Source organism: Chryseobacterium antibioticum, from assembly GCF_012927325.1.
Classification (GTDB): domain Bacteria; phylum Bacteroidota; class Bacteroidia; order Flavobacteriales; family Weeksellaceae; genus Chryseobacterium; species Chryseobacterium antibioticum.
Genome location: NZ_JABBGI010000004.1, coordinates 57,672 through 237,788, shown reverse-complemented (window position 1 = coordinate 237,788; position 180,117 = coordinate 57,672). Strand labels below are relative to the sequence as shown.

At 36.9% G+C, this 180,117-nt stretch carries 148 protein-coding genes, 2 tRNA genes and 5 pseudogenes (1 of these 155 cut by a window edge); 58 read left to right on the top strand and 97 right to left on the bottom strand.

Annotated features, from left to right (window positions below; translation table 11 throughout):
* Positions 1 to 727 precede the first annotated feature (727 nt).
* The 7 genes from thrA (at position 728) to HHL23_RS04845 (ending at position 7,863) form a co-directional block, all read left to right on the top strand.
* A complete protein-coding gene (gene thrA, locus HHL23_RS04875; protein ID WP_169233685.1) occupies positions 728 to 3,178 on the top strand; it encodes a bifunctional aspartate kinase/homoserine dehydrogenase I in 2,451 nt (816 codons plus the stop codon).
* Positions 3,179 to 3,188: 10 nt separating this feature from the next.
* Positions 3,189 to 4,118 (top strand): homoserine kinase, encoded by a 930-nt coding sequence (locus HHL23_RS04870; RefSeq protein ID WP_169233684.1) that lies wholly within the window; start codon positions 3,189 to 3,191, stop codon positions 4,116 to 4,118.
* Between the two features lie 23 nt (positions 4,119 to 4,141).
* Positions 4,142 to 5,455 (top strand): threonine synthase, encoded by a 1,314-nt coding sequence (gene thrC, locus HHL23_RS04865; protein WP_169233683.1) that lies wholly within the window; start codon positions 4,142 to 4,144, stop codon positions 5,453 to 5,455.
* Positions 5,452 to 5,823, top strand: coding sequence for a dihydroneopterin aldolase (gene folB / locus HHL23_RS04860; RefSeq protein ID WP_169233682.1), 372 nt, complete (start codon positions 5,452 to 5,454; stop codon positions 5,821 to 5,823). The genes thrC and folB overlap by 4 nt, the downstream gene beginning before the upstream one ends.
* 29 nt (positions 5,824 to 5,852) lie before the next feature.
* Positions 5,853 to 7,217, top strand: a complete 1,365-nt coding sequence (locus HHL23_RS04855; RefSeq protein ID WP_169233681.1) for a DUF4403 family protein — start codon at positions 5,853 to 5,855, stop codon at positions 7,215 to 7,217.
* 28 nt (positions 7,218 to 7,245) lie between these two features.
* Positions 7,246 to 7,725, top strand: coding sequence for an RDD family protein (locus HHL23_RS04850; protein ID WP_169233680.1), 480 nt, complete (start codon positions 7,246 to 7,248; stop codon positions 7,723 to 7,725).
* A 67-nt stretch (positions 7,726 to 7,792) separates the two neighbouring features.
* Positions 7,793 to 7,863, top strand: a tRNA-Cys gene (locus HHL23_RS04845).
* A gap of 1,237 nt (positions 7,864 to 9,100) precedes the next feature.
* Here HHL23_RS04845 and HHL23_RS04840 read toward each other — a convergent pair.
* The gene (locus HHL23_RS04840) at positions 9,101 to 10,552 is read right to left on the bottom strand and encodes a serine hydrolase (protein WP_169233679.1); all 1,452 of its coding nucleotides are present in this window, start codon (positions 10,550 to 10,552) and stop codon (positions 9,101 to 9,103) included.
* Between the two features lie 1,021 nt (positions 10,553 to 11,573).
* On the opposite strand from HHL23_RS04840, the gene HHL23_RS04835 reads away from it, so the two are divergent.
* Positions 11,574 to 12,401, top strand: a complete 828-nt coding sequence (locus HHL23_RS04835; protein WP_169233678.1) for a glycosyltransferase family 2 protein — start codon at positions 11,574 to 11,576, stop codon at positions 12,399 to 12,401.
* Between the two features lie 412 nt (positions 12,402 to 12,813).
* Here the strand turns inward: HHL23_RS04835 and HHL23_RS04830 are convergent, their stop codons facing one another.
* The gene (locus HHL23_RS04830) at positions 12,814 to 13,263 is read right to left on the bottom strand and encodes a hypothetical protein (protein WP_169233677.1); all 450 of its coding nucleotides are present in this window, start codon (positions 13,261 to 13,263) and stop codon (positions 12,814 to 12,816) included.
* Between the two features lie 251 nt (positions 13,264 to 13,514).
* On the opposite strand from HHL23_RS04830, the gene HHL23_RS04825 reads away from it, so the two are divergent.
* The 8 genes from HHL23_RS04825 to HHL23_RS04790 all read left to right on the top strand — a co-directional run bounded on the left by HHL23_RS04825 (position 13,515) and on the right by HHL23_RS04790 (position 22,851).
* Positions 13,515 to 14,069, top strand: a complete 555-nt coding sequence (locus HHL23_RS04825; protein WP_169233676.1) for a glycine zipper domain-containing protein — start codon at positions 13,515 to 13,517, stop codon at positions 14,067 to 14,069.
* Positions 14,070 to 14,183: 114 nt separating this feature from the next.
* Positions 14,184 to 15,752: an LIC_10190 family membrane protein gene (locus tag HHL23_RS04820; protein ID WP_228464624.1), complete on the top strand. Its 1,569-nt coding sequence runs from the start codon at positions 14,184 to 14,186 to the stop codon at positions 15,750 to 15,752.
* A gap of 50 nt (positions 15,753 to 15,802) precedes the next feature.
* On the top strand, positions 15,803 to 16,873 hold the full coding sequence (aroC, locus tag HHL23_RS04815) for a chorismate synthase (RefSeq protein ID WP_076508475.1): 1,071 nt from the start codon (positions 15,803 to 15,805) through the stop codon (positions 16,871 to 16,873).
* A 17-nt stretch (positions 16,874 to 16,890) separates the two neighbouring features.
* Entirely contained in the window at positions 16,891 to 17,454 is a 564-nt protein-coding gene (locus HHL23_RS04810; RefSeq protein WP_169233674.1) for a thioredoxin family protein, read from the top strand.
* Between the two features lie 49 nt (positions 17,455 to 17,503).
* Complete coding sequence (locus HHL23_RS04805; protein ID WP_169233673.1) at positions 17,504 to 18,043, top strand: TlpA family protein disulfide reductase; 540 nt, start codon at positions 17,504 to 17,506, stop codon at positions 18,041 to 18,043.
* 85 nt (positions 18,044 to 18,128) lie between these two features.
* Positions 18,129 to 18,470 carry a YkvA family protein gene (locus HHL23_RS04800; protein ID WP_169233672.1) on the top strand — a complete coding sequence of 114 codons (342 nt, stop codon included), beginning with the start codon at positions 18,129 to 18,131 and terminating at the stop codon, positions 18,468 to 18,470.
* A gap of 124 nt (positions 18,471 to 18,594) precedes the next feature.
* Positions 18,595 to 19,974, top strand: a complete 1,380-nt coding sequence (gene pyrF, locus HHL23_RS04795) for an orotidine-5'-phosphate decarboxylase (RefSeq protein ID WP_169233671.1) — start codon at positions 18,595 to 18,597, stop codon at positions 19,972 to 19,974.
* A gap of 54 nt (positions 19,975 to 20,028) precedes the next feature.
* On the top strand, positions 20,029 to 22,851 hold the full coding sequence (locus HHL23_RS04790; RefSeq protein ID WP_228464622.1) for an aminopeptidase: 2,823 nt from the start codon (positions 20,029 to 20,031) through the stop codon (positions 22,849 to 22,851).
* A 333-nt stretch (positions 22,852 to 23,184) separates the two neighbouring features.
* Here HHL23_RS04790 and HHL23_RS04785 read toward each other — a convergent pair whose 3' ends face one another.
* Together HHL23_RS04785 and HHL23_RS04780 are read right to left on the bottom strand one after the other, a co-directional pair.
* Complete coding sequence (locus HHL23_RS04785) at positions 23,185 to 24,048, bottom strand: T9SS type A sorting domain-containing protein (RefSeq protein ID WP_169233670.1); 864 nt, start codon at positions 24,046 to 24,048, stop codon at positions 23,185 to 23,187.
* 87 nt (positions 24,049 to 24,135) lie between these two features.
* Positions 24,136 to 24,891 (bottom strand): T9SS type A sorting domain-containing protein, encoded by a 756-nt coding sequence (locus tag HHL23_RS04780; RefSeq protein WP_169233669.1) that lies wholly within the window; start codon positions 24,889 to 24,891, stop codon positions 24,136 to 24,138.
* Positions 24,892 to 25,077: 186 nt separating this feature from the next.
* Between HHL23_RS04780 and HHL23_RS04775 the strand changes: the two genes are divergently transcribed.
* Both HHL23_RS04775 and dusB read left to right on the top strand, forming a co-directional pair.
* Positions 25,078 to 28,269 (top strand): hypothetical protein, encoded by a 3,192-nt coding sequence (locus HHL23_RS04775; protein ID WP_169233668.1) that lies wholly within the window; start codon positions 25,078 to 25,080, stop codon positions 28,267 to 28,269.
* Between the two features lie 324 nt (positions 28,270 to 28,593).
* A complete protein-coding gene (gene dusB, locus HHL23_RS04770) occupies positions 28,594 to 29,589 on the top strand; it encodes a tRNA dihydrouridine synthase DusB (protein ID WP_169233667.1) in 996 nt (331 codons plus the stop codon).
* 40 nt (positions 29,590 to 29,629) lie between these two features.
* On the opposite strand, the gene deoC is transcribed toward dusB, so the two are convergent.
* From deoC to HHL23_RS04745, 5 genes are all read right to left on the bottom strand, one after another.
* On the bottom strand, positions 29,630 to 30,373 hold the full coding sequence (gene deoC / locus HHL23_RS04765) for a deoxyribose-phosphate aldolase (RefSeq protein WP_194306279.1): 744 nt from the start codon (positions 30,371 to 30,373) through the stop codon (positions 29,630 to 29,632).
* 5 nt (positions 30,374 to 30,378) lie between these two features.
* The gene (locus HHL23_RS04760; protein ID WP_073334366.1) at positions 30,379 to 30,849 is read right to left on the bottom strand and encodes an Lrp/AsnC ligand binding domain-containing protein; all 471 of its coding nucleotides are present in this window, start codon (positions 30,847 to 30,849) and stop codon (positions 30,379 to 30,381) included.
* Positions 30,850 to 30,865: 16 nt separating this feature from the next.
* Complete coding sequence (locus tag HHL23_RS04755) at positions 30,866 to 31,807, bottom strand: endonuclease/exonuclease/phosphatase family protein (RefSeq protein ID WP_169233666.1); 942 nt, start codon at positions 31,805 to 31,807, stop codon at positions 30,866 to 30,868.
* Positions 31,808 to 32,182: 375 nt separating this feature from the next.
* Complete coding sequence (gene trmD / locus HHL23_RS04750) at positions 32,183 to 32,854, bottom strand: tRNA (guanosine(37)-N1)-methyltransferase TrmD (protein ID WP_169233665.1); 672 nt, start codon at positions 32,852 to 32,854, stop codon at positions 32,183 to 32,185.
* A complete protein-coding gene (locus HHL23_RS04745) occupies positions 32,851 to 34,113 on the bottom strand; it encodes an NAD(P)/FAD-dependent oxidoreductase (RefSeq protein WP_169233664.1) in 1,263 nt (420 codons plus the stop codon). Before HHL23_RS04745 ends, trmD begins: the two co-directional genes overlap by 4 nt.
* Before the next feature lie 65 nt (positions 34,114 to 34,178).
* Between HHL23_RS04745 and HHL23_RS04740 the strand changes: the two genes are divergently transcribed.
* A complete protein-coding gene (locus HHL23_RS04740) occupies positions 34,179 to 35,042 on the top strand; it encodes a glycoside hydrolase family 25 protein (RefSeq protein ID WP_169233663.1) in 864 nt (287 codons plus the stop codon).
* Positions 35,043 to 35,288: 246 nt separating this feature from the next.
* Here the strand turns inward: HHL23_RS04740 and HHL23_RS04735 are convergent, their stop codons facing one another.
* On the bottom strand, positions 35,289 to 36,935 hold the full coding sequence (locus HHL23_RS04735; protein ID WP_169233662.1) for an alpha/beta fold hydrolase: 1,647 nt from the start codon (positions 36,933 to 36,935) through the stop codon (positions 35,289 to 35,291).
* A gap of 146 nt (positions 36,936 to 37,081) precedes the next feature.
* A complete protein-coding gene (locus HHL23_RS04730; protein ID WP_169233661.1) occupies positions 37,082 to 37,594 on the bottom strand; it encodes a 5' nucleotidase, NT5C type in 513 nt (170 codons plus the stop codon).
* Between the two features lie 244 nt (positions 37,595 to 37,838).
* Here HHL23_RS04730 and HHL23_RS04725 point away from each other — a divergent pair, with 244 nt between their 5' ends.
* Complete coding sequence (locus HHL23_RS04725) at positions 37,839 to 39,728, top strand: ABC-F family ATP-binding cassette domain-containing protein (protein WP_169233660.1); 1,890 nt, start codon at positions 37,839 to 37,841, stop codon at positions 39,726 to 39,728.
* A gap of 85 nt (positions 39,729 to 39,813) precedes the next feature.
* Here the strand turns inward: HHL23_RS04725 and HHL23_RS04720 are convergent, their stop codons facing one another.
* Positions 39,814 to 40,869, bottom strand: coding sequence for a Gfo/Idh/MocA family oxidoreductase (locus HHL23_RS04720; protein WP_169233659.1), 1,056 nt, complete (start codon positions 40,867 to 40,869; stop codon positions 39,814 to 39,816).
* Positions 40,870 to 41,056: 187 nt separating this feature from the next.
* Between HHL23_RS04720 and HHL23_RS04715 the strand changes: the two genes are divergently transcribed.
* The 3 genes from HHL23_RS04715 (at position 41,057) to HHL23_RS04705 (ending at position 44,696) form a co-directional block, all read left to right on the top strand.
* Positions 41,057 to 43,339, top strand: a complete 2,283-nt coding sequence (locus HHL23_RS04715) for a TonB-dependent siderophore receptor (protein ID WP_169233658.1) — start codon at positions 41,057 to 41,059, stop codon at positions 43,337 to 43,339.
* Positions 43,340 to 43,429: 90 nt separating this feature from the next.
* Positions 43,430 to 43,945 (top strand): hypothetical protein, encoded by a 516-nt coding sequence (locus HHL23_RS04710; protein WP_169233657.1) that lies wholly within the window; start codon positions 43,430 to 43,432, stop codon positions 43,943 to 43,945.
* Between the two features lie 160 nt (positions 43,946 to 44,105).
* Positions 44,106 to 44,696 carry a hypothetical protein gene (locus HHL23_RS04705; protein WP_169233656.1) on the top strand — a complete coding sequence of 197 codons (591 nt, stop codon included), beginning with the start codon at positions 44,106 to 44,108 and terminating at the stop codon, positions 44,694 to 44,696.
* A gap of 97 nt (positions 44,697 to 44,793) precedes the next feature.
* Here the strand turns inward: HHL23_RS04705 and HHL23_RS04700 are convergent, their stop codons facing one another.
* Positions 44,794 to 45,429: a peroxiredoxin gene (locus tag HHL23_RS04700; RefSeq protein ID WP_169233655.1), complete on the bottom strand. Its 636-nt coding sequence runs from the start codon at positions 45,427 to 45,429 to the stop codon at positions 44,794 to 44,796.
* A 94-nt stretch (positions 45,430 to 45,523) separates the two neighbouring features.
* Between HHL23_RS04700 and HHL23_RS04695 the strand changes: the two genes are divergently transcribed.
* The gene (locus HHL23_RS04695; protein ID WP_169233654.1) at positions 45,524 to 46,408 is read left to right on the top strand and encodes a mechanosensitive ion channel family protein; all 885 of its coding nucleotides are present in this window, start codon (positions 45,524 to 45,526) and stop codon (positions 46,406 to 46,408) included.
* A gap of 45 nt (positions 46,409 to 46,453) precedes the next feature.
* Here HHL23_RS04695 and HHL23_RS04690 read toward each other — a convergent pair whose 3' ends face one another.
* The 7 genes from HHL23_RS04690 to HHL23_RS04660 all read right to left on the bottom strand — a co-directional run bounded on the left by HHL23_RS04690 (position 46,454) and on the right by HHL23_RS04660 (position 53,518).
* Positions 46,454 to 46,936, bottom strand: a complete 483-nt coding sequence (locus HHL23_RS04690) for a hypothetical protein (RefSeq protein WP_169233653.1) — start codon at positions 46,934 to 46,936, stop codon at positions 46,454 to 46,456.
* A gap of 81 nt (positions 46,937 to 47,017) precedes the next feature.
* Positions 47,018 to 48,208: an ADP-forming succinate--CoA ligase subunit beta gene (sucC, locus tag HHL23_RS04685; RefSeq protein WP_169233652.1), complete on the bottom strand. Its 1,191-nt coding sequence runs from the start codon at positions 48,206 to 48,208 to the stop codon at positions 47,018 to 47,020.
* Positions 48,209 to 48,478: 270 nt separating this feature from the next.
* Positions 48,479 to 49,756, bottom strand: a complete 1,278-nt coding sequence (locus tag HHL23_RS04680; RefSeq protein ID WP_169233651.1) for a chloride channel protein — start codon at positions 49,754 to 49,756, stop codon at positions 48,479 to 48,481.
* Positions 49,757 to 49,800: 44 nt separating this feature from the next.
* Positions 49,801 to 50,487 (bottom strand): hypothetical protein, encoded by a 687-nt coding sequence (locus tag HHL23_RS04675; protein WP_169233650.1) that lies wholly within the window; start codon positions 50,485 to 50,487, stop codon positions 49,801 to 49,803.
* A 68-nt stretch (positions 50,488 to 50,555) separates the two neighbouring features.
* Positions 50,556 to 50,942, bottom strand: coding sequence for a DUF423 domain-containing protein (locus HHL23_RS04670; RefSeq protein WP_169233649.1), 387 nt, complete (start codon positions 50,940 to 50,942; stop codon positions 50,556 to 50,558).
* Between the two features lies 1 nt (position 50,943).
* The gene (locus HHL23_RS04665) at positions 50,944 to 52,023 is read right to left on the bottom strand and encodes a hypothetical protein (RefSeq protein ID WP_169233648.1); all 1,080 of its coding nucleotides are present in this window, start codon (positions 52,021 to 52,023) and stop codon (positions 50,944 to 50,946) included.
* A 166-nt stretch (positions 52,024 to 52,189) separates the two neighbouring features.
* Positions 52,190 to 53,518, bottom strand: a complete 1,329-nt coding sequence (locus HHL23_RS04660) for a hydroxymethylglutaryl-CoA reductase, degradative (protein ID WP_169233647.1) — start codon at positions 53,516 to 53,518, stop codon at positions 52,190 to 52,192.
* 143 nt (positions 53,519 to 53,661) lie between these two features.
* Between HHL23_RS04660 and HHL23_RS04655 the strand changes: the two genes are divergently transcribed.
* The 3 genes and pseudogenes from HHL23_RS04655 to HHL23_RS04645 all read left to right on the top strand — a co-directional run.
* On the top strand, positions 53,662 to 54,921 hold the full coding sequence (locus tag HHL23_RS04655; protein WP_169233646.1) for a putative DNA modification/repair radical SAM protein: 1,260 nt from the start codon (positions 53,662 to 53,664) through the stop codon (positions 54,919 to 54,921).
* Positions 54,922 to 54,957: 36 nt separating this feature from the next.
* Positions 54,958 to 55,716: a TIGR03915 family putative DNA repair protein gene (locus HHL23_RS04650; RefSeq protein WP_169233645.1), complete on the top strand. Its 759-nt coding sequence runs from the start codon at positions 54,958 to 54,960 to the stop codon at positions 55,714 to 55,716.
* A 91-nt stretch (positions 55,717 to 55,807) separates the two neighbouring features.
* Positions 55,808 to 56,028, top strand: a pseudogene (locus tag HHL23_RS04645) (winged helix-turn-helix transcriptional regulator); the annotation flags it as partial.
* Between the two features lie 117 nt (positions 56,029 to 56,145).
* Here HHL23_RS04645 and tnpA read toward each other — a convergent pair.
* From tnpA to HHL23_RS04570, 15 genes and pseudogenes are all read right to left on the bottom strand, one after another.
* On the bottom strand, positions 56,146 to 56,580 hold the full coding sequence (tnpA, locus tag HHL23_RS04640; protein ID WP_169233276.1) for an IS200/IS605 family transposase: 435 nt from the start codon (positions 56,578 to 56,580) through the stop codon (positions 56,146 to 56,148).
* 219 nt (positions 56,581 to 56,799) lie between these two features.
* A complete protein-coding gene (gene nagB, locus HHL23_RS04635; RefSeq protein ID WP_169233644.1) occupies positions 56,800 to 58,728 on the bottom strand; it encodes a glucosamine-6-phosphate deaminase in 1,929 nt (642 codons plus the stop codon).
* A 91-nt stretch (positions 58,729 to 58,819) separates the two neighbouring features.
* Positions 58,820 to 59,746 (bottom strand): SDR family NAD(P)-dependent oxidoreductase, encoded by a 927-nt coding sequence (locus HHL23_RS04630; RefSeq protein ID WP_169233643.1) that lies wholly within the window; start codon positions 59,744 to 59,746, stop codon positions 58,820 to 58,822.
* Positions 59,743 to 60,822 carry a phosphotransferase enzyme family protein gene (locus HHL23_RS04625; protein ID WP_169233642.1) on the bottom strand — a complete coding sequence of 360 codons (1,080 nt, stop codon included), beginning with the start codon at positions 60,820 to 60,822 and terminating at the stop codon, positions 59,743 to 59,745. Before HHL23_RS04625 ends, HHL23_RS04630 begins: the two co-directional genes overlap by 4 nt.
* A 100-nt stretch (positions 60,823 to 60,922) precedes the next feature.
* Positions 60,923 to 61,837, bottom strand: coding sequence for a nucleotidyltransferase family protein (locus tag HHL23_RS04620; RefSeq protein ID WP_169233641.1), 915 nt, complete (start codon positions 61,835 to 61,837; stop codon positions 60,923 to 60,925).
* A 368-nt stretch (positions 61,838 to 62,205) separates the two neighbouring features.
* Positions 62,206 to 62,475: a hypothetical protein gene (locus HHL23_RS04615; protein ID WP_169233640.1), complete on the bottom strand. Its 270-nt coding sequence runs from the start codon at positions 62,473 to 62,475 to the stop codon at positions 62,206 to 62,208.
* A 691-nt stretch (positions 62,476 to 63,166) separates the two neighbouring features.
* Positions 63,167 to 63,463, bottom strand: a complete 297-nt coding sequence (locus HHL23_RS04610) for a transposase (protein WP_169233639.1) — start codon at positions 63,461 to 63,463, stop codon at positions 63,167 to 63,169.
* Positions 63,464 to 63,609: 146 nt separating this feature from the next.
* Positions 63,610 to 65,085 carry a helix-turn-helix domain-containing protein gene (locus HHL23_RS04605; RefSeq protein ID WP_169233638.1) on the bottom strand — a complete coding sequence of 492 codons (1,476 nt, stop codon included), beginning with the start codon at positions 65,083 to 65,085 and terminating at the stop codon, positions 63,610 to 63,612.
* 83 nt (positions 65,086 to 65,168) lie between these two features.
* Complete coding sequence (locus HHL23_RS04600; protein WP_169233637.1) at positions 65,169 to 65,483, bottom strand: helix-turn-helix domain-containing protein; 315 nt, start codon at positions 65,481 to 65,483, stop codon at positions 65,169 to 65,171.
* The gene (locus HHL23_RS04595; protein ID WP_169233636.1) at positions 65,480 to 65,719 is read right to left on the bottom strand and encodes a hypothetical protein; all 240 of its coding nucleotides are present in this window, start codon (positions 65,717 to 65,719) and stop codon (positions 65,480 to 65,482) included. The genes HHL23_RS04600 and HHL23_RS04595 overlap by 4 nt, the downstream gene beginning before the upstream one ends.
* An 11-nt stretch (positions 65,720 to 65,730) precedes the next feature.
* A complete protein-coding gene (locus HHL23_RS04590) occupies positions 65,731 to 66,165 on the bottom strand; it encodes a transposase (protein WP_169233635.1) in 435 nt (144 codons plus the stop codon).
* A gap of 390 nt (positions 66,166 to 66,555) precedes the next feature.
* The gene (locus HHL23_RS04585) at positions 66,556 to 68,301 is read right to left on the bottom strand and encodes a hypothetical protein (RefSeq protein ID WP_169233634.1); all 1,746 of its coding nucleotides are present in this window, start codon (positions 68,299 to 68,301) and stop codon (positions 66,556 to 66,558) included.
* Positions 68,302 to 68,680: 379 nt separating this feature from the next.
* Entirely contained in the window at positions 68,681 to 69,808 is a 1,128-nt protein-coding gene (locus HHL23_RS04580; RefSeq protein ID WP_169233633.1) for a hypothetical protein, read from the bottom strand.
* A 589-nt stretch (positions 69,809 to 70,397) separates the two neighbouring features.
* Positions 70,398 to 70,526, bottom strand: a pseudogene (locus tag HHL23_RS22885) (helix-turn-helix transcriptional regulator); the annotation flags it as partial.
* Between the two features lie 615 nt (positions 70,527 to 71,141).
* Positions 71,142 to 73,400 (bottom strand): hypothetical protein, encoded by a 2,259-nt coding sequence (locus HHL23_RS04570; protein ID WP_169233632.1) that lies wholly within the window; start codon positions 73,398 to 73,400, stop codon positions 71,142 to 71,144.
* A gap of 488 nt (positions 73,401 to 73,888) precedes the next feature.
* Between HHL23_RS04570 and HHL23_RS22360 the strand changes: the two genes are divergently transcribed.
* The gene (locus tag HHL23_RS22360; RefSeq protein ID WP_185194854.1) at positions 73,889 to 74,476 is read left to right on the top strand and encodes a hypothetical protein; all 588 of its coding nucleotides are present in this window, start codon (positions 73,889 to 73,891) and stop codon (positions 74,474 to 74,476) included.
* Between the two features lie 26 nt (positions 74,477 to 74,502).
* Positions 74,503 to 75,573 (top strand): hypothetical protein, encoded by a 1,071-nt coding sequence (locus tag HHL23_RS04560; RefSeq protein ID WP_169233631.1) that lies wholly within the window; start codon positions 74,503 to 74,505, stop codon positions 75,571 to 75,573.
* A 106-nt stretch (positions 75,574 to 75,679) separates the two neighbouring features.
* On the opposite strand, the gene HHL23_RS04555 is transcribed toward HHL23_RS04560, so the two are convergent.
* The 4 genes and pseudogenes from HHL23_RS04555 to HHL23_RS04540 form a co-directional block, all read right to left on the bottom strand.
* On the bottom strand, positions 75,680 to 76,270 hold the full coding sequence (locus tag HHL23_RS04555; RefSeq protein WP_169233690.1) for an IS630 family transposase: 591 nt from the start codon (positions 76,268 to 76,270) through the stop codon (positions 75,680 to 75,682).
* Positions 76,179 to 76,592 (bottom strand): annotated as a pseudogene (locus HHL23_RS04550) (hypothetical protein); the annotation flags it as partial. The pseudogene HHL23_RS04550 and the gene HHL23_RS04555, both read right to left, overlap by 92 nt.
* Positions 76,593 to 76,754: 162 nt before the next feature.
* Positions 76,755 to 77,423, bottom strand: a complete 669-nt coding sequence (locus HHL23_RS04545; RefSeq protein ID WP_169233629.1) for a hypothetical protein — start codon at positions 77,421 to 77,423, stop codon at positions 76,755 to 76,757.
* Between the two features lie 194 nt (positions 77,424 to 77,617).
* A pseudogene (locus HHL23_RS04540) lies at positions 77,618 to 78,058 on the bottom strand (transposase); the annotation flags it as partial.
* A 79-nt stretch (positions 78,059 to 78,137) separates the two neighbouring features.
* Here HHL23_RS04540 and HHL23_RS04535 point away from each other — a divergent pair.
* From HHL23_RS04535 to HHL23_RS04525, 3 genes are read left to right on the top strand one after another with little or no spacing between them, the layout of a single operon-like run.
* Positions 78,138 to 78,293, top strand: a complete 156-nt coding sequence (locus HHL23_RS04535) for a hypothetical protein (RefSeq protein ID WP_169233627.1) — start codon at positions 78,138 to 78,140, stop codon at positions 78,291 to 78,293.
* Entirely contained in the window at positions 78,284 to 78,445 is a 162-nt protein-coding gene (locus HHL23_RS04530; RefSeq protein ID WP_169233626.1) for a hypothetical protein, read from the top strand. The genes HHL23_RS04535 and HHL23_RS04530 overlap by 10 nt, the downstream gene beginning before the upstream one ends.
* Complete coding sequence (locus HHL23_RS04525; RefSeq protein ID WP_169233625.1) at positions 78,408 to 78,938, top strand: hypothetical protein; 531 nt, start codon at positions 78,408 to 78,410, stop codon at positions 78,936 to 78,938. Before HHL23_RS04530 ends, HHL23_RS04525 begins: the two co-directional genes overlap by 38 nt.
* A gap of 71 nt (positions 78,939 to 79,009) precedes the next feature.
* On the opposite strand, the gene HHL23_RS04520 is transcribed toward HHL23_RS04525, so the two are convergent.
* The 3 genes from HHL23_RS04520 to HHL23_RS04510 all read right to left on the bottom strand — a co-directional run bounded on the left by HHL23_RS04520 (position 79,010) and on the right by HHL23_RS04510 (position 83,729).
* Complete coding sequence (locus HHL23_RS04520; protein WP_169233624.1) at positions 79,010 to 79,768, bottom strand: IS5 family transposase; 759 nt, start codon at positions 79,766 to 79,768, stop codon at positions 79,010 to 79,012.
* Between the two features lie 544 nt (positions 79,769 to 80,312).
* A complete protein-coding gene (locus HHL23_RS04515) occupies positions 80,313 to 80,537 on the bottom strand; it encodes a tyrosine-type recombinase/integrase (protein ID WP_394354147.1) in 225 nt (74 codons plus the stop codon).
* 72 nt (positions 80,538 to 80,609) lie between these two features.
* Complete coding sequence (locus HHL23_RS04510; RefSeq protein WP_169233623.1) at positions 80,610 to 83,729, bottom strand: M60 family metallopeptidase; 3,120 nt, start codon at positions 83,727 to 83,729, stop codon at positions 80,610 to 80,612.
* Positions 83,730 to 84,994: 1,265 nt separating this feature from the next.
* Between HHL23_RS04510 and HHL23_RS04505 the strand changes: the two genes are divergently transcribed.
* The 4 genes from HHL23_RS04505 (at position 84,995) to HHL23_RS04490 (ending at position 90,247) form a co-directional block, all read left to right on the top strand.
* Positions 84,995 to 87,643 (top strand): SusC/RagA family TonB-linked outer membrane protein, encoded by a 2,649-nt coding sequence (locus HHL23_RS04505; RefSeq protein WP_228464620.1) that lies wholly within the window; start codon positions 84,995 to 84,997, stop codon positions 87,641 to 87,643.
* An 11-nt stretch (positions 87,644 to 87,654) separates the two neighbouring features.
* Entirely contained in the window at positions 87,655 to 89,307 is a 1,653-nt protein-coding gene (locus tag HHL23_RS04500; protein ID WP_169233621.1) for a RagB/SusD family nutrient uptake outer membrane protein, read from the top strand.
* A gap of 71 nt (positions 89,308 to 89,378) precedes the next feature.
* Positions 89,379 to 89,741, top strand: coding sequence for a transposase (locus tag HHL23_RS04495; RefSeq protein ID WP_169233620.1), 363 nt, complete (start codon positions 89,379 to 89,381; stop codon positions 89,739 to 89,741).
* A 284-nt stretch (positions 89,742 to 90,025) separates the two neighbouring features.
* Entirely contained in the window at positions 90,026 to 90,247 is a 222-nt protein-coding gene (locus tag HHL23_RS04490) for a hypothetical protein (protein ID WP_169233619.1), read from the top strand.
* 267 nt (positions 90,248 to 90,514) lie between these two features.
* Here the strand turns inward: HHL23_RS04490 and HHL23_RS04480 are convergent, their stop codons facing one another.
* The 11 genes from HHL23_RS04480 to HHL23_RS04430 all read right to left on the bottom strand — a co-directional run bounded on the left by HHL23_RS04480 (position 90,515) and on the right by HHL23_RS04430 (position 100,333).
* Entirely contained in the window at positions 90,515 to 90,850 is a 336-nt protein-coding gene (locus tag HHL23_RS04480) for a helix-turn-helix domain-containing protein (protein WP_169233617.1), read from the bottom strand.
* A gap of 143 nt (positions 90,851 to 90,993) precedes the next feature.
* Positions 90,994 to 91,437: a transposase gene (locus tag HHL23_RS04475; RefSeq protein WP_169233616.1), complete on the bottom strand. Its 444-nt coding sequence runs from the start codon at positions 91,435 to 91,437 to the stop codon at positions 90,994 to 90,996.
* Between the two features lie 469 nt (positions 91,438 to 91,906).
* On the bottom strand, positions 91,907 to 94,102 hold the full coding sequence (locus HHL23_RS04470) for a tail fiber domain-containing protein (protein WP_169233615.1): 2,196 nt from the start codon (positions 94,100 to 94,102) through the stop codon (positions 91,907 to 91,909).
* Positions 94,103 to 94,536: 434 nt separating this feature from the next.
* A complete protein-coding gene (locus HHL23_RS04465) occupies positions 94,537 to 94,782 on the bottom strand; it encodes a hypothetical protein (RefSeq protein WP_169233614.1) in 246 nt (81 codons plus the stop codon).
* Between the two features lie 813 nt (positions 94,783 to 95,595).
* Positions 95,596 to 96,831 carry a site-specific integrase gene (locus HHL23_RS04460; RefSeq protein WP_169233613.1) on the bottom strand — a complete coding sequence of 412 codons (1,236 nt, stop codon included), beginning with the start codon at positions 96,829 to 96,831 and terminating at the stop codon, positions 95,596 to 95,598.
* Positions 96,832 to 97,070: 239 nt separating this feature from the next.
* A tRNA-Ser gene (locus HHL23_RS04455) sits at positions 97,071 to 97,155 on the bottom strand.
* 325 nt (positions 97,156 to 97,480) lie between these two features.
* Complete coding sequence (locus HHL23_RS04450) at positions 97,481 to 97,774, bottom strand: hypothetical protein (RefSeq protein WP_228464618.1); 294 nt, start codon at positions 97,772 to 97,774, stop codon at positions 97,481 to 97,483.
* A gap of 6 nt (positions 97,775 to 97,780) precedes the next feature.
* Positions 97,781 to 98,128 (bottom strand): DoxX family protein, encoded by a 348-nt coding sequence (locus HHL23_RS04445; protein ID WP_169233612.1) that lies wholly within the window; start codon positions 98,126 to 98,128, stop codon positions 97,781 to 97,783.
* 112 nt (positions 98,129 to 98,240) lie between these two features.
* Positions 98,241 to 98,810, bottom strand: coding sequence for a DUF6624 domain-containing protein (locus HHL23_RS04440; RefSeq protein ID WP_169233611.1), 570 nt, complete (start codon positions 98,808 to 98,810; stop codon positions 98,241 to 98,243).
* Between the two features lie 55 nt (positions 98,811 to 98,865).
* Positions 98,866 to 99,501: an ABC transporter ATP-binding protein gene (locus HHL23_RS04435; RefSeq protein ID WP_169233610.1), complete on the bottom strand. Its 636-nt coding sequence runs from the start codon at positions 99,499 to 99,501 to the stop codon at positions 98,866 to 98,868.
* Positions 99,488 to 100,333 (bottom strand): hypothetical protein, encoded by an 846-nt coding sequence (locus tag HHL23_RS04430; RefSeq protein ID WP_228464616.1) that lies wholly within the window; start codon positions 100,331 to 100,333, stop codon positions 99,488 to 99,490. The genes HHL23_RS04435 and HHL23_RS04430 overlap by 14 nt, the downstream gene beginning before the upstream one ends.
* 221 nt (positions 100,334 to 100,554) lie before the next feature.
* Between HHL23_RS04430 and HHL23_RS04425 the strand changes: the two genes are divergently transcribed.
* From HHL23_RS04425 to HHL23_RS04405, 5 genes and pseudogenes are all read left to right on the top strand, one after another.
* Positions 100,555 to 101,385: a sigma-70 family RNA polymerase sigma factor gene (locus HHL23_RS04425; RefSeq protein WP_169233608.1), complete on the top strand. Its 831-nt coding sequence runs from the start codon at positions 100,555 to 100,557 to the stop codon at positions 101,383 to 101,385.
* A gap of 231 nt (positions 101,386 to 101,616) precedes the next feature.
* Positions 101,617 to 102,201, top strand: coding sequence for an FMN-dependent NADH-azoreductase (locus HHL23_RS04420; RefSeq protein ID WP_169233607.1), 585 nt, complete (start codon positions 101,617 to 101,619; stop codon positions 102,199 to 102,201).
* 2 nt (positions 102,202 to 102,203) lie between these two features.
* Positions 102,204 to 102,560, top strand: coding sequence for a nuclear transport factor 2 family protein (locus HHL23_RS04415; protein ID WP_169233606.1), 357 nt, complete (start codon positions 102,204 to 102,206; stop codon positions 102,558 to 102,560).
* A 240-nt stretch (positions 102,561 to 102,800) separates the two neighbouring features.
* Positions 102,801 to 105,611: pseudogene (locus HHL23_RS04410) on the top strand (TonB-dependent receptor).
* Between the two features lie 4 nt (positions 105,612 to 105,615).
* Positions 105,616 to 106,647, top strand: coding sequence for a phytase (locus tag HHL23_RS04405; RefSeq protein ID WP_169233605.1), 1,032 nt, complete (start codon positions 105,616 to 105,618; stop codon positions 106,645 to 106,647).
* 508 nt (positions 106,648 to 107,155) lie between these two features.
* Here the strand turns inward: HHL23_RS04405 and HHL23_RS04400 are convergent.
* The 12 genes from HHL23_RS04400 to HHL23_RS04345 form a co-directional block, all read right to left on the bottom strand.
* Positions 107,156 to 110,773, bottom strand: a complete 3,618-nt coding sequence (locus HHL23_RS04400; RefSeq protein WP_169233604.1) for a DUF6443 domain-containing protein — start codon at positions 110,771 to 110,773, stop codon at positions 107,156 to 107,158.
* A gap of 7 nt (positions 110,774 to 110,780) precedes the next feature.
* A complete protein-coding gene (locus tag HHL23_RS04395) occupies positions 110,781 to 113,390 on the bottom strand; it encodes a hypothetical protein (protein WP_169233603.1) in 2,610 nt (869 codons plus the stop codon).
* Positions 113,391 to 113,393: 3 nt separating this feature from the next.
* Entirely contained in the window at positions 113,394 to 114,092 is a 699-nt protein-coding gene (locus HHL23_RS04390; protein ID WP_169233602.1) for a hypothetical protein, read from the bottom strand.
* A 10-nt stretch (positions 114,093 to 114,102) separates the two neighbouring features.
* Positions 114,103 to 115,644, bottom strand: coding sequence for a T9SS type A sorting domain-containing protein (locus tag HHL23_RS04385; RefSeq protein ID WP_169233601.1), 1,542 nt, complete (start codon positions 115,642 to 115,644; stop codon positions 114,103 to 114,105).
* A gap of 331 nt (positions 115,645 to 115,975) precedes the next feature.
* A complete protein-coding gene (locus tag HHL23_RS04380; RefSeq protein WP_169233600.1) occupies positions 115,976 to 116,701 on the bottom strand; it encodes a sterol desaturase family protein in 726 nt (241 codons plus the stop codon).
* A 395-nt stretch (positions 116,702 to 117,096) separates the two neighbouring features.
* The gene (locus tag HHL23_RS04375) at positions 117,097 to 117,369 is read right to left on the bottom strand and encodes a hypothetical protein (protein ID WP_169233599.1); all 273 of its coding nucleotides are present in this window, start codon (positions 117,367 to 117,369) and stop codon (positions 117,097 to 117,099) included.
* 34 nt (positions 117,370 to 117,403) lie between these two features.
* On the bottom strand, positions 117,404 to 118,753 hold the full coding sequence (locus HHL23_RS04370) for a S41 family peptidase (RefSeq protein ID WP_169233598.1): 1,350 nt from the start codon (positions 118,751 to 118,753) through the stop codon (positions 117,404 to 117,406).
* A 15-nt stretch (positions 118,754 to 118,768) separates the two neighbouring features.
* Positions 118,769 to 119,509 (bottom strand): hypothetical protein, encoded by a 741-nt coding sequence (locus HHL23_RS04365; RefSeq protein WP_228464614.1) that lies wholly within the window; start codon positions 119,507 to 119,509, stop codon positions 118,769 to 118,771.
* A gap of 212 nt (positions 119,510 to 119,721) precedes the next feature.
* On the bottom strand, positions 119,722 to 120,645 hold the full coding sequence (locus HHL23_RS04360; protein WP_169233597.1) for a T9SS-dependent choice-of-anchor J family protein: 924 nt from the start codon (positions 120,643 to 120,645) through the stop codon (positions 119,722 to 119,724).
* A 76-nt stretch (positions 120,646 to 120,721) separates the two neighbouring features.
* Positions 120,722 to 122,020, bottom strand: a complete 1,299-nt coding sequence (locus HHL23_RS04355) for a hypothetical protein (RefSeq protein ID WP_169233596.1) — start codon at positions 122,018 to 122,020, stop codon at positions 120,722 to 120,724.
* Positions 122,021 to 122,317: 297 nt separating this feature from the next.
* Positions 122,318 to 125,626, bottom strand: coding sequence for a TonB-dependent receptor (locus HHL23_RS04350; RefSeq protein ID WP_169233595.1), 3,309 nt, complete (start codon positions 125,624 to 125,626; stop codon positions 122,318 to 122,320).
* 61 nt (positions 125,627 to 125,687) lie between these two features.
* The gene (locus HHL23_RS04345; protein ID WP_228464612.1) at positions 125,688 to 126,635 is read right to left on the bottom strand and encodes a FecR family protein; all 948 of its coding nucleotides are present in this window, start codon (positions 126,633 to 126,635) and stop codon (positions 125,688 to 125,690) included.
* A 242-nt stretch (positions 126,636 to 126,877) separates the two neighbouring features.
* Here HHL23_RS04345 and HHL23_RS04340 point away from each other — a divergent pair, with 242 nt between their 5' ends.
* Positions 126,878 to 127,504: an RNA polymerase sigma factor gene (locus HHL23_RS04340; RefSeq protein ID WP_169233593.1), complete on the top strand. Its 627-nt coding sequence runs from the start codon at positions 126,878 to 126,880 to the stop codon at positions 127,502 to 127,504.
* A 65-nt stretch (positions 127,505 to 127,569) separates the two neighbouring features.
* Here HHL23_RS04340 and HHL23_RS04335 read toward each other — a convergent pair whose 3' ends face one another.
* A complete protein-coding gene (locus tag HHL23_RS04335; protein ID WP_169233592.1) occupies positions 127,570 to 128,442 on the bottom strand; it encodes an AraC family transcriptional regulator in 873 nt (290 codons plus the stop codon).
* Between the two features lie 73 nt (positions 128,443 to 128,515).
* On the opposite strand from HHL23_RS04335, the gene HHL23_RS04330 reads away from it, so the two are divergent.
* Positions 128,516 to 129,895 carry an MFS transporter gene (locus HHL23_RS04330; RefSeq protein WP_169233591.1) on the top strand — a complete coding sequence of 460 codons (1,380 nt, stop codon included), beginning with the start codon at positions 128,516 to 128,518 and terminating at the stop codon, positions 129,893 to 129,895.
* 42 nt (positions 129,896 to 129,937) lie between these two features.
* Positions 129,938 to 130,324, top strand: coding sequence for a hypothetical protein (locus tag HHL23_RS04325; RefSeq protein WP_169233590.1), 387 nt, complete (start codon positions 129,938 to 129,940; stop codon positions 130,322 to 130,324).
* 196 nt (positions 130,325 to 130,520) lie between these two features.
* Here the strand turns inward: HHL23_RS04325 and HHL23_RS04320 are convergent, their stop codons facing one another.
* Positions 130,521 to 131,141: a helix-turn-helix transcriptional regulator gene (locus HHL23_RS04320; protein ID WP_169233589.1), complete on the bottom strand. Its 621-nt coding sequence runs from the start codon at positions 131,139 to 131,141 to the stop codon at positions 130,521 to 130,523.
* A gap of 192 nt (positions 131,142 to 131,333) precedes the next feature.
* Between HHL23_RS04320 and HHL23_RS04315 the strand changes: the two genes are divergently transcribed.
* The 5 genes from HHL23_RS04315 (at position 131,334) to HHL23_RS04295 (ending at position 133,925) form a co-directional block, all read left to right on the top strand.
* On the top strand, positions 131,334 to 131,960 hold the full coding sequence (locus HHL23_RS04315) for a superoxide dismutase (RefSeq protein WP_169233588.1): 627 nt from the start codon (positions 131,334 to 131,336) through the stop codon (positions 131,958 to 131,960).
* 29 nt (positions 131,961 to 131,989) lie between these two features.
* Complete coding sequence (locus HHL23_RS04310; RefSeq protein WP_169233587.1) at positions 131,990 to 132,490, top strand: DUF2480 family protein; 501 nt, start codon at positions 131,990 to 131,992, stop codon at positions 132,488 to 132,490.
* A 5-nt stretch (positions 132,491 to 132,495) separates the two neighbouring features.
* On the top strand, positions 132,496 to 133,062 hold the full coding sequence (locus tag HHL23_RS04305) for an NADPH-dependent FMN reductase (RefSeq protein WP_169233586.1): 567 nt from the start codon (positions 132,496 to 132,498) through the stop codon (positions 133,060 to 133,062).
* 31 nt (positions 133,063 to 133,093) lie between these two features.
* On the top strand, positions 133,094 to 133,417 hold the full coding sequence (locus HHL23_RS04300) for a 2Fe-2S iron-sulfur cluster-binding protein (protein ID WP_169233585.1): 324 nt from the start codon (positions 133,094 to 133,096) through the stop codon (positions 133,415 to 133,417).
* Positions 133,418 to 133,577: 160 nt separating this feature from the next.
* Positions 133,578 to 133,925, top strand: a complete 348-nt coding sequence (locus HHL23_RS04295; RefSeq protein ID WP_169233584.1) for a 4Fe-4S dicluster domain-containing protein — start codon at positions 133,578 to 133,580, stop codon at positions 133,923 to 133,925.
* Between the two features lie 168 nt (positions 133,926 to 134,093).
* On the opposite strand, the gene HHL23_RS04290 is transcribed toward HHL23_RS04295, so the two are convergent.
* A complete protein-coding gene (locus tag HHL23_RS04290; RefSeq protein ID WP_169233583.1) occupies positions 134,094 to 135,029 on the bottom strand; it encodes a ketopantoate reductase family protein in 936 nt (311 codons plus the stop codon).
* Between the two features lie 318 nt (positions 135,030 to 135,347).
* Positions 135,348 to 135,929: a Crp/Fnr family transcriptional regulator gene (locus HHL23_RS04285; protein ID WP_169233582.1), complete on the bottom strand. Its 582-nt coding sequence runs from the start codon at positions 135,927 to 135,929 to the stop codon at positions 135,348 to 135,350.
* 166 nt (positions 135,930 to 136,095) lie between these two features.
* Here HHL23_RS04285 and HHL23_RS04280 point away from each other — a divergent pair, with 166 nt between their 5' ends.
* The gene (locus HHL23_RS04280; protein WP_169233581.1) at positions 136,096 to 136,968 is read left to right on the top strand and encodes an NAD(P)-dependent oxidoreductase; all 873 of its coding nucleotides are present in this window, start codon (positions 136,096 to 136,098) and stop codon (positions 136,966 to 136,968) included.
* Here the strand turns inward: HHL23_RS04280 and HHL23_RS04275 are convergent, their stop codons facing one another.
* From HHL23_RS04275 to HHL23_RS04265, 3 genes are read right to left on the bottom strand one after another with little or no spacing between them, the layout of a single operon-like run.
* Positions 136,969 to 138,411, bottom strand: coding sequence for a serine hydrolase domain-containing protein (locus HHL23_RS04275; RefSeq protein WP_169233580.1), 1,443 nt, complete (start codon positions 138,409 to 138,411; stop codon positions 136,969 to 136,971).
* A 46-nt stretch (positions 138,412 to 138,457) separates the two neighbouring features.
* Positions 138,458 to 138,820 carry a hypothetical protein gene (locus HHL23_RS04270; protein ID WP_169233579.1) on the bottom strand — a complete coding sequence of 121 codons (363 nt, stop codon included), beginning with the start codon at positions 138,818 to 138,820 and terminating at the stop codon, positions 138,458 to 138,460.
* A gap of 16 nt (positions 138,821 to 138,836) precedes the next feature.
* Entirely contained in the window at positions 138,837 to 139,829 is a 993-nt protein-coding gene (locus HHL23_RS04265; protein WP_169233578.1) for an MsnO8 family LLM class oxidoreductase, read from the bottom strand.
* Positions 139,830 to 140,246: 417 nt separating this feature from the next.
* Here HHL23_RS04265 and HHL23_RS04260 point away from each other — a divergent pair, with 417 nt between their 5' ends.
* The 4 genes from HHL23_RS04260 to HHL23_RS04250 all read left to right on the top strand — a co-directional run bounded on the left by HHL23_RS04260 (position 140,247) and on the right by HHL23_RS04250 (position 142,777).
* Positions 140,247 to 141,005, top strand: a complete 759-nt coding sequence (locus tag HHL23_RS04260; RefSeq protein ID WP_169233577.1) for a helix-turn-helix domain-containing protein — start codon at positions 140,247 to 140,249, stop codon at positions 141,003 to 141,005.
* A gap of 26 nt (positions 141,006 to 141,031) precedes the next feature.
* Positions 141,032 to 141,454, top strand: coding sequence for an FAD-dependent oxidoreductase (locus HHL23_RS22435; RefSeq protein WP_228464610.1), 423 nt, complete (start codon positions 141,032 to 141,034; stop codon positions 141,452 to 141,454).
* A gap of 54 nt (positions 141,455 to 141,508) precedes the next feature.
* Complete coding sequence (locus tag HHL23_RS22800; protein ID WP_317174665.1) at positions 141,509 to 142,192, top strand: FAD-dependent oxidoreductase; 684 nt, start codon at positions 141,509 to 141,511, stop codon at positions 142,190 to 142,192.
* Positions 142,193 to 142,270: 78 nt separating this feature from the next.
* Positions 142,271 to 142,777: a DinB family protein gene (locus HHL23_RS04250; RefSeq protein WP_169233576.1), complete on the top strand. Its 507-nt coding sequence runs from the start codon at positions 142,271 to 142,273 to the stop codon at positions 142,775 to 142,777.
* Between the two features lie 88 nt (positions 142,778 to 142,865).
* Here the strand turns inward: HHL23_RS04250 and HHL23_RS04245 are convergent, their stop codons facing one another.
* From HHL23_RS04245 to HHL23_RS04235, 3 genes are all read right to left on the bottom strand, one after another.
* On the bottom strand, positions 142,866 to 143,633 hold the full coding sequence (locus HHL23_RS04245) for a hypothetical protein (protein WP_194306278.1): 768 nt from the start codon (positions 143,631 to 143,633) through the stop codon (positions 142,866 to 142,868).
* A 78-nt stretch (positions 143,634 to 143,711) separates the two neighbouring features.
* A complete protein-coding gene (locus HHL23_RS04240) occupies positions 143,712 to 144,617 on the bottom strand; it encodes a helix-turn-helix domain-containing protein (RefSeq protein ID WP_169233575.1) in 906 nt (301 codons plus the stop codon).
* Positions 144,618 to 144,634: 17 nt separating this feature from the next.
* Positions 144,635 to 145,639: an aldo/keto reductase gene (locus tag HHL23_RS04235; RefSeq protein ID WP_169233574.1), complete on the bottom strand. Its 1,005-nt coding sequence runs from the start codon at positions 145,637 to 145,639 to the stop codon at positions 144,635 to 144,637.
* A gap of 267 nt (positions 145,640 to 145,906) precedes the next feature.
* On the opposite strand from HHL23_RS04235, the gene HHL23_RS04230 reads away from it, so the two are divergent.
* Complete coding sequence (locus HHL23_RS04230; RefSeq protein WP_169233573.1) at positions 145,907 to 146,284, top strand: VOC family protein; 378 nt, start codon at positions 145,907 to 145,909, stop codon at positions 146,282 to 146,284.
* 123 nt (positions 146,285 to 146,407) lie between these two features.
* On the opposite strand, the gene HHL23_RS04225 is transcribed toward HHL23_RS04230, so the two are convergent.
* The 3 genes from HHL23_RS04225 to HHL23_RS04215 form a co-directional block, all read right to left on the bottom strand.
* On the bottom strand, positions 146,408 to 149,440 hold the full coding sequence (locus HHL23_RS04225; RefSeq protein WP_169233572.1) for a reprolysin-like metallopeptidase: 3,033 nt from the start codon (positions 149,438 to 149,440) through the stop codon (positions 146,408 to 146,410).
* A gap of 970 nt (positions 149,441 to 150,410) precedes the next feature.
* Positions 150,411 to 151,838, bottom strand: a complete 1,428-nt coding sequence (locus tag HHL23_RS04220) for a tetratricopeptide repeat protein (RefSeq protein WP_169233571.1) — start codon at positions 151,836 to 151,838, stop codon at positions 150,411 to 150,413.
* A 60-nt stretch (positions 151,839 to 151,898) separates the two neighbouring features.
* Entirely contained in the window at positions 151,899 to 153,374 is a 1,476-nt protein-coding gene (locus tag HHL23_RS04215; RefSeq protein WP_169233570.1) for a tetratricopeptide repeat protein, read from the bottom strand.
* 326 nt (positions 153,375 to 153,700) lie between these two features.
* Here HHL23_RS04215 and HHL23_RS04210 point away from each other — a divergent pair, with 326 nt between their 5' ends.
* A complete protein-coding gene (locus HHL23_RS04210; RefSeq protein WP_169233569.1) occupies positions 153,701 to 154,216 on the top strand; it encodes a GNAT family N-acetyltransferase in 516 nt (171 codons plus the stop codon).
* A gap of 90 nt (positions 154,217 to 154,306) precedes the next feature.
* Here the strand turns inward: HHL23_RS04210 and HHL23_RS04205 are convergent, their stop codons facing one another.
* The 7 genes from HHL23_RS04205 to mug form a co-directional block, all read right to left on the bottom strand.
* On the bottom strand, positions 154,307 to 157,792 hold the full coding sequence (locus HHL23_RS04205; protein WP_169233568.1) for a glycosyltransferase family 117 protein: 3,486 nt from the start codon (positions 157,790 to 157,792) through the stop codon (positions 154,307 to 154,309).
* A gap of 70 nt (positions 157,793 to 157,862) precedes the next feature.
* Positions 157,863 to 158,798, bottom strand: a complete 936-nt coding sequence (locus tag HHL23_RS04200) for a hypothetical protein (RefSeq protein ID WP_169233567.1) — start codon at positions 158,796 to 158,798, stop codon at positions 157,863 to 157,865.
* 87 nt (positions 158,799 to 158,885) lie between these two features.
* A complete protein-coding gene (locus tag HHL23_RS04195) occupies positions 158,886 to 159,428 on the bottom strand; it encodes a helix-turn-helix domain-containing protein (RefSeq protein WP_169233566.1) in 543 nt (180 codons plus the stop codon).
* Positions 159,429 to 159,459: 31 nt separating this feature from the next.
* Positions 159,460 to 160,317, bottom strand: a complete 858-nt coding sequence (locus HHL23_RS04190; RefSeq protein WP_169233565.1) for a DUF4240 domain-containing protein — start codon at positions 160,315 to 160,317, stop codon at positions 159,460 to 159,462.
* 477 nt (positions 160,318 to 160,794) lie between these two features.
* Positions 160,795 to 161,583 carry an SDR family oxidoreductase gene (locus HHL23_RS04185; protein ID WP_169233564.1) on the bottom strand — a complete coding sequence of 263 codons (789 nt, stop codon included), beginning with the start codon at positions 161,581 to 161,583 and terminating at the stop codon, positions 160,795 to 160,797.
* Positions 161,584 to 161,683: 100 nt separating this feature from the next.
* The gene (locus tag HHL23_RS04180; protein WP_169233563.1) at positions 161,684 to 162,850 is read right to left on the bottom strand and encodes a cytochrome-c peroxidase; all 1,167 of its coding nucleotides are present in this window, start codon (positions 162,848 to 162,850) and stop codon (positions 161,684 to 161,686) included.
* 106 nt (positions 162,851 to 162,956) lie between these two features.
* Entirely contained in the window at positions 162,957 to 163,466 is a 510-nt protein-coding gene (gene mug, locus HHL23_RS04175) for a G/U mismatch-specific DNA glycosylase (protein ID WP_169233562.1), read from the bottom strand.
* A 173-nt stretch (positions 163,467 to 163,639) separates the two neighbouring features.
* Between mug and HHL23_RS04170 the strand changes: the two genes are divergently transcribed.
* A complete protein-coding gene (locus tag HHL23_RS04170) occupies positions 163,640 to 163,942 on the top strand; it encodes a hypothetical protein (protein WP_169233561.1) in 303 nt (100 codons plus the stop codon).
* A gap of 76 nt (positions 163,943 to 164,018) precedes the next feature.
* On the opposite strand, the gene HHL23_RS04165 is transcribed toward HHL23_RS04170, so the two are convergent.
* From HHL23_RS04165 to HHL23_RS04125, 9 genes are all read right to left on the bottom strand, one after another.
* Entirely contained in the window at positions 164,019 to 164,381 is a 363-nt protein-coding gene (locus HHL23_RS04165) for a response regulator (protein ID WP_169233560.1), read from the bottom strand.
* A 42-nt stretch (positions 164,382 to 164,423) separates the two neighbouring features.
* A complete protein-coding gene (locus HHL23_RS04160; RefSeq protein WP_169233559.1) occupies positions 164,424 to 164,996 on the bottom strand; it encodes a chemotaxis protein CheB in 573 nt (190 codons plus the stop codon).
* A gap of 10 nt (positions 164,997 to 165,006) precedes the next feature.
* Positions 165,007 to 165,837, bottom strand: a complete 831-nt coding sequence (locus tag HHL23_RS04155) for a CheR family methyltransferase (RefSeq protein WP_169233558.1) — start codon at positions 165,835 to 165,837, stop codon at positions 165,007 to 165,009.
* Positions 165,838 to 166,200 carry a response regulator gene (locus tag HHL23_RS04150; RefSeq protein WP_317174664.1) on the bottom strand — a complete coding sequence of 121 codons (363 nt, stop codon included), beginning with the start codon at positions 166,198 to 166,200 and terminating at the stop codon, positions 165,838 to 165,840.
* Positions 166,201 to 166,203: 3 nt separating this feature from the next.
* On the bottom strand, positions 166,204 to 169,815 hold the full coding sequence (locus HHL23_RS04145) for a response regulator (protein WP_169233556.1): 3,612 nt from the start codon (positions 169,813 to 169,815) through the stop codon (positions 166,204 to 166,206).
* 5 nt (positions 169,816 to 169,820) lie between these two features.
* Entirely contained in the window at positions 169,821 to 171,296 is a 1,476-nt protein-coding gene (locus tag HHL23_RS04140; RefSeq protein ID WP_169233555.1) for a hybrid sensor histidine kinase/response regulator, read from the bottom strand.
* Positions 171,297 to 171,820: 524 nt separating this feature from the next.
* A complete protein-coding gene (locus tag HHL23_RS04135; protein WP_169233554.1) occupies positions 171,821 to 173,623 on the bottom strand; it encodes a serine hydrolase domain-containing protein in 1,803 nt (600 codons plus the stop codon).
* A gap of 201 nt (positions 173,624 to 173,824) precedes the next feature.
* Positions 173,825 to 174,805, bottom strand: coding sequence for a S41 family peptidase (locus HHL23_RS04130; RefSeq protein WP_169233553.1), 981 nt, complete (start codon positions 174,803 to 174,805; stop codon positions 173,825 to 173,827).
* 100 nt (positions 174,806 to 174,905) lie between these two features.
* A complete protein-coding gene (locus HHL23_RS04125; protein ID WP_169233552.1) occupies positions 174,906 to 175,853 on the bottom strand; it encodes an NADP-dependent oxidoreductase in 948 nt (315 codons plus the stop codon).
* Between the two features lie 92 nt (positions 175,854 to 175,945).
* Between HHL23_RS04125 and HHL23_RS04120 the strand changes: the two genes are divergently transcribed.
* Positions 175,946 to 176,776: an AraC family transcriptional regulator gene (locus HHL23_RS04120; protein WP_185194853.1), complete on the top strand. Its 831-nt coding sequence runs from the start codon at positions 175,946 to 175,948 to the stop codon at positions 176,774 to 176,776.
* 66 nt (positions 176,777 to 176,842) lie between these two features.
* Here HHL23_RS04120 and HHL23_RS04115 read toward each other — a convergent pair whose 3' ends face one another.
* From HHL23_RS04115 to HHL23_RS04105, 3 genes are all read right to left on the bottom strand, one after another.
* Complete coding sequence (locus HHL23_RS04115; protein WP_169233551.1) at positions 176,843 to 177,607, bottom strand: LytR/AlgR family response regulator transcription factor; 765 nt, start codon at positions 177,605 to 177,607, stop codon at positions 176,843 to 176,845.
* 74 nt (positions 177,608 to 177,681) lie between these two features.
* A complete protein-coding gene (locus HHL23_RS04110) occupies positions 177,682 to 179,001 on the bottom strand; it encodes a RagB/SusD family nutrient uptake outer membrane protein (RefSeq protein ID WP_169233550.1) in 1,320 nt (439 codons plus the stop codon).
* A 12-nt stretch (positions 179,002 to 179,013) separates the two neighbouring features.
* Positions 179,014 to 180,117: the 3' end of a SusC/RagA family TonB-linked outer membrane protein gene (locus HHL23_RS04105; RefSeq protein ID WP_169233549.1), read on the bottom strand. It continues 2,226 nt past the right edge of the window; 1,104 of the gene's 3,330 nt are visible here — the last part of the coding sequence; its start codon lies off the right edge, out of view — the gene reads right to left on this strand; its stop codon occupies positions 179,014 to 179,016.

The window sequence follows — 180,117 nt, the reverse complement described above, 5'->3', positions numbered from 1 at the left end:
TACATGCTTTAGCTCACAACCTAAGAAAGAAAGTGGCATAAGAGACACTTTTCAAACTGGAAAAAACTTCAAAAGAAAAACGAATAAATACAAAAAAAATCCGCCTCACTGGTTGTGAGACGGACTCCTTATAATTTTTTTTCTTGAGTAATTTTGATATTTTTTACTACAGATTGTTAGTCTTTCATACGAGTTACTATCCCTCAAAAACTGGACAGCTACCCGGAATCGATGGGTCATAAGGGAAAAGATAAAGACAAACTTTACGGCCTCTAAAATCCGGACACACAGCACAACCTTTTGGTCAGCAATCGAGATCAACAGCACAATTGTCTGCCATCCCTCCAATAATAGCTCTTAAATTTTCTCTGTTTAATTTTTTTGAATTTCTCATGATTAATTTTATTATAATTAGAATTCTAAATATAACATTTTTAACCAATTACAAAAAAAATACATCTCTAAAAAAGGAAATATATTTTCTACTATTAAAAATTGGTCGTTTCAAAATAATTTGTACATTTGTCTCGTAAAGAATGAACTTTCTAAGAAACATATCAGATATTTCTACACCGGAATTACTTATTTCGGGGCTATCTTCTGTTTCTACATCAACTACAACAACTACCCCGTAGCGGGGTACATTTTCACATATCATTTCCTGCACCCGCACTCTTTTTTTTAAAGAGTAGCCATTTCGTTTTACCCAACCTCAAATACATATTGGATGAAAATCTTAAAATTCGGCGGTACATCTGTCGCCAATGCCCGGAATATCCTTTTGGCAGAACATATTGTTAAAAAAGAATCTTTACATAACAGGATTATTGTTGTAGTTTCAGCCCTTCATGGGATTACCGATACCCTGATAAAAGCTGCAGAGTATGCCTCTGCTAAAGACGAAAATTACATTCCAATCATCAAAGATCTGGAAGAACAGCACCTGGATCTCGTCAAAGAACTGATCCCTGTTTTAGACCAGAGTTCATGGCTAAGCTTTGTTAAAAAACATTTCAACGATATGGAAGATATCTACAGTGGAATCTACGTATTGGGAGAATTTACGGATAAGATCAGGGATAGAATCACCTCGTATGGCGAATTTCTTTCGTCAAATCTTATCGCAGCCAGACTTCAGTACGAAGGACTAGACTGCATATGGATGAATGCAGCTGAACTTATCAGAACTGACAGCAGTTTCACCCATGCGAAAGTAGATTTTGAAATCACTGAAGACAATTTAAAAAACTATGTTGCCAATCATCAAAATCAGATCATTGTCGCGCCCGGTTTTATTGCCAAAGATCAGAATGGCAATATGACAACATTGGGAAGAGGCGGTTCTGATTATACTGCCGCTATTATTGCAGCCGCTGTCTCTGCCGACGAGCTCCAGATCTGGACTGATGTAAGCGGGATGATGACTGCAGATCCGAGATTGGCTTCCCATGCCAAACCTATTCCTGAGATTTCTTACCATGAAGCAATGGAGCTTTCCCATTTTGGGGCTAAGGTTCTCTATCCCCCATCCATACAACCTGTGATGGCAAAAAACATTGACCTTAAGATCAAAAACACTTTTGATCCGGATGCACATGGAACTTTGGTTTCCCATAGGCTGAATAAGTCAGCAGACAAAAAGCAACAGGCTGCAGCAGGAGTTTCCAATATGAGCCATATTGCACTTCTTACTTTGGAAGGCAGCGGAATGGTAGGTATTCCGGGAATTTCGGCAAAGCTGTTCCAATGTTTAAGCTTTGAAAAAATAAATGTCATTCTTATTACCCAGGGCTCATCGGAACATTCCATTACCATAGCTGTTAATGAAAAAGAGGTGTTTCATGCAGAGAATGTAGTGAATTCTACTTTCCAAGATGATATACAACTCCACAGAATGGCTCCCGTAAAAATAGAAACGGGACTTTCCATTGTTGCGCTCGTAGGAGAAAACATGAAGAACAGAAGTGGCATCAGTGCAAAAATGTTCGGGTGTTTGGGAAATAACGGCATCAATATCAGAGCTATTGCCCAGGGATCTTCAGAAAGAAATATCAGCATTGTTATTTCGGAAAAAGATACCAGAAAAGCGGTCAATATTCTTCATGAGGAATTCTTTGAATCAGAAATCAAGCAGGTCCATCTGTATCTCTGCGGAACCGGAAATGTGGGTTCAAAGCTTGTTCAGCAGATTTATGATCAAAATGATTATCTACAGGAAAATCATTTGATCAATTTACGGATTGCGGGTATTTCAAACAGCCGGAAAATGTTTTTCTCCGATAAAGGAATTCCTGAAGACGAGTTCAAAAACTGGAGCGAAAAAGGGATTGAAGCATCAGTTCATGGATTTGCAGAAGAAATTATCTCACGAAATCTTCGGAATTCAGTATTTATTGATGTTACTGCAAGTTCATTGGTACCGGATATTTATGAAAGTTTATTAAAAAGAAGCGTCAATATTGTGGCCTGCAATAAAATCGCTGCTTCCTCAGATTTTGAACATTATAAAACTTTAAAAAATACGGCACGAAACCATAATTGTAATTTTCACTTTGAAACCAATGTGGGCGCCGGACTTCCAGTTATTGGAACCATTAATGATCTGATGAAAAGCGGGGATAAAATCACGTCTATCCAGGCTGTATTAAGTGGAACCTTAAATTTTGTTTTTAATAATTATGACGGAAGCAGAACCTTTTCAGAAGTTGTAGCTCAGGCTCAAAAAGAAGGTTATACAGAACCGGATCCCCGTCTGGACCTTACAGGAACTGACGTAGCCCGCAAGATTTTAATTTTAGCCAGAGAAGCAGGATATGCTCTCCAGTTCGAAGATATTGAAAATGAAAGCTTTCTTCCTGAAGAATGTCTTCAGGGAAGTGTAGAAGACTTTTATGTAAAGCTTACTGAGTATGAAGATCATTTTAAAAGTTTACTGAATCAGGCTCAAAAAGAAGGTAAGATCTTAAAATATACGGCCGCGTTTAAAGACGGAAAGGCCAAAGTTGGATTGCAGCATGCCGCTCCGGACAGCGATTTGTATCACCTTTACGGTAAAGATAATATTGTCATCTTCAAAACTTTAAGATATTCCGAACAGCCTCTTGTTGTAAAAGGCGCCGGTGCAGGAGCCGAAGTAACCGCCAGTGGTGTTTTTGCAGATATTATACGCTCCGTTTAAAATAAACAATATGAAAAAAATAAAAATAAAAGTTCCGGCGACCGTTGCCAATCTGGTTTGCGGATTTGATATTCTGGGAATGGCGATCCATGAGCCCTATGATGAAATGGAACTGAAATTACTGGACACTCCCGAAATCATTATTAAACATGAAGATCATTTCGGTCTTCCGGAAGAGCCTTCTCAAAATGTGGCAGGCGTTGTCCTCCAGAATATACAACAACATCTTCAACTGACGAAAGGTTTTGAGGTAACGATCCGCAAACACATAAAACCAGGCAGCGGGCTCGGCTCCAGTGCGGCAAGTGCCGCCGGAGCCGCCTTTGGAGCCAATGTATTATTAGGAAATATTTTATCCAACGAGGAGATGATCCATTTTGCCATGTTTGGGGAAGAGCTTGCTTCCGGGGTACGTCATGCAGATAATATTGCTCCGTGCATTTACGGCGGAATCACATTGGTTAAATCCTCCTCCCCTATCGATATTATTCCATTAAGCACTCCTGATCTGTTTGTGGTTGCCGTACATCCGCAGGTTGAGGTAAAGACTTCCGATGCACGACAAATCCTAAAGAAAAACATTCTTCTGAAAGATGCAGTAGAACAGTGGGGAAATATCGCCGGATTAGTGGCCGGAATCCTTAAAAATGATATCCCTTTGATCGGAAGAAGCTTGAACGATGTGATTATAGAACCTGTAAGGAGCATTTTGATCCCCAAATTTGACGAAATCAAAATGAAAAGTTTAGAAGCTGGTGCTCTAGGAGGTGGAATTTCAGGATCAGGGCCTTCTATTTTCATGCTGACAGAGGAAAAAGAAACGGCTGAGAAAATTGCCAAGCTGATGAAATCTGTATATGATGAAATTGAAATCGAGAGTTTTGTGTATGTATCAAAAATAAATCCTGCGGGGATTGAGATCGTGGAAGAAGGTGAATGATGAAAACCAATAAATTAAAAACAATGAAGTATTATAATTTAAAAGATAAACAGGAAACCGTTGATTTCAAAACAGCCACGATCAAAAGTCAGGGCAGCCAAAAAGGCTTATTCTTCCCGGAAAGAATTCCTCAGTTTGATGAAGAATTCATCAACAATCTTCATTTGTATTCTGATGAGGAAATTGCTTTCAGATGTATGAAAGATTTTATCGGAGATGAAATTCCGGAGGAAGTATTAAAAAATATTGCTGCCGAGACCATCAGTTTTGAAATTCCTTTAAAAAAAATCAATGAGCAGATATCCATTCTGGAACTATTCCATGGACCAACCTTGGCATTCAAAGATGTGGGCGCCAGATTTATGAGCCGCTGCCTTTCTTATTTTCTACAGGATCAGCAAAAAAAAGTAACGGTGCTCGTGGCTACTTCCGGTGATACGGGTGGAGCCGTTGCCCACGGATTTTATAATGTTCCGGGAATCAATGTCGTTATTCTTTATCCCAAAAACAGGGTGAGTGCCGTTCAGGAAAAACAGCTTACTGCACTTGGTGGAAATATCTCTGCTCTGGAGGTCAATGGGAATTTCGATGACTGTCAGAATCTTGTTAAGCAAGCTTTTTCGGATGAAAGTATTAATTCTGAACTGTTTTTGACTTCAGCCAATTCGATTAATATTTCCAGATGGCTTCCGCAGCAAATCTATTATGTATTAGCTTTAAAACAATGGCAGAAGCATGAACATGAAAATCCTGTCATCTGTGTTCCAAGTGGGAATTTCGGGAATATCTGCGCGGGACTTCTGACTTATTTCCGGGGGCTTCCTGCGGAACATTTTATTGCTGCCTGTAATGAAAATGATGTGGTTCCTGATTATTTAAAAACCAATCATTATCAACCTAAGAAAGCCTTAGCAACTATATCCAATGCTATGGATGTTGGCGATCCCAGCAATTTTACGAGAATCATGGAACTTTTCGGACATCAGTTTGATACACTTAAAAATATGATCACCGGCTATTCAACAGATGATGAATCTACGCTGCAAACGATCAAAGAAGTTCATGAAAAATACGGATATATTCTGGATCCTCACAGTGCAGTCGCTTTTGATTCTCTTGAGAAATACCTGCATGAAAATCCGGGTAAGAAAGGATTTATATTGGGAACTGCACATCCTGTAAAATTCCCTGAAGCAGTAGAAAAAGCAGCGCATATTAAGATTGAGATTCCGGAAGCCCTGAATGATCTGATGAAGCAGGAGAAAAAAACTGTAGAAATTAATACAGACTTTGAAGAATTAAAACGATTTTTGCTGAATAAAAATCAGGAACAATGAGCAAGATCTTTCTGGAAGATGTAAGAATATATGCCTACCACGGTGTGCTGCCCGAAGAAAATATCATCGGGACCTATTATATTTTAAATGCGGAGCTGCACACGGATCTTTGGAAAGCTGCAGAAACAGATGATCTGAATGATACGATAAGTTATGCAGATATCAACGGTATTATTCACCAGGAAATGGCCATCCCATCCAAATTACTGGAACATGTGGCAGGAAGAATTATCACAAAGATCCATGAAAATTTCCCCCAAATCTCCTACATCAAATTGAAGATCACAAAAACTTCCCCACCGATGCAGGGCGAAATGAAAGGCGCAAGTATTGAACTGGAAAGAAGCTTTAAACCTGGCGATCTATAAATTTTTATTTCACAAAAAATATAAAGAAATTGAAATCCATCAAATTATTATTTTTATTAAGCTTTACGGTCGTTTTCGGACAGACTGCGGTTAATAATCAATCTGCCGTTTATAATTTCCCTAAGATAAAATCCAGCATTACAATGCCGGTAACGATTCCGCTTTCAGAGATCAGTAATATGATCAATGCTTCGGTAAAAGAGCTGGTATTCCAGGATGATTCTTATACGGATAACAATAATGACCAGTTCAAAGTAAAGGTGTGGAAAACCCGCCCTATTCGTCTGGTGGGTGGAACAAGCCAAAATCTACTGATCGAAGTTCCGTTAAAAATCTGGGCGGAAAAAGGAATTGGTACTTTGGGGGTTTATTCTTACCAGAACACGACCTTTGAAACGGTGATGTCCTTTAATACGACAATCAGTTTTAACAGCAACTGGACAATTTCCACCAATACACAACCCAACGGCTTCAGATGGGTCACAAAGCCTGTTCTTGATTATGGCAAAATACAGATTCCCATCACTTCTCTGGTAGAAAAAAGTCTCAAAGAACAGCAAGGGAAATTTGCTAAAACGATTGATCAGCAGATGACGACCCAACTGAATTTCCAACAGTACGCTGTCATGGCATGGAACGTTTTTTCGCAGCCTTTCAATATTTCTGAGGAATATAATACCTGGCTGAAAATAAGCCCTGTAGGTGTGAATATGACTCCTTTGAAATTCTATGGAAATGAGATCACCACCAATATAGGAATGGATATTTATTCGGAAACGTTTACAGGAAGCAAACCTGCTGCATCACCCTCAGTAAAATCAGCGGGTAACTTTAATGTAGTCCCGGTTTTGGCGGACAAATTTCTCCTGCAGACCACTGCAAATGTTCCTTTCTCTGAGGCAACGGCTATTGCGAGGAATATGTTCATGAACAAAGAATATGATGTCCGGGGTTCTAAAATAAAGATCAAAGATGTGAGGGTTTATGGTGCTGAAGGAAGGGTCATTGTTGAAGCTGAAACGGAAGGTTATGTGAATGGTAAAGCGCTTATTTCCGGGATTCCGGTATATGATGAGACAAAAAAGAAAATCGTGTTGTCTAATACGAAATTCAACCTCAGAACGGCTAATATTCTACAGAAAACAGCTACTCTTATTTTTAAAGGAAAAATCGTTAAGATGATCGAAGATGAATACGGAATTCCAACGCAGGATCTGGAACTGGCTTCAAAGAAAAGTATCGAAGACGCATTTAATAAGGAATATTATAAAGGTTTAAAAATGAATGGAAGGGTCTATAATCTGAAACCTGGCAGCATTCTTTTAAATGAATCGGGAATCACTGCGGTGATTGAAACGAGTGCTACTTTAAAACTAATCATCAACGGAATTTAAAATTAATAAAAAAAACTAATTATTAAACATGAGAAAATATTTACAGATTGTTGATAGACATCGAGCTTCCAAAGGAGCAAGATTTGCTAATTATTTAATTGACCTTGTTGCTTTTTATATTGTATTTTTTGTCGTTCTTACGATACTGATGCTTATCAGTCCCGCTTTTAGAGAATGGATGGCCAATGCCAATGATCTTATACAAAGAGTGATCGCCATTATTTTCTATATATTGTTTTCTTTTGCCATGGAAACGGTTACCGGAGGAAGAAGCCTTGGAAAGTTAATTACCGGAACCAGAGTAATCATGACTGATGGCCAAAAACCATCTGCAGGAAATTATTTTTTAAGAAATATTATAAGAGGAGTTATACTGGTTGATCAACTGTCATTTTTAAGTGAAAATGGCTTTCATGACAGCTGGAGCAATACCCGTGTGATCAACATTAAAAATTATGACGCTGAAAGACAGCTAAAAAGTGATATCAACAGCATTGGGGCGAAATAAATTATTTAAAAATTTTTGTTCATTAAGAATTTTTGCTATATTTGCACACCTCAAAAATGGTAAAAATGGTACTTTGGCCGAGCGGCTAGGCAGTGGTCTGCAACACCATCTACAGCGGTTCGAATCCGCTAGGTACCTCTTTAAAAACCTCTAATTATCTTATTAATAGATTTTTAGAGGTTTTTTGTTTTGGGATCTGTCTATCTATATTTACAAGTCAAAAGTATGCCTATATTCCTATGATTTAATAACGACTTGATTCTTTAAAAGTTCCTCACAATAAAAGCCTCCCGAGACACGAGAGGCTAAGTGTAAATTTTCAGCAATGAAATATATGATAAAATGATGGTATCGCCTTTATCACCATTTAAATTATGTTTTATTTGAGGGATATAGAAAAGTACATCGCCATAGCAGTGACTGTTGCTACCCATCCTATTACCTGCATCAACTTTTCATTCAAAACATTAATTTCAGATTTGTTTTAATATAGCTGATTAAAATATGAATTCCTACAATATCCCTCTATTAGACATAATATTTATTAAAAATAATTCTAAATTCGGGGAATATTACTATATTTGAGACCTAACGAATAACTATTCATAAAATGCGAAAATTAACAAGAAAAGAACTAAAAAAAACAATTGCAGGAAAAGCAATAAATCCAACTGACAAAAAGATCCCAACAGATCCAATAGGTGTTGCCTGTGGTGGGTCGCACTGTCCAGATGATAACTACAGATGTTGCTATCATCCGGTTGGAAACTACTGCAGCACTCAAACTTGTACTTAATAAATATAACCCTCTTTTACAGAGGGGTTTTTATTACCCTGTCTCGTCCTGAAAAAGGTTGACAAAAAAAATAAAAACAGTCAGCCTTATTTATGGATAAAAAAAAACATCCGCCCCCTTTAGAAGAATATAGTGAGGCATTCAAAAGACAGGTTGTCTCCGAATATGAACGGGGATTATTTACGAAGGATAAATTGAGCCTAAAAAAACATATAACTTCTTATCATGGCCAATGCACTTCTCTCCGGCATTCAAAAACAAGACAAAACTCTCCCATAAAACGTACACTTTCGATGATCCGAAGACGTATAAAAATGGTAAAAACACGAACCTTTTATGACAGGCAAAAAAAAATCCCCGAATTGCTCCGGGGATAAAAACTAATAACCATGAAAACTCAAATTAAACATGAGTTGCTTGATTACATTGAAAAATCGTACCAAAATGTAAAACATTTGAAATTTTTTTGATTTTTTTTGAAAAAATTAATTAACAAAGCTCTTTTACACCCTTCTTTTCTTCTTACAATCCCTCTCTATTGCTTCATAAATAAGCATTATCTGTGATTCAGTAATATTTTTAATTTTTTGAATTTTGAATCTGTTCCAAAATCTTTTTCCCGTTCTCATTATCTGGGTTTAACTGTATAGACTTCTTATACATTTCAATTGCCTTATTTTTATCACCTGCTTTTAACAGTATTTCACCATAGCTGTCATAAACATTCCAGCTGTCAGGAAATAAATATACATTGAGTTTAAAAATCCCCAATGCCTCTTTCTGCTGATTCGTGCTCATCAATCGATATGCCCAGTTGTTCAGCTCAAATTCTTTTGGATTAAAATCGGGATTTTGTTTTTTCTCTTTCTTCACAAAATCTATTGCATTTTCAAATCCGATCTTTTGCAGATTTTTTCTAAGATAGGTTAATGGATCAGCTTTAATTATATCAGGGATATAACATCCGGCAATTTCTTCTATAAAATCCTCGGGAGAACTTCCTCCTAGATTGGTTAATACGATTACAGATAAACGATCATCCGGATATATGAGCAAAGCAGATCTGTTTCCGCCAGACATTCCCACTGCTTTATGGTGCTTCCTAAGCTTTGCAATTCCCCAGCCCCGTACCCAATCGGTTGGTGTTCCATTATTGAATGTGCCTGGCGACCACATCAGGTCTAATGTTGAAGGTTTTTGCAACAATTGACCATTTTGTAAAGCAATAATCCAACGGGCGACATCTTCAGAAGTACTGTTAAGCCCTCCTGAAGTACGGCTAAAATCCGGAAATTCATAATAATTATTAATCAGCTTATCCTGATTTGTTCTTTTCCCATCAAAAAAATTTCTATAACTGTAACTAGGTGCATAATGAGGAATCACATCTCTGGAATCTCCAAACAGGGTATGCTTTAAAGGAACAATCTTAAATTGTTTTTCCTCAAAAAAATCGGCAAACGGCTGACAGGTCAACTTTTCAATTATCTTACCCAATAAGTAATAGTTGGTTTGATTGTAACTGAACTGCTCTCCAGTTTTAAAATCTAAAGGAATTGTTTTCAGTTTTTCCCAAATAGCTTTTTCAGTCCGTAACGGTCCGATATTTCCTGTAGCAGGATCAAAAAGCTGTAAAATATCGGGCAATCCGGAAATATGAGTCAATAATTGATCGACTGTTATTTTCTGCCATTCCAAAGGCAGATCATCCAAATACGTATTGATAGTAGCACCCAGCTTTATTTTTCCCTGCTCAACCAATTGCATAACTGCAACACCCGTAAAGATCTTAGTATTTGAATTAAGGGGAAAAATAGTGGTATTGGTTACCGGAATATTGTCCTGTACACTTGAAACACCATAGGATTTGCTTAAAACAATTTTTCCATTCTGAACTATGGCAATTTGTACTCCGGGGATTCGTCTTATGCTCATTTCCCTGTTAATGATTTCATCCACTCCAGAACTTACATCCTGGGCAAAAGAGGGTAATGAAACTATTAATAACATAATGAGAAGGTAGATTTTCATGGTTTAATTTATATATAAAACAACTGAAAATCAAATCTGTTACATTCTTTAGCTAATTTACAGCAAGCCTAAAATATTTTTAGCCTCAGTATTACCAGATATAAACATCAAAAATCCGGTAAAAAAAAATCCTCAGATTGCTCTGAGGATAAAAACTAATAACCATGAAAACTCAAATTAAACATGAGTTGCTTCATGTATTGAAAAATCATGCCAAAACAATACGCTAATAAAAAATACTTTTAGATATTTCTAAAAGATATTATCTATGAAGCAGTTAAGTTGACGCTTCTTATTCCTCCTCAAAAAACAAAAAATTCCCACAAAATGGGAAGTTCAATAAAGTCATGAAAATGTATACTGTTCAGATTTTCAATTCAAGTTTATGATAAAGATCATATTCTTGCGGCTATAAAATCTACTTTTTCAAAAGTTTCTTTACTTCACTTTTATGATGCATGAAAAGTATCTTAAAGTAAAAAGCCTCCAATGGAGGCCTAAAAAACACAAATGATGAAAAAATTCTTATAATCTAATAAATAATTATCTCTCGTTTAATTCTACAATTCAAAAATAGTATGTTTTGTCGTGTTGATTTTATGAGTTGAGTCATAAAATTCATCTTCACATTGCATCGATTTTCTTCTAAAGCACAATTCAAAATTTGAGAATCGTTACCTGTAATATTAAAAATTAACCTCAAATTCTCCTTTTAAAAAAATTGAATGTAAGTGGATTTTGTACACCACAACACCTATTGTTGAAATTAATTTTATTAGATAAAATCTATTAACATAAAATAATCAACACGATAGAAAGTTATGTTGAATATCATTAAAATATAAGCAGATTAAAGACTGATAACAACTTACACTATTCATACGCATAATCAATTATAAACTAACATATAATATCATAATCTTAGAATATAATAAAAAAATATCAGATACACTATGACCCAGGTCATCTTTTTTCAATGTTTTATTTTATAATTTTACATTAATCTTTAATTCAATATAACGTGATAAAATTCTCTATACTGATAGCCAATTATAACAATGGTAAGTACTTTAGAGACTGCTATAACTCGTTGATAAGCCAGACCTATCAAAACTGGGAAGTTATAATTGTTGATGATGCATCTACTGATGATTCCGTAGAAGTAATTGAAGGTATTATAAAAAATGACTCCCGTTTCAGAATCTATAAAAATACCTCCAATCAAGGCTGCGGCTACACCAAAAGAGAATGCATGAAATATGCAGAAGGAGAAATATGTGCCTATCTGGATCCCGATGATGCTATTTATGCCAATTCCTTAGAAAAAATAGTACACGAATTTGCTAAAAACGACATTACAGCAGCCTATTCCCAGATGATACTGTGCGACGAAAATCTTAATCCGGAAAAAGTATTTGCAAGTACAAAACAGATTTACAACAGCAGATATTTTTTCAACTGCCCTATTCAGTTTTCGCATTTCTTTACCTTCAAAAAAGAAACTTACCTGAAGACTTCCGGCATCAATCCCAATCTTAAAAGTGCAGTAGATCAGGATCTCTATCTGAAAATTCTTGAGCATGGCAACGTAAAATACATAAAAGAGCCATTATACCTGTACAGACTCCATTCTAACGGTATTTCTCAGCAAGGCTTCAAGCCGGATGCAAAGGAATCCTTCGCCAAAGTGATCCACGATACCATGAAAAGAAGAGGCATCAAAAAGATCAATAATCAGATCGTACCGGAGGCATATACTAACCCTCAGGAAATCTATGAGCTCCTGAACTATCAGACTCAAAAACTTCACAGACTGATCAATAAAGTAAAGGTAACTTTCAATATATAGCTAAGGCTTCTCATTGTAAGAAGTTTTTTTTCTATAGACAAACAATAATAGCCCTTCACTATTTGTGCTTTACCATAAATAAAAAAGCCTCCAATTTAGGAGGCCTAAAAACACAAATGATGAAAAAAATCTATTTAGAAAAATCTAAACAGAATTCGTCGACAATAAATGTCTTATTATCTTTTCTGCTATATCGTTTTCCAGGAGATTATATTTTATCAAATCAAACAACATCCCAAAATAGAAGGTATTGACAAGACAAACAAAATAATCAATGAATAATTTCCAGTTTTTATAATACTCAATTTAATAAAATTCTAAATAATGGGAAAAAAAACCTTCTTTCCCTCTATTCATCGAAAAAATCCTCTTTCGAGGATCTATACAATTGATATTTATTTTACATAAAGTCCTACTCTGCCCAGGTAACCGGAATATATACCGTAATATAACCATCGGCATCTACCTGAGTATCAGACACAGTTCCAGTCACTGATCCGTAACCTGTCCATCCTCCTTGGCCCTGCATTGCAGAAAATGTATAGGTTCCTGCAGGAATTCCATCATAATACCCTGGAAGTGTTTGAAATCCTCCCCCATAATAAGTATCATAAATCTCTCCTGTTACTGTATTCTCAGCCAGAAAGCTTCCTACATCATGATTCCCGGAAAGAGTCTTGGTCCCGTCCAAAGAAATAAGACCAAATCTCACTTTATAGGTTTGTGTTTTCGAAACTTCTTTTGATGTTTCAGAATGAGTTTGAGGCTGAACATCTGCCATGATATCATCATTGGAAGAACATGATAGGGCCGTAACCGACAAGGCTACAAAAGCCATCGTTTTAAAAATTGCTATTTTCATATTAAAGTAATTTGGTATTCCAAAAATAACCAATTCATGTGAACTGAATAAAAACACTTGATTAACTAAAAATTACATTCCAAAACCGCAGCTGTAAACAGAAATGACCGAAGTGGGTTCTGAGAAAAAAATTAAATTTTATCTTAAAATATTATATTTTAACACTCCTTAACTAAATTTTGGCTTCATAATTGAAAATATATAAACAGTTGCCGCCGTTTTGGCTAAGACTACTTATTAAAATTTTAATTATGAGAAAGATAGTATTAGCAGGTTTTTTATCAGTCTTCTTACTGACGGCCTGCAAGAAAGACGAAAGGACAGCTGAAAAATCACTGGAAGAACAGAAACTTGAATTCCAGGCAAGACAACTTGATATTGAAAAGCAAAAGCTGGCCATTGAGAAAGAAAAATTAGTATATGAGGCACAGAAAAAAGTAGACAGCATCTCAGAAAGTAAAAAATCTCAGGCAGCTGCCACGAGCAATTCAAAACCTCAAATCATAAGAGAAACGAAAACAGTATATAGAGACAGAGTATCCAACACTAATTCAGGAGGAGGAACTTATGCAGACAATGGAAATACTTCTTCACAGGGAACAACAACCCAAAAGAAAAAAGGATGGAGTAAAGCCGCTAAAGGAACTGCTATTGGTGCCGTGGGTGGCGCTGCAGTAGGAGCTATTGTTGCTAAGAAAAACAGAGGTCTCGGAGCCGTGATTGGTGGTGTAGTTGGTGGCGCGACCGGTTATACGATCGGTAGAGCTGGAGACAGAAAGGACGGAAGAGTTCAACCACGTAATTAATATTTTCACGATAACATTTAAAGATTGCTTATTTTTAGGCAATCTTTTTTTATGATGTTACTTTTATTTTCCTCGGTTCTCATTATCTCTGTCCTAGCAGGATGGGGAAAAATTATGGAAAGTATATTCGGCACCTTAACCCGTGGAATTTCGGGAAGTATTTTATTGGGAATATTGGGATTAAGTCTTATCTGGACGGTATTGGCATTTTTTATTCCTATTAGTATATATGTAGAAATTCCTTTTGTATCAGCAGGGATTTTATTTTTCTTCAAAAAGAAACTGTACCTCCAATTTTATAGGTTCTCTAAGAAAGATTCTGTTTTAATCGGCAGTATTTCACTTGTCATTTTATATAGCAGTTCCTTTTACCCTTATATATTAGATCATTTCGGATACTATGTTCCTACGATCAAATGGCTCACGGAATATGGTCTGGTAAAGGGTATTTCCAATCTGGATCTTACGTTGGGACAGATGTCTATCTGGCATATTTTCCAGGCAGGATTTTCCGGTTTTTCAGATCCTTTTTTAAGGATCAATGCTATTCTACTGATCGTTTACACATTTTATATTTTTGAAAGAAAAAGTTGGGTACAACTTTGTTTTATACCTATACTTTTGCTTTTCTCACAATCACCAAGCCCTGATTTGCCTGTCATCACCCTATCTTTAATTATTTTAAATGAAATCGTAACAGGTAATAAAAACATCAGTCTTCTTTTCGCGTACTCCGTTTTTATTTTCTCTGTAAAGCCTACTATGATCTGGCTTCCCATACTGGTCTTCCTATGTTCTGCATTTATTTTTAAACCTCATTATAAAAACACAGTCTTCGGAATTCTTATCCTCTTATTATTCTTTATTAAAAATATCTGGACATTCGGCTACCCCGTGTTCCCGATAGCCGCAGGTGATCTCGGATTCAGCTGGAAACCAAACCCTGAAATATTAAAAATTTCATCTCAATACGCCATTCAGAAAACATATGACATGCAGTACACCTATGGGGAGATTCAAAGATTCTCTTCTTACAGCGCGGTCAAAACCTGGTTTTTATTAGACGGAATTAAATCAAAAATTAACAGTCTTTTCATTATAAGTCTGGTTCTGTTTTCAGTTTTCGCTTTCATTAAAAAGAAAAAGATCATCACTCTGATCTGTATCTCCTTATTAATAAAGAGCATCTTTGTATTAGCCTTTTCGGCACAGTACCGTTTTTTTATTGATGTATTTTTTGTGATATTTTTTATCCTGTTTATCCATTTTGGCAAAAAAAAGTCACTCCTGCTCTTCGCTGCATCAAGTTTACTGATCATGGGAATTTTAAGTTTTCCCAACTTCATCCGCCATTATATTCCGAGTTTCAAGCCTGGAAATTTTATGGCCGGATTAAAAAAAGAACAGCTGTACAAACCGTCAACTTACCACTACAACAAATTCGAAACTTTCCGGACAGGAAATTTAAAATTCAATATATCAAAAGATTACCCCTTTAATTTTGACACTCCCATTCCAGCAATTTCTTCGGGTTACGTCATTGATGATGTACAATCAGGAATTTTCCCACAGTATATTGACGAAAAAAACATAAAAAAAGGATTGATCTGGAAAAAATTGACACCACAGGAAAAAAGGGAAGCAGAGAACATTATCAATACTATCAAAAACACTGATAAATAGAACAAATCCAGAAACTTTATTATCTGAAGAAAAATAGGTAATTTTGTATTATGTTCAACACATTAGGTAATCTTCTCAGTCTTACAACATTTGGAGAAAGTCACGGCGTGGCTTACGGCGGCATCATCAATAATTTTCCGGCAGGTTTAACGGTAGATTTCGATAAAATTCAATATGAATTGGATCGTAGAAAACCCGGCCAGTCTGCGATTGTCACTCAACGGAAAGAAAGCGACACGGTAAAATTTCTTTCAGGGATCTTTGAGGGAAAAACAACGGGTACCCCAATCGGTTTTATTATAGAAAATGAAAATCAGAAGTCTAAGGATTATGATCACATTGCTGATTCATATCGTCCCAGTCATGCAGATTTCACCTATGATCAGAAATTTGGGATCAGAGACTATCGCGGAGGCGGAAAATCTTCAGCAAGAGAAACCATCAACTGGGTGGTTGCAGGTGCTTTAGCTAAACAGCTTTTATCAGGCATCGAGATCAACGCTTATGTTTCTTCGGTAGGCGATATTTTCTGTGAAAAACCGTATCAGGCTTTAGACTTTTCAAAAACAGAAAGCAATGACGTACGTTGTCCGGATGCTGAAACAGCCGAAAAAATGATAGAAAGAATTAAAGAGATCAAAAAAGAAGGCAATACCATTGGCGGAACGGTTACCTGCGTTATCAAAAACGTACCTGTAGGAATTGGAGAACCCATATTTTCTAAACTTCAGGCGGAGTTGGGTAAAGCGATGCTGAATATCAATGCCTGTAAAGGATTTGAATATGGAAGCGGTTTCTGTGGCGCTAAAATGACAGGAAAGGAGCATAATGATGCCTTCAATACAGATTTCACCACAAAATCGAATCTTTCGGGAGGAATTCAGGGGGGGATTTCCAATGGAATGGATATTTATTTCCGTGCTGCATTCAAGCCTGTCGCTACGATTTTAAGACCTCAGGACAGTGTGGATAAATATGGAAACCCTGTCATTGTAGAAGGAAAAGGACGCCATGATCCTTGTGTAGTGCCAAGAGCTGTTCCTGTTGTGGAAAGCCTGGCTGCATTTGTACTGGCAGACCTGTTTTTGATCAACAAAACAAGAAACATCAATAATTTTTAATATAAATATTTTTAGTAATGAAAAATTACTGGGACCAGGGTATTTCTTTTGAAGAATATATCCGTATCGGAAAAGAAAGATTAGAACATCCTTCCAATCCACAGGAAATCGACTATAAACAATACTACGAACTCGGACTTCAGAGAATGGACAGAACACTGAAAAAGTATGTGCCGGATGAAGAACAGTTAAAAGAATTGGCCTCTAAAAATTTTGACGGAAAAATTCTGATCATCTCGGAAGCCTGGTGTGGTGACGCAAGTGCTACAGTTCCGGCATTGGTTACTTTTTTCGAAGGACACAACGAGGTAAAAATTTTCCTTAGGGACAATGATAAAAGTTTAATCAATCAATATCTTACGAACGGGACGGAATCCATTCCTAAAGTAATTATTCTGGACAAGGATTTTAATGTAAAAAACTCATGGGGACCGCGTCCGAAGTATGGATATGAATTACTCATGAAGCATAAAGCAGATCCTGAAGCTTATCCAAAAGATAATTTCTATAACGACTTGCAGCTGTATTATGCCAAAAACAGAGGCAAGGATGCAGTTCAGGAGATTTTAGAATTATTGTAATGATTACATTGAATTCCATACGGCAGAAAATAACAGTAAAGATCAACGCATGAAAAAAAATATCATTTATCTTGTCCTTATCATCATTATCGGTGTAATCGCTTTTGTTCCCGGAGTAAAAGAATACCTGAGAGACCAGTTCTTTCCAATTGCTACCATTGAAAATGCCGTACATGTAAGTGAGGAAGATTATGACATCGAGCTGAAAGGAATCAATGTACCAAGTACCAACCTTAAAGCTTTTAAGAACAAACCTGTTTTCCTAAATTTCTGGGGAACCTGGTGCCCGCCATGCAGAAAAGAATGGCCAACTATTCAGAAATTATATGATTCAAGAAAAGGAAATATAGATTTTGTTCTCATCGCAATGAATGATAAAGAAGATGCAGTAAGAAAGTTTTTAAAAGAAAATAACTATACGGTTCCGGTATATATTGCCCAAAGTCCTATTTCTGAAAAAATTCTTCCAAAAGTATTCCCAACTACTTTTCTTATAGATCAGCACGGAAGAATCATCATTAAGGAGGATGCCTACAGAGATTGGAACACAGAGACTGTGCATCAGTTCATTGACAATATCATCAAGTAGTTTTTTTTAACTAAATTTTATAGTTTATTGGTATAAAATTTGCGAAATTTACTATGTTGAAAAATTTATCTAAACTAAACACAAAATGAAATATTCAAAATTGAATCTTGCCAAAGAGGCCATCGCCCACAAAGGTTTCGTAAGAAAAATTCCTGACATTTTCAGAATGGTCAAATTATGGAGAAAAGGAGAATATCCGATAAGATCCATTGATATCATTCTTCCACTTCTGGGAATTCTCTATGTAATATCCCCTATTGACCTGCTTCCTGAATTTGCAGTACCTGTCTTAGGTGTCATGGATGATTTAGCAGTATTATCGCTAACGATTCCAAAGCTGATCAAGGAAGTAGATAAATTCTTACTGTGGGAAGCTGAACAAAGGATGAGCGGAACTAAAATCATCGACGCAGAAATTGTAAAATAATACTTTACAGATATATTTTTAAGCCATCCCGAAACATTTCGGGATGGTTTTTTATTGACAAATGGATGATAAATTTTTAAGCCTTATTTCAAATCATTAAATTTGCAGTATCTAATAAAAAATAATGGAAAGTAAAAAAGAATTTTTCTTAGAGTGCTACAAGCTGGGCATCATCAAATTCGGAAGATTTACCCTAAAAAGTGGTATCGAAAGTCCGTTCTACGTAGACCTGAGACCTTTGGCTTCAGATCCTAAAATCTTAAAAAATCTGGCTAATTATTTACTGGACATGCTTCCTCTGGATAATTTTGATTTAATCTGCGGAGTTCCTTATGCAGCGCTTCCGATGGCTACTGCAATGTCTTTGGAAAGCTATATCCCATTAATTATTAAAAGAAAAGAAGCAAAAAGCTACGGAACAAAAAAACTCATCGAAGGAATTTATCAGAAAGGACAGAACTGTCTTTTGGTAGAGGATGTGATCACTTCCGGAAAATCTCTCGTAGAAACCATTGCGGAGGTTGAACAGGAAGATCTTAAAGTAGCTGATATCGTTGTAGTTCTTGACAGAGAACAAGGCGGAAAACAATTACTGGAAAGCAAAGGTTACAGAGTTCATACCCTTTTCAATATTTCAGAAGTATGCACTATTCTTCAGGAAAACGGAGAACTGTCTGATGAAGAGGTAAAAAGAATCCAGGATTTCCTTCAGGGGAACCATATTCAGTTTGAAGAAAAGACAAGAAGTTCTTACGAACAAAAATTGGAGCATGCACAGCATTCAGTTTCTAAAAAGTTATTGGAAACAGCTTTGGCAAAAAAATCAAACCTGATTGCTTCCGCAGATGTTACCACTACACAGGAACTGCTTGCTCTTGCCGAAAAAGTAGGCCCTCATGTGATTGCATTGAAAACGCATATTGATATCATTTCAGATTTTGACTACGAAAAAACAATTGTTCCGTTAAAAGTATTGGCTGAAAAACACCAATTCCTATTGATGGAGGACAGAAAATTTGCAGATATTGGTAATACACAGGAACTTCAATTTACGAGTGGTGTATTTAAAATTACAGATTGGGCAGATTTTGTAACGTCACAGGTGATCGGAGGATTTGAATCATTAGACTGCTTCAAAAATGTAGGTGTGGTTGCTATTGTAGGCATGTCTTCTAAAGGGGCACTAACTACATCCAGCTATCGTGAAGAGGCTCTAAAAGTAGCTTTATCTCATCCTAATGTAATTGGAGGTGTTTCTCAGAACCAGATCCCTGAAGAGCTTCTGCTTTTCACTCCAGGGGTTAATCTTGCTGATTCAGGAGACGATAAAGGACAGCAGTATAATACTCCTGAACACGTTTTCAAAATGCTTCATACTGATTTCATTATTGTAGGAAGGGGAATTTATAAATCTGAAGATCCGGAAACGGCTGCCATTACCTATAAAAATGAGGGTTGGAATGCATATGTTAATTCTTTGCAAAAAAACGTGGTTCAGGGCTAAAATCCTGCTGAATATATTCAAAATAAGTTTATATTTGGGCTTTATCACAGGATATTGAAAAAGATCACCACTTGCCTTGTTTTGTTTTGGGGAATTATCCAGATTTCCGGGCAGAAAGACAGCATTTATATTGAAGCAAAATTATCAGCCGACAGAAAAACACTGGAGGTCAATCAGGAAATTGTGTATTACAATCATTCCGACAAGGACCTGCATTCGGTAAAGCTCCTCAATTGGGTTTCTGCTTACAACAAAAAAGGGACATCTCTGGTGTACAGAAAACTGGAAGATAGAAGCAGCGACCTGCATTTTGCAAAACCGGATCAGCTTGGGAAGCTTCTGGATTTACAAATTAAAAACTCAGTTCAGCAGCCTGTCCCGGTCACTTCTACATCAGATGAGAATCTTTTTCTTCCTCTGACTGAAGCTTTAAAGCCTGGTGAAAGCATTACATTACAGCTTCATTACAGCATGTATCTCCCGGACAAGAAATTTACGGGCTACGGTACATCTGATACAATGACAGCATTAAAATATTTCTTTATTGTTCCGGATCATTTTGATCCGGACAATATGGCCAAAAGAAACTATCATGATATTGAGGAGTCCGTGAGTTTCAACACTTTCTGGACCGTCAATTTCGACCTTCCACCCAACAGTTTTATCGAAGGTAATCTCCCACAGACCCAAATGAATTCATTTAAGGGTTATCTTGACTCCGATCCTGAATTTGTCGTGTCCCAAAACGGGCTTCCTTCCATAAAAGTCAACGTAGACGGAGAAGATACTGAGATCAAGTTCGGATATAATCTGAAACCGGAAGAAAAGCAAAACCTTGAATTTTATCTGCCTCTGCATTTAAAATTCATTAAAGAAAAGATAGGGTTCATTCCAAAAAATCTTTTTATTTCGGAGAAGTTCAGATCTTCAGAAGATTTCTTCGGGAATAATGATATTTCATTCTGGAAGTTCAAATTTCAGTTATTCACGGATGCTGAAAAAACTGACCTTGATTATTTCGGAATCATCACGAAAAAAATTCTTGACGAAAGCATTATTGCTGATAAACAGAAACATCACTGGTTTAAAAATGGTTTAAAATCATATATCGAAATCCAATACCTTCAAAAATTTTATAAGGAGACCAAATTATTGGGGACCCTTCCTGAAACGCGTATTTTCGGAGTAAAGCCACTGAAGTTATTTCATGCATCCAAAGTCAAACTTATTGATCGTTACGGACTGTCTTATCAATACATTATGTCCCAGAACCTGGATCAGAAAATCAGCGAAAACTTTACAGTTTTAAGCAATTTCAATGAAATGGCGGTCAGCAGTTTTGAAACCGGAAGCCTTTTCAATTATACCGCGGAGAAAATGGGCTATGATCATTTTAACGATATCGTGAAAGATTATATTTCCAAAAACACAGACAGAAAGATTGATCCCGAAGAATTTTTGAAAGAGCTAGCTGAAAAAGACAAAACGTCAGGATATCTCTCAGATTTTCTAAAGCAAAAGAACAGAGTTAATTTCAGATTGAAAAATATCAAAAAAGAGGAAGATTCTTTAAGTATCAGAATCGGTAAAAATACAGACTCTCCTATTCCTTTAAGGCTTGAAACACAAACCAGCGAAGGAGAAAAAAAAACCTATTGGATAGAAACAGAAGCGAATGAAAAGTTTACTAATTTCGCTCTTCCGGCTTCAGAGGATATTCATAAAGTTACGCTCAACAGTGATTATATTTTTCCGGAATCTAAATATCGGGATAATTTTTTATACGCAAAAGGTCTGTTTTCGAATGCAAAAAAAATAAAATTCAAACTTATTAAGGATATTCCTAATCCTGAATACAACGAAATATACATCAGTCCAAGGGTACGATTTAACAATACCTATGATAAATTCCTTTTGGGAGTGAATTTAAAGAATCAGTCATTTTTCGACCAGAAATTCCTGTATTCATTTACACCAACGTATAGTACCGGAACCGGAAAACTTACAGGATCAGGAGCGGTCTCCTACTCTTTTCTTCCGGCTGAAAGTATTTTCAGAAGCATTACTTTTGGGGTATCGGGTTCTTATTTCCACTATGATTATGGATTGGCCTACAGAAAAGGTTCAATATATTCCAATTTCAATTTCAGAAAAAACCCCAGAAGCACGGTTAGCCGAAGTCTTGGATTTTCTTATAATTATTTAGAACGAGATCTGAGTCCCAAAATGGTTGCCAACAAAGACTACGGCAAATACAACCTATGGACTGCAGGATACGGATACAGCGACAGCCAGATGATCCATGAAAAAAGCTTAAGCTTAAGTACGCAAGGCATGGAGGATTTCAACAAAATAACGGCTGAAGGATTTTACAGGTGGGAATTTGCCCCTAAGCAGAAATTAAGTGTCAGATTATTTGCAGGCTATTTTGTGAGAAATGACACCCGAAATAATATGTTCAATTACGGAATTTCAAGGGTATCAAACTATTCATTCTCTTATAATCTTTTGGGTGAAAGTGCCAATAGTGGCCTTTTGTCTCAACAGTTTATCCTGGCTGACGGAGGTTTTAAATCTTTTCTGCCTGGATCTGTCAATCAGTGGATCACTTCTGTCAATGTAGACTCAAGTGTCTGGAAGATATTTCATGTTTATGCTGATGCGGGGGTGTATAAAAACAAAAACCGTCCTGCTGAGTTTATTTGGGATAGTGGTATCAAAGTAAGGTTGATTCCTGATTTTCTTGAAGTTTATTTCCCCATACAATCTTCTTTAGGTTTCGAACCTTCTTTTAAGGATTATGCAAAACGCATCAGATATACTTTGGTTCTTAATCTAGGCGCAGTCATCAATGCTGCCAGAAGAGGATGGTATTAAAATAAAAAAAGCAGCTGTAAAAACATACAGCTACTTCTTTTAACATGTTATATTGAAAACTAACTTTAAAATTCTTTTAGCAATAGATTTCATCATCTGATTCAATCCCAGGTATGAATAAAATACCTAGCTATACACAACAGATATCAAAAAGGATACCACAAAAAACTAAATTACCAAAGAATAGCATTCAAAATAAAACATAATTCATATTATTAAAATTATTGAATACAATATTCCAATAAAACTCAAATAACAATCAATAATTTCACAAAAAAACTCCGGCCATTTCTACGAAATGGCCGGAGCATGTATTATTTAAAGAAACTTAAATTAGTCTTTTAAAATCTTCTGAGAGATAGGCTCATTGTTTACAGTTCCTGTTACGATATAGTTTCCTTTTGCAAGTTCAGCAACGTTTACAGCTTCGTTCTGCTTTACAGAAGCAGACTTTACCACCTGTCCGAACATATTGTAAACTTTCACATCTTTCACATCAGCTCCGAAAGTAATTTCGTCACTTTTCACGAAAGTATTTTTTACGAAGTTTAGCTTAGTTGTAAAGTTTTCAGAAGTACCTAATGCACCACTTGTAGCTGTTCCAGTAATTATTACATCATCTATACTAAAAGTTCCTCCGGTAGCTTCAGCTTCAAAAAAGTAAACTCTAAAAGTAACTGGAGTAGTAATATTAGAGATATTAGCTGGTGTTAATGTGTTTCCATTTTGTCCCGAACAAGTTGAACAATCATTCACAAAATGCAATACGTTTGTACCTGTTACTTCTAGCTCCGCATTAGCCGGATTAATAGATGCAGGCAAATTAGCTGCATAAGAGTCAGCATTAGATCTTACAATATAAGACCTTGGGCCTGTTCCAGATCTTTGACTTCTAAAAGTAATAGAAGACACAGAAAGACTTACCCCCGCATTCGGAGTTACAGTAACCTGTAAGTATTTTGTCAAATCAGGAGTAGTAGCTGTAGGAGCACCGCTATGTGCAAATCTATTTCCAGTTGTCGTTTGAGTATAACCCGTTGTTGTAAAATTCCCAGCTACAAGGTTGGAACTCCCTGCTCCTGCAACAGCTCCGGTTGTTGTTGGAGGGGTTCCTTCAAAATCATAAGTTGCTGTGAAGCTTTGTGCATTCATCATGGCTAGCGTTGCCAACCCCAAAACAGTAAAGATTTTTTTCATTATAAAAAGTTTAAATTTATGGGATAAAAGTACAAAAAAACCGTCATCATATTAAAATGACGGCATATAATTAACAATTTGTTAAAATTATCTTTTTATAATCTTCTCAGAAACCGCATTACCATTGACATTCCCTGTTACAATATAAATCCCTTTCTTAAGATTTATCACATTTAAAACTCCATTTTCGTTCACAGAAGCAGATTTAACTAGCTGCCCACTTACATTGAAGATTTTAACGTCAGATTTAGCTCCAAAATAGATTTCATGATCTACTGAAGTATTTTTAACAAAGACGGTTGCAGAAGTTTTAATATCGGTAACAGCCAGTGCACCTTGAACTGTTAATTTAATATCATCGATAAAAAATCTTCTCCCACCCGCTGCTGAAGCGAATTTAAGTTTGGTTGCAGAGGTACCTCCTATAATATTCACTGTATAGGTAGAAAACGCAGAATTCGTCAAAGTAAAGCTACTCGTACCATTGACACTCCCTCCACCGGTGATTGTAACCGTTAATGCTGTATTGTCAGTACCAAACCCTGCAGCTCTGAAAGTTAAAGTTGCATTGCCTGCAAGCCCTGTTAAAGCAGGGGTCGTAACTGAGCCTGCAGCACTACCAGAACCAGCTTTAATACACTGTGCTCCTCCTCCTGCAGCTCCAAATACCCAGCCTGCCGTGGTATAGGTATTTAGTGATTTGGTGCCAACGTTTCCTGTAAAGGAAGCATCATTTCCTCCTGTTCCATCCAAATCATCGAACGTTGCATTGAAAACAGTAGTTTGAGCAAATGTTGCAACAGCAAATACAGCCGTAGCAACTAACGAATAAAATTTTTTCATGACTGTAAAATTTAATTATTAATAATTTACACCCCAAAATTACCAGTATTTTTTAGGGGTTAACAATAATTAGATTAATTTTCTGTTAATAATGCTAAACCCACTTCTATTAACATTTTTTAGCTATTTTTACGAATTATTTTGAAACACTTGCGGAATTTTTTTCTTCTGATCGGTTTGATTTTCATGGGCATATTTTCGGCTCATGCACAAATATTTTCGTGGAAAAATCCAAACATTCCCCAAGACAGTATTAAAAAGGACAGCATCCTCGCTGCACGGTTTGAACAGGATATTTTCGCAAAAGACACACTGGATTTTGTAAGAACCAACAACAAAATAATCGTAGACGAAGCTGTACTTGTCAAGAATGATAAGAAAAGGTTTTTGGGCGAACTGAACTCCAAAGGTTCCATCATCAGGGGAATTACATTTGGTAACAACCAGGGGCAATCTGTACAAAGTTCAATGGACCTTCAGATTTCTGGAAGATTATCTAAAGATGTCACTATTTTAGCCAGTATATCAGACCACAACCTTCCTATTCAGGCGGACGGTTACACCCAAACTCTTGAAGAATTTGACAAGATCTATATGCAGCTTAATATTAAGGACAAATCCATCCTTAGAGCCGGGCATCTTGATCTTGTAGAATCTAAAAATTATTTCGCCAAGTTCCAGAGGCGGAGTATGGGAATCGAGTTTCAGACCGAATTTGGAAAAGACAACAAAACTTTTGTAGATGTTTCCATGGGTGTGGCCCGAAGTGAATTCCATAGAATACGTTTCCAGGGGGTGGAAGGCAACCAGGGACCTTACCGTCTGACCGGTAAGAATGGCGAACAGTTCATTACCCTTATTTCCGGTTCTGAGCAGGTGTTTATTGATGGTATTCTGATGAAGCGTGGGGAGAACCAGGATTACATCATTAACTACAATACCGGAGAGGTGACATTTACCAGTTTCCGACCGATTTTCCAGCAAAATTTCATTACCATTTCCTATAACTACACGAATAGAAATTACTCCCGGTATTTATTTACCGGAAAGGTTGAGCACCAAAGGGAAAAATTTAAAGTAGGGATGAATTGGTTCATGGAAAATGATAATAAAAATGCACCTCTTTCTTTAAATCTTTCTAAAGAAGATGAACAGATCCTGGCTGAGGCTGGAAATGATCCTAATTTAATGTATGCCCCATCAGGTGTGGTTACAGCATATGATGTCAATAAGATCCTATACCGATTAAATCCTGCTGGAAATTTCTATGAATTTTCTACGGATCAGAATGAAACGCTTTACCAGGTTTCCTTCACTTATTTCGGGATTAATCAAGGGGATTATAAAATTACGCAAACCACCAATAATGGTCGTGTATTCGAGTATGTAGGGAATAATATGGGAGACTATAAAGCCGTAAGAAAACTTCCTTCACCTCAAAAATCCCAGGTATATTCAGTGAATTCTGAATATCTTTTAAAAGAAGGAAAAATAGGAGCTGATTTCTCCCTGAGCAATTATGATTTGAATTTATTTTCATCAAAAGATGCGGCCCAAAATATGGGGTATGCATGGCGTATTTTCGGAAACAAAACGTTTACAAAAAGCAAATGGAAAGGAACTCCAAGTTTTGAATATCAATATATAGATAAACAGTTTCATATTTTAGACCGTATCAATGACGTGGAATTCTCAAGGGATTTTAACCTGGTACAGGAATTCAGCCAGAGAACCCAAAACAGGTTTACCTTCAGCTTTTTAAATAAATGGAATAATAAATCGAATCTAAATTACAGAATCAACTATTTGGACGAGCAGGATACCTACAAAGGGATTAAGAATGATCTTGATTTTGGCTGGATTACAGGAAAATTCTTTACAAAAGGAAATCTATCTTATCTTAATACCAACGCAATACTTCAGGATACCAAGTTTATCAGAGGAGGAGTTTCTACCGAGTTTACCGGTAAAAAAGGCAGCTGGGCACTTGGGGGAAGTATGGAGCATAATGAGAAAAAGTATAATGATACACAACTCATGGATGTTACCAGTTTCAGCTGGAAAGAGATCTTTGTACAGAAAAAAATCGGTGATAGTACCCGTACAAAGCTTCTTGCCAAAGTGTATATGAGGGATAATGACTCTGTACGGAACAACAGGCTGGAGAATATGAATAATATTCTGGGAATCATGGCAGAAAGCCAGCTTATAAAAACAGAAAGAACAACTTTAAACGCTTTGGTACACTACAGAAAATTCTTTTACCAAAGTAATGAAGCGGACATGACCCGAAATAACGATTTTGTAGTCGGAAATATTCTTTACAATCAACAGCTTTTCAGAAACGGGATGCGTTTGCAGGCATTCTATGAACTTGGAAACGGACAGGAAGCGCAAAGAGAATTCCAGTACCTTAAAGTAACGGATGGCCAGGGTGTTTATAAATGGACGGATTATAATGGAGATGGCATCCAGCAGCTCGACGAGTTTGAAATTGCAGAGTACTCAGATTTAGCACAGTACATCAGGATCTACACAAACTCTGTACGCTATATTCCCTCGAATAAAAATAAAATCCAGCTGGCATTATTTGTCAACCCATCAATTGTTTTCAATTCTGAAAATGCATTTTTAAAACGCTGGAACTTTAATATTTCATTAAATTCACAAAACTCATTTTATAAAAAAGACAAGGTTCTGGTGATTAACCCTTTTGAAAAGAACAGTGACCAGATTCTCAAAAATCAGAATATATTAGCTTCCGTACAGTTTAATCCTACTGAAAAATCCGGTTGGAATGGAAACTACCGTTTTATTACAAATGATAACCTGATCAATGCCAATTTCAGTAATGAAGAGAGACAGCAGACGTCTCACTTTATCAATATTGGGTACTGGTTTAATAAGGAATTCAGAGTCGACTGGGAAAATTCTGTCCACGACCTTAAAAACTCATCCCAACTGTTTGCTACAAGAGATTACCGTTTGAATAATATTGAATCTAAACCGAAGGCAACTTACAAATTTACGGATGCTATTCAGGCAGAGCTTTCTTCTGCATACCGCCAGAAAAAGAGGGTGGATGGTGAAGAACTATTGAAAGCTTTCGATATCACAGGTACCATTCAGTGGGATCGTAAAAAAACTTCGATCAGAGGAAATTTCTCTTTCATCAATAATAATTTTACCGGAAACAATTTCAGCATTGTCGGTAACCAGATGCTGGATGGGCTTAAGCCAGGGAAAAACCAGGTATGGAGTATTTTCATTCAGCAGGCGATCAACTCTTTCCTTCAGCTTAACTTCAATTACGAAGGAAGAAACTCCGGAGACCGGACCATTCATATCGGAAGCATGCAGGTAAAGGCGAGTTTTTAGCGAGCTATTGAAAAGTTTGTGTTAGTTACAAGCGGCTTATTTATAAGCGGCCAAATTATTGAAGCAATAATCTAAAAGTCATATCTCGTGTCTGATGTCTGTTATCTAGCATCTGATGTCTACTCTTAACTCTATCTCACATTTCACTTGCGAAGCAAAATTCACTATTCACTATTCACTATTCACTATTCACTATTAATATTGACAAGTTCCGAAGTCCTAAAATCCTGTATCTTAAGTCTCTTTCCCCAAATAGATACTCAACATGTGCAGCGATAGATATTATCATACTTCCGAATGTTTAGAATTTCGTAAATTTGCCGCATGGTAAAAATAGGCAATATAGAACTGCCGGAATTTCCGCTTTTGCTGGCTCCGATGGAAGATGTAAGTGATCCTCCATTCAGACGTCTGTGCAAGATGCATGGGGCAGATCTGATGTACTCAGAATTCATTTCTTCTGAGGGCTTGATTCGTGATGCGATGAAGAGCCGCAAGAAGCTGGATATTTTCGATTATGAAAGACCGGTTGGGATTCAGATCTTCGGTGGAGACGAGGAAGCAATGGCAATGTCTGCAAAAATTGTAGAGACGGTAAATCCGGATCTGGTAGACATTAATTTCGGATGCCCTGTCAAAAAGGTAGTATGCAAAGGAGCAGGAGCAGGAGTTCTTAAGGATATTGACCTTATGGTGCGTCTTACCAAAGCGGTTGTAACGTCTACTCATCTGCCCGTAACGGTGAAAACCCGTTTGGGATGGGACAGCAACAGCATCAATATTGATGAAGTGGCAGAACGCTTACAGGAGACTGGAATCAAGGCTTTAACAATACATGCAAGAACCAGGGGACAAATGTATAAGGGTGAAGCAGACTGGGAACATATTTCCAGGATTAAACAAAACCCTAATATTGAAATTCCTATTTTCGGAAACGGAGATATTGATTCTCCTGAAAAAGCACTGGCATACAAGCAGAAATATGCATGTGACGGAATCATGATTGGCCGCGCAGCGATTGGATACCCGTGGATTTTTAACGAGATTAAACATTTCTTCAAAACAGGTGAACATCTTCCTGAACCCGGTATTTCAGACCGTTTGCTGGCTGTTCGCCAACATGCGGAATGGAGTGCGGAATGGAAAGGAGAAAAATTAGGGCTTATCGAAATGAGACAGCACTATAGCAACTATTTCCGTGGGGTCCCTCATTTCAAAGAATTCAGAAAAAAATTCCTCGAAGTCTTTACTTTGGAAGAAATGGATGTGTTAATCAAAGAAACGCAACAATTCTACGAAGAATATCATACGCAGGTATAAAACTAAAAAACCATCAAAATTTGATGGTTTTTTTATTCTCTTAATATCCTTCTGATGAGGACTCGTTTTTAATTAATGCCATTGCGGAAGAAGTTCCGATTCTTTTCACTCCCAGGTTGATCATTTTTTCAGCATCTTCGGGGGTTCTTACACCTCCGGCAGCTTTTACGAGAAGTTTACCCGCGTTTTCCAGCATAATCTTTATGCCTTTAAAGGTAGCTCCATTGGGTTTTCCACCTTCCGTTTGGTAAAAACCTGTGGAAGATTTCACAAAAATGTTCGGAAGATCATTTTCGGTTAAATTGTCTTCTGCCCAGGTTGAAATATTCCTGGTCATACCTGCAATCTGCTCATCTGTCAATGCTGCAATCTCAATAATCCATTTCACCACTTTCTGGTGCTGCAGACCAAGTTGAGTGCATTTTATAAACTCTTCTTTTACCGACTCAACATCTCCTTTGAGATAGGCACTGTAATTAATAACAAAATCCAGTTCATCTGCTCCGTCTTCAATTGCTTTTGAGGCTTCCGCAAGCTTTTCGTCAATAGAATACGTTCCTTCATGAAAACCTATGACGGTTCCTACCGCAACATTTGAATTTCTTTCCTGAATATACTTTTTGATATCAGCTACATAATCCGGACGGATCATTACCGCAAAAATACTATTGTCTATAGCTTCCTGTGCAAGTTCTTTATCAAGTTGTAGTGTTTCTTCGTTTGAGAGACCTGACTGTGCAGGTGTTTTCAAATAGGTTGAATCCAAATATTGGGCAATGTTCATAATCGTTATACTTTCAGTTGTCTGTAAATACCTTGTTCCAAAGATATGAAAGTTTCTGTTCTTGTCACACCTTTCAGCTTCTGAAGTTTGCTCAGAATCTGCATCAGATGGTCATTATCTTTGCAAAGAACTTTTAAGAATATGGTATAATTCCCCGTTGTATAGTGAGCTTCTACTACCTCATTCACGTCCTGAAGAGATTTTACCACATCCGGATAATGGCTGGGTTGATCTAAAAACATTCCGATATACGAAATCACCTTATACCCTATTTTCTTGGGGTTAAGAAATGAAATAGAGTTTTCGATAACTCCGGCGTGTTCGAGTTTTTTAATCCTTTGATGCACTGCAGTTGTGGAAATTCCTACATTTTTTGAAATGTGTGCTAACGATGTTTTAGCATTGTCCATCAACATGTAAATGATCTCTTTGTCAATAGAGTCCAGATGGTAACTTGTGTTGCTTGAATTCTTCATTTTCTACTTTTAATATTTATGTTTTTGTTTCCTCAAATTTTACAAAAACCGGAAAGTGATCACTATATCCGCCCAAATACCGTGTACCGGCATAGGTTCGGAAGGGTCGGCCTTCAAAATTTTTTATTCGGCTGCTTAATTTTTCAGAATTAAAAATGTGAGCATTCTGAAAATTCAAAATATCATTGTCAAAAAGAGATTTTGACAGGATAATCTGATCATAAAGCAGACCTGACTTATAATGAAAAGTAGAATAATTTCTTGTATAGAACAAGTCTTGAAAAGGGTTTATCAATACCTTCTCATGATCATTGTCGTATAGAATTTTTACTAAATTTTCATCATCCGGGTTTTCGTTAAAATCACCGCACAATATTACATGTTCCTTTTCTTTACGTACGATTTTCAAGATCTTTGAACGGATCTCATTAAGGATAAAGTCTCTTTTGGGCTTATTAACGTCTTTTTCTCGCTTGGAGGGAAGATGGGCGACAAAAACATTAATAACAGTTCCTTTATATTTAATTTTAGAAAAAAGTACGTCTCGGGTTGTGTCGTAATTTTCTGTGTTTTTCTTATTTATAATTTCAAAGAAGAAAGTAATCGTTTCCGAATCTATAATTTCTACTTTGCTTTTATCATATAGCAGGGCTACATCTACCTTTCTCTCGTCCATAGAATTGTAATGCACAATTCCATATTCTGAATGAAAAGGTTCCATTTCTACCAAGTCTTCCAAAACTTTCCTTCCGGAAACTTCGGACAGCCCGATTAAAAATGGGAGAACACCATTTTTCTCTTTCATTAACTGGAAAACATGTGAAATTTTAAAAAGCTTATTTCTATATCTTTTTTCATCCCAGTTTCTCAAGCCTGATTTCGTTGGATCTAATCTGTGAGCAGGTTTGGGATCAGGTAAAAATAAATTTTCAACGTTGTAAAAAGAGAACATCTCCATCTGCACAAATTGCTATCTTAAAATTATCACTTTCTTTTTCCGTTGTAAATTTATTGTTTTTTTTCAAATTTCGTTAATTTATTTATAATATTTTTAGATTAATCTTATACAATAAATAGAACTACTTGACTAAAAAACATCAACAAGAAAGCTTTTATAGGGCTAAAATATTAAGTATTTAAAACTATCTTCCTTAGAAGCAGTTTTAAAACAATCCATAATTTTCAAATTAACACGAATATATATACATAAAGAAAACAAAAAAATTAATGATTTTCTTTTATTTTGACCATTATACCAATTTTTATTCCGTTTTAATTTCTATATCCTGAAAATGTGAAAAAAATCGTGATTTGTGAATTTCATCCGCTATTTTCAAAGTAAATCCGGACGTTTTTCTTGGGTAATTCTTAAGGCTTCATCATGGCGCCATTCTTCAATCATGCCAAAATTTCCGCTCAGCAAAACTTTTGGCACCTCTAAACCTTTATAAACTTCAGGTCTTGTATAAATAGGCGGCGAAAGAAGATCATCCTGAAAGCTATCTGTCAGTGCACTCTGTTCATCATTCAGTACTCCGGGAATCAGCCTTATAATGGAATCTGCCAGAACGCATGCTGCCAATTCTCCTCCTGTCAGTACATAATCACCGATTGAAATTTCTTTAGTAATATGAAGATCCCGAAGTCTTTGATCAATGCCTTTGTAGTGGCCACAAAGAAAAATCAGGTTATTTTTTATGGAAAGGGTATTGGCAATTTTTTGGTTAAGAGTTACCCCATCCGGTGTCAGATAAATGACTTCATCATATTCTCTTTGAGATTTAAGTTCCGAAATGCACTTATCTATCGGTTCTATCATCATCACCATTCCTGCTCCGCCTCCGTAAGGCTCATCATCGATCTGTCTGTGCTTATTGATGGCCCAGTCTCTCAGTTGATGAAAATGGACTTCTACTAAACCTTTATCCATTGCTCTTCTTAAAATAGAAGTCTGAAACGGACTTTCCATCAATTCAGGAAGTACGCTTATTATGTCAATTCTCATTGTAATGTTCCGTTTTTCTTATTAGGTGAAATAATGAGTCTTAAAGAAGAATCTTTGTTGAAATAGCTCCACATCCAATTGAAAAAGACGGCAAGTTTATTTCTTACGCTCAAGATGAGCATCAGGTGAAGGAACATCCAGAAATACCATGCCAGAAACCCCTGAAACTTGATAAACGGAAGATCTACTACCGCTCTGTGCTTACCAATAGTGGCCAATGAACCCTGATCTTTATACTCGTACTCCAGCCATTCGCTTTCATTCTTCTTCAGGAAATTTTTACCTAAATTTTTTGCTTGATTAATGGCTACGTTCGCTACCTGCGGATGTCCCTGCGGATATTTTGGAGTTTCCATATAGGCAATATCCCCAATCGCATAAATATTGTCGTAACCTTTTATTTTATTAAATCTATCTACTATATATCTGTTTCTTACTAATGTTTCTGCCGGAAATCCGTCTACCACATTTCCTGTAACGCCGGCTGCCCAGATCACATTATTGGACGGAATTTCTTTACCGCTTTTCATGGATACTTTATTGCCGTCATATTCGGTAACCACCTCGCCACTTAAGAAAGTAACGCCAAGATCCTTCAGATATTTTTCAGATTGCTCCTGTGCCTCACTGCTCATTACGGCAAGTGGTTTTTCTGTGGAACTTACCAAAATAATCTTTAAATGATCGAAATTCATGTATGGATAATCCCGTGGAAGAATTTCTTTTTTCATTTCAGCAAAGGCACCTGCCAGCTCTACTCCTGTAGGCCCGCTTCCGACAATAACAATATTCCAGTTCCCGTCGTCGCTTCTGCTTTTTTCCAGGATCAGTTTTTCAAAGGTCATCAGTATATGATTTCTGATCCCTATCGCTTCCTGGGTATTTTTCATCCCAAAAGCTCTGGATTCCATTTCCTTGTTTCCAAAGAAATTTGTTTTACATCCGGTAGCTATGATCAGTTTATCATAGGTAAACTCTGCTCCGTCTGTTATTACTCTGTTATGTGCAGGATCAATCTCTTTTACTTCGGTAAGACGAAATTGTGTATTTCTGGATTGCTGAAAAATCTTCCGGAAAGGAAAAGAAATATTGGAAGGTTCTATCCTTCCGCAGGCTACCTGATAAAAAAGCGGCTGAAACATATGATGATTCACCCGGTCCAGAACGATTACTTTTTTATTCTTGTTATTTAATGTTTTTGCAAGCTGTAGCCCCGCAAATCCTCCTCCAATAATGATGATTTTTTCGCGTGTTTCCATAATACACAAATTTACTGATTTTATTTAGCATTTAGTAGTGAAAAAAGTTAGTTTTGCAAAACTTTATGACACCCAGGAAGTACACCAAAAAAACAGCCAAAAAAGTACATGAGAATCGTCGGAAGAATTATTTTTTCCGGAGAAAGGTCATATTGGGTATTTTAATTCTTGCTTTAATAGGGACCGGATTTTATCTGAAGCAGTCTATCAGCTATTATTACGCTTTATACTTTAATAAATTCAGTCATAAAAAACTTCACAACAGCGAAACAGAAACTTTAAGGATCCAGAAAATTCTTAGTGCTAATCTCGACAAAACCTATGGATTCGATATTTCTCATTATCAAAACAGAGAAGACATCAAATGGGACAGTTTAAGCATTGGAAATAAAACCATTCCGCTGGAATTTGTAGTGATGCGTGCCACAATGGGAAACCGGAATGCAGATAAACATTTTGATGAATTCTGGGAGAAGGCCCAAAAACATCATCTTATCCGTGGAGCCTACCATTTTTACAGAGCTGATGAAGATCCTGTGATCCAGGCCAATAATTTTCTAGCCAATGTAAAACTGGAAAGCGGAGATCTTCCGCCGATTTTAGATATTGAAAAAATTCCGAAACGAAAGACGAACAAAAAGCTGATTGAGGATCTGAAAGTATGGTGCAAGATCGTAGAGGAAACTTATGGTGAGAAGCCTATTATCTACACTTATTATCATTACTATAAAGATTTCCTGAAAGGTGAATTTGATGGCTATCCGCTCTGGCTGGCTAATTATAATGATGTACCGTCTCCCACTCCTGAAGGTGCCTGGGATTTTTGGCAGTTTACGGAAAACGGCATCGTTCATGGGATTAACACCAAAGTAGATCTTGATATTTATAACGGAAACTCGTGGTCTTTGAAAAGGCTGACGCTAGACTAAGGTAGGAAGAATGAAGCTAGATGGTGGAAGTTTTGCAACCCGAAAGAATAACTATTTCCAGATTTATTGACTTTTATAAGACCATAGAGGGAAATAAGGACGTTTTCTGAATTCAGAAAGAATTACTCTTCCCTGACTTACTCATTTTTAAAATCCATTTGATAATTTCACGAAATGCCTGATAGAAGTTAACCGTCTGCGATATCTCCCACCCTTCCATCTTCACTCTTCCCTCTTAAAACTCCATCATTTTCCCAGAAACCTGAGAATATCTGCATTCAATTCATCGGCATGTTCAAAAGGAATCATGTGGGTAGCATTTTTGTAGATTTTCAGTTCAGCATGTGGCATTTCTTTTGCCATCATTTCACTATGATCTTGTTTAATCACATCTTTATCTCCTGCAATGACCAACACCGGGTTTTGTATTTTTGAAAGATCTTTTTTGCTGATATGCGGTTCTTTAAGCATGATCGTTACTAATCTGCGTTCATTAAATTTTTCAGGTTTGTTCTCAATATTCAGCACATGAAGCTGGTTTTTCATATGGGAAACAAGTCTTTCATCAACACCTTGCGGAAAAGCATTAGCTCCGATGGCAATTAATTTATTAAGGTTTTCCGGGTATTTTAAGGCAAATTCAAGGCCTGTAATTCCGCCGTCGCTCCATCCGGCAATATTAATTTTCTTTAACCCCAGCTTATCTGCAAGCGCTTTTACATCATCTGCAAATTGGGTATAGGTAAAATCTCTTTCAGAAGTATCAGCACTTTTTCCCTGTCCTCTGGTATCTACCACTATCACTTTGAAGTGCTTTGAAAGGACCGGAATCTGCTGGTAAAAATCCTTTATGCTCCCTGAATTCCCATGAAGCAGAAAAAGAGACTCCCCTTCCCCGTATATTTCGTAGTACAGCTTTGCATCTTTTAATTCAAGATAATTCCCCGAAGATTCATTTTTTCCGTACACAGAATTTTCTGATGCTATTTTATATTGGGAAATATCAGAAATCAGCCCTTCGAGATCGTCTCCTGAAGCTGTTGTTTCATCGTTATTATTTTTCGCGCTTTTATCCACTTTTACATCTATATTGATGGCTGGTGCTGCCAGAGTCATTTTTTGCCAGTCTCCGTAAAACTTCCTAAGAAATCCTGTTCGGAATAAGGCTGCACTAATATTGATCTTTCCGTCAAATTCTTTCAGAAATTGGATTCCGACAAAGAATTTACCCTGCACCCAGATATTATGGTCATTGACATCCAGGGTATAAGTTCCGTCTTTGATCATATCTTCTGTAAGTTCCACTGTGATCTCTTCATCCAGAATATTTTCACCAGGAAATCCACCTTTCTCTCTATAAACACTGTATCGCATCAGCACAGGTTTATCGGAAGTATAGCTGGCAATATTCAGATTGATATTTTTGATTTTGGATCTTTTGCTAGCATTAAATTCCAATGCTGTTTCGCCCAGAAAATCTTCTTTTTTGAATTTAGGATTAACGGAATAAAGAACATGTTTTGTTTTGGTATTGACGCCCCAGTTTTTATCAACCAGTTTCTTAACTTTAATGTTGACTTCCTTTATTTCTTTAGTTTTTTCTTTTAAAAAAATTTTCTGTTGATCCTGTTTTCTGAAATTCTGCACGGTTTCAACATAGGACTCATAGCCGGGAACTTCTATTCTGAGTTTTCGGGAAGCATCAAGTTCCGAAAGGTCAATGGAGAAATTTCCTTTCTCATCAGAAACCGTTCCTGCATTTTCTTTTTCTATTCCGATTTTCACATATGGAACCGGCTTGTTTTCATTTTTAGAAATCACAGTTCCGGAAATCACCTGTGCATTGAAAGAATAAGCTGCTAAAAGAAAGAATAAAGCATTGAGTTTTTTCATGGGATACGTTTGGTGCAAAATTCTTTATTTCCCGAGTTCAATACTCATAACAGCTTATTAAATTTCAGAACCGTTTAGTTAAATTTTTTGTAAAACATCACAGGTTTGTGATCGAAATTCTAAAAAATATATAAACTTTTCTTTTTTTATAAAATACTCAGGACATCTTCCAATGAGTGAACTCTTTGATAATTTTCGTTTTCTATCAGTTTGTTGTGAGGCTGGGTAAAAATTAGTTTTTCTCCGGCAAAATGATCCAGATTTTTAGGATAATCATCAATCATTACATCACCGTGGACCACTCTTTTGCTTCCGCATAAAACAATCTGTTCCCAGCTGATAAACGGAAAATGTTCTGCAAGCCAGTCAAATTTTTCTCTTAAACAGTTGGGGAACTCCATTCCGGCAGAAACAATGTAGAGTTCATACTTGTTATTAATGTATTCCAAAGCTGCACGGCTGCCTTCCATAACAGGAAGCGTTCTGAAAAAACCAACTTCATTCACGTGTTTTTTTCCATTGGGAAATGCTTCAATTTCAGGTATTCCTGCGAGACCACTGATTTCAATTTCTCTACCCGAGTCTCTTTTTTCAAACTGCACCAGCTGATGATACACATCCGCCATTACCCCGTCCATGTCTACAATTACTTTTTTCATTATTTTAAATCAGATTTAGCATTATTTTGCAGCAAAAATCAAGCCTTAAAGCTTATTCAAAAGTAATAAATGACTTGATGAAGATTCCCATGATCTGTATTAATAAATCTTAAAATAAGGTTACTCAAAATCATTCTTCCGATTTAAATTTGGGTATTTGAGTATCATTAGGTAAAAGTTTTCTAGTTACATTTTCGTACTTTTGCCGCTCAATATAAAATCAATATCAAACCATTACATTCCAATGAATTACGTTTCTGTCGAAAATCTTACTAAATCTTATGGCATCAAAGTTTTATTCCAAAATATCAATTTTCATGTCAATGAAGGTGACAAAATAGCCATTGTTGCTAAAAACGGGAGCGGGAAATCTACCCTTCTTAAAATATTAATGGGGAAAGAAATTGCAGACAGCGGAACTGTAAATATTAATAAAGATATCCAGGTGGTCTTATTTGATCAGGAAATCGATTTTGATTCTGATCTTACCATTGACGAATTTATGATGACCCTCGATTCAGCGCCCATCCAGGCCCTGAAAAATTATCATAAATCTCTGCTTTCTACAGATTATGATTTCATTGAAAAAGCTTTGGCTGAAATGGAAATTCACAAAGCATGGGATCTGGAGAATGACATGAAACAAATTCTCTCTCAGTTGAAAATCACAGATCTGGAAGCCAAAATGGGAACTCTTTCCGGAGGGCAGATCAAACGTGTTGCTTTAGCAAAATTACTGACTGAAACAAGAGCGGAGCACCGCCATACGCTTCTCATCATGGATGAGCCTACCAACCACCTTGATGTAGAAATGGTAGAATGGCTTGAAAGCTATTTGAGCAAAGCAAAAATAACTTTAATTCTGGTGACTCACGACAGGTATTTCCTTGATGCCGTTTGTGGAATTATCTGGGAAATGGAAGATAAAAATCTGTATTTCCACAATGGTTCTTACGCCACTTATCTTGAAAATAAAATGATTCGTGAGGATAATATGAATTCTACCATCGACAAAGCCAATAATCTGTACAGGAAAGAATTGGAGTGGATGAGAAGACAGCCCAAAGCGAGAACTACCAAATCAAAATCCAGACAGGATGACTTTTACGAAACTGAAAAAATAGCTAAAACCGATACAAGAAAAGAATCTCTGGAACTTGATTTCGAAATGAAAAGGCTTGGAAACAAAATTTTAGAGCTTAGAGATATTTCTAAAAGTTATGGCGATAAATTATTATTAAAAGATTTCAGTTATCAGTTTCAGCGAGGTGAGAAAGTAGGAATTGTAGGAAAAAATGGTGCCGGAAAATCTACATTGCTGAATATCATCCAGGGGCTTGAGCCGAAAGATTCCGGAGAAATTGAAACCGGAGAAACTATCAAATTCGGATATTTTTCACAAAAAGGGCTGAAGTATAAAGAAGATGAAAGAGTTATTGATTTTATCAAAGAAATTTCTGAAAATTTTCCTTTGGCCAACGGAAAAACGATCTCTGCATCGCAGTTTCTAAGGTTGTTCTTATTTGATGACCAAACACAATATTCTCCTATTTCAAAACTTTCGGGTGGTGAAAAAAGGAGGCTGCATTTGATGTATATCCTGTATCAGAATCCAAACTTTTTGATATTTGATGAACCCACAAACGACCTGGATCTTCCGACTTTAACTGTACTGGAAAATTTCCTGCTGAACTTTCAGGGCAGCTTGATTATTGTTTCTCACGACAGGTATTTTATGGACAGAATTGTTGATCATATTCTGGCTTTCGAAGGGGAAGGAAAAATCAGAGATTTTATCGGAACTTTCTCGGAATACAGAGACGCCAAAAGCCGCGAGGATGCACTGGAAAAAAATGCAGTATCCAAACCGGAACCTGTCAAAGAAATTGTTGTAACACCAGAAGTTACTCAACCTTCTTCCCCAAAAAGAAAAATGTCTTTTAAGGAACAGAGAGAACTGGAGACGATAGAGAAAGAAATGCCTGAACTCGAACAAAAGCGTACCAAGATCATGGACCAGCTTAATAAAGAAACGGAATATGAAAAAGTGGCACAACTTTCTGCCGAATTGGAAACCATTTCTGAAAAGCTGGAGGAATATGAGATGAGATGGCTGGAGCTTCAGGAAATTTAAATAAGTTTAAGAGTTTTAGAGTAGGAGCGTATGAGAGTTTATCTCAATTGCTTTTACTCTAAAACCCTATTACTCTCAAACTCTATTACAAGTAAACCACCTTCTCCCCTTTTGAGCTCTCCAGAGAAGCATCAATGATTTTCATATTTTGAACCACTTCTCTTCCCTGAGAAGGCAGTGCGTATCCGAAAACAATGTATTCATAAATCTGCTGGTAGTAATCCATATAATTTCCGGGTTCACTGGAAGTCAGAATTCTTTCTGTTTCTGAATTTTCATTTAAATAATTTAAAACTCCGTCTGTCCCTTGTAATGGCTCGGTCCATTCATTGCCATAAACTGGTATAGCTCCTGCAACCAGTTCGTTTTCCTGATTATCGGTTCTTTCTTGCAGAAAACTTCCTTTTTCTCCGTGAATAGCATAAGCGTAGTGTGCTTCTTTAGTGAAGACAGATGATTTCAGTCTTACTCTTAGATTATTCTTGTAATACAAAAGAATTTCAAAATAATCATTGGCATATTCCGTGCCTTTCATCGAAAAAACGTCAGCGAAAAGCTTTTCAGGATATCCGAAATACTGTACCGCCTGATCTACAAGATGGGCACCCAGATCATGAAGTGAACCTGAACCTGTTTGTTCGGGATCTTCTTTATGCTGTTTTCCACTTGGTGTGGTACGGAATCTATCGAAACGGATCTCTGCTTCTTTAACAGCTCCTAATTTTCCTTCATTTAAAATTTTATGAACCTGTAAAAAATCGCGGTCAAATCTTCTGTTCTGGTAAACACTTATAAATAAGCCTTTTTCTTCTGCCACATTCACCAGCTGTTCTGCTTCTGACACACTCACCGTAAAAGGTTTTTCAACGATTATATTTTTCCCTGCCTCGAGCGCCATTTTAGCATATTCAAAATGGGTCTGCACGGGAGTATTGATGATCACCAGTTCAATATCCGCATTCTGAAGCATCTCTTCCACGGAACGGTAAATGGTTGCTTCCGGATATTTTTCTTTAGATTCCTCTTTGCTTCTTTCTACGATAGCAGCCATAAAAAATCCGGGATGTTCTTTTAAAAACGGGGCATGAAATACTTTTCCGCTCATTCCAAAGGCACAAAGTCCTGCTTTTACCAATTGCATATGTATAATTTTTTAACAAATATATTTAATAATACTTAGTTTACCAGCCTACAACCGAAGCCGGTATTTTTAGTACATCCCTAAAATATGACAAAAATCATTTTATTATTTTTATTAATTCTAAATTAATCGCTTCCGAATTCTTATTTTTGCCGCTATTTAAAACTATTCTACATAAAAATAAGAAATGAAAAAACAGCTAGCTTCTTTAGGACTTCTATTTACCGCCTTATCTGTAGGTGCTCAAATGAAAAATGTTGAGGCAGACACTATCAGATCACAAACCATTGAAGACATCAATCTCCATAAAACAGGAAACCCAAACCAGGCAAGACCATTATCTACCAAGTCTGCGCTTACGGTAATGGAAACCTCACAACCTATCTCCATTGTAACACACGAAATCATTGAGCAACAGCAGGCGAAACAGCTGAGCGATGTTCTTCAGAATGTAAACGGGATGTACGTTACTTCATCCAGAGGAAACTCTCAGGATAGTTTTGGAGGGCGTGGTTTTATTTTAGGGAATGATAATATTTTTAAAAATGGAACCAGAGTTAATAGTGGAGTTTTCCCTGAAGTAAGCGGTTTAGAAAGAATAGAGGTATTAAAAGGAGCTAATGCTATGCTGTATGGAAATACTGCTGCGGGAGGAATCATTAATATGATCACCAAAAAGCCTAGATTTAATTTTGGAGGAAGTGTGGGACTTAATGGAGGAAGCTGGAACTCTTATAAGCCGACTGTTGACATTTATGGTCCTTTATCTAAAAATATTGCATTCAGGGTAAACGGTGCTTATGAATATGCTGAAAGTTTCAGAGATGTTGTAGAGTCTGAGAAATATTATTTCAACCCATCTTTCTTATTCAATTTAAGTCCGAAATCACAGTTAATTGTAGAAGCCGATTATCTTAAGAATAATTTCACTCCAGATTTTGGTATTGGATCCATTACCAATAAAGACCAGAGTTATTCAATGAATAATTATGTGGACAGAAATACATTTTTCGGTACAGACTGGCAATATCAAAACGTAGAACAGACCTCAACGAATGTAACGTTCAATCACCAATTAAGCACTAACTGGACATTAAATGCTGTTGCTTCTTATCAGAATTATACAAAAGATTACTTTTCATCCGAGCGTGTACAGTGGGTATATGACAAAAAAGTTAATGAGAATCGTTTAACCTGGACACGCCCATTCAATAAAACCCTTAACAAAACTCAATACGGTTCAGCACAGGTAAATATTAATGGGGAATTCAATACAGGAAAAATAAACCATAAAGTATTAATAGGCGCTGATGCCGATTACAATCAGGCTGATGCTTACGCGTACAATGTAGCAGCTCCTGTGAATGTTCTATATCTGGACAACCCAGCCACCTGGGGGAATATCGCAATGCCAGACACGAGTGAAAATTCATTAACAAGGATCAACACCAGAAGAGTTGGTGTATATGTTCAGGATTTTATCAGTTTAACTAAACAATTTAAGGTGATAGCCGGAGTTCGTTGGTCTTATATAGAAAATATGCCTTCTATAAAGACAACGTATGCAACTTCAACTAAACCTCTGGATAAAAGTTTGGTTCAAAACTCAGCAACGTCTGATCAGGCATTTTCTCCAAAATTAGGTCTGGTTTATATGCCTAACGATAATCTTTCTGTTTTTGCAACGTATACCAATTCATTTGCTGCCAATGCAGGATATATATCTGACGAAATTGGTTCTTTAAATACTACGGGAACAGTTGCACAGGTAAGAGACAGAGTCAATAACCTTTCAAAACAAGGGATAAAGCCTACAACTATCGATCAATATGAAATCGGGGCCAAGAAAAACCTTTGGCATAATGCTTTAGCGATCAACCTTAGCTTGTACCAGATTATACAAAATAATACTTACCAGAACTATTTTTATACCGACAACACAGGAACCCCTCAAACTCCTGATACAAATCTTAAAGAATTTGCAGGTAAGATGAGAAGCCGTGGTGTTGAACTGGATATCACAGGAAACCCAACAGAAAACCTATCTATTATCGGTGGTTTCTCTTATAACAACTCTGTGTATATTGATACTCCGGACAAAGGATATGTTGAAAAACAAAGACTGGTAAGAACTCCTGCCACTACAGCCAATGCATCTGTCTTTTATAAATTCACCATGTATGCGAAAGGATTAAAAGTAGGCGCAGGTATTTATTATATCGGTGATAGAATTGGAGGCTGGAACGACTCTAAATCTACCAATATCACCAGAAACAATGTCAGCAGAATGCTTGAACTGAAAGATTACACAACAGTAACTGTCTCTGTAGGCTATGAATGGAGTAAATTCTCTATCCAGGGGAAAGTGGGGAACTTATTCGATGTTGTCAACTACAATGTACACGAAAACTATTCAGTCAACCCTATAACGCCAAGAAACTATTATTTTACGCTGACTTACAAACTTTAGAATTAAGTACTACAATAATTTCATCATTCAAAGTGGAAATTGCATTTTTGCAGTTTCCGCTTTTTACATTACAAAAACAAACAATACGATATGGATAAGATCAAGGACACAAGAAGTTTTATGAGAATTACACACCGCTATCTGGGATATTTTCTTGCAGGAATAATGGCTGTGTATGCAGTGAGCGGAGTTTTGCTCGTTTACAGAGATACCGATTTCCTTAAAAAAGAAAAAAAGTATGATAAAACCATTGCTGTCAACCTTTCAGAAAAGGAACTGGGAAAAGAATTAAAGATCAAAGGTCTGGAAGTAGAAAAAACAGAAGGGAATATCCTTCACTTTAAGCGTGGAACTTATGATGCTTCCACAGGAAAGGCTCAATATTCAAAAATGGAACTTCCATTTGTTCTGGATAAGATGGTAAAGCTTCATAAATCCCAATCTAAAGAAACATTGTCACCTCTCAATACCTTTTTCGGGATTTCTTTATTTTTCTTTGTCATCTCAAGTTTCTGGATGTTTAATCCTAAAACAAAGGCCTTCAAACGAGGGATCAAATTTGCAATCGCAGGCCTCATTATTTCGGTGATTCTTTTATTCATTTAAATTGTAGGATCATCAAAAAAATGACTAAATAATTCACATTCTTCATTTCTACAAATTAACAATTATTCTGACTTTTTATCTGAAATTAAGAAGTATGGCATCATTCTTGTTTTTTCTATAATCTACAAATGATAACATTTAATTATTAAAATAATAAATTATGAAAAAACTAATTTTTGCAGGAATATTAGCAGCAACAGGTTTGACTGCAACGGCTAATGCTCAGATTCAAAAAGGTAACTGGCTGGTAGGAAGTAGCTTAATATCAAGTAATTTTGGTTTAAATACTGGTGGAGGATACAATATCGGTATTCAGCCTAAAGGTGCTTATTTCATTCAGGATAATGTTGCTGTAGGGGGATATGTAGACTTAGGTATTAATAAAGTTACTAATGGTAGCCCTACTGAATTCACTTATGGTGTAGGTGGTTTGGGACGTTATTATCTATCACCGGGAGAAAAAGGTGTGGATAACTTACTTCACCACGGAAGATGGTTCCTTGAAGGTAACGTAGGTATCGGAGGAAGATCAGTAGAAAATGCAGATTCTACAACTGGTTTAGATTTTGGTGCAGGTCCAGGTTATTCTTATTTCATTACGCCTAATATCGGTTTGGAAGGTTTAGTGAAATACAAAGGAAGAGCAGGATTTGGTAGCGAAGGATTAAATTCTAATATTACTTTCAACGTAGGATTCAGTATTTACTTACCTACTTCAAAAGCTAAAGAGGTAGCAAATGATTTAAAATAATCACATACGTTACCCAATAAAAAATGAAATCGCCCCGAAATATTTTTCGGGGCGATTTTCGTACAAATTAAAACTAAACTATAAAAAATCAAATAAATCATGTATTGGGCTGGGGCGTATATCTCAGATACGGCTTTACTTCTGTAACGCCTTTCGGAAATATTTTTCTGGCATCTTCCGTAGAAATGGACGGTGGAACAATAACGTCGTCACCGTTTTTCCAGTTAACCGGAGTAGCAATTTTATGGGAATCAACCAACTGAAGAGAATCGAGTACTCTCAGAATCTCATCAAAATTTCTTCCAGTAGAAGCAGGATAAGTAATGATAAGTCTCACCTTCTTATCAGGATCAATGATCAGCAAAGAGCGTACGGTAGCAGTTAATGAAGCATTCGGGTGAATAAAATCATAGAGTTCTGAAATTCGTCTGTCTTTGTCCGCAATAATAGGAAACTGTACATCTGTGTTCTGGGTCTCGTTGATATCTTTAATCCAGTTCTGATGATCTTCTACTCCATCTACACTTAAAGCAATGACTTTGGTTCCTCTTTTCTCGAATTCTGATCTCAATTTCGAAGTATAACCCAGTTCCGTAGTACATACCGGCGTATAATCCGCAGGATGTGAAAACAGGATTCCCCATGAATCTCCTAAGAACTCATGAAATTTAATATCACCTAAAGAAGTCTCTGCCTGAAAGTCCGGTGCTGTATCTCCTAATTTGATTGACATAATATTCTGCTTTGTTAGTCTACAAATTTAGTAGACTTTTTGGAACTGGCAAAATTTTTGTTGAAAATTTATATCTTTAACCAAAATTTTATTCATGCAGAACATTGGACACAGCTATGTAGATGTTATTTACAGGGTTTTGGAAAGCTGGTATATGAGGTTTGCCGAGCTTACCCCGAAACTTATCGTCGGAATTTTAGTATTTTCTTTTTTTCTTATCACCAGTAAATACCTGAGTTTAGGTGCCGTAAAATTATTTCATAAATTTTTCCCGAAAAGCCAGAAAGAAGGCTCTCTGGTGACTTTAATCGGGATATTCAGGTTTTTGATTATGATCATAGGAACTTTCATTGCCCTAGAAATCATGGGCTTCAGCAGTTTCCTTTGGAAGTTCATCGGAAGTTTAGGGGTGGCCGGGGTGATCGCCGGGGTCGCTTTAAAGGATCTGGTATCCAGTATTTTTTCAGGAATGCTGATCGGGATTGATAAAGCATTTAAAATAGGTGATTATATTACAATCGGTGCTCATTCCGGGACGGTTCAGGAAATTGGTTTTTTAACGACCAAGCTCATTACTGACGATGGAAAGAAGGCTTACATTCCCAATCAGGTTATTTTTAATGCTCCTTTTTATAATATTACCGCTTCGCCGCAGCGCAGAATTATTCTGAATTTTGAGATTCCTGCGGATGAAGATATCAGCAAAGCACAGAAAGGTATGCTTGCCGTCATTAAAAGTCTTGACAGTGTAGACAGACTGGATACTTCAGAAGTTATTTTTACCGACCTAAAACAAGGCAATTTTAACCTCCAGGCTAAATTCTGGATGAGGGTAGGCGGAAATCTGGTTCAGTTGAAAAGCGAGGCTTATCTGAAGATCAAGGAGCGCCTGGATGCTGACAATATACAGCTTGTAACACCTACGAGCATCAGTATTACGAATGGTGAAGCTTTTCCTACTGAAAATCAGGATACATAAAATAATATCAACCGCTTTTCTTAAGCGGTTTTTTTATGCCTTATCTTATTTTTGATGTTTCAATTTCAGGCTGTCTTTCTTCTGCATTTTTGCAATGGAGTCATTCTGGATCATCGGTGCGCCGAGTATATAATTGTCATTTTTAGGAATAGTATTTTTTTCAATTTTAGCCTCTCCAATTACAGCACAAGCTTTCTCTTTTGGTTTTGAACATCCCGTCAAAAATAAAATCATGGAAACTATAGCCAAACCTATTTTATGATTTCTGAATAGGGCAGGAATATATTGAAAAAGTTTATTTTCTACAGACTCATATTTTTCGTTTTCTGTAGTCAGCTGGTGGCTAAAAAATCTACCGCAGATATCTTCTCCCTGTTTCTCTTTGAAAATAGATTCGATTTCATGAGATTTCTTTTCTGTAAAATCAATTACGCATTTACTGCATACGGAACAGAATCTTCCTTTTTCCCGGGAAGACATAGTTTCCCAGCTTTCGGAGCATGGATTGGGGATGTACAAATTTTTCATCGGACTGATTTTTAGTGTTTAACTATAAAAAAACCGCTCCAAAGAATGGAACGGTTTCTGAATTTATTTAAAAGTTTAGTCTTAAGCTAAAACTTCTTTTACTTTGTTTGCAGCTTCTTCTAAAGTAATTGCAGAATGTACAGGAAGACCTGAATCGTCAATTAATTTTTTAGCTTCTACAGCGTTAGTTCCCTGTAATCTTACGATCAATGGAACCGGAAGGCTACCCATCGCTCTGTAAGCATCTACAACTCCCTGAGCTACTCTGTCACATCTTACGATACCTCCGAAGATATTGATCAGGATTGCTTTTACGTTTGGATCTCTCAAGATGATTCCGAAAGCTGTCTGTACTCTCTGAGCATCGGCAGTACCTCCAACGTCCAAGAAGTTAGCAGGGCTACCACCAGATAATTTGATGATATCCATAGTTGCCATTGCAAGACCAGCTCCGTTTACCATACAAGCAACATTGCCGTCTAGCTTTACGAAGTTAAGACCAGCTTCACCCGCTTCTACATCCATTGGATCTTCTTCTCTTGTATCTCTCAACGCTTCTAAGTCTTTGTGACGGAACAATGCGTTACCATCTAAAGTTACTTTAGCATCTACAGCGATAATTTTGTTATCAGAAGTTTTCAACACAGGGTTGATCTCGAAAAGAGAAGCATCAATTCCTGTATAAGCATTGTAAAGAGATGCAATGAATTTTGTGAATTCTTTGAATGCATTTCCTTCAAGACCTAAGTTGAAAGCAATTTTTCTAGCCTGGAACCCTTGAAGACCTAAAGCAGGATCAATGATTTCTTTGTGGATCAAATGAGGTGTTACTTCTGCAACGTGCTCAATATCCATACCTCCTTCAGTAGAATATACGATTGTATTTTTACCTTCAGCTCTGTCTAAAAGAATAGAAACATAAAATTCTTTAGTTTCAGTTTCTCCCGGATAATAAACATCTTCTGCAACCAAAACAGAGTGTACTTTTTTACCTTCGGCAGAAGTTTGTGGAGTTACCAACTGCATTCCGATGATGTTTTGAGCGTTTTCTTTAAGTTTATCCATGTTTGGAGAGAACTTTACACCACCACCTTTACCACGACCACCTGCGTGAATTTGTGCTTTTACAACCCAAGCCTGTGCTCCGGTCTCAGCAGTCAATTTTTCAGCAGCTGCTACAGCTTCTTCTACATTGTTCGCTACGAAACCACGTTGGATAGCAACTCCGTACTTTGATAAAATCTCTTTTGATTGATACTCGTGAAGATTCATATTATTTTTATTATTTTATTTTAAAATTTAAAGGTTGACAAATTTACTAAAAAGACATGGAAGTTCAAGTTTATTGACTTAAAAATTAAGAATGTCTTCATATTTTTTAAATAAGATTTTTTTTAACCATTAAGATTATTGAAGATTTTAAGTTTAATTAAGAAAAACATCTAAAGATATTTTTAAGCTTACCTCTTATATTCGCTTGCGAAACTTAATATTCTTAATCACTTAAAAACTCTTAATGGTTTAAAATACCTATTCTAAATTTTATTCTTCGGACAATTTTTCAGACTGCGACCCGATAAATGGAATTTTAGGCGCCAGGAAATACCCTGTTAAACTCGCAAAAAGTATCGGAACGAAATAGGTAAATCCAGTTAAGGTTCCCAAAATAATGGTGGTACTCATTGGTGTTCTGGTCACACAGGCATTGATGGCCGCCATGCAGCTTACAATGGCTAGCGTAGTATCCACAGCAGGAAATAGCTGATGAATAATCAATCCTAAAGTAGTTCCTACAAAAAATAAGGGAATGATAAAACCACCTCTCCATCCTGAAGTTACTGTAACGGCAATCGCAATGATCTTAAAAATAAGGATCACGATCAAAAAATTCAGGGTAAAATTCCCGTTGATCAGCTGATTGACCTCATGATGACCAAAGTATCTTGTAATGGGAAAATTATAAGCAATAACTCCCAAAATAATTCCACCAGTCAAAGTCTTCACATAGATGGGAAACTGTCTGTATTCAAAAACTTTTTTGAAAAATTTCACTACAAAAATAAAGATCCATCCAAAAATAGTTGCCACCACACCGAATAAAAAAGCATAGATAAAATCATACACTCCAGAATAATGATAAGCCTTCAGATCCCATGTTGCGCCTATCCCCAAATGAATAATCAAAGCAAACATCACATAACTGAAACAGCTCGCTACCAAAGCAGGAATAATAGCTCTGTAATATTCTACAGCGTGTTTGTGATGCAGAATTTCAAGGGAAAACAGACTTCCTCCAAGCGGAGCCCCAAACAAAGCGGTAAAGCCTGAAGCCATTCCGGCAATGCTCAAAGAACGCAGCTCCTCCCCTTTCAGTCTGAAAATTTTACCCAACCAGGTTCCGGTAGATCCAGTAACCTGAACCAAAGGAGCCTCAGGCCCGAGACTTCCTCCGGATGCCACACAAAACAATGACGAAAGAATCATGGAAGGATTATTTTTCGGATCTAATTTTCCTTTATTAAACCTGATATTATTAACAATCAAATGAATTTCTCCGGGATCTCCGATAAAATGAATGACAAGTCCTGCGAGCAGGCCACAGACCGCCATCGTTGGAATCACCATCCAGCCCTGAAACTCAGCTAAAAACTCTGTAAAACATTCTAAAACAATCCAGTAACCTCCCGCAATAGCTCCTCCTACAAGCCCCGTAAAAGCCCACATAAAAAAGGTACGGCTAAATACAAACGGATTGAATTTTATAGGCTGATCCAGAAGATTGAATGTTTTTATTAACCTCCTTCTTCTATTGATTTTCATTGTCATTGATTTTAAATATTAAAAAACCTCATCATTTGTTTTTACTATTCAAATTTTAATACAATCGGTTGGGAAAACTGTTGTACAATAGGCTTTTTGTTATAAAGGAGCGGTTTTTCCAAACCTTCAAGAGCGTACAGGAATAATGCACTGATTAAATTGAATTCTGTCCCGGATGATCCGCTGTATTTTACGTTTTTAAATTTCCCATCCACATCAATGAAGAAATTCAAATGACATCGATATATTCCCTCACTATCGTCTTCTATTAAATACACCGGGAAATCAACGGTCAACCGTTTTTTTAAGTCTTCAAGCTGTTTGTAATTTTCAACTTCAGCAATATCAACAGAATTAGTTTTTATTTCACTTTGGGCTGCCGTTTCTACCGGAGATACAGGAGTTTTTGCCTGCATTCCGGTCGTTGTTTTAAATGAAATACTTTTATTTACCTTCCCGATGATGACATCTTTATCAAATATACTTTGGTATAGGTTTTCCAGGCTCTGTATTTTTTCAATGTAAAAAACTTTATATTTCTTACTATATAGATCAGCATTTTTTTTGTAATTATAGTGACTGATGCTATCTGAAAAACGCTTTTGAATAGTTTTCACTTCCGTTAAAATAGTCTCGTTCATAAATTTCTTCTTCTCCTGTGCTTCTACTTTATGAACACTAAGAGAAAAAATAACGAGGGTCATCAAAAACAAGGTAAAGCGGCTATTCATCTTTTAATTTTAAAGTATGGAAATTGAATAAAGTGAGCATAACTCTTTTTATACCCAAACTGAAATGATTATATTTTTGTCTTGGCGAAATACCAAATCAGCATTGCCCAGCTTATAATCATAAAAAGACCTCCAAGCGGAGTAATGGGTCCTAAAAACTTCAGGTTTGCGCCCAAATAATCCTGTAAACTAAGGAAGTAGATACTAAAAGAAAACAGCATGGTTCCCGCAATCATTAAAATGGAGATCCATTTCTGTGATGAAGTATCAAATTTTAAAATATACCCAACAATCAATAAAAAGAATGCAGCATACATCTGATATCTCACTCCCGTTTCAAAACTTTCAAGTCTTTCCACGGATAATATTTTTTTTAAAGCATGTGCTCCGAAAGCTCCCAAAATAACGGACAGCATTCCATAGGCAGCACCAAAAATTAAAGTAATTGTTTTCATTTTATAATTCTTCTAATTCTAGATTTAAATATTTTCCTGTTTTATAATCCTGCCAGGTTCCGGTGATCTTATTTCCTTTTTTATCAGCTTCTATAAAAGCTCTCGGAATCCATTTTTCCAATTTTTCATCGTAGTGGTCGTTTTCCGTGATGGAAATATGACCTCCTTTAATCTTCCCATCCCACTCTATCAGTTTTTTATTTTTATCATACCAATACATTGCAGAAAAAGAATTCTCCCCCTTATCGGTGTAAAGATGTTTGATAAAAACGGTAATGAGATACTTATGGTCTATTTTTCCTTTCAGCAATTTATACTGAAAGCTTGTGGCATCCGGTTTTTCAGAACCCGACAAAAGATTTTTTGCGTACGGGCTCCAGTACTTTTCCAGATCTTTGTAAGGAATTTCAATGGTGTGACTTCCCAGATCATCCAATGCTCTCATTGCATGATTGGAACATCTTCCGGCCACAAAAGTCAGTTGATTTTTACCAAAATAAAATTCGATGTATTCTAAGGTATGTTCCATAAAACAGTCTTCATACATCGCAATCTGATCCTGAACTTCTTCTCCGGGATTCTTCTCAGCTCTTAACTGAGTAAGAAATTCATCCACCCTTTTTTTGACGTTCTGATTGATGATATTCTCGAATGTTTTGACAGCATTGGGCTGAAACAAATCCGTACAGTTGATAAAATTCCCCGTCCTTAAATCAAAATTATTCCATTTTGAAAATCCTTCAGGATAGGCTCCCGAAGCTTCACCGTCTATCCCGATGCTTACAATATTTTTAGGCGTTTCCAATTTCTCCCAGCTGTAGAAATAGAGATAGTTGGTATAGGAATTCGCAGCCGTAGAAGCCTTCTTAAAAGGATCAGAACCGGAATTCGGGATATATTCCAGCTCATTGACCTGCAAAAAGGTATTGATCTTGGTTTCGACCAACGGATTTTCCGAATAGGAAACTACCGGAAATACAGCATCTTCAGATTTCGGCTGGAGATCACTGATCTTTACATTTTTCTGTTGTGAAAAACTTAAACCTGAAATCAATAGGAAGAAGAGGATGTTCCGTTTCACTATTTCGATTTTATATAGATTAAAATAATTTTTGCCACCAAGGTTGAAATCCCCAATATGATAAAGACATTGGAAAGTTTTTTAGAATTTCTAAAACCCGGGGAAGTCGTTTTCTTTAAAAAGATCCCGAAGATGATAAAGATGACGGGTAAGATAATCTGCAGCATTATTGAGCTCTTAATCTGTTGAATTCATTAATAACCTCATGATGACTTACCGTTTTATCTTTAAAATAGGCAACAAAATGCTGCTTTTCAGCTTCTGTAGCGCCCAGTTGATTTAAAATATTCAATAAATGCATTTTCATATGCCCTTTCTGGATGCCTGTAGTAACTAAAGAACGAAGCGCTCCAAAGTTTTGGGCAAGACCGGAAACAGCCAAGATACTCATCAGTCCCTGTGCTGAAGGTTTTCCAAGAAGTGCCAGTGAGAATTTCACCAATGGATGGAGATTCGTAAGACCTCCCACCACTCCTACAGAGATCGGAAGATCGATCCAGAATCTGAAAATCCCGTTATCTGTTGTACAGTGTGTTAAAGATCGGTATTGTCCGTCTCTCGCTGCATAAGCGTGTGCGCAGGCTTCTGTTGCCCGGAAGTCATTTCCTGTGGCAATTACCACAGCATCTACTCCATTCATTACGCCTTTGTTGTGGGTCGTAGCTCGGAAAGGTTCTATTTCAGCGATAGTAACAGCCTGTTTGAATTTTCTTGCAAATTCTTCATTGGAGATTCCACTGTCGTCTTTTAAATCTTCAATTTTACAGGAAACCTCAGCTCTTACGATACAGTCGGGTGTAAAATTGGAAAGAATATTCATCACTACCTGAAGTGAGCTTTTCTCTTCCTGTGTAAAATCTTCACTCGTTGCAATTTCCTGCTTCAATGTTTTTCCGAACTGCTCAAGACATGAATTAATAAAATTCGCACCCATGGAATCTACTGTATCGAAGCTTGCTTTAAGCTGGTAATAGTTGGGCATTTCAGAAGTTTTATCAACTAATTTAATATCCAAAATTCCACCACCCCGATTTCTCATGTTCGCCGTGATCGCTTCGGTTGCTTCATATAATTTCTTCTTCAAATTAAAATTAAAGAAATGCTGAAGCTTATGAGATTCTACATTGAATATAAAGTGGGTATGTCCTAATTTTTCGTTGTTGATAATGGTTGTCTTAAAACCCCCTTTATCGATCCAGAATTTAGCGGCTTTAGAAGCTGCTGCCACTACTGAACTTTCTTCTACAGCCATCGGAAGGGCAAATAATTTTCCGTCAATTAAGAAATTCGGAGCAATTCCGTAAGGCATATAGAAATTGGAGATCGTATTTTCAGAAAACTCTTCATGAAGTTTCTGGAGATCAGCATTTTCGTTCCAATATTGTTTTAATATATTTTGATATTCTTCGTTTCCTTCAAGGTATTCGCTGACAAGCCAATCAATTTTGCCCTGTTTGGTAAGTTTAGAGAAACCTTCTACCGGTTTATGATTCATAGCATAAATTTAATATGCGTAAAGATAGTAATTTTGAAAGTCTCCATTGTTGATAACTTCTATCGAAAAAGATTGATATTTATCAATTTTGGAACTATTTTTGAACACTATTTTGATACAAATTATAACATCCGGTTAAAAATATGAATTTTGAACGCCTGAAAGAAAAACTCGAAATCCTTGCTGATGCAGCGAAATATGATGTTTCCTGCTCATCCAGCGGAGGAACGAGAAAGAATAAAAAAGGCGCTTTGGGAGATAGTTCCGTAAGCGGGATCTGCCATACCTATACAGAAGACGGACGCTGTGTTTCCCTGCTCAAAATTCTGCTGACCAACCACTGTATCTACGACTGCGCATATTGTGTATCCAGAAGTTCCAATGATATTAAAAGGGCAGGTTTCACTGTAGAAGAAGTGGTTGACCTTACAATTAATTTTTACCGCAGAAATTATATTGAAGGTCTGTTTCTGAGCTCCGGTATTTTTAAAAATGCAGATACTACGATGGAGCGTCTGGTAAGAGTGGCAAAAAAATTACGGACTGAAGAAAATTTTAACGGTTATATTCATTTAAAATCTATTCCTGGGGCAAGTGATGAGCTGATGCAGGAAGCTGCTTTATATGCAGACAGACTCTCTGTAAACCTTGAAATTCCTACGGAAAGCGGGCTGAAATTACTGGCTCCTGAAAAGAACCGCCAAGATATGATCAATCCGATGCGCTATATTCAAAAAGGTATTGACCAGTATAAAGATGAAAAGAAAATTTTCAGAAAAGTGCCGAAATTTGCCCCTGCCGGACAGTCTACGCAAATGATCGTGGGAGCAACCAATGAAAACGATTTGCAGATCATCAAAGTGGCAGATCATTTTTATAAAAATTTCAATCTGAAAAGGGTCTATTATTCGGGATATGTTCCCGTTTTGGAAGACAAAAGACTGCCCTCTCTGACGACGGAAGTTCCTATGCTTCGTGAAAACCGTTTGTATCAGTCTGACTGGCTGATGAGATTTTATGGTTTTAAAGCTGAAGAAATTTTAGATCCTCATATGCCGTTTCTGGATCTGGAAATAGATCCTAAACTGAGTTGGGCTTTGAGGCATCTTCATCAATTTCCGGTGAATCTGCAGACAGCGGATTATCAAATGATTTTAAGGATTCCGGGAATTGGCGTAAAAACTGCGCAGAAAATCATTCAGGCTCGTCGTTTTCAGGTTTTAAATATGGATCATTTGAAAAAGCTGGGTGCCGCTGTCAACCGGGCAAAATATTTCATCGATTTCAATGCAGGAAATGCTTATTTGCGATATTTAACAGATATAAATTTGAGAAAGCTGTTGGTAGGCGGAAGTTCTTCCAAGTTTCACAATCAGTTTTCACAGCAGCTGAGTTTGTTTTAAAAATAATCTTCAAAAAATAATTTCACCTGAATCACCATGACCACATTACTTTATGACGGAAGTTTCGATGGCCTTTTAACCGCAGTATTTGAAGTGTTTGAATACCAGTATAGAGATGTGGAAATTGCAAGCAAGGAAAGGTTTCATCAGGAAAATATTTTTGCTGAAATTCATGAAGTGATTACGCAAAGCGATAAAGCGGAAAGAGTATTCAACAAACTGGAACAGCATATCGGAAGATCGGGCGTTCACCAGCTCCTGAAAGTTTTCCTGTCGGAAGATCCGGAACGGGAGCATCTTATTCTCTCTGCTGTAAAGCAATCGATCCAGCATCCTGATAAAAATATTCTTCAAAATTATGCAGATGAAGATATGCTGAAAATTTCAAAGATCTGTAAATCTGTAGACCGGGAAAGACATAGAATGACGGCTTTTGTCCGGTTTGAAAAAATGCAGGATGGAGTTTTCTTTGCGAAAATAGATCCTGATTTCGATGTTCTTCCCCTGATCCGTAAACATTTTAAAGACCGTTATCAGGATCAAAAATGGATGATCTACGATTTGCAACGGAATTACGGAATTCTGTACGATCTGGATACCTGTGAGTTTTTTTATCCGGAAGAAAAATTAGATCTCCACAAATACCAACAGAAGTTTCATGATGAGGAGCAGAATTACCAAACGCTTTGGCAGCGGTATTTTACGAAAACCAATATCATAGAAAGGAAGAATTTAAAACTGCATGTGCAGCATGTTCCGAAAAGGTATTGGAAATATCTGACGGAGAAATGGTGATTTACATATGTTTGAAGTTTTTTTCTCCCGCAGATTTCTCAGATCACTCAGATCTTCTAATGGTTAAATTTTTAATCTTTCAATTTCAAGTCCGAGTGAATTTCTTCGTGGGATTGCTAAAGTTGACCGCAGAATTTTAAACAAGCAGCTTAATGAAATGGTGGAGAATGGCATTTTGGTTAAACAATCGTTTAATGAATTACCTCCAAAAGTGAGTATACATTAACGGAACTTGGAGGAAAACTGGTAGAGATTCTTTGGCCGCTGAATGATTGGGGGAAGCTTTTGATTCCTGAGGAGGAGAAAGTTTAAAGCATATTTATTTAATTCATGTTGAAAAATCTGTCATATTTGTGATTAACTAAACCACTATGGACTTAAAGTCCATAGGTTTGGTTTGTGGACTTAAAGTCCACGATTCGAGTATTACTACTCAATGATAAAATTACTTTGGTCTTGATCAGTTGGGTTTCGATGATGTTCCAAATACTCGTTAAGCATTTCATCCGTAATATTGCCAGTGCTCCAACAACCAAATCCTATTGCCCAAAAATGACGTCCCCAATAACGTTGTTTCAATTCAGGAAATTCAATTTGAAGTTTCCTAGAGCTTCGACCTTTGAATAGTTTAACAAGACTACTTATATCTTGATTAGGGCGATATTCTATATGCATATGAACATGATCTTTAGAGACAACTCCTTTCAAAATTCTAATATCTTCTGCCTGGCAAATTTGAAGCAAAATACTACGACAGCGTAATTTAATATCACCCTCCAATACTGGAAAACGATATTTAGTAACCCATACAATATGTGCTGTTAACCTACTTACACTATGACCATTGCTACGTTGATAATCCACAAAACAAAGATAACATTTTTAGAAACTGAAAGTAAAATGCACTAAAGTGCATAGTTTTAACTATTTCTGAGACCAATAAAACAGGGTTCTCATTAACAAATCTACTGCCTCACTGTTGTGGATGCTCGTTACTGAGACCATGACAGCTAAAAAAAAATCCATTCTTATCTACTACTGTATGACGTTTATATCCTTTGATTAAGGACATTGCCTAATTTTTTAGAATTCCCACCTTACAAAAGCTTCCATGGCAGCATAAGTTGCAAGTCCCATTTTATGATAAGTTTCTGCCGTTTCTCTGTTTCTTTCTTCTGCTCTTTGCCAGAATTCTCTCGTGTCTGTCCCTTGGAATACTACTCCATCTTTTTGAGATTGATGTTTGAAAATCCCATAGCGTTTCTCCAAAATTTGGTCTGGGCTTAGTGGAACTGCCATTTCTATTTCTTCTATAGACCACTCTTTCCATGCCCCTCTATATAACCATAACCAACAATCTTTCATGTATTCCTTCGATTTTAAATTTTTAACAGATTCAAAAATAGAATCTAAACACACTTTATGCGTTCCATGAGGATCTGCTAAATCACCAGCCGCATATATTTGATGTGGTTTTACTTTGTCTATTATATCTATTACAATTTCTATGTCTTCTTTGCTCAATGGTTTTTTTTCTATTCTGCCTGTTTCATAGAAGGGCATTTGCAAAAAATGAATCTGGCTGTCTGGTATTCCCACGTAATGGCAAGTGGATCTTGCTTCTCCTTTTCTTATTAAACCCTTTATTTGTCTTACTTCAGGAATGTCTATATCACTATTTTTTTTATTTTGCAAAAATTTGATTGCCTTTTCAAAAATCTTTTGCGCTGCACCATTTTCTATGCCAAACATTTCATTGTAATCACACACAAAATTTGCAAATCGCAATGCTTCAGAATCCGCTACTGCTATATTTCCAGAGGTTTGATAAGCTACATGAACTTCATGCCCCTGTTGGTGTAGTCTTATGAAAGTTCCACCCATACTAATAATATCATCATCTGGATGTGGACTGAATATAAGAACTCTTTTCTTAGCCGGGATTTTTCTTTCTGGTCTGTTACTGTCATCTGCTCCTGGCTTACCTCCTGGCCAACCAGTTATAGTGTGTTGTAATTTATTGAAGATTTGGATATTGATATTGTAAGCTGGCCCTTTGTCTGCCAACAAATCGCTCATTCCGTTTTCTATATAATCAGAATCGGTAAGCTTTAATATAGGTTTTTTTATTTTTTGGGCTAATCCCAAAACTGCTTTTCGGATTAATGCATCAGTCCATTCTATTTTTTCTACCAACCATGGAGTATTAATTCGGGTAAGTTTATGAGCTGTTCCTTGATCCAATACAAAAGTAGCGTTTTTGTGTTCTTGCAAATAGGAAGCTGGTACTAGGTTGGTAACCGTACCTTCTACGGACTCTTTTATAATTTTTGATTTAGATTCACCCCACGCTAATAGTATTACTCTTTTCGCTTCCATTATTTTCTTTACTCCCAATGTAATAGCTGTTCTAGGAGTATTTGGCAGTCCTAAAAACTCATTGCTTGCTGCTACTCTTGTGATATGATCTAATGCTACAAGACGGGTTTTGGAATTTTGCAAGGAGCCCGATTCATTAAACCCAATATGACCATTACCGCCAATACCTAGAATCTGCAAATCTATTCCGCCTAAGGCTTCTATTTTAAGTTCGTATTCAGTACAGTAGTCTGCTATTTCTTCTTTAGATAATGTTCCGTCAGGAATATGATAGTTTTCAGGAAGAATATCTACTTTATCAAACAATAACTCTTTCATAAAACGAACATAACTATGTACGGAATCTGGTTCCATAGGATAATATTCGTCAAGGTTGAAGGTGATTACGTTTTTGAAACTTAAGCCTTCTTCCCTGTGCATGCGTACCAATTCGGCGTATAAACTCTTGGGCGAGGAACCTGTTGCCAGCCCTAAAATACAAGGTTGTTTTTGAGACTGCTTTACACGTATAAGATCTGAGATCTCTTTTGCCACGGATTTTGAAGCTGAAAGTGAATCCGTGAATATAACTGTTTCTATCTTTTCAAATCTTTTTTCAAATCCTGTAGAGGAATCTATTGTGCTCTTTAACATATTAATTTGGTTTTTGGAAGGGCTAAAATTAAATTTATATATATAGAATTTGTATTTCTAAATTTTTTTTCAGTTATAAGAATACTATTTCTTACGTTTCAATATTTCTTCTATCATAGTAATCTATTGTTTCTAATAATGCTTGGTCTAATGAATAAAGAGGTTTAAATCCTAATTGTTGAAACTTAGAAGGATCTGCTGTTGAATGCTTAATATCTCCTGCCCGTTCTTCTAAAAAGACAATTGGTGATTTTGAATTAGTAATTTCAATAATCTTTATAACAAGCTCAATAATAGAAGTACTGTGCCCTAAAGCAACATTATAAATAGAATCTCCTTTTTCTGATGCAAAAATATTAGCCCGAACTATATCTTTTACATAAATGAAATCTCTAGTTTGATTTCCATCTCCATAAATAGTAATCGGTTCATTTTTCAATGCTTTATTTATAAAAATGGGAACGGCAGCTGCATAGGCAGAATTAGGATTTTGTCTCGAACCAAAAACATTAAAATATCTCAATGATACAGTGGGTATTTGCCATTGTTTTCGGTACATATCTAGGTAATATTCTCCATCTAATTTACTGATGGCATATGGAGTCATAGGTTTGGGAATCATGCTTTCTATTTTAGGAAGAATGGGATCATCTCCATAATTTGCAGCAGAGCTTGATAAAATAACCTTACAACCATAATTGCTTTTAGCAGCTTCTAAAACATTGATAGTTCCATGTGTATTGATATCAATACACTCCGAAATATTTACTAAAGACTCTGGTACACTTACTAATGCCGCGAGGTGAAAAATAGCTGTGGCTTCTTGTGCATATTGTAAAAGAATGTTTTTATCCCTTATATCCCCATTGATAAATTCTACATCTAATCCTTCCATATTTTTTTTGAATCCTGTCCTTAAATTATCTAATACGATAACATGATGCCCATTTTTTGATAGTTCTTCAGCAATATGACTTCCGATGAACCCTGACCCACCTGTAATGAGATATTTTTTCATAGATTAATTTCCATTTCGTTGTATTTTTGCTCTAAACTATAAATCAATTTGAATTGATTTTTGGTACGATCAAGATTGTGTTCAGAATATTTGGTTTTGAAATAAACATCATTATTGAGATAGTCTGTAAGAAATCTTAATCCTATAATAAATATCATAGTTTTTGCTGCTAAGGGTAAATATTCTATTTCGATTGGCGTTAAAGTTTCGCCTGTTTTTTCCAAAAAACCTCTAACATAACTTTTGTAAAATTCTAAATTAAACTCAACTTTTGATAAATCGATTTCGTCTTCTGTAGCTGTATTACAAATCGTACGAATAGCATCGCCGAAATCATAATGTACAATACCAGGCATTACGGTATCTGTATCTAACACACACATTCCGATATTTTTTTCATCAAAAAGCATGTTTGATATTTTAGTATCATTATGGGTAACCCTTATTCGTATTTTTCCTATTTCTTTGAGATTCTGAAGAATCTGCATTTCGTCTCTTAGTTTTGAAACCCAATTGATATAAAGTTCTGCTTTTTTAAGACGATCAACTCTAGCGCTTTGAAGAGCAAGTTTATATTGCTGAAAACGGAAAGACATATCATGGAATTTTGGAATTACCTCTACGAGCTTAGAATTATCTAAATCTGATGTTAGATTTAAAAATTCTCCCATTAATTTACCTCCTTCGTACGCAATTTCACTATTAGTTACTACTTCATGTGTTTTTCCCTCTTCAATATAGGGCATCAGATTCCAATAATTGATTCCATCCGTATAATAAAAATTTTCGCTGCTTTTTGCTTTAATAAAGCAAAGTACTTTTTTTCCAATTTCTTTTGGGGATAAATAATTTAACTTATTTAATAGATGATTACTAACAGTAACCTTATTACTTATAAGACCGGGAACATTTTTGAATACATTGTGATTAATGCACTGTAAAACATAATGTTCATTGGCATCAGTAAGAATAAGAAATGTATCATTTATGTGCCCTGATATTAGTTCGCTATACGATTGAAAATTAAACTTGTGTTCAAACTGATCAAAAATTGATTGGATCTCTTTTTCTCTCATGGCCTTTGGTTCTGGATTTGTTTTCAATATAATGCTGTAGGAAATTTTTAATAAGTACTATTTGAGGAAATAGGATAAATTTACTAGTTGTCATGTTAGATTATTCCCATAAGTTCTCTGGATAAAGTTTCTTCATTCTTAATTCTGAAATAGCTTTTTGCACAATTTTTTTATCTTCAGGATATGTAACTCCGAACCACTTGTCGTTAGATTTCAGTAATTTCACATTAGCTTTTCTAGATCCTATACTGTCGGCAACCAAAGTTGGTAAATAGTATTCTGCTTTTAAACTTCCTTTATTTTTTTCCAAAAATCTTCTAAAAGAATCATCAACAAGTTCAAAGCACTTTGGTGTGAATCCCCAAAAATTCATTGATACTGTTACATCCCCTTCAATTGTTGTAAAGGTCTCATCTTCTTCTTTGTACCTTAATTCGTTTTTATTTTTCTCTATGTGAGTTCTTTCAGTCACGTTTAATAAGTTTCCATTAAAATCTACATCACATACCCCTCGGGAAACATAACCATGATCTGAAACCGTATTTTTCAATAAATAACCTATCATACTAAAATTATAAGAGTTGATGTCTGTTTCTTTTAGAAAATCATACATAACCATAAAGGCATCTCTCCCATAAAAATCATCAGCATTAATAATGGCAAAATTTTCGTGTACCACATCTTTAGTAAGTAATAATGCATGCCCGGTACCCCATGGTTTGGCACGTTCTGTATTAAGATATTTTGCTGGAACAGTATCTATTTCCTGAAATACATATTCTATTTCGGCTTTCCTTTTTAATTTTTTTTCAAATATCTCTTTAAATTCTTTTTCAAAATTCTTACGAATGATGAAAACAAATTTCTTAAAACCTGCTTGCAATGCATCATATAAAGAAAAATCTATAATAGTATCTCCCTGTGGTGTAAATGTGTCTATCTGTTTGAGACTTCCGTATCTACTGCCCATTCCAGCTGCTAAAACTATTAGTGTAGGGTGGTGATTTGTATTCATTTTTTTTTAATTAAGTCATTTAAACTTTTTTAGTTTTATAAAATTTCTTCAGAGCTATTATTATAGAAGCTATATAATTGAAAGACTTCCAACTCGATACTGTTTTGTCAAAACGGTTAAGCAGTGATCTAAAGCTGTCTAGCCATTGCAGTTGTTCTTTCTATAGCAATCTTTCCCTGTATAAAATTTCATCAAAATAACAATCTTCCGTATCTGTTCCATTCCGTTTATTGAAAGCAATATTGGGGTAAAATATCCTTACTTTCACAGTGTTTTCTGATATTCCAGGAATCAAAACCAGCATCTGCATTAACAAATAATCCTTCTGCTTTTTCTAATCTTTGAGTTATTTTATTATTAATAAATAATCAATTTAATGCTATTATGCTAATTCTTGCCTTCATTGCCTGACTATCTGCTGCCGTAGATCCTGCGTACCCTGCGGCAAAAGGATCAGTATTAAATCTGGTTGTATTAAACCAGCTTTTGGCTTGCAGCTTTATGGTATGGGTCCCTGCTGGGAAATTACTTATTACTTTTTGTGCAGTAGAATAATTTCCAAGTGTAGACAACAGACCAGATGGAGCATCTGTAGCGGAATAATAACTTGATATAGCTTTAACCCCATCTACAATCAAATCGATACTTCCCTGAACAGGAGCTCCTCCAGCATTTGGTAAAGCAAGAGCACCATAGGTGTTGCAGTATTAATCCCTACATTCCTTGTTTGAGCGAAAGTAACTGCTGTAAAAGCTATCGCTGTAATTGTAAAAAAAATTTTTCATCATTTGTGTTTTAATTTTATGAAAATTTCTTCTAACAAAGAGATGAAAAATCATCCAAAACAACACAAAATACAGGTACTTATCAGATACCTATTTATATTTTTGCGAATGTAATAATTTGACTTTTAAGTATATATAATTATTAAATGATTTATTTATCTTTCAAATAAAGAAACATAAGAGGAGGGTCATAGAGAGTATTTCTTATAAACTTCCAAAAGAGTATGAAATACGTATTTATTTTATTGATTTAATCCGGACATTAATATCCTGATCGGAAGGGATATCTAATTTTTTCGGATATGGTTTCGGGTATTTCGTTTGTGAATAGATAATAAATGATCCCCGGGGCAGAGCCCCGAGATTCAATGGAAGAGATTCTATTTTTAGTTTTATGAAAAACCATCCGTTTTTCATACTTTTCCTCTTTTGACCTCGAGGCAAGCCTCGAAGTATTCTCTTCGAATAAAGTCTTGATTTCGATTATTTGGCTTATCGTTTTTTTATTGGAACAGCCTCCTTTAAGGAACTTCATTTATTGAAGTCATCTTGACTTTTTAGCTTTTGTAAATTTCTTAATTGCAATAATTATGAATGCTATAAAATTAAATCCTATCCAACTTGAAACAGTTGTTTCAAATCGATTAAGAATAGTTCGACAACTATCCATCCAAGCTTTTGTCCTTTCGATCGAATATTGCTCTCTATAAAGCTTGTTATCTAATATACGTTCAGTGTATTGGCTATTATTTCTTTTGTTATATGCTATATTAGGAATTATTTCTTTTTGTTCGCAAGCCAAAAGTAGATCTACAAAATCAAAACCTGCATCGGCATTCATAAAAAGACCTTTTACGGAAATTGATGCTGATTCAAGGGTATCCGTTATTTCTTCAATTGACTTATCCCTTTAATAAATACCCAAAAACATGTATTTTTAGGGTATTTATTAAAGGGATAAGTCAAAAAAAGTATTTTATTTAGAAATCAATCTCCATTTACAATAGTATTCATCCAGATATTAATATCCAGATCGGAAGGAATATTTAGTTTTTTACGGAGATTATATTTGCGATTTTGAACCGTTCGAGAAGAAGTAAACGTAAATTTCGCAATATCTTTGGAAGAGAAATTAAGGAATAATAAAGCGCACAATTTTAATTCGCTGGCTTGTAGTTTGGGGGAGATTTGTTGTAATTTATTGATGAATTCAGGATATATTTCTATAAATCGTGTCAGAAACTCAGGGTTATTTTCCTTGGCTAACTGAACGGTCTCTTCAAATGAAGCATTTAATTTTTTTTCGAGCTGTCTGGTTTCTTTTTCCTTTAATAGTAAGATCTGATCTTTTTCCAATAATTCTGCTTCTTTTTTATTTTCATGTTTTTGGCTATTTATATAACCAATGGAGACTAATAAAAGGATCAATATGAAAATGATTCCCCCTATCCAATATGTTTTGCTTTGCAGTTTTTTACTTTCCTCTTTTTCATCATTCAGAATATTATTGATTACAAACGCTATTGATTTAGCTTGCTCTGTTTCTATACTATCCCCCATTTTTATGGATTTGTTCAGATATTCTTTCTCTTTTTCCGCATTATGCATTGCTGCATAAACTCCGGCAATGTTTTGGTACAGGTAAATAATATCACTTTTGGGATTGATCTTTTTTTCAATTTTTATAGCTTTAAAACTAAGATCCAATGCTTTATTATATTCTTTCTTTTCAAGTGTAAGTTTGCTTAATGCATATAAAAAAAATGGGCGTGATCTGAATGAATCCTGATAAAAATCTAGTATTGCTATTGATTGGTTAATATAAAACTCAGCTGAATCTGTATTTTTTTTCTTAAGAAAATTTAACCCTATACTCGCATTTGTTGTACTGAAATTATAATAATTCTCTTTTTTGTCTTTTTGATCCAGCTTTGCATATCCTGCCAAGCCCTTTTTGTAGTAGTAGTTACTAGAATCAATATTCTTCATTTCTTCATATACATCCCCTATATCCATATAAGTCATATAAATGCTTTTTTTATCTTTTATTTTCTTATATAATAATATCTCCTGTCGGAATTCGGCGAGTGCTTTGTCATATAATTTTAATCCATAGTAATTATAACCAGTTACATTTTTCAATATTGCCCTCATTTCATAATCATCTTCGGCAACATATTTTTCTGCAACTTCAGCATAATGCGAACTCTCTTTGTACATTCCTAAGTCTTGTAGTATATAAGATATATCTCCGTTCCCTTTAGCCAGGGGTTTAGGGTATTTCTTTTTTTTAGCCAGTTTTACAGCTTGTCGAGCTATCTTTAGTGAGGGGATGAGTTGATCCGCATAATATAAGCTATCGGAAACAGCCAACATGCGGTCGATATTCTCTTTTTCTGATTTGCTCTGCCCAAAAGAGAAAAATGGTATCAGAAGAAAAAGCAGAAACTTAAATGGTTTCATCTTCAAAATATAATCTAAAATTACTAAAAATTAGCATATGAATTACTTAAAAATGATATGAATGTTTTTTCCAATTGATAATTTTAAAATTCCGAAGCAAATATTTTCTTCCATTTGGCAACTGTATTTCTGCTGAGGTTGAATCTCATGGCGACTTGCGAATTATTCAGCTGTTCCTTCTTTTGAAAGGTAAGGATTTTTTGAATACTCTCTTTATCATACGCTTTTGATCTTTGATTTTCTATATTCGTCTGAAGATCCTTTATTGAAAGACTTTCGTCTATGTTAATAATAGATATTGAAGAGCTTAGATCCTGTAGATTTTCCAGTAAATATAATTTTTCGGGATATTTCGCCATCAGCAAATCTTCATATATTTTACGGTAATTCGGTTTCATAATTTTTGGATTTTTTTATTTAAAAAAAAAGTATATTTAGTTTTGGTTTCCAACCTGTCCACTTGCTCTTTTTCATCAAAGTAAATTTTCAGATATTTTTTATACCACCATCTCTTTTCTTTGATATAAAACCATTCATCGGAAGAGTACGGGCTAAACTCATCTCCAAGAATTTCTAATATTTCCTTTTTGGATCTTCCCAATAAATTACCGGGAATGGCACTTTTACCTTTCATCTATTTGATTATTAATTTTTTTCTACTTTTCTTATCCACTTGTATATGGTGGTTCTCGGAATATTATATTCCTGAATTACCTGAGCAACCGTTTTCTGATTGGAAGTAATGAGTTCTATCAAAAATTCTTTAATCTCCTGATTATATATATTTTTCCTGAAAAGCATTTTCTCTCCTGCCTCCCTCACTTTTTTGTTATTTTTTGTATGGGAAATACCGTCATACAAAAGAAGATGGGTTACATATAATCTGAAAAAATCATATTCCAACAGTTTGCTCCACTTAAGAAGAACGTTGGTATCGAGACTTTCCTGTTCATACATTTTTATAATTTCTTCTTCGGTAGTTTTAAAGAAATTGCAGATGCGTAAAAGAGGTATTTCATGCTTTTTTACGTGCTCTCTGATATAGTTTCCGATATGAATATCTCTGAAATTCGTTTCCATACTTTTTTATTGATAAGTTATTTTTGTTTTATTATTTTTTCCCGGTCTGTAAGGCTGTTTTATTCGAAATCTCCAATTGTTTTTATGGATTCTAATATCCCTATTACCTTCGGGTATATAAAGCTGTCAAAGCTTTAAAACTTTGACAGCTTTATAATCATTTGTATTCTGCTTTTACCCTTTCAATAATACGGAGCTTTTTCGCCTGTTTAAGCTCCGTTATAAAAGTTACAAAACAGTGTATACCTTCACTATTTCCTGTCTCTCCCGAGGTTAAGACAGGTTTACAGTTTAGTATTTTATATAAAAAATGTGTTTCGTTTATAGAGAAAACAGGTAAGAGAAAATATTGTATAGAATCTACCTGTGGTATTTTGATCTTGCTAAACTTTAATCAACGCGATAGATACTGACTTCGTAGTATCCTGTAACACTAGTTGTAGCGCCATATGTAAGAGTCTGTATTTCAATAACCTCCCCAGCAGCTAATTTTATCAAATCATTCCTTTGAAGTGCAATTGGTGCGAAACCTCCTCCAGCTTCATTTATGCCAACTTTAAGATAACCTTGAGCTGAGTATATTGTGGTGCTACCGGCAGGTCCTTTAGTCACCCTAACTGCGGCAAGATAACCATCACCACCATCAACAGTACTAGGGTGTTGATCATACCTAAAGTGAATATTTACTGCATACAAACCGGCCCTTTTTGCTGTAAAGGTACTACCGCTAAATTCATTTAAATTATCCAAATCCTCATTTGGTGTAGCAGTCTTATTCAAATAAAAAAAAATATTATTTTCTGCATTGGTCGTTATTACGTTTCCATTCAATCTTACTGCACTTACTGAGCTTCCATCTTGATACCTTATTGTTCCACCGGCATCGGTTACAATTGTTGCTATTTTACCCGTTGAAGGTTGCAAGCCATTGATTGAAAGTGTATTGGCTGCCGATGCAACTATGTTGGTAGGCTGCGATAAGGTACCTCCCAGTTTAACATCACCATTAGTGGCTGTTAAACCATTACTTGCAGCTATTAAAACAGGTACTGCCGGTGTACTTGCAACCCCGTTTACTGTTGATACTAAATTACCATTGGTTGCACTTAATGCATTAGAATTTATCATGGGTACAGCAGCACCGGTAATTCCATTAACGGTGGTACTTAAGTTATTGCCCGCAGAAGTATTTGAGACACTGGTTACCGCATTGGATGGTGCTGCAACCGTTTTAAAAACACCCGTTGCATCGGCTACTACAAGCCTGTCTGCTGCTGTACCGGTGTTCGTATTAATATTACGGACACGAAGATTTCCTAAGCCAACATCTAATGCTTCAGTTGGGGTCGCATTATTAATTCCAACATTTCCACCATTAGGGTTAAAACTTAATGGTAAAATAGTCGCTAAATTTCCTTTTTCCGTACTTTGCAGATAACTTCCATAAGGGGCGGTGGCAAAGGTTCCCATATCTAGTACATGATTGCTGCTTCCCTCCATTCGTATGGTTGCATTAGTAGTCGTTCCAGTAGTTGCAGGTTGATTATTGGCTCCCTTTACATCTAAGCTTGATGATGGAGCTGTAGTATTAATTCCTACATTTCCCATCTGGTAAATATTCTGTGTATTGGCAGTTGCTTGCGTATTGGTTGCTTGGTTGGACCATGGTTCTACTTTCAATGAGGATAAATCAACAGTGGTTCCTGCAACTCCATTTACTGTAGTTGATAATAGTGCTGTGGCCGGAGTAAATGTGTTTGATATACTATTTACCATTGGAACGGCTGTTCCTGTAATCCCATTAACGGTCGTGCTTAAATTATTACCTGCAGAAGTATTTAAGACACTGGTTGCGGGTGCTGTATCAGTAGTAGGTACCCAAATTGTACCATTGTTATAATACAATCCGGGTACTACATTATTGGGCGCAGTACCGGCTGTTGCCGTATTATACACCACCATCCCTGCAACATTGCTGGCAAGCGGTGCAGGAGAGTTAGTAGCAGTTAAAGCTACACGTGGAGGCAATAGCCCTTTGTTTGTGGAAACAATATCCAATGCTGCATTGGCATTGGGCGTTGGGGTGTTTATCCCTACATTACCCGTTTGAGCGAAAGAAACTGTAGCAAAAGCCAAAGCTGTAATTGTAAAATATTTTTTCACTGTTTTTAATTTTTTCTTCTTCGGTTATAACCTATAAGGCAGTATTTTTTTGAAATCCCAATAGGTTTTTATGGCTTGTAATTTCAGGTATAGAAAACTGCCAAAGCTTCACAACTTTGACAGTTTTTATTGTATTCTGCTTTTACCCTTTCAAAAGTTACGGAGCTTTTTCGCCTGCTTAAGCTTCGTTATAAAAGTCACAAAACAGTGTACACCTTCACTATTTTCTATCTCTCCAGAGGTTAAGACAATTGCATAGCTTAGTATTGTATATAAAAAATGTGTTTCGTTTATAGAAAATAAGAGACAATATGGTATAAAATCTACTTGTGATAGTTGGACTTACTAAATTTTAATCAATTCGCTCAATAAGAATTTCGTAATATACTGTTACGTTAGTTGTAGCACCATATACCAATATCTGGAATTGTACTACCTGTCCGGCATTTAATTTCACCAAATCTGTCTTAGGGACACCAATTGGCACGAAAGTTCCTCCAACTTCCACTATAGGAACTTTTCCACAGAAAAAAGGTCCGTATTGTCCAGCAAAAGGTCCATTTCCAGCCATCAACCTAAGACAACCAACGTAGCCATCACCACTATCAACAGCATTAGTATGCTGATCGTACCTGCTATTAATCTGTACCCTATATAAACCCGATTGAGATGCTGTAAAAGTATTCCCGCTAAATTCGTTCAGATTATCAAGATCCTCATTTATTGCCGTACCACTTTTATTAGTATAAAAAAATAAATTATTTTCTGCTCCTGTAATTGTTAGGTTTCCATCGACTCTTACCGCACTTAGTGTGCTTCTATCTTGAAGCCTTACAATACCGGATCCATCGGCTACAAGGGTTCCTGTCTTGGCGGCTGAACCTTGCAAGCCGCTTAATGTAAGTGTATTGGCTGCCGATGCAGCTATGTTGGTAGGCTGAGATAGGGTGCCTCCCAGTTTAACGTCGCCATTAGTGGCTGTTAGGCCATTACTTGCAGCTATTAAAACAGGTACTGCCGGTGTACTTGCAACTCCGTTTACTGTTGATATTAAATTACCATTCGTTGCACTTACTGCATTAGAATTCACCATAGGTACAGTTGCACCCGTAATTCCATTAACGGTAGTACTTAAGTTATTGCCTGCAGAAGTGTTTGAGACACTGGTTACTGCATTAGAATCAGTAGTCGGGACCCAAATTGTACCATTGTTATAATACAATCCGGGTACTACATTATTGGGTGCCGTACCGGCTGTTGCCGTATTATATACCACCATCCCCTGAACATTGCCGCCAAGCGGGGCAGGAGAGTTGGTCGCAGTTAAAGCTACACGAGGAGGCAGAAGCCCTTTGTTTGTGGAAACAATATCCAATACTGCATTGACATTGGGTGTCGAAGTATTAATCCCTACATTTCCTGTTTGAGCGAAAGAAACTGCTGTAAAAGCCATAGCTGCAATCGTAAAAAACTTTTTCATCCTTATTTGTTTTAAAATTTCTTCCTCAAAGAGATAAAAAATAATCAAAAACAACACAAAATACGGGTACTCATCAGATACTCTTTTATAGTTTTATTAATTTAATTTATTGATTACTAAATAGATATAATTTAATATTAAAAGATTCGCTCCCTCAAATAAAGAAAAATAAGACACACATCACAAAGGGTATTTTTATGAACTTTCAAAAAAGTATAAAGTGAGTATTTATTTTATTGATTTAATCCAGACATTAATATCCTGATCGAAAGGGATATCTAATTTTTTCGGATGTGATTTCGGGCATTTCCTTTGTGAGCATATAATAAACTCGTGATTTCGATTATTTGGCTCATAGATTTTTTATTGGAACAGCCTTTTAGGGAAACTTCATTTATTCTTTGATAATTAATGATGTGTAACAGAAAAGGGGTTGGAAATGTCCAAATTCCTTCTATATTTTATATTTTGTCTTCAAATTCTCATTAAACTTTAAACGTTAATTAAACAGTATTTAAAAGGCCTTTCACATTGAAATGTCTTTGTATGTACAAATGTTTTTTTCTTTACATTTAGATTTGCCAATTATTTATTTCTTATTAAGATTTGACATCCAGATATATAAATCTTCTTTTGAAGAAAGGTTCAATTTTTTTCTAATCATGGATTTTCTGGTCTCTACGGTTCTATAAGAGGTAAACGTATATTCTGCAATGTCCTTATTTGAAAGTTAAGAGATAATAATGCGCAAAACCGTAATTCACTATTGACAAGTTCATTGTTGATAAGACGCAATTTTTTACAAAATTTATGGATAAGTCTCCTAATACCTTGTCAGAAATGTCGGGGCACTACCTTTCAGTTTGCTATTTTTCTTTTCTCCAAAATTCAGTTAGTCCAGGCTTTCCTTGATCTTATTGGTTTCATACAGGTAAGTCGCAATATTTATATATCCTTTAACAACCCCTTTTTTATAGTTTATTTTTTCTGCCGAATTGATAAATCTTTACTGGATATCTATCAATTTTCCGTAATTATATTCCACTTCAGGAGCACGCAATTGTTGCTCCGGCAAATTATCTAACTTTTTCAGAGTATATTTTTTTGGCCGTCAAAAATACTGATGACAATATATATACTATAAAAATAAATGTAGTTCTCACAGAATCAGGCTATAATAGACTTATGTACTCTATACGAGAGTATAAAGAAAAGGACTATTGAGAATAGTCCTTTGAATAAAAATCTAATAATCAATTATCATTATTTTACACTTTTAGTCTTATCAGTACATGAAGTACCTTATAACTATCCTGATTGTATTAAATGTTTGTTATAATGATGTATAGGTAATATGAAGGTATGCCCTCCTGCTTTGCTGATAGGTGGTGTTCCATGCTGCTATACTATCTACATATATATAATCTCCCGGATTCAAAATAGCAGTAAAGTTGCCGCTTGCAATACTATCATTATTAGTAAATCTGAGTCCCTCTTGCTGATAAACAGCTACACCATTTAACGCTATTCTTATCGAAACCCCCCTATTGTTATCCCCTGGATAGTTAGCCGATACATTATGGTGCCTTATACTGGATGTAATTACATAAACCCCTTTCTTTTTTACAAAATACACATTTTGTGAATTGTCCCAATTTCCTATTACCGTATTCTCAATATTAGAAGTTTGGAATTTCATTCTGTTATATGTTAAATTTCCCTGAAGAACGGGTGCCAAATCTGTATCCTGCGTCCGGTTAAGTGCATTAATGGGAATGCTCACACTTTTCAAAAAATTATCTACGGTGATTTCTTTTACAAAACCGTTAGAATCTGACATCACCACTTTCTCATTATTTACAGAAGCTATATCATCAATACTTCTTATCCTCACCCCACCGTTCACATCGAGCTTTGCAGTGGGTGCAATCGAACCAATTGCTACATTTCCCATCTGGTAGATCGGTTCTGTATTGGAGGTGGCCTGCTCGGTGGTGGATTGCTTATACCAGGGTTCTTTTACAATATCTGTTGAAGGGATTTCCTGCACAAAGCCATTGGGATCTGCCAATAATACTGTTTTATTAGCAATAGAGGTTACATTATCCATACTTCTTATCCTTACCCCACCATTCACATCGAGCTTTGCAGTGGGTGCCATGGAACCAATTGCTACATTTCCCATCTGGTAGATCGGTTCTGTATTGGAGGTGGCCTGCTCGGTGGTGGATTGCTTATACCAGGGTTCCTTTACAATACTTGTTGAAGGGATTTCCTGCACAAAGCCATTGGGATCTGCCAATAATACTGTTTTATTGGCAATGGAGGTTACATTATCCATACTTCTTATCCTTACCCCACCATTCACATCGAGCTTTGCAGTGGGTGCCATGGAACCAATTGCTACGGGTCCCATCTGGTAGATCGGCTCTGTATTGGAGGTGGCCTGCTCGGTGGTGGATTGCTTATACCAGGGTTCCTTTACAATACTTGTTGAAGGGATTTCCTGCACAAAGCCATTGGGATCTGCCAATAATACTGTTTTATTGGCAATGGAGGTTACATTATCCATACTTCTTATCCTCACCCCACCATTCACATCGAGCTTTGCAGTGGGTGCAATCGAACCAATTGCTACATTTCCCATCTGGTAGATCGGCTCTGTATTGGAAGTGGCCTGCTCTGTTGTGGATTGCTTATACCAAGGTTCTTTTACAATATCTGTTGAAGGGATTTCCTGCACAAAACCATTAGGATCGGCTAATAATACTGTTTTATTGGCAATGGATGATGCATCATCAATATTTCTTATCCTTACCCCACCGTTCACATCAAGCTTTGCAGTGGGTGCAATCGAACCAATTGCTACATTTCCCATCTGGTAGATCGGTTCTGTATTGGAGGTTGCCTGCTCGGTGGTGGATTGCTTATACCAGGGTTCTTTTACAATATCTGTTGAAGGGATTTCCTGCACAAAACCATTAGGATCGGCTAATAATACTGTTTTATTGGCAATGGATGATGCATCATCAATATTTCTTATCCTTACCCCACCGTTCACATCAAGCTTTGCAGTGGGTGCAATCGAACCAATTGCTACATTTCCCATCTGGTAGATCGGTTCTGTATTGGAGGTGGCCTGCTCGGTGGTGGATTGTTTATACCAGGGTTCTTTTACCAGTGGAGAAATATTAATAGTATTAGTACTTCCATTTTCATCTTTGTAATCCAAGGTAGAATTAGGTACATTGAGTGTCAAAGAAGTAAGTGTTTCACTTCCTGAAAATTTTTTCCATATAGTTCCGTCAAAATAATAATACCCCACAGCTGTAATGTTTACTGTTTTCGGAGACGGGGCAGTTACCGCAGCAGTAGCATACACGATTGCTCCTCTTTGCGGTGCAGCATACAAAAGATCATTGGCTCTTATCTGGTCCCCTGTTGCACGGGGAGCAATAATGCCATCTGGGACATTTTTGTTGGGAGAACTTGTCACATCTAAAGTGGCCTGAGGGGTAAGCGTATTAACGCCTAATTGTCCGTACGCTATCTCTATGCATAAGACGGCTAAAACCTGTAATACTTTTTTCATTTTTTTAACATTATTTTTGTTTTTAATCAAAAGAAGTGCAGAGAATTTTAAAAATTCTCAGAGTGCAAAGGAAACAATGATTTTTGTTTTTTGGATAAAAAGACATACTTATTAGATACATAACAAGTCAAATCCTGTTAATAATCATATAAATACTAAGTCTAACTTAATAAGGCTATTTTAATTTAAAAAGTAATTAAAATAGAGGCAAATAACAGAATAGAAAAAAAATATTTTTTTTCACATGCCTTATATACAGATCTGGTGTATAAATAGCCCTTCTGAATTGTTAATTATTTCTTAAGCAGGTGTCGAAAAAATCGCCTTTAACTGACTAATAAAATGAATAAAGCATCTGATGAGTATCTATCTATGTGCTTCATTTTGCGAATGTGTACTCAATATGTAGCATTATTTGATGTGCAAATTTATCACCCATTATATATTTGCGTCATAAAAATACAGACTATCAAATTATGAATACACTTATGAAAAAAAATGTTTTACCAGCATTTGCATTATTTTTATCTACTTATGCTTTTTCCCAGACGGGGAATGTAGGGATCAATACCTCAACACCAAATCCTAATGCAGTATTAGATCTATTTTCTGCCACCAAAGGATTGTTGAACCCGCGGGTTGCCTTAACATCTACAGCAAGCCCAGCTCCACTGAGTGCTCATGTTGCTGGAATGTTGGTATATAATACAGCAACAGTTTCTGACGTAGTCCCTGCATTATATTATAATGACGGATTAAAATGGGTGAAAGCCGGAGGCGCCACAACAGCTGCTCCCGCAATGAATGTCACCAGTCAGACAGGAAACTATACAGCACTGGCAACCGACGATATTATTTTATATTCTAATAACACTGTAGGAACTACTTTAACGTTACCCACCGCAGGTATATCCATCGGTAAAAGACTATATGTTTCTGTTATTGGATCTGCAGATGTTCAGCTCAGCCCAATACCAAGAGAAACGGCAAATAACCGGTTAGTGAGCGGACAAGGAAATATTCTTCTGTATACTGGTGATGCTGCGTCACCATGGTCAATCATATCGGGTTATTAACAACACAATAATATTATTTAAACACAATGAAAAAAGAAATTAAACATACTCTATTATTTGGGGCATTATTTTTTGGGGGAATGGCTACTGCACAGGTAAGATTTTCTAACAGCACAATGCATACTGCTATCCTGAATGGCTCTGCTTTTATAGATGCTTCTTCCAATCCTGTCAGTAATTTATCCACTAATGTAGGAAAAGGGTTGCTATACCCAAGAACAGATCTATCAACCTTTAAGGCATTTGGAGGCGCACCAATAGGTATCCCTACCTCTTTCCCTACTTACTATGACGGCTTTACAGTCTATAATACGAATGTAGGCGGACAGGCTGGTGTAGGTAATACCCAGGGAGCATTAACTGCCGGATTCTGGTATTATGACAATAAGTCAAATACTATAAACGGAGGAACGTGGAAACCCCTTTCTGCTGGTACAGTTACTACTAATACGCTGACCAATACTGTAAATACAATTACTTCTACCGTAAATGGTGTTGCGGCATCCGCACCAGCAGTCAATACGGTATCCAATATCTTTACCCCTGCTGATAGCCAGCTCTCAACAACCGTTAACGGGGTAACAGGCACAATAGTAGATTTAACAACACTGAAAGTAGAACCATGGTTTGTACAAAACAGTACCACACAGGCAACCACAGATGCACAAACCATTTATCATACCGGTAATGTAGCTATCGGACAAAATGTAATGTTTGGTGCCGGCGAAAAACTTGCTGTAAACGGTACAATAAGGACCACGGGCAGTACCTATCCCGACTATGTATTTGAAGATTATTATACAGGCTTATCGGCAATTAAAGCAGATTATACATTCAAAAGCCTGAAAGAGGTTGAGAATTATATTAGAGAAAACCATCATTTACCGGGCGTAACTTCCATCAAGGACCTCTTGAAAACCAAAGAAGGGTATTCTTTTAATCTAACAGAACTTTCTGTACAGTCCCTGGAAAAACTAGAAGAACTTTACCTTCATGTTATCGGGCAGCAAAAACAGATTGAGGGCAAAGACCTTGAAATTGAAAACCTGAAAACCCGATTGTCAAGATTGGAAAAGATGATATTATCCCATAAATAACCACAAAATTACGGGGCTTTTTCACGATCAACCGAAAGGCCCCTTCTATAAAAATAAATTACTGAAAATCAATAGTAAGTCTCATCTTTTAATTATTCGTCATTTTTCATTTGAAAATTATGTTGTAAATATTTCCAAACCCTGAAAAGATATTCTCCAACGCCTTTTCAAGAGTTTCCCAAGAGCTATAATCCTTTGCACGAAGCCATTCATACTTTATTTTTCTCCAAAGAATCTCAATAGAATTAAGATGTGGACTATATTTTGGAAGATAAAAAATATCAATATCTAACTTTTTCCATCTTGAAATTTGGGTTTGGAATTCCTTAGAATGATGTATCCGTGCATTATCCAAACAAATGACAGTCTTCTTTGTGATGATGTTTGAAAATTCATTAATGGCCTGAATAACAAAATCAGAAGTTATTTTTCCCATATGATGACACTGAAAAAGATCATTGTTCTTCGACATAATCCCAAAAACATTGATTCTTTTACTGTGTCTAGGTACGATTTTCACATTTTCATTTTTCTGCTGCCAGTGGTAAGAAATGGAGGGAGTTAAAGAAAATCCGCTCTCATCAGCAAAGTATAAATCCAAATAATCATCTTTCGCTAAGCTCATTAAACTCTTTAATTGCTCTGATTTCAACAGGTATTCCTCTTGATTTTGAAGAGGTTTGAGCCAACATCTTATTCTTTTCCAGACATAACCTTTTTTTTAGAAAGATTTTTAGCATTCTTTCTGTAATACGCTCTGAAAGATTTTCATTGATAAAACAGGTCGTTTCTTTCACAGAATCTCCCTTATCTATTTTATCCAAAATACATTTTTGCTCTTCCGAAGAAAATGAAGAAAAAATACTTATCCTTCCTTGTCCTTTTTTTGTATAAAGTCCTATAAATCCTTTATCCTCATACGATTTCAACCAAGAATAAACAGCTCTGATTTGTACTGAGAAAATATCCGAAATTTGCTTTGCTCTAATGCCATTATGATTCATTATTAAACCTTGGGCACGGTCACGAACGAAAGAATTTGGATGGGTGGCTTGACATCATTTTCAAGGTTACCATTTCCTCTTCACTTAAAACTATAAATTTCATTCTTTAAATTTGCAGAAAAATGACGAATAATTAATGAGTACTACTTATATTAAACATATTTTATAAATAAACTCTTAATTTAATGCTATTATGCTAATTCTTGCTTTCATTGCCTGACTATCTGCCGCCGTAGATCCTGCGTACACTGGAAAAGGATCAGTATTAAATTTGGTTGTATTAAACCAGCTTTTGGCTTGTAATTTTATGGTATGGGTCCCTGCTGGGAAATTACTTATTACTTTTTGTGCAGTAGAATAATTTCCAAGTGTCGACAGGCCAGATGGAGCATCTGTAGCGGAATAATAACTTGATATAGCTTTAACCCCATCTACAATCAAATCAATACTTCCCTGAACAGGAGCTCCTCCAGCATTTGGTAAAGCAAGAGCACTATACGTTATCAATACTGTTGTAGAACCTGTTGTAGTAAATGTCATAGTGGCTCCATTAATATCTGCAGTAACACCCGATGCTATAGTTTGCGGAGTTGTACCAATTGCTTCCTGTATAATCTGAATAGATCCAGCTGCTGGTGCAACCGTTTTAAAAACACCGGTAGCATCGGTTACTACAAGCCTGTCTCCTGTCGTGCCTGTGTTTGTGTTAATGTTACGAACACGTAGGTTTCCCGTAGCAATGTCTAATGTTTCAGTAGGTGTTGCAGTATTAATCCCTACATTCCCTGTTTGAGCGAAAGTAACTGCTGTAAAAGCTATCGCTGTAATTGTAAAAATTTTTTTCATTTGACTTGTTGTTATATTAATAATTAAAGATATAAATATACATAATATATTTAATATATATTATATATTAATAATAAATAATCAATTTAATGTTATTATGCTAATTCTTGTCTTCATTGCCTGACTATCTGTCGCCGTAGATCCTCCATACCCTGCGGCAAAAGGATCAGTATTAAATCTGGTTGTATTAAACCAGCTTTTGTCCTTTCGATCGAATATCGCTCTCTATAAAGCTTGTTATCTAATATACGTTCAGTGTATTGGCTATTATTTCTTTTGTTATATGCTATATTAGGAATTATTTCTTTTTGTTCGCAAGCCAAAAGTAGATCTACAGAATCAAAACCTGCATCGGCATTCATAAAAAGACCTTTTACGGAAATTGATGCTGATTCAAGGGTATCCGTTATTTCTTCAAATTGAAGCTTGATATTATAGAGATCATTATGGTTACCTGATACGGATGAAGACATTGCTATAGGGAGACCCTGTCTGTCAGTTAGGTATAAAGCATTAGTTGTTTTTCTTTTTTTTCTCCCTTGATATCCTACTTCTTCGCCTCCTCGTAATGCCGTGGTATGACTGCCGTCCAGATCTGAACTTGAGAGATCTAACAAGGATTTATATTTTTTTAATCTAAAGCATTCCTCGAGGCTCTGCCTCGGGGTATTCTCTTCGAATAAATGGTATTAGTAAAACATTAATTCTAAAGAGATGAAAAAGATTTTTACGATTGCAGCCATGGTTTTTGCTACAGCTTTTTTCTCCCAAACTGGTAATGTTGGGATCAACACTTCAACACCCAATGCCAATGCAGTATTGGATATTGTATCCCAAACAAAGGGCTTCTGCCTCAACGTGTGGCCTTAACAGCCACTAATTTCACAGCACCCCTGGGTTCCCCGTTGGCACAGGGAATGGTGGTGTATAATACTGCAGCAGCGGGTACTTCCCCAAACAATGTGGTTCCTGGACTGTATGTATATGATGGCACCCAGTGGGCTGGGATGGTTGATGCTTAATATTTCTACGCTGAACTCTTTGGGAATCCCAAGGCCGTCGGTTTTTGAGCTGGGCACCAGTATGACTAATTTTTTAAGTGCTCAAGGTATTAGAGGCAAACAAACCCTTAGCCCTGTAGCAGAGGTAGCCAATAATTCAGGAAGCGGAGTTACTTATAATGCAGGGACTTCCCAGATCACTTTCACCCCGGGTCTTTATTCAATCACTTTTACCTATGAAGCAGAACATAATAATGGAGCATGCAGCCTTTCTTCCTATTTTGTAGACTTTCCTGTTGGTAGTGTTGGTGCACAGAGGATACACAGTACATCATCACACAACACAGGTGTCTTATCAAACCATGGCGGGAACATTATATACACTACAAGGATAACATCAAATTTTGTATGGACTATTCAATTGGGCAGAGGGCAATCCGGAAATTGTTTAGGGACAGGAAATACCCTCTTCCAAAAGTCTACACAAATCTCCATACTAAGAATAGGAAATTAAAATTTTCCGTCTTTTTTTAGATTAAAATAATATTGCCTCATCATAAAATTTTTACAAAAATAAGAGCCTGTTTAAATTTTGTTCAATACTATTTTTATAGCTGATAGTTTGATCATATTTTCAGAATTTTCCATTAGCAATTCATAATTTCGGCAAAGTCTTCTGTCATTATCAAACCAAGAAAAAGTTCTTTCAATAATCCATCTTTTGTGTATAGGCTTAAAGAGTTTTTCTTTATGATCGGACCGTAAAACAACCTGAATAATGTAGCCAAACTTATCTTTTATTTCTTCAATAATATTTCCTCTATAACCTCCATCTGCTAAAATCACTGTAATTGGAATCAAAAGATAGTGCAATGTTCTCATGAATAACAAAGCAGCTTTACTATCGTGAAAATTGGCTACACTTACCATTACGGCTAACAAAAATCCATTTTTATCTACCACAACATGCCTTTTTATTCCTTTTACCTTCTTATTCCCATCAAACCCATTAAGGGAACGATTATTTCCCCAGCGCACACTCTGACTGTCTATAATTCCTAAACTTGCTTCTGCATTTTGGCCTCTCTTTACTCGTACCTTCTCTCTTAAATTACACAGAAGTAAATCAAAGAGTTCTAAATTTGACCATTTAGAGTAGTAATAGTAGACCAATTGCCATTTGGGATAATTCGAGGGGAGCATTCGCCACTGGCACCCTGTTTTTACGATATAATAAATGGCATTCCAGATGATACATAAATCATATTTTCGCTTTCTATCATCAAAATAAAGCGTTTTTTTTATAAATTGCCACTGAGTAAGAGTTAAGTCTGTTGGATACATCAATTTTTTTGTTTTGCAGCTCTAAATTGACGTTTTTAAGCCAAGGAGTAACCATTACTCTTTTTTATACCGTTTTTAAACAGGCTCTTACAATAACAATATCAACTGAATGAATTGTGTAATTTGATTAAGCTTTCAGAAAGAAAATTTACAGAAGCATTGAAGAACTGCAATTAGATCTAAACAGTTGGTTGTCATATTACAACAAGGAGAGAACGCATACAGAAAAACATTGTTGTGGTAAAACACCCTATGCAAACGTTTTTAGACAGTAAAATAATGGCAAAAGAGAAATTGTTGGAAACACTTGCTGAAGAACAAAAAATCCTTACTTTTGGAAGTAAGGACAATATTGAATAACTGACAAATATTTTTAGAACCAAACTGTCAGATCAAGTTATGGCTATTACATTAAGAGAATAGATGTTTTTACCTCACTGGAGGCTACTATTTTGATCAAATTAATACAAAATGCTGTAAAATATATTTACAGCATTTTTTCAATATTAACTCTAAAACTTGACATTATATATCAAATTGGTATTCAATTATTTGCGGTTAATAAACTTTTTAATGTACCCATGTCTTCAGCTACTTTTTTCTCCAAAATTTTAGCATACTGTTGAGTCGTTTTAATACTTTTATGACCTAACATTTTACTTACACTTTCCATGGAGACACTATTTCCCAAAGTTACTGTAGTGACAAAGGTATGCCGGATAGTAAGAAAAGTAAGCTTTTTGTTAATTCCACAATTCTCAACAATCATTTCAAGTATTCATTTATTTTGGATAGTATAACTCTGGTAACAATTTGCCGGATTGTAAAGCTTATACAAATATTATTCTTTAATAATCTTAGATTGATATTTATTGGGTCCATCATTTATTGAAATAACATAAATTCCAGTTTTCAAATCCTGTATTTTATCGTTAATTTCCTTATTTATCTCACTTAAAGAGCCTTTTGCAGAAATAAATAACTTCCCTGCCATATCATATAATTCTGCTTTCAAATTTTCTTTTGAATTTTTAATATTAATAACTAATTTTTGTCCATTTTTTAAAGGATTCGGATAAACAATAAAGTCATTATTATTTGTCTTAATATCATCAACAGCTAACGTATTTGCCGGATAAACGAGAATTTTTTGCCCGTTATATCCTATTGCATAAACTTTCAAAGCATTGGAAGGGAAATCAACATATGTATTTGCCAATGTAGTATCTCCTGTTCCTACAATAGAAACACTGATTAGCTGGTTACTTGCATTATGAGTTTCAAATGCAACAGCATTACTCCACTGAGAATTATTTACCAATAAAAATTGACCTTGTGCATTGTTCACAATTTGAACCCCAATTCCTGTAATACCAGAAACAGGTAGAAGATTTTTATATGCATTCACACTGTTTGCCGAAAGATAATTAATCACCGGAGATACTGGTTTTGTATATCCCCGCATTAAAACATAGGCTTTCACATCATCAATCATACTTTGTGTAATCGTAAGCTGACCGTTTGAGTAATCTGAAATTGTAGCATTAATAGGTTTTAAAAAACCCGTATTTGTAAAGAAATCAATAAGATCTTCTTGTACGGCGTCGCACGTATTTTTTACAAAATTCATAACCAATTGTCCTTGTGTAAGCTGAGATTCATTAGTATTTCTTACTTTCTCAGCTACTATAGCAAACCAATGTGCATAATCTACTCCTGTAGCCGGACCTGATGGAGATTGTGTATCTTCATCCGACATATCTGAATCAAATGCAAGGGTTGAAGCACCTTTTGAAGCACCCGCCAATTGATAATACAATTCTAATTGCCAAAACGGAACAAGGCTTCTGAAATTCGCGTCAGCAGGATTCACATAATCTGTTCTGAACTGATCCATAATATTCTTCCCGTTAATTTGTGTCTGAATAATAATTTCTCCAAATCGGTTCCCGGCAACTTTAGGAAAAGCAGTTTTATCTGCAATTTCACCTTCCAGTCTTGTAAACCTGTTAGCTCCTGTTGGCGAATACAAATTGTAATATGTCCACAATGAATACAAATTATTTGTAATTTCTGTTGTTCCAATCCATCTTAAGCCGGGTCTTACCTGATTGATATGGCCTAATTCATGAGCTACTCCCCAAAGGTCAAGTCCGGTTGCCGATGCAGAATTTGAAAGTCCCCAAGTAAGATCTAGATGAACACCTAGGCCGCCTGCATACCAGCCGCCTGTAGATTCTGTATAAACAAGCTGTCTGTTTTTAAAATTTTTATTGAACTTAAAAAAGCCCATCATTTCTCTTTCAGATTTATCAATTGCATCGTATTTATCGATTAAAGGCTGAGCGGTTGTGAAATGGAAATTGCCTACGGCAGACTTATCAATCAGCAGTTTTGTGTAGTAACCTTCTATATCAATTTTTGGATAGACATCATTAGTTAGCATTTCTGTCCATTCTGTAGACGTTGCACCTTTTTTATACATCCCATTTACAATACCTGCTGTGATATTTAGCCATATAGGTGCTGCATTTACATCATCAGTGTAATATGAAATATATCCAAGTCCGGCATTTGTAATATTAACAATGTTCAGTCCATTTTTCAATTCATAAGATGTCTCAGGAGAAGATCCTTCAGTAGCAAAATCTCTTACTTTTAAATAAACTTTGTTTGTATTTGTAATATCTTTTGCAAAAATAATTGCTGTTGTATTTTCCTGAAACGCAATTCCTGTAGGATTTTCAAATTTGTTGTAATTTCCTAGTTTGTATTGACTGTTTATTGATTCAATTGTTTTATAAGCAGTAAACGCCTGAACTCTATATTTTTTATTATAGGTATTGTTAAACAGACATTGAGCTAAGCCCTTGATAAATGGTGAATTAATAGCGTCAATATTCTGTTGAGTAACAGAAGGTTTCAATGTACTGAAAATATTATCATTAAAAATATTTGAATAAGTAGAAAGATTAAAACTATTTGGATTTGTCTGGAAAAACTCCATTTCAGCACAGCTAGCAAAATCGTTCTTCCCGTCCAGAACCTCAATTTTAATATTTAATGGAATAATTGCAGAAGGAAAAACTACAGTTTTACTTGTACTTGTTTGTCCAAAATTTTGTGTTAAAATATCAATATAAGTAGGATTAGAAACAGTATTGTAACTTATTTTTACATTTCCAAAAAGCCCATTTGGCCCGCCATCCTGTCTTGGCGTATACTTTAAATAATTCATAGTTGTCTGTCCATCAAACTTATAAATCAGAGAAATAGGAAAAGTGGCAGCTGTCGCATTCCAACTACAATGATAAAGTGTGCTTACATCACCATCAAAAGACATCTCAATGTTTTCACCCGGTTGGAAACTTGAAGCTGATGATCCTGAAACTTGAGGTAACACTGCAATATCTGTATAAGCCGAAAACTCATTGGTTGCAAGTGTACATTCTGTTTGTACAGGATCCATTTGTTCTGAAGAATAAAATTCCATTTCTGCACAGCTTGAGAAATTATTCTGAGCACTCAAAATATCTACTCTTATAACGGCAGGATGAATAATTGCTGTTGGCAAATCTATTGTTTTAGCCGTATTATCCGCTGCCCAAGAAATAACTCCGGTTGCTGTCGTAAAAACTGTAGGGCTGGATTGCGTAGAATAAGAAATTTTCACACTTGTCCAGATTCCGTTAGGACCCGTTGTTCTAGGCTTGTATATCAATTTATTTACACTTTTTACACGATTGGAAAAATTGAAATTTAATTGATCCGGAAGCGCTGTACTCAAATTATACCGAGAATGGTAAAGTGTATTCACATTATTATCATTACACATTCCTGCCTCAAATCCAGGTTGTGGTGGCTGTAGTGAGCCTACATATGCTACAGGCATTTTATATTGCTGAGCAAAAGCTGTCTGCAAAAAGAACAGAAATAAAAAAAAAAAATAATTGTTTTTCATCTTGTAGTAAATTTTTGATTAAAAATATGTATATCCGTTTTCCATCACACTCTTGTAATTGTTGCTATCACGAGTCTATCCGTAAAATAAAGTGCAGTACTTTCGACCTTGATAAGGCTACCTCTTCTCCTCCTCGTAAAGCCGATGTATGGCTGCCGTCTAAATCTCCACTTGATAAATCCAGCTTTGATTTGTTTTTGGATAATAATTGTATCCAGCAATCTTCCCAAACATTACTTATATACCATTTACGGTAATGATAAAAAACACTTTGATAGCTCAAAACTTTATCCTCAAAAAGACTTTTTACAGGTAAATACTTCCATTGCACTCCTGTTTTAAGTTTGTATAAGTACAGTTAACGATCTGAGCCAAAAGAGCTCTTGGTGAAAATCCTCGTTTTGGGGTCGGAAGATTTGGGACTATCTCATTTTCTATTATATCTTTGTCAAGTACTTGGTACACCTATACTAAAAATCTTCTTTCCAAACTTAAGAATTAAAATAATTACGCAAACCAAGTACCTACCTGTTTTTGAATATGCACCACCAGTTGACTTGTCTTGTCCTGAAATAGCTTTATATTAGGCGGCTAAAAATGGCAAAAAAAATCAAAATAAAGACCACGATCCAGTCCATTAAGCAGGGAGCCTTATAAAAGGCTTGAAGAATCGGAGATTATCAGGATACTTACAGAAATAGACAATGGTCTTATCAGTAAACTTGGAGCCTGTAAAAAGTATAGTCTCAATAGGAACACATTACGCCTTTGGATCACCACATTCGTACCTTGGAGGGCAAAATCCCTCGTCCATTTCAGTAAAGAAGGTATTTTAGAATTAAATCAATAAACCAAATACTCATTTAGTACTCTTTTGGAAATTTATAAGAAATATACCTTGTGAATTATCTCTTATTTTTCTTTCTTTGAGAGATAAACAGATCATTTAAAAAAAATATCTATTTGAAAATCAGATTATTATATCTGAATATGCATTTAATATGTACCTGTATTTTGTGTTATTTCTGATGATTTTTTATCTTTTTGTAAAACATTTTAAAATAAACAAATAAATACAACAGCTCAATTAAATAGGAAGAAGAAAAATCTGTATCTGAATTTCTAAAAATACGTCCGTATTTTTATTAGGAAACTTTAAACAACTTATATATATGAAATATCAAACTAAAAACTTAAAAAAGCTAGAAGTATGTTTTTTTTTAATGTCAGGGTTACTATCTGCTCAAACAACAAAAACAGATTCTTTGAGAGAACAGGAAATTGAAGACGTTGTCATTATAGGATACAAGGCACAAAAAAGATCCAGCCTTACCGCTGCAGTTTCAACTATTTCTGATAAAAAATTGAAGGATGCCAATACTTCTGATGTATCCAGTTTATTACAGGGAAAAGCAGCAGGAGCTCAGATTATGCTGGGAGGAGGTTCTCCTGGTTCGTCCGCAACTGTAAAAATCAGAGGAACTTCTACGATCAATGGCCCCAGCCAGGCTCTATGGGTGGTAGATGGTGTAATAATGACAGGTACGCCAAATTTAGATCCCAATCAAATTGAAAGTATCAATATACTAAAGGATGCCACATCAACAGCATTATATGGTTCCAGAGGGGCCAATGGCATTGTGCAGGTGTTCACGAAATCCGGAAGCTCAGGAAAGGGAATGCTGAGTGTTTCAATAAATAATTCTTTTAATACATTCAATAATGGACGTTTCAAATTGATGGATGGCACTCAACTTTACGATTATTCTACCTCATTAAAAAATGTACCCGAAATACCAAAAGAACTTAGAACTCCAGGCTATAACTGGTTGAAAAATGGTACTCAGACAGGAATGGTACAAAATTATAGCATAGACTTCAGAGGAGGTTCTCAAAATTCCAAAACATATATTTCAGGAAATTATTACGATGAAAGCGGAACTGTAAAAGGTTATGACTTCAACAGACTGTCTTTCAGAATTAATCATGAGCAAACTGTAAAACCTTGGCTGATTCTTAAACCAAAAATCAGCTTGTCTTACACAACCGGAAAAGACAAACAAGAATCTCTTTACGAAATGTATCTCAATATGCCTTGGGACAATCCGAGAGACGCCAATGGAAATTTAATTAATCCAAATACTTACACCGGAAATTGGTACGGAAGAGATTACAGCAATTATCTGTACGATTTACAATGGAATTACGGTAAAAGCAATCAATTAGACCTCATCGGAAATCTTGATGCAGAAATTAAGCTTACAGATTATTTAAAGTTTGTCACGACCAACAATATTACTTACAAAAACTATGATGATACATATTATACCGATCCAAGATCTATCGCTGGGGAAAGTAACAAAGGCGGATTAACGGAATCGTACGTCAAAGATGTCAGTAAGTTTTTTAATCAAATGTTGAGATTTGACAAGGATTTTGGAGTTCATAATGTAAATGCATTGGCTGCCTATGAATACAATGACAGAGTTTACAAAATATCCAGAGCGGGTGTTTATGGTGTCGTGCCGGGAACAGAAATCTTTGACGACGGGGCAACAACAGGGCAAAAACCATCAGGAACAAAATACGACCGAGCTTATAACGCACTCTTATTCAATGCTGAATATGTGTTTGATAAAAAATATTTTGTGCAGGGATCTTTGAGAAGCGAATCTTCTTCTGCATTTGGCACCAGTCAGAGAAAAGGATTATTTTATTCTTATAGCTTGGGGTGGAATGTTCATAAAGAAAAATTTTTCCATGTAAAACCAATTAATGAATTGAAATTAAGAGCCAGCAGAGGTCTCGTAGGAAATACTCCAAGCCCGAATTACGGATGGCAGGATTTATATGCATTAACACGGCGTTATGATAGTCAAATCGGCGCAACATGGAGCCAGTTAGGAAATCCGGGATTGACCTGGGAATCTATTTATCAAAATAACATTGGCACGGATATTAAAGCATTTAATAACAGATTAACATTAAATATTGACTACTTTAATAATAAGACTAAAGATTTATTACTCTTGGTTACACTTCCATCATTGACAGGCGTTGACAGACAATATCTGAATGTCGGAGATGTTAAAAACAAAGGCTGGGAATTTAATTTTAATTATGCCATCATTAAATCTGAAAATGTAAATTGGGATTTAGGATTTAATATCAGTACCTATAAAAACAGTGTTCTTTCAACCAGAAATAACAGCACGCAAATATTGGCTAATAATCATGTAGCGATTGCAGGATACGATGTTACCTCTTTCTACATGAGAAAATGGATGGGCGTAAATCCTGATAATGGAGCCGGGCAATGGGAAATCATCAATCTTGACGGAAGCAAAGGATTGACATCAAATTACAATCAGGCTACTTTACAGATCGTAGGAGCTTCTACGCCGGATTATTATGGTTCTGTAACCACAAATTTCAGTGTAAAGAATTTCTATTTTAATGCTAATATTTACTTTTCACAAGGTGGACAGATTTACAATTCCTACAGAGAATTATTTGATTCAGACGGTGCTTATCCTTATTACAATCAAATGATATTAAAAAACGACTGGAACAGATGGGAAAAACCGGGAGACATTGCTACACATCCAGTAGCAGTTTTTAATAATAGTAGTTTGACTAACAGGCCTTCATCACGTTATCTGGAAGATGCAAGTTACGTTAAGGTACGATCTGTAAGACTCGGATATAATTTCCCAACATCTTTATCGGAAAAGATCAATATTACATCTGCCAGTATTTATATCATGGGAGAGAATTTATTTACGATCACAAGATTCTCAGGAGTTGATCCGGAAGTTGGTCCGGCAGACGGACAAACTGCTTATTCCGGGAGCGCGGGAGCGATTTATCCTATCCCAAGAAGATTTTCTTTAGGCTTAAACTTTTCTTTTTAAATGCAAAAATTATGAAAAAAACACTTATATCATTACTAATACTATCATTAGTTGCCTGCAATATAGACCGATCACCTTACGATTCCCTAGAATCTGATGTGATACTGGCAGACGCAACAGGATTACAAACCATAACTCTTGGAAATTATGCTTTGCTAAAAGGAGATGCTGACGGAGGCGGATTTTTTAATAATTTATACAGAGTTGGTGAATATGGTGGAGACAATATCGACATCAGCGGAACAACCTCAGATCAGTTTTTTTATTATTACAATTATAGAAGCATTAAAAATAATGGACGATCTAATGTAATTTGGAATACCGGTTATAAAGCCATTATAGGCTGTAATAGAGTTATTTCTAAGGTTTCTGAAGGAAAAGATGCAGAGACAGATCAGCTTTTAGGTGAAAATTATTTTTTGAGAGCGTATGTTTATTTTTCTTTGGTTAATGTCTTTGGAAAACCTTACAATCAAGGAATCGGAAACCTTGGCGTACCCTTGAAAACTTCTGATGATGTGAATGATTTACCCGCCAGAGCAACCGTTGGAGTGATATACGATGAAGTTATTAATGATCTGAAAAAGGCAGAACAACTAATGACTCTTGATAAACAAAACATCTACGCAACTAAAGAAGCCGCTCAAGCCCTACTTTCCAGAGTATATCTTTATATGGAAAATAACGACAAAGCCATTGAATATGCTGATAAAGTAATCAATTCCGGAAAATATTTATTGTTATCCAAAGCTGAACTTCCTTCTTATGCAACCAAGACACCGGAAAATAATACTGAAACCATTTTTGCATTTAAATATAACAAAGACGGTGATTACAGCAATGGTTGGTATACAATAGGTTCTATGTATGCAAGTATTCAAAGTGTCGGCTGGGGCGAGATGTATGCGTCATCTTCTTATTTGGATCTTATTAATCAATATCCTCAGGATGCGAGATTGAAATTTATTTCACCAAAATACAACGATCCTTTAACCCCAGTTGCTTATTGGGTACAACAAGGAACCAATGCTTCCGGAGGAGTGACTTACAGTTATAAATTTCAGAAAACATTCCAGCAAGGTGGAAATACTTATTTCACATTGGATAATATTAATTATCAAGTTTATTCTGAAGTTACGCCCAATAAAATGAACTATTATTTCAATAATTCCGGTGGCGGTAAGACCTATGTCACTTTAGATAACGACATGGAAAAAAGAAATGGATATCCAAAGTTTTATATCTTAAAATGTTCGTTACAGGAGGGTGTTGCCCATTTATGGTCGCCGGTTGTCATAAGATTAGCTGAAGTTTATCTAAACCGAGCCGAAGCTTACGCAAAGAAAGGTATAACAACTTCTGCACTTGCTGATGTTAACGTTATCAGAACTAGAGCCGGTATTCCGACGTACACTTCGATTCCAACAGGTCAAACAGTTTTAAACATTACACTTCAGGAAAGAAGACTTGAACTTGCTTTTGAAGCTCAAAGAAAATATGATGTTTATAGAAATAAATTAGACATGAACAGACAATATCCCGGAACTCATTTAAATGGAAATAATCCTTTCTACATCGTACCTTATACAAACAACAGAATTATTGAATATATTCCGGAACAGCAGATACAAATACAGCCGAATTTAGTGCAGAATCCGGATTAAAATTAATTTAAAAAAGTAAAAGGCTCCCGATCTTCGATCCGGAGGCCTTTTACTTTTTTCTTTTCTTCAGTTTGCTGCATCTTAAGCAGGTCATAGCTCAAAGAAGAATGATCGCCGTAATGGTAAGTGTAGCCAATTTTCACGATAGTAAAGCTGCTTTGTTATTCATGAGAACATTGCAATATCTTTTGATTCCAATTACAGTGATTTTAGCAGATGGAGGCTATAGAGGAAATATTATTGAAGAAATAAAAGATAAGTTTGGCTACATCATTCAGGTTGTTTTACGGTCCGATCATAAAGAAAAAGTCTTTAAGCCTATACACAAAAGATGGATTATTGAAAGAACTTTTTCTTGGTTTGATAATGACAGTGGTTATCGAAGCAAGAAACTTACTTCGAAATTCAGATTTGTCCATTGCTTAGATAGCTGATGCACTTCATTTCAGCGATCAATCTTTTTTTTGGCAAATTTTTCAAAAAAAGATGAAAATGTCACCGAAGGAGTTCAGAAATCAAAAATCTTTTACACAAAACAATAGCTTACTGTTCTTTTTAATTTTTCTCATCTTTAAAAAAGTCTTGGGACATATTTGTATCGAAATAGACCATTTTTATCGAGATAGGAAGCTTTTATTAGACTTTTTAGTGATATATATATATGCAGTATAAGCCAAATAGAATTTGCTGAAATTGTAAATATAAATTTCAAAAAGTTATGATAATCAATTTAAGAAGTAATTCACTAAGCATGTTTTCTGTACTGATGTTATACTCCTGCGAAAGCAGAAGCTCTAAAGAAACTGCAAAGAAAATCTCTCCACAAAAAGTCTCTGTACAGAATATACAAGTAACCGATGGCATGAAAAACCTGACTTACAGCGAAAGCATAGAGGCAGATAATTCGGTTTCCATCGGCTTAATGTACCGGGTAGGGTAATTGCTGTGAACGCACAGGAAGGGCAGCGTGTAAGCAAAGTGCAGTTTTTAGCAACTATTGAACAACATGCTTTGGCGGTTGCCAATGCAGGATTAGAACAGACCTAGGATAATTTTAAGCGGCTTGATCAGCTTTATAAAAACAAAGCTTATCCATTTGTCCTCCTGCACTAAATACTCAGAGAACTGAAGTTTAATATTTTGAAATAGTGAATTTCATGTACAAATGCAAGCCTTATCCCAGGACAACACACTGGTAAACCGAATGTTAAATATTAGTATAAAACTGCTTTTTCCATTTTGCAATTGTATTTCTGCTCATTTTAAAATGAAATGCTAATTGAGAGTTGTTTAATCCATGCTTCTTTTGATAATTCAGTATTTTTATCATTGCTTGTTTATTATAGGAGCGGAGTTTTTGATTGAAGATCTGGACGGAATGATCCCGATCTCCAAATATTTTTTGATTGATCTGTATTACATCTAATGCGGAGAAGTCTTTTTTATCCAGAAGAGGTTTACATTCCTTTAATTTGTGGGGGAACTTCTTTGTGATAATGTCGATATATATTTGCTTGTAATTTAATGGTATAAGTTCTTCCATATACTTTCTTTTAAAAAATGGTTAAAGGATCTTATTAATTTTCTTCATCTTAATGTTTTTTCTTTCGCAGCTTCAATGTATCATTCAAAACTAATGAGAACGAAGAAATATAAATCTGAAATCTGTGAAATGATGGTATAAAATCATATTGATCTATTGGTGAATTTATTGATCCATTTATATAAAGTGGTCTTAGGAATCTTGTATTGCTCTATTATTTCTAATTTGGTTTTCTCACCTGTTTTTATCTGCCCCAAGATAAAATCAATGATCTCTATTGTATATATATTTTTTCTGAACTGGGGTAGTTGATCATTCTTGTTTATCGCAGTTTTATTATATCTGGCAGAAGAGGGGGGAGCATACAGGATAAGATGTTGGCTATAAAATCTAAAAAAGTCATATTCCAGCAGTTTGCTCCACTTAAGGAGAACGTTGGTATCGAGACTTTCCTGTTCATACATTTTTATAATTTCTTCTTCTGTAGTTTTAAGGAAATTGCAGATGCGTAAAAGAGGTATTTCATGCTTTTTTACATGCTCTCTGATATAGTTTCCGATATGGATCTCTTTGAAATTCGTTTCCATACTTTTATTGATATGTTATTTTTTATTGTTTTTCCTCAGTCTATAAGGCTGTTTTTTTTTGAAATCTCCAATTGTTTTTTATGGATTGTAAGATCCGTTATCCTTTTCGGGTATATAAAACTGCCAAAGCTTTAAAACTTTGACAGTTTTACAATCCTTTGTATTCTGCTTTTACACTTTCAATAGTTACGAAGCTTTTTCGCCTGTTTAAGCTCCGTTATAAAAGTTACAAAACAGCGTACACCTTCACTATTTCCTGTCTCTCCCGAGGGTAAGGCAGTTTTATAGTTTAGTATTGTATATAAAAAATGTGTTTCGTTTATAGAAAATAAGAGGCAATATGGTATGTATTTCTTTTAAATTGCTCTTATTACTATTTTGATCGTCTGAAAAATAAAATATTACTCCTTTTTTATACATAAAGTTTGTGTTTTTATCTATAAAAATAGTTGAAAAGAGGCAGCAGCAGCTATTTCTTCAGCATTTCTACTTCTTTTTTCAGTGCAATAATTTCTGCCTGCAATTCCTTTACTGCATTCACTAATATTTTAGTAAGAGCACTTTCATCAAGTTCACGTTTATCCGCCAGACCGCTTTTTTTAGTGTCATCTATCACTTTCACCATATATGGAGCCACTTTTTCCACATCCTGTGCTATGAAACCTACATATTCTTTATTTAAATCCTCATATCCGGATTTTTCGTTGTACTTATAGGTCACCGTTTTAAGTTTAGAAATTACATTCAGTCCGTCATTAAAATCTGCAATATCTTTTTTCACTCTACGGTCTGAAAATGTTCCCCAGCTTCCGCCTCCTGGTTTATCAGCTGATCCGTTTACGGATAGTAAAGATGTAGGAGAAGTGGTACCAATACCAAAATTTCCCCCAGCGGTGATTGTAGCCCTTGTCGTATTATTGGTTTTAAGATCGAATTGGGCGACATTCGCCGTTCCCACTGAAAAAAGGGTAACCCCGTTGCTATTAATAATATTTTGACCTCCATTTCCGACGGTCATATCAAGAACCCCGGCACCACCAATAGCTCTTACAATTGCAATATTAGAGCTTGTGGTTATTATTGACGAATTTACACCACTGTTACCAATGAAGGTGCTGTTTCCACCAACACTGGCTGTAATATCTCCCGCAGCGGAAATTGTAGCTCTTGTAGTACCATTGGTTATAAAACTTACTGGAGTATTATTAACTGAACCCAGCAAAAGATTTGTGGCAGAACCTGAACTACTAATTTGAGTGGGACCTCCATTGGTAGCAGTTATATCAACACCCGCTGTTCCTCCAATAGCTCTTACAATTGCAGTATTAGGACTTGTGGTTACTATTGACGCATTTGTAACACTGTTAGTAATCACGGTGCTGTTTCCACCAACACTGGCTGTAATATCTCCCGCAGCGGAAATTGTAGCTCTTGTAGCACCATTGGTTATAAAACTTACTGGAGTATTATTAACTGAACCCAGCAAAAGATTTGTGGCAGAACCTGAACTAGTAATTTGAGTGGGACCTCCATTGGTAGCAGCTATATCAACAGCCGCTGTTCCTCCAATAGCTCTTACAAATGCACTATTAGGGCTTGTGGTTACTATTGACGCATTTGTAGCACTGTTAGTAATCACGGTGCTGTTTCCACCAACACTAGTTGTAATGTCTCCCGCAGGGGAAATCGTAGCTCTTGTAAAACTATTGGTCATAAAAGTCATTGGATTGGCATCCATAGTACCGACAACAAACTTGTTTCCAAGCCAGCTGTAAATTTGATTTTCACCACCATTCACAGAAATCATTTCAAGCATTCTATTTCCTCCAACCGCTCTTATAGTTGCTGTATTAACAGGACTTGTAGTTGTAAGCAGTGCGGTAGATCCGGTGTTATCAAGGGTCGTATTATTTCCGCCGGCAGGACCAGCATAAAAAACTCCTGACGGACTGATACTGGCCCTTGTAATGGTATTGGTTATAAAACCTAATGGAGTGTTATTAACTGAACCCAGCAAAAGATTCGTGGCAGAACCTGAACTGACAATTTGAGTGGTACCTCCATTGGTAGCAGTTAAATCAAGAGCCGATGTTCCTCCAAAAGCCCTGAAAAATCCTACATTAGAGCCTGTAGTTGTTACAGATGAATTACTACCACCTGTTGCAAAAGTCGTATTATTTGACCCGTTTTCAAACTTAAGGATATTGGCTCCCATGGTAACGGTTCTGTTAGCCGTTAAAGTTCCGTCAGCGGTATAGATGTTGGGGACAGCTACTGCAGTACCGGTAACACCGTTTACGGTAGTACTTAGGGTATTAGTCCCTGCAAGGCTGGCTGTATTGCTTACGGTAGTTGCGGGTGTTGTACCAGTAGTAGGTACCCAAATTGTACCATTGTTGTAATACAATCCGGGGGTTACATTGTTGGGGACAATACCGGCAGTTGCCGTATTATACACCACCATCCCTGCCACATTGCTGGCAAGCGGTGCAGGAGAGTTACTCGCTGTTAAGGCAATACGTGGAGGTAATAGCCCTTTGTTTGTGGAAACAATATCCAATGCTGCATCGGCATTGGGCGTTGGCGTGTTTATCCCCACATTACCCGTTTGAGCGAAAGAAATTGTAGCAAAAGCTACAGCTGTAAATGTAAAAATATTTTTCATTTTCTTTTTTGTTTTTAAATACTTTTTCTTTGATCTATGTCTACGAGACTGTATTTTTTTGAAATCCTCAATAAGTTTTAATCCCTACATTCCCTGTTTGAGCCAAAGTAACTGTTGTAAAAGCTATCGCTGTAATTGTAAAATTTTTTTTATTTGATTTGTTGTTATATTAATAATTAAAGATATAAATATAAATAATATATTCAATATATCTTATTTATTATTAATAAATAATCAGATTAATACTATTATGCTAATTCTTGCCTTCATTGCCTGACTATCTGTTGCCGTAGATCCTGCGTACCCTGAGGCAAAAGGATCAGTATTAAATCTGGTTGTATTAAACCAGATTTTGGACTGTAATTTTATGATATGGGTCCCTGCTGGGAAATTACTTATTACTTTTTGTGCAGTAGAATAATTTCCAAGTTTAGTTAAACCGCCATTTGAGCATCCATACTGGCATAATAACTTGATATAGTTTTAACGCCATCTACAATCAAATTGATACTTCCTTGAACCGGAGCTCCCGCAGCATTTGGTAAAGCAAGAGCACTATACGTTATCAATACTGTTGTAGAACCTGTTGTAAGGTGTGCAGTATTAATCCCTACTTTCCCTGTCTGAGCGAAAGTAACTGTTGTAAAAGCTATCGCTGTAATTGTAAAAAACTTTTTCATCATTTGTGTTTTAATTTTATGAAAATTTCTTCTAACAAAGAGATGAAAAATCATCCAAAACAACACAAAATACAGGTACTTATCAGATACCTATTTGTAGTTTTTTGAATGTAATAGTTTGGATTTTAAGCATATATAGTTCCTAAATGATTTATTTATCTTTCAAATAAAGAAACATAAGAGGAGGGTCATAGAGAGTATTTCTTATAAACTTCCAAAAGAGTATGAAATATGTATTTATTTTATTGATTTAATCCGGACATTAATATCCTGATCGGAAGGGATATCTAATTTTTTCGGACATTTCGTTTGTGAATAGATAATAAAGTCTTGATTTCGATTATTTAGCTCATCGTTTTTTTATTGGAACAGCCTCCTTTAAGGAACTTCATTTATTGAAGTCATCTTGACTTTTTAGCTTTTATAAATTTCTTAATTGCAATAATTATGAATGCTATAAAATTAAACAGGCTCTAAGATAACCAAAAATTAAAATTCCCCCAATGAGAGCTTCAGTTACTTTTTTAATAATCCTCTGTTTGGAATTCCGCTCTTCAACTTATCATTTAAGAAAGAAAAATAGATAGCAAATCAATGTTTTGATAGTATTTAATTTTAATCAAAATTAGTGTGTAGAAACTTGTTCATAAATCAAAAAGTTATTACATTTGTTATAGAATTTGAGAGTATTTGTTAAAAATTCCTAGGTGGAATATTAGGTTACCTAATAAAATTAATTTTCTTAAGATCTTTATTAAAAGGCTATAAGAAAGAAAACATTATTCCTGGAGATACTACCCGTTTTTGTGTACTTCACGATTCTAAACTACTTCTTTTTTCACTTTTTGTTAGTATATTTTTTAGCACCGACATATCCTTACCAATTTTTTTATCCTGTATTTTAGCATAATGCTGGGTCATTCTGATATTGGTATGCCCAAGCATTTTACTTACTGTTTCCAATGGTACCCCATTATTAAGAGTAACCATTGTAGCAAAGGTATGCCTTGCGGTATGGAAAGTAATATCAAAATCTATTTCACATAAATCTCCGATTTCTTTTAAATATTCATTCATCTTTTGATTGCTTAATACCGGTAAAACAGCATTTTCATTAATACATTTTGGATGATCCTTATATCTCTTTAAAATTTCTTGTGCATCAGCCAATATGGGAATGATGGCTTCAACTTTTGTTTTAGTTCTTTTGATTTTTATCCATAATTCTCCATCAATTCCTCTGGTAATTTTAAGTTTTGTCAAATTCTTAACATCGATATAGGCTAAACCTGTAAAACAACAGAATACGAAAATATCTCTTACAATACTTAACCTTTCAGAAATGAATTTCTTTGACTGGATTTTCCTTAACTGCAAATCAGTTAGAAATCTCACATCCACAGTTTCTATCTTCGATTTATAAGTGGCAAAAGGATTTTTGCTTATCCATTCATTATCAATGCAGATATTGATTATTTTTTGAAAATTTTTGATATATTTTACAGCAGAATTATTGGAACAGTCTCTTACAGTTCTTAAATAAAACTCATAATCAGCAACAAATCCGGAATTAATATGGCGAACATCAATATCAGTAATATTATACTTCCATTTCATAAATGCCTGAGTATGCCGTAAAGAAGTTTCATATCTTTCCCAAGTTCCTTTGGAAAATTCTTTTCCTATCATCTCTTTCATTTTTGAATTATGATCTTTAAAAACTTCAATAAGTGTAAATTTTCTTTCCTCAATTCCTAAATATTTATTCCGTAGGGTTTCACAGGTTATTTCTTTTCCTTCATTGAATAAACTATTGTAACATTCAAATAATTTTGACCGTATTCCTTCTAAAAAAGAATTTAACCGCTTAGCATTAGGAGTATTGCCTGCTATTTTCCCTGATTTGATACTCCATTGTGAGGTTTTGATCATCTGTCCTGTCGAAATTTCTGTTCTTTTACCCGAAATAGTAATTCGTAAATAAATGATAGAATTTCTAGGATTGTTTTTGACTTTTTTTGCATAGAAAAGCACATTGTAAGTTTCCATAACTTTAGATTTTTAAGATTAGTAATGTATTTGCGAATCTTAAAACCTACAAGATGTTCAATCGATGAATAGGCTGTTTAGCTGTTATTCGGTGAGTAGAAAATGATACTTCCGGCTACTCACCGAATTACTCACTTTCAATTTGTTTTTCTTTGATATATTTTGATAATCTCAAACAACGAAAAAGCCTTTAAACACTATGATTTAAAGGCTTTTGATTTTATTTGTTCTCCAAATTGCGGAGAGAGAGGGATTCGAACCCCCGGACCTGTTACAGTCAATAGTTTTCAAGACTATCGCAATCGACCACTCTGCCATCTCTCCTGAATAACGGCTGTACCGTCGTTTTCAGTGGTGCAAATATATAAAGTTTTTTAGAACTGACAAAATATTTTTCAGCTCTTTGTAAAAAAATTGAAACGAAGGAGAAATTGCTCTACTTACTTTCAGAATTCCCTTATGCAGAAAGCATCCGCAATAATCTGATACAGAATAGGATTCAAAAGGCAAGCTTATTTTGCCTGACCAATATCCAGCCTTTCAAATTTACCATCATTATTTTCATGAAACTTGAAAAAAACCGAAAATACCCCCCAATTCCCTGCCTGAAAGTTTCCGTAAATATCTTTACCTTCATTTTCCACTCTGTCTATACTGAGAAATTTTTCTTTTCCCAGGCATTTGAAAAGAAAGATTTAAAATCTACCAGATTACCATCATCCGTCATCACAGGGTTTTCTATGAAGAATTCATACCAGCTTGTATAGCCTTCCTGTAATTCCTGTATGGCCCGTTTTACCGTGTCGTTTGTTATTTTTGACAAATCCATATTCTTTTGTTTTGATGCTGCAATTGATTTTTGAGAATATTTCCCCTGTACTTTCTGCCCAAATGTGATACATGAAAAGCATAATACAGCTGTGATTATCAAGTATTTTTTCATTTGTTTTTATTGTTTTAAAGGATATTGAAGATAGATAATCAGCAGGTTAAGAAGGAGAAACGGAATTTCGATCATTGCTCCTTTAAAATCTTTATCCTGTAGCTGAAAACAGATGATCAGCAGTATTCCGGCGGCCATCAGAAAATTTCCCCACACAAATGTTTTGGGAAATACAATCAATACCGCAGCAATAATGGTAATTGCACCATTGATCATCAGTCCGGTCTTATCAAAGCCCCATTTTCCAAATAGAGCAGCCATTTCAGGTTTGCCCGTCAGCATAGCCGTTCCCTGCTTTATTCCCATAAAAACAGCGACCAGAATAAGTAAAGAGTTAATAATTTTTAAGATCATTGGTTTCATTTTCATACAAATATGCATGAAAAGAATGATTTACAAATGGTGAATTTTTCGGAAATTGTCCGTCTACCCTACTTATTCATTTTTAAACAAGTATCTTATCATATTAAATCACAGAAATCCAGCCCGCTTTTATTCTCCAGGCATTGTATTCAGCGTCTTTCCCATCGATTTCAGGGATATCTTCTACGCCAGAAATTCTGTTGATTATTTCCTGGGAAAGAGGGGGCAAATTTACTTTCACCCGTTCTTCATTCAAGTGTTTTTTATCTTCTACAGGATAAGGTATTCCTTCTACAGTCAACTGTGTCCCGTACTGTTGTGGTTTGCTCTGAAAAACCTGAATCCTGTCATGCAGATAGGCTATGTTTGATGGATTGACATCACTGCTGTTCTCTATCATCAGCTTATAGTATTCTTTCATCAATTCAGGCTCACCTATCGAATGCTGAATAATCAACCATGCAGCATTACTGGCCTCCGCTCCTACTTTAGAAACCGTTGGAAACCCAATGGCTTTGACTATTTCCCGAAGCCGCTCTGCATTCTGTCTGTGGATCAGTTCCATTTCAGGATGATAGCCTCCAACAAGTTGACCTTCTGATGCCAATTTTTCCCTTACTGAAAGATCTTTTTCAGCCAGCTCGATTAATTCTTTTGAAAATACTTCGTTCATCCTTTTTTAAGTTTAATGATCAATAATACTTAAAAATAACGATCAAAAAAGAATTTTAAAATTTCAAAGTGTTCAATCCACTGAATTCATCCTTTTCATACATTTTTTCAATCCTGCCATCCTTCAGCACCGCTATTGTATCACAGGTGTGAAAAAGTGTTTCAATAATGTGCGAACTGATGATCACTACTTTATTCTCTGACTTCAGTTGCTTGATAATATCGTAGAGGATATGAACGCCTTCAAAATCTACTCCATTAAAAGGTTCATCAAGGATATTAACAGGCTTGTCCAACATCAGCATCCCAATCAGTGCCAGTTTTTTCTTCATTCCGCTGGAATAATACTGTACATATTTTTTCAGTGGAAGGTTGAATTTTTCAGTGAATTCTGTAATGTCAATTTCCTTTTGACCAGAAAAATAAGATAAATATTCTTCTCCCGTAATGTAGGGATAAAAGTAATTTTCAGTTTCGAGATAAGAAACAGAACTCCGCTTCAAGGCCTTACCCTGCCAGCTGATATTTCCTGAAAATGGAGTATTTTGATATAAAGAATCAAACAAAGTCGTCTTTCCTGCTCCATTCTTTCCAAGGATTCCGACGATACTACCCTCTTCCAGGGAAAGCTCCACACCATGCAACACTTTTTGGTTTTTGAACTCAACCTGTAAATTTTTAATCTCCAACATAGGTTTTTATATTTTGTTCCGCATTTTTTATATTATTCCTGAGTACCAGCAAAGCCGGAATTACCGTCATGCTGTAGAAAATGTATTCCAGATACACGCTGATATTGTAATAGCCTCTCTTTTCTTTATAATGGTAGAGTTTATATTTTCTGGTAATGATCAGGAGAAAATACAGATTCATGAATAGAAAATAATACAGCAGATAAAGGCTGTCGTAAGGATTTATAATCAGAAAAAGAGTGTAAACAGGCAGCAGCAGGGCATTAAAAAACAAAGAATTCTTCCTGATCTTTTCTTTTAAGCTTAGCTTTTTAAAGTACATTTCAAACATTTCTTTGCTTTCGTAAGGCTCATAGATATCAGAAACAAAGTCTGTCAGGAAAATCCCTGCTACAATCAGAGATCCCGGATGATAGGATGACAACAGAACCATGACGTATCCCATCATTGAGAACCATGTATTTTTTCTCAGGAAAGTTTTCCATTCAAATAAATCAGTTGGTATAAAATTCCATTTCAGGGCTGGATCAAGCTTAGTTTTCGGGAAGAAAAAAGCAAAGGCTGCAATCACAATATATAAAGCCAGACCTGTTTCTTCCAGTTTATAATGAATGTTTCCCAAAAGAAAAACGGTATAAATGAATGCAGATTCCAGTACAATAAATGCTCTCCAGCTTTTTTCAAACACCTTCTTCAAAAAAGGAATATCTTTTCTGCTGCAGTGAAATACAAACGCCGCCATGAAAAAAAGTCCCGGATAATAATGCTCTGAAGGTAATTTTACAGCAATAAGGCTCCCAAATACAAGCAGAAAAGTTATACTCACCTTCATATCTAGGTTAAATATTCTGAATATCTGGTACAATCTGAATCTTAAATGGTTGAGTAGCTTTTTCAATGGATTAATATGTGCTCTGTAAATTTGAAAGCATAAAAATGCCGAAAAAAATTTAAATATCCCGACTACAAGGGTTTATTTTCATTAAAAAAACTCACATTTTTGAAATAAACTGTCACGTTTTATTCATTAAGTTTGTCTTCAAAAGAAATATCATGCAGGAAAATTACAGTAAACTGCTTACTTACGCCTACAATATTACCGGATCTTATGAAGATGCACAAGACCTGGTGCAGGATGTCATAGAAAAATATATTTCTTTGGATAAATCTGAGATCAGAAATGAAGCTAATTTCCTGATCAAAAGTACAATCAATCATGCCATCAACTTCAAAAACAGGCACAGCAAAAAAATAGTCTACGGCGAATGGCTTCCGGAACCTCTTTCCTTCGACCATGCAGAAAATAAACTGATCAAGGAACAAACCGCCCGCTACACACTCCTTGTCCTTTTGGAAAAACTGAATGCGAAAGAAAGAGCCATTTATATTTTAAAAGAAGCATTTGATTATTCCCACCAGGAAATCGCTGAAACGCTTGATATTTCTGTCGATAATTCTCGCCAGATCCTGAGCCGCGCCAGAAAACAGCTGCAACATGTAAAATACGCTCCAGACACTGCCAATTCTGTTGACACTGATATACTCCATAGATATCAGATAGCACTGAGTGAAGGAAATATTTTCAAAATAGAGGAACTCCTGATAGATGATATCAGGCTTTCTGCAGATGGTGGACAACGCATCCGTGTCATCAAAGCTGTGGAAACCGGAAAAATGGCTACAGCATCGCTTCTTGCTTATGTACAGAAGCTGTTTCTGGCAGGAAAGCGTTTTACTTTCCAAACTTTCAACCACCAACCTGCTTTGTGTTTCTGGCAGGGAGAACGGGTTTATAACTGTCATATTTTAGATATTGATAACCGTGGACTGATCCGTGAGATCTACTCTATTGTGGATCCGGAAAAATTGAAAAGAGTGTATTAAGGCTTAGAAGAGGCAAGCCTGAGGATAGAAGCTAACTTTCCCTTCTTAATTACTGAAAGTTTTAGAAATTAAATTTTAAAATCTTACGATGTAAAGAATTTAAAGTGATTAAAATAGAGATTCATTTGTATCAATTGCCTTAAAGTACTTCCCTCTTCCCTCCTTCCAAACACATTTTTTTCACTTTTGTCACATTTCCGAATACCTGTGTGTCTTTAAAGAAAAAGCAATATGAACACACTACTCCGAATCGACAGCAGTCTAAGACTTGAAGATTCTCATTCACGCCGGATGGGCGATTATTTTGTTAAACAGTGGAATATCAAACACCCTGATGGAGCAGTTATCCAAAGGGATACAACCAGGCAGTCCACTCCACACCTTACTCAACAGACCTTTGATGCATTTTTGGACGAAAACCTTTTTTCTGAAGATCTCCTCCTGTCCGACCAACTGATTGGAGAGCTTTATCAAAGCAGTGAGATCCTCATCACATGCCCTATGTATAACTATGGAATCCCTTCGTCCTTGAAGGCTTATTTTGACCTTGTGATCAGAACAAAGAAAACATTTGTGTCTGAAAACGGAATTAAAGGACTTCTTTCAGATAAGAAAGCTCATATTATTTCTGTTATGGGTGGCATTCATTCTATACCCGGGGGTATGAATCCCCTTGAGACTCATTTAACCAGTATTTTAAATCTTATGGGAATTCGTGATATCACTTATTTTCCGTTGGAAGGAACTGCTATTCCGGATCAACTTTCAGAGAAAACGGAATTATTAGAAACATCGATTATTAAACATTTAAATTAATTATGGAAAAAATCAGAGAGGTTATAGAAAAATTCATTAAAGGCGGAGATACCAGTGATACTCTTCTTTTAGAACAGGTTCTTCATCCAAATTACCAAAATATCCAGGATGGTTTTTTTGAGCAACCTGGAATTTTCGTTATTCCTAAGGAAGAATACATAAGATTAGTTGGTGATAAAGTATTTGGAGGCAAACCGAGGACCATTATTTATCATGCCCTGGAACAGAAAAACAATATCGCCTATGCCCAGGTTTCCCTGGAAAGTTCGGCACTAAAGTTCTCTTCGCTCATTACTTGTGTTCAGGAAAACGGAAAATGGCTCATCATTAGTAATGTTCCTGTGATAGCACAGAAATAAAAGGAAAAAACTGATTAATAGGCCCGCATATTTCGTTGGGCCTATTTAAAATAATAACCATTTCACTGTCTTTCAATTTCATACTTTGGACTGCCAAAAAAATACTTTCACCTCTTTAATTAAATTACCTATTATGTCAGACCAAACTGTTCATAAATCCTTAAAACAATCGTAATCTTAATTTCAGTTTATTCCCCAAACAGACGTTTAATTTTGTTCCGATTTATATAAACTAATAAAGTGAAGAAAATTTTTACGTCCGTTTTATTCTGTGCTTCTCTATTTTTCTATGCACAGACCGGTACTCTTTCCGGTAATATTAATGATGATTCTAAACTGTCTCTTCCGGGTGCAAAGATTTCTCTGACTCCGGGAAATATTTATACCACCTCAGATGACCACGGTAATTTCGTTTTTCTGAACGTTCCTCCGGGAAATTACACCATGAAAGTAGATTATCTGGGCTATGGAACCAGTGAATACAACGTCACTGTTGAAGCTGAAAAGAATACGAGACAGAACATCCTTTTTACCAGAAAGGAAACAGCAATTGCAGAAGTGATCGTAAGCGGATCTACACTGAAAAACCAAGCAAGAGCACTTAACAAGCAGAAAAGTAACGCCAATATTACAAATGTGATCTCCTCCGACTAGGTCGGACGGTTTCCTGATGCCAATATCGGTGATGCACTAAAACGTGTTCCCGGGATCACGATACAAAACGATCAGGGTGAAGCAAGAAACCTGATCATCAGAGGTTTGGCTCCCAACCTGAATTCTGTAACATTAAACGGTGACAGAATTCCGTCTGCTGAAGGTGATAACCGCAATGTTCAGATGGATCTTATTCCATCGGATATGATTTCCACCATCGAAGTGAATAAAACCCTGACTCCTGATATGGATGCCGATGCCATCGGGGGTTCTGTCAACCTGATCACAAGAGCATCTCCTAACGGGCAGAGAATTTCAGCAACATTAGCCGGAGGGTATAATCCGATTCGTGAAAAGGGAAATTACACCGCGGGATTTGTCTACGGAAACCGTTTTTTAAATAAGAAATTAGGGGCAGTTTTCAGTTTTTCTTATAACAACAACCATTTTGGTTCAGACAATATTGAGCCGACATGGAGTCTTGCCGAGGATGCCGCTCAAACGGCCTATATCAGTAAAATGGGTGTTCGCTATTATGATGAACACCGTATCAGGCACAGTTTTGATCTGAATATGGATTATGAATTTAATTCTAAAAACAAGATCTATGCTTCAGCGATGTACAATTTCAGAACAGATAAGGAAAACCGGTTTGCTTTGGGGTATAAAGTAAAACCGGTTTATAATGATGATGAAACTGAGATCACAGGCTGGAAAGGAAGTATTACAAGACAGAATAAAGGCGGAGATGCGGATAATGACAACACGCGTCTTGAAAGACAGAAAGTACAGAATTATGCTTTAAGGGGAGAACATCTTCTGGGGTCGAAGATCGATCTTGACTGGTCGATGAACTATGCAACGGCAAGTGAAAAAAAACCTCATGAGCGATATATAGAGTTTGAAAACGGAAAGATGAATTTCTCTTCAGACCTGAGTGATCCTGAAAGACCGATGATCACTCCCCTTTCGGCAGATAATTTAGGGGTTTATAAGCTGAGTGACCTTTCGGATTCGAATAGTTTTACGCAGGAAAAAGAATTTGGGGCAAAGATAAATGTACGTTTTCCATTTTCTGTGATTGAAAACCAGAAAGGAAGGCTTCGTACAGGTATCCGTGTCCGGTTAAAGGAAAAGGAGCGAAACAATGACTATTATGCTTTTGACCCTTTACATGATATGGGAAGTTTATTGTCTGTTCCGACCGTTCATTTCGACGGGCAAAATTTCCAGCCTGGGAATTATGTTCCGGGAACTTTCGTCAATCCTTCTTACATGGGTGGTTTGGATCTTTTTAATCCTAATGTATTCAAAGGCGAATCTAAACCTGAAGAATTCCTTTCCAGTAATTATACCGCAAAGGAAAATATTTATGCAGGATATATCAGATGGGATCAGGACTTCAATGACCAATTCTCAATGATCGTGGGAGCCCGTTTTGAAACAACAAAAATTGATTATACGGGAAATTATGTGTTGGATGAAGAGGATCTTGTAGGTAAGATCAACCGTACCAATACGTACACCAACGTACTTCCTAATCTATCGTTTAAATATGTTCCGGTTCAGGATCTTGTGCTCCGTTTGGCTTTTACAACGGCTTTAGCACGTCCGAATTATTATTCATTGGTTCCTTATCTTAACGTTATTTCTGCAGATGAAACCATCGCAGCAGGAAATCCGGATTTAAAGGCAACGTATGCTTATAATTTTGATTTTATGGCAGAGAAGTATTTTAAGTCTGTAGGGATTCTTTCGGGAGGTATTTTTTATAAGAACCTGAAAGATTTTATTTATACGTATTCGAGAAGAAATTATACCTCCGATGATTTCGCAAATGATTTTGCGGGACAGTCCAATCCTATTCCTGCGGGAGCAGATAACTGGAGATTTAACCAGCAGCGTAATGGGGACAATGTAGATATTTACGGTTTTGAGGTTGCCCTTCAACGTCAGCTTGATTTTATTCCGGGAGCATTCTGGAAAGGTCTTGGCGTGTATGTTAATTATACCTACACGAAGTCAAAAGCAAAAGGGATCACCAATGAAGATGGTGTGGAAAGAACGGATGTAGGACTTCCGGGAGCTGCTCCACATATGTTCAACGGATCGCTTTCCTGGGAAAACAAACGTTTTTCAGCAAGGGTTTCTATGAATTATGCTTCTCATTATATTGATGAATTGGGTGGAAAGTCATTTGAAGACCGTTACTATGACAAACAGGTTTTCCTTGATGCCAACGCTTCGTACAAGATCACAAGCCAGCTGAGAGTTTTTGCGGAAGCCAATAATCTGACCAATCAGCCGTTACGTTATTACCAGGGAATCCAGAGCAGAACGGCCCAGGTTGAATATTACAGACCGAGGTTCACTTTAGGAGTGAAATTTGATTTTTAAACGCATGAAAAAGATACCATTTATACTGGCTGTTTCGGTTTTACCTTTTGTGGTAAGCTGCAGCACACAACATTTAGGAAAAAAGATAACCCCTTCTGTCATTTCCGAAACCGTAGGGCATGACACCGATGATCCTGCCATATGGATCAATCCGGCAGATGCTTCAAAAAGCATTGTTATCGGAACCGATAAAGATACTGACGGTGGTCTTTACGCTTTTGATCTGAACGGAAAAATCATCCATAAAGTTCCGAGATTAAAACGCCCAAACAATGTAGATCTTGAATACGGCTTTATGCTGAACGGGAAAAAAACAGATATCGCTGCCGTTACGGAAAGGGAAACAAATACCGTAAAGCTTTACAGTCTTCCTGATCTGAGGGAAGTGGGTGAATTTACCGTCTTCGATGGTGAAACGGAACGTGACCCAATGGGAATTTCGATGTATAAAAATCCATCAACCGGAGAAATCTATGCTGTTGTGGGAAGAAAATCCGGTCCGGCCGAGGGCTATCTGTGGCAGTATCAACTGTCTGAAAAAAATGGAAAAATAACGGGTGAAGTGGTCCGTAAATTTGGAAAATATAGCGGACTGAAAGAGATCGAAAGCATTGCTGTAGATGATGAAATGGGCTATATTTATTATTCTGACGAACAGTTTGGAATACATCAGTATTATGCAGATCCGGCCAAAGGAAATGAGGAGCTTCTTGTTTTCGGGAAGGGTGATTTTAAGTCCGATGTAGAAGGAATCTCTATCTACCCTACTTCACCCCAAACAGGATATATTCTGGTTTCCAATCAGCAAAAAGATACTTTTAACGTGTACCTGAGAGAAGATCCTGCCAAAGGAAAAATTGCAGAGATCCCGGTTTCCACCAGCGAGAGCGATGGTTCAGAGGTGACGAATGTGAATTTAGGACCCAAGTTTCCAAAGGGTGTATTCGTAGCCATGAGCAATGGAAGGGTTTTTCATTTTTATGACTGGAGGATTATTGAGGAGAGGATTAAGGGGGCTGGACAAGCTGGGAGGTGATGGATCATTTTAAATACATACTAAAACCACTGCAGTTGCAGTGGTTTATTTTACCTGCTCAAAGTAACAGACTTTGCGTAGCGGGGGGAGCTATTTTATGATTCTGTAAATTTTGAACGGATTGCATTATAGAATAACAACCATAAAATAATAATTCCTATAACAGAATTGTAGAGTCCCGAAAGCTTATCTGAAGGAGAGTAAAAATATGTATAGAAGCTATATTCCACAATAAAAAATAAAACTATAGAAAGCATGAAATATAAACCTCTTTTCATTTTTAAAATAAAATAAGATATAAAGCCAAATACTAATATCAGAGGAATTGAATATAATAATACTGTCAAAATATATCCAAAAGTAAGTTTAAACATTTCTGAGGATATTTCTGTCTTGTCCATTACAGTATTCTTAAATCTATTGCCAATAAATGCAAGTATAAAAAAGAAAATTATATATTTTATCAATACATAAAGAAAGCTATTTACTAAACTAATTTTAAACATAATTAATTTCTTTTGTAAAATTTTGATGGGTAATAAGAATAATCATATGTATTATATTTGTTCTTAGGAGCTCTGTGAGTGCCTGGAAAAGAAGGTTGATTATATTGCATTAACTTAGACGTTTGTCCATTTCCAGAGACAGTTAAATTTGCGGAAGGAAATATATTGGTATAAGCTTCCGCAGAAAGATTTCCACTATTAGCATTATAGTTAATATTTAATTTTTGTGCTACATCTACTATTTTAAAGCCGTTTGGCCTTAAAGCCATATATTCTTCAACTGGTGATACACTAGCATGTTGTTCAAAATTAATATTAATCCCTCCTGGGACACTACTCATTGTAAATACATTATTACTTCCCCCTTCTCCAGGATAGAACATTCTTGGCTCGCCTACTGGAGTTTTACCAGGTTTAGATTTAAAACTTCCTACCAAATTTGTTAACTCTCCTGCATCATTCTCTCTTGCGGTCAGTTTCAATGTGCTTGTTAGTTTATCTCCAGACGCATCTACAATTCCTCCAAGTGTCAGACCATCCCAAAGATCTTTATCTATATAACTGTTAAATGTAAAATTTAATTCTTTTCCTAACCAAATATCTCCAGAACCAGCTTTAGTAGTGGCTTGAGAATTCGCATTTTTATCCCAATAAATACTGCCGTCTTTTCTCTCTACAAAATCATTAACGCCACGACCATCCGGATCGATAAATCTAATAGGGTTGTTCATTACATAATTATAAGGTGACCATCTGCGATATTGTTCCGCCAACGGATCCACCACACCCCATCTTCCAATATCTGGCATATAGAATCTCGCTCCATAATCATACATTCCTGTCTCTTGAAGCTCCTTACCATTGTACTTATAATTTTTATAAGAAACTGCCCCAAAGAATGCGTTTCCAGATTTTAAATGATTCATTCCGAAAGGATAATAATCATTGTTATCAACTAATTCAAGAACTCCTACGCTGTTTCTGGCAAAACTTATTCTTGTATTTCCTAACTGATCTTTATATTGATAAATATACTGATTTTTTGTATAGTCATAAAATCCTTCTGATGTTGGAAAGAATTGCAGATCAGGTGTGGCAGCTGATAAAACTGAGAAATCATCTACTCCCCTCGAAAAAGCCTGAGGTTCCATCGCTCTTGATAAGGATTCTAATGATTCTGAGTCACCACCTCCCGTACCAGTAGAGGTAGATTTAAAATATTGAAAACCATCCAAATAATCCGTCACCTGCGTGGTAATATCAGTTCCTGCAAAACCTATTGAGCTTTTAACATTCTCTTTTCTGAGCTTTACCCCATCTGCCCTATATTTTGTATTAATCTGCGCTGTTATCTGGTCAAAACCAATGTTAATTTTGTTCGGAAGATTCAAATGATTATAGTCAATTCCCGTAATCTGCTTATCCATCATGCTCTTCATGTTTCCATTAGCATCGTAGTCTATAGGCCAGCCTGCGGTGCCTTCGTAGCCTGTGCTGTTGCCAGAGTTATCTTTGATTTTTACAGCCTGGTTGCCATTGAAGGTATAGGCAAGGCTATCGATAACAGTTGCAATACCGGTTCCGTATTCCATTACGGAGGTCCTGTAAAGATTAGTGATATTTCCGTTCAGATCATATGTTAATGATTCCGTATTTTCCTTACTGTACGGATTGTTAGGGTTCTGATAATATCCAGCTGTTAATCTGTTCAAATTATCATACGCATAACCATATCTTTTGGGTGTAGAAGATGGATTAACTCCCAATGTTTCCACTGCTTTCCAATCTACTTCGGCAATATTGCCGTTGTATTTGGGCTTTACATCTTTTCCTGAGAATAGGACCTGATCATCGGGATTGGTGATTCCTTCTTTTTGGTTATACTTAATCTTATAGGAGAACAGCTTTCCTCCAAGATCAGAAAGGCTCATCTGGTTTTTATTAATATCAGTCATCCAACCTCTGATATTGTAAGCATAATCTATACTCTGAAGGTTATTTCCTACTTTTTTATTGGTAAGCTGTGAGAGTTCGTTATAGGTGTTTTCAGCCAGAAGTTGCTCTGGCTTGTCATCTACCTGATGGTAATGTTCCTTCAGTCTGTTCTGATGGTCATAAACAAAACGTTCTTTAACGGTTACTCCAAATTCACCAGGTTTTCTCAGATGATAGGTATCCATTTTTTGGGGAATTCCTGCAAAATCCAGCTTGGATTCTGTTTTGGTATAGCCACCTAAATGATTGATGGAATAGGTTCCTACTGCACGACCTTTGGTATCGTAATAGGTGTAGTTTTTGGTCCAGTTATCGTCTTCAATATTCTTTACCAGGCTCATAACGGGTAATCCTTTGGTGCTTTTACCATCGGTTGATGGAGCTTCAGTCAAAATAGATTCTCCCTGAATTGTGGATGGAAAAGAGGGATTGAAGCTGTAGCCTGGAAGAGTATCATAATAATTTACACTTAGAATTTTGTCATACAAAAATCCAAACGGATAGACAGCATTGCTGTAATAAAGGGCCATTGCACTATTAGTAAATCCGGACGCATTGCGTTCTTCATGAATCGGAGTTCCTGTATTAGCATAATAATCTAACGATTCCTGCACCTGTCTTCTGACATACTGTGAACCTATAGCTGCTATTCCCGTATACAAAACTCTTGAAAATTGATCATACTTTGTGAATAGCCATTTACCAGAAGGCCGCATATTGGCATCCTGACTCATTACCAAACGATCAGCTTTGTCATACACCATGTATTCCCAGCCTTTACCGGGAAGTTTCTTTTCTACCAAACGGTTTCTGCCGTCGTAACGATACTGGTAGTACAAATTTTCTACTGTCGTAGGTTCAACAGTAGGAGCTGATGCTAAGGGAGGAATAACAAATGACAGCTGATCATATTCATTATAAACATAATAAGTATCTGTATTTTGCGTAGCATTTAATACTTTTCTAACCAGTAAAACCTGTCCTTTACCATTTTTGAATTCTATCGTTTTGTTGCCGTCTTCATCAGTGACGGTATTTTTGTACAGTTGTGCCGGCTCAAAATACTGAGGAAGCTCTACCAATGTTTCTGTTCTTCCATCAATCCATGTGGTAGTGGTTTTATATTTTCTTACGTAATCTTCACCAATATTTGTCGCGTAATCAAATTTTACAGGTTTTCCGGCCCAGTCATTTCCTACCTGGATCTGCTGCTGGATTCTGTCCAATGGAGAGTTTTCTAATACTTTTTCTGAATAGATCTTTTCCTGTCCGTAAATATCTGACTGAGTAGCATTAGCCAGTGAAGAAGGTACAATACTTCCGTTCAGCGTTCCAGATTGTGGAACAGGTAAGTAGTCTTTAGTCTGCCTTCCGAATGCATCGTATTCTATATGGGTAACCACATCTCTTCCCAAAGGGGATGCTTTGACATTTACGACCTGTTTTGGTCTTCCCAGCCCATCGAAATACTGAACGGTTTCTGAAGACTTTGTTGGGGTGGTTCCATTATAATCGAGATAGGTTTTAGCTTGTACATAATTTTCTGTGTTGGGAAGCGGGGTAAGCTGTCCATATGCTGAATGAGTAATCAGCAATAACCCAATAGGAATGATTATTTTTTTCATATCTGTGTTAGTTTTTATAATTGTATTTGTATTCTTTCAGCACTTTTCCATTGACATCAATCACCTTTTCGAGTCGGTTTTCCGTATCATATTTATACATTTCTCTGATGCCGGATGGTGGGGTGATACTTGTAACACCTATCAATGGATCATAGGTATAGGTGGTAATGTAGAACCTACTGTTAGCTATACGGAAATTGTCCAATGCTGAGATTAAAGCATCTTGTGTATTGATATCAATATCTTGATTAGATTTAGTAATAATATCTGCTATTCCTTGAAAAACTAATGCTTGATCATAAGTGATCCCCTCTATTTTGACAATAGGTTGTGTTTGGTTATACCCCCAGATAATAGCTACTGGAATACTCTCTTTGGTTGTGTATTGCAGAAGATTTCCTTTTAAATCGTATTTATCATAAGTAACTTCAGTGGAGGGGGGAATGCTTAAGTTAGATATGTCATATGATTTTACAGATAAAGGAAGTACTAAACCAGCAGTGTTATTGGTGATTTCAGATATTATTTTTGGATAAATTTTTTCTGTTTTTGCCAATGTTTTTGTTGTACCACTAATAGTTTGAGTACTGGTAGTTTCCAATGGAATACCGATCATGTTTTTATCTATCATGAGTTGGTTGCCTTTTTCGTGAGCGTAACTATAGTTAGTCTCGTTGACAAATCCATCCGGAAAAGTAGTTTTCTGACGGCTCAGCTGATAATGGGAAGGATTGTTATAGAAATATTCGGTTTCTGTCTTTACAGGAATACCTTCTAAGTAGTCTGTGGTTTTTTGGGATTTCAGGTAATGCCAGTAAGAAATATTTCTGTACTCGTTAATACTAAGATTCTCCAAATCGTTGAGATTGACAGAGGTCCCTTCTGCTTTTCCCGTGCATTGATTATTGGGCTTGATTACATCAGAAGCTGTACAGGTATAAGGGTGCGGAAGAGGTCCTCCACATCCGATCTCAGAGAGTTTTTTACCCGTAAAATTTTTAAACTCAAAAACTGCAACATCATTTTTTTCATATATGTTTTCTTTTTCCTGAATAATATCCAGGACTGATGAGCCGGAGTTTTTTCTAAGTGTTAAAGATTTCAGCTCTGTCCCGTTGTTCCAGCCTCTATTGCTCCAAGGACTGCTACTTATATCTCCGGGACCCCATATATTGGACGCAGGGTCATCTCTTTGAACTGTAAATTCTTTCATTTCACCACCATTCTCGAAACTATCCCCTCCTTCACTGATGGTAACGAAAGGATAAAGACAGGACATGGTTCCTGTATCATACAATGGTATAAGGCTGCTTGAAGAGAGGACAACATCCGAATTTTCTATCATAGCGTAACAGCCCCCCAGTCCCCCAGTATTGTAACACGAAATCTGCCTTTTATCAATATCAGTATAATAGGCTTTATTTCCCTTAAGACCTGAGGAATGGTTAATATCGTCTTTATGGGCATAATGATACCTTTTGTAAACGGGTACATTTGAAACAGGATCAATATCTTTTGTAGACTTTACCCTGACTCCTCCGGTATCCAGATTGGTATTAAAAGTCTGTGGAGCGGTCTGATAATAGGAGATTTCCGTATTGACAACACTACACGAAAAATTGGCACGGGCCGTTATAGTATAGGTTTGTCCAGCTACCGCATTGAAGGAAATTTGCTGGGTTACGTTATCACGGGTAAGGGGGTAAATCGTCCCCTGCCCAATCCGTATTGAGCCGGAATAATGACCTGAATTGGCAAAACTTTCACATTCAGATAGTGAATTGGGTGACAGCGTAGCTCTGATACTGATGGTCTGATTGACCGGTGATATTAGGGTATATTCTACTGATCTGTTACTGGTTCCAGCATCTGTCTCTACGTCCAGATACTTGGTATACAGGCTTGGCATGATCGTTTTTTCACCCCAATAGGTATTCCCTTCATATTCAAGTTCAGTAAAGCCCTTTGTAGGATAAATAACTTTTTTGAGCATTCCAATCTTCGAAAAGCTAGGATTGGGTTCTTTATTCGCTCCACCATAATTAAATTTTGAAAGACCATAGTCAGGAATGTTCTTGGGAATAAGTACACTATTACTTAGCACACCATTATAATACCCCCAATGATCCTGGGCTTTTGAAAGTCTTTCAGGAAACTCTGCGGGATTCTCATATTCAAAACTGTATTTTTTCTGGGGATCTTTGAATGCTATGTTACTAAGAAAGTTTCTTTTATTGACTGTGTTGAGATAATTAAACGATGAACTTTCAATAATCACTCCATTTTTATCGAGCAGACGGATGTTTTTTACTTTTTTGTTTCCATTGATATCAAAAGAAGCAGGATCTGTATCATATTCAAATGTAACAGAGCCATCAGCTACATTATTGCTGCTGATCGAAAGGATTCTTTTTCCTGAAATTTGAATGGTATTGTTAACTATTGCTCCTGCGGAAGGGGCAAGTGAATAACCAGATCCCTGACAAGTGGGTTGCAGTGACGGATATGCTATGGACATCACTAAAGTCTGTGACTGGGATGCTGTATACTGGGAAAGTTCATTCGCTTCATAATTTAAAAATACTTCATCTCCGTTCGGGTGGACGATCTTGGTCAAATACTAGGCGGTAACCGCTCCAGAAGGTATAGAGTGTCCGCTCCCGACACTTCTGTAGATAGTAGTTTCTTTTTCTGTGAAGTAGTATTTTTCACCGTTAGCAACTGTCAGCAGGAAATCCTGGCCATCACCGTTTGTATTTCCTGTTCTTTCAATTTTGACAGCCTGCTGGTCCACAATGTGAGGTTGCCCACTCTGGTCATAAAAAAATTTACCTGAGTAACCATTGAAATTAAAGGAATACAAGTCTGTTTCCGTATCCAGAGCGTCGGAGGCATTTCCTACAGTAAATAAAAAATTGTTGGTTACAGGATTGGTATAGGCGCCGTCTAGTGTTTCAGGTAGAGCAATATGTGTTGATGAGTCATCAGCCCTGTCTCTCACCATTCGGGTAATGACCCCTCCAAAATTCAAATTCCATCCTAATCCTACATTGGTAGAAATTTCATCTACTTTCACACCATTAGAAGAATAGGAAAGGCTTAAAGGTAGATCAATGCTGCCTGTTTTATAGGTAAATAATGGTACAGAAATATTAGGTGATCCTGTAAAAAGTCCTACTGGTACATTCCCATAATTCCCAAGGGCATAAGCTGTAGGAGAAGGAGGAATTATATTAGGCAGGGATGCATTAGTAGTAGCCTGCTGTGCATGTATAAATTCTATGCATAGCAATGCAATCGGAATTAATATTTTTTTCATTTGGTTTTTTTTATTTTTTAATCAATTTAGCATTCGCAGTTTTATTCGTATCCGTTTTTATAGTCACCAGATAAGCCCCCTGAATCAAATTCTGTGTATTAATCTTCGTCACTTTATTCTTCGTTTTCACAGTCTGAAGCTGTCTTCCACCCATATCGTACAGGATAATATCTACTTCTTTGAATTCAAAGCCTATTTCCACATAAGCATACTCTGATACTGGGTTTGGATAAATTTTAATATCTTGTTTCTCGATCAACTGATCAAGTTGTTTGTCTCCCAGTTTTACAATCTTCCAGTTTTCTTTTCCTAGTTCCTCAGCACTGGTTCCCGCTAGAATGATTGAACCGTCTCTGTTTAGCTTTATATCAGATAACCTTTCTTCTCGTTTTCTGGATTCACCTTTCACATGTTTGCGCCACTGTTCATTTCCATCTGCATTTAAATAAAGCATCCAGAAGGTTTCATCGTCAGTTTCAACCCTTCCTTCTGTCTGCGTGTAGCCGCCTAAAAGGAGTCCTTTAGAAGTTTTATCATCTGCTGAATGAAGTACGCTCATACCCATTAAAATATCCCGATTCCTAAAATTGTAGGATTTCTGCCAGATCTCTTCTCCTCTTTCGTTTAAAGAGATCAACCACAGGTCAGTTCCTTCTTCAATCCCCACCGTTTTATTACCTGATCTTTCGGAACGGCTTTCACCACCGATGATATAGCCAGAAGAAGTTAAAGCAAGAGTTCTCAAATGATCATCTTGTTTACCTCCAAAGTTCTTTTCCCATTCTACTTTTCCATCTTTTGAAAGTTTGATAATATAGTAGTCGCCTTCACCAAAGTTTTCAGTTTTCTTTGATCCTCCCATGTTGCTTCTCGAAAAGATTCCTAACAAGGCACCACCATCTTTAGTTGGAATTATTTTTTCAACTTCATCCAATCCTTTCCCTCCTAAAATAGATTGAGACAGTTCTTTTCCATTCTTATCGAGTTTTATAATCAAAACATCTTTTGATCCGTAACCTTTAGCTGAATTTTGAACATTGCCTGCTACAAAGAATCCCAGATCAGTAGTCTGAATTACAGATCTTGCTTCTTCATCGGATGCCGACCCTAAAGTTTTCTGCCAAAGTTCATCTCCGAATTCGTTTAATCTGATCAACCAAATGTCCGATCCGCCTTTGGAATCATCTTTTTTATCCAGCCCTTTAGCTGAATAGGAGGTCCCTGATACCAAAAATCCTCCATCCTGAGTGGCAACAGAAGATGATAAATAGTCATGATTCTGCCCTGAGAAATATTTTTCCCAAACCTGTTCGCCCTGATGGTTAAGCTTAATTAAATGAAAATCGTAGCCGTTATTTTGCTTACTGTCTCCTGCTTGAAGTTTACTGCTCTGAATTGAGCTTCCCGAGATCAAATACTGTTGATCAATAGTGGTCGTCACCTGGCTTAAGAAATCCTGAGTAGAGGATTTGATATCTTTCTGCCAAACTACCTCCTGAGCATTGCTCAAGATTGTGCATAAAGTAAATGCACTCATGTAGAGTTTTCTCATCTGTTTGTGTATTTTAAGTTAATATTAGTTTTTGTAAAATTTTGAAGTAAATTTAACATTTTTTAACACACCCACAAGTCCCTAATATAAGATTTAATGTAAATTTCCATATGATGATATTTTTTTAATCTAATCTGTGTAATGGAAGCACAAAATTAATCGGTAATGCGACAAAACTTGACGTATATAAAAATATCAATGAATATAATCAGACTTTAGAACACTTTGTGAACTAACAAAACGGGTGCAGAATAGAAAGTATAAAGAATTGATCAGCTATAAAACTTTCACCAATAAAATTGATGAGATATAGCAGAAAATATTTCTATTTTCACGATCGATACGTCCCGAACAGCCTGTCCCAAATAGAGGTATAAAAACCAAAGTTCTTACTTTCATCCAAGTGGTGCTTGTTGTGAAACTTGGTCGTTCCTACAAAAAACTGATCAAATGACTCCGGAAAAAATTCCCGATTCAGATGTCCTATCGTTCCCCAGATAAGATTGATCAATAGATAAAGGCTTATTGAGATCATAGAAAAATCATAGCCCATTAATAAAGCTAAAATCATTAATCCAAAACCAATGGTTTCAAAAGGATGTAATACAAAAAGGCTTAGAAAATTGGTACTCACATGCTCATGATGCTTACTGTGCAACACTTTAAATATGAATGGTAAATGCGCAGCATAATGGAAAAAGTACATCAGGAGATCCATCAGAAGAATTAAAGCAACAGTCTCAAATAAAATTGAAAAGACAGAAGGATTTTGATCTAAAATAATCCAGTTATTTTTCCATAAAAATACGCCTAACAACATGACTATACTATTGCATAAAACATTAAGAAGGCAGAGATAGATATCGGATTGGGAAACGGGATGGTTTTGTTTCTGCAACAACTCTTTACGGCATGTTTTTTCAATCAACTGATACAGACCTATTGAAAATAAAAACAAAAAAATATTCGATAAAAGGCTGAATACGATCCACTGCAGCCACGAGAACTGCCAGAATATCTTTAAATAATCAGAAAAACTAAACCAATCAGGATCCATACACTCTTTATCTGTCTGCTTAACCTGATAAATGTATGAATTTCATCCCAAAAAATCAAACGTTTACAGATTCTGATGATAGTGAATCCTTTTAAACCATTAGGAACTGATAAGGTTTTGAGAGTATGAAGAAATCTTTGATTTTCTAAAAACTTAGGTGATCTTTTTATTCATCAAGCTTTCACCTTAAAAATAACTAAAGTGCTAAAAATTTTCACCTCTTTTATGCTCGAAAAACATTCCCACAGATTTTTCAGATAACACAGATTTCAGCGTTGTGAATATAAAAATTTCTGATTTTTTTTAAACTTATGTGATCTTATTATGCATCAAGCATTCACCTTAAAAACAACTAAAGTATTAAAACTTTTACACCTTTTATGGTTAAATTAAAATCACTTCTGCCTTGTTTTTCGTCTTAATTCCCGCACCCGAAGAGTCAGCTGTTTACGCAAATCATTATGATACTGTCTGTAATTTTTGATACTCCTTTCCAATTGCTTTTTATTGGCCAGATAATCTTCATACAATTTACTTAATTCTGAGATTCTCGACATCATATCAGAAGGCTGGATATCGGGATCTACGGCTGTTTTTTTCAGCAGACCGCGGTAATATTCCATCCGGTCCGTAAGGCTGCTGTGAAATTTAGGTTCTATTCCCTGCATGGCTGTTGGTTTATGTAGTAAAGCTTAAAAGAAATCATTTTCCGATGGCTGCAGAAGGCGTATCGCTTTGAAATAAAATCTTAACACTCTGATATAAGGCATTTTTACCTGCTGATTTTGAATAAATACTGTTCAAAGCAGATGAAATTAAGGCTTCTTCTGAATCTCCCAACGGAAGTAAAGGTAATGTTCCATATTCACTGGCTGCAATCTCTGGGGCAATTCCATTGCTGTAGGCTCCTTCCCCATTGGCATTGAAAACTTTATATATTAAAGGATGCAGCTGCCATGAGATCTTTTTAGGCTTTCTTTTATCTTCCACCATAAATCCTGCCATATCTTTCCCCAAGGTCACATCTCCTACCTGAACCACCTGTAGATAAGGTTTAAGGTTATTGATCACAATCTCCGAAGCAGATGCCGTACTGTTCGAGGTGAGAATGTATACTTTATTCAAACCTAAAGAATTGGCACGAAGGGTATTGAAATCAAGGGCATGAGGATCGTAAGTGATCTGCTGGGCAAAGGTTCTTTTTACTTCTCCTCCGTTTTTGTTTCCTTTATAGACAATGAATGGTGAGGAGGACGTAATTCCCGGCGGAATTAATGAACAAAGTGCTGCAGCTGAAGATACTGAACCACCGTAATTGTAACGAAGATCCAAAATCAGTTCCTGTACTCCGGCAGCTTTGAATTCAGCAAATTTCTGGTTCAAGGCTGGTGTCATTCCATCCGGAAAATCATAAATGTAGAGATATCCGGTCTTCTTACCGTTTTTTTCAAATATTTTAGACTCTAACGGCTGTTCAAAGGAGTATCCGTAATAGACTTTGATATTCTTTTCATCAGCAACTGCTCCGTTTTTCCAGTTTCCTACCGTAAGATCTATCACAGTCTGATCTTTAATCGATGAGGTTAATGCTTCTGCGTTGGATGCAGTAATCGCTTTACCGTTGATCTTGGTGATCATCATCCCTCTCTGCAGCCCAGAATTGAATGCCGGAGAATTTTTCATAACCAGTTTAACAGTGGTTACTACATTTCCATTAGGTAGCTGTATGACGGCGTAATCAAAACCATACATATTCCGGACAGAACGCGGATAGGAAGAAGGATCCTGAGTATCCACGGCAAATGAAAAACGGTCCTGAGAGGACAGCAGACTTTTAAAAAAATCTTTCACCGGAAGATGGTAATCCGGCTTGGCGGGAATCTGTTCTGCCCAGTAATAGTACCGTTTCATACTGTCCAGTACCCAAAGATTCACAGATTCTGTACTTCCTTCCGGGAAACGGGGACCACTCTCATCATCATTATTGCATGAGAAGATCAATAGGAAAACTGCAACAAGCAGCATGAGCTGAAAACAAATATATTTCTTCATAGAGACGGGCTGGTATTACAGGTAATCTGCTACATCGATCTCTCCTTTGATCGTAAGGATGCCATTTTCCATTTTTTCCTGAATAACGATCAGATTGGCTCCCATATCCTGTTTTATTTTTACTTTAATGATTTCAGATCCGATATAGGGAGTTGAGGTTCCGGGTTTATACAATTCCAGATAAACCGGAGCCGTATTGCTGAAATAGTTATATATTTTCACCTCCGTAAAGCTCTTCTTTCCAATATTGTCGAATTCTGCCAGTACTACTCCATTCTCTCTTTTCAGAATTCCTTTCACGTTCGTCAATGAGGTATTGGAATATTCCCCAAGATTTGGAAAAATAAATTCAAATCCTACTTTCCCCAGATTCACCTGTGGTTTTACAGCTGAAGCCTGAAGAAAAATACCCGGAAGGTTGAAGAAATTCAGGGTTTTATACTCATTGATATTATCGTAGGTAATGTTATAATGGGCTACCTCGGTACCCGTTTCATTGTTGTAGATGCCCAATCGGTCTGTTTCGCCTTCATCCAGGACGAAATCAAGTTTGGTTTCTATTGTATTGGTATAAGAAGTGCTTCCGTTGATGGATACCGGAACCCCGTTCAGCCTCAGCTGTAGTACATCCGGCTTTGAATATCCTTTGATATTAACTTCAGCGGGTTTCTGCGATTTATCGAACGGCTGCATAACGCTGTTGTCCGCACAGGAAATCAATAGAGTGAAAAATAAAAATGCAATGAACTTATTCATTTATATTGTTTTAAATTATAAAATCTAACTTAGAAATATTGTCCCGCCCTTGGTCAACGAGACAATAGAATAATTATAAAAAAACTAAGTTGGATATGTTGATGATCAAAAATTCTCTGCGGGGAAGCTTCAAATCTGTTTTGATCGATTAAAGTTTTCATGGTCAATTCCTCCAGAAATCATCTGTAGGTTATTGGATCATCACTGTTTGCTTATTTTTTGATAAACTTCAGTCTTTCTGTTGTTTTTCCGTCAGAAACTTCAGCTATATATATTCCTGCCTGCAATGGCGCTACATAGACGGATTTGCTGTACGGTGCTGAAAGTATCTTCTGTCCGGCCCCATTGTAAATAGTAACCTGAGTTATATTGTCTCTAAAGGCTGGATTTAACTTAAATTGAAGGAATTCCTTTACCGGGTTTTCCGTTATTTGGGTTACATTTTCTTTCTTCTTTACATCCTTTGTACCCAGGAATGTTGATGCATAAATAGCCATTTCATCGATGTTAATATTCTGCAGATTGTTTCCGCTCGGTTTTCTGTTAGACCACATCCCGATGTAGATCTTTTTACCGGCAAAAGCAGAAATATCGATAAGATTTTCTTTAAACTGAGTAAGATCACTTGGGAAAGGATTGCTGGAAGTTCCGGCTATGATTCGGTATGGACTTGGAATATCATTTCCTCCTGCATCCACGGTCATTGCCTGGAAATCTGCCAATTCAGGAATCGGCTTCTGAGGGGTGCTTACATAAATAAACAGATCACGTCCAAAATTAAGGTGGGTGGTTCTCTGTCTTCCGATATAGGCGGCCAGACTGATGGTCCCGGCTGCTCCTTCCAGATTGATCTGCGGAGAAATAATCCAGTCGTTTTCAGTACCGAAACCGGCAGCATTACCTGTAGGAACCAAACTTACTGAATACCTGAGAACTCCCGAAGTACCATACGTAAGAGCGGTACCGTTGAAGTAGATATTTTGTCCCTGTACCCATCCGTTTCCGTTGTTATTAAGGTCATGGGTAGTCCATCCCTGAAGATCAGCGGGGGTATCAAAAGAATTGCTCCATACCTGAAACTGTGCTGCCACAGCCTGTGATACCAATACAATAGATAATAAAAATAGTTTTTTCATAATACAGATTATTAGAGATTTTTGAAAAATAAAAAGCAGGGAAAGACATGGGAAGCTTCCCCTGCATGTAAGGTTTTTATTCCTGAATAGAGAAGTTATATTTTGTCCAAGTTCCCTGGAAGTTTCCACAGTTTCTAGGAGATACGTTCCATGGTCCTTCGTTGAAGAACGGCTGGCTCATACCCCAAGATGAAGCTGTAGTTCCTGTTAATAGGTTGGCAGCAGGAATTCCTGATGTACCTGTACCTGTAACAGAAGTTGTAAATCCGTGTACCTGGATCGAGTTTAGGTTGGAAACTGAAGAAAGTTCAGAACCTGTACCTTCTACTTTGATTCCTACAGGATATCCTGAAACAACTACGTTGTTTAAGGTTAATTTACCTCTTCTTCTGATATGGATTCCGTTTTCGTATGCTGATCCCTGACCAGAGATACCGCTTTTAGCACCTATTATCGTAAGATTGTTGATGACAGGATTGGTAATAAGCGGGGTAACAGAACCGTCTGCATTGTTATCAAGCTCAATACCGTTTGAGTCCGGGCTTGATCCGCTAAGACTGTGTGTAGAATTGTAATCAGCTAAAGCCAGTGCACATGTGATGGTTCCTGTATATCCATTGTCGAAGTCAAAGTTATCATCATCCGCAGCAAAAGAAACCAGGTTAGAAGCATTCACTGTACCTCCGAAGAATTCAAAAGAGTCATCTTTACCGTAAGAAACCTGGATATGATCTAAAGTAGTACCGTTTCCAACACCTCCTAAAGTAAGTCCGTTGATTTCGTTTCCTGAGTTTGGAGCAAAAAGATCGAATCCTGCAAATTCAATACGAACATATTTCAATGTTCCCCCGTTGTGAGCTGCATTGGTACCTCCGTAATAAAAATCTGAACCCGTTAATCCTTCAATCGTTTTAGTATCAGGTGTATTGGTAGGTGCATTACCTAACATAATCACCCCACCGAAGTCACCAGGAGCAGCCGTTGTATTTTCATCTCCGTCTAACAGTTTATAACTTGTAAAAATAATCGGCTGAGATTCTGTACCTGTAGCATCAATAGAACCTGCTTTAGAAATCACAAGAACTCCTGTAGCAGTATTCGCTGCATTTGGTTTTGCTTTAATGAAAGTTCCTGGCTGGATTGTTAATTTAGCACCGTTCTTTACCGTTACGATACCGTCAAGTTCTACCACACCACTCCAGGTTGTACTTGAAGTAATATCACCGCTTACACTTGTTACAGGAAGTGAAGAAGCTGTAATATATTCAGCAGAAGCAGACTGCATTTCAAACGGAGTAGAAGAATCTGCAAGGTGATCATTTTGACAAGCAGTAAGAGATAATGCTGCAACAGCAATTAAAGTTAGTTTTTTCATTGTTATAATTTTTACTAGATCCGGTTATATTATTTTTATGACCGAAATTTTTAATATTTAGGAACATCCGCCTCTATATTCCTGCGATTTGGTTTTATATTCACCCTGCATTTCAGGAGGAGCTGTCCTGCCGGGGTTCCCTGCTTATCCACTGCTATCCGGGAAAAATAACAGCGTCCGGTTTTTATCTGATCCGGTACTGCTGTGCGCATCATCAGTATTGATCCGGATCGTCCTCAGGTTTCCGAAACCTGTACATTGCATTAATGAGCTCTTTATTCTGTTTTTTATAATCTTTTAAAAGGTATAGTTCACGCTTACCCCGAATATCCTTCCACTGTAAGCACGGAATGTAATCTTATCGATATTTTTGTCATATTTGTCCGTAGCTCCGGGAAGAAGTTGCCACGCCTCCCGATCTGTTGATATCGTACTTCCCGCAGATCCGTTTGGCACCGAATAGGAGTTGAAATTGTTATAAAACTCTTTCACCCTGTTGAAAAGGTTTCTGACATTGAATTTAACTTCCAGATTTCTGTTTCTTAAGAATTTATAGGAAACCTGGGCATCTGCTACCGCATACGGACGCTGTATTTCCTCACCGTTATAGGCATATCCTACAGTGATGTACTGGTCGCCTTTGGCATTGTATAAAAAACTGGCATTTAAACGGTTTCCATCGTAGGTCATTCCTAAATTATAGGCGTACGGGGTCTGTCCGTAAAGAGGTCTTTCCACTTCGTAGGTTGGATCATTATCACCCGTTTTATACTGGTCTTTAAAAGCGATTACTTTCGTTGTGTTATAGGTGAAGTTTCCATTGATATATAGTTTCTCTAAAAGAGATCCCTCTGCGATAAAGCCCAGATTTTTCCGTACTTCCACTTCTACTCCTTTCAGGTTTGCATTTTTAGAATTTCCGTTGTACAGAAACAGGTTTCCTTCGTTGGAAAGACGTCCTTCACGCTCAATAGGCCTATCGATATCCTTGTAATATAATCCTGCAGAGAATATTTCACCCAGACCCGGAAACCATTCAAATTTAAAATCATAATTATTGACTACCGCTGAGGTCATTTCTGTATTATAAATCAAACCGTTGGCTACCGGATCAAAATACGGCAGTCCCGTTCTCTCATTGAACTGAGGGCGAATAACCGTTTTGTTGTAGGCAAGCCTTAGATTGATCTTATTGGTAGGGCTGTAAGTGAAGTTCGCGGAAGGCATCCATTGCCATGGCTTATCATCTACAGGAGCTTTTGTAACCGTTTGATTATCTGAAGTGTCCAACTGTTGAGAAATAAGGTCATACTTAAAATATTCTGCACGAATTCCCCAAACCAGTCTTAACTTATTCTTCCATCTGTTGTCAAACATCACATAGAATGCATTTTGGGTCACTTTTCCTTCATATTTATCATTTTTATACATAGGTCTGGTTTGCCAGCCTATTCCTCCCGGCACATATTTAGAGCCGTCAAACCATTGCGCTAAAGAGCCGTACATGGTGATAAAGTTTTTTTCGCTGCTCGGAACATCCCTGTTTTCATCCACTCTTAAAAAAAACTTCTCCTGTTGGTTGGTATTGTTTTTTATAACACCCGCATAACCTGCTTTAATATCATTTTTAAAGTTTCCCGCGTCCATATTCCATTTGACGGAAGTTCCATAATTATAATCCGTTTCCTTATTGGCGATATATCCTCTGTAAAAATTGGATCCGGAATTATAGATCCTGTGATAGGTAAGGATCTCACTGCCTATAAAATCATAAAGACTCAGGTATTGTGTATAATCTTTAGTATCAGATTTCACGCCTGTCCGTGCAGCAAACCAGTTGATTTCTGCATTTCCTATTTTATGATTTCCTTCCAGTTTATTCTGCAAAAGCGTCTGGTAAATAGGGTAATTGGTATTGTCTGTATAAGGTTTGTCTAAACCTTTGATCTGTGCAGGATCATTATTAGGAATAATTCCGTGATACAGATAATTATAGGAGGCTTCAGCATTGGCTGCCATTCCGCTACCTCCTGTATATTCGTTCCAGCCTGTCACTCGGGTCAATGTATTATCGTAGATATGGGTGTAAGAATTACGGAAGGAAATTCTATTTTTGCCTAGTTGTAGTCCGAAATTCAACATTCCTGCTAACGTAGAATTATAATTATAAGAGACTCCTTTGTTTTTGAAATTGTAAAACACTATAGGATCTGTCCCATTCGCCTGCCAGTCCGGATCATAAGGTACTGTGGTGTCCAGCCAGTTTCCTCTTCCTGTGTGGTCAATATCCAGTTTATTCTGTTCATTCCTGACAGTAAATGCTCCGGCAAATCCCCATTTATTGTTATTGTTAAGGGCAAAAGTTCTTCCCAGAGCCACCTGCAAGTTTGATCCCATATCAGCTTTAGTCCTGAAGGTGCTAAAGTTGTCATTGGTAAATCTTTTAGACTGTTCAAAAAACAGAGGATTGTTCCAGTCTGTAGCTTCCAGGCCTTTAGGAAAATCTCTTGTTCCGTCATCATATCCGAAATAATCATATTTTCCCTGCTTACGGGTCAGAAATTCTTTAAAGGCCGACTGGTCATTATAGGAAGTGCCTACGCTTACTGTCGTAAAATTTTCATTGGGAATATCTTTGGTTCTTACTTCTACATAACCGCCTGCAAAGCTGGCATTCATATCCGGTGTTGCGGTTTTGCTCACCACTATGCTTTCCACCATCGAGGTAGGAATAATATCAAATGAAAAATTCTGGTTATATGCCTCAGTACTTGGAAGGTTGATCCCGTCCATCGCTGCTGTATTCCAACGTTCTCCCATGGAACGTACCACTACATATTTATTATCGATCGTCGTGATCCCCGTTACTCTTTTCAATGTTCCACCAACATCATTATCGGGAGTTTTTGCGATCTGTTCAGCAGAGATTCCGTCACTCATCTGAGCCGCTTTTTTCTGTTGGGCGAGAAGTCCTGCCTGGGTATCAGCTTTTCGAGTGGCCGTAATGACCACTTCTTTAATATCTGTTATTTTATCCGATGCCTGTTTCATGGCAAATGACACCATACTGGTTTCATTATTGCTGACTGAAAGTTTTTCTACCCTCAGCGGGCTGTATTTTGAAGCTTTTACAGTAAGTGTATAAATTCCTGAAGGAAGATCCACTACAAAATCGCCGTTGTTATCGGTTAGGATAGTCTTCTTTGCAATCGTAACTTCAGCTCCGGTAACGGGATTTCCGATTTCGTCGACTATTTTACCGGAAATCCGGCCGTCTCCTGTTACAGAAATACCTGTGCCCTCATATTTTATTGAAATCAGATCTCCGCGGAGACGGAATGCTACCGGAAGTCCGCTTGTAATATCTTTAAGACAGTTGTTGACAGAAGTATTTTCACATTTTACGCCTTTCACTTTCAGTTCTTTGATATCCATTTTAGAATAAGCCAACCGCATTCCCGTTTTTCCGGCAAAATCTTCCAGCACCTCAATAAGAGGTCTGCTTGCCGGGACAGTAAATGATACTTTCTGGACCAGTTCCTGTGCTTCGGCTGCTACCGTAAAAAATACTGCCGCAACGGTAAGACCGCATTTCAATCTTTTCATATGTTCAAATTCTCTTTTGATTAAAAGTTTATTTTTTAGTGTTAATTCTCGAGGTTGATTTCTATTTTTTCAAGGTGTAGATATGATCTTCTTTATGCACTTCCAATCCCAGTATAAATGCCAGTGCTTCCATATTTTCATCAGCTGCACCTCCAGTAAAGTCTGCTGTAATCCTTTTCTCAGCAGTCTCCTTCGGGTATATAATCTTGATTTTATAGTTGGCCTGCATCACATCTGCAACTTCTTTAAATGAAACATCATTGAAGCTTAATGACAGCAATTCTGTTTTCTGTATCCCTGATTTCTTTTCTGTAGTGATGGATATCACTGCTGTGGTATGAGCTATCCCGAAATTCGTCCACTTCTGATTGGGCTTCAGGTAGGAAACTTCCGTTCCAACGGAAGATACAGCCACTTTTCCTTCATAAAGGTGTACGGATTTATCTTTTCCGGACTGGGAGATTTTAAAAACAGTTCCCAATACTTTGGTACTGAAACCGTCTGCCTGTACAATGAATGGATGTGTTTTTGATTTGGCTACAGAAAAAACAGCATCCCCTTTCAGATCTACAATCCTTGTGGAAGCAGGAAACGATTTATCGACGGTAAGTTCTGCTCCTTTTAATAAAGTCACTACGGAACCATCTTTCAGATAGATGGTCCGATTTCCGGAGTCAGCAGTATAGGTATCCGGTTTAAAAAAAGTATGGTAAGTAAGGATTCCTCCTATTGACAGCAGAAGTATCACTACAGCCGCAGCAGCGTAAGCGTATTTTTTTAATTGATAAACCGGGGCATTTTTTACAGGTTTGATAAAATACAGTTCCAATGCAGATAAAACTCTTTCTTTAGATTCTTTCATATGAATCGTATCCAGTTCTTCTTCTGCCTGATTTTTCCACTGACTTAATAATTCATCTTCTTTTTCTGAGATTTTCTCTTCAGAAACTTCCCTTTGCCAGAGCTTAAAAACGAAAGCTGCAGTATTCTTATATTGTTGGCTTTTCATAAAATATTTCATGGTATTCACAGATACTTCTATCTATAAGACTGTGAAAATGAAAAACTTCCCCAGGTGGTTCTTAATATTGTATTCACATTAAAACCAGCCTGTTAATAATTTTAATCAGATTTGCTATTTTATCAACATTTGATTCACATTATGGGGATATTTTTCAGAAATAATTAATCTTAGAATCCCCAAAGTTCATAAAAAGTTAATTTTCCTTTAGGTAATTTTGCGATACCAATATGAAGCCTACAGACCATATAATATTAAAGAGAATAAGATCCGGGGACCGTCCTGCATTCATGCTGTTTTATGAACGGTACTGGGATAGTCTTTACCGTTTTGTGTTCATGAGAACGAGAGACAAAGAAATGTCTGAGGAGCTTCTTCAGAACCTTTGGATCAAGATTCTTGAGGATACGGCTTCCATCCATACCGATGAATCAGAAAGTGCAAAAGGATACCTGCTCCGATACCTTCATTACCGGATCATCGATCATTATAACAGCTCTAAAAAGATACCGTCTACCATTAGTATTGACGAATTTGATCCTTCGGGAGAAATGGATATATCAGATACAGAATATTTTGAAATCCTGGAAGAAAATGAGGTCTCTGCTTTACTGTCTATGATTGACGAGGTGGTTTCACAGCTTCCTTCCACGGAGCAGAGTGTGTATGACATGAGAATCAGAAGAAATATGTCCGTTGAAGAAACGGCAGAAGCTTTAGGCATCAGCAACAAAACCGTAAGTAATAAATTAAGCAAAGCTTTAGGGGAAATACGGGACCAGCTGAATCCGGAATACCAGTCTTCTAAAAAATTGGTATCTATACTGATGCTGATGGAGATATTGACGAAGTATTGAATTTCAGGAAAGGAAGCTGGGTGCCTGAAGAGGGAAGTTATAAAGTCGGGAAAAACAAACTACCCCTAAATTTCTTCGTGATCGGGTTTAATTAAAGCATTCTTTCTGTATTCTTTAGGCGTCATACTCCTGTGTTTTTTAAAAAGTTTGGACAGATGACTTTCATCACTGAACTGAAGTTCATATGCGATTTCACTGAGTCGGACACTGCTGTACTTCAGGTAGGTTTCCACCAGTTTCAGGCGGTAATCCAGCAGATAGTCCTGATAAGAGACACCGGTATGCTGCTTAAAATATTCTCCGAAATAATTTCTGGAAATCCCGAAATGATCTGCTATTGCATGAATCCTGGTCTTCTCCTTATCTTTTACATGCTCCTGGATATAGGTGATGATCTTCATGACAGAGAACGCTTTTGTGTTCTGCTGCAGATCGGAGGTTTCACTGTATATAATATTTCTGGCAATAAGATTCAGCAGGATAGAGATCGCGTTCCGGATGATCAGATAATCATTCGTTTTATTCTTATACTCCCTTGCAATCTGTACAATAAGGACTTCAGCAAATCGTTCATCATCCTTATTACGGAATATACAGCCGGCTCTTGCATGATAATTAGTACTAATATACTGCAATTTATGGAGGTTTTCACAGCTCTCTATACGGTCTGCTTCCAGTCTTATTTTATCAATGAATTCAATGGGGCACTGGATAACGGCCAGTTCTGCATCTTCGCTTTTAAAACGGTACAGCTGATGTTGGGGAATAATAAAAAGCTTACATGCTTTGAATGTAATGGTACGTTCATCATAAGTAAGCATTCCCTTCCCCTTTAGAACATAAACCAGTGAAAGAAAGGTTTTTGTTTTGAGAGTGATTTCCTCATGGCAAATCTTGATTTCCTTCACATCAATGCGCTCAACGGATAACAACTTCATGTTTCAGTACTTATTTTTCCTCCAAAAGTACAATTTTACAGGTACAATAAGGGGTTAATTTTGCAGAAAAAATATGAATATCTATCCTAAACGATGGCAGGCTCTTGGATATCTGACCGCCGGAGCTTTTCTTTCTCCATTGGATTATTTTATCGTCAATATGGCCCTTCCTTCCATCAAAAAAGCTTTTAATGCCAGTGATCATCAGCTGCAGATGGTCGTTGCCATTTATGGACTCACTTACGCAGCCCTTGTGGTCTGTGGCGGTCGTTTAGGAGATTTGTATGGCCGAAAGAAAATATTTATCCTGGGATTATATATCTTTTTATTTTCATCCCTTGCCTGCGCCTTTTCTCCTGATATAACATTTCTAATCATCGCCCGCCTGTTTCAGGGAGTTGGAGCATCTTTTCTGGCGCCGCAGGTTCTGGCCTCCATCAGGGTTCTGTTCAACAGCAATGAACAGCCCAAAGCAGTAAGCATATTCAGTTCTGTATTCGGACTGGCTTCTGTGGCGGGACAACTGCTGGGGGGCTTTCTGCTCAACCTTCATTGGACAGTATTTTCATGGGAAATGGTATTCCTGGTGAATGTACCGGTTACCTTGCTCTGTATGATCGGTATTCATTTTACAATGGACAATAACCGGGAAGAGAGAAGACAAAATATTGATTTTACCGGGGCATTCCTGCTCATCCTTTCACTGCTGATGATCATATGTCCCATTATTTTCGGCAGGAAATACGATTGGGCATGGTGGATATTTGCCATTTTGTTATCGGGGATTTTCGTGTTGGTAATGTTCTATAAATATGAGGTCAAATCATTGCGTGAGGCCAAGCCTGTATTGATAGACCCAACTCTTTTGGGGCACCGCCCATTTGTTCTTTGCCTTCTGATTATTTTCTTTTATAATTTTACGTCAGGGCTGTTTATCTGTTATCCGTACTATTTGCAGCAGTTTTTGCACCAGAATCCGATAGAAACAGGCCTGGCTATTATTCCATACGGGATAGCTTTCTTTCTTGGGCCGCTGCTTGTTGCGAGGATAAAACTTTCTTCACATACTCTGATCTATGCAGGTTTGGGTCTGCTAATTGTTGGATTTACCCTGACTTCATTATTCATTGCTTTTTATGAGAAACCATCCCCGATAATGGATATCAGTCTGTTTTTGGCAGGATTGGGTCATGGTATTATTATGCCCGTGATGATGCGGAAAACCATTGCGTTGGTCAGTAAAGAAAAAGCTGGCCAAGCCTCAGGTTTGATCAGTATCAGCATACAGATCGGTAGTGTAATTGGTGGGACCCTTATCGGAACTGTCTTTTTCAGTGCTATAGAATATGTAGGATTTCCAAAAGCTTTTGCTCTTGCGGTCTTATTAATTGCTGTGGTTCAGACCGTAGGAATTTTCATCAATAGAAAGCTGTTGAAATATCGGGAAAACTAAGTTTCCTTCCTTTTTAATACAAAACATTATATATTTAAACTTATGAATAACACAGAGAAAATTATTAGAGAAATCAAAGAATTCCATATCGATATTGAAGCTTGGTTTCGTGGAAAAGAGGATCAGGAGAACCTTTACGAAAAGCTTCTGTACGGTTTTCATGAAGATTTTAAAATGATCACTGGTAATAATGATACCATCACTTTAGCTGCATTTTCAGAATGGCTTCCAGGAGCCTATGGTCAATTTCCTAACCGAAAGATTGTCCTTGAAGATATTGAGGTGTACGCTACGGAAAATCATGGATTGGCTTCCTATATTGAAATTCAGACGACGGGGAGTACGGTGACACAAAGGAAATCATCTGCGGTCTTTGTGATTGATGAGGAAAGGGCATTCTGGCTTCAACTTATTGAGAAGTGGATTTAATAATATTGTGAAATTGCAATTTAGGTTTTGGCTAAAGCCATTGTAATATTTGTAAATTAAAAGCGGGCAAAAGCCCACTCCTATTGATGTTTAGTCAAAAGATCTTTTATCTTTTATCTTTTATCTTTTATCTTTTATCTTTTATCTTTTATCTTTTATCTTTTATCTTTTATCTTTTATCTTTTATCTAAAAAAATCACCCACTAATTTTATACACACACCGCTGCCCGCCAGACAAAATATGGTTTACCCTTTCTACCTGATAGTCTTTCCCGATGAGGTTCCGGAAATTAGACAGTTCGGCGCGGCAAAAACCCTGGCATTCAGCGGCAGCGGCACAGATTGGGCAGTGATTCTCTATGAGGAAATAATCATTGCCTTCTTTTGTCCATTCTGCCATATATCCTTCTTCACTGCGGACCTTCACCAGTACATCCAAGCGCTGTTCCAGAGATTCTGCTTTTACCAAAGCTTTTTCATACCGTTCGTACGTATTCTTTTCCCGGTCATTGATTAATAGATCCAGTGCATTTTCTCCCAGAAGATTTTTTACAGAGCGTAGAATCTGTACCGTCACATCAGCATGGGAATCAGGAAACTGGGATAAACCTTTTTCTGTAAGGGTATAATAGGTAGAGGGCCGCCCTACTCCTTCACTTTTTGAAATGGAGGTAATGAGCCCTTCTTCCGCAAGATTGAGTAAATGCTTCCGCGCACCCTCTTTTGTAATAGAGAGTTCTTTAGAGATCAAAAGTGAGGTGGCTTCTCCTCTCATTTTTAAAAACATCAGGATTCGGTCTGCTGCCGGCTTCTTCATTTGACAATATTTAAGTTGTTTTATTTCCTACAACAAATATAGTCATTTTCTATAATTTACAATTATATCGATTAATTCAATCATAATCAATTCATTGCATTTGAATTGATTCGCTTAATAAAACAACCATAAAGTTGTTTTATTAAAATATATTGTTACCTTTGAACCACATTAATCAAAAAAAATAAAATAATGAACTCATTTACATTACCTCAGCTTCCTTATGCTTATGATGCTCTGGAACCATTTATAGATAAAGAAACAATGACCATTCATCATCAACGTCACCATAAGGCCTATGTTGATAATTTGAATGCAGCTTTACAGACAGCTGGAGAAACTTCTACCGATCTGGATTCCATCCTTCAAAGAATCAGTGAATACAGCCCGGCCGTAAGAAATAACGGTGGCGGACACTTCAACCACTCTTTATTCTGGGAAATTCTTTCTCCACAACCGAAATTAAATCCTGAAGGAAAACTGGCAGAAGCCATCAACGCCAGTTTTGGAAGTCTTGAAGATTTTAAAGCTGAAATGAAAAAAGCCGGCCTGGGACAGTTCGGTTCCGGATGGGTATGGCTATTGGTAAAATTCAGTGGCTCACTGGCGATCACTTCCACACCCAATCAGGACAATCCCATGATGGATACCCAATCTGTCAGCAGAGGCTTTCCCATCCTTGGAATAGATGTCTGGGAGCACGCTTATTATCTGGCTTATCAGAATAAAAGAGCAGATTATCTGGATTCATTCTGGTCTGTTTTGGATTGGTCAGCCGTGGAAAAAAAATATGAAGAAGCTTTATCAAAAATCAGATAGTCCCATTAAACATTGATTAAAAATCAATTATGAATCAGAAAATTTTCATCAATAAAGCAGAAGCTTCAGGAATTATTGCCCTTGATCTTTTAAACTACAAACCTACTACAGAGATCGTAGAGCTGGATATCAAAGACCATCTTTTTATGGGCATGATTGTGAAAGAGAAAGAATTTAAAGAATCCATTGCTACCGTAGATTTTTCTGTATATAATGAAAAAGCTGTGGCTATTGTCTGCTCTGTGGATGCCATCATTCCACCGTGGGCATTTATGATGTTAATGGAAAAATTATCCCCTTATGCTGTGTATGCTGACTTAAATAATGCTGAAACAGTTCTGCTGGATCTTTGGAAACGCCGTCTCATGTATGCAGACCTTAAATGCTATAAAAATCAGAAAGTGGTAGTCCGGGCAAGCACTGATCATGATCCTGCACTTTACTTATTAGCAGCCGGGCTCCTGAAACCTATCGTTAAAAGTCTGATGTATGGTGAAATTGGCTTGCCTAAAGTCATTTTTAAAACTTAAAAACAATGAAAGCAATTATATTTAACGGTTCATTAGAACGAAGACCGGAATCTACCTCGGGACGGATTTCCCAATACTTTGCAGAAAGGATAGAGAAATCTGGATTCCAAACGGAGGTCTTTACACTGGCAGATTCAGGGATTCCTCTTTTTGATGTGACACTTACGAAAACACCTTTAGCTGTAGAGCGTATGACGCAGCTGTTTCTGGAAGCAGACATTCATTTCTGGCTTGCCCCGCTTTACCACGGAAGCATTCCGGGAGTGATGAAAAACTGCCTGGATTGGCTTGAAGTGACTTCCGGTCATTATCAGCCTTACCTTACGGATAAAACGGTTGGACTCGTTTGCTGGGCAGATGGCCTTCACGCCATGCAGGGTATCAATACAATGGATGCGGTTGCAAAATCTCTTCGGGCATGGCCTATTCCTTTCAGTATTCCTGTGATCAGAGCGGCATTATTCGACCATGAAGATCCAACAAAAATATCTTCCCTGTACTCTGATAAATTTGATAAGCTGATCAATATTGCTACAACAAAAAGGATAGAAAAAGTACAACACCATCATTAAAACAAATAGGATCAACAATTGACTGATTATCATGAAGGACGAAATTACGATTACGGTAAAGGATCAGGACGGAAATATCCATGAACTGATCTGCCCGCTGGAAATGGGGCTAAGCCTTAAAGATCTATGTAAAGCTTACGAACTGCCAATGGAAGCGATGTGCGGAGGAATGGCGATGTGCGCGACCTGCCATTGCTACATCCTGAATGAAACTTCAATGCTGCCGGAAAAAGGAGATATTGAAGAAGCACTCTTATCTGAACTTTTTACAACTTTACCTTCCAGCAGGCTGGCTTGCCAAATTCAGCTTACGGCAGCAATGGATGGTCTTTTCATAGAAATTGCACACAATTAATTCCTAAAAACAAAAGAAAGCTGCCTGGGCAATGAACCGATCAATGCCTGCAGCCCAATGTTTTTTTCATTTAAGTTATGTTTAGACGGAGGGATTTCCGAAGCCATCAAAGGTGGAAAGAAATCCCTTTTTAAAACAACCTTTAAAAACTAAATTACTTATGGCTATTACAATAACAGACGACTGCATCAACTGTGGAGCATGTGAACCTGAATGTCCTAATTCAGCGATCTATGAAGGTGCTATTGACTGGCGTTGGCAGGATAAAACCAAACTTTCCGGAAAAGTGGTCTTTCCGGACGGTACTGAAGCAGATGCAGGAGCCTATCAACAAGCCTACGCTGACGATGTCTATTATATTGTCCCCGGAAAATGTACGGAATGTAAAGGTTTCCATGAAGAACCTCAGTGCAAAACGGTTTGTCCTGTAGACTGTTGTGTAGATGATCCGGAGCACCGTGAAACTGATGAAATCTTATTTGGACGACAGGAGTTTTTACATCGCTAAGCGAATCTTCGTTTTTAAACACTCCTCCCACAAATATTTTGCACAAATGATCACAAATTGGCCTGCAAAAATCTGTGAGAATTTTTTGCTGGTCATAGTTAAAAATCAATAGAGGCGGGTTTTAACCCGCCTTTCCTGTAAAATTTTTCCTCTGGCTTTAGCCAAAACCTATTTTTTCTTAACCTCATTATAAATTTTTTGTGTGAAAGGTGTTTCGATACCCAATTCCTTTCCAAAATTCAAAACGGCACCACCCAATAATTCAAGTTCGTTATTTCCTTTTCCTGAATTGACATCCAGCTGCAGAGATGTAGGCGTTTCGAAGGGAAATCCAGCTGCTTTTTCAAAGGTTTTCTGAATGATATCTTCATCTAAAGCGATCTCTTTTTTATCAGCGATCATTTTTATTTCTTTCATGATTTCTGATGCTTCCTGCTTCTGTTCATCATCTGCGCATACTGTTCCGATGGAAGAATTATGTTTCGCTGTTACCAATCCGAAACTGGCGATGAAAATATATTTAGTCCAGATATCCGTCAGTGAATTGTCTTTAAAATCGAAGTCAATTTTACTTTCCTTCAGTAGGTCCACTATCCAGTTCACATCAGCAGAAAAATGTTGTGGATCTCTGCCAACGATCATTTTTCCTGCTTTTCCTTTATGTTCTACAATCCCTTTTTCTTTGATATGGGAAGCGACATACAGACAGGTAGGCAGAATGACGTTATCGGGAATTATTTTTCTAATTCTTTCATAAATATCCGCGCCGTTCATCATGGGAAGCAGTACCGTTTCGCTGCTAATCACCTCTTTAAGCTGGCGGCAGATATTTTCGAGATCATATTCTTTAACACAAATCAATATTAAGTCTGCATTTTTCACGTCACTGATATTCTGTTCTACAGCATCAGGATGGGTATGATCTACAGGATGCTCAGGTGAAATCAGAACCAATCCGTTTTCTTTTACCTTCTGATAGGTTTCTCCTCTGGCTACAAAACTGACTTTATATTTTTTTGACGACTCATTTTCCTGGCTGATTTTGAAACCGAAATATCCACCTACTCCACCCAATCCAACCACTGCAATATGTTTCTTAGTCATAAATTTATTTTTAACAAAGATGAGGTCCAAATTCTAATATATCACTTGACAAATGAAAAGAAATTAGATTTCAGATGCCAGATTTCAGACACGAGACGTGAGACTTTTATTGATGTTAGAAAATGTCAATCGTTAATTTTGCTTTGCAAGTGAATAGTAAATGAAGTCAAGATGCAAGACATCAGATACCAACTGGCAACTCATGAACTCAATCATTAGGAACCAGCAACTCCATACACTCATATATTCTCAAACCAAAACAACTCGTATCCCGAAACTCTAAAATCCGAAAACACTCCGACTCTCAAACCCGTACGGTTACATTTTATGAATGTCTCTTCTGATGCGACTCAATGAACTGTCTTTAATCCCTAAATATGAAGCAATAACCTTCAGAGGAACGTGCTGGAAGATATCCGGATGTTTTTTCATCAGATTAAAATATCTCGTAGAAGCTTTCTGGCTGGCCATTTCGATCAGTCGGTCGTGAATATTGTAATAATTAAGAACAAAAAGAAGCCTGCTGAATTCTCTGAATTCCGGAATGTTATGAAAATTATGCTGCACGTTTTCTAACCCTGTCTCCCAGAAAGAACAGGCCGTAATGGTTTGGTAAGTTTCCTTGGCAGGCTGCTGTCTGAAAAACGACAGAAAGTCATTGACAAAACAGGGTGCCACGTAAATATTCGTTGTGATTTCTTCATTGTCCTCATTCAGAATAAAGGAACGGGCATAGCCTTTTTCCAGGAAATAGGTCTTGGTACTGATCTCATCTTTATGAAGGACAACTTCATTCGCTTTTAATTCAAAGGGACTGAAGGTCTCTGTGATTTTTCCAACCACCTCTTCTTTGATGTCAAATAAAGAATGGAAATAGTTATTAATTGAGGACTTATTCATGATCATAAAGTGTCGCAACAAAAATCAAAATTAAGCAAAATCCCGAACACTTCCTTTATTAATCGGTTTTATCAATAATTACCATCGAAACAATATGCGCAACCGCTTAAAAAAAATGAGGAGATTTGTATTTTCAAACAAGTCATCATTTCAAAAATTATCTATATTGAAAACCCAGCCCGTCATTGCAGTTCTGTTTCCAGGAGATATGGGAACCCAAATAGCCAAAGCACTTATAGACCATAATTTTAAAGTCATTACCGCAAGCGAAGGAAGATCGGCAAAGACATTGGAAAATATACAAAAATCCGGAATTACAGATACCCACTATCTTCAGGACACTATTGAGCAGGCAGATGTTGTTCTTTCGCTTACCAGCCCGGAAGGAAGCTTTAAAATGGCAGAGCGTATTATTTCCTGTCTGAAAGCAACTTCAAACCGTCCTCTTTATGTGGATTTAAATTCCAATACTCCGGCCCTTGCCTCATCTATTGAAGACCTATTTTCGGCTGTAGATGTTCCTTTTGTGAACGGAGCAGTAATGGGAGCTTCCAAAGATATTCCTGACCATGCTGTGTTGGTGGTGAGCGGTATTTACAGACATTTGTTTATCAATCTGTTTGCTCCTGTTTTTAAAATAAAAGATGCCGGTGAAAAAACAGAGGCGGCATCAGCATACAAACTCCTATTTTCTATGGTCAATAAAGGGATGAACGCTCTATTTTTTGAAACCATGACTGCAGCAGCCCATTTCGGAATCCTGGATGAGCTGAACGAAAGTCTTCAGGAATTTCTTCCCGGAACCTATCAGGACCTCATTAAAACAACTCCGACTTATCCACAGCATATTGTGAGAAGAATCGATGAAATGAAAGGTCTGGCCGAAATGCTGGAAAGTGAAAACCTTCCTAACATCATTGCTTCCGGAACTGCCCAAACCTTTGAAAGGGTTTTAGACTCAGGTATTTTTGAAAATGAAAACCCTGCAGGAGTCGTGGAAACGCTGCAGAATTTTAAAAAATTATCTAACAAAAAGTAATCAGCGATTTTTTAATTTATCTAATATAAATTTCCAGTGAAGATTCTCTGGTTCAAGTTCGTATGCTTTTTTGAAATATTCGATAGCCTTTTGCTGATCTGAATTTCTTTTATACATTTCGCCCAGACTTTCGTAAACGAGAACATTTCCCGGATATTCACTTCTGTTCAGTTCAAATATTGTAAGAGCATCCTCTGTTCTATTCATTCTTCTCAGCTCATGCCCCAAATAATTAAGCTGGTATTCATTAAAACTCAATTTGGGATCTTTAAGCTTCTTCAGTTTTTTGTATAGCTGAATAGTCTCAGTAATTCCATCCTTTTTTACACTTGCTCTGAGTGTATCTAATAATTTCCAGGAATAGTCATATGGCTCCAGTTTATAAGCCGAATCCATAATATGTGCCCCGATATCCGTAATTCCGTTATTTGAACTGGATAAAACAACAACACCGAATTTTTTATTCTTATCAATTCCAATAAAAGTTCTGAAACCGGGTGTTCCACCATCTTTGAAAAGTATATTCCGCCCGTCATCTTCCCAAAGAGTCCAGCCCATTGTTGAATAGGTAAAATGGTTTTCTTTTTTAGCCTGTTTCTGATGAGTAAGTTCCATAGCCGGCAATAGATCTGATTTGATAAACCCTAAATTGGCAGCTGCAAAAGTAAGCATATCATCTACGTTGGATCGTAGTGCGCCACCCGCTTCTATGGCGGACAGGTCTATCAGACCTACAGGCTGTCCGTTTTCCGCATGTCCTGTCGCTATATTTTTTTTAAGCTTTGGTGTCAGGGTAATGACCGTGCTGTTCATATGCAGCGGCTTACATATCTCCTGTGTCATCAGTGTTTCGTAGTTCTTTTTCTCAGCAACTGACGTTAGAATAGACCCTAATATCCCGTATCCTACATTAGAATATCTCCATTTTGAATCAATATCGATATCAGGTTTATAGTTTGAGACGTATTCAAACAGCTGCTTTTCGCTGTAATCAACATAGGGTTTATCCCAATCTTTCGGGTCTGTATTATAGGGAAAGCGGGGAAATGTACCTCTGTGAGTAGATAAGTTCAACAGCGAAATTTCTTTTCCGCTACGCACAGGGCTTTTGACATTCTTGGGTAAAAATTTTGAAAGAGGATCATTAAGATTTACCTGATGCTTTAAACTCATATCCGCCAATGCCAACGCGGTGAATACTTTGGTAATGGACCCAATTTCATAGATGGTATTTTCATCCGGCTTCCTCGGTTCGTCATCACTGATTATTCCTTCACTGAATATCCGTCTGCCATTAGCATCGATAATTCCTACAATAATACTTTTGCTTCTTTTGCTGTTAACCGCTTCTTTAATCAATATTTTAATACTGTCAGACAATAATTGTGCAAAAGTTGAATTAAGGCCAACTAAAATAAAAATCAGAGTCAGGTGTTTTTTCATTTTTGTAAATTAATATTGATTAAAGTCTTATTTTGAAGCATCAGCTCTAGAACTCTTCCCAGCCTTCATTCTGCGGGTCATATTTTGCAAATTCACCCGTATCTGTAAATTCAGACGCAGTCATTCCTACTTCAAAGATGGAACTTTCACTCAAATTCGCATTGAAATAAAGGCTTTTATCGGTAAGCAAGGCGCTTCCAAAATCTTCATCAGGATGACTGAAATGAATTCCCGTTTCATCCTCTCTTACCAATGCGTATTTATACTTTAAAAGGCGTTCTTTCAATCCCGCCATCTGCTCTCCGGTGAATGGAACAAGATTTTCTTCACGGTCAAAAAAGCTGTCATCATCGGCGGCCTTCTCTTTTTCTTTTGTTTCAATGCTGAATAACTGGATATTATAGCTCATGAGGGATATGTGATTATCAGTTCGCCAATATAATACTTTTATAGGTATCTATGCGGTCTGTTTCTCTAAACATATTACAGAGGAGGATTAATTCATCCGTATCATACTCCTCTGCTTTTTCCCGGAGCCTCGCTGAAATATTTCCCGGAGTGTCTATGATGATATGTTCCAGGATCTTAAAGAATTCTTCTTCATCTTTGTTTCCCAACATTCTCTGTTCAACTGTTTTCGAGGGAAGAAGTGCTTCCGGCGACTGAATATGTCTTGCCTGCAGAAACTGATAAGCCATCCCATAGGCATTATGTTGAGCTGATTTCAAATCTTCTGCTACAGATACCGCAACAGCCACCTGAAGCGAAGGAACCGGACTGTACTGGTTTCTGTCAAATTCGCTTAAATAAGTTTCAGTACTTTCGGTCCCCTGATCATTTCTCATAAAATCAGCATATGAATACCCTACGCCATGTTGAGCCGCTTCCCTGGCAGATTGAATTCCGGAGCCAAGCCATAAGATATCAGGCAGATGCATAATCTCTGTAGGTTGGGCAATAAGCCCATCATAAATTCCTTTTTCTTGTTTAATATATCGTATAATTTCTTCAAGTTTCGTTTCCTGACTGGATAAAACAACGGGTCGATGGTTATTCAGTGCGGATACGGCATCTTTTAACCCGCCGGGAGCTTTCCCCAAACCCAGGATAAAACGGTCCGGATAAAGGCTTCCCAACATTTTGGCCCATTCTGCGATCTTGTAGGCTGAATAATTTTTCATCATGATCCCTCCGGTTCCTACTTTGATACGCTGGGTTTTGCTTAATATGATGGCAGACAGAATTTCAGGACTTGAACTTCCATATGCTTCCACCCCGTGATGTTCAGAATAGATCACCCTATGAAACCCAGCATGATCAGCAAATACGGCAAGATCAACACTGTTATTTAATGCCTGTAAAGCGCTTCCTCCTTCAATGGTGGGAGACTGATCTAGGATCCCTAATTTCAATTTCATACCTGCTGTTTACTTCTATTTAAAACTAAATATTTACTGATTGAACAATTATACTTTTGGAAATGAGCATGAGTCCCTGAAAACTTTTTATAAAAATACCAAAAATTTAATGATCCGTTAAAAGCATACTTCCTGTTTATTGATAATTTTGGGCAGATTTAAACTGGCTATGTTGTACATTTTAATAGTTGTCATCCTGAATAGAAGAAAACTTACTGAAAGCCAGAATTTCATAATTGCGATTTGTAACTAAATTATCAGTTATTTGAATATTTTCCAAATTTTCAGAATAATTTATTCACATTATAAAGATTTAAATCAATTTTAATTAAAATTCATCACCCTAATAAAGAAGTCCTGTGATTCCACTCCAATTTTTTGTAATTTCCTATTTTGAAAAAGCAGAAGCACATTTCTATGAAACACGAATTCTACTGTAAATTTATTAAACCGGATCCATTGCTGGACCACTTTGTAGAAAACATAGGGATGTTTCATAATCCAACGGATAAGGAAAAAGAAGTTGTTGTAATGCCCGATGGAAGGGTGGATCTGTTTTTTATGCAATCTGGCCCGAATGAGCCATTCAATGTTTTTCTCATCGGATTGGAAACGGCACCTGAGCAGAGAAATATTCCTTCCGGCACGCTTGCTTTTGCAATCAGCTTCAGACCTTTGGCCGTTGAATATATTCTTCATACTTCTATTGCAGCCCTTCTCAATACGGCAAAGACTCTTCCGGATGACTTTTGGAATCTCACTCCGAATGATCTCACAGATTTTGAAAAATTTGCGCAAAAAGTATCACAAATCATAACAGAACTTCTACCTGACATCGTTGATGAAAGAAAACGAAAGCTTTTTGACCTCATCTACTCTTCAAATGGCGAAATGAGCGTGAAAGATCTTTCAGAAAGAACAGGCTGGAGCAGCAGACAGATCAACCGGTATTTCACTCAGCAGTTTGGGCTTTCTTTAAAGGCTTATTCTAATATTCTGCGTTTCAGGGCATCTTTGAACCATATCGCAGAAGGCAAGTTATTTCCTGAACTCAATTTTGCAGACCAGACGCATTTCATCAAAGAGATCAAAAAATTTTCCGGCGTACCTCCGAAAGAATTATCCAAAAATAAAAATGACCGATTTATACTATTATCTGTACTGAAACAAAAATAATTTTGCATCAGTAAAAACGAATTACAATGTTAACAGACAATAAATCAATAGCCATAGTAGGTGGCGGTCCCGGAGGATTGACGCTCGCAAGACTTTTACAGCTTAAAAATGCCAATGTTAAGGTATACGAAAGAGATCTTAATAAAAATGCAAGAGTACAGGGTTCTCCACTGGATATGCATGAAGGATCTGGAATGGATGCATTGCGCGCTGCGGATCTTCTGGATGAATTTAAAAAGAATTACCGCCCCGGCGCAGATAAAGCACTGATCGTAAATGAACACGCAGAGATCGTATTCAGCGATCATGAAACAAAGCCTGATGAAGATTTTGGTAACGAGCATTTTCGGCCTGAAATAGACCGTGGCCCATTAAGAAATATGCTGCTGGATTCTTTACAACCTGAAACAGTGGTTTGGGACAGTCACTTTATCTCGATGGAGGCATAAAACGGAGGTTGGCTACTTCATTTTAAAAACGGATCTTCAGCGTATGCAGACATCGTGATTGCAGCGGATGGAGCCCATTCAAAGATCCGTCCTTATCTTACAGACCTGAAACCAATCTATTCAGGTATTTTAATGCTTGAAGGGAATGTTTCGAATGCAGAAAAATCCGCTCCGCATATCAAAGAACTGATCAAGGACGGAAAAATAATGGCTTTTGGAAATCATAAAAATCTTCTTCTGGGCCAGAAAGGAAGTGGTGAACTTGGATTTTATGCCAGTTTCAGAACCAATGAAAACTGGGCACAGGAAAGTGGCCTTAATTTTTCTGACCCAAAACAGATCCTGGAATGGTTCAAAAAAGAATATCCAGAATGGAGCAGCATTTGGTACGAACTTTTCGAAAATGCCACTGCCCCATTTATTCCACGCCCGATATATTACATGCCTTTGGATCAGGTGTGGAAAACTCAGTCTAACCTGACGCTGCTTGGCGATGCAGCTCACGTGATGCCTCCATTTGCCGGAGAAGGCGCCAATATGGCCATGCTTGATGCTTTGGAGCTCAGTCAATGTCTGACTTCCGATCAGTTCAGTACACTACATGAAGCTATTTCCCATTATGAAACTCAGATGCGTCAAAGAGCTGCCGAAGCCACAAAAGAGTCTTTGGAAAATGGCGATAAGATGCATTCTGAAACCGCCCTGACTACGATGCTTGAGTTTTTCAGCGGTCATTAAGCTTCACCAGAAAATAAACTTAAAAGTTTTTGCCAATAGGTATATTTTCAATAATTTACAGGATCAAAAGGTCAACACATGAAAATCACATCTGTACAATCATTCATTGATTATTATGAAAAAGTAAGGGGAAGAACGCTTCGGCTCATTGAAACAGTTCCTCCCGTGCATCTTGATTTTTCTTATAAACCTGGTAAATTTACGATCGGTGACCAGATCAGACATATTGCCGCTATAGAAAGGTATATGTACTGTGAAACCATTTCGGGCAGAAAAAGTGCGTATCAGGGTTGTGGAAAGGAACTTGCTGACGGTTATGACAACATCATCAGCTTCTTCAATGAAATGCACAGACAGTCGATAGAGATCATCAGCGGACTTTCTGATGAGGATCTCAACCGTAAATGTCTGACCCCACCGGGTCATGAAATTACGATCTGGAAATGGCTCAGGGCAATGATAGAACATGAGATCCACCACAGAGGTGAATTATATATTTATCTTAATCTGCTGGATGTGAAAACCCCGCAGATCTATGGTTTTTCAGCAGAGGAAGTTCAGCATATGAGTGTAAAACTGGAATAAACTGATCAATTGATACAACAAAAAAATGCCGTTTTCTGAAACGGCATTTTTAATTCTTATAAGTTCACAGCTATCTATTCCTTTCTATTTAATAGGAAGAAAGATCCAGTTCATCAAAGTCTTTGATCTCTGAAAGCGTTAGCAACTTAGTTGTTTTTAATTTTTTCCAGGAATCTTTAAATACTTCATCACCACTTTCTGCTTCTTCATTAACATTGGTTTTATCAAGTTGTTTGCCAGTTAAAAAATTAATACTGGTTGTATTGTTCACTCTAGGGCCCGTATTTGAACTGTCGTCATACCCGATCAGGTCAAAATCTGAATTTCCATATCTGAAAGTGTATGTCCAGTAGCCATACCTGCCATGAGCATAATGAATGTATAGCTTCTCTTTTTCTGCATAAACTTCCAGCTCGGGTGCATAATAAACACCTCCGTCTTCATTTTCTGAGGAGAAGCAACTGTAGTTTTTGGATGCCAGTTCATAGCCGTCATTTTTCTTAAAAAGAATGATCAGTCCGCGGCGGTTGCGATCCAGTTTTCCACGGTATTCGTCGGTAATGATATTTCCGGGATCTACTTTTTTGATGATGAGAATACAGTCTTCTGCTCCATCTTTATTTAAATCTCCGAAAGATTTTTCAAACGTAGTATAGCCTTTCGGTACAAAATCGGAGGGAGCTTTTTTAGTCTCAACAACAGGTTCAGCTTTTTCCGTCTCTTTGACTGTCGGGATATTTGTGATACTATTCTCTGTGGGTATCTGTTTTTTGTCTTCTTTTGAGCATCCGCAGATCAGGATAAGAGATAAAGGAAGCCATGTAAATTTAAGAAAGACTGATGTATTTTTTTTCATGAAGTGATTAGGTTTTGCCTTGCAGACAGATCCCAAATGTAAGCATTTCGGGAAAATTTATCCAAAATACATTTTAAATCAGCTAAACCTAAATCCTGCCCTGAATTCTAAGGGAGCCATCCTTGTTTTTTTCTTAAATAAAGTACTGAAAGACTGCGCATGCTCAAATCCTAAGCTGTAGGCAATTTCACTGACTGACAATTCAGTGGCGGAAAGTTTTTCTTTAGCCTTAGTGATCAGCTTTTCATGGATATGTTGTTGGGTATTCCTGCCTGTCTGTATCCGTAAAAGATCACTTAAATAGTTGGGTGAAAGATTCATAGCTTCTGCAATAAGGTGAACCATCAGAAGTCCTTTTTCTGCCGACTGTTCCTGATCAAAATAGTCATTCACAAATTTTTCAAACCTGGTCAGCAGTTGTTGATTATTGCTTTTCCGGGTAATAAACTGCCGTTCATAGAAACGGTTGGAATAATGAAGCAGGAGATCAATTTGTGACAGGATAATTTCCTGGGTATGTTTGTCAATATGCTGACATTCTTTATCTATTTTGTGGAGAATATCAATAAGGTTAGTTTCTTCATCTTCAGACAAATGCAAGGCTTCATTCACTGCATAAGAAAAAAATCCGTACCCTGAAATAATATGGGCTAAGGGATGCCTCAATATAAAATCTTCATGAAATATCAGCAGATATCCTGCGGCGCCACATTCCATATTGGGAAGGTCGAGATACTGCACCTGATTGGGTGCAGTGAAACTCAGAACTCCTTTATCGTAATCATAATGCTGCTGCCCATATCTGATTTTACCTTTTGCCTCTCTTTTTAATGCGATACAGTAAAATCTGTTCACAAAACCTTTCCATATCTCGTCCTCAAGAAATACACTTTCGGATAAATTGATCACACTTACCAGTGGATGTTTAGGTTCAGGTAACGATAATAAACGGTGAAAAGCGGAAACAGACTGAATGGTATTCATAGCTTGTAATTTACAGATTAATCTAAAAGTCCCATACTGAACTCATCGTATGGAGCACCCGTATCAGTTCCTAAAGGTACAATACTTTCCAGTTTTAAAAGATCTGCTACGTTTAGCTGAATTTTAGCAGCATCAATATTCTGTTCTACATATTTTCTACGTTTAGTTCCCGGGATAGGAATGATCCCTTTACTAATGATCCAGGCCAGAGCCAGCTGTGAAGAAGTTACATTCTTTTCAGCAGCCATACGCTCAATGGCTTTTACCAATTCAATATTCTTATCAAAATACTCTTCCTGAAAACGCGGAATTCCTCTTCGAAAATCATTCTCCGGAAGATCATTAATGGAACGGATCTGACCTGATAAGAAGCCCCGCCCCAATGGTGAATAAGCTACAAAACCTATCCCCAGCTCCTGCAGTGTTGCCACAACTCCTTTTTCTTCTGCTGTTCTTTCAAATAAAGAATATTCGCTCTGTACAGCAGTTACGGGATGTACAGCATGTGCTCTTCTAACTGTTTCCGAAGATACTTCCGACAAGCCTATATATCCTACTTTTCCTTCTTTTACCAGATCGCTCATCGCACTCACGGTTTCCTCAATCGGAGTATTTTTGTCGAGGCGATGCATGTAGTAAAGATCGATATAGTCTGTTTTTAAATTTTTAAGAGATCGTTCTACTGCTTTTTTCACATAGTCTCTGGTTCCGTTGATCGCCCAGGTCACCTTGTCGTTATCATCTATTTCCCAACCGAATTTTGTTGCGATAATATACTGGTTCCGACTGGTCCCAATAGCTTTAGCAATAAGCTGTTCATTTTTTAAAGGTCCGTAAAGATCAGCAGTATCCAGAAAATTTCCGCCTAATTCCAGGGAACGATGGATCGTTGCAATGGCTTCCCTTTCATCTGCTTCGCCATACATATGGGCATCTTCAAAACCTGTCATTCCCATGCACCCTAAACCTATATTGGGTATGGTTAAACCCTGACTTCCTAATTGTACCTGATTCAAATTCATATTGTTGATTTTTATGAGTACAAAATTCAGAAGAAATGGCGGAGCCAATGTATGCATAATGACGAATGTTGTATGTAAATCACGGAATTATATTTCTCACATACCTACAGTCTATATTCTACAGGTATTTACATTATTCACATAATAAAGCTTATCATTTGGAATGAAAAGAATATTCCGGTGAAAAGTTTTACATATATTTGAAAGCAACCGGAAGAATACATCAGCTTCCTGATGATCCTTTATTCTAACAATAAAAAAATAGACATGAAAAAAGTAACAGGAATTGGAGGTATCCTTTTCAAATCAAAAGATCCAAACGCCATGAACGAATGGTATAAAACTCACCTTGGCCTTGAAACAAGTCCTTACGGAACCAGCTTCGAATGGCGTGAAAGTGAAGACACCACAAAAAAAGGACTGACTCAGTGGGCTCCTTTTTCTGAAAATACAACATATTTTGAACCTTCCGCTAAGGATTTTATGATCAATTACAGAGTGGAAAATCTAGAGGCTTTGACAGAGGAACTAAAAAAGGAAAACGTTACTATCCTTGACGAAATTGAAACCTACGATTATGGAAAATTCCTTCATATTCTGGATCTTGAAGGAAACAAGATTCAGCTGTGGGAACCCATTGGTTAGAAAGTTAAAAAAAACAGAAAGAGCCAGGCTATGCCGGGCTCTTTCCTCACAAAAGGTACCATGAAATTAGTCTCTATTTCAGGACAGATCAATCATCTGCCTCTGAATCTAAAGCATCTCATTTTATTTTTTGATCAGCTTGGTGCTATACGTATCCGTTTCGTTTGTAATTGAGATGATGTATACTCCTTTTACCAACGCTGCTACATTGATTCTCTGATCATTCAGTTTTCCTTCCTGTGCCAGTCTTCCGTCTGCACTGTAGATTTTGTACTCTGCTTTCCCTTTGATGTTCTTTACTTCTACATAGGTATCGGCAGGATTTGGATAAATCGCTATTCCAGATTGAGTTTCTTTTATTTCATTTACTGCAAGGGCAGCGTTTTCTGAAATTTTTACAGAGAAATCTCTGAATGAACCTACAGAAATAACACCACCAGGAACAGAAATAGTAGGGCTTCCACATGGTCCGTTAGCTGCATTAAAGAACGTACTTGCTACTCTCATTCTTAACAGTTTATCTCCGGAATAGGCAGTCGAAGGCACCGTAAATGTTACATTTCCATCACGTACAAATGTACCTGGAGCTATACTTACAGGCAGGCCACTATTAGAAACCACCTTTTCTGAATCTTCAAAAACACCATTTCTATTATAGTCTATCCAGATTTCAAGCCAATCCTCGTAATTTCCTCCTGCCAGGTTTCTAAAGTTAGCAGTGTACTGAGTTCCTTTTGTTAAGTTCACTAATTTTGATGCATCTTCGCTAAAATCCAGGTAGGTTTTATAAACATCTAAACCTGTAAAAACGTACGCTAAATTAGATAAAGTTAATCTGACAAGACCACTGTTAAAGCTTCCTCCATTTCCACCTGTAGTCATTAAACAGTAATCTACGCCCGTTCTTAATCCCTTCGTTTTAAAAGCATAATTACCGGAGAATGCTCCAGGTACGCTGTTCACAACTGCAGCAACCTGCACTTCATAATTGGTTTCATCTTCTAAATTATTCAATAGTACAGAATTCGTTGGGCTGGTTGTATTTGACCAGTTTACCGCACCTGTTTTTCTGTAATTGATAGAATAAGTAGCTCCTGACACTTTATTCCAGGAAACTCTTGCTGTTGTTTTCAAAATCTCTGTGCTTATTGCAGCCACTCCTGTTGGAGCATCTGTAGTAGAAGTAGGAACAGTTCCCACAGTAATTGCCGGAGATACTGCATAGAAAATATTATTTATTGTTGATATTCTTAGCTTAACAGCTCCATTTAAACTACCCGGCATCTGTACCGTATAACTTCCGGTATTAGGAGTAGAAGCAACGAGATCTGTCCAGGTAACTCCATTATCTTTAGTATAGTCTATTTTTACAGTAGCTACATTATACGGAGCATTATTTGTATTGGCTACATCCCAATAAATAGTGTTGGGCGCATCATTATACAATATTGAAGAAGTAGTTAATCCATTAAATTTGAAAGGCCCGTCATTTCCTATTATTACTGTTGTTTCGGAAGTTGAAGTCATTGGTCTCTGTAGACTTTGGTCTCTTACCGTCACAGCATAATTCAACTCTCTCGGAATATAGGAAACTGTTTCCAATGTTGGTTTGTCCGTCAGTATTCCATTCATTACAGTTTCAAGTTTAGGAAAATATCTTCTGCTGTTTGGAGTTCCGGGCAGTGATCTTGCTAATGCTCCTTCTGCATTATAACCCCAGCCGCTATCTCCGGATATTGTATTTCTATCCCCTACGCTGTTGTATTGTTCCCATGTATAATTGAATAAATCATTTTCGGCATCTATAGCGTTGGCATCCAAGTAATAAGCAGTTCCTTTAGGAATGGAATAGCTGGCAAGCGGAGTAATTACCGGAGCTGTATTTCCTACAATCTCTGTTCCGATACCACATGCAGGTTTACTTTCCAGTACATTTAATACTTGAGAAATAGATTTATAGTGGAAATATCCATCCATATTTGCCTGAATATTATCCTGAGTAATTCCCGGATATCCCATAATGGTTGTTCCGCCCCAAGGTTCTACATTGGCACCGTAACCTTCAGTTCTCATTGAAAAGGTATGATTGGCTCCTAACTGGTGCCCCATTTCATGTGCGGCCATTAGATCAAAAACTTCCCCTACCGGGTCTGGACTCATAGAAAACGCTGATCCTTTACCCAGGGCATTATTATTCGGAGGGCTTGAACAGACAATTCCTATGCCTCCTGCATTACCGTTTCTGCTGCCACCAGCATTACGATGAAACACATGTCCAATATCATAATTAGCATCTCCTACCTGAGTTGTCAGTATCCGCTGAAGCTGTAAATTGAGCGATGGATCACCCTGAACAGCCTGAGGAGTATAAAAATCTGTTGCCGGATCTGTATAAATAATTCCCGGAAGATCCTGAACAATAAAATGAGCCCCAAAATCTTTTTCAAAAACTCCATTGATTCTGGTCATTGTATTATTGACAGCCGTAAGCGCTCCCAGTGCTGTACCTCCATGGAATTGAGAGTATTCTCCCGTTACTGCCATAGCCATTCTGAATGTTCTGTATCTTGTGTTGGTAGGTCTGCTGGTAATTCCTACATTGGAAAGTTGATTTTTTCCGTTTTCAACCAACTTCTCGATATCTTTAAAATTATGCTCTTTTGTATCACATTCAAAGCCATGTATTCCGCCTTCTTCCTTTGTCTTATAAAACACTCCATACGTCTGTTTATCCACACTAATAGGTTCGATAAACTGGAATACGCCATTCTTAATAATCATCGCTTCCATCTCTGTAGGGGCAGTACTGAACCTGATATATTTAGACGGATCATCTACACCTGCTCCTACAAATGAACCCAGCTGATATCTTTCCGCCAGAGATTTCTCCATAACAGGATTACTGTATACCGCGAACTTTTCAATTTTCCCTTCTGCTGTAGGCAGAGAAACAATCACCGGTTTTGCTCCTTTTCCTGTTTCCACTGCATCTTTCAGAAGACTTCTAAGCGTCATCAGATCTACTCTGTACGCCTGTCTGACCTCAACACCTTTTCTGATTTCGGATGTTTTCTGCCCTACCGGCTCCCATCTTTGTCCATAAGCAGCGGTAAATCCGGCAGCCAATACACTCACTAATAGAATTCTTTTTTTCATAAAACGGATTAATATAATAGTTGATTTAATTTTAAATGAAGCTTCACTCATTGTTGATTATCATCACATTCAAAGATTATCAAAATTTCACTGCTTCAGTGTTTTATCTGAGATAAACGCATCGAATAATGAAGATTCATTTAGGGTAATAAAACTATCACTATCATCTTAATACTTAGATAAAATCAGATACTATTCAGATACTTCTTAAATATAAAATACTGATTTACAAGTAATTAAAATTCAACTTTCTTTCAAACTATTTAACATAATTTGAAATTTTTCTATGGGAAACACTTATTATTATTGTGAATAAGGATAGTATAAATGAGAATATCATAATGCCTGAATTTTTTAATGGTTTTAATCTTTTCAATTTTAAAAATATAAAGCTCTGCAGATGGCGCCATAAAAAAAGCTGCCCGACAAAGTCAGACAGCTATTCCTAATTTTTACTAACGAGAACAATTGAAAAATTATCCGCTTCAAAATTCTTATATGTAAAATTTAAAACCAAAAATAGACATTCTACTTATGTACTACCTCGAAATACAAATCGCAACATTTGTAAAAAGCAAAATAATGATTAATGGGACTCATTAATTTTTGAAATCATCCAATTATGATGCATAAAACAACACCAAAATAATATTAACACACTAAAAACCAATAGCATATATTTAAAAAACTGGACTTAACCGTTGTATTAAAAATTAAGTAGAAATTGATAATTAATGAAAAAAAAATCGCACCGTAGTACCTGTGTAGTATATTGTTTTTTTTCGTTTCCTAATAAAAAGTGCAAATTTGAAATTATAACAACAATTGATGAAATTGGTTTTCAGTTATGATGAAAAAAAATATTTCGAGGGCTGTCTGATGTGATCAGGCAGTTTTTTTATTTTAAAATAATTTGTATTTACTCAAATGAATTCCCAACAAATAGACCAGAATGGAATATCCGGACGAATCACATCAGACCATCAAAAAACTGATAGATATCTGTCTCCGTTGGAATATTGAGCTTTTTGCGGAGCCTGTATTTCTTTTGCTGGATGGATCTTGGCTGCACAAAGGTATAGCTGGCAATTTCTTTAGAAGTAAAATGAAGTTTCAGCATGGCACAGAAAACCAGATCAGAATTTTCAAGATCGGGATTCATAGCCAGTACTTTTTCAATAAAACCGGGATAAGCCTCCTTAAAATTGTCTAAAAACGAGGGGTCATTTTTTCTAGCCAGTTCAATGACATCCTCCTGACTGGTATTATGGATCTGATTTTTCAGTTCCTCTGTTTCATCTTTAAGCTGCTCTCTTCTATTTTGCAGCTGTTTTATTATTTTCCACGCATACATTCCAAGCAGTCCGAAAATCAATGTCGAAACAATAACAATAACCAGAATATTATACCTGTGGTTTTGGGTATCTGTTTGTGTGTCTGCAATAAAGCCTTCCATATCATAGTTTATCGCTTCCAGCAAAGCGGTATCGGATCTGCTCCTTTCCTGTGTGTAGGCCTGGAGATACATCAGTGCTTTCTCTTTATCTCCTTTGCTTTCGTACAGGGATTTAAGGTCCGTATAAATGTATTTGGTGTACTGCGCAAAGACATATTTTGTTTTGTTATTGATTTCCAATGCCTTTAGCAGTGATTCTTCTGCTTTATCATACTGTTTGGTGATCAAATAATATTCTCCCAAAACGGTATTTGCATTAAGAGCTACCCCATCTGTTCTGCCCTGCCGGTTACATGCTTCAGCTATTTTTGACAGATAGATCCGGGCGGAATCCATATTTTTGAATCCATATAAATAGAGATCTCCAATAGCGCACTCTGTGCGTCCCGAATGGTCTAATTTTTTAGCTTTACGGAAATAGTCCAATGCAGGAGTGTACTGATTTTTTCGGTAAAAATAATCCCCCTGTCTATAATAGATTTTAAAGAGAACATCATTCCGGAACGGAGATTCCGGAGTACCCTTTATATAATTCATTGCCAATGCGTTGTATTCAAATGACTTATCCAACCGCTTAAGGTGCATCTGAAAATTGCTATAATCATTATTGAATTTGGCTTTATGAATTTTATTTTTTGAACGTTTAGTAATTTTATCTGCCTTATTAAGAAAGAATTCTGCCCTCTGATAGTTTTCCAGCAGCAGATTGACATTGGCGAGGTTCAGATAGCACAAGGCTTTTCCGTCTTCATATCCTATTTTTTCTGCTTTCTGATAATATTTTTTGTTCAGCTTCACAAGAGCATCATAATCACCGGAAAGACGAAATTTTTCATTTTGCGTGAGTAAAGGAGAGTCAAAATCATTCTCATATTCATTATGAAAATCCTTAGTGCATGATGTCAAAATAAAGAGCAAAGCGAAAATAGAGCAGCGTATCATGTACGTTTTTATAATTAATTAGATTTTTTTCAAGAGGAATGAGAGGCTAAAGTCCTACGTTCAAATGTAAGGTTTCTTCTGAAATTCTTCATGCGATATTTTTTCTATATGATCAAAGAATTCATAGATATCCTGATCGCCTTCAATATTCAGTTTCTTTCTGATTCTGTACTTTTTCTGCTGAATAGATTTATGCTGAACAAATGTGTAATCTGCAATTTCCCTGGAAGTAAAATGGAGTTTCAGCAGTCCACAGAAAGCAAGTTCAGAGTTTTCAAGATCAGGATTAATGGTTAGCAATCTCCTTATAAACTCAGGATTCAGCTCTTTAAACTTCATTAGAAATGACGAATCATTTTTCTTTGCCAGTTCAGTAACTTCCTGAAGTTTCTTTTCGTATACCCTATTCTTTAATGTATCTGTTTCTGTCTTCATGCTTTTCTTCTTCAGCCTTAAAAGATGTATTTTTTTCCGGGTATATAATCCTGATACAGAAAGGATGACAAAAGATAAAATTCCCATAATCCATAAGTCATTTTCCCGTTGATCCACTTCCTTTTTAGCTTCTGATATAAAAGTATCTGCCGTTTTATTGATCGCTGCAAATCTTGACTCGTTCAGTCTGTTGTCTTCCTCCAAATATTTGGACAGGTAGTAGAATGATTTTTCTTTATCTTTTTTCTTCTTGTACAAATCCGCCAAGGCTTTATAGATATCTTTTATATGGAAGGAATAGGTGAGTCTGGTTTTAATACTCATCTGCAATGCATTTTTAAGCATTTTTTCAGCCTCATCATAATGGTCGATTTCATTATTGTAGTACCCTACCGTATAATAGATCCACAGCTTTTCAACATCGGGTGTTTTCTGATGGTTCATCATTTCTTCTGCACGTAAAGCATATATTCCTGCTGAATCCAGCCTTTCGGTATAGAGATGATACTGGGCAATCATACAGGTAGAATAAGCTGATTTCTCTAAGGCATTTCCTTTGTGGAAATTTTTCAATGAGTTTCCCAATTGCCCTTTCCATGCAAAATAGGCACCCCTGTTAGTATAAATCCTGGGCAGGAGCTTCTTTTTAAGTTCTGAATCTGGCGCTTTTTTTAAAGCATGCATTGCCGAATCACTATAGATGATTGCCTTATCGTACTGTTTAAGATGGGAATAATAATGGGCATAGCTGTCATAAAATTTAGCCCTGTGAAAATTATTTTTTGAATGTTTAAGGCTTTCCCCAGCTTTATCTAAAAGAATGTGTGCCCTCTCGTAATCCCCTTCCGTAGAATTGACATTGGCAATATTGAGAAGACAAAGGCCTTTACCTTCTTCGTATCCAATTTTACCTGCTTTTTTAAAATATTCTCCATTAAGTTTAACAAGTGCTTCAAAATTCCCTGAAGAATTCATGTCATTGTTCTGTTGGATCAAAGGCTGATCAAAATCTTCTGTATGATGATAGGGAGAAATCTGGCTGCATGAAATAATAATAAACAATATCATCATCCGCATGGTACGGACTATCAACTTTTTCATAATACGATGTTATTCATCTATAATTTATCAGTTATTTTTGATCTGTATACTCTCTTTTCATATTGCTCCTTTTTACAGAGCAGAACAAATCAATATTGAGTACATTAACGAAATAGTTGTTAGTTTGTTATAAATATACAAAAATTCCAACGTTAAATTGAATAAAAAACATAAAAACAAAATATTAATTAGAAACATTCTTGTTAACTATTTTAATAAAAAAAGACAAAAATTCATTTTTCATTAAAAAAAAGAGTTTATTTAAAAAACATTTTCACAAATTTAATAGATACAACGAAAAAATATCAATTCAAAATTTCATTATCATGAATATAAACTACCGCATACTTCTACCCCACGAAAGCAGGAATTATAGAATCATCCGGCTGGAAAGTTTAGAAAAGTTTCCGGAATCATTCGGGGCCAATTATCAGGAATCGCTTAAAATTGAAAAATTCCGTCTGGAAAGTGACATCGAAAGCCAGGCTCGGGATAGATTTGTCATGGGAGCATTTGTAGATGATACGCTTATAGGAATTTGTGCTTTTGTGAAAGACGAAAATAATACCGGAAATATTTATCAGATGTATGTCAGAGGGAGTTTCCAAGGTAAAAATATAGGTTTTGGACTGATTCAGGCTGTCATTGACGAAGCTCATAAAAGGTTTGGCGGAATCACTATTTTCCTTGGAGTAACCGATAAAAATGAAAAAGCATACAACCTGTACAGAAAAATCGGGTTTGTAGAAGTGATTGATAATGCAGAAAAGAAAGAAACAGGCTGCAATACACAACTTTTTCTAAATACGGCGGACCACATGACTCCCGGGAAGACTCATTAAAAAAACAAGCACTCCGGATCAGTGATCCGGAGGCCTGCCCTATTTCGGATAAGTCTGTTTTAATTTTCGCCTTACAGACAGGACCTTATATTATTGGGTTGCTTTAATCATTGCTCTGGTAATCTGATCTTCCTTCTCCGCTGAGTAAGTAGAATCAAAAGGCTTCATCACATCAAATAAATATTGATAGAAAGGCGTGATCTTCTGTACATTTTCAGACTCTTTTGTGGCTTTTTCTTTACCCATCTGCTGAAGTTCTTTAATAAAAACATTGAACTTTTTATCAATAGGCTCAATGGATTTCACCAGATAAGCATATGCTTTTTCATTCTGGCCCAGCTTTTTGTAAGCATCTGTAACTGCAGATACTACGAGGGAATATTCCATCGGCTTCACCCTCATCTGCCTACCCGACTGTTTCTGGAATGCCGGGGAAAGGCTCAGGTAATAATCATATTCTTCAAAAATCTCTTTTTTAAGGATTTCTGCCAACTGAAGACCTTTTTTCTCCTGCCCGGCGATGATATATCCTGTCACCATAGAACTTAGTGAACGTGGATCATTGTATTTCTCGGCCGGAATTTCTTTTGAAACAAGATCCAGTATCTCCAGCGCTTTAGCTTTCTGTCCGTTTAACGCCAGAGCTGAAGCTGCTCTGCTTGCCGTCATTCTGTAGCTCATGATATTGGAGGTAGCTGCCTCGTCATAATGAATACTAAGGTCTTTAAAATTCCCCCATCTGAAGTTTTTCACGACATTGTAAAGAGAATTCACATCTACCCTGCCCATATCACCATCCGTATTGGGAGCCGTATGAATAGGAACCAGCCGGTAGCTGAATCCTTCAAACTGCAGATATTCATCGAGGTAGAAAATATTTTCGCTGTCATAGACTCCTCCTGATGAGAAGTTGACAGGACGTTTCCAATCGAAATTCGCCAGCATATCAAGCATCATCAGGTTATTTTTGTAAAGGGTGTTTCCTTTGTAAGTGATCATGATCTGATTGACCACATTGGGAAGATCTGCCTGAGTAATGATTCCTGCTTTTAAAGCATTTTCTTTATTAACAGGAAGAATAAATTTGTTCACCGGAAGAACATTGTATTCCGCATACTTTTCCTCTCCGAAGCACATTTTAAGAAGCACATCTTTTTCAGGAGATTTGAACTTTAGGAAGCTCATAGCCTCTTTCAGCGTTAAGGAATCCTGTGTAAGGAACTTTCTGAAAACCTGGAATTCTGTATCCGGAACGCCCTGTTCTTTTAACATAGAGAAAAATCTTTCCCAGTCTTCTTTCTTCATCATATAGATCTGATCGTTCACGCCATCTCTGTAATCCTCATGAGTCAGTTGGGTAGGAATTCCCGTTGCATTATACGTTTTTCTTTTCACCTGATCAATATACCATGGCGTGGCTAAAAGAGTAAAATTTACAGTTTTCACATCATCACGGAATCTTTCCGTCTCCTGAATGGCCCATACAGGGAAAGTATCGTTATCGCCATAGATAAAAATAATATCATCTTTCGGCACTGACTTGAGGAATGAATAAGCATAGTCACGCGCTGCCGATTTTTTGCTGCGATCATGTGGGGTATAATTCTGAAAGCCCATCATAAAAGGAACTCCCAATAAAATTACGCCCAATGCTATATTAGCAACATTAGATTTCACTTTAGATTGGATGAACCATAAAATAGCTCCGGCTCCAAGTCCGATCCAGATCGCAAATGCATAGAAGGAACCTACCATTGCATAATCTCTTTCTCTTACTTCAAACGGTTTGACACCGGTATAGAAAACAATTCCGAGTCCGGTTAAAACAAATAATGAAAGCAATGCGTAAAATCTTCCGAAGTCTCTGTTCAACTGAAAAAAGAAACCAATCAACCCTAAGATTAAGGGCAAAAAGAAGAATTTTACTGTACTCTCATTTTTGAACTTCGCTGGCATTTTGTCCTGGTTTCCAAGTAAAGCATTATCGATGAAAGAAATTCCGGAGATCCAGTTTCCTCTCGTATTTTCCATTTTACCTTCAAGATCGTTCTGTCTTCCCACGAAGTTCCACATCAGGTATCTTACGAAGTAATAGCCGTTTTGAAATGTAATGAAATAGTCCATATTCTGAGCCAGTGAAGGCTTTTGAACATTGATCAAGTTGTATGGCTTCACTTTCAGATAATCTGCTGCTGTGATGGATTTATCTTCATATTTCCCTCTCAACTCATCAAATATCTGCTTTGCCTGAGGATTATCAGCGACCTCTTCATTATCGTAATTGAAGGTAAAATCCGGAGCTCCATACATTGAAATGTAGTTAGCCATCACATCTTTATCCTGATTGAACATTCTCGGCATCAAACTCACCTGAGATTTACTGAAAACATAACGGAATCGGTCACCGGTTTTTCTGTACGTTCCGGTTTTCTCATCCTTTTCAAAGGTTTCACCTGTCTTTTCAGTTTTAAAACTTCCATCTTCATTCTTTTCCATTCCGTTCGCATCAAGAAAAGCCGTGTAGTTTTGTCCATAGATCGTAGGCCAGTCTCCGTACTGCTCTCGGTTATAATAATCCAGCATGCCGATCGCAGTATCAGGATCATTCAGGTTCATTGGTGGATTGGCATTGGCTCTTACAGGAATCACCATCCAGCATGAAAAACCGATGACCATATAAACCACGGATAAAGCGACCGTCTGATAGATGCTTTTTTTAGCTTTTCTGGCATATTTAATCATGAAATAAGATGCTCCTGCCATCAGAATGAATGCTGCTATCGTTCCTGAGTGGAAAGGTAGTCCAAGTCCGTTCACAAAGAATATTTCAAGCTTTCCGAACATCGTCATGATGAGTGGGAATATAATTTTGAAGACAATACTTAAAATTAACAGGGTGATGGCATTAGCCCAGATAAAACTTTTCCAGGTAAATTTGTAATTTCTGGCGTAATATACCAGACAAACGGCCGGAACCGCCAACATACACATCATATGAACTCCTACTGAAAGTCCTAATATGAAGAAAATAAGGATGACCCATCTCTCGTTATCGGCTGCTTTGTATTCGTTTTCCCATTTGGTAACGAGCCACACCAGCAATGCAATAAACATAGAAGCCATAGAATATACTTCCCCTTCTACTGCAGAAAACCAGAACGTATCTGAGAATGTAAAACATAATGCACCTACTGCTCCTGCAAAAAGAATGGAGATTTCCTGATGCTTCGTTATTTCTTCAAAGTCTTTGTTTAACAGCCTTCTCACAAAATGAGTAATCGTCCAGAACAGGAACAGGATGGTAAATGCGCTGAACAGTGAAGACATAGCATTGATCACAATGGCATAATTCTGTTCATTTCCCAATGCAAATATACTGGCCACGGAACCCACAATCTGGAATAAAGCCGCTCCGGGAGCGTGCGTTACTTCAAGTTTTACAGCTGAGGAAATGTACTCACCGCAATCCCAAAAACTGAGATAATGCTCCATGGTGGAGAGATAAGTAATCAGGGCGATTGTGAACATTACCCATCCTAAAATGGTGTTCCATTTTTTAAAAGACCAGTTCTTCATATACTATGTAATTTCAATACATAGTAAGACAACCCACACCGGGGAATTATTACATCCATCTAATAAAACATTATTTTATTTTAAATTTTTCATTTTTACAGTCTACAATCAGTGTATGATTCAGGAAAAGCTTATTTCCAATCATGCCTTGCATTCCGGAAGTTTTCATCATGAGATTCTGCATCTGTGAAGTTCCTTCTACATAGGTCACTTCTGAAAGTTTAAGCTCGCGGTTTCCTATTTTCACGACCTGATCAGCAGGTGCAGAAATAACAGTTAATACATTTCCCCAGGAATTTCCTTTTTCTTTTTTGATGTTACCGTTTGGCATTCTGTACTTTTGCCATTCTTCTTTGTTGGTAAGGAGTTCATAGCCACTGATGCCTGAATCGTAAAGCAGTTTCAGTTTTTGATCTCCAATTGTTCCCGGCATCAGGATTTTCCGTTTTTTAAATTCAAATGCTTCAAAACCGTTTTCATTGATCTTTTCTACGAATGAGCACATTTCGTTTTTCAGATCAAGAATGACAATGCGTTTTTCAAACAAATCGGTCCCGATGGTTCCGATGATATTGTCAGGCTTAGTGCTTTCAAAATTTACTGTTTTACCATAATTCAATAATTCAAAATCTGAAGTCACGCTCATATTTCCTATGCTAAACTGCATTGAAATTTGATTATTCTTTTCATGGATGTTAATTTTATTTTGAAATTTTGACTGAATAGATTGGAGTGAATTTTTATAAAACAAAGTAGTTGGAGAGCCGGAATCGAGCTGCATGTAAAAGACTTTGTCAATTCCTTTGATTTTGACAAGTAAAAGTACCGCAGCATGGAAATTTCCCTCGGCAATATCCCAGCTTAGCGTACTATTTTCTGCAATTCCAGCAACGTTCAGATGATTTTCCGGCGGCGTAAATTTTTGATCAAAATAAAAGTAACCGCCTACTAAGGACAGCGCAATAATGACCGCAACAGATAACACCAAGTTCTTAAAGATTTTCATATTTCAATTTTGTGCAAGATTCAGCATTTCAGTCTGATTTTCCTGCAAAAACAATATGACATCTTTACGTCATTTTTACGACTCCGACTATAAAAAACTGGTTTTCAACTTAATATACAAATCTCCATTTTTATTCAGACCGATTCCGTTTTTGACGATAATGAGTAGTTTAACAGATATAAAAGCTATTAAAAAGATAAGAAAAAGAGGTGTTTTTAGAGATAATGCTTTCTGAATAAACGGACTGATGATCATTAAAACGGAAACAATACCCGCCAAAATAATCTGGATACTTACGATATTTTTTCCAAGTTCTTTATTGACCGGATCTTTGGTTTTATAGGTTAAAATTAAAGGAAATATCACACCCCCAAACGGAATGATGAGACCTGCTAATGCGACCAGATTGATTAATTTTGCCCGATCAACGTTGGTGTTTTCTTCATTTGCTGCAATCAGGTCTTCAGGTTCTGTTTCTAAAGCCCGGGCAACAGCTTTCAGGGTAAATCCTTTGGGAATACTTCCCGCTTCAATCCGTTGGACCGTACGCAAAGAAAGGCCTGATTTCTCGGCAAGCTCAGTCTGGGTCATATTCTTTTTCTCTCTTAAGGTTTTAACCGTGTTTTTCATGTATTTTAGGCTATGGAATCGGCTTTCATCTTTATTTACTTCTTAATTCTCCTATTTCTTCTACCAATTTTGGATACATTTTATGTAAATCAGCCCCTCCTTTCGGCTCGCGGTTCATGCTGCGCTCCATACCGTCGTAATCATTTTCAGGGTACAATTCATACACCGTATCTTTTATGATGGATTCTTCATCGTCATGATTTTGGGCATATGCTTCATCGGCCACATAAAGCAGACCTTCTGCCCAGCAGTCTGCAATATCAAAGCTGTATTTTCCACTTACGAACGACTGTATATCAGCTTTTATCTCTTCAAAAAACTCTTTTCCTTTTAATAACAACCAGCATCTGAAATAGATAAATCCGTCATCGGAAAGATAATCATCGAAGACATAGACTCCGTTTTCCTTTTTAAAATCACATTCAAGAATGATCGAAAGTTCAGCGATTTCAGCGGTATACAATTCACTTAGTTTCTCCTGAAGCGTTTTTTCAAAAAGGATCATCCTATCTTTTCCGAATTTGGATAAATAATCGGTCAGGTTCTCGATGTGTTCATCAATATCATATTCGCTCCAATTGGCTTTTTTATATTTGTTGGATTTTTCAATGGCTTCCCAAAAATAAATATCTGCTTTTTCTTTATCGGAAAGCTCGATCTTTTGGGGAATCTCATCATTTGCCTGAATCTCAGTGTAGCCTTTTTTTATTTTTTGAGCGATGAGCTTTTCAGACTCCTTCACACAGTCTTTTTCATCTGCATATTCTTTAACTGTTTCCCGGCCTTTGGTTCCGGTTTTGCCAAAAGATAAGGTCTGTACGTTTCCGGAATACTCAATATTCCAAAATTTGTCGGACAGCTCTTTTTGGTTGATAAAGTTTCTTTTCATAAGAGATTGTGGTGATATTTTTTGTTAAAAGAAAGTGAAACTACGAAAAATCAATGGAACTAGAAAGGAAGAATGCCCTGATGATACAGGTTTTTAATGAATTCTTAATTTAATTTGAGTGATATACTACCCTCTCAAATAGGACAGTCTCATAATTGAGAAAAAATATCATTAAAACCTGCTAAAAACAAAAACTTTTATTTTTTTTAACGCAAAGTTTTCATGCTAAATGTACAATTTCAAGACAGGCAAAGAGGCGTGGCTACGCCATTAAATAAGCGAACGTTGTATCCATACGCTTCATCGAATCAATTGTATTGATTCTTTCCTTTGCATTCCTAAATATAAAATCATGATAGCCAAACTTTGTGTAAAAAAAATATGATCAAATTACTATTCATTCTCTTCATCGGCTGACTATGTATCTTCAAGTCCGCACATTTTTTACAGATACCATCAAATAAATAGTCTCCTGAATTAATATGTATTATTCAAACCTCCATCCAACGGAATACTGGTTCCGGTAAGATAGGACGAATATTCTGATGCGAGGAAAGCTGCCAGGTAGCCATACTCTTCAGTGTTACCGAGTCTTTTCATTGGAATTTTATTTTCTCTCGCTTTTTTTATTTCTTCCTGAGATTTACCCGTCTGCTGTGATTCGTGGCTGATCAGATTCTGAATACGCTCCGTATCAAAATACCCGGTTAAAATATTATTGACCGTGATCTGATGCTGTGCCACTTCATTGGATAAGGTCTTGGCCCAGGCGATCACTGCCGAACGAATGGAATTTGAAAGTGATAAATTATTGATCGGTTCTTTTACCGACAGCGAAGAAACATTAATGATCCGTCCATTTTTCTGTTGTATCATGTGGGGTAAAGCCAGAAGGGTCGTTTCGCAGACTGTTTTAAACAGGAGATCAAATGCTTTCTGATAATCATTCACCCCTTTATCCAGCGCTAAGCCAGGCTCCGGACCGTTTGTATTGTTGACCAGGATATCTACGGAATTATTGCTGAAATAGTCGGAAATAATAGTTCTGTAGTCTTCAAAATTGGAAAAATCCGCCACCACATATTGATGCTTCTGATCAGGATGAATGAGAGGTAATGAAGACACAACATTTTTAAGTTTCGTTTCATTGCGGGCCATTACGGTAACATTGGCCCCGCATTTGGCCAGTTCCAGAGCTATTCCAAGACCTATCCCCTGTGTGGCCGCACCTACTAGAGCATTTTTTGAAAAAAGTTGAATATTCATAACTTAATAATTATTGCTGATTGATAACAGATAAATGTAGCAAAAAAGCTTTACATTCAGGGTAACGAATCTTTAATAATTACTGATAATGTGCGTTATTTTATTGAGGCAATGCAGGTGGCAGAACTCTTTCAGGTTTCGTAGATAAAGTCCGTAGGAATGCTTCCAGCTGAGCAATTTCCTGATCAGTAAGATCCAGCAACCTTACAAAACCTGATTTTTCTGAAGAAAGTGTGATACCCTGATGCACTGTTGCCCGTTTTTGAGAATGTTCAGGATTTCCTCTGCTATAAAACTGAATAACTTCTGTGAGGGTCGTCATAGAACCATTATGCATCCAGGGACCTGTTCTTGTCACTTCACGGAGTCCCGGCACCCGAAACTTTCCGGCATCTTCCGGATTTTTCGTAACGAGATAACGGCCCAGATCTTCTTCTTTAGAGCCTAATAAAGAAGTCCCGATATTTTCAAACTGGTTATTGGAAAAATACCCTGAGCTGTGACAGTTCATGCATTGCGCCTTGGTCCGGAAAAGATGCAGGCCCATCAATTCATCATCCGTATAAACCTCTGCCTTTCCGTCAATGAACTGGTCAAATTTGGAGGTTCCGCTTTTAACGGTTCTTTCAAAAGCGGCTATTGCTTTGGAAATCCGGTCTTTTGAAACGATTTTATCCCCAAAAGCTTTTTCGAATAAGAGTTCGTAGCCTTTGATTTTCGCAATTTTACCTGCTGCCAGATCGATATGCCCATTCATTTCTCTTGTGTCCCGAATCGGCATTTCCGATTGTTCTTCGAGAGACGCAGCACGTCCGTCCCAGAATAAAGATCTTGCATAAGCCACATTCAGTATGCTCATTGCATTCCGGATACCGAGTTGCCTGTCGTGTCCGAAGGAAAAAGTTCTGTTATCGCACCATCCCAGCTCCGGATCATGGCAGGAAGCACAGGCAATCTGGTTAGATTGAGAAAGACGCGGATCGAAGAACAGTGTTTTTCCCAATACTGCTTTGTCTTCAGAATAAGCATTATCTGCCGGGAACTTAATGTCGGGAAGATGGCCAATTTCGGAAAAGTGTGGCATTGCATCGGGATCCAGAATCGGTTTTGGCCATTTTGAAGAATCTCCGGAAGAATATAATTTCCTCAGTTCGGCAATGAATGAGGCTTTCTCCCGGATCTCTTTCTGGACACTGTTGCTGAAACAGTTGTTCAAAAGGGAAACGGTAAGAAATGCAATTAATATCCAGCTTAGGACATTCTTCATGGATCATTGGATTTCGGCAAAAATAGGAAATCTGATAGATACATTTCAAAATTGATGAATAAGATTCCTCTTTTATGGATAAAAAGCACAAAATTGATTGGAAGATCTAGATCTTATTATTTTGAATCTCTTGATAAAATCCGCTATAAGATTCAACAAGAGCATCAAGGGTAAATCCCCGGTTCAAACCACTGGTATTGGGTAAAACCCAAACCCGGGCTGCACAAAAATCTTCAGACTGAGAGCCCCACTCTATCTGTTTCTTTTTGGAGAAAGCCTGGTAGGCTGCTTTTCCAAGAAATACAATATATTTTGGCTGAAAATGGGTCATTTTTGTTTTAAAGAGCTCAAGTGAATCATCAAATTCATCTTTTGAAAGCTCATCGGCGCGGGACGTTGCCCGGGCTACGGCAGTCGTAAGTCCATATCCGAAATCCAGAATACTTGTATCCTCTTCTGCTTCGATCTGGTAAGGGGTAAATCCTGCCTGATGCATTACTTTCCAGAACCGGTTGCTTCTTCCGGAAAAGTGGTGGCCATCTTTAGCAGATTTTAAACCGGGATTAATCCCACAAAAAATAACGGTGAGATCTTTGGCAATGATATCTTTTAACATAAGTAATTACGGATCTGTTTTGATCATCAGATGAGAAAATGCTTTGAACAACAAGATAATATTAATTTTAAAATATTCAATAACCATGTGGCTCCTCATGGATCATTCGTTAAAAAATAGGAAAAGAACAACTATGGCATGAATATTATTGTATATCATACAAATACACCAAGATGGAAAATATGTTACAAAATATCGAGCTGATCCATCGGTACTTATCAGCCAGTATAGCAGATCAGTTTTGTTTAATTATGGATTTGGAAGGCGAATATATCTTTACCCAGAATATCGTTTCTAAAAAGACCATTATCGCTACTACATTTACGAATAAAATACTGTCTGATCCTCAGTTGAAATTATTTTTATCAGCACTGATTGCTGAAATCAACAGTGGACGATGTACCGTTGATCTTATCCGGGAGAGGACCAGACATTTTGAAGAAATAAGGCAACAGCCTGTCAGACGGATTATTTAAAGAAAAAAATCCCTACACATGAGGTAAGGATTTTCTATAGATGCCAAAAGCACCAATACTTTTCAGTGGAATTCTGCTATTTTAAATATTTAGCTACTTTATCTTCCAGATCATCCAGATTAAATGGTTTTGCCACATAATCATCCGCTTGCGCTTCTTCTGCCAGTCTCACGATATCATTGTTAGCCGTCACATAAATGACAGGAATAGATTTGAACTCGTCATGACTTTTTAAAAGCTTGGTAGCCTCTACTCCGCCGATCTTTGGGATCCAGTTGTCCATAAGAATAACATCCGGCTGAAACTTTGAAACCTTTTCCACTATATCATGAGATGTTTCTGAAATTTCGACCTGATAACCATTCTCCTCGAAAATGATGGTAATTACCTCTAAAATAGTTGTATCATCATCAAAAATCAAAATTTTCTTTGTACTCATAGTTGTTCTATTTAAATCTTAGGGTTGTTTTAATTTCTTATTTTATAATTGATTGATATAATCGGCCAGATTATTGGGTTTAATAATCAGATCGTAGTCAACTTCTTCTACCGCATGTCTGGGCATATAGTCTACTTCAGCCGTTGCAGGCTCCTGAATCCAGACTTTTCCTTTATTTTTTTTAATACATCCCAAACCTTCAACTCCGTCTGCATTGGCCCCTGAAAGCAAAACGCCCACGAGGTTTTTGCCATAGATTTCCGCCGCAGATTTGAATGTGACATCAATTGAGGGACGGGAATAGTTCATTTTCTCCGAAAAATCCAGTGACATCATCTTTTTATTTTCGAATAATAAGTGATAATCTGCAGGAACTACATACAGTTTATTGTTTTGAACTTCCGTTTTGTCATCGATCTCAATAACTTCCATGTTCACGAACTGCTGTAGCAAGGTCTGCAGAACATTTGTTGAAGATGCTTTGCGGTGAAGCACCAGCAAAATAGGGAAACTCAATTCGTTTTTTAAATTTTTAAGCATTTCCAGAATAACCCGCAGGCTTCCTGCTGATCCTCCTATCACGACTAATTCTGTCTTTGTGTTTTTTGTTTCCATGCTCAATGTGTTATATATGCTCGGTTTTCTTCCAGATCCTCTGATCATCAATCTGATGATAATTCTTGTCTAATTTGGAAAATCTCAGAGTCTCTTTTGAACCTAAGGCCAGATAGCCCAGATTTTCAAGACTGTTATCAAAAAGCTTAAAAACACGTTCCTGTAAATCCCGGTCGAAATAGATGAGTACATTTCTGCAAATGATCAGCTGGAAACTATTAAAAGAACTATCTGACACTAAATTATGAGTGGATAATATCAGTTTTTCCTTTAAACTTTTATCAAATTTTACACTGTCATAGTTGGCGGTATAGTAATCTGAAAAATCTTTTTTCCCGCCTGACAAAATGTAGTTTTCTGAATAGAGTTTCATCTGTTGCAAAGGAAAAACTCCAGAGCGTGCCGTTTCTAAAACGGAGGGGTTCAGATCTGTCCCGTAGATCAGTGATTTGTGGTAGAGATTGGCTTCTTTCAGCAAAATAGCCATTGAATAGGCTTCTTCCCCTGTAGAACAACCCGCCACCCATATTCTGATGAGCGGATATGTTCCCAATTGTGGTAAAATTTTCTCTCTCAGCGCTTTAAAAAAGTGCGGATCACGAAACATTTCGGTCACATTCACTGTAATTTCTTCTACAAAGCGTGTCAGATATTCTGGATCATTGAGAACGGTATACCGAAGTTCCGCAAAACTGGTAAATCTATCAATGAGACAAATACGGTTAACCCGACGTTTAAAAGAAGCTCTGCTATATTCTGAAAAATCATAGCCATACATCTCATAAACATCTTTGATCAGATATTCTACTTCTTCATCTTTAACGATACTCGGCTCCAGCATTTATAAAAATTTTTCGATGGCGGTCATCAACTGATCTACATCAATTGGTTTTGATACGTAATCCTGAGCTCCTGCATCGATGCATTTCTGACGGTCTTCCGGCATAGCCTGAGCCGTAACCGCAATCACAGGAATTTCGCTCATAGATGGTGTATTTCTAATCATTCTGATGGCTTCATATCCATCCATTTCAGGCATCATCATATCCATAAGGATGATGTCTATTGCATGTTCTTTTAAAATCTGAATGGCCTCCTGAGCCATTGTACAGCTTTCAATCTGGTAGCCTCTTGATTTCAGCGTCAGTTTCAGTGCAAATATATTACGTGGATCATCGTCCACAATCAAAATCTTCTTATTCATCATTTAACTTTCATATAGCCAGACACGCAGTAAGGACAATAGCTGGTCGATATCCACAGGTTTTGAGATATAATCTGAAGCACCTGCCTCTATACATTTTTCACGGTCCCCAATCATGGATTTTGCTGTAATTGCAATGATAGGAAGCCTTGCCAATGCGGGCATTTTTCTGATCTCCTTTATGGTTTCATAGCCGTCCATTTCAGGCATCATCATATCCATTAAAATAACGTCTATATCTTTATGTTCCTTGATCTGCTGCAGAGCGTGTTTTCCATCCATAGCAACTACTACTTCCACTTTATATTTTTCTAAGGCTTTGGTCAAAGAGAAAATATTCCGGACATCATCATCGGTAATCAATATTTTTTTTCCGCTCAAAACTTCAGTTAATGAACCTAAAACTTTGTTTCTTGCGATCTCCACAGAGTTATTTTTTTCCTCCACCAAATGTAAGAATAAACCTACCTCATCTAAAATTCTTTCGTAAGAATGAGCGGTTTTAACAACGATGGAATCTGCGTATTGCCTGATCTTCAGTTCTTCGGATTTGGACAAACTGTGTTCTGTGAAAATAATGATAGGCAGGTTTTCCAGTCCTTCATAACTTTTAATGGATTCAACTACTTTATATTCACTGCTTCTTGAGCCTCCGATATCCAGGATCACACAGTCAATATGATCTGAAGTTAAAGCTTTAACGCTGTCTTCGACATTATTTTCTACGGATAAAGAAATATTGAAATTGCTTAAATAGTAGGATAATGCTTTGGCATGCTTGGCATTATGTTCTACAATTAAAACTTTTTGCGGAGACATTTGAAGGGCATCTTCAATTTTTTTGAAGACATCTGTCATTTTGTCCAGAGCAAGCGGTTTATTAATGAAATCAATAGCGCCTTTCATCAGACTTTCCTTTTCGAGCTGCAGAACAGACATCATATGCACCGGAATATGTTTGGTAGCAGAATTGGATTTAAGTTCGTCCATTACCTTCCAACCGTCTTTCACAGGCAGCTGAACATCCAGTAAAATAGCCTGCGGATGATACTGAACGGCTGCTGATAAAGCGTAATCTCCTCTCACCACAACAACCCCTTTATAATTATTCATACGGGTGTATTTGAGAAGTGCTTTGGCAAAATTGATATCATCTTCAACGATCAGTATCACTTTATCTTCCGGTGTTATTCCGTCTCTGTCATCATCTACGTCCTCAGGAATTTCCAGGGTCTCCAAATGCAGTATCGTTCCTGCTTCTGTTTCTTCCAGAATATTCTGGATCTCTTCAACATCTTCACGAATAGTATCCACCAGGTTCTGATCTGTTTCAGGCTGAATAGTTTCATCTATAGCTTTTACAGGAATAATAAGGCTAAACTCACTTCCTTCATCAACTTTACTTTTCAGACTTAGTTCCCCTCCGAGTAATCTTGCAATTTCCCGGCTTATGGAAAGCCCTAGTCCGGTACCGCCAAATCTACGACGCGTAGAGCCGTCTGCCTGCTGGAATGCCTCAAAAATAATGGCCTGCTTTTCTTCCGGAATCCCAATTCCAGTATCTTTCACACTGAAAACAATGAACTCTTTATTTTCAGTATCTTTTCTAATATTTAAAGTGATGCTTCCTTCTGTTGTAAATTTTATCGCATTGGACAAAAGATTACGTAAAACCTGATCTACACGGAGTCTATCGGTTTCAATAGTTTTTTCGACGCCTTCTTCTATATGAATATCAAATTTGATTTTCTTTTCCTGAATAATCGGATTGAACAGGCTTCTTAAATCTCTGATCACATCATTAACGACCACATCCTGATATTCCAGGGTCATTTTACCTGATTCTATTTTGGCGAGGTCTAAAATCTCATCAATAAGGGTCAACAGACTGCTTCCCGAGCTCTGAATTACTCTTGCAGACTCCACCTGATCTTCATTCAGGTTTTCATCAGGATTTTCAGCCATTAATCTGGAAAGAAGTAAGATTGAGTTCAGTGGTGTTCTCAGTTCGTGGGACATATTGGCCAAAAACTCAGATTTATATTTGGTACTTAAAGCGAGTTCTTCTACTTTTTTCTGAATCTCCCCGTTTCTCTGGGCAATCATGTGATTTCTTTCCTCCAGAAGTCTTGAACGTTCTTCCAGTTCGGCATTAGCCTGCATCAGCTCTTCCTGCTGTACTCTCAACTCTTCTTCTGAAGCCTGCAATTTTTGGGTCTGGGCTTCCAGTTCTGTATTCAGGTTTTCCAGCTCGGAGTGTTGTACCTGCAATTCCTCTGACTGAGCCTGGGTTTCTTCAAGGAGCTGCTGCTCTTTCTCACGGCCCTTGGCTGCATTTAAAGCAATGCCAATATTGCGGCTGCATTCTGCAAAATAATCAAGTCTGTCCTGATCAAAATCTGTGATAGATCCCAATTCTAGTATTCCAATACAGTGGCCATCTGCATGAATAGGGATTAATAGTATTCCGTTGATTTTTATTCTGCTGCTTGCAAAGCTTGCCGTAAAATCTTCTTCTTGAAGGTTGCTATACACCTGCATTTTCTCATTGGTAAAGGCCTGGCCTACCATTCCTTCTCCCGGCTCGAAAGTTTTTTTCATAGTACTTTCCAGACCGAAAGCAGTGCTCAGCTTCAGAGTCCCTTCATCAAACAGATAGAGCGCACCATTGATGCATTTTCCGTATTCAACAAGCTGATTCAAAGATGCATCAGCAATTTTTTTTACCGATTTATTTCCTACTAAAGATTCATTAAGTAGAGCAAGGCCTTTCTGGCGCCAGTCACTTTTGTTGATCTTATCAAAAGATTTCTTCAGAGAATCGGTCATATGATTCAGTGAATCTACGAGATCTCCCAGGTCATCCTGTGAATGATCAACTGCTTTCTGACTGTAATCACCATTGGCAACTCTGTTGGCAATCTGCTGAATAGCGCTTACACGTCTGCTGATTTCAAGGTCTTTTGTCCGTAATTCATTTTCTAATTTGTCTCTGCGAATCAAATCTGCCCTCAGTTTAATATAGAAAAAGATCGTGACTACTACCGCTGCTATTGCCGAAACAATGATAAACATAACGGTTGTACCGGATGAGCGGTTGAGATCCTTGTTTTTAATTTCAAGCTGAGCTTCTTCGTACTGAACAAAATCACGAACGATCTGGCGGCATTTATCCATATAGCTTTTGCTCATCAGAATCTGCTCCTGCGTCATTACCATCCCTTGTCGTCTATTCTGAACAAACCGCTTTAAATTGCCAATATTGCTGTTAACATTTTTTTCTAAGGCATTTAAACGTTCCAGCTGATTTTTATCTGAAATATTTAAGGATTTTGCACGCTCAAAAGCTTTTGTATATTCGCTTAAACTGCGGTGATAGGGCTCTAAAAAGTTTTCTCTTCCTGTAAGCTGATAGCCTCGGTTTCCGGTTTCGGCATCCAGTAAAGCAACGAGAACGTCTTTAACGGCAGTAATTGATCTTCTGCTTTGAGAAAGACTTTCACGATGGTCCATCTGTCTCTGAATGCTCAGATAAGATGCCACTGAACTTGCAATTAAGATCAGTAACGATAACCCGACTCCAAACTGAAGATTTCTGATTATTTTTTTCGGCATGTGACTTAATTTAAGGGTAAGGTGAAATAGAAAGTAGATCCTTCCTCTAATTTACTGGATACACCAATGGTTCCGTGATGCTGTTTGATGATCTCCGAGCATATAAATAACCCGATCCCCATTCCCTGGAACTGCAGCGAAGATTCTTCTACACGGTAAAATTTACGGAATACAGCATCCTGCTTAAAGTCCGGGATTCCTATTCCGAAGTCGGTAACACTCACTTTTACTTCCTGCTTTTCATCATCTACAAACGTAGTGATGATCACCTGGTTATTTTGAGGAGAGTATTTTATGGCATTGGTCAGGAAATTAATCAGAACCTGTTCTATGCGTATTTCATCTAAAGGAATCAGGATTTCCGGTTTTATACCATGTCTTTTTATCTTGACTTTATTTTCGTCATGGGTCTGTATGATGGTTTCAACTGCATTGCTGATCACGTTTTCCAGGCTGGTTGGCTTTCTGTTGATCTTAAGCTTGCCGTTTTCTATTTTGGAGACATCAAGCAGGTCGGTGATCAATGTATTCAGTTTTTCTATCTGATCCTGAACCTTCCCCATAAAACCAGCTTCAGCACTTTGTTTATCTAGTTTTAATTTACGGTCAAGCAACTGAACATAGGCTTTAATACTTGTTAAAGGTGTTTTGAGTTCATGGCTGGCGATGCTCAGGAATTCATCTTTTTCCTTTTCTACTTTTTTCTGATCGTCGATATCGGTAAAGGTTCCTACCCAGTTTTTGATTCCATTCCCGTCATTCACAGGGGTTACTCGTAAAAGGTGATAACGGTAGTCTCCTGAATCTCTATTTTTTATCCTGACTTCCAGCTCAAGTGCTTTATCCTTTTTTCTGCACCGGTCAAATTCTTCTCTGATATTAAGATCATCAGGATGAACCTCCGGAAAGTCTACATCAGTCTCTGAATATTGGTACCATTTAAGGTTCACAAACTCTATGTTTCCCTCTTCATTGAGTGTAAATGCGATCTGCGGCAAAGATTCCAGCATTAGCTGAAAATGATCGATCTGTGACTTCATGGTCACCTGTGATTCTCTTCTTCCTTTGACTTCCAGTTCCAAGCTCTGCTGGGTCTTTTTCATGGCAAGATTTTGCTCCTGCAGACTGTAAAAGGTTTTAACCTTAAGCAATAAAATTTCCGGATCTACAGGTTTTGTAACATAATCTTTTCCCCCTGAGGCATATCCTCTGGTTATAAATTTTTTTTCAGTACTTACTGCCGATAAAAATATAATAGGAACTTCTTTTGTTTTGCTGTAGTCAGCCAGTGTTTCAGCGACTTCAAATCCATCCATACCCGGCATCTGTACATCCAGAATAATCAGTGCATAATTATTTTTTATGGCTTTCCCTAGTGCTTCTTCTCCGGATTCGGCTGTATCTACCTGAAAATCTTTGGATTCCAGCAGTTTTTTCAGTGAGTAAAGATTACTTTGGTTGTCGTCAACAATTAAGATCATAAGGTGAATCAGTACTTGGTGGTTTATATTTTTTAGTAGCGCCAAAAATACTCACAAAATTTCGAAAAACATTTATTTTTTCATCATTTTACACCCACATACCACACATATACACTTATAAATCAATTTTTAAAAGAAATATTTAAAATATCTTTTTTATAATCAAAAAAAGCCTCGATTTGTTAAATAAATGATACGTAATCCATCCATGATTTGTTTTCAAAACAGCCTAAGATTGTAAAAACATCAGCCATTCCATCAATAAATCTCTGATATCAGCTAACGGAAAAGTATGGGACTGCCATCAATTATAAACTGTGGAAAGTCACTTTGCAGATCAATATGTTCTAATACCATTAATTCATAAGGCGTCCTGTCAGGATCTGGTGTAGTATCCAAATAAAAATTGATTTCCTTCAACAAATACACAGTACGGAAGCTATTTAAATAATTTAAACAGAAGCCCTGAATTGGGTCTCTGTTTAAAAATAATAACTGCCTTCAAAATATGAAAGCAGTTTGTTTTATAATGATTTTAAAATCTTTGCAACGTTTTCATTTTTAGGATTGATGTCCAATACTTTTTGGTAACTCTCTCTGGCTTTATCCTTTTGTCCGGCTTTCAGATAAGCTTCCCCTAAACTATCGTAGGCATTTTCACTTTTGGGATACAATGCCGCATTCACACGAAAAATATCAATGGATTTTGTGAATTCTTTATTTCCCAGCATTTTGTAGCCTACTCCGTTCAGATAACCTTCAGAGAGAAGATCGTTACCGGCCTCTTCAGTTTTGGCTTTTTTATAAGCTTCCAGACCTTTGCCGAAACGTCCATCCAGCACCAGTTCCAAAGGTGTTTTATCGTCTGCACTCATCTGTGCCTCTGTTGATTTTATTTTCCCGTTAGAATAGGCCTGTACGATATCTGTTTTCCCGGAATCGGCATTTTTCACAAATTTTATCGTCAAATCCCAGTCTCGAAATGCGTACTTATTTTTCCCGACTTTGATCATTTCTACAGGAGTTTCTGTATTATAAGCAATCATCAACTTTCCGTTTTCATTATAGACTCTGGAAAAACCATATTTCCCATTTTTGTAACGTCCGACACTTTTAAAATCATCCTGATTTAAGGGTACTATTTTCTGAACCGGCGCATTAAATAAAGGCCAGTGATAGACTTCTGCTACCGAACGTACGAGTTCTTCTACAAAATCAGGTTTATTGGTATTCGTTAATACTACAATTCCATCACCGCTTGTTTTACTGGCTATAAATCTGCTGGAGAACCCTTCATTCCAGCCGCCGTGGTGAAAATACATATGCCCTCTTCTGTCTTCCAGAAAGATTCCCAATCCCATAAACGGATCGATGAAGGAAGTCGTAAACTGTTCAGCAGTCTTTTGTGAAATAATCTTACTGCTTTTTCCGCTCAGGGTATTCTGGACATCAATGACGAATTTAGCCAAATCTTCAGGTGTAGTCCATAAACCGGCTGCTGCCTGCTCTGGATAGGTGTGTGATTTTCCCGGAACTTTTACCCCGTCCTGATTGTATGCCGTAGCAGCAAATTGGGCCTGTACATCGGATAAAGGTTGTGAAAAAGTACTGCTTTTCATATCCAGCGGCAGAAGTACTTTTTCCTTCATAATGGTGGTAAAATCTTTTCCTTCCAAATCGATAAGCATCTGCTGCAACACACAATATCCTCCTCCAGCATAACGGAAAGGTGTTCCCGGAGTTTTATCTACGAAAACAGCCGGAGTATTTGCGGGACTTTGACCGCTTAAAACCTGAACCAGTGTAGGAATAGGCTTTCCAGTTTCATATCCGGGGAATCCGCTCACCGTAAAACCTGCTGTATGACTGACCACATTTTTAAAAGTGACTTTTTTCTCTTTTGTGAATTCATTTTCCGGGATTTTCCATGATTTGAGATAGGAATTGACATCGGCATCCAGATTTATCTTTCCGGCTTCCACTTCCGTTAATGCCGCATAAACACTAACCGGTTTGCTGATAGATGCTGCCTGAAACAATGTTTTAGAATTGACAGGGATTTTAGACTCTACATCTGCGAATCCATAGGTCTTCGTCCAGATCACTTTGGAATTTTTAATAACAGCAATACTGACACCAGGAACATTATAATGCTTCATTCTCGCTTCCAATGTCCATAAGGGTTCGCCCTGAAAACGAACGGCAGGCATCAGTCCAGCTTCCACTTTTGAAATTTCGTTATTTAATTGTGATGGAGTCTGTGCATGGAGCGGAACAAAAGTCATTCCGATGATCAACGCAGTATAAAAAGAAGCTTTGGATTTCATTCTATTTTGGAAATTTAGTTTGTCAAAAATAGCTAAGTTTTAGCAGGAATTGATTAGATTATTTTAAGATTTAAAAAGAAGATATTGTTTATAGGACATCCATTGCTCAACATTCATTACATCATTCTATACAAGCGGTAAAAGAACGCGCGCGAAGTCTTCGACTTCGCGCGCGTTCTTTTCCTTATAAAAATTTAAAGATTAGTTTTTTAGCAATATCCCGGAGGCTGTTTTCATGTATTGAACATCTGAAAGGTCTTCCAAAAGTATATTAGGAGAAAACCCCTGTCCTACTTTAGAATATTCTTTCTTGGTACGGTCTACGATATTCCCTGTAGTCAAAACAAGGAATGCTCCATCAGAAAGCTTGTATTCCTGGTTTCCTGACGTAAGGCCCATTGTATTTTGACCGATAACCGTTGCATTCTTCTGACCGGCAAAAGCAATCGTGCAAAACTCTCCTGAACTTGATGTTTTCTTGTTGACCATCACTACAATCGGCTTCGTGATCTGTTGAGGAACTTTTTTGACATTAAAATGATGAGCAAGCAGCTTCCCCTCATAAAGGTCTCCGTTAGGGTTATACTTAAAAAATGCATACTTACCTTCTGCATCTACGGTACCGATGACGTTTTTTTTATCCAGCATCGGCGACAAAGCCGCAAACATTGGGTAAAACATTCCGCCTTCGTTATCCCTGAGATCCAGTATCCAGCCTTTGGGCTTTTGGGCATGGAGCTCTTCAATTTTCTTATAAAATGTGTTGACGAACTCATCCCATTCGGCAAAGTGATAACAGGCAATACCGGGAAGCCTGATGTAAGCTATCTGATTTTCAATTATTTTTGATTCAATAACGGGAAATTTCTGCCCTGTAGCTCTATAGCCAAGAGTATAAGCCTGAACCATTTCTGGTGGAAAAAAATTGGAGTGAGCATCTTTCAGATCTCCCAGAATATTTTTAATAAGTGGATACGTTTCTCTGATGGTATGAAGATTTTCAGCTTTTTTGCGGGAATCTGTATATAGCGAATCCCAATTGACCCGATGTTTATTGACGGATTTGGCCTTCATAAGGTCAAGAGCACTGACTACATAATTTTTAACACTGTCGGTCTGTGCATTGATATTGAGATGAATAAGGATAAGAAAGCCTGTGATCAGAAAGTAAAATCGTTTCATGTATAGTGTCAATTGAGGTAGGGTAAAGATAATCTTTTTCACAAACGATCATACATCAAATGAAATACGACCTAAAGCACTCATTTCCTGCTCAGATTTTTTAAAACCTCACCACCACTTTCCCAACCGTCCGCCCGGTTTCAATTTGCCGATGTGCCTTAGCCATTTCTTCAAATTCAAATACATGGGAGACATACGGTTTCAATATACCTGCTTCCAGTAAGGACGCGATCTGATTCATATCGGCCCCATCGGAATAGACAGACATAAAATAACAGGCATGCAGCTTTTTTTCACGGGCTTTTAATTCGTCATCTTCCGTATGTCCGGAGGGTAATGTGACAATGGTTCCAAATGGTTTTAATACCTCTACTGATTTTTGAAAGTTTTCGCCTCCTATAGATTCAAGAACAAAGTCTACATCCCGGAGTACTTTTTCAAAAGAAGTTGTAAGGTAATCGATATGCTCGTCAGCCCCTTGTTTTAATACGAAATCACGATTGGACAATGAAGATGTACCAATGACATAGGCGCCCCTATATTTAGCGATTTGTACAGCGAAATGTCCCACACCACCCGAAGCAGCATGGATAAGTACTTTATCTGTTGATCTCAACTTACCATAGCTGTTAAATGCCTGCCATGCCGTTAAAGCTGCCAGAGTACTTGCGGCAGCTTCTATATGAGTGATATTCTTCGGTTTTAAAGTGAGATGTTCAGCAGGAGCTGCAACATATTCTGCATATCCTTTACCGTGTCCCACGAAATTGACCATCCCAAACACTTCATCACCAATGTGAAATTGCGTGACCTCACTTCCGGCTTCCACCACTTCTCCGGAAATGTCCCACCCTAAAATCAATGGATTGTATTGTGCAAGTTCTTCTGCCAGCGGAGCCTGCCGGCTGCGGACTTTGATGTCTACAGGATTGATGCTTACAGCTTTCACCTTAATAAGTACTTCATTTGTTTTTATTTCAGGTTTTTCTATGTTTTTATAGATAAGACATTCAGCTCCTCCAAATTTTTCCAACACGATTGCTTTCATAATATTTCTTTACTGTATTAATTTCACAAAAATAGACTGGTAAACAGAATAAAAACAGGTACATTTAAAGCTTATTTGGGTATCTTTACGGTATGGCAAAAGAAAACATGCATCAGTCGCTTGAGGTATTCTATGAAAAAGTAAATGATTGTCCTCTACGTGACAGGCAGTTCAATTTTTTCGAATTTGTGTACGTTATTTCAGGTACGGGAAACCACGCTGTGAATGGAAATAATTTTTGGTATTCTGCAGGAGACCTATTTCTCATAACACCCAATGACTGTCATGCATTTGATCTTGAAAGTACCTGCGAATTTATGGTGATCCGTTTTGGAGAAAGCTATATCAGGGAATATCAATGGAAAAGTATAGACCACATCGAATGTCTTTTATACTATGCATCCCATATACCAGGCTCGGTACTTGTTAATAATGATGACAGAAAAATGGTTGATTTAGTGATACAAAACCTACAGCAAGCTATTAAAAACCAATCTATTTACAATGAAGATCTCATCCGCCATTTCGTGAATGCTATTATCGTAATCGCTGCAAGAAACATGGCTGTGATTCATCCAAAGTTTATCACGCTCAATGCAGACAGCCGTATATTGCAAATTCTGGATTACATTCAGGAACATATAAGCCATCCTGAGTTTTTAAAGATTAGCGTCATCTCTGAAAAATTCGGGTTATCTCCTACCTATCTTGGCAGCTACTTCCGTAAGCAATGCAATGAATCTATTCAGCAGTATATCTCTTCTTACCGCATCCGGCTGATAGAACACAGATTACGTTTCAGCGATAAAAGAGTTCATGAAATAGCTGATGAATTTGGGTTTGCTGATGAAAGCCATATCAATAAGTTCTTCAAACGACATAAAGGATTGAGTCTTAAAGCGTACCGAGTGGGAAATAAATAATTGAAAAATTAAATACATTTAAAATGATCAGCCCGGAAGCCCGTTTTAAGCACAACTATTTCTTAATCAGCTTTTCAACCAGTTTAAGCATTCGGTAATCTGTCTTTTGCTGATAAATACATCCGAATTAATTTCAGGAGCAGGAGACAGTTTCAGTTCTACTTTTTGGCTGGAATGCTTGATGATCTCAACAATTGCATTTTTATTGATGATAAACTTACGGTTGATTTTGAAAAACAGCTGTGGGTTCAGTTTATGGATGACATCTTTAATTGTATCATCATAAATATAGGTCTGGTTGTCCATCGTCGTCAGAAAAAGGTATTTTCCCGAGGCGAAAAAATAGGCTGTGTTTTCTTCGTCTATTGATTTAAGCTTATTCCCCTCCCTTACCATAAAACGCTTCATCACCTCAGGGCTGTCTGCCTGTCGTAATGAGGACATCGATTTTAGAACAGGTTCCGGATCAAAATTAGTCCGTATGGAAATGAATTTCTGCAAAGCTTGATGCAAATCCTCTTCTTCAAAAGGCTTCAGAAGGTAATCTATTGTGAAATGCCTGAAAACCCTCATCGCATATTCATCAAAAGCGGTTATAAAAATGATGGGTGTAAAAAGTTCCACATCTTCAAAAATATCCAGACTCATTCCGTCACCGAGATGAATATCCATAAAGATAAGATCTGCTGAATGGTTTTCGAAGAAGTTTATTGCCTGTTTTTTTGAACGCAGAACCACCGTCTCAGTCACAGGGACTATGCTTTGTTTACCCAAGAGATCTTTGAGATAATTAACAGCCAGCAATTCATCTTCTATAATGGCAATTTTCATAACATGACAAAAGTACAAAAAAACCGCTAAAACTATTAAGTTCAAGCGGTTTCAGGCGTTGCTATTATGAATGTTTATAAAAGAGGATTATTCTTTTTGGCACTCATTGGAAATTCTATGGTATATCTCACGTCATTCTGCTGAAGAATATACTCTGTACCGTTCACATTATGAATGATTTTTTTCTGATTGGCTCTTCTTAAATCAAACCAACGGTGTCCTTCCAATGCAAATTCTCTGAATCTTTCATCGAGTATAAAATTCATGAACTCTGTAGTATTCATCGAACTGATCTGGTTTTGAACTGCAGTGTATCCTTCCGGAGTGTATCTGTTCTTTAAAACTTTAAGCAATGTATCTTTAGCTTCACTCAGTCTGTTCAGTTTTAATAATGCTTCAGATTTTATAAAATACATCTCCGCACTTCTGAAAGACACTCTGAAATCTGTGGTTCCTCCTTTGATGACTTTGTATTTGCTGCCGTTCTTTTGAAAATAAAGCGCAAACCTTTTGTCTGTAGCCGTATTATATTTTGAAGTCAGTTCTGTAGAGGCAAAGGAAACATTTTGCACTGCGATATTGAATGCATTATCCAAAGCCAGAATAGATTCCACTGAAGCATAATGATTAGGAGCTGTAGTCGCAGTATTTAAATTGCTTAAATCTCCTTTAACCGTCAGGACCTGCTCTGAAAAGTCTAAAGCCTTGTTCCAGTCGCCCTGGTAAAGGGCGGTTCTCGCCTGAAATGCTTTCAAAGCTACCTTTGAGAATCTGTAATTGATGCCGGAAGGCTGCTTCTCCTCTACCATAAGTCCCTCTGCCTTTGCAATATCCGCATTCACCTGGTTATAGACTTCCTGTACAGAGGATGGTTTCAATACCTGTTCAAGGTCTATTTCAAGGCTGATTGGCACCCCTCTGTCTGTCGCTGCTGTAGCACTATTGTAAGGTTTCCCGTAAAGGTTAACCATATCAAAGTATAAATAGGCACGAAGAGCATAAGCTTCTGCCAAAATCTGCTGTTTTTCAGGAGAATCTGCCATGGTCTTGCTTCCTTCATTGATGATCTGATTCAGATAAAAATTTACGGAATAAAAACTCACCCACGGAAACTCTGCTGTTGCCTGATCTGTATTGGAATCTTTCCACATCGCAATTTCACGGTAGACATTAAATTCATTTACATTTTCATCGATATTCATCTCATCTGTACGCAGAGCGGTTAAAGATTTGTGAACCGGATATTTTGAATAGGCTGATGTAAGCACTTTACGGTAATCCTCCACACTGACAGGGATAATTTTCCCTTCAGGCTGTATATCTAAAAAACGGTCACATCCGATACTGGAAAGGCTTAGTGCTGCGATCGCAATGATTGTTGTAATTTTTCTCATTTTTCTCAAGTTTTAAAAAGAAACATTAAATCCTACTGTCACTGATTTTGCAATGGGCTGTGCATAGATATTTCCGTAAGTTTCCGGATCAAAATATCCTTTATATCCATTACTGAACACAAACAGGTTACGTCCTTCGATGCTCAGTCTCAGACTGCTGATTCCCATCGGACTGGTAAACTCTTTAGGGAGTGTATAGCCTAAACGGATGCTGCTGATTCTTACATAGCTGATCTCTTTTGCCCACACATCCAGTAAACTGTATGCATTGGAACGGTTATCGGCAAACCATTTATTGACCATCCATCCCGGATTGCTTTCCATATCAGGACTGGTGATTCCCGGAAGTGTAGTTCCGGCTTCGTAGACATCTTTTGTATAATTTCTTCCTCTGTCCAGATCCATTCCTCGGTAAGAAGGCGACCTCATCACCGTTTGCTTGAAGCTGAAAGCAGCAGAAATAGTCATATCAAAGTTGTGTACTTTGAATGTATTGATAATTCCTCCTGTGAACTTAGGATCTCGGTCTCCTACATACGTGAAAAGGCTTCTAAGCTCTTCATTGGACAGTTTGGTATCTACAAGCTGACCCGGAAGGAAATCTGCGTACACATCGTAGAGTTTGAAGAAATCTTCGGCTGATATTTTTTCATTTCCTTTCCAGAACATTGGATTTCCGTTTGCATCCATTCCTGCAGTTTTCAGTGCAAAAACGGCATTTACGGGAAGACCTTCTCTTGAAGGAAGCAAAGCGTTGTTACGAGGCTGTTCGCTAAGAACCCGGCTCTTGTTGTGGGCAAAGTTAATCGTAGTACTCCATTTGAAGTTTTCCTTATCGATGTTTCTCGTAGATAAAGCCAGTTCAAAACCTTTATTGGTCAAGCTTCCCCAGTTCATCATCGTATATTCAAACCCGGTTTCAAGCGGTGTTTCTTTCATACTGATCATGTCTGTTCCTTTTCTGCTGTAGATATCCGCTGTAAAGTTGACACGGTTCTTAAGCACTCCCAGATCAAGTCCAAAGTTGATGTTGGTTGTTTTTTCCCAACGCAGTTTATCGTTTGGAGGGCTGATGACGTTGATGATATTCTCTTTATTTTCAGGAAGAATCGTTGC

What these genes read in the sequence shown, in the direction of transcription:
- thrA (WP_169233685.1), top strand. Translation starts at nt 728, where the DNA reads ATGAAAATCTTAAAATTCGGCGGTACATCTGTCGCCAATGCCCGGAAT.
- HHL23_RS04870 (WP_169233684.1), top strand. Translation starts at nt 3,189, where the DNA reads ATGAAAAAAATAAAAATAAAAGTTCCGGCGACCGTTGCCAATCTGGTT.
- thrC (WP_169233683.1), top strand. Translation starts at nt 4,142, where the DNA reads ATGAAGTATTATAATTTAAAAGATAAACAGGAAACCGTTGATTTCAAA.
- folB (WP_169233682.1), top strand. Translation starts at nt 5,452, where the DNA reads ATGAGCAAGATCTTTCTGGAAGATGTAAGAATATATGCCTACCACGGT.
- HHL23_RS04850 (WP_169233680.1), top strand. Translation starts at nt 7,246, where the DNA reads ATGAGAAAATATTTACAGATTGTTGATAGACATCGAGCTTCCAAAGGA.
- HHL23_RS04840 (WP_169233679.1), bottom strand. Translation starts at nt 10,552, where the DNA reads ATGAAAATCTACCTTCTCATTATGTTATTAATAGTTTCATTACCCTCT.
- HHL23_RS04830 (WP_169233677.1), bottom strand. Translation starts at nt 13,263, where the DNA reads ATGAAAATAGCAATTTTTAAAACGATGGCTTTTGTAGCCTTGTCGGTT.
- HHL23_RS04825 (WP_169233676.1), top strand. Translation starts at nt 13,515, where the DNA reads ATGAGAAAGATAGTATTAGCAGGTTTTTTATCAGTCTTCTTACTGACG.
- HHL23_RS04820 (WP_228464624.1), top strand. Translation starts at nt 14,184, where the DNA reads ATGGAAAGTATATTCGGCACCTTAACCCGTGGAATTTCGGGAAGTATT.
- aroC (WP_076508475.1), top strand. Translation starts at nt 15,803, where the DNA reads ATGTTCAACACATTAGGTAATCTTCTCAGTCTTACAACATTTGGAGAA.
- HHL23_RS04810 (WP_169233674.1), top strand. Translation starts at nt 16,891, where the DNA reads ATGAAAAATTACTGGGACCAGGGTATTTCTTTTGAAGAATATATCCGT.
- HHL23_RS04805 (WP_169233673.1), top strand. Translation starts at nt 17,504, where the DNA reads ATGAAAAAAAATATCATTTATCTTGTCCTTATCATCATTATCGGTGTA.
- HHL23_RS04800 (WP_169233672.1), top strand. Translation starts at nt 18,129, where the DNA reads ATGAAATATTCAAAATTGAATCTTGCCAAAGAGGCCATCGCCCACAAA.
- pyrF (WP_169233671.1), top strand. Translation starts at nt 18,595, where the DNA reads ATGGAAAGTAAAAAAGAATTTTTCTTAGAGTGCTACAAGCTGGGCATC.
- HHL23_RS04785 (WP_169233670.1), bottom strand. Translation starts at nt 24,048, where the DNA reads ATGAAAAAAATCTTTACTGTTTTGGGGTTGGCAACGCTAGCCATGATG.
- HHL23_RS04780 (WP_169233669.1), bottom strand. Translation starts at nt 24,891, where the DNA reads ATGAAAAAATTTTATTCGTTAGTTGCTACGGCTGTATTTGCTGTTGCA.
- HHL23_RS04775 (WP_169233668.1), top strand. Translation starts at nt 25,078, where the DNA reads ATGGGCATATTTTCGGCTCATGCACAAATATTTTCGTGGAAAAATCCA.
- dusB (WP_169233667.1), top strand. Translation starts at nt 28,594, where the DNA reads ATGGTAAAAATAGGCAATATAGAACTGCCGGAATTTCCGCTTTTGCTG.
- deoC (WP_194306279.1), bottom strand. Translation starts at nt 30,373, where the DNA reads ATGAACATTGCCCAATATTTGGATTCAACCTATTTGAAAACACCTGCA.
- HHL23_RS04760 (WP_073334366.1), bottom strand. Translation starts at nt 30,849, where the DNA reads ATGAAGAATTCAAGCAACACAAGTTACCATCTGGACTCTATTGACAAA.
- HHL23_RS04755 (WP_169233666.1), bottom strand. Translation starts at nt 31,807, where the DNA reads ATGGAGATGTTCTCTTTTTACAACGTTGAAAATTTATTTTTACCTGAT.
- trmD (WP_169233665.1), bottom strand. Translation starts at nt 32,854, where the DNA reads ATGAGAATTGACATAATAAGCGTACTTCCTGAATTGATGGAAAGTCCG.
- HHL23_RS04745 (WP_169233664.1), bottom strand. Translation starts at nt 34,113, where the DNA reads ATGGAAACACGCGAAAAAATCATCATTATTGGAGGAGGATTTGCGGGG.
- HHL23_RS04740 (WP_169233663.1), top strand. Translation starts at nt 34,179, where the DNA reads ATGACACCCAGGAAGTACACCAAAAAAACAGCCAAAAAAGTACATGAG.
- HHL23_RS04735 (WP_169233662.1), bottom strand. Translation starts at nt 36,935, where the DNA reads ATGAAAAAACTCAATGCTTTATTCTTTCTTTTAGCAGCTTATTCTTTC.
- HHL23_RS04730 (WP_169233661.1), bottom strand. Translation starts at nt 37,594, where the DNA reads ATGAAAAAAGTAATTGTAGACATGGACGGGGTAATGGCGGATGTGTAT.
- HHL23_RS04725 (WP_169233660.1), top strand. Translation starts at nt 37,839, where the DNA reads ATGAATTACGTTTCTGTCGAAAATCTTACTAAATCTTATGGCATCAAA.
- HHL23_RS04720 (WP_169233659.1), bottom strand. Translation starts at nt 40,869, where the DNA reads ATGCAATTGGTAAAAGCAGGACTTTGTGCCTTTGGAATGAGCGGAAAA.
- HHL23_RS04715 (WP_169233658.1), top strand. Translation starts at nt 41,057, where the DNA reads ATGAAAAAACAGCTAGCTTCTTTAGGACTTCTATTTACCGCCTTATCT.
- HHL23_RS04710 (WP_169233657.1), top strand. Translation starts at nt 43,430, where the DNA reads ATGGATAAGATCAAGGACACAAGAAGTTTTATGAGAATTACACACCGC.
- HHL23_RS04705 (WP_169233656.1), top strand. Translation starts at nt 44,106, where the DNA reads ATGAAAAAACTAATTTTTGCAGGAATATTAGCAGCAACAGGTTTGACT.
- HHL23_RS04700 (WP_169233655.1), bottom strand. Translation starts at nt 45,429, where the DNA reads ATGTCAATCAAATTAGGAGATACAGCACCGGACTTTCAGGCAGAGACT.
- HHL23_RS04695 (WP_169233654.1), top strand. Translation starts at nt 45,524, where the DNA reads ATGCAGAACATTGGACACAGCTATGTAGATGTTATTTACAGGGTTTTG.
- HHL23_RS04690 (WP_169233653.1), bottom strand. Translation starts at nt 46,936, where the DNA reads ATGAAAAATTTGTACATCCCCAATCCATGCTCCGAAAGCTGGGAAACT.
- sucC (WP_169233652.1), bottom strand. Translation starts at nt 48,208, where the DNA reads ATGAATCTTCACGAGTATCAATCAAAAGAGATTTTATCAAAGTACGGA.
- HHL23_RS04680 (WP_169233651.1), bottom strand. Translation starts at nt 49,756, where the DNA reads ATGAAAATCAATAGAAGAAGGAGGTTAATAAAAACATTCAATCTTCTG.
- HHL23_RS04675 (WP_169233650.1), bottom strand. Translation starts at nt 50,487, where the DNA reads ATGAATAGCCGCTTTACCTTGTTTTTGATGACCCTCGTTATTTTTTCT.
- HHL23_RS04670 (WP_169233649.1), bottom strand. Translation starts at nt 50,942, where the DNA reads ATGAAAACAATTACTTTAATTTTTGGTGCTGCCTATGGAATGCTGTCC.
- HHL23_RS04660 (WP_169233647.1), bottom strand. Translation starts at nt 53,518, where the DNA reads ATGAATCATAAACCGGTAGAAGGTTTCTCTAAACTTACCAAACAGGGC.
- HHL23_RS04655 (WP_169233646.1), top strand. Translation starts at nt 53,662, where the DNA reads ATGAATTTTGAACGCCTGAAAGAAAAACTCGAAATCCTTGCTGATGCA.
- HHL23_RS04650 (WP_169233645.1), top strand. Translation starts at nt 54,958, where the DNA reads ATGACCACATTACTTTATGACGGAAGTTTCGATGGCCTTTTAACCGCA.
- nagB (WP_169233644.1), bottom strand. Translation starts at nt 58,728, where the DNA reads ATGTTAAAGAGCACAATAGATTCCTCTACAGGATTTGAAAAAAGATTT.
- HHL23_RS04630 (WP_169233643.1), bottom strand. Translation starts at nt 59,746, where the DNA reads ATGAAAAAATATCTCATTACAGGTGGGTCAGGGTTCATCGGAAGTCAT.
- HHL23_RS04625 (WP_169233642.1), bottom strand. Translation starts at nt 60,822, where the DNA reads ATGAGAGAAAAAGAGATCCAATCAATTTTTGATCAGTTTGAACACAAG.
- HHL23_RS04620 (WP_169233641.1), bottom strand. Translation starts at nt 61,837, where the DNA reads ATGAATACAAATCACCACCCTACACTAATAGTTTTAGCAGCTGGAATG.
- HHL23_RS04610 (WP_169233639.1), bottom strand. Translation starts at nt 63,463, where the DNA reads ATGAATGCCGATGCAGGTTTTGATTTTGTAGATCTACTTTTGGCTTGC.
- HHL23_RS04605 (WP_169233638.1), bottom strand. Translation starts at nt 65,085, where the DNA reads ATGAAACCATTTAAGTTTCTGCTTTTTCTTCTGATACCATTTTTCTCT.
- HHL23_RS04600 (WP_169233637.1), bottom strand. Translation starts at nt 65,483, where the DNA reads ATGAAACCGAATTACCGTAAAATATATGAAGATTTGCTGATGGCGAAA.
- HHL23_RS04595 (WP_169233636.1), bottom strand. Translation starts at nt 65,719, where the DNA reads ATGAAAGGTAAAAGTGCCATTCCCGGTAATTTATTGGGAAGATCCAAA.
- HHL23_RS04590 (WP_169233635.1), bottom strand. Translation starts at nt 66,165, where the DNA reads ATGGAAACGAATTTCAGAGATATTCATATCGGAAACTATATCAGAGAG.
- HHL23_RS04580 (WP_169233633.1), bottom strand. Translation starts at nt 69,808, where the DNA reads ATGAAAAAGTTTTTTACGATTGCAGCTATGGCTTTTACAGCAGTTTCT.
- HHL23_RS04570 (WP_169233632.1), bottom strand. Translation starts at nt 73,400, where the DNA reads ATGAAAAAAGTATTACAGGTTTTAGCCGTCTTATGCATAGAGATAGCG.
- HHL23_RS22360 (WP_185194854.1), top strand. Translation starts at nt 73,889, where the DNA reads ATGAAAAAAAATGTTTTACCAGCATTTGCATTATTTTTATCTACTTAT.
- HHL23_RS04560 (WP_169233631.1), top strand. Translation starts at nt 74,503, where the DNA reads ATGAAAAAAGAAATTAAACATACTCTATTATTTGGGGCATTATTTTTT.
- HHL23_RS04545 (WP_169233629.1), bottom strand. Translation starts at nt 77,423, where the DNA reads ATGAAAAAAATTTTTACAATTACAGCGATAGCTTTTACAGCAGTTACT.
- HHL23_RS04535 (WP_169233627.1), top strand. Translation starts at nt 78,138, where the DNA reads ATGAAAAAGATTTTTACGATTGCAGCCATGGTTTTTGCTACAGCTTTT.
- HHL23_RS04525 (WP_169233625.1), top strand. Translation starts at nt 78,408, where the DNA reads ATGATGGCACCCAGTGGGCTGGGATGGTTGATGCTTAATATTTCTACG.
- HHL23_RS04520 (WP_169233624.1), bottom strand. Translation starts at nt 79,768, where the DNA reads ATGTATCCAACAGACTTAACTCTTACTCAGTGGCAATTTATAAAAAAA.
- HHL23_RS04515 (WP_394354147.1), bottom strand. Translation starts at nt 80,537, where the DNA reads ATGATTGTTGAGAATTGTGGAATTAACAAAAAGCTTACTTTTCTTACT.
- HHL23_RS04510 (WP_169233623.1), bottom strand. Translation starts at nt 83,729, where the DNA reads ATGAAAAACAATTATTTTTTTTTTTTATTTCTGTTCTTTTTGCAGACA.
- HHL23_RS04500 (WP_169233621.1), top strand. Translation starts at nt 87,655, where the DNA reads ATGAAAAAAACACTTATATCATTACTAATACTATCATTAGTTGCCTGC.
- HHL23_RS04490 (WP_169233619.1), top strand. Translation starts at nt 90,026, where the DNA reads ATGATAATCAATTTAAGAAGTAATTCACTAAGCATGTTTTCTGTACTG.
- HHL23_RS04480 (WP_169233617.1), bottom strand. Translation starts at nt 90,850, where the DNA reads ATGGAAGAACTTATACCATTAAATTACAAGCAAATATATATCGACATT.
- HHL23_RS04475 (WP_169233616.1), bottom strand. Translation starts at nt 91,437, where the DNA reads ATGGAAACGAATTTCAAAGAGATCCATATCGGAAACTATATCAGAGAG.
- HHL23_RS04470 (WP_169233615.1), bottom strand. Translation starts at nt 94,102, where the DNA reads ATGAAAAATATTTTTACATTTACAGCTGTAGCTTTTGCTACAATTTCT.
- HHL23_RS04465 (WP_169233614.1), bottom strand. Translation starts at nt 94,782, where the DNA reads ATGAAAAAGTTTTTTACAATTACAGCGATAGCTTTTACAACAGTTACT.
- HHL23_RS04460 (WP_169233613.1), bottom strand. Translation starts at nt 96,831, where the DNA reads ATGGAAACTTACAATGTGCTTTTCTATGCAAAAAAAGTCAAAAACAAT.
- HHL23_RS04450 (WP_228464618.1), bottom strand. Translation starts at nt 97,774, where the DNA reads ATGAAAAAATACTTGATAATCACAGCTGTATTATGCTTTTCATGTATC.
- HHL23_RS04445 (WP_169233612.1), bottom strand. Translation starts at nt 98,128, where the DNA reads ATGATCTTAAAAATTATTAACTCTTTACTTATTCTGGTCGCTGTTTTT.
- HHL23_RS04440 (WP_169233611.1), bottom strand. Translation starts at nt 98,810, where the DNA reads ATGAACGAAGTATTTTCAAAAGAATTAATCGAGCTGGCTGAAAAAGAT.
- HHL23_RS04435 (WP_169233610.1), bottom strand. Translation starts at nt 99,501, where the DNA reads ATGTTGGAGATTAAAAATTTACAGGTTGAGTTCAAAAACCAAAAAGTG.
- HHL23_RS04430 (WP_228464616.1), bottom strand. Translation starts at nt 100,333, where the DNA reads ATGAAGGTGAGTATAACTTTTCTGCTTGTATTTGGGAGCCTTATTGCT.
- HHL23_RS04425 (WP_169233608.1), top strand. Translation starts at nt 100,555, where the DNA reads ATGCAGGAAAATTACAGTAAACTGCTTACTTACGCCTACAATATTACC.
- HHL23_RS04420 (WP_169233607.1), top strand. Translation starts at nt 101,617, where the DNA reads ATGAACACACTACTCCGAATCGACAGCAGTCTAAGACTTGAAGATTCT.
- HHL23_RS04415 (WP_169233606.1), top strand. Translation starts at nt 102,204, where the DNA reads ATGGAAAAAATCAGAGAGGTTATAGAAAAATTCATTAAAGGCGGAGAT.
- HHL23_RS04405 (WP_169233605.1), top strand. Translation starts at nt 105,616, where the DNA reads ATGAAAAAGATACCATTTATACTGGCTGTTTCGGTTTTACCTTTTGTG.
- HHL23_RS04400 (WP_169233604.1), bottom strand. Translation starts at nt 110,773, where the DNA reads ATGAAAAAAATAATCATTCCTATTGGGTTATTGCTGATTACTCATTCA.
- HHL23_RS04390 (WP_169233602.1), bottom strand. Translation starts at nt 114,092, where the DNA reads ATGAAAAAAATATTAATTCCGATTGCATTGCTATGCATAGAATTTATA.
- HHL23_RS04385 (WP_169233601.1), bottom strand. Translation starts at nt 115,644, where the DNA reads ATGAGAAAACTCTACATGAGTGCATTTACTTTATGCACAATCTTGAGC.
- HHL23_RS04380 (WP_169233600.1), bottom strand. Translation starts at nt 116,701, where the DNA reads ATGGATCCTGATTGGTTTAGTTTTTCTGATTATTTAAAGATATTCTGG.
- HHL23_RS04375 (WP_169233599.1), bottom strand. Translation starts at nt 117,369, where the DNA reads ATGCAGGGAATAGAACCTAAATTTCACAGCAGCCTTACGGACCGGATG.
- HHL23_RS04370 (WP_169233598.1), bottom strand. Translation starts at nt 118,753, where the DNA reads ATGAAGAAATATATTTGTTTTCAGCTCATGCTGCTTGTTGCAGTTTTC.
- HHL23_RS04365 (WP_228464614.1), bottom strand. Translation starts at nt 119,509, where the DNA reads ATGAATAAGTTCATTGCATTTTTATTTTTCACTCTATTGATTTCCTGT.
- HHL23_RS04360 (WP_169233597.1), bottom strand. Translation starts at nt 120,645, where the DNA reads ATGAAAAAACTATTTTTATTATCTATTGTATTGGTATCACAGGCTGTG.
- HHL23_RS04355 (WP_169233596.1), bottom strand. Translation starts at nt 122,020, where the DNA reads ATGAAAAAACTAACTTTAATTGCTGTTGCAGCATTATCTCTTACTGCT.
- HHL23_RS04350 (WP_169233595.1), bottom strand. Translation starts at nt 125,626, where the DNA reads ATGAAAAGATTGAAATGCGGTCTTACCGTTGCGGCAGTATTTTTTACG.
- HHL23_RS04345 (WP_228464612.1), bottom strand. Translation starts at nt 126,635, where the DNA reads ATGAAAAGCCAACAATATAAGAATACTGCAGCTTTCGTTTTTAAGCTC.
- HHL23_RS04340 (WP_169233593.1), top strand. Translation starts at nt 126,878, where the DNA reads ATGAAGCCTACAGACCATATAATATTAAAGAGAATAAGATCCGGGGAC.
- HHL23_RS04335 (WP_169233592.1), bottom strand. Translation starts at nt 128,442, where the DNA reads ATGAAGTTGTTATCCGTTGAGCGCATTGATGTGAAGGAAATCAAGATT.
- HHL23_RS04330 (WP_169233591.1), top strand. Translation starts at nt 128,516, where the DNA reads ATGAATATCTATCCTAAACGATGGCAGGCTCTTGGATATCTGACCGCC.
- HHL23_RS04325 (WP_169233590.1), top strand. Translation starts at nt 129,938, where the DNA reads ATGAATAACACAGAGAAAATTATTAGAGAAATCAAAGAATTCCATATC.
- HHL23_RS04320 (WP_169233589.1), bottom strand. Translation starts at nt 131,141, where the DNA reads ATGAAGAAGCCGGCAGCAGACCGAATCCTGATGTTTTTAAAAATGAGA.
- HHL23_RS04315 (WP_169233588.1), top strand. Translation starts at nt 131,334, where the DNA reads ATGAACTCATTTACATTACCTCAGCTTCCTTATGCTTATGATGCTCTG.
- HHL23_RS04310 (WP_169233587.1), top strand. Translation starts at nt 131,990, where the DNA reads ATGAATCAGAAAATTTTCATCAATAAAGCAGAAGCTTCAGGAATTATT.
- HHL23_RS04305 (WP_169233586.1), top strand. Translation starts at nt 132,496, where the DNA reads ATGAAAGCAATTATATTTAACGGTTCATTAGAACGAAGACCGGAATCT.
- HHL23_RS04300 (WP_169233585.1), top strand. Translation starts at nt 133,094, where the DNA reads ATGAAGGACGAAATTACGATTACGGTAAAGGATCAGGACGGAAATATC.
- HHL23_RS04295 (WP_169233584.1), top strand. Translation starts at nt 133,578, where the DNA reads ATGGCTATTACAATAACAGACGACTGCATCAACTGTGGAGCATGTGAA.
- HHL23_RS04290 (WP_169233583.1), bottom strand. Translation starts at nt 135,029, where the DNA reads ATGACTAAGAAACATATTGCAGTGGTTGGATTGGGTGGAGTAGGTGGA.
- HHL23_RS04285 (WP_169233582.1), bottom strand. Translation starts at nt 135,929, where the DNA reads ATGAATAAGTCCTCAATTAATAACTATTTCCATTCTTTATTTGACATC.
- HHL23_RS04275 (WP_169233580.1), bottom strand. Translation starts at nt 138,411, where the DNA reads ATGAAAAAACACCTGACTCTGATTTTTATTTTAGTTGGCCTTAATTCA.
- HHL23_RS04270 (WP_169233579.1), bottom strand. Translation starts at nt 138,820, where the DNA reads ATGAGCTATAATATCCAGTTATTCAGCATTGAAACAAAAGAAAAAGAG.
- HHL23_RS04265 (WP_169233578.1), bottom strand. Translation starts at nt 139,829, where the DNA reads ATGAAATTGAAATTAGGGATCCTAGATCAGTCTCCCACCATTGAAGGA.
- HHL23_RS04260 (WP_169233577.1), top strand. Translation starts at nt 140,247, where the DNA reads ATGAAACACGAATTCTACTGTAAATTTATTAAACCGGATCCATTGCTG.
- HHL23_RS22435 (WP_228464610.1), top strand. Translation starts at nt 141,032, where the DNA reads ATGTTAACAGACAATAAATCAATAGCCATAGTAGGTGGCGGTCCCGGA.
- HHL23_RS04250 (WP_169233576.1), top strand. Translation starts at nt 142,271, where the DNA reads ATGAAAATCACATCTGTACAATCATTCATTGATTATTATGAAAAAGTA.
- HHL23_RS04245 (WP_194306278.1), bottom strand. Translation starts at nt 143,633, where the DNA reads ATGAAAAAAAATACATCAGTCTTTCTTAAATTTACATGGCTTCCTTTA.
- HHL23_RS04240 (WP_169233575.1), bottom strand. Translation starts at nt 144,617, where the DNA reads ATGAATACCATTCAGTCTGTTTCCGCTTTTCACCGTTTATTATCGTTA.
- HHL23_RS04235 (WP_169233574.1), bottom strand. Translation starts at nt 145,639, where the DNA reads ATGAATTTGAATCAGGTACAATTAGGAAGTCAGGGTTTAACCATACCC.
- HHL23_RS04230 (WP_169233573.1), top strand. Translation starts at nt 145,907, where the DNA reads ATGAAAAAAGTAACAGGAATTGGAGGTATCCTTTTCAAATCAAAAGAT.
- HHL23_RS04225 (WP_169233572.1), bottom strand. Translation starts at nt 149,440, where the DNA reads ATGAAAAAAAGAATTCTATTAGTGAGTGTATTGGCTGCCGGATTTACC.
- HHL23_RS04220 (WP_169233571.1), bottom strand. Translation starts at nt 151,838, where the DNA reads ATGATACGCTGCTCTATTTTCGCTTTGCTCTTTATTTTGACATCATGC.
- HHL23_RS04215 (WP_169233570.1), bottom strand. Translation starts at nt 153,374, where the DNA reads ATGAAAAAGTTGATAGTCCGTACCATGCGGATGATGATATTGTTTATT.
- HHL23_RS04210 (WP_169233569.1), top strand. Translation starts at nt 153,701, where the DNA reads ATGAATATAAACTACCGCATACTTCTACCCCACGAAAGCAGGAATTAT.
- HHL23_RS04205 (WP_169233568.1), bottom strand. Translation starts at nt 157,792, where the DNA reads ATGAAGAACTGGTCTTTTAAAAAATGGAACACCATTTTAGGATGGGTA.
- HHL23_RS04200 (WP_169233567.1), bottom strand. Translation starts at nt 158,798, where the DNA reads ATGAAAATCTTTAAGAACTTGGTGTTATCTGTTGCGGTCATTATTGCG.
- HHL23_RS04195 (WP_169233566.1), bottom strand. Translation starts at nt 159,428, where the DNA reads ATGAAAAACACGGTTAAAACCTTAAGAGAGAAAAAGAATATGACCCAG.
- HHL23_RS04190 (WP_169233565.1), bottom strand. Translation starts at nt 160,317, where the DNA reads ATGAAAAGAAACTTTATCAACCAAAAAGAGCTGTCCGACAAATTTTGG.
- HHL23_RS04185 (WP_169233564.1), bottom strand. Translation starts at nt 161,583, where the DNA reads ATGAATATTCAACTTTTTTCAAAAAATGCTCTAGTAGGTGCGGCCACA.
- HHL23_RS04180 (WP_169233563.1), bottom strand. Translation starts at nt 162,850, where the DNA reads ATGAAGAATGTCCTAAGCTGGATATTAATTGCATTTCTTACCGTTTCC.
- mug (WP_169233562.1), bottom strand. Translation starts at nt 163,466, where the DNA reads ATGTTAAAAGATATCATTGCCAAAGATCTCACCGTTATTTTTTGTGGG.
- HHL23_RS04170 (WP_169233561.1), top strand. Translation starts at nt 163,640, where the DNA reads ATGGAAAATATGTTACAAAATATCGAGCTGATCCATCGGTACTTATCA.
- HHL23_RS04165 (WP_169233560.1), bottom strand. Translation starts at nt 164,381, where the DNA reads ATGAGTACAAAGAAAATTTTGATTTTTGATGATGATACAACTATTTTA.
- HHL23_RS04160 (WP_169233559.1), bottom strand. Translation starts at nt 164,996, where the DNA reads ATGGAAACAAAAAACACAAAGACAGAATTAGTCGTGATAGGAGGATCA.
- HHL23_RS04155 (WP_169233558.1), bottom strand. Translation starts at nt 165,837, where the DNA reads ATGCTGGAGCCGAGTATCGTTAAAGATGAAGAAGTAGAATATCTGATC.
- HHL23_RS04150 (WP_317174664.1), bottom strand. Translation starts at nt 166,200, where the DNA reads ATGAATAAGAAGATTTTGATTGTGGACGATGATCCACGTAATATATTT.
- HHL23_RS04145 (WP_169233556.1), bottom strand. Translation starts at nt 169,815, where the DNA reads ATGCCGAAAAAAATAATCAGAAATCTTCAGTTTGGAGTCGGGTTATCG.
- HHL23_RS04140 (WP_169233555.1), bottom strand. Translation starts at nt 171,296, where the DNA reads ATGATCTTAATTGTTGACGACAACCAAAGTAATCTTTACTCACTGAAA.
- HHL23_RS04135 (WP_169233554.1), bottom strand. Translation starts at nt 173,623, where the DNA reads ATGAAATCCAAAGCTTCTTTTTATACTGCGTTGATCATCGGAATGACT.
- HHL23_RS04130 (WP_169233553.1), bottom strand. Translation starts at nt 174,805, where the DNA reads ATGAAACGATTTTACTTTCTGATCACAGGCTTTCTTATCCTTATTCAT.
- HHL23_RS04125 (WP_169233552.1), bottom strand. Translation starts at nt 175,853, where the DNA reads ATGAAAGCAATCGTGTTGGAAAAATTTGGAGGAGCTGAATGTCTTATC.
- HHL23_RS04120 (WP_185194853.1), top strand. Translation starts at nt 175,946, where the DNA reads ATGGCAAAAGAAAACATGCATCAGTCGCTTGAGGTATTCTATGAAAAA.
- HHL23_RS04115 (WP_169233551.1), bottom strand. Translation starts at nt 177,607, where the DNA reads ATGAAAATTGCCATTATAGAAGATGAATTGCTGGCTGTTAATTATCTC.
- HHL23_RS04110 (WP_169233550.1), bottom strand. Translation starts at nt 179,001, where the DNA reads ATGAGAAAAATTACAACAATCATTGCGATCGCAGCACTAAGCCTTTCC.